The organism is Amycolatopsis sp. NPDC114484 (assembly GCF_055633755.1).
In genome coordinates this window covers 149,050-373,039 of the sequence record NZ_JBVKDQ010000002.1, presented here as the reverse complement: position 1 = coordinate 373,039, position 223,990 = coordinate 149,050, and the positions used below count along the sequence as shown (strand labels likewise).

At 69.6% G+C, this 223,990-nt stretch carries 215 protein-coding genes, 5 tRNA genes and 7 pseudogenes (1 of these 227 cut by a window edge); 108 read left to right on the top strand and 119 right to left on the bottom strand.

Translation table 11 applies throughout. From position 1 onward, the window contains the following. Positions 1 to 355: the 3' portion of a penicillin acylase family protein gene (locus tag ACZ7SW_RS07675; protein ID WP_470229592.1), read on the top strand. 2,081 nt of this gene lie to the left of the window's left edge; 355 of the gene's 2,436 nt are visible here — the last part of the coding sequence; its start codon lies beyond the left edge, outside the window; it ends in the stop codon at positions 353 to 355. Between the two features lie 65 nt (positions 356 to 420). Continuing rightward, a complete protein-coding gene (locus ACZ7SW_RS07670) occupies positions 421 to 1,074 on the top strand; it encodes a cutinase family protein (RefSeq protein WP_470229591.1) in 654 nt (217 codons plus the stop codon). Positions 1,075 to 1,168: 94 nt separating this feature from the next. Here the strand turns inward: ACZ7SW_RS07670 and ACZ7SW_RS07665 are convergent, their stop codons facing one another. Then, a complete protein-coding gene (locus ACZ7SW_RS07665) occupies positions 1,169 to 3,448 on the bottom strand; it encodes an ATP-binding protein (protein WP_470229590.1) in 2,280 nt (759 codons plus the stop codon). Between the two features lie 172 nt (positions 3,449 to 3,620). After that, positions 3,621 to 4,151 carry a TetR/AcrR family transcriptional regulator gene (locus ACZ7SW_RS07660; protein ID WP_470229589.1) on the bottom strand — a complete coding sequence of 177 codons (531 nt, stop codon included), beginning with the start codon at positions 4,149 to 4,151 and terminating at the stop codon, positions 3,621 to 3,623. Positions 4,152 to 4,300: 149 nt separating this feature from the next. Here ACZ7SW_RS07660 and ACZ7SW_RS07655 point away from each other — a divergent pair, with 149 nt between their 5' ends. After that, positions 4,301 to 5,248 carry an NADP-dependent oxidoreductase gene (locus ACZ7SW_RS07655; protein ID WP_470229588.1) on the top strand — a complete coding sequence of 316 codons (948 nt, stop codon included), beginning with the start codon at positions 4,301 to 4,303 and terminating at the stop codon, positions 5,246 to 5,248. A gap of 253 nt (positions 5,249 to 5,501) precedes the next feature. Here the strand turns inward: ACZ7SW_RS07655 and ACZ7SW_RS07650 are convergent, their stop codons facing one another. From ACZ7SW_RS07650 to ACZ7SW_RS07625, 6 genes are all read right to left on the bottom strand, one after another. Then, positions 5,502 to 6,179 carry a CE1759 family FMN reductase gene (locus ACZ7SW_RS07650; protein WP_470229587.1) on the bottom strand — a complete coding sequence of 226 codons (678 nt, stop codon included), beginning with the start codon at positions 6,177 to 6,179 and terminating at the stop codon, positions 5,502 to 5,504. Further along, positions 6,176 to 6,640 carry a MarR family winged helix-turn-helix transcriptional regulator gene (locus ACZ7SW_RS07645; RefSeq protein WP_470229586.1) on the bottom strand — a complete coding sequence of 155 codons (465 nt, stop codon included), beginning with the start codon at positions 6,638 to 6,640 and terminating at the stop codon, positions 6,176 to 6,178. Before ACZ7SW_RS07645 ends, ACZ7SW_RS07650 begins: the two co-directional genes overlap by 4 nt. Next, positions 6,640 to 7,827, bottom strand: coding sequence for a CE1758 family FMN-dependent luciferase-like monooxygenase (locus ACZ7SW_RS07640; protein ID WP_470229585.1), 1,188 nt, complete (start codon positions 7,825 to 7,827; stop codon positions 6,640 to 6,642). Before ACZ7SW_RS07640 ends, ACZ7SW_RS07645 begins: the two co-directional genes overlap by 1 nt. Positions 7,828 to 8,193: 366 nt before the next feature. Further along, complete coding sequence (locus ACZ7SW_RS07635) at positions 8,194 to 8,646, bottom strand: hypothetical protein (RefSeq protein WP_470229584.1); 453 nt, start codon at positions 8,644 to 8,646, stop codon at positions 8,194 to 8,196. Positions 8,647 to 9,132: 486 nt separating this feature from the next. Further along, the gene (locus tag ACZ7SW_RS07630) at positions 9,133 to 9,330 is read right to left on the bottom strand and encodes a hypothetical protein (RefSeq protein WP_470229583.1); all 198 of its coding nucleotides are present in this window, start codon (positions 9,328 to 9,330) and stop codon (positions 9,133 to 9,135) included. An 11-nt stretch (positions 9,331 to 9,341) separates the two neighbouring features. After that, positions 9,342 to 9,527: a hypothetical protein gene (locus ACZ7SW_RS07625; protein ID WP_470229582.1), complete on the bottom strand. Its 186-nt coding sequence runs from the start codon at positions 9,525 to 9,527 to the stop codon at positions 9,342 to 9,344. A 1,511-nt stretch (positions 9,528 to 11,038) separates the two neighbouring features. Here ACZ7SW_RS07625 and ACZ7SW_RS07620 point away from each other — a divergent pair. Continuing rightward, positions 11,039 to 12,106 carry a patatin-like phospholipase family protein gene (locus ACZ7SW_RS07620; RefSeq protein WP_470229581.1) on the top strand — a complete coding sequence of 356 codons (1,068 nt, stop codon included), beginning with the start codon at positions 11,039 to 11,041 and terminating at the stop codon, positions 12,104 to 12,106. After that, positions 12,099 to 14,501, top strand: a complete 2,403-nt coding sequence (locus ACZ7SW_RS07615; protein ID WP_470229580.1) for a protein kinase domain-containing protein — start codon at positions 12,099 to 12,101, stop codon at positions 14,499 to 14,501. Before ACZ7SW_RS07620 ends, ACZ7SW_RS07615 begins: the two co-directional genes overlap by 8 nt. Before the next feature lie 341 nt (positions 14,502 to 14,842). On the opposite strand, the gene ACZ7SW_RS07610 is transcribed toward ACZ7SW_RS07615, so the two are convergent. Continuing rightward, positions 14,843 to 15,211: a hypothetical protein gene (locus ACZ7SW_RS07610; protein WP_470229579.1), complete on the bottom strand. Its 369-nt coding sequence runs from the start codon at positions 15,209 to 15,211 to the stop codon at positions 14,843 to 14,845. 935 nt (positions 15,212 to 16,146) lie between these two features. On the opposite strand from ACZ7SW_RS07610, the gene ACZ7SW_RS07605 reads away from it, so the two are divergent. Together ACZ7SW_RS07605 and ACZ7SW_RS07600 are read left to right on the top strand one after the other, a co-directional pair. Next, positions 16,147 to 16,584 (top strand): GGDEF domain-containing protein, encoded by a 438-nt coding sequence (locus ACZ7SW_RS07605; protein WP_470229578.1) that lies wholly within the window; start codon positions 16,147 to 16,149, stop codon positions 16,582 to 16,584. Positions 16,585 to 17,251: 667 nt separating this feature from the next. Then, on the top strand, positions 17,252 to 19,006 hold the full coding sequence (locus ACZ7SW_RS07600) for a trypsin-like serine peptidase (RefSeq protein ID WP_470229577.1): 1,755 nt from the start codon (positions 17,252 to 17,254) through the stop codon (positions 19,004 to 19,006). 52 nt (positions 19,007 to 19,058) lie between these two features. Here ACZ7SW_RS07600 and ACZ7SW_RS07595 read toward each other — a convergent pair whose 3' ends face one another. The 3 genes from ACZ7SW_RS07595 to ACZ7SW_RS07585 form a co-directional block, all read right to left on the bottom strand. Then, the gene (locus ACZ7SW_RS07595; RefSeq protein ID WP_470229576.1) at positions 19,059 to 19,616 is read right to left on the bottom strand and encodes a DUF3558 family protein; all 558 of its coding nucleotides are present in this window, start codon (positions 19,614 to 19,616) and stop codon (positions 19,059 to 19,061) included. Between the two features lie 632 nt (positions 19,617 to 20,248). Beyond that, on the bottom strand, positions 20,249 to 21,616 hold the full coding sequence (locus ACZ7SW_RS07590; protein ID WP_470229575.1) for a sensor histidine kinase: 1,368 nt from the start codon (positions 21,614 to 21,616) through the stop codon (positions 20,249 to 20,251). Next, complete coding sequence (locus ACZ7SW_RS07585) at positions 21,613 to 22,293, bottom strand: response regulator transcription factor (protein WP_470229574.1); 681 nt, start codon at positions 22,291 to 22,293, stop codon at positions 21,613 to 21,615. The genes ACZ7SW_RS07590 and ACZ7SW_RS07585 overlap by 4 nt, the downstream gene beginning before the upstream one ends. A 231-nt stretch (positions 22,294 to 22,524) precedes the next feature. On the opposite strand from ACZ7SW_RS07585, the gene ACZ7SW_RS07580 reads away from it, so the two are divergent. Further along, the gene (locus ACZ7SW_RS07580; RefSeq protein WP_470229573.1) at positions 22,525 to 23,040 is read left to right on the top strand and encodes a DUF4232 domain-containing protein; all 516 of its coding nucleotides are present in this window, start codon (positions 22,525 to 22,527) and stop codon (positions 23,038 to 23,040) included. Positions 23,041 to 23,082: 42 nt separating this feature from the next. Here ACZ7SW_RS07580 and ACZ7SW_RS07575 read toward each other — a convergent pair whose 3' ends face one another. From ACZ7SW_RS07575 to ACZ7SW_RS07550, 6 genes are read right to left on the bottom strand one after another with little or no spacing between them, the layout of a single operon-like run. Further along, the gene (locus tag ACZ7SW_RS07575) at positions 23,083 to 23,766 is read right to left on the bottom strand and encodes a class II aldolase/adducin family protein (RefSeq protein WP_470229572.1); all 684 of its coding nucleotides are present in this window, start codon (positions 23,764 to 23,766) and stop codon (positions 23,083 to 23,085) included. Then, positions 23,763 to 24,524 carry an SDR family NAD(P)-dependent oxidoreductase gene (locus tag ACZ7SW_RS07570; protein WP_470229571.1) on the bottom strand — a complete coding sequence of 254 codons (762 nt, stop codon included), beginning with the start codon at positions 24,522 to 24,524 and terminating at the stop codon, positions 23,763 to 23,765. Before ACZ7SW_RS07570 ends, ACZ7SW_RS07575 begins: the two co-directional genes overlap by 4 nt. Next, positions 24,521 to 24,805 (bottom strand): acetone carboxylase subunit gamma, encoded by a 285-nt coding sequence (locus tag ACZ7SW_RS07565; RefSeq protein ID WP_470229570.1) that lies wholly within the window; start codon positions 24,803 to 24,805, stop codon positions 24,521 to 24,523. The genes ACZ7SW_RS07570 and ACZ7SW_RS07565 overlap by 4 nt, the downstream gene beginning before the upstream one ends. Then, positions 24,802 to 26,775 carry a hydantoinase B/oxoprolinase family protein gene (locus ACZ7SW_RS07560; protein ID WP_470229569.1) on the bottom strand — a complete coding sequence of 658 codons (1,974 nt, stop codon included), beginning with the start codon at positions 26,773 to 26,775 and terminating at the stop codon, positions 24,802 to 24,804. The genes ACZ7SW_RS07565 and ACZ7SW_RS07560 overlap by 4 nt, the downstream gene beginning before the upstream one ends. After that, positions 26,775 to 28,886, bottom strand: coding sequence for a hydantoinase/oxoprolinase family protein (locus ACZ7SW_RS07555; protein WP_470229568.1), 2,112 nt, complete (start codon positions 28,884 to 28,886; stop codon positions 26,775 to 26,777). Before ACZ7SW_RS07555 ends, ACZ7SW_RS07560 begins: the two co-directional genes overlap by 1 nt. Positions 28,887 to 28,909: 23 nt before the next feature. Beyond that, positions 28,910 to 30,391: an aldehyde dehydrogenase family protein gene (locus tag ACZ7SW_RS07550; RefSeq protein ID WP_470229567.1), complete on the bottom strand. Its 1,482-nt coding sequence runs from the start codon at positions 30,389 to 30,391 to the stop codon at positions 28,910 to 28,912. Between the two features lie 183 nt (positions 30,392 to 30,574). Here ACZ7SW_RS07550 and ACZ7SW_RS07545 point away from each other — a divergent pair, with 183 nt between their 5' ends. Next, on the top strand, positions 30,575 to 31,366 hold the full coding sequence (locus ACZ7SW_RS07545; RefSeq protein ID WP_470229566.1) for an IclR family transcriptional regulator: 792 nt from the start codon (positions 30,575 to 30,577) through the stop codon (positions 31,364 to 31,366). 109 nt (positions 31,367 to 31,475) lie between these two features. Here the strand turns inward: ACZ7SW_RS07545 and ACZ7SW_RS07540 are convergent, their stop codons facing one another. The 4 genes from ACZ7SW_RS07540 to ACZ7SW_RS07525 are packed head-to-tail and all read right to left on the bottom strand — an operon-like array spanning position 31,476 to position 35,289. Continuing rightward, a complete protein-coding gene (locus tag ACZ7SW_RS07540; RefSeq protein ID WP_470229565.1) occupies positions 31,476 to 32,708 on the bottom strand; it encodes an FAD-dependent oxidoreductase in 1,233 nt (410 codons plus the stop codon). Positions 32,709 to 32,717: 9 nt separating this feature from the next. Beyond that, entirely contained in the window at positions 32,718 to 33,320 is a 603-nt protein-coding gene (locus ACZ7SW_RS07535; protein ID WP_470229564.1) for a maleylpyruvate isomerase N-terminal domain-containing protein, read from the bottom strand. Continuing rightward, the gene (locus ACZ7SW_RS07530; protein WP_470229563.1) at positions 33,320 to 34,150 is read right to left on the bottom strand and encodes a fumarylacetoacetate hydrolase family protein; all 831 of its coding nucleotides are present in this window, start codon (positions 34,148 to 34,150) and stop codon (positions 33,320 to 33,322) included. The genes ACZ7SW_RS07535 and ACZ7SW_RS07530 overlap by 1 nt, the downstream gene beginning before the upstream one ends. After that, positions 34,147 to 35,289, bottom strand: a complete 1,143-nt coding sequence (locus tag ACZ7SW_RS07525; protein WP_470229562.1) for a cupin domain-containing protein — start codon at positions 35,287 to 35,289, stop codon at positions 34,147 to 34,149. Before ACZ7SW_RS07525 ends, ACZ7SW_RS07530 begins: the two co-directional genes overlap by 4 nt. 66 nt (positions 35,290 to 35,355) lie before the next feature. On the opposite strand from ACZ7SW_RS07525, the gene ACZ7SW_RS07520 reads away from it, so the two are divergent. Next, entirely contained in the window at positions 35,356 to 36,114 is a 759-nt protein-coding gene (locus ACZ7SW_RS07520) for an IclR family transcriptional regulator (protein ID WP_470229561.1), read from the top strand. Positions 36,115 to 36,117: 3 nt separating this feature from the next. Here ACZ7SW_RS07520 and ACZ7SW_RS07515 read toward each other — a convergent pair whose 3' ends face one another. Genes ACZ7SW_RS07515 through ACZ7SW_RS07505 form a run of 3 tightly spaced genes read right to left on the bottom strand, consistent with a single transcriptional unit; the run spans position 36,118 to position 37,826 of the window. Then, the gene (locus ACZ7SW_RS07515) at positions 36,118 to 36,486 is read right to left on the bottom strand and encodes a hypothetical protein (protein ID WP_470229560.1); all 369 of its coding nucleotides are present in this window, start codon (positions 36,484 to 36,486) and stop codon (positions 36,118 to 36,120) included. Between the two features lie 21 nt (positions 36,487 to 36,507). Beyond that, the gene (locus ACZ7SW_RS07510) at positions 36,508 to 37,731 is read right to left on the bottom strand and encodes an AI-2E family transporter (protein WP_470229559.1); all 1,224 of its coding nucleotides are present in this window, start codon (positions 37,729 to 37,731) and stop codon (positions 36,508 to 36,510) included. Beyond that, positions 37,686 to 37,826, bottom strand: a complete 141-nt coding sequence (locus ACZ7SW_RS07505) for a hypothetical protein (protein ID WP_470229558.1) — start codon at positions 37,824 to 37,826, stop codon at positions 37,686 to 37,688. The genes ACZ7SW_RS07510 and ACZ7SW_RS07505 overlap by 46 nt, the downstream gene beginning before the upstream one ends. A 568-nt stretch (positions 37,827 to 38,394) precedes the next feature. Here ACZ7SW_RS07505 and ACZ7SW_RS07500 point away from each other — a divergent pair. Beyond that, a complete protein-coding gene (locus ACZ7SW_RS07500) occupies positions 38,395 to 38,805 on the top strand; it encodes a hypothetical protein (RefSeq protein ID WP_470229557.1) in 411 nt (136 codons plus the stop codon). A 73-nt stretch (positions 38,806 to 38,878) separates the two neighbouring features. Here ACZ7SW_RS07500 and ACZ7SW_RS07495 read toward each other — a convergent pair whose 3' ends face one another. From ACZ7SW_RS07495 to ACZ7SW_RS07445, 11 genes are all read right to left on the bottom strand, one after another. Beyond that, on the bottom strand, positions 38,879 to 39,898 hold the full coding sequence (locus ACZ7SW_RS07495; protein WP_470229556.1) for an MFS transporter: 1,020 nt from the start codon (positions 39,896 to 39,898) through the stop codon (positions 38,879 to 38,881). A gap of 156 nt (positions 39,899 to 40,054) precedes the next feature. Next, a complete protein-coding gene (locus tag ACZ7SW_RS07490; protein WP_470229555.1) occupies positions 40,055 to 41,203 on the bottom strand; it encodes a CoA transferase in 1,149 nt (382 codons plus the stop codon). Beyond that, a complete protein-coding gene (locus tag ACZ7SW_RS07485; protein ID WP_470229554.1) occupies positions 41,200 to 42,012 on the bottom strand; it encodes an enoyl-CoA hydratase/isomerase family protein in 813 nt (270 codons plus the stop codon). Before ACZ7SW_RS07485 ends, ACZ7SW_RS07490 begins: the two co-directional genes overlap by 4 nt. Next, positions 42,009 to 43,697 (bottom strand): CoA-transferase, encoded by a 1,689-nt coding sequence (locus tag ACZ7SW_RS07480; protein WP_470229553.1) that lies wholly within the window; start codon positions 43,695 to 43,697, stop codon positions 42,009 to 42,011. The genes ACZ7SW_RS07485 and ACZ7SW_RS07480 overlap by 4 nt, the downstream gene beginning before the upstream one ends. Then, positions 43,697 to 44,149 (bottom strand): MaoC family dehydratase, encoded by a 453-nt coding sequence (locus tag ACZ7SW_RS07475; RefSeq protein WP_470229552.1) that lies wholly within the window; start codon positions 44,147 to 44,149, stop codon positions 43,697 to 43,699. The genes ACZ7SW_RS07480 and ACZ7SW_RS07475 overlap by 1 nt, the downstream gene beginning before the upstream one ends. Further along, positions 44,146 to 45,360: an acetyl-CoA C-acetyltransferase gene (locus ACZ7SW_RS07470; RefSeq protein ID WP_470229551.1), complete on the bottom strand. Its 1,215-nt coding sequence runs from the start codon at positions 45,358 to 45,360 to the stop codon at positions 44,146 to 44,148. Before ACZ7SW_RS07470 ends, ACZ7SW_RS07475 begins: the two co-directional genes overlap by 4 nt. Continuing rightward, positions 45,353 to 46,195: an HTD2 family dehydratase gene (locus tag ACZ7SW_RS07465; protein ID WP_470229550.1), complete on the bottom strand. Its 843-nt coding sequence runs from the start codon at positions 46,193 to 46,195 to the stop codon at positions 45,353 to 45,355. Before ACZ7SW_RS07465 ends, ACZ7SW_RS07470 begins: the two co-directional genes overlap by 8 nt. 20 nt (positions 46,196 to 46,215) lie before the next feature. After that, positions 46,216 to 46,950 (bottom strand): 3-oxoacyl-ACP reductase FabG, encoded by a 735-nt coding sequence (fabG, locus tag ACZ7SW_RS07460; protein WP_470229549.1) that lies wholly within the window; start codon positions 46,948 to 46,950, stop codon positions 46,216 to 46,218. 9 nt (positions 46,951 to 46,959) lie between these two features. Beyond that, positions 46,960 to 48,108, bottom strand: coding sequence for an acyl-CoA dehydrogenase family protein (locus tag ACZ7SW_RS07455; protein ID WP_470229548.1), 1,149 nt, complete (start codon positions 48,106 to 48,108; stop codon positions 46,960 to 46,962). Then, the gene (locus ACZ7SW_RS07450; protein ID WP_470229547.1) at positions 48,105 to 48,947 is read right to left on the bottom strand and encodes an HpcH/HpaI aldolase/citrate lyase family protein; all 843 of its coding nucleotides are present in this window, start codon (positions 48,945 to 48,947) and stop codon (positions 48,105 to 48,107) included. Before ACZ7SW_RS07450 ends, ACZ7SW_RS07455 begins: the two co-directional genes overlap by 4 nt. After that, a complete protein-coding gene (locus tag ACZ7SW_RS07445; RefSeq protein ID WP_470229546.1) occupies positions 48,944 to 50,113 on the bottom strand; it encodes an acyl-CoA dehydrogenase family protein in 1,170 nt (389 codons plus the stop codon). Before ACZ7SW_RS07445 ends, ACZ7SW_RS07450 begins: the two co-directional genes overlap by 4 nt. Positions 50,114 to 50,304: 191 nt before the next feature. Between ACZ7SW_RS07445 and ACZ7SW_RS07440 the strand changes: the two genes are divergently transcribed. Then, entirely contained in the window at positions 50,305 to 51,021 is a 717-nt protein-coding gene (locus ACZ7SW_RS07440; protein WP_470229545.1) for a GntR family transcriptional regulator, read from the top strand. Between the two features lie 210 nt (positions 51,022 to 51,231). Next, positions 51,232 to 52,683 carry an amidase gene (locus ACZ7SW_RS07435; RefSeq protein ID WP_470229544.1) on the top strand — a complete coding sequence of 484 codons (1,452 nt, stop codon included), beginning with the start codon at positions 51,232 to 51,234 and terminating at the stop codon, positions 52,681 to 52,683. A gap of 214 nt (positions 52,684 to 52,897) precedes the next feature. On the opposite strand, the gene ACZ7SW_RS07430 is transcribed toward ACZ7SW_RS07435, so the two are convergent. From ACZ7SW_RS07430 to ACZ7SW_RS07415, 4 genes are all read right to left on the bottom strand, one after another. Beyond that, a complete protein-coding gene (locus ACZ7SW_RS07430; protein WP_470229543.1) occupies positions 52,898 to 53,566 on the bottom strand; it encodes a DUF6461 domain-containing protein in 669 nt (222 codons plus the stop codon). A 21-nt stretch (positions 53,567 to 53,587) separates the two neighbouring features. Continuing rightward, on the bottom strand, positions 53,588 to 54,802 hold the full coding sequence (locus tag ACZ7SW_RS07425; RefSeq protein WP_470229542.1) for a cytochrome P450: 1,215 nt from the start codon (positions 54,800 to 54,802) through the stop codon (positions 53,588 to 53,590). A 93-nt stretch (positions 54,803 to 54,895) separates the two neighbouring features. Next, a complete protein-coding gene (locus ACZ7SW_RS07420; protein WP_470229541.1) occupies positions 54,896 to 57,961 on the bottom strand; it encodes an AfsR/SARP family transcriptional regulator in 3,066 nt (1,021 codons plus the stop codon). Between the two features lie 29 nt (positions 57,962 to 57,990). Then, positions 57,991 to 58,815: a DUF4097 family beta strand repeat-containing protein gene (locus tag ACZ7SW_RS07415; protein WP_470229540.1), complete on the bottom strand. Its 825-nt coding sequence runs from the start codon at positions 58,813 to 58,815 to the stop codon at positions 57,991 to 57,993. 307 nt (positions 58,816 to 59,122) lie between these two features. Here ACZ7SW_RS07415 and ACZ7SW_RS07410 point away from each other — a divergent pair, with 307 nt between their 5' ends. From ACZ7SW_RS07410 to ACZ7SW_RS07360, 11 genes and pseudogenes are all read left to right on the top strand, one after another. Further along, positions 59,123 to 60,586, top strand: a complete 1,464-nt coding sequence (locus ACZ7SW_RS07410; protein ID WP_470229539.1) for a hypothetical protein — start codon at positions 59,123 to 59,125, stop codon at positions 60,584 to 60,586. Positions 60,587 to 60,875: 289 nt separating this feature from the next. After that, positions 60,876 to 61,367: an RNA polymerase sigma factor gene (locus ACZ7SW_RS07405; RefSeq protein ID WP_470229538.1), complete on the top strand. Its 492-nt coding sequence runs from the start codon at positions 60,876 to 60,878 to the stop codon at positions 61,365 to 61,367. After that, a complete protein-coding gene (locus ACZ7SW_RS07400) occupies positions 61,364 to 61,978 on the top strand; it encodes a methylated-DNA--[protein]-cysteine S-methyltransferase (RefSeq protein ID WP_470229537.1) in 615 nt (204 codons plus the stop codon). The genes ACZ7SW_RS07405 and ACZ7SW_RS07400 overlap by 4 nt, the downstream gene beginning before the upstream one ends. Next, positions 61,975 to 62,706: a 2OG-Fe(II) oxygenase gene (locus ACZ7SW_RS07395; RefSeq protein ID WP_470229536.1), complete on the top strand. Its 732-nt coding sequence runs from the start codon at positions 61,975 to 61,977 to the stop codon at positions 62,704 to 62,706. The genes ACZ7SW_RS07400 and ACZ7SW_RS07395 overlap by 4 nt, the downstream gene beginning before the upstream one ends. After that, entirely contained in the window at positions 62,703 to 62,984 is a 282-nt protein-coding gene (locus ACZ7SW_RS07390; protein WP_470229535.1) for an Ada metal-binding domain-containing protein, read from the top strand. Before ACZ7SW_RS07395 ends, ACZ7SW_RS07390 begins: the two co-directional genes overlap by 4 nt. Further along, positions 62,972 to 63,496 carry a hypothetical protein gene (locus ACZ7SW_RS07385; protein WP_470229534.1) on the top strand — a complete coding sequence of 175 codons (525 nt, stop codon included), beginning with the start codon at positions 62,972 to 62,974 and terminating at the stop codon, positions 63,494 to 63,496. The genes ACZ7SW_RS07390 and ACZ7SW_RS07385 overlap by 13 nt, the downstream gene beginning before the upstream one ends. Positions 63,497 to 64,398: 902 nt before the next feature. Beyond that, a complete protein-coding gene (locus ACZ7SW_RS07380) occupies positions 64,399 to 65,193 on the top strand; it encodes a hypothetical protein (RefSeq protein WP_470229533.1) in 795 nt (264 codons plus the stop codon). A 78-nt stretch (positions 65,194 to 65,271) separates the two neighbouring features. Continuing rightward, positions 65,272 to 66,255: pseudogene (locus ACZ7SW_RS07375) on the top strand (AMP-binding protein); the annotation flags it as partial. A gap of 76 nt (positions 66,256 to 66,331) precedes the next feature. Beyond that, a pseudogene (locus ACZ7SW_RS07370) lies at positions 66,332 to 66,475 on the top strand (hypothetical protein); the annotation flags it as partial. 238 nt (positions 66,476 to 66,713) lie between these two features. Further along, entirely contained in the window at positions 66,714 to 67,307 is a 594-nt protein-coding gene (locus ACZ7SW_RS07365; protein ID WP_470229532.1) for an acyl carrier protein, read from the top strand. 7 nt (positions 67,308 to 67,314) lie between these two features. Continuing rightward, complete coding sequence (locus tag ACZ7SW_RS07360) at positions 67,315 to 68,133, top strand: hypothetical protein (RefSeq protein ID WP_470229531.1); 819 nt, start codon at positions 67,315 to 67,317, stop codon at positions 68,131 to 68,133. Positions 68,134 to 68,625: 492 nt separating this feature from the next. On the opposite strand, the gene ACZ7SW_RS07355 is transcribed toward ACZ7SW_RS07360, so the two are convergent. Together ACZ7SW_RS07355 and uppS are read right to left on the bottom strand one after the other, a co-directional pair. Then, a complete protein-coding gene (locus ACZ7SW_RS07355; RefSeq protein ID WP_470229530.1) occupies positions 68,626 to 68,922 on the bottom strand; it encodes a DUF1905 domain-containing protein in 297 nt (98 codons plus the stop codon). A gap of 90 nt (positions 68,923 to 69,012) precedes the next feature. Next, the gene (gene uppS / locus ACZ7SW_RS07350) at positions 69,013 to 69,840 is read right to left on the bottom strand and encodes a polyprenyl diphosphate synthase (RefSeq protein ID WP_470229529.1); all 828 of its coding nucleotides are present in this window, start codon (positions 69,838 to 69,840) and stop codon (positions 69,013 to 69,015) included. Between the two features lie 862 nt (positions 69,841 to 70,702). On the opposite strand from uppS, the gene ACZ7SW_RS07345 reads away from it, so the two are divergent. After that, entirely contained in the window at positions 70,703 to 71,593 is an 891-nt protein-coding gene (locus ACZ7SW_RS07345) for a CHAP domain-containing protein (RefSeq protein WP_470229528.1), read from the top strand. Positions 71,594 to 71,887: 294 nt separating this feature from the next. After that, positions 71,888 to 72,064 carry a hypothetical protein gene (locus ACZ7SW_RS07340; RefSeq protein ID WP_470229527.1) on the top strand — a complete coding sequence of 59 codons (177 nt, stop codon included), beginning with the start codon at positions 71,888 to 71,890 and terminating at the stop codon, positions 72,062 to 72,064. Between the two features lie 50 nt (positions 72,065 to 72,114). Here ACZ7SW_RS07340 and ACZ7SW_RS07335 read toward each other — a convergent pair whose 3' ends face one another. Together ACZ7SW_RS07335 and ACZ7SW_RS07330 are read right to left on the bottom strand one after the other, a co-directional pair. After that, positions 72,115 to 72,519 carry a hypothetical protein gene (locus tag ACZ7SW_RS07335; RefSeq protein WP_470229526.1) on the bottom strand — a complete coding sequence of 135 codons (405 nt, stop codon included), beginning with the start codon at positions 72,517 to 72,519 and terminating at the stop codon, positions 72,115 to 72,117. A 790-nt stretch (positions 72,520 to 73,309) separates the two neighbouring features. Then, the gene (locus ACZ7SW_RS07330) at positions 73,310 to 74,710 is read right to left on the bottom strand and encodes a KamA family radical SAM protein (protein ID WP_470229525.1); all 1,401 of its coding nucleotides are present in this window, start codon (positions 74,708 to 74,710) and stop codon (positions 73,310 to 73,312) included. A gap of 121 nt (positions 74,711 to 74,831) precedes the next feature. Here ACZ7SW_RS07330 and ACZ7SW_RS07325 point away from each other — a divergent pair, with 121 nt between their 5' ends. The 3 genes from ACZ7SW_RS07325 to ACZ7SW_RS07315 are packed head-to-tail and all read left to right on the top strand — an operon-like array spanning position 74,832 to position 78,863. Beyond that, positions 74,832 to 76,433, top strand: coding sequence for an amidohydrolase (locus ACZ7SW_RS07325; RefSeq protein WP_470229524.1), 1,602 nt, complete (start codon positions 74,832 to 74,834; stop codon positions 76,431 to 76,433). Between the two features lie 10 nt (positions 76,434 to 76,443). After that, a complete protein-coding gene (gene lnt / locus ACZ7SW_RS07320) occupies positions 76,444 to 78,072 on the top strand; it encodes an apolipoprotein N-acyltransferase (protein WP_470229523.1) in 1,629 nt (542 codons plus the stop codon). Between the two features lie 23 nt (positions 78,073 to 78,095). Beyond that, a complete protein-coding gene (locus ACZ7SW_RS07315) occupies positions 78,096 to 78,863 on the top strand; it encodes a polyprenol monophosphomannose synthase (protein ID WP_470229522.1) in 768 nt (255 codons plus the stop codon). Between the two features lie 7 nt (positions 78,864 to 78,870). Here ACZ7SW_RS07315 and ACZ7SW_RS07310 read toward each other — a convergent pair whose 3' ends face one another. From ACZ7SW_RS07310 to ACZ7SW_RS07300, 3 genes are all read right to left on the bottom strand, one after another. Further along, entirely contained in the window at positions 78,871 to 79,959 is a 1,089-nt protein-coding gene (locus ACZ7SW_RS07310; RefSeq protein WP_470229521.1) for an SRPBCC domain-containing protein, read from the bottom strand. Further along, on the bottom strand, positions 79,956 to 80,300 hold the full coding sequence (locus tag ACZ7SW_RS07305; protein ID WP_470229520.1) for an ArsR/SmtB family transcription factor: 345 nt from the start codon (positions 80,298 to 80,300) through the stop codon (positions 79,956 to 79,958). The genes ACZ7SW_RS07310 and ACZ7SW_RS07305 overlap by 4 nt, the downstream gene beginning before the upstream one ends. Before the next feature lie 79 nt (positions 80,301 to 80,379). Then, a complete protein-coding gene (locus tag ACZ7SW_RS07300; RefSeq protein WP_470229519.1) occupies positions 80,380 to 80,820 on the bottom strand; it encodes a winged helix-turn-helix transcriptional regulator in 441 nt (146 codons plus the stop codon). An 89-nt stretch (positions 80,821 to 80,909) separates the two neighbouring features. Here ACZ7SW_RS07300 and ACZ7SW_RS07295 point away from each other — a divergent pair, with 89 nt between their 5' ends. Continuing rightward, a complete protein-coding gene (locus ACZ7SW_RS07295; RefSeq protein WP_470229518.1) occupies positions 80,910 to 82,082 on the top strand; it encodes an MFS transporter in 1,173 nt (390 codons plus the stop codon). On the opposite strand, the gene ACZ7SW_RS07290 is transcribed toward ACZ7SW_RS07295, so the two are convergent. Further along, positions 82,042 to 82,926: a LysR family transcriptional regulator gene (locus ACZ7SW_RS07290; protein ID WP_470229517.1), complete on the bottom strand. Its 885-nt coding sequence runs from the start codon at positions 82,924 to 82,926 to the stop codon at positions 82,042 to 82,044. The two genes, ACZ7SW_RS07295 and ACZ7SW_RS07290, sit on opposite strands and share 41 nt — an antisense overlap. A gap of 117 nt (positions 82,927 to 83,043) precedes the next feature. On the opposite strand from ACZ7SW_RS07290, the gene ACZ7SW_RS07285 reads away from it, so the two are divergent. Then, positions 83,044 to 83,532 (top strand): cupin domain-containing protein, encoded by a 489-nt coding sequence (locus ACZ7SW_RS07285; protein WP_470229516.1) that lies wholly within the window; start codon positions 83,044 to 83,046, stop codon positions 83,530 to 83,532. A gap of 257 nt (positions 83,533 to 83,789) precedes the next feature. Here ACZ7SW_RS07285 and ACZ7SW_RS07280 read toward each other — a convergent pair whose 3' ends face one another. From ACZ7SW_RS07280 to ACZ7SW_RS07270, 3 genes are all read right to left on the bottom strand, one after another. Continuing rightward, positions 83,790 to 84,137 (bottom strand): RNA polymerase-binding protein RbpA, encoded by a 348-nt coding sequence (locus tag ACZ7SW_RS07280; RefSeq protein ID WP_009078445.1) that lies wholly within the window; start codon positions 84,135 to 84,137, stop codon positions 83,790 to 83,792. 226 nt (positions 84,138 to 84,363) lie between these two features. After that, positions 84,364 to 85,125, bottom strand: a complete 762-nt coding sequence (locus tag ACZ7SW_RS07275) for a thymidine kinase (protein ID WP_470229515.1) — start codon at positions 85,123 to 85,125, stop codon at positions 84,364 to 84,366. Between the two features lie 22 nt (positions 85,126 to 85,147). Next, positions 85,148 to 86,548 (bottom strand): MFS transporter, encoded by a 1,401-nt coding sequence (locus ACZ7SW_RS07270; RefSeq protein ID WP_470229514.1) that lies wholly within the window; start codon positions 86,546 to 86,548, stop codon positions 85,148 to 85,150. Positions 86,549 to 86,798: 250 nt separating this feature from the next. Between ACZ7SW_RS07270 and ACZ7SW_RS07265 the strand changes: the two genes are divergently transcribed. Then, entirely contained in the window at positions 86,799 to 87,503 is a 705-nt protein-coding gene (locus ACZ7SW_RS07265) for a transglycosylase family protein (protein WP_470229513.1), read from the top strand. On the opposite strand, the gene ACZ7SW_RS07260 is transcribed toward ACZ7SW_RS07265, so the two are convergent. Continuing rightward, a complete protein-coding gene (locus ACZ7SW_RS07260; RefSeq protein ID WP_470229512.1) occupies positions 87,436 to 88,434 on the bottom strand; it encodes a helix-turn-helix transcriptional regulator in 999 nt (332 codons plus the stop codon). The two genes, ACZ7SW_RS07265 and ACZ7SW_RS07260, sit on opposite strands and share 68 nt — an antisense overlap. A 40-nt stretch (positions 88,435 to 88,474) precedes the next feature. Continuing rightward, a complete protein-coding gene (locus ACZ7SW_RS07255) occupies positions 88,475 to 89,251 on the bottom strand; it encodes a glycerophosphodiester phosphodiesterase (protein ID WP_470229511.1) in 777 nt (258 codons plus the stop codon). A 66-nt stretch (positions 89,252 to 89,317) separates the two neighbouring features. Here ACZ7SW_RS07255 and ACZ7SW_RS07250 point away from each other — a divergent pair, with 66 nt between their 5' ends. The 3 genes and pseudogenes from ACZ7SW_RS07250 to ACZ7SW_RS07240 all read left to right on the top strand — a co-directional run. After that, a complete protein-coding gene (locus ACZ7SW_RS07250) occupies positions 89,318 to 89,698 on the top strand; it encodes a hypothetical protein (protein ID WP_470229510.1) in 381 nt (126 codons plus the stop codon). 96 nt (positions 89,699 to 89,794) lie between these two features. After that, a complete protein-coding gene (locus tag ACZ7SW_RS07245) occupies positions 89,795 to 90,610 on the top strand; it encodes a DNA ligase-like domain-containing protein (protein ID WP_470229509.1) in 816 nt (271 codons plus the stop codon). A gap of 135 nt (positions 90,611 to 90,745) precedes the next feature. After that, positions 90,746 to 91,033, top strand: a pseudogene (locus ACZ7SW_RS07240) (hypothetical protein); the annotation flags it as partial. 220 nt (positions 91,034 to 91,253) lie between these two features. Here the strand turns inward: ACZ7SW_RS07240 and ACZ7SW_RS07235 are convergent. The 3 genes from ACZ7SW_RS07235 to ACZ7SW_RS07225 all read right to left on the bottom strand — a co-directional run bounded on the left by ACZ7SW_RS07235 (position 91,254) and on the right by ACZ7SW_RS07225 (position 94,132). After that, positions 91,254 to 91,718, bottom strand: a complete 465-nt coding sequence (locus tag ACZ7SW_RS07235) for an SRPBCC family protein (protein WP_470229508.1) — start codon at positions 91,716 to 91,718, stop codon at positions 91,254 to 91,256. 4 nt (positions 91,719 to 91,722) lie between these two features. After that, positions 91,723 to 92,748 (bottom strand): tyrosine-type recombinase/integrase, encoded by a 1,026-nt coding sequence (locus tag ACZ7SW_RS07230; protein ID WP_470229507.1) that lies wholly within the window; start codon positions 92,746 to 92,748, stop codon positions 91,723 to 91,725. A 673-nt stretch (positions 92,749 to 93,421) separates the two neighbouring features. Continuing rightward, positions 93,422 to 94,132 (bottom strand): SDR family oxidoreductase, encoded by a 711-nt coding sequence (locus ACZ7SW_RS07225; protein ID WP_470229922.1) that lies wholly within the window; start codon positions 94,130 to 94,132, stop codon positions 93,422 to 93,424. Positions 94,133 to 94,192: 60 nt separating this feature from the next. Between ACZ7SW_RS07225 and ACZ7SW_RS07220 the strand changes: the two genes are divergently transcribed. Continuing rightward, the gene (locus ACZ7SW_RS07220; RefSeq protein ID WP_470229921.1) at positions 94,193 to 94,786 is read left to right on the top strand and encodes a hypothetical protein; all 594 of its coding nucleotides are present in this window, start codon (positions 94,193 to 94,195) and stop codon (positions 94,784 to 94,786) included. Positions 94,787 to 95,107: 321 nt separating this feature from the next. Here ACZ7SW_RS07220 and ACZ7SW_RS07215 read toward each other — a convergent pair. Then, positions 95,108 to 95,617, bottom strand: a pseudogene (locus ACZ7SW_RS07215) (LLM class flavin-dependent oxidoreductase); the annotation flags it as partial. 129 nt (positions 95,618 to 95,746) lie between these two features. Here ACZ7SW_RS07215 and ACZ7SW_RS07210 point away from each other — a divergent pair. From ACZ7SW_RS07210 to rox, 4 genes are all read left to right on the top strand, one after another. Next, the gene (locus ACZ7SW_RS07210) at positions 95,747 to 96,352 is read left to right on the top strand and encodes a TetR/AcrR family transcriptional regulator (RefSeq protein ID WP_470229506.1); all 606 of its coding nucleotides are present in this window, start codon (positions 95,747 to 95,749) and stop codon (positions 96,350 to 96,352) included. Beyond that, positions 96,336 to 97,952, top strand: coding sequence for an acyl-CoA dehydrogenase family protein (locus tag ACZ7SW_RS07205; protein ID WP_470229505.1), 1,617 nt, complete (start codon positions 96,336 to 96,338; stop codon positions 97,950 to 97,952). Before ACZ7SW_RS07210 ends, ACZ7SW_RS07205 begins: the two co-directional genes overlap by 17 nt. 52 nt (positions 97,953 to 98,004) lie before the next feature. Continuing rightward, positions 98,005 to 98,649, top strand: a complete 645-nt coding sequence (locus tag ACZ7SW_RS07200) for a class I SAM-dependent DNA methyltransferase (RefSeq protein ID WP_470229504.1) — start codon at positions 98,005 to 98,007, stop codon at positions 98,647 to 98,649. 172 nt (positions 98,650 to 98,821) lie between these two features. Further along, positions 98,822 to 100,252 carry a rifampin monooxygenase gene (rox, locus tag ACZ7SW_RS07195; protein WP_470229503.1) on the top strand — a complete coding sequence of 477 codons (1,431 nt, stop codon included), beginning with the start codon at positions 98,822 to 98,824 and terminating at the stop codon, positions 100,250 to 100,252. Positions 100,253 to 100,321: 69 nt separating this feature from the next. Here the strand turns inward: rox and ACZ7SW_RS07190 are convergent, their stop codons facing one another. The 5 genes and pseudogenes from ACZ7SW_RS07190 to ACZ7SW_RS07170 form a co-directional block, all read right to left on the bottom strand. After that, positions 100,322 to 101,125 (bottom strand): PE-PPE domain-containing protein, encoded by an 804-nt coding sequence (locus tag ACZ7SW_RS07190; RefSeq protein WP_470229502.1) that lies wholly within the window; start codon positions 101,123 to 101,125, stop codon positions 100,322 to 100,324. Positions 101,126 to 101,288: 163 nt separating this feature from the next. After that, positions 101,289 to 102,227, bottom strand: coding sequence for a fumarylacetoacetate hydrolase family protein (locus ACZ7SW_RS07185; protein ID WP_470229501.1), 939 nt, complete (start codon positions 102,225 to 102,227; stop codon positions 101,289 to 101,291). Beyond that, entirely contained in the window at positions 102,224 to 103,006 is a 783-nt protein-coding gene (locus tag ACZ7SW_RS07180; protein WP_470229920.1) for a cyclase family protein, read from the bottom strand. The genes ACZ7SW_RS07185 and ACZ7SW_RS07180 overlap by 4 nt, the downstream gene beginning before the upstream one ends. A 20-nt stretch (positions 103,007 to 103,026) precedes the next feature. Further along, positions 103,027 to 103,344 (bottom strand): CocE/NonD family hydrolase C-terminal non-catalytic domain-containing protein, encoded by a 318-nt coding sequence (locus tag ACZ7SW_RS07175; protein WP_470229919.1) that lies wholly within the window; start codon positions 103,342 to 103,344, stop codon positions 103,027 to 103,029. A 64-nt stretch (positions 103,345 to 103,408) separates the two neighbouring features. Beyond that, positions 103,409 to 103,648, bottom strand: a pseudogene (locus ACZ7SW_RS07170) (CocE/NonD family hydrolase); the annotation flags it as partial. A 104-nt stretch (positions 103,649 to 103,752) separates the two neighbouring features. Between ACZ7SW_RS07170 and ACZ7SW_RS07165 the strand changes: the two are divergent. From ACZ7SW_RS07165 to ACZ7SW_RS07150, 4 genes are all read left to right on the top strand, one after another. After that, positions 103,753 to 104,364: a TetR/AcrR family transcriptional regulator gene (locus ACZ7SW_RS07165; RefSeq protein WP_470229500.1), complete on the top strand. Its 612-nt coding sequence runs from the start codon at positions 103,753 to 103,755 to the stop codon at positions 104,362 to 104,364. 66 nt (positions 104,365 to 104,430) lie between these two features. After that, positions 104,431 to 105,027 carry a TetR/AcrR family transcriptional regulator gene (locus tag ACZ7SW_RS07160; RefSeq protein WP_470229499.1) on the top strand — a complete coding sequence of 199 codons (597 nt, stop codon included), beginning with the start codon at positions 104,431 to 104,433 and terminating at the stop codon, positions 105,025 to 105,027. Between the two features lie 217 nt (positions 105,028 to 105,244). Further along, the gene (locus tag ACZ7SW_RS07155; protein ID WP_470229498.1) at positions 105,245 to 105,979 is read left to right on the top strand and encodes an SDR family NAD(P)-dependent oxidoreductase; all 735 of its coding nucleotides are present in this window, start codon (positions 105,245 to 105,247) and stop codon (positions 105,977 to 105,979) included. Then, the gene (locus ACZ7SW_RS07150; protein WP_470229497.1) at positions 105,976 to 106,098 is read left to right on the top strand and encodes a hypothetical protein; all 123 of its coding nucleotides are present in this window, start codon (positions 105,976 to 105,978) and stop codon (positions 106,096 to 106,098) included. Before ACZ7SW_RS07155 ends, ACZ7SW_RS07150 begins: the two co-directional genes overlap by 4 nt. Before the next feature lie 198 nt (positions 106,099 to 106,296). On the opposite strand, the gene ACZ7SW_RS07145 is transcribed toward ACZ7SW_RS07150, so the two are convergent. Next, positions 106,297 to 106,944: an SWIM zinc finger family protein gene (locus tag ACZ7SW_RS07145; protein WP_470229496.1), complete on the bottom strand. Its 648-nt coding sequence runs from the start codon at positions 106,942 to 106,944 to the stop codon at positions 106,297 to 106,299. Continuing rightward, positions 106,941 to 109,418, bottom strand: a complete 2,478-nt coding sequence (locus ACZ7SW_RS07140) for a DEAD/DEAH box helicase (protein ID WP_470229495.1) — start codon at positions 109,416 to 109,418, stop codon at positions 106,941 to 106,943. Before ACZ7SW_RS07140 ends, ACZ7SW_RS07145 begins: the two co-directional genes overlap by 4 nt. A gap of 106 nt (positions 109,419 to 109,524) precedes the next feature. Between ACZ7SW_RS07140 and ACZ7SW_RS07135 the strand changes: the two genes are divergently transcribed. From ACZ7SW_RS07135 to ACZ7SW_RS07115, 5 genes are all read left to right on the top strand, one after another. Then, positions 109,525 to 110,271 carry a TetR/AcrR family transcriptional regulator gene (locus ACZ7SW_RS07135; protein ID WP_470229494.1) on the top strand — a complete coding sequence of 249 codons (747 nt, stop codon included), beginning with the start codon at positions 109,525 to 109,527 and terminating at the stop codon, positions 110,269 to 110,271. An 87-nt stretch (positions 110,272 to 110,358) separates the two neighbouring features. Continuing rightward, a complete protein-coding gene (locus ACZ7SW_RS07130) occupies positions 110,359 to 111,708 on the top strand; it encodes an RNA polymerase sigma factor (protein ID WP_470229493.1) in 1,350 nt (449 codons plus the stop codon). Beyond that, positions 111,705 to 112,523, top strand: coding sequence for an alpha/beta fold hydrolase (locus ACZ7SW_RS07125; protein ID WP_470229492.1), 819 nt, complete (start codon positions 111,705 to 111,707; stop codon positions 112,521 to 112,523). Before ACZ7SW_RS07130 ends, ACZ7SW_RS07125 begins: the two co-directional genes overlap by 4 nt. Further along, positions 112,508 to 112,831 carry a YciI family protein gene (locus ACZ7SW_RS07120; RefSeq protein ID WP_470229491.1) on the top strand — a complete coding sequence of 108 codons (324 nt, stop codon included), beginning with the start codon at positions 112,508 to 112,510 and terminating at the stop codon, positions 112,829 to 112,831. Before ACZ7SW_RS07125 ends, ACZ7SW_RS07120 begins: the two co-directional genes overlap by 16 nt. A gap of 30 nt (positions 112,832 to 112,861) precedes the next feature. Then, a complete protein-coding gene (locus ACZ7SW_RS07115) occupies positions 112,862 to 113,350 on the top strand; it encodes a GyrI-like domain-containing protein (RefSeq protein WP_470229490.1) in 489 nt (162 codons plus the stop codon). An 18-nt stretch (positions 113,351 to 113,368) separates the two neighbouring features. Here the strand turns inward: ACZ7SW_RS07115 and ACZ7SW_RS07110 are convergent, their stop codons facing one another. Next, positions 113,369 to 113,845: an anthrone oxygenase family protein gene (locus ACZ7SW_RS07110; RefSeq protein WP_470229918.1), complete on the bottom strand. Its 477-nt coding sequence runs from the start codon at positions 113,843 to 113,845 to the stop codon at positions 113,369 to 113,371. A gap of 114 nt (positions 113,846 to 113,959) precedes the next feature. Between ACZ7SW_RS07110 and ACZ7SW_RS07105 the strand changes: the two genes are divergently transcribed. Beyond that, a complete protein-coding gene (locus ACZ7SW_RS07105) occupies positions 113,960 to 114,799 on the top strand; it encodes an alpha/beta fold hydrolase (protein ID WP_470229489.1) in 840 nt (279 codons plus the stop codon). 243 nt (positions 114,800 to 115,042) lie between these two features. After that, positions 115,043 to 115,978 (top strand): AraC family transcriptional regulator, encoded by a 936-nt coding sequence (locus ACZ7SW_RS07100; RefSeq protein ID WP_470229488.1) that lies wholly within the window; start codon positions 115,043 to 115,045, stop codon positions 115,976 to 115,978. A gap of 115 nt (positions 115,979 to 116,093) precedes the next feature. Here the strand turns inward: ACZ7SW_RS07100 and ACZ7SW_RS07095 are convergent, their stop codons facing one another. Next, on the bottom strand, positions 116,094 to 117,233 hold the full coding sequence (locus ACZ7SW_RS07095; protein ID WP_470229487.1) for an FAD-dependent oxidoreductase: 1,140 nt from the start codon (positions 117,231 to 117,233) through the stop codon (positions 116,094 to 116,096). Between the two features lie 80 nt (positions 117,234 to 117,313). Between ACZ7SW_RS07095 and ACZ7SW_RS07090 the strand changes: the two genes are divergently transcribed. The 3 genes from ACZ7SW_RS07090 (at position 117,314) to ACZ7SW_RS07080 (ending at position 119,672) form a co-directional block, all read left to right on the top strand. Further along, on the top strand, positions 117,314 to 118,000 hold the full coding sequence (locus tag ACZ7SW_RS07090; protein WP_470229486.1) for a TetR/AcrR family transcriptional regulator: 687 nt from the start codon (positions 117,314 to 117,316) through the stop codon (positions 117,998 to 118,000). A gap of 27 nt (positions 118,001 to 118,027) precedes the next feature. After that, entirely contained in the window at positions 118,028 to 118,771 is a 744-nt protein-coding gene (locus tag ACZ7SW_RS07085; protein WP_470229485.1) for a hypothetical protein, read from the top strand. A gap of 91 nt (positions 118,772 to 118,862) precedes the next feature. Then, a complete protein-coding gene (locus tag ACZ7SW_RS07080) occupies positions 118,863 to 119,672 on the top strand; it encodes an MBL fold metallo-hydrolase (RefSeq protein WP_470229484.1) in 810 nt (269 codons plus the stop codon). Between the two features lie 3 nt (positions 119,673 to 119,675). On the opposite strand, the gene ACZ7SW_RS07075 is transcribed toward ACZ7SW_RS07080, so the two are convergent. Together ACZ7SW_RS07075 and ACZ7SW_RS07070 are read right to left on the bottom strand one after the other, a co-directional pair. Next, the gene (locus ACZ7SW_RS07075; RefSeq protein WP_470229483.1) at positions 119,676 to 120,839 is read right to left on the bottom strand and encodes a tyrosine-type recombinase/integrase; all 1,164 of its coding nucleotides are present in this window, start codon (positions 120,837 to 120,839) and stop codon (positions 119,676 to 119,678) included. Next, positions 120,836 to 121,531, bottom strand: coding sequence for a TetR/AcrR family transcriptional regulator (locus tag ACZ7SW_RS07070; RefSeq protein ID WP_470229482.1), 696 nt, complete (start codon positions 121,529 to 121,531; stop codon positions 120,836 to 120,838). The genes ACZ7SW_RS07075 and ACZ7SW_RS07070 overlap by 4 nt, the downstream gene beginning before the upstream one ends. Positions 121,532 to 121,609: 78 nt before the next feature. Here ACZ7SW_RS07070 and ACZ7SW_RS07065 point away from each other — a divergent pair, with 78 nt between their 5' ends. Then, complete coding sequence (locus ACZ7SW_RS07065; protein ID WP_470229481.1) at positions 121,610 to 122,731, top strand: FAD-dependent oxidoreductase; 1,122 nt, start codon at positions 121,610 to 121,612, stop codon at positions 122,729 to 122,731. A gap of 91 nt (positions 122,732 to 122,822) precedes the next feature. Here the strand turns inward: ACZ7SW_RS07065 and ACZ7SW_RS07060 are convergent, their stop codons facing one another. After that, complete coding sequence (locus ACZ7SW_RS07060; protein WP_470229480.1) at positions 122,823 to 123,524, bottom strand: flavodoxin family protein; 702 nt, start codon at positions 123,522 to 123,524, stop codon at positions 122,823 to 122,825. 132 nt (positions 123,525 to 123,656) lie between these two features. Here ACZ7SW_RS07060 and ACZ7SW_RS07055 point away from each other — a divergent pair, with 132 nt between their 5' ends. Then, complete coding sequence (locus ACZ7SW_RS07055) at positions 123,657 to 124,547, top strand: LysR family transcriptional regulator (RefSeq protein WP_470229479.1); 891 nt, start codon at positions 123,657 to 123,659, stop codon at positions 124,545 to 124,547. On the opposite strand, the gene ACZ7SW_RS07050 is transcribed toward ACZ7SW_RS07055, so the two are convergent. Beyond that, positions 124,544 to 125,287, bottom strand: a complete 744-nt coding sequence (locus ACZ7SW_RS07050) for an AfsR/SARP family transcriptional regulator (RefSeq protein WP_470229478.1) — start codon at positions 125,285 to 125,287, stop codon at positions 124,544 to 124,546. The genes ACZ7SW_RS07055 and ACZ7SW_RS07050 overlap by 4 nt on opposite strands. 192 nt (positions 125,288 to 125,479) lie before the next feature. Between ACZ7SW_RS07050 and ACZ7SW_RS07045 the strand changes: the two genes are divergently transcribed. The 5 genes from ACZ7SW_RS07045 (at position 125,480) to ACZ7SW_RS07025 (ending at position 128,906) form a co-directional block, all read left to right on the top strand. Further along, positions 125,480 to 126,808, top strand: coding sequence for a cytochrome P450 (locus tag ACZ7SW_RS07045; RefSeq protein ID WP_470229477.1), 1,329 nt, complete (start codon positions 125,480 to 125,482; stop codon positions 126,806 to 126,808). 289 nt (positions 126,809 to 127,097) lie between these two features. Further along, complete coding sequence (locus ACZ7SW_RS07040) at positions 127,098 to 127,244, top strand: hypothetical protein (protein WP_470229476.1); 147 nt, start codon at positions 127,098 to 127,100, stop codon at positions 127,242 to 127,244. Between the two features lie 122 nt (positions 127,245 to 127,366). Continuing rightward, a complete protein-coding gene (locus ACZ7SW_RS07035; RefSeq protein WP_470229475.1) occupies positions 127,367 to 127,564 on the top strand; it encodes a hypothetical protein in 198 nt (65 codons plus the stop codon). Between the two features lie 243 nt (positions 127,565 to 127,807). After that, the gene (locus ACZ7SW_RS07030; protein ID WP_470229474.1) at positions 127,808 to 128,452 is read left to right on the top strand and encodes a lytic polysaccharide monooxygenase auxiliary activity family 9 protein; all 645 of its coding nucleotides are present in this window, start codon (positions 127,808 to 127,810) and stop codon (positions 128,450 to 128,452) included. A gap of 244 nt (positions 128,453 to 128,696) precedes the next feature. Further along, a complete protein-coding gene (locus ACZ7SW_RS07025) occupies positions 128,697 to 128,906 on the top strand; it encodes a hypothetical protein (protein WP_470229473.1) in 210 nt (69 codons plus the stop codon). A 222-nt stretch (positions 128,907 to 129,128) separates the two neighbouring features. Here ACZ7SW_RS07025 and ACZ7SW_RS07020 read toward each other — a convergent pair whose 3' ends face one another. Beyond that, entirely contained in the window at positions 129,129 to 130,178 is a 1,050-nt protein-coding gene (locus ACZ7SW_RS07020) for a tyrosine-type recombinase/integrase (protein ID WP_470229472.1), read from the bottom strand. A gap of 247 nt (positions 130,179 to 130,425) precedes the next feature. On the opposite strand from ACZ7SW_RS07020, the gene ACZ7SW_RS07015 reads away from it, so the two are divergent. The 3 genes from ACZ7SW_RS07015 (at position 130,426) to ACZ7SW_RS07005 (ending at position 133,567) form a co-directional block, all read left to right on the top strand. Further along, positions 130,426 to 131,265 (top strand): hypothetical protein, encoded by an 840-nt coding sequence (locus ACZ7SW_RS07015; protein ID WP_470229471.1) that lies wholly within the window; start codon positions 130,426 to 130,428, stop codon positions 131,263 to 131,265. 605 nt (positions 131,266 to 131,870) lie between these two features. Next, positions 131,871 to 132,893: a hypothetical protein gene (locus ACZ7SW_RS07010; protein WP_470229470.1), complete on the top strand. Its 1,023-nt coding sequence runs from the start codon at positions 131,871 to 131,873 to the stop codon at positions 132,891 to 132,893. Between the two features lie 185 nt (positions 132,894 to 133,078). Further along, complete coding sequence (locus tag ACZ7SW_RS07005) at positions 133,079 to 133,567, top strand: DinB family protein (RefSeq protein WP_470229469.1); 489 nt, start codon at positions 133,079 to 133,081, stop codon at positions 133,565 to 133,567. A gap of 22 nt (positions 133,568 to 133,589) precedes the next feature. On the opposite strand, the gene ACZ7SW_RS07000 is transcribed toward ACZ7SW_RS07005, so the two are convergent. Then, positions 133,590 to 134,450 carry an NmrA/HSCARG family protein gene (locus ACZ7SW_RS07000; RefSeq protein ID WP_470229468.1) on the bottom strand — a complete coding sequence of 287 codons (861 nt, stop codon included), beginning with the start codon at positions 134,448 to 134,450 and terminating at the stop codon, positions 133,590 to 133,592. A gap of 102 nt (positions 134,451 to 134,552) precedes the next feature. Here ACZ7SW_RS07000 and ACZ7SW_RS06995 point away from each other — a divergent pair, with 102 nt between their 5' ends. Beyond that, positions 134,553 to 135,092 (top strand): TetR/AcrR family transcriptional regulator, encoded by a 540-nt coding sequence (locus ACZ7SW_RS06995; RefSeq protein ID WP_470229467.1) that lies wholly within the window; start codon positions 134,553 to 134,555, stop codon positions 135,090 to 135,092. Positions 135,093 to 135,095: 3 nt separating this feature from the next. On the opposite strand, the gene ACZ7SW_RS06990 is transcribed toward ACZ7SW_RS06995, so the two are convergent. Then, entirely contained in the window at positions 135,096 to 135,701 is a 606-nt protein-coding gene (locus ACZ7SW_RS06990; RefSeq protein WP_470229466.1) for a response regulator, read from the bottom strand. Next, positions 135,698 to 136,621 (bottom strand): sensor histidine kinase, encoded by a 924-nt coding sequence (locus ACZ7SW_RS06985; protein WP_470229465.1) that lies wholly within the window; start codon positions 136,619 to 136,621, stop codon positions 135,698 to 135,700. Before ACZ7SW_RS06985 ends, ACZ7SW_RS06990 begins: the two co-directional genes overlap by 4 nt. A gap of 327 nt (positions 136,622 to 136,948) precedes the next feature. On the opposite strand from ACZ7SW_RS06985, the gene ACZ7SW_RS06980 reads away from it, so the two are divergent. Together ACZ7SW_RS06980 and ACZ7SW_RS06975 are read left to right on the top strand one after the other, a co-directional pair. Then, entirely contained in the window at positions 136,949 to 137,365 is a 417-nt protein-coding gene (locus ACZ7SW_RS06980; RefSeq protein WP_470229464.1) for a hypothetical protein, read from the top strand. A 46-nt stretch (positions 137,366 to 137,411) separates the two neighbouring features. Further along, positions 137,412 to 138,212 (top strand): pentapeptide repeat-containing protein, encoded by an 801-nt coding sequence (locus tag ACZ7SW_RS06975; protein WP_470229463.1) that lies wholly within the window; start codon positions 137,412 to 137,414, stop codon positions 138,210 to 138,212. Here ACZ7SW_RS06975 and ACZ7SW_RS06970 read toward each other — a convergent pair whose 3' ends face one another. From ACZ7SW_RS06970 to ACZ7SW_RS06955, 4 genes are all read right to left on the bottom strand, one after another. Then, a complete protein-coding gene (locus tag ACZ7SW_RS06970; protein WP_470229462.1) occupies positions 138,213 to 138,380 on the bottom strand; it encodes a hypothetical protein in 168 nt (55 codons plus the stop codon). It lies immediately after the preceding gene. Between the two features lie 257 nt (positions 138,381 to 138,637). After that, complete coding sequence (locus ACZ7SW_RS06965) at positions 138,638 to 139,333, bottom strand: Clp protease N-terminal domain-containing protein (protein WP_470229461.1); 696 nt, start codon at positions 139,331 to 139,333, stop codon at positions 138,638 to 138,640. Next, positions 139,333 to 139,551: a sigma factor-like helix-turn-helix DNA-binding protein gene (locus tag ACZ7SW_RS06960; RefSeq protein ID WP_470229460.1), complete on the bottom strand. Its 219-nt coding sequence runs from the start codon at positions 139,549 to 139,551 to the stop codon at positions 139,333 to 139,335. Before ACZ7SW_RS06960 ends, ACZ7SW_RS06965 begins: the two co-directional genes overlap by 1 nt. 749 nt (positions 139,552 to 140,300) lie before the next feature. Continuing rightward, the gene (locus ACZ7SW_RS06955) at positions 140,301 to 140,723 is read right to left on the bottom strand and encodes a hypothetical protein (RefSeq protein WP_470229459.1); all 423 of its coding nucleotides are present in this window, start codon (positions 140,721 to 140,723) and stop codon (positions 140,301 to 140,303) included. A gap of 712 nt (positions 140,724 to 141,435) precedes the next feature. Between ACZ7SW_RS06955 and ACZ7SW_RS06950 the strand changes: the two genes are divergently transcribed. From ACZ7SW_RS06950 to ACZ7SW_RS06900, 11 genes and pseudogenes are all read left to right on the top strand, one after another. Next, positions 141,436 to 141,939 (top strand): acyl-CoA thioesterase, encoded by a 504-nt coding sequence (locus ACZ7SW_RS06950; RefSeq protein WP_470229458.1) that lies wholly within the window; start codon positions 141,436 to 141,438, stop codon positions 141,937 to 141,939. Between the two features lie 639 nt (positions 141,940 to 142,578). Next, positions 142,579 to 143,226 carry a DUF3592 domain-containing protein gene (locus ACZ7SW_RS06945; RefSeq protein ID WP_470229457.1) on the top strand — a complete coding sequence of 216 codons (648 nt, stop codon included), beginning with the start codon at positions 142,579 to 142,581 and terminating at the stop codon, positions 143,224 to 143,226. Positions 143,227 to 144,600: 1,374 nt separating this feature from the next. After that, the gene (locus ACZ7SW_RS06940) at positions 144,601 to 145,179 is read left to right on the top strand and encodes a hypothetical protein (RefSeq protein ID WP_470229456.1); all 579 of its coding nucleotides are present in this window, start codon (positions 144,601 to 144,603) and stop codon (positions 145,177 to 145,179) included. A 106-nt stretch (positions 145,180 to 145,285) separates the two neighbouring features. Continuing rightward, entirely contained in the window at positions 145,286 to 148,384 is a 3,099-nt protein-coding gene (locus ACZ7SW_RS06935; protein ID WP_470229455.1) for an amino acid adenylation domain-containing protein, read from the top strand. 32 nt (positions 148,385 to 148,416) lie between these two features. Further along, positions 148,417 to 149,682, top strand: a complete 1,266-nt coding sequence (locus ACZ7SW_RS06930; RefSeq protein ID WP_470229454.1) for an FAD-dependent oxidoreductase — start codon at positions 148,417 to 148,419, stop codon at positions 149,680 to 149,682. Between the two features lie 996 nt (positions 149,683 to 150,678). Further along, positions 150,679 to 150,855: pseudogene (locus tag ACZ7SW_RS06925) on the top strand (DUF2637 domain-containing protein); the annotation flags it as partial. A gap of 79 nt (positions 150,856 to 150,934) precedes the next feature. Further along, positions 150,935 to 151,228: a hypothetical protein gene (locus tag ACZ7SW_RS06920; protein ID WP_470229453.1), complete on the top strand. Its 294-nt coding sequence runs from the start codon at positions 150,935 to 150,937 to the stop codon at positions 151,226 to 151,228. A gap of 730 nt (positions 151,229 to 151,958) precedes the next feature. Then, the gene (locus ACZ7SW_RS06915; protein WP_470229452.1) at positions 151,959 to 152,339 is read left to right on the top strand and encodes a histone-like nucleoid-structuring protein Lsr2; all 381 of its coding nucleotides are present in this window, start codon (positions 151,959 to 151,961) and stop codon (positions 152,337 to 152,339) included. 1,857 nt (positions 152,340 to 154,196) lie between these two features. Next, positions 154,197 to 155,288 carry an SDR family NAD(P)-dependent oxidoreductase gene (locus ACZ7SW_RS06910; protein WP_470229451.1) on the top strand — a complete coding sequence of 364 codons (1,092 nt, stop codon included), beginning with the start codon at positions 154,197 to 154,199 and terminating at the stop codon, positions 155,286 to 155,288. A 291-nt stretch (positions 155,289 to 155,579) separates the two neighbouring features. Next, positions 155,580 to 156,524 (top strand): terpene synthase family protein, encoded by a 945-nt coding sequence (locus ACZ7SW_RS06905; protein WP_470229450.1) that lies wholly within the window; start codon positions 155,580 to 155,582, stop codon positions 156,522 to 156,524. Between the two features lie 129 nt (positions 156,525 to 156,653). Further along, positions 156,654 to 157,064, top strand: a complete 411-nt coding sequence (locus ACZ7SW_RS06900) for a hypothetical protein (RefSeq protein WP_470229449.1) — start codon at positions 156,654 to 156,656, stop codon at positions 157,062 to 157,064. Between the two features lie 99 nt (positions 157,065 to 157,163). Here ACZ7SW_RS06900 and ACZ7SW_RS06895 read toward each other — a convergent pair whose 3' ends face one another. Then, entirely contained in the window at positions 157,164 to 157,490 is a 327-nt protein-coding gene (locus ACZ7SW_RS06895) for a hypothetical protein (protein WP_470229448.1), read from the bottom strand. Here ACZ7SW_RS06895 and ACZ7SW_RS06890 point away from each other — a divergent pair. The 6 genes from ACZ7SW_RS06890 (at position 157,489) to ACZ7SW_RS06865 (ending at position 162,908) form a co-directional block, all read left to right on the top strand. Further along, positions 157,489 to 157,860 (top strand): hypothetical protein, encoded by a 372-nt coding sequence (locus tag ACZ7SW_RS06890; RefSeq protein ID WP_470229447.1) that lies wholly within the window; start codon positions 157,489 to 157,491, stop codon positions 157,858 to 157,860. The genes ACZ7SW_RS06895 and ACZ7SW_RS06890 overlap by 2 nt on opposite strands. A gap of 178 nt (positions 157,861 to 158,038) precedes the next feature. After that, complete coding sequence (locus ACZ7SW_RS06885) at positions 158,039 to 158,584, top strand: hypothetical protein (RefSeq protein WP_470229446.1); 546 nt, start codon at positions 158,039 to 158,041, stop codon at positions 158,582 to 158,584. 746 nt (positions 158,585 to 159,330) lie between these two features. Beyond that, positions 159,331 to 159,831 (top strand): hypothetical protein, encoded by a 501-nt coding sequence (locus ACZ7SW_RS06880; protein WP_470229445.1) that lies wholly within the window; start codon positions 159,331 to 159,333, stop codon positions 159,829 to 159,831. A 5-nt stretch (positions 159,832 to 159,836) separates the two neighbouring features. Then, positions 159,837 to 161,210 carry a flavin-dependent oxidoreductase gene (locus ACZ7SW_RS06875; RefSeq protein ID WP_470229444.1) on the top strand — a complete coding sequence of 458 codons (1,374 nt, stop codon included), beginning with the start codon at positions 159,837 to 159,839 and terminating at the stop codon, positions 161,208 to 161,210. After that, positions 161,168 to 162,193 (top strand): methyltransferase, encoded by a 1,026-nt coding sequence (locus ACZ7SW_RS06870; protein ID WP_470229443.1) that lies wholly within the window; start codon positions 161,168 to 161,170, stop codon positions 162,191 to 162,193. Before ACZ7SW_RS06875 ends, ACZ7SW_RS06870 begins: the two co-directional genes overlap by 43 nt. A gap of 148 nt (positions 162,194 to 162,341) precedes the next feature. Beyond that, entirely contained in the window at positions 162,342 to 162,908 is a 567-nt protein-coding gene (locus tag ACZ7SW_RS06865; RefSeq protein ID WP_470229442.1) for a hypothetical protein, read from the top strand. A gap of 92 nt (positions 162,909 to 163,000) precedes the next feature. Here ACZ7SW_RS06865 and ACZ7SW_RS06860 read toward each other — a convergent pair whose 3' ends face one another. The 8 genes from ACZ7SW_RS06860 to ACZ7SW_RS06825 form a co-directional block, all read right to left on the bottom strand. Beyond that, positions 163,001 to 163,414 carry an SDR family NAD(P)-dependent oxidoreductase gene (locus ACZ7SW_RS06860; protein ID WP_470229441.1) on the bottom strand — a complete coding sequence of 138 codons (414 nt, stop codon included), beginning with the start codon at positions 163,412 to 163,414 and terminating at the stop codon, positions 163,001 to 163,003. Next, positions 163,375 to 163,878, bottom strand: a complete 504-nt coding sequence (locus ACZ7SW_RS06855) for an enoyl-CoA hydratase/isomerase family protein (protein WP_470229440.1) — start codon at positions 163,876 to 163,878, stop codon at positions 163,375 to 163,377. Before ACZ7SW_RS06855 ends, ACZ7SW_RS06860 begins: the two co-directional genes overlap by 40 nt. Further along, positions 163,761 to 164,102, bottom strand: a complete 342-nt coding sequence (locus ACZ7SW_RS06850; RefSeq protein ID WP_470229439.1) for an AMP-binding enzyme — start codon at positions 164,100 to 164,102, stop codon at positions 163,761 to 163,763. The genes ACZ7SW_RS06855 and ACZ7SW_RS06850 overlap by 118 nt, the downstream gene beginning before the upstream one ends. Before the next feature lie 5 nt (positions 164,103 to 164,107). Next, positions 164,108 to 164,446, bottom strand: coding sequence for a hypothetical protein (locus tag ACZ7SW_RS06845; protein ID WP_470229438.1), 339 nt, complete (start codon positions 164,444 to 164,446; stop codon positions 164,108 to 164,110). Positions 164,447 to 164,655: 209 nt separating this feature from the next. Next, the gene (locus ACZ7SW_RS06840) at positions 164,656 to 165,504 is read right to left on the bottom strand and encodes an alpha/beta fold hydrolase (RefSeq protein ID WP_470229437.1); all 849 of its coding nucleotides are present in this window, start codon (positions 165,502 to 165,504) and stop codon (positions 164,656 to 164,658) included. An 88-nt stretch (positions 165,505 to 165,592) separates the two neighbouring features. Then, positions 165,593 to 166,612: an NADP-dependent oxidoreductase gene (locus ACZ7SW_RS06835; RefSeq protein WP_470229436.1), complete on the bottom strand. Its 1,020-nt coding sequence runs from the start codon at positions 166,610 to 166,612 to the stop codon at positions 165,593 to 165,595. 119 nt (positions 166,613 to 166,731) lie between these two features. Continuing rightward, the gene (locus ACZ7SW_RS06830) at positions 166,732 to 167,316 is read right to left on the bottom strand and encodes a TetR family transcriptional regulator (protein ID WP_470229435.1); all 585 of its coding nucleotides are present in this window, start codon (positions 167,314 to 167,316) and stop codon (positions 166,732 to 166,734) included. 87 nt (positions 167,317 to 167,403) lie between these two features. Next, positions 167,404 to 167,676 (bottom strand): hypothetical protein, encoded by a 273-nt coding sequence (locus ACZ7SW_RS06825; protein ID WP_470229434.1) that lies wholly within the window; start codon positions 167,674 to 167,676, stop codon positions 167,404 to 167,406. Between the two features lie 23 nt (positions 167,677 to 167,699). Here ACZ7SW_RS06825 and ACZ7SW_RS06820 point away from each other — a divergent pair, with 23 nt between their 5' ends. Beyond that, complete coding sequence (locus ACZ7SW_RS06820) at positions 167,700 to 168,191, top strand: tyrosine-type recombinase/integrase (RefSeq protein ID WP_470229917.1); 492 nt, start codon at positions 167,700 to 167,702, stop codon at positions 168,189 to 168,191. Here ACZ7SW_RS06820 and ACZ7SW_RS06815 read toward each other — a convergent pair. From ACZ7SW_RS06815 to ACZ7SW_RS06790, 6 genes are all read right to left on the bottom strand, one after another. Next, positions 168,153 to 168,226 (bottom strand) — tRNA-Lys (locus tag ACZ7SW_RS06815). The two genes, ACZ7SW_RS06820 and ACZ7SW_RS06815, sit on opposite strands and share 39 nt — an antisense overlap. Positions 168,227 to 168,245: 19 nt before the next feature. Beyond that, positions 168,246 to 168,317, bottom strand: a tRNA-Gln gene (locus ACZ7SW_RS06810). A 4-nt stretch (positions 168,318 to 168,321) separates the two neighbouring features. After that, positions 168,322 to 168,393, bottom strand: a tRNA-Gln gene (locus ACZ7SW_RS06805). A 146-nt stretch (positions 168,394 to 168,539) separates the two neighbouring features. After that, positions 168,540 to 168,613: transfer RNA gene (locus ACZ7SW_RS06800), tRNA-Arg, on the bottom strand. Between the two features lie 27 nt (positions 168,614 to 168,640). Continuing rightward, positions 168,641 to 168,713: transfer RNA gene (locus ACZ7SW_RS06795), tRNA-Gly, on the bottom strand. A 373-nt stretch (positions 168,714 to 169,086) separates the two neighbouring features. After that, positions 169,087 to 169,221 carry a hypothetical protein gene (locus ACZ7SW_RS06790; protein WP_470229433.1) on the bottom strand — a complete coding sequence of 45 codons (135 nt, stop codon included), beginning with the start codon at positions 169,219 to 169,221 and terminating at the stop codon, positions 169,087 to 169,089. A gap of 128 nt (positions 169,222 to 169,349) precedes the next feature. Here ACZ7SW_RS06790 and ACZ7SW_RS06785 point away from each other — a divergent pair, with 128 nt between their 5' ends. Further along, complete coding sequence (locus ACZ7SW_RS06785; protein WP_470229432.1) at positions 169,350 to 169,877, top strand: CGNR zinc finger domain-containing protein; 528 nt, start codon at positions 169,350 to 169,352, stop codon at positions 169,875 to 169,877. An 8-nt stretch (positions 169,878 to 169,885) separates the two neighbouring features. Here the strand turns inward: ACZ7SW_RS06785 and ACZ7SW_RS06780 are convergent, their stop codons facing one another. Both ACZ7SW_RS06780 and ACZ7SW_RS06775 read right to left on the bottom strand, forming a co-directional pair. Further along, positions 169,886 to 170,656 (bottom strand): SGNH/GDSL hydrolase family protein, encoded by a 771-nt coding sequence (locus tag ACZ7SW_RS06780; protein WP_470229431.1) that lies wholly within the window; start codon positions 170,654 to 170,656, stop codon positions 169,886 to 169,888. Then, entirely contained in the window at positions 170,656 to 171,852 is a 1,197-nt protein-coding gene (locus ACZ7SW_RS06775) for an MFS transporter (protein WP_470229430.1), read from the bottom strand. Before ACZ7SW_RS06775 ends, ACZ7SW_RS06780 begins: the two co-directional genes overlap by 1 nt. 101 nt (positions 171,853 to 171,953) lie before the next feature. Here ACZ7SW_RS06775 and ACZ7SW_RS06770 point away from each other — a divergent pair, with 101 nt between their 5' ends. Continuing rightward, the gene (locus tag ACZ7SW_RS06770; RefSeq protein WP_470229429.1) at positions 171,954 to 173,024 is read left to right on the top strand and encodes a DUF5937 family protein; all 1,071 of its coding nucleotides are present in this window, start codon (positions 171,954 to 171,956) and stop codon (positions 173,022 to 173,024) included. Position 173,025: 1 nt separating this feature from the next. Here the strand turns inward: ACZ7SW_RS06770 and ACZ7SW_RS06765 are convergent, their stop codons facing one another. Next, positions 173,026 to 173,595 carry a TetR/AcrR family transcriptional regulator gene (locus ACZ7SW_RS06765; RefSeq protein ID WP_470229428.1) on the bottom strand — a complete coding sequence of 190 codons (570 nt, stop codon included), beginning with the start codon at positions 173,593 to 173,595 and terminating at the stop codon, positions 173,026 to 173,028. Between the two features lie 166 nt (positions 173,596 to 173,761). Here ACZ7SW_RS06765 and ACZ7SW_RS06760 point away from each other — a divergent pair, with 166 nt between their 5' ends. Continuing rightward, the gene (locus tag ACZ7SW_RS06760; RefSeq protein WP_470229427.1) at positions 173,762 to 175,105 is read left to right on the top strand and encodes an MFS transporter; all 1,344 of its coding nucleotides are present in this window, start codon (positions 173,762 to 173,764) and stop codon (positions 175,103 to 175,105) included. 1 nt (position 175,106) lies between these two features. On the opposite strand, the gene ACZ7SW_RS06755 is transcribed toward ACZ7SW_RS06760, so the two are convergent. The 8 genes from ACZ7SW_RS06755 to ACZ7SW_RS06720 all read right to left on the bottom strand — a co-directional run bounded on the left by ACZ7SW_RS06755 (position 175,107) and on the right by ACZ7SW_RS06720 (position 181,373). Next, positions 175,107 to 175,688, bottom strand: coding sequence for a dihydrofolate reductase family protein (locus tag ACZ7SW_RS06755; RefSeq protein WP_470229426.1), 582 nt, complete (start codon positions 175,686 to 175,688; stop codon positions 175,107 to 175,109). Then, positions 175,685 to 176,107: a VOC family protein gene (locus ACZ7SW_RS06750; RefSeq protein WP_470229425.1), complete on the bottom strand. Its 423-nt coding sequence runs from the start codon at positions 176,105 to 176,107 to the stop codon at positions 175,685 to 175,687. Before ACZ7SW_RS06750 ends, ACZ7SW_RS06755 begins: the two co-directional genes overlap by 4 nt. Positions 176,108 to 176,226: 119 nt before the next feature. Next, the gene (locus ACZ7SW_RS06745; RefSeq protein ID WP_470229916.1) at positions 176,227 to 177,570 is read right to left on the bottom strand and encodes an SPFH domain-containing protein; all 1,344 of its coding nucleotides are present in this window, start codon (positions 177,568 to 177,570) and stop codon (positions 176,227 to 176,229) included. A 116-nt stretch (positions 177,571 to 177,686) separates the two neighbouring features. Then, positions 177,687 to 178,121: an NfeD family protein gene (locus ACZ7SW_RS06740; RefSeq protein WP_470229424.1), complete on the bottom strand. Its 435-nt coding sequence runs from the start codon at positions 178,119 to 178,121 to the stop codon at positions 177,687 to 177,689. Between the two features lie 92 nt (positions 178,122 to 178,213). Then, positions 178,214 to 179,020 (bottom strand): DUF3097 domain-containing protein, encoded by an 807-nt coding sequence (locus tag ACZ7SW_RS06735; protein ID WP_470229423.1) that lies wholly within the window; start codon positions 179,018 to 179,020, stop codon positions 178,214 to 178,216. 84 nt (positions 179,021 to 179,104) lie between these two features. Next, positions 179,105 to 179,983, bottom strand: coding sequence for a phosphotransferase (locus tag ACZ7SW_RS06730; RefSeq protein ID WP_470229915.1), 879 nt, complete (start codon positions 179,981 to 179,983; stop codon positions 179,105 to 179,107). Continuing rightward, positions 179,980 to 180,789 (bottom strand): SCO1664 family protein, encoded by an 810-nt coding sequence (locus tag ACZ7SW_RS06725; protein ID WP_470229422.1) that lies wholly within the window; start codon positions 180,787 to 180,789, stop codon positions 179,980 to 179,982. The genes ACZ7SW_RS06730 and ACZ7SW_RS06725 overlap by 4 nt, the downstream gene beginning before the upstream one ends. An 8-nt stretch (positions 180,790 to 180,797) precedes the next feature. Continuing rightward, positions 180,798 to 181,373, bottom strand: coding sequence for a DUF3090 domain-containing protein (locus tag ACZ7SW_RS06720; RefSeq protein WP_116200612.1), 576 nt, complete (start codon positions 181,371 to 181,373; stop codon positions 180,798 to 180,800). 130 nt (positions 181,374 to 181,503) lie between these two features. Between ACZ7SW_RS06720 and ACZ7SW_RS06715 the strand changes: the two genes are divergently transcribed. The 5 genes from ACZ7SW_RS06715 (at position 181,504) to ACZ7SW_RS06695 (ending at position 185,952) form a co-directional block, all read left to right on the top strand. After that, entirely contained in the window at positions 181,504 to 183,435 is a 1,932-nt protein-coding gene (locus ACZ7SW_RS06715; protein ID WP_470229421.1) for a S9 family peptidase, read from the top strand. Further along, the gene (locus ACZ7SW_RS06710) at positions 183,432 to 184,331 is read left to right on the top strand and encodes a S66 peptidase family protein (RefSeq protein WP_470229420.1); all 900 of its coding nucleotides are present in this window, start codon (positions 183,432 to 183,434) and stop codon (positions 184,329 to 184,331) included. Before ACZ7SW_RS06715 ends, ACZ7SW_RS06710 begins: the two co-directional genes overlap by 4 nt. A 2-nt stretch (positions 184,332 to 184,333) precedes the next feature. After that, the gene (locus ACZ7SW_RS06705; protein WP_470229419.1) at positions 184,334 to 184,747 is read left to right on the top strand and encodes a TIGR03668 family PPOX class F420-dependent oxidoreductase; all 414 of its coding nucleotides are present in this window, start codon (positions 184,334 to 184,336) and stop codon (positions 184,745 to 184,747) included. Positions 184,748 to 184,951: 204 nt separating this feature from the next. Beyond that, the gene (locus tag ACZ7SW_RS06700) at positions 184,952 to 185,140 is read left to right on the top strand and encodes a hypothetical protein (protein WP_470229418.1); all 189 of its coding nucleotides are present in this window, start codon (positions 184,952 to 184,954) and stop codon (positions 185,138 to 185,140) included. 86 nt (positions 185,141 to 185,226) lie between these two features. Beyond that, positions 185,227 to 185,952, top strand: coding sequence for a hypothetical protein (locus tag ACZ7SW_RS06695; protein ID WP_470229417.1), 726 nt, complete (start codon positions 185,227 to 185,229; stop codon positions 185,950 to 185,952). A gap of 18 nt (positions 185,953 to 185,970) precedes the next feature. On the opposite strand, the gene ACZ7SW_RS06690 is transcribed toward ACZ7SW_RS06695, so the two are convergent. Further along, the gene (locus ACZ7SW_RS06690; protein WP_470229416.1) at positions 185,971 to 186,450 is read right to left on the bottom strand and encodes a nuclear transport factor 2 family protein; all 480 of its coding nucleotides are present in this window, start codon (positions 186,448 to 186,450) and stop codon (positions 185,971 to 185,973) included. A 176-nt stretch (positions 186,451 to 186,626) separates the two neighbouring features. Between ACZ7SW_RS06690 and ACZ7SW_RS06685 the strand changes: the two genes are divergently transcribed. Next, on the top strand, positions 186,627 to 187,436 hold the full coding sequence (locus ACZ7SW_RS06685; protein WP_470229415.1) for a hypothetical protein: 810 nt from the start codon (positions 186,627 to 186,629) through the stop codon (positions 187,434 to 187,436). Positions 187,437 to 187,479: 43 nt separating this feature from the next. Here the strand turns inward: ACZ7SW_RS06685 and mptB are convergent, their stop codons facing one another. From mptB to ACZ7SW_RS06660, 5 genes are all read right to left on the bottom strand, one after another. Next, entirely contained in the window at positions 187,480 to 189,042 is a 1,563-nt protein-coding gene (gene mptB / locus ACZ7SW_RS06680) for a polyprenol phosphomannose-dependent alpha 1,6 mannosyltransferase MptB (protein ID WP_470229414.1), read from the bottom strand. A 91-nt stretch (positions 189,043 to 189,133) separates the two neighbouring features. Continuing rightward, entirely contained in the window at positions 189,134 to 190,786 is a 1,653-nt protein-coding gene (locus tag ACZ7SW_RS06675) for an ABC transporter ATP-binding protein (protein WP_470229413.1), read from the bottom strand. After that, complete coding sequence (locus ACZ7SW_RS06670; RefSeq protein WP_470229412.1) at positions 190,783 to 191,703, bottom strand: ABC transporter permease; 921 nt, start codon at positions 191,701 to 191,703, stop codon at positions 190,783 to 190,785. The genes ACZ7SW_RS06675 and ACZ7SW_RS06670 overlap by 4 nt, the downstream gene beginning before the upstream one ends. Continuing rightward, positions 191,700 to 192,728, bottom strand: a complete 1,029-nt coding sequence (locus tag ACZ7SW_RS06665; RefSeq protein ID WP_470229411.1) for an ABC transporter permease — start codon at positions 192,726 to 192,728, stop codon at positions 191,700 to 191,702. Before ACZ7SW_RS06665 ends, ACZ7SW_RS06670 begins: the two co-directional genes overlap by 4 nt. A 130-nt stretch (positions 192,729 to 192,858) precedes the next feature. Further along, positions 192,859 to 194,634 (bottom strand): ABC transporter substrate-binding protein, encoded by a 1,776-nt coding sequence (locus tag ACZ7SW_RS06660; RefSeq protein ID WP_470229410.1) that lies wholly within the window; start codon positions 194,632 to 194,634, stop codon positions 192,859 to 192,861. Between the two features lie 188 nt (positions 194,635 to 194,822). Here ACZ7SW_RS06660 and ACZ7SW_RS06655 point away from each other — a divergent pair, with 188 nt between their 5' ends. After that, positions 194,823 to 195,650, top strand: coding sequence for a M55 family metallopeptidase (locus ACZ7SW_RS06655; RefSeq protein ID WP_470229409.1), 828 nt, complete (start codon positions 194,823 to 194,825; stop codon positions 195,648 to 195,650). Then, the gene (locus ACZ7SW_RS06650; protein ID WP_470229408.1) at positions 195,643 to 196,947 is read left to right on the top strand and encodes a M20/M25/M40 family metallo-hydrolase; all 1,305 of its coding nucleotides are present in this window, start codon (positions 195,643 to 195,645) and stop codon (positions 196,945 to 196,947) included. Before ACZ7SW_RS06655 ends, ACZ7SW_RS06650 begins: the two co-directional genes overlap by 8 nt. A gap of 4 nt (positions 196,948 to 196,951) precedes the next feature. On the opposite strand, the gene ACZ7SW_RS06645 is transcribed toward ACZ7SW_RS06650, so the two are convergent. Next, entirely contained in the window at positions 196,952 to 197,587 is a 636-nt protein-coding gene (locus tag ACZ7SW_RS06645; RefSeq protein ID WP_470229407.1) for a class I SAM-dependent methyltransferase, read from the bottom strand. Further along, a complete protein-coding gene (locus tag ACZ7SW_RS06640) occupies positions 197,587 to 198,243 on the bottom strand; it encodes a class I SAM-dependent methyltransferase (RefSeq protein ID WP_470229406.1) in 657 nt (218 codons plus the stop codon). Before ACZ7SW_RS06640 ends, ACZ7SW_RS06645 begins: the two co-directional genes overlap by 1 nt. A 230-nt stretch (positions 198,244 to 198,473) precedes the next feature. On the opposite strand from ACZ7SW_RS06640, the pseudogene ACZ7SW_RS06635 reads away from it, so the two are divergent. Beyond that, positions 198,474 to 202,781: pseudogene (locus ACZ7SW_RS06635) on the top strand (GH92 family glycosyl hydrolase). Between the two features lie 158 nt (positions 202,782 to 202,939). Here ACZ7SW_RS06635 and ACZ7SW_RS06630 read toward each other — a convergent pair. After that, positions 202,940 to 203,305 (bottom strand): hypothetical protein, encoded by a 366-nt coding sequence (locus ACZ7SW_RS06630; protein WP_470229405.1) that lies wholly within the window; start codon positions 203,303 to 203,305, stop codon positions 202,940 to 202,942. 56 nt (positions 203,306 to 203,361) lie between these two features. Here ACZ7SW_RS06630 and ACZ7SW_RS06625 point away from each other — a divergent pair, with 56 nt between their 5' ends. Genes ACZ7SW_RS06625 through ACZ7SW_RS06615 form a run of 3 tightly spaced genes read left to right on the top strand, consistent with a single transcriptional unit; the run spans position 203,362 to position 208,981 of the window. Then, entirely contained in the window at positions 203,362 to 203,760 is a 399-nt protein-coding gene (locus tag ACZ7SW_RS06625; protein ID WP_470229404.1) for a GNAT family N-acetyltransferase, read from the top strand. A gap of 38 nt (positions 203,761 to 203,798) precedes the next feature. Next, positions 203,799 to 206,897: a GH92 family glycosyl hydrolase gene (locus ACZ7SW_RS06620; RefSeq protein ID WP_470229403.1), complete on the top strand. Its 3,099-nt coding sequence runs from the start codon at positions 203,799 to 203,801 to the stop codon at positions 206,895 to 206,897. Continuing rightward, complete coding sequence (locus tag ACZ7SW_RS06615) at positions 206,894 to 208,981, top strand: FUSC family protein (protein ID WP_470229402.1); 2,088 nt, start codon at positions 206,894 to 206,896, stop codon at positions 208,979 to 208,981. The genes ACZ7SW_RS06620 and ACZ7SW_RS06615 overlap by 4 nt, the downstream gene beginning before the upstream one ends. A 1-nt stretch (position 208,982) precedes the next feature. On the opposite strand, the gene ACZ7SW_RS06610 is transcribed toward ACZ7SW_RS06615, so the two are convergent. Next, on the bottom strand, positions 208,983 to 209,930 hold the full coding sequence (locus tag ACZ7SW_RS06610) for an aldo/keto reductase (protein ID WP_470229401.1): 948 nt from the start codon (positions 209,928 to 209,930) through the stop codon (positions 208,983 to 208,985). Between the two features lie 128 nt (positions 209,931 to 210,058). Here ACZ7SW_RS06610 and ACZ7SW_RS06605 point away from each other — a divergent pair, with 128 nt between their 5' ends. After that, entirely contained in the window at positions 210,059 to 211,855 is a 1,797-nt protein-coding gene (locus ACZ7SW_RS06605) for a protein kinase family protein (RefSeq protein WP_470229400.1), read from the top strand. Between the two features lie 125 nt (positions 211,856 to 211,980). Here ACZ7SW_RS06605 and ACZ7SW_RS06600 read toward each other — a convergent pair whose 3' ends face one another. Beyond that, on the bottom strand, positions 211,981 to 212,367 hold the full coding sequence (locus ACZ7SW_RS06600; RefSeq protein WP_470229399.1) for a nuclear transport factor 2 family protein: 387 nt from the start codon (positions 212,365 to 212,367) through the stop codon (positions 211,981 to 211,983). A gap of 102 nt (positions 212,368 to 212,469) precedes the next feature. Between ACZ7SW_RS06600 and ACZ7SW_RS06595 the strand changes: the two genes are divergently transcribed. Further along, entirely contained in the window at positions 212,470 to 212,907 is a 438-nt protein-coding gene (locus ACZ7SW_RS06595; protein ID WP_470229398.1) for a MarR family winged helix-turn-helix transcriptional regulator, read from the top strand. Positions 212,908 to 212,952: 45 nt separating this feature from the next. Here the strand turns inward: ACZ7SW_RS06595 and ACZ7SW_RS06590 are convergent, their stop codons facing one another. Further along, the gene (locus tag ACZ7SW_RS06590) at positions 212,953 to 213,582 is read right to left on the bottom strand and encodes a DUF4360 domain-containing protein (protein WP_470229397.1); all 630 of its coding nucleotides are present in this window, start codon (positions 213,580 to 213,582) and stop codon (positions 212,953 to 212,955) included. Between the two features lie 563 nt (positions 213,583 to 214,145). Between ACZ7SW_RS06590 and ACZ7SW_RS06585 the strand changes: the two genes are divergently transcribed. Then, positions 214,146 to 215,135: a malate dehydrogenase gene (locus tag ACZ7SW_RS06585; RefSeq protein WP_370936952.1), complete on the top strand. Its 990-nt coding sequence runs from the start codon at positions 214,146 to 214,148 to the stop codon at positions 215,133 to 215,135. 140 nt (positions 215,136 to 215,275) lie between these two features. Here ACZ7SW_RS06585 and ACZ7SW_RS06580 read toward each other — a convergent pair whose 3' ends face one another. After that, on the bottom strand, positions 215,276 to 216,343 hold the full coding sequence (locus ACZ7SW_RS06580) for a Gfo/Idh/MocA family protein (RefSeq protein WP_470229396.1): 1,068 nt from the start codon (positions 216,341 to 216,343) through the stop codon (positions 215,276 to 215,278). Positions 216,344 to 216,435: 92 nt separating this feature from the next. On the opposite strand from ACZ7SW_RS06580, the gene ACZ7SW_RS06575 reads away from it, so the two are divergent. After that, entirely contained in the window at positions 216,436 to 217,074 is a 639-nt protein-coding gene (locus tag ACZ7SW_RS06575; protein ID WP_470229395.1) for a TetR/AcrR family transcriptional regulator, read from the top strand. On the opposite strand, the gene ACZ7SW_RS06570 is transcribed toward ACZ7SW_RS06575, so the two are convergent. After that, entirely contained in the window at positions 216,998 to 217,432 is a 435-nt protein-coding gene (locus ACZ7SW_RS06570; RefSeq protein ID WP_470229394.1) for a MarR family winged helix-turn-helix transcriptional regulator, read from the bottom strand. The two genes, ACZ7SW_RS06575 and ACZ7SW_RS06570, sit on opposite strands and share 77 nt — an antisense overlap. A gap of 101 nt (positions 217,433 to 217,533) precedes the next feature. Here ACZ7SW_RS06570 and ACZ7SW_RS06565 point away from each other — a divergent pair, with 101 nt between their 5' ends. The 4 genes from ACZ7SW_RS06565 to ACZ7SW_RS06550 all read left to right on the top strand — a co-directional run bounded on the left by ACZ7SW_RS06565 (position 217,534) and on the right by ACZ7SW_RS06550 (position 221,924). Further along, positions 217,534 to 218,355: an MBL fold metallo-hydrolase gene (locus ACZ7SW_RS06565; RefSeq protein ID WP_470229393.1), complete on the top strand. Its 822-nt coding sequence runs from the start codon at positions 217,534 to 217,536 to the stop codon at positions 218,353 to 218,355. Between the two features lie 10 nt (positions 218,356 to 218,365). Continuing rightward, positions 218,366 to 218,965 (top strand): P-loop nucleotide/nucleoside kinase family protein, encoded by a 600-nt coding sequence (locus ACZ7SW_RS06560; protein ID WP_470229392.1) that lies wholly within the window; start codon positions 218,366 to 218,368, stop codon positions 218,963 to 218,965. A 270-nt stretch (positions 218,966 to 219,235) separates the two neighbouring features. Next, complete coding sequence (locus ACZ7SW_RS06555; RefSeq protein WP_470229391.1) at positions 219,236 to 220,873, top strand: beta-ketoacyl reductase; 1,638 nt, start codon at positions 219,236 to 219,238, stop codon at positions 220,871 to 220,873. 46 nt (positions 220,874 to 220,919) lie between these two features. After that, positions 220,920 to 221,924, top strand: coding sequence for a hypothetical protein (locus ACZ7SW_RS06550; protein WP_470229390.1), 1,005 nt, complete (start codon positions 220,920 to 220,922; stop codon positions 221,922 to 221,924). Between the two features lie 82 nt (positions 221,925 to 222,006). Here ACZ7SW_RS06550 and ACZ7SW_RS06545 read toward each other — a convergent pair whose 3' ends face one another. Beyond that, entirely contained in the window at positions 222,007 to 223,725 is a 1,719-nt protein-coding gene (locus tag ACZ7SW_RS06545) for a glycosyl hydrolase family 18 protein (RefSeq protein ID WP_470229389.1), read from the bottom strand. Between the last annotated feature and the right edge of the window lie 265 nt (positions 223,726 to 223,990).

The following is a 223,990-nucleotide window of genomic DNA, read 5'->3' as shown; positions in this document are numbered from 1 at the left end:
CCCGCTCGGCGCCCCGCTGTCGGACATCCAGAAGGTCACTCGCAACGGCGAGCAGATCCCGGTGCACGGCTCGCTCTCCGAACTGGGCGTGCTGAACGTGATCAGTCCGGGCCAGAACGGCGACGGCAAACCGGATGTCGTCTTCGGGTCCAGCTTCGTCCAGGAGGTGCGGTTCGCCGCTGAGGGACCGCCGCAGGCCTCCTCGGTGCTGACCTACTCCCAGTCGGCCGATCCGACCTCGCCGCACTACGCCGACCAGACAAAACTGTTCTCGGCGGGGCAATGGGTGCCCGAGCGGTTCACCGAAGACCAGATCGCGGCCTCGCCCGCGCTGAAAGTCGTGGTCCTGAACTGAGAACCGATGATCGGTTCCGGAGGATCCGAACAGCCACTGAAAAGCCATCGAACGGAGAGGGTCGAATGAGGAAGAAGAACATCGCGATGCTGCTGACGGGGTTACTCGCGATCACGGGGCTTTCGCTCGTGACCGGACCGTCCGCGCATGCCGACACGGCGCCGTGCGACGGGACGTACTCGATAGCCGTCGGCGGATGGCGGAGCCATTGGTGGGACGACCGTTTCTTCAACGTCACGCAGCACGTCGGGTATCCGACCGACATCCCCAACGGCGCCAGCACCCAGGCCGGGGTCAACGAGTTGAACCGATTGGTCCGCGAACAACGCGCGGCGTGCCCGGGCCAGCACGTCAAAATGATGGGTTACTCCATGGGCGCCGCGGTGGTGCACGTCTGGGTCACCACGAACTGGATGTCGTTCGACAACGTCAACGCCATTCTCGTCGCCGATCCCAAACGGCAGGGACCTCCGGGAGCCGACGGCGGAACGGGCGTGTTCGGCCCCGCGGTCGGAGCGCCGCTCGCCGGGGTCGACCGGTTCTTCGGCAATGTGCCGGTCAAATCGATCTGCACGGTGGACTACGTCTGCGACACCTCCGCCAACCCGCTGGGGTACCCGGCCGATCACATCAACCACTACGACGTCGATTTCGACGGCAACCACCACAACGACGACGCCAATGAGCAGTGGTACAACGGCGTTTGGATGCCCTGGTAAGCAAGCAGAACGGTGCCCCCGGCCCTGCGCCGGGGGCACCGGCGCGGAAATTCTGGCGCGCCTCGCGCGGGGCCGCGTTTGTGTCCGCAGTGGGTCAGCGCGGGTCGGCGTCGTTGTCGAGGGCAGCCAGTTGCCGTTGGACATAGTCGGCGCGATCTGTGCGGTGCTGGGTCCGGTAAAGCGCCAGGGCTTGCCGCCAGACCGCACGGGCCTGCTCGCGGCTCCCGAGGGCGAGATACGGGTGCCCGAGCCCGTCGAGAGCTTCGGCTTCGAAGAAGGCGTGGCCCTCATCGCGGCAGAGGGCGAGTGCTTGCCGGTAGTAGTCGAGGGCCAGTGCGTGGTCGCCGCGCTGGTGGGCGATGTAGCCGAGGCTGTCGAGGGTGTTGGATTCGGAGATCGGGTGGCGATGACGGCGAAGCAGGGCGAGCGCGGCCTCGCAGTGGGCGCGGGCCTCGTCGAGTTCGCCGAGCAGAGCCGCGCTCCAGCCCATCATGTTGAGCACGTCTCCCTGCCAGGCGGGCATGTCCAGCGTGTCGAAGAAAACGAGGGCGGCGCGCTCGTGCCGAAGTGCCCGGCGATGGTCTCCCTGTTGATCGCAGGCCGCCGCGAGGAAGCGGAAAGCGTGGCCCTGGCTGAGTGGATCGCCGGACTCCTCGGCCAGGGCGACGGCGCGGTGCAAGTGGTCCGAAGCGTCGTCGTGCCGGTCGAGCAGGGCGCAGGTCCACCCGAGGAACCGCCGGGAGAGGCTCTCGGCGACCGGGTCGGCGAGCCGGTGGGCGGAGGCCGCCGCGGCCGACCAGACCGCGAGCGAATCGTAGTTGTGCCCTCTGCGGTGGACGGACGGGGTGAGCGCCCAGGCCATCTGCCACACCTCGCGGTGCCAGCCGTGTTCGGCCGCGAGGCGTTGGGCGGCAAGCAGATTGGCGTGTTCGGCGTCGAACCATCGAATGGTCGCCACCCGATCGGCGGGCGGGCGCGGGCAGCAGCCGGGCGCCGGGGGAGCGAGCCGGACTGGCTGGCGGTGCGGGTCGAGCAGGTGGCCGCTTCCGGCCGCGGTGTGCAGGTAATGCTCGACCAGGCGTCGCAGCGCGGCGTCCCTCGTGTGCTCGGGCAGATCGCGGCGGGCGGTGGCCTCGGCGTGGAGCTTGACCAGGTCGTGCATCCGATACCGGCCAGGCAGATGGTGCTGGACGAGGGAGACCTGCTCCAGCGCCCGAAGCACCTCGCCGGTCTCGTCCTCGGGCAGGCCGGCGAGCCCGGCCGCGGCGGGCACGCCGATGTCCGGACCGGGTGCCAGACCCAGCAGTGCGAACACCGTCGCCTGCTCAGCGGTAAGTGCGCCGTGCGTCCAGGAGAGCGAGGCGCGGACGCTGGCCGCGGTGTCGTCGGCGTCGAGCGTGTCCAACCTGTCCGAGGTATCGCGCAGTTCAGCTGCCAGCGCTTCGAGCGGGAAGGAGGGTCGGACGGCAGCACGGGCGGAAACCACGGCCAGCGCCAGCGGCAGTCCGGCGCAGCAGGACAGAAGTTCGGCGGCGGCCTCCGGCTCGGCAGCGAGCCGATCGTGTCCGAGGCGGCTCGCCAGCAGGTGCCGGGCGTCGGCCGGGCTGAGCACGTCCAAGGGCACTGGCGTCGCGCCGTGGGCGGCGACGAGACCGGTCAGCCGGTCGCGGCTGGTGACGAGCACCGCGCAGGACGAGCCGCCGGGCAGCAGCGGCGCGACCTGCTCGGTATCGCGGGCGTTGTCCAGCACGATCACCATCCGTTTGCCGGCGGTCAGGCTGCGGTACAAGGCCGTCTGGGACGCCAGGTCAGGAGGGAGGGAGGCCGGTTCGATGTCGAAAGAACCCAGGAGCACCCGGACGGCCTCCCGCGCCGTCATCGGATTGTCTTGGGGCGTAAAGCCGCGCAGGTCCACGAACAGCTGCCCGTCGGGGAACTGTTCCGCGTTGGCGTAAGCCCAGCGCAGCGCCAGCCAGGTCTTGCCCACTCCGCCCCCGCCGATCGCGGAGACCACTGCCAGCCCGCTCGACCCGAGCGCTCCGAAAGCCTTGTCCACGGCCGCCAATTCGGCGCCCCGGCCGACGAACATTCCGGTTTGGGCGGGCAATTGCCGCGGTGCCGAGCTGACCGCGACCTGGGGGTCTTCCGCGGTCCCGGTCAGGGCCGCGGCCAGCAGTTCGTGCCGTTGAGCGGGGCTCGGGCACAGGGCGCCGGCCAGCAGCCGCGCCGTGGCCATGCGGGGTTCGCCGCCCTGTCCGAGCTCGAACCTCCTGATGGAGCGGACGGACACCCCGGAGCGCTCCGCGAGCCGCTCCTGGGTCAGCCGCGCAGCTTGCCGCAGTTGCCGCAGCAGCACGCCGAACCGGCCTGCCAACTCGTCTCCCCCTCGCTGGCTGGTTGAGGAACAGGACGCCAAGCGCGGCGTCCCGACTCGTATCGAGTTGTGAGCGCCTTCGCGCGGCCCTCCTCGTAATGGTTGCGGAGGGTGTCCGGGCGCGCAACGTCCGTAGTGGTGCTCGAACCCGATGTCATCGGGGAACTCGTCGTCACTCCGCCGCTTTGGGCTGGCCGCCAGCGGAAGGCCGGAGCCCGTCCATCAAGAGGTCGAGCAGACGAGCTGCCATCGCTTGGCGCTCGGGCGAACCGGCCACGGTGAAGATGCCGATAAGGGCGGCGGCGATGTCTTCGGCGGGGACGTCGGCGCGGAGTTCCCCGCTTGCGCGGCCGGCTTCGAGAAGGCCGTCGATGGCCGCGAGCAGCTCGGTTCTGGTGCGGGCGTGGGCGATCTCGCCGGATTCGACCATCGCGAGCAGCGTGTCGAGCATCCCGTTCTTGGTCGCGATCCAGTTCCCGAACAGGTCCATCCAGCGGCGCAGGGCCGCGGCCGGGCCGAGCTGGGCGAGCAGGTCGCGGGCGCCGCTCGTGAGCCGCGAGACCTGATCCTGGTAGACCGCGTCGACCAGCGACTCGCGGGTGGGGAAGTGCCGGTAGAGGGTGGCGATCCCGACACCGGCTTCGTGAGCGATCGCGCGCATCGACGGTTCGGACTCGGCCGACGCGAACAAACGAGTCGCCACGTCCAGCAGCTGCTGGCGGTTGCGGGTCGCGTCCGCCCGCGGTTTGGGGGACGATGCGGCGGGCAAAACGGATCACGCTCCACTTGTGCTAGCTTCGATGACGTAAACGGAGCATAGTCCGTTTGTGTTGCTTCAGGAGGCAGGCGAGCATGAAAGAACCGAGTGCCACCACGAGCCGGGCGGTGCAGTTCACGTCGTTCGGCGGATCGGAGACCCTCAGCGTCCGCGAAGTGCCCGTGCCGCAAGCCGGTCCGGGACAGCTCCGCGTGCGGGTCGCCGCGGCCGGCCTGAACCCGATGGACTGGTTCATGACCTCCGACGCGGAGACCGCCGCGCGATTCGGCTTGAGTCTGCCGTGCGGGTTCGGAACCGATTACGCCGGGATCGTGGACCAGGTCGGCGACGGAGTGCGCGAGTTCGCGGTCGGCGACCGGGTATTCGGCGGTGCCCTGTCCCGCGCGGTCGCCGATTACGTCGTCGTGGACGAGGCGGGGACCATCGCGGTGGGCGGAGAGGCGCACCGCACCCCGGACGGGGTCGACGACCGCACCGCCGCCGCTCTGGCGATCGCGGGCTGCACGGCCGCCGCAGCGCTGGCTGTGGTCAACCCCGGCCCGGGCGACACGGTGCTCGTCGGCGGCGCGGGAGGCGGGGTCGGAGTGTTCGCTGTCCAGCTCGCGCGGCTCGCGGGCGCGCGAGTGATCGGGACGGGGTCGGCAACCTCAGCCGATGCTCTGCGCGCACTGGGGGCAGAGCCAGTCGTCTACGGCGACGGTCTGGCCGACCGCGTCCGTGCGCTGGCTCCCGGCGGGGTCACCGCGGCCATGGATCTGCACGGGACCGACACCGCGCGGGCGGCACGCGAACTCGGCGTGCCCGACGAGCGCATCACCACCATTGCCGCGCAGATCGACGGGATCACGCCAGCGAACGGTGCCAATGCGGCCCCGGGCGCCCTCGAGGAGATCGCTGGCTTGGTCGCGGCGGGGCGGCTGCGGGTGCCGATCGCGGCGACCTTTCCGGTTGAGCAGATCCGCAGCGCGGTTGAGCTTCAGGCGGAGCGGCACGTGCACGGGAAGGTGGTCATCGATCTCTAGGTAGGGAAGCGGATGCCTGCCGTCGCCTGGCTCCCGGGGGAGGTGCGAGCCCTTCGCGGACGACGACGCGGTGGTCGGCTGTCAGGCCAGCGAACCCGCACGACGGCCGAAGACGCGGTTGGCCGCGACGAGGTACTTCGCCAGCTTCAGCGCCGCGGCTGGTAGCTGGGATCGGCTTGGGCGAGCGCCGTGCTGCGCGGCAGCAACAGCCTCGTCGTGGCGGCCAGCGGCCGGGCGTCGGAGAAGCTCCTTCTCAGGAGCGTCCGCCCGCGGCTAGGCGCATGAGGTCGGTGTCGAAGTCCAGATCGGCCGCGTTCTGCTCGGCGCGGCTGGCGTTGCCGCCGAATTGGTGCTGGTACCCGTCCCAGTTGTCGGCGGCGATGTGCCGCGATGTGTCAGCGCGCAGCAGGGCGGTGAGTTCTCCGGCCGCGCGGGCGACGCGCTTGCCGAGGTCCGGGGAGCCCCAGTCCTCGGGGGCGGCGTAGATCGATGTCGGGACGGGCAGCGCGCGGAGGAACGCGAACAGCGGCCGGAGGTGGTCGTCGGGGACCATTGCGTGGCGTGCGGTCCCGCCGGTCGCGGCGAGGATCACCGGTGCCCCGATCAGGAGGTCGTTGTCCAGGACGTCGGCGAAGGTCTTGAACAGGCCGCTGATTCCCGCCTTGTAGACCGGGGTGGCGGCGATGACCGCGTCGGCGGTCGCGAGCCGGGAGACCGCGTCGCGCACCGGTTCGGCTGGGAAGCCGGACACGAGCGAGCGGCCGAGGTCGGCGGCGAGCGGCGCGAGGTCGATGAAGCTCACCGCGGCCGGGATTCCGGCGGCACGCAGCGTGTCGAGGCTTCGCTGGGCGATGCGGGCGGCGAGCCTGCGGGTCGACGATTCCTCGCTGACCCCGGCGTTGACGACTGCCAGCGTGCGTTCCTCAGTCATTTCTTCTTCCTTCGCTGGACGCGGGCGGGGCTGGCGGCGACGAGGGCGTCGGTCAGCTCCCGCAGGGTTTCGAGGGCGGCCGGGCCGAGGGCGCGGGTCATCGCCTCGCGGACCTGGCGGGCGTGGGCTCGGCCTAGGGTGCGGTAGATCTCGCGGCCCTCGGCGGTGAGGGCGATGCGGCAGGCGCGGGCGTCGGTCTGGTCGTCGCGGCGCTCGACGAGGCCGCGCTTCTCCATCCGGGCGACCAGGCGGGAGATGCCGGCTTGGGTGAGCAGCGCGTCGTCCATGAGTTCGGTGATCCGGAGGCCTTCGTCCGAGGCGGACAGCGCGTGCAGGACGGCGTATTCGCGCGGGAGGAGGTCGCCCCAATCGCCGGTGTATTCGAATTCGCGGGCGAGCGTGGCCTGGGCTCGCAGCAGCGATTCCCAGGCCTCGACCGCGATGCGGGCGGTGCTGCGCATCAGAGCACCGCCGGGAAACGGGCTTCGACCGACGGGTCGGAATCCTGATAGGGCGAGGTGCCGGAGAGGTTGTCGCCGCGGTTCGGGTTGGGTCGCGGCTGGCGGGGTTCGGCGTCCCCGTACTTGGCGGTCACCAGTGAGGCGTGCGTCGGCGCGTCCGGCACGCCGGGGGCGCGGCGGGACTCCATTTCCTTGCGCAGCACCGGAACGACCTCGGTGCCGAGCAGTTCGACCTGCTCCAGCGCCGTCTCCACCGGAAGCGCGAGACCGTCCAGGGCGAACAGTTGCCGCTGGTAGTCGCCGAAGCCCTCCTGAAAGGTGAGGACCTTGTCGATCACCTGCTGCGGGCTGCCGACGGTGATCGGGGTGGCCGCCAGGTGGTCTTCGAGGCGAGCGCCGCGGAAGACCGGGTAGTTCTCGAAGTACGGCCGGAAGCGCTCGATGGCGTCCTGCGAGCGCTCGGCGATGAACGACATCCCGCCGAGCCCGACGATCGCCTGCGCGGCGGTGCCGTGCCCGTAGTGCTCGAACCGCTGCCGGTAGAGGTCGACGAGCGGTTTGAAGTGGAAGTTCGGGGCGAGGATGTGGTTAGCGAAGAACCCGTTGCCGTAGAACGCGGCCTGCTCGGCGATTTCCGGGGTGCGGATCGAGCCGTGCCAGACGAACGGCGGCACGTCGTCCAGCGGGCGCGGCGTCGAGGTGAAGCCCTGCAGCGGGGTGCGGAACTCGCCTTCCCAGTCGACCACGTCCTCGCGCCACAACCGGTGCAGCAGGTTGTAGTTCTCCAGCGCGAGCGCGACGCCCTGGCGGATGTCCTTCCCGAACCACGGATACACCGGCACCGTGTTGCCGCGTCCGGCCATCAGGTCCAGCCGTCCTTTCGCGACGTGCTGGAGCATCGCGTAGTCCTCGGCGATCTTGACCGGGTCGTTGGTGGTCATCAGGGTGACCGCGGTGGACAACACGATCTGTTTCGTGACCGCGGCGACGTAGGCCAGCAACGTCGTCGGCGACGACGGGATGAACGGCGGGTTGTGATGCTCGCCCAGCGCGAAGACGTCCAGCCCGGCCTCGTCGGCACGGCGGGCGATCCGGACGAGGTTGTCGATGCGCTCCGCCTCGCTGTAGGTGTAGCCGGTCACCGGGTCCGGAGCGATGTCCCCGACGCTGAAGATCCCGAACTGCATGACGGTCTCCCTTCGTGCGCGTCCGCGAAGTGCATGACTGCGCATGCAGGTTAACAACATGACTGCGCATGTATTCCCGTCTGTCCGGGCGCGCTCGTGTCCTGGTCGCACAGGAACATGACCGTTTCTTCGAACGGTGCTCTCCCGGGGCGACTCTCCGCGACGCTCTCGCACTGTGCTGGCGCGCAACGGCGTCGGGTTCGGGTGGTCTCGGTCAGCGCCATCGACGGGGCCGTCGATCGCGTGATGCGGATGCTCAACCCCGAGAAAATCGCGACGGCGACCGACCCGAGCGCGTCCTCGACGTCGCGAACCGATGTGCGGCCCGGTCTCCGACGAGCGACGTCGAAGAACTGACGATGCCCGTCACCGGGTACCTGGGCGCCCGGCGGACGGGCCCGGACTGTTGGCACGCAGGTAGGCGGTGACGCGGATGCGGAGACCGCGGATGTGCGGCAATTCGATCGTGAACGTGCGCGACGGTCGGTAGGGCGCGGTCGTGGCACCGTATCCGCAAGGGCCGGTGACGAAGACGATCTCGTCGTCGGGGTCCAGCCACGGGTTCGACCACAGGTCCGGGCCGGCGAGACCGGGTTCGCGGGCGTTCCAGTAGGCCGGGAGTTTCATCACTTCGGCCAGCGCCGCGCGAAATGCCTCCAGCGCGCTGGCAGGGATCGCTAGGCCGCGTCTCGGCCACACCCGCGGCAGCAGGCTTGCGGCGGCGGGCCTTTCCTCTGTTGGCGTGTAGCCGAAGGTTACGGACCCGCTTGAGATCTCGGCGCTCCAACGGTCCATCCCGGGCGTGGTGATCGTGAACATGGCAGACGACAACCCGATCTACGAGAGAGGTTCACGACGCGACAGCGCGTCTGCAGAGTGCACGTGACCTCCGGCGTGCTCGCATCCGGAGGGCGCGGACCGTGTCCGGCACCGTCTCAGCCTGCCGGAGGCGGTGCACTGGCACCAAGTACGTCCGGCGCGCAGTTGTTGTGGTTTCGCCGGGTTTCGTGGTGATTCTGCCGCCCCGCAACGGGTTTGTGTCCGCTGTGCCCGTCGACGAGCGGCGGGTGCGAATTCCGATTCCGCCACTCTGGTGCGTGCAGAGCGGAGCATCTCCGCCTAGCGTGATCGAGTTGCTCAGAGGAGTCGCGCTTGGCTTTCTGCCGCCTCTGCCTTGACAGCCTCGAAGAACTCGGTGTCGAGGTGATCGTCATTGTCTCCGGCTTCGTTGTCTCCGGGTTCGTCGTCGGTGAAATCTTCTAGGTCGTCATCGTCGTAGTCGGCGCACTCGCCGTAGAGGAGCCATCAGCCACGAATCCCGTCGAGCAGGTCTTCCAGAAGGTCGTGCGCGGGACGCATCGGGTCCAGCGGCGTGATTCGGGGCATCAGGGCGGCGAGCAGTTCTTCGTCGCCGGGTCCGAACTGTTCGGCGTTCTGCCTTGCCTCCTGGATTTGGCGCACCAGTGCGTCGGGGTCGGCAAGTCCGCCTTCGGCCGCGGTCATAGCCGCTTTGATCAGGCGGCCTGCAGCCAGTGGGCCGCGGCGCTGACCTGAACGGGGGATGCGTCTGCCCGAGTCAGGAGCACTGCCTGCTTTGCCCGGCCGGTCAGTTCGGCGCGCTCAACCGCGGCGAGCTCGTCCTCGACGTCGGCGACGACGCGGTCGGTCAGATCCTGATCGTCAAAGTGCGTGTAGCGCACGGCCTACCCGATGTGCAGCTTCCTCGACGAGGACGTAGGACTGGACGATGTGGTCACCGTCGGGCAAATTGGGGTTCCGCAACGATTTGACAACCTCGGCAAAGGCGTCGCGTTCGCCTTCGCGGCGCCAGCCCTCGGTGTTCGGTTCCAGACCGTCGGCTGCGCTCGCCGGGTGGGCGTAAGTGCGCCACACCTGACGCGACAGGCCGGTCAAGCAAACGCCAAGCCGATCGGGGCGTCACGCTCAGCGGACTTAGGCAGGTCGGCAAGCGCGGAGGCGATGCAGCCGACACCGGTGTCCCAAGTCGTCGCGAGGACACCACGTGCTTCATCGTATGCATAGGCTATGTGCATAGACCGTCATGGTGGAATCTTGGCAGGTTCATCTGCACGCAGGTATCGCTTCGGCCGTATCGCGTCCCGCTTCTCCCGCATCGGCGGGCGCGCTGATCCACACGACAGCGCCGAGCTATACGGCCCACATGTTGCGAATCTCCACCGCGACCTGCCGTGTCCTGTCGGGCCAGGTGTTGTTGCACTGTAACGGCCTTGAGTTCGTGATCGACTTTTCTGGGAAACGGCGAGCGCTGCCGCGGAAGCCGGACTTCTCGACGGCGCCGCCGTGCTCGCGCGGGATCGGGGCGCAGTCTGTCGCCTTGCCGACCACCGGCGCGCCGATCGCCGAACCCTCGCGCGCCCGGGGTCCGCGTGGCAACCTCCCCGCGCGCGGAAACCCACGGACTGAGGATGATCTCGCCTGGGCAGAGACCGCCCTCGGGCGGGAGAGCTGGGCGCGCGACTCCCTGTCGCGAATGCTTGCGAACCCCGGCTTGCGCAGAGAAGATCGCTCGCCAATCGGCCGGGAGCACCGCTCGTCCGGCGTGCTTGCTGGCAGGCGTCGCGTTGCGGTGATTTGAGCGGGTCGCCCGGGGCGATGGCGGGACCAACAAGTGCTGCTCGCAGCCGATCCGGTTTGCGCTCGTCGATTCCCCGGCCGGTTTGAATCGTGCCGCCGGCCGGATCGGGAAATCGTCGTGGGCCAGTCTTTCTCCCACGGCTCCAGCCGGTCCGTGATATTTCCCGGAGTGTCGCCGAATGCGAGGTCATGTCGCTGAACGGCTCAACATGACGAGCGATTTGTTGCCACTCGGCCAAATCCTGCTCAGGCGGTATCCGATCCGAAGGCGTTGTCGCGCACCAGGTGCCGTCGAGGTGCGGGTCGTCTCGGCATCTCCACTCTGCCGGGTGGCGGGAACGCTCGGCGAGCGCCGGGGGTTTCCCGCACGTATTTCCGCGCGTCGCCGACCTCTCGGGTACGTAATCCGCAGGTTTGCGTCGACATCGTCAGCGCTATCCGTCAACGTGTTCCCTCAATCGCGAGTGCGTTCGGAACCAGCGCGACTGGACGTTCGCTGAGTTGGTTGCGGAGCCGGAGCGGGGCATGGGAGTCTCGCGTAGCGATATCGCCATGGCGCGCATAGCGGCATGCCCGCACGAAGGGGATTCACTGAATGAATTGGCGTAGGCGGCAGCGTGCGGGGGGCCCTGATATCGCACCGCTTGAAGCAACGTGGTCCCTGACCCACCCGGTCCGGGAGGTGCTGCTGCGGCGACGAGCGACTGGAAGCAAGCCCGAAGAGCGGCAGGACGATTTCAAAGTCGGGCTTGCCGTCGAGGGCGGGGGGCTGCGCGGGGTCATATCCGCGGGGATGCTCACCGCTTTGGAGGACCTCGGATTCGCCGACGCGTTCGACCACATCTACGCTTGCTCGTCCGGTGCGGTCAACAGTGCGTATTTTGTCATGCGCCGGACCTGGTTCCCGCTCACCATCTACTACGACGACTTGACGACCGGAGAGTTCCTCGACTTCCGGCGCGTGCTGCGCGGGCGGGGGCCGATGGATCTCGATTTCCTGTTCGACGAGGTCCTGGCCCGGCGAAAGCCGCTCGATTACGCCGGGATCATCAAGTCCGACCAGCGGTTGCACGTCATGGTCACCGACGTCGACGAGCTCAAACCGCTGGACGTATGCGACTTCGAGTCGCCGGAGGATCACCAGTCCGCGCTGCGCGCCAGCACATGGCTGCCGCTGGCGATCCGAGGCACGGCGACGTTCCGCGGCAACCGGGCGATCGACGGCGGGGTGCTGCGGTTTCATCCGTTCCGTGCGGCGGTCCTCGACGGCTGCACGCATGTGTTGTCACTGAGCACCCGCCCGATCGCGACGACGCGAAGGATCTCCATGACCAGCCGGTTCGCCGCACGGTATCTGGAGAGGGTTCGTCCCGGGCTCGGATCGGGGTACCTGGACGGTGTGCGGGAGTACCTGGACACGGACAAGCCTTACCTGGCGCGGAGCAGGACGGCGCCGGACGCGGACTGCGCGGTCCTGGACCTGGCCCCGCACCCGGGCACCCGAGAGGTGGTCCGGCACGAGATGGGCCTGAAAAACCTCATGGACGGTGCGCGGTCGGCCTACCAGGTAGTGCATGCCGCGCTGGAGGGAACCAGCGTCGTCGTCGTGCCCCGTCTGACTGTCTACGAGTCCTCGAGCAACCGGGAGCAGCCGGATGAGTGAGCTCGCCCCGGAACGGGCGAACGACGTCGACACGCTTCGCCGAATGTTCAGCCACGTCATGGAATTGGACAGTGCGACCGGCCTTGAAGTGCTGCGCGAGATGCGGGACCTTCTGCCCGACCCGGAGGCCTGGCGGCGGTTCCTCGCCAGCTTGCCGCTCGATCGGGTCTCCTTTCGCCTGGACGTGGGGTTCGACCGGGCCGAGGTGATCGGGCGCCTGTCGCGGTGGTGCCGCGCTTTCAAGGCGACCAGCGGCCGAACTCGGATGCAGGCCGATGTCCACGGCTGCCTGACGGTTCTGCTGATCACTCTGATCACATTGGAACGCGCGCGTCCGAGCGCGACGTGGGAGGGGCACGACTGCGACGAGCTCTGCCGTCCGCTGCTTCGCGACGCCGAGGTGGCCCGGACGCTTCTGACGCTCTACGCACCCGTTGACGACGACCGGCAGAGCCCCCAGGACCTGGAAGAGTGGCACCGGGTCCAGTCCGTCCCATTCGAGTTCCACCGGCACGGCTCGACGTCGTTCATCGTCAGCGGGGTGTCGAGGCCGTCCGCGGGCCGGATGATGAAGTTCGCCCTCAAGTGCGTCCTGATGCCGTACGCCAGCATCCCCGCGATCGGCGAAATGACCCGGACGTACGCCGCGGACCACAACGCGCTGGACGCCGACGGCCGCACGGTCGAGGGCATGGTCCAGGTGTGGGCGAGCACGAGCCGGTGGATCTTGATGGACTTCGCCGAGGGGCACACCCTGGCGGAGGAGATCGAACGCATCCGCGGCGACGAGGCTGTCGCCGTGGTCACCTGGGGCGGGCGAAGGACCGTCTCCCCAGCGGGAAACGTGCGCTTGGACATCCTTCGCAAGCTCGGTCTGCCGCTGATGCGCGCGCTGGCCGAACTCGACTCGCGCGGCAAGATCCACGAGGACCTTTCGCCGACCAACATCATCGTTCGACGTAGCGACAACGCTGCTCCCCGGCACGAGTACGACATGAAGTTCGTCGACTTCGGCCGGAACTACCTGTATCTGGGAGCCACCAGCACCGCCGAGCACTCCCACGAGAGGTACGTCGCACCGGAGGTCCGGGACAACGCCGACGACACGACTCGTGCGGACCTGTTCTCCCTCGGCCGGATTCTCATCGCACTCGGCGACGTCGGGGAGAATGCGGACGGGTCGATCCCGGACCGGTTCTACGGTCAGGCGCCGCTGGTCGCCCGGTTCATCGAGGACCTGGTCGAGCGTCGCCCCGAGCGCAGGCTGCTGGTGTTCAAGATCGCTCCGCGGAACCGGGACGTGTACCGCTCGCTTTACGAAGTGCTGGAGCAGGAGCTCGACGTCACCCAGGCCGAGCTGGTCGCCGACCCGGTGTTGCGCCGGAGCGCCGTCCCCGACAGCAGGCAGTCGTTTCGCACGACCGTCGTGTCGTTGCTGGTTCCGTCCCGCGAGCGGAAGAAGCGGCGTCGCATCTATCGGCTGAGAAAAGAACAGGGGGTCCTGGATAATCCGCGACGGTCCATGCATGCCAAGTGGCTGCTGGTCTTCTCGGTCCTGTCGTCGTTGAACTTCTCCGTCACCGCGCTCGTCTGCGTCTACTGGTCGTTGCGCGACTGCGGGATCGGCTTCCTGAACCCGCAGAGCGAGATCGCGGTCCGGCTGATGGGGGCCACGCCGGAGGCCCTCCCCGTGATCGACGGGCTGCGCAATCCCGGGTACCGCTTGGGCGAGCTCGCGCAGAACCTGCCCGCCCGGATCGTCTGCCTGAGCTTCGCGTTCATGTCGGTGCGGCACTACCAGAACATTCTCAGCGGGTTGACGACCAGGATCGCCAGCTCGCCCGCCCTGGCCGGCAGCGGATTGCGGTTCAGCGCAGAAGTGTCCATCCGGATGATGGCCGTCTGGTCGTCCTGGCTGATCCTGCTGCCGAATCTCGTCGACATCCGCTGGTGGCCGCTGGCGACGGCAGCCGGTTACTCAGGCGCCGTTCTGACCAACTTCGTGAGCGCCCGGTTCGCCACCCGGTATCTGGAACTTGCCAGGCAACGAGGGCTGAGCACTGTTCCGCCGCGCCACCAGAAGATCACCGGGCTCGACGGCTACGTGCAGTGGGGGCCGACGATCACGTTGTTCTCGACGATGGTGTGGGTGATCGCTGTTCCGCTCTACCTGGGCATCTTGAAGGACGATTTCGTCTACGCCGGTTTCGTCGTGGTGGTCAACATCGGTTTGTTCTATGTCGTCAAGACCGGAATCAACGCTCTCGACGTACGCACCGGCCTCAACCGTTGCTTCCTCGCCGCGGAACGCCTGAGGTACGAGGCAGAAGAAGACGGCGGACTCAAGAGCCCCACCCACCAGTCCGCGCCGATCCGGTTGGTCAGCCCGGGCTGAACCCCTGGGCTGGCAGGCCGACGCTAGCGCCGAATGACGCGGCCTGTCGCTTGGATCCAGCGATCGATCTCCCTTCCGCGACAGGGATGTCGGTCACCAGAGCCGTACTGGTTGCGCGAAGGATCGCGTCACGCAGAGCGTGCTGCCGGACTACGCTCTCCTCGAGAACCTGCGACTCGAAGACACGGTGGATCAGACGAAGCGAGATGGTCTGCTGAGCGACCGGGCACATCTTCTCGCCGGGTTTGTTGTCCCGGTGTCCAATGTGGTCGGTGACGTCGTGAGCGGAGGCACCGCAGGAGGCACTGCGGTGCAACGGAGTGCTTTTCGCTCCTTCTGGCTTAGGCGCCTGGTGTCTGGTCGGGTCGAGGTGTTGAAGTTGGGTGCGGCCGTTGTGTGCGTGTCAGCAGTCGTTCGATTTCGGTGGCTTGTGGTGCTTTGAGGCGTCGGTAGATGTCGAGTGCTCGGCGGAGGCCGGTTGTTGCTCGTTTGTGGTGTCCGGGGAGGAGGCATCGGGCGATGCCTTCGAGGGCGCGGGCTTCTTCGAGTTGGGTGCCTGCGTCGCGGGCGGTGGCGAGGGCTTCTTTGTGGAGGCTCAGCGGGTTGCCGGTTTGGGGCCAGCTGAGGGCGAGGTTGTTGAGGGCGAAGGCTTGTTCGGTGCGGTTCTGCAGTGCGAGCGAGAGCTGGCAGGCGCGTCGGAGCATGGTCATGGCTTGTTCGTGGTCGCTGTGCTGGTGGAGGGCGCGGCCGAGGTAGTTCAGCGAGATGCCTTGGCAGGAGCGGCTTCCGACGGTTTCGCAGAGGCGCAGGGCTTCGATTGGTGGTCGACGGCGGCGTCGCTGTGGCGGTGGGAGCAGGCGATGGCGCCGAGGGTGATGGCGTGGCCGCGGGGTCGCCGAGGGTGATGTAGAGCTTCTGCGCCCATCGGGCGGCGTGTGCTGCTTCTGTGTACATGCCGATGGCGTGGCGGAGGGTGGGCGACGACGTTGAGGACGTTGGCTTGGCCGAGGGGGTCTTCGAGGGACCGGTAGAGGGTGTGCGCGGATTCGAGGCTGGCGATGCTGTCGGTGTAGGAGTCGAGCAGGTAGTGGATGGCGCCGAGGTTTGCGCATGACGGCTTCGTTGCGGCGATTGTGGCTGGGCCGTAGCGCCCGGAGCGCGGTGGTGTGGAGTGCGCGTGCCTGGTCCCAGCGCCCGCAGGGGCGCAGGAAGGCGTGCAGGGCGGTGGAGAGGCCGATCGTGTAATGCGGGAGGTCGTGGTCTGCGGCGTAGTCGGCGCAGGCGAGGAGGTTGACGCGTTCGGCGTGCAGCCAGCGCAGGGGGTCGTCGGTGCAGGCGATGGCGTCGTGGTGGTGGCGGGGAGGGCGTGTGCCGTCGCCGGGCATGAACGCGGCCGCGTGCGCTGCGGTGCAGTGGCAGTGGTCGAGGAGCCGGGCCCGGGCGCGGTCCCGTTCGCGCGGTGGCTCTTCGGTCAGCACGACCTCGGCGTAGGCGTGGATGAGGTCGTGCAGGCGGTAGCGGCCGGGCTGAGGTTCGTCGACGAGGCGGTCGAGGTAGAGGGCGGAGGCGGGGTCCGAGCCGTCGAGCGCCGCGGCCGCGTGCGCGTCGATGTCGGGCCTGGGGTGCAGGCCCAAGCGGCTGGCGGGTGGTGCTGTGCTGGAGACGACGGCGGTGGAGGGGGAGCGAACGACTGCGCCGACCCGCTGGCACCCGGAGTTGCCACGGACGGCTGGTGTCCGCCTCTGCGCTGGTGCGGATCGAATACCTGGTCGAAGGCCGCTACCCGGAGCACTGTCTGGTCCCGGACCAGGTGCTTCGACATGTCGGCGACGCGCTTCGCGATGAGGTTCGCGGAGACGATTTGTACGGACGCCTTGGCCGTGCCGAGTTCGCGGCTCTGGTACCCGGCACTCAATCACGCGTACTTTTCGCTGCGGGGGAGAGAATTCGACAGCGAATCGTCGATGGCTGCTCGGAATATGCTGACTCGTCCACTCGAGTCTGTGTTTCCATCGGTGCGGTGTCGTTTCCCGGGGCAGGACGAACGCTGCAGGGGTTGATGACTGTGGCCGACAATCGCTGAACTCGCTATGCGGTATAGCGGGTGCTCGGCCAGGAGCGAACCGAACTGAGCGAAGACTGGGCTGTTCAGCGGTGGTTTCTAGGACATATGGTCCTTCCTGGTTAGCGAGGTTATGTTTGCGGCCAGAGTTTCCGGTTCGTTCGGGCCAGGCGTCCGTGTCGACCGGAAATTCGCTTCTCGTTCGCCGTATCCGCCGAGTGCAGCCCAGATGAACATCCCTGCCGCTGCACCATCGGACCGGGGAAATCCCGTATCCTGGTGCTGTTGCTTCGAGTCGGAAAATGGCGAATCCGGCCGCCGGACGAGCGCATGGCAGCCAACGGGCGGGGTCGTCGGCTGGTATCCCCAGTATCGCCAAACCCAGGAGAGGCTGAATAAAGCTGTCCTGGCGCGGGCACAACGGCGGTTGGGCTTATGCGAGGAGGGACGGAACACGGTGGGAAGACGGGGTTTGCCGAGCGCGGCAGTTACCGGTGGGTTCTCGGTGTTTCTGGCGCTGGCATTTTCTGGGATCAGCGCGGGCGCTGTGCCTCCGCGCGAGGACGCTGCGACGGCACGGCACGCGCAGCAGCGTGGTCCGGGAACCGCCGGTCAGGACAGTGACCTGCGCGCGGAGTTGGGGACGACTTTGGCTTCGGCGAAAGCGGGTGGTGCGGCCACACGGCCGATGCGAGACGCGCTCGCCGCGTCGATCACTGCGGGGAAGAACGAGCGCAAGCCAGCACCGTCGGCGACAGCGCCGGACGAGGAATGGCGGCAATGGTTCGACAAGTACTACCCGATCAACGGATGGCGTGCGGAGGAAGCGGCGCGGTATTGGAACCCGGGTCGTCTGGCCAAGGCCGCGCCAGTCGTCTCCGCGCACGGTGCGGACGGCGCGATCGCTCCCGGGAACCGGATCCCCACCGGAAGCGAGCCGTTCGACGGCTACCCGGTGACGGGACAGATTGTCACGACAGACGACCGCAACAGGTTCTGCACGGCGAGCGTGGTGTCGAGCGCGGGCAGGAATCTGCTGCTGACCGCGGCGCATTGCATGATCGGAGAAACGAAGAAGGCCTTGGCTTTCGTGCCGCAGTCTCGCGGCGGTCAGGAGCCGTTCGGCCTGTTCCCGGTGAAACCCGGGCACATCTGGATAGACCAGCGGTACTTGGATCTCGGCAACGAGAAGGCCGCGCGATGGGATGTCTCGTTTCTGGAACTGGAGCCGCAAGGCGGCCGCAACGTCGAGGACGTCGTTGGCGGTCTGAAGCTGAGCACCGATGCGGGCTTCGACCATCCCGCTGTGCATCTGGTCGGCTACCCCGGCGACCAGCCCCGGCCGTTGCGCTGCACCTCCGCCACGACGAAACACAGCTCGCCGGGACCATGGCCCGGAGACTTCCTGAAGATCTCGTGCAACGGCTACAGCGGCGGCACGAGCGGCGGGCCGTTCGTCAACGACTTCAACGGCGCCACTGGAGATGTCATCGGAGTGATCGGCGGCTTTCACGACGGCGGGCCCAACGACAACGAGTCCTACAGCTCTTACTTCGGCGCGGACGCCCGGAGGCTGTACGACGCCGCCGTGGCCGGTTCCGCTCCCAGTCCGCCTACCGGCGGGCTGCCGCCTGGCGAGGTGTGGCGGCAGCACGAACGCGGCATCGCGTCGGGGAATTTCGTAGCCGGCAGCAAGCTCGACAGCAAATTCAGCGACATGGTCGTGCGATGGGCGGACGGCGAAGTCAGCCTCCACCATGCGGCGGGGGACGCCCGGTTCGACACCGAGTACACGCTCGCCGCGCCCAATGAACTCTGGAAGAACGCCGCCGTCATCGCCTCGGGCAGGTTCGCCGGCCGAGCCACCGACGATCTGCTCGTACGCTGGGTCGACGGTGAGCTGACGCTCTACCCGGGGGTGGACCAATCCGGTTTCCACGGTGAAATCCAGCTGATGCCACCGAATGAGCTGTGGAAAAACGCCGCGGCCATCACCGGCGGCAGGTTCGGTGTGGCCGACGCTCGCCGCGACGATCTGATCGTGCGGTGGTCCGACGGTGAACTCACCCTGTACTCCAACCTCGACCAGACCGGCTTCCACGGCGAGAAACAGCTGGCCGCGGCCAACGATCTCTGGAAGAACACCCGAGCGATCACCAGCGGCGACTTCGCCGGCAATGATGCCTGGGACCTCATGGTTCGCTGGGCAGACGGCGAGGTCACTCTCTATCCGGACATCGACGACGCCGGCCTCCACGGCGAGCACCGCGTTCAACCGCCGAACACGGTGTGGACCAACGCGATCACCCTGGCCGCGGGCAACTACGACGGCAACGACCACCCCGATGATCTGCTGGTCCGCTGGATCGACGGCGAGGTCAACATGTACGTCGACTCCGGCACGCAACTGGGCAGGGAAAAGGTTCTCGTCGTCGCGAAGTAGCTTCGGCGGGAACATCGCCCTCGGCGACAGCAGGTGCCGCCGCCTCGCCGCTTTAACCGGAGATTCTCGAGGCGGCGGCATCCGCGACCCGCCTGGCGAACGCGCAGGTCTCGGCCGGTTCCGGAGCGTCCGCACTTGGAGTCGAGTCCACCCTCAGATGAGCCTGCGCGCGCAGATTCACCAGGACCAGGCAATTCATCGGTGCTTTCCGAAATGCGACTACCTTCGCGTCGCGCCCGCGGATCTGCTCCTGACTCACCTGCGCCTCGGGCGAGAACATGGTGTTCTGCGGGATGTCGGCGTCGTGGAAGGTGAGGTCCAGCTCGGCGCCCTCGCTGGTCCACTGGCATCGGGCGCGGCGCGTGCCGCCCATCTTGTGCGGCCGGTCCCATGCCTGGCTCGGGCCCGCCAGGCCCAGAGTCTCCTTGTCCGCGGCGGTGAGCAATGCGCACAGGTCCGCGCCGGTGAAGTTCTGCGAGGAGGACGACATCGACGTGCTGCCGGGCGGAGGTGCCGCGCTCGCGCCGGTGTGGTTCTCCGGGGAACCGCATGCTGCGAGAGACGCCAGAGCGGCCACAGGGAGGAACCGCAATGGTCGCGTTCTGTTCATTTTTCCGCCTTCGACAGTGAATACCTGAAACTGGCGATCCAGATGTCGTGCTCGGCGACCATTCAACCACGCTCGCCAAGCTGATCTCCACCGAACCGCGGATCCGGTGCAGTCCCGCTTGACGAGCAGTTGCCCTGGGATCGTGCTGGTATAAGGAAAATTCATCATTGGGCGACGGCCGTCAACGCACCGTCAGCGAGACGGCGGCGGAGCACTCGAAGCGCAAGCCACATCGTCGGGTGTGGTGCGAGTTGCCGGGCCGGGTGGACGTCGAGGCGTTTGTTGTCACGGACACATGCGCCACGGAGTGCCGGCGGCGATGTGCGAGCGTGCGCGCTCATTCTGCGGCTGGCGGTGTTGTCAGCACAGGCTCAAGTTCAGCGACCAGCGCGCGGAGCGTCGTGACGATGCGCGCCTGATCAGTGCGTCCGCGCCAAGCGTGACCAAGATAGTCGGCGGCTTTCCTCTCGCACACCACGAAATCCGCGTAAGCGCTCGCGCAGCCGAGATAGAGAAGGTCAGCGAGATCGTGAGCGTTCCATCGATCGCCGGGGTTGCGCAGGCGTGCATGCGTCGCTTCGTAGACCGTGCCGAGGTATGGTCTCTCAGGCGGGTCCCGCCAACGGCGCGTGTCACCCGCGCGCTTCGGGGAGTTCGACGACAAATCGCGCCCCTCCGCCGGGCCTCGCTTCCGCCCACACCCGGCCGTGGTGGCGGTACACGTGGTCCGCGACGATCGCCAGCCCGAGCCCTGTTCCCGAATCGGGATCCCGTCGTCCGGCGTGCAGTCCCCGAGAGAACCGCTCGAAAATGCGTTCCCGGAGTTCAGCGGGCACCCCTTCGCCGGCGTCGTCCACCTCCAGCCGGACGACGCCGCTGCGCGCGTGCGCGGCCACTCGGACGGCACCGCCCCCGTAGCGGGCCGCGTTGTCGAGCAGATTCGCCAGCACGCGGTCGAGACGGCGCCGGTCGGCGGCCACCAACAGGGGATGCGGGGAGAGGTCCAGCGCCGGGCGCGGGGCGGGACTGCTCGCGATCCCGCTGCGGACGAGCGGGCCGAGATCGACCAGTTCGCGTTCCTCGCCGTTGTCGGCCTGGTCGACGGCGGAAATCTCCAGCAGGTCGAGCACCATGCCGCGGAACCGGTGCAGTTCGGACAGCAGGAGCTGCAGCGCTTTCTGCGCGGGCGCGGGCATGGCGTCGCGACGGCGGTCGAGGACTTCCGCGACAGTGGTCATCGTCGTGAGCGGGGAGCGCAGTTCGTGGCTGACGTCGGCGGCGAACCGGGCGTCGCGGCGGACCCGCTGTTCGAGGGCGTCGGCGGTGGAGTTGAACGTCGCGGCGAGGGGCGCGAGGTCTGGCCCCGCCTGTTCGGGCAGCCGGGCGCGCAGGTCGCCGCGGGCGATCCGGGCGGCGGTCTCGGTGAACGCGGCGAGCGGCCGGAGCGCGCGCCGGGCCGCCCACGCGCCGAGAGCGACGCCGAACAGCCCGCACGCGAGCGTGCCCGCGACGAGGATCATGCGCAGGTGGTGGAAGGTCCGTTCGAGCCCGAGCAGCGGATGCAGTTCGACGTAGAAGCCGTTCGACCCGGCGAGCGGTTGTGCGACAGCGAGGACCGGAACCCCGTCGGCGATGAAGCGCTCGTGCGCGGGCGTGCCCGGACGGGCCCGGGAGAGCAGACCGGGCGGGAGGTCGTTCGGCCCGATCGGGCGTCCGGCGATGCGCCAGCCGCTGGGCAGGGACACGAGAATGGTCGAATTCGGCCCGGTGGCAAGGCCCGAAAGCAGTTCGGCGAGACCGTCGGACTGGGAGTGGACCTCGTGGTCGACCAGCCGCGCGTTGACGCGGGAATGGCGGTCGGCGCTCTGTTGGCGCTGGTTCAGCAAATAGCCGGTGGCGAGGTGCCAGGTGGCGGCGGACAGCGCGCTGACCACGACCAGCAGGCCGAGCCCGAACGCCGCGGAAACGCGCCAGCGCAAGGAAAGCCGGGTCCGGTTCACTGCTGGGGATTGGCGCGGTAGCCGATGCCCCGGACAGTCAGCACGAGGCGCGGACAGTCGGGATCCGGCTCGACCTTGCGCCGCAACCGCCTGATGTGCACGTCGAGCAGCCGGGTTCCGCCGAAGTAGTCGCGCCCCCAGATCCGGTGCAGCAGCTGTTCCCGCGTGACCACCTCGCCCTCGGCCGCGGCCAGCTCGGCCAGCAGCCGGAATTCGGTGCGGGTGAGGCGAATCGGTGCGCCGTCGCGGGAAACGGTCTCGTCGTGCGTGCTCAGCAGCAGATCGCCGACTTGGAGGCAGCACCGCCGAACCGGCGCGGCCCGCCTCAGCAACGCGCGAATACGGGCCGCCAGCTCGCCCGCGACGAGGGGCTTGGTCACGTAATCGTCCGCGCCTGCCTCCAAACCCGCGATGACGTCCTGGCTGTCGGCACGGGCGGTAATGATGATGACCGGCAGTTCGCCGCGCTCGCGCAGCTCCTTGCAGACGGCGAGCCCGTCCATGCCGGGCAGCATCAGGTCGAGCAGGACCACGTCCACCCTCGCCGCGTCGAGAGTCTCCAACGCTTCTTCGCCGGACGAAGCCTGCGTCACCGCGCAGCCCTGGTCAGCGAGCGCGAGCGAAAGCGCTTCGCTGATCAGGGCATCGTCCTCGACCAGCAAGACTCGCACCGTCATCGGGCCGCCCCTCCGCCGCAGAATATGCCCTAGAAATTGTTCCCTATCGCGGCAAGAGCGGGCCGGGTGCGGATTCCTTCGTGTACAGCCGCAGAAGGCGGGGTTTTCGGCGGGGCGAGCCCTTGCCGGTAAGAGGCAGTGACTCAACGAGGGTCCTTGGCCTCTCGAACGGCCGGGCAGCCGTTGCCACGATGAGGCATCAGCGGAATCTCGGACGACGGGAGAACGACAGTGATCTCGGCCCGGTACCTCGTAATCGGCGGCGTCGTGGCCGCACTCGCCAGCGCGACCGGTGTGGCCCAGCCAGCTTCCGCGCTCACGGCGTCGTGCCGGACCAGCGGATTGCACGTCGCCCTCGGCCGGGGAGAGGGGGCGGCCGGGCACCACTACGTGCCGATCGTCTTCACCAACTCCGGCCGCAGCGCCTGCGCCTTGGCCGGTCACCCCGGGGTTTCCTACGTCGCGGGCCCGGACCGGCACCAGGTGGGCGATGCCGGGATACGCGAACCTGGGGTGTCGCCGAGGCTGACGTTGGCACCCGGCCAATCCGCCACGGCGTGGGTCGACCAGGTCGACGTTGACGTTTACGATCCCGCGAGCTGCGCGCCCCGTCCGGTCTATGGGTTGCGGGTTTATCCGCCGGGCAACACCGAGTCGGCGATCGTGGCGGAGCCCAACGCGCGGGCGTGCGCGAAGCACCTGCCCGGGCAGCGACCGCTGGCTGTGCGGGCGGTTCAAGAGCGCTGACGACTGGAGGTGCGCTGCCCAGCCGGACAGCGCACCTCCAGATCAAGGCAACTGCCGCACCAAGTAATCCCACACCGCCTGCACCGCGCGCGGGTGGTAAATGTGCTCCCGCTTCGCCCGCGACTCCTCCGGTGGCGACCAACTAGGCCAGCCGCCGAACGACTGTGTCAGCAACTGCTGCTCACACGCCCGCTCCAGCACCACAGCCGCGACCGTCGCGCTTTCGACCGAATCTCCGACCGCCACGATTCCGTGGTTCACCAGGAATACCGCGCGAGCGTTGCCGAGTTCCGCGGCCAGGGACTTGCCCAATTCGGGCGTCAGGATCAGATCTGCGGTCTCGGTATAGCGCGGCACCTCCGGCGGCACGAACAGGTTCGCGGCATGGCTCACCGGCCGCAGGTCCTGTTCGGTCGCGGCCAGGGCGACGGCGTGCGGCGCATGGGTGTGCACCACCGCGTTCACGTCCGGGCGCGCGGCGATGACCTCGGTGTGGATGGGGTATTCGCTGTGCCGCGGGCCGGCCCCGGAGACGACCTCGCCGTCGGCGTTGACGAGGTGCACCCGCTCCGGCGTGACCTCCTCCATGCCCCATTCCGCGGACTTGATCCACACGCCCCGCCCGTCGGCGTCGCGGCACGAGACGTGGCCCCAGATGAGGTCGCCTTGTCCGGCGGCGGCCAGGATCCGGGACGACAGCGCGACGAGTTCCTGTTGCGTGCTCATCGGTGCACCAGCCCGCCGTTGACACTGAGGGTCTGGCCGGTCAGGTAGCTCGCGTCGTCGCTGAGCAGGAACGCGGCCAGGCCGGTCATGTCGTCGGCCCCGGCGGGGCGGTGCAGGGATTGTGCTCGCAGCATGGCCTCGCGTTGTTCCGGGGTCACGGTTTCCCGCGCGACTTCGGTGTAGACCGGGCCCGGCGACAGGGTGTTGACCCGGATGCCGAATTCGCCGAGTTCGCGCGCCATCGAGAACGTCATGCCGTGCACGCCGCCCTTGCCGGCGACGTAGTGCAGGTAGCCGGGGCGGCCGAGTCGCACCGCGTCGGAGCCGATGTTGACGACGCTCGCCGACGGCGAAGCCTGCAGCAGCGGAAGCAGTTCCGACACGAGCAGCCACGGGCCGCGGAGGTTGACCGCCATCAGGCGGTCCCATTCGTCGTCGGTGATCTCCCAGAACGGTTTCATCTTGATGGTGGAGAAGATCGCGGCGTTGTTGATCAGGCCGTCGACCCGGCCGTGCGCCTCGGTCAATAGCGCGGCGAACTCCGCACAGCTGGCACGGCTGGAGACATCGAGGGCGTACGCGCTGGCTTTGCCAGGACCGGCGAAAGAAGCCGCGGTGGTTCGGACGCCCTCGAGGTTGAGGTCGGCGAGGACCACGGTCGCGCCTTCGGAGACCAGGCGGCGGGCATAGGCCGCGCCGATGCCTTGGGCCGCGCCGGTCACGACGACGACCTTTCCGGCGAGTCCGTCGAGGGTCATGCGAGGCTCCAGCTTCGGTAGGAGGGTTCGCCGTCCGGGACGATCTCGGTGGACAGCAGCGTCAGGCAGCCGGGGCAGAACGCTTGGCGCAGCAGGACTTTCCGGTCGACGAACGCGGCGGGGTCGGCGTGCACGCCCGGTCCGGCTTCGGTGGAGGGGCGTTCGTGGCGGCGCGCGTGGGCCATCGGTTCGGCGGTGGTGTCGCCGATTCGTGTCGCGCAGTGGCGGCAGACGACCGCGCCGGTCGCGTCGTCCACGCGGAGGTTGAGGTCGAGGTTCATCGGTGCGCTCCTTCCGGCGGAGTGAGCCCGGCGCGCTCGTACCGCAGCCGGTCGCGTTGTGCCGCAGTGGCCGCGAAGTCGGGTCCGCCGTCCACGAGCATGACGCCGTAGACCTCCGTCGCCGCGAGAGCGGACACCTTGCCGTTGCGGACATCCGCGGCGACACGTTCGGGTTCGCGGTGCAGCGGGTCGCCGATCCCGCCGCCGCCTTGCCAATGGGTGAAGTAGACGTCCGCTTCGGCGAGATCGGTTTCGAGATGCGGCGGGAGGGTGTCCGCCTGGCCGCTCAGGTCGTCGATCGTCTGCGGGATCCGGCCGTTGGCGAGCTGGTCGCGCACGGTGGTGTCGCGGACGAGGACGTCCCATTGCGTGGCAGCGGGGTAACCGCCGGAGATGCCGGGAGCTTGCGGCACTGCCTTTCCGTTGGCCGAGACGACGAGGTGCACGCTGCGCGTGGGGGAGTCGTAGGGGATGAAGCAACTCGACGCTCCGACGCCGCCGCGCCACCGGCCCGGTCCGCCGGAATCGACCTCCTCGCGCCGCCAGAGGTAGAGCATCGGGAAGCTGAACTCGTTGATCTCGATGTCGGCGATGCGGCCCATCGGGATGCAGTTCTCGCCGCCGGTGTCGACGCCGTCCCCGTCGACCTTCGCGCCGAGCCCGCCGGACATCGCGTCGCACAGCATCGTGGCGAAGCCGCCGCCGCGCTGGTCGACTCCGGCCAGCAGGGTCAGATCCCAGGTGCCGCAGCAGACGCTCATCGCCGACCGGCTCAGTTCGGCGTGCGTGCTCAGCATCTGCGCGACGGTTTCGGAGACCGCGTTCTGCGTGGACCAGGCCGAGTTGACCGACGCTTTCCCGATGCCGGCCGGGAAGGCGCAGTTGTTGATCGTCCCGGGTTCGCTGACGATCTCGACGCACCGGTAGATCCCGCCGGGCGACCAGGAGATGTCCGGGCACAGCATGGTCAGCAGGATCGGCAGGATCCCGCCGCGCAGCCCGGCGAGAGTGCAGTTGATGATCCCGTCGACCTGCGGGTCGGTGCCGGTGAAATCGAACGTCAAGGTGTCGTCCTGTTTGGACATCGCGACGACGATCTTGTGGATGTCCCGGTCGCCCGCCCGCGCACCGTCCTGGTGCGCCACGGCCGACCACGTTCCGTCCGGCAGCGAGCGCAGTTTCGCTCGCAGCTGGGATTCCGCGTTGCCCATCATCTTCTTCATCACGGCCTTGACAGTGTCCGGGCCGTACTTGTCGATGAGCGCGGTCAGCCGATCCTGGGCGACGTTGTTCGCGCCGATCTTGGCGCGCAGGTCCAGCCCGACCAGTCGCGGGACGCGGGACCGCCGCAGGTACATGTCCTCCATGTCCGAGCGCAGCGTGCCGCCTTCGACGATCTTCACCGGCGGGATCGGCAGAGCCTCCCAGAACACGTCGTGCCCCTCGACGGACCAGCTTCCCGGTGAGACCCCGCCGAGGTCGACCTGGTGCGCGACCGCGCCGGTCCAGCAGAACAGCTGACCGTCGTAGAACAGCGGCGCGAGGACGGTGACGTCGTTCTGGTGCAGGCCGCCGCCGATCCACGGGTCATTCAGGAGAAACTGGTCGCCCGGCGCGATTCCCGGGTTCTCGGCGCGATGTTCCAGCGTCCAGCGCACCGCCATGTCCAAAGCGGACCCGAGCTGCATGTTGTACAACCCGACCTGGACGGTTTCGCCGGTCTCGTCCATGATGCCCGCGCCGAAGTCGTTGCAGTCGGTCACCACGACCGAGCCGGACATCCGCTTGATCGCGTCGCCCATGTCGTCGGTGATCGCGACCAGCCGGTGCCGGACCACCTCGTAGGTCAGCGCGTCGACGTCGTGGGAGCTGACGCGGTGCAGGTTCAGATCGCCGAAGCGGGCTTCGGGGTCGAGGGGAGCGCCGGACTGGACGAATCGCTCGGAACCGGCGACGGGGATGACGGCCATCAGGAGTGTTCCTTCCGTTCGGGGAAACGGATCACGAGGTTGCCCAGCCGGTCCACCGTGGCCTGAGTGCCCGGAGGCAGGGCGACCGTGGTGGTGGGCGCTTCGACGACCGCCGGTCCGCGGATCTCGTGTCCGGTGCCCAGAGCGCGGTAGTCGTAGATCGCGGCGGGCTGCCGCCCGGTGCGCACGTCGAGCAGGACGTCCCGCTCGCCGCTCGTGGCGGGCTCGCCGGGCAGGGTGGCGTGTTCGGGCAGTTCCGGCTGGATCTGCAGGATCCCGGTCGCGCGGACGCGGTAGGTGATCAGCTGCAGCCCGGCGTCGGGGAAGCCGGATCCCTTGCCGTACAACGCTTCGTAGCTCGCTTCGAAGTCTCGGCCGAGCTGCTCCACCGACTCGCCGGTCAGCTCGCCGCCGGGCACCGGAGTCGCGACTTCCGCGAGCTGCATGGTGTAGCGGATGTCGGCTTCGCGTTCGTAGCTGATCGCGGAGAAGGTCAAGCCTTGTTCGGCCAACCGGCGTTCGAGTTCGCGTTCCAGGCCGGTGAAAACCTCGTTCCCGGTCTCTGCGGGTACCGGCATCGCGCCCGGCTGCGACTGCTCGGCGGTCAGCACGATGTCCGAGGCGGCAAGGCCGTAGGCGGAGAACACCGCGGCGGTGGAACCGAGCGGAACCACGACCTCCTTGACGCCGAGGTCGGCCGAATAGCTCGCGCAATGCATCGGGCCCGCGCCGCCGAACGCGTAGAGGGTGAAGTCGCGAGGGTCCTGGCCGGAGTTGACCACGACCTTGCGCACGAGGTCGGCGGTCTGGGCGTTCTGGATCGCGTAGATCGCCGCCGCCGCGTCCTCGACGGACATGCCGAGCGGCGTCGCCACCACCTTGTCGATCGCGTCGCGGGACAGCTGGACGTCCAGTTTCTTGCGCCCGCCCAGGAAATTGTCCGGGTTGATGATGCCGAGGACGAGGTCGGCGTCGGTGACCGTCGGCTCCCAGCCGCCCTCGCCGTAACAGGCGGGGCCGGGACGGGCGCCCGCGCTGCGCGGCCCGACGCGGAGGTTGCCGCCCGGGTCGACCCAGGCGATCGCGCCCCCGCCGGCGCCGATGGTGTGCACGTCGACCATCGGCGTGCTGATCGTGTACTGGTTGAGGATCGTGCTCGTCGTGGTCACCGGTTTGCCGTCCACGACCAGCCCGACCAGGAACGTCGTGCCGCCCATGTCGGTCGAGATCACCTTGTCGTGGCCCAGCGACGCGGCCATCCGCGTGCAGCCGACGACGCCGCCGGTGAGCACCGAACCGATCGTGGTGATCGCGTGCGCCGGAGCGTCGGCGGCCGTGACGCAGCCGCCGGAGCCCTGCATCACCAGCAGCGCGCCGGTGAGCCCGCGGGCCCGTAGTTCGGCTTCGAGCGGACGCAGGTAACTGCCGAGCCTCGGCCCGACCTGCGTGTTCATGATCGTCGTGACATTGCGCGGGTACTCCCGGATGCGCGGGCTGACCTCGCTGGACAGCGCCACGTACACCTCCGGCGCTTCCTCCCGCACGATCTCGCGCACCCGCTGCTCGTGCGCGGGATTGCGGAAAGACCACAGGAACGAGACCGCGATCGCTTCCGCGCCGTCGGCGAGCAGGTCACGGACTGCGGTCCGGACGCCGTCCTCGTCGAGCGGGACGACGACGCGGCCCTGGTAGTCCACGCGCTCGTCGATCTCGCGGATCCGTTGCCGGGGCACCAAGGACGCGGGTTTCGCGGTCCGGGCCATGTGCTGGATGTCGTCGCTGCCCAGACCGGCGTAGCGGCCTTCGAGGTTCATGATGCTGATCGAGTCCGCGTGCCCGCGGGTGGTGAGGAAGCCGACCTGCGCGACGTCCCCGGTCACCAGCGCGTTCAGCGTCGAGCTGGTGCCGTGCACGAGATAGTCGGTGTTTGCGAGCAGTTCGCGCACCGGGACGCCGAGTTCCGCGGCGAGTTCGTCGATCGCGGTGAGGAAGCCGGTCGCGAAATCCGGGGGAGTGGACGGGGTTTTGGCCGCGGCGAGCCGGTTGTGCTGGTCGGCGACGAAGGCGTCGGTGAACGTTCCGCCGGTGTCGATGCCGATGACGTACGCCATGAGGGCCCCTTTGCCTTCGATGGTCAGAACATGACGTTGATGGACTTGGTTTCGGTGTAGCTGAGCAGTTCTTCGAGGCTCTCTTCGCGGCCGACGCCGGATCCCTTGACACCGCCGAAGGGCACGTTCGGGAAATGCCGGGACGAGCCGTTGATCCAGACGAACCCGGCTTCGAACGCGCGGGCGACGCGGTGCGCGCGCGTCACGTCGGCGGTCCAGACGCTCGCGGTCAGCCCGTAGTCGACGCTGTTGGCGATGCGGACCGCTTCCGTCTCGTCGGCGAACGGGATGACCGACAGCAGCGGGCCGAAGACCTCCTCGCGGGCGATCCGCATGTTCGGGCGCACACCGGTGAACACCGTGGGGGCCACGAACAAGCCTTGATCCACGCCAGCCGGACGGCCGCCGCCGGTCGCGACCCGCGCACCCTCCGCCACCGCGATGTCGATGTAGGACAACGACTTCTCGTACTGGGCCCGGTTGATCATCGTGCCCTGTTCGGTGCGTTCGTCGAACGGGTCGCCGATCCGCCGCGCCTCGATCAGCTCGACCACGCGGGCGACGAGCGCGTCGTGGACGTCCTGGTGCACGAGCAGCCGCGAGTTCGACCCGCAGGACTGTCCGGACCAGGTGAAGTTCATGCCGAACACCGCACCGGCGGCCGCGGCTTCGAGGTCCGCGTCGGGGAACACCACCATGGCGTTCTTGCCGCCGAGTTCGAGGCTGACGTCCTTGACGCCGCTTTCGGCCGCCGCGCGCTGGATGGCGCGCCCGGTGGGTTCGGAGCCGATGAACCCGATCCGCCGGACGTGCCGGTGCCGCACCAGCGCGTCCGGCACCGCGGGACCGTCGCCGACCACCACCGACAGAACGCCGGGCGGGAAGATGTCCTTCGCCAGCTCGGCCAGCCGCAGCGCGGACAGCGGCGCGGCCTCCGGCGGCTTGAGGATGGTGGGATTGCCCGCGACCAGCGGGGCGGCGATCTTGCCCGCGAACATCAGCGGATGGTTGTAAGGCACGATCCGCGCCACCACGCCGACCGGCTCGCGCGTGGTCACGTGCAGCGCCGTGCTGGCTGGAATTGTCGTGCCTTTGAGTTCCAGCGCCTGCCCGGCGAACATGCGAAGCTGGGCCACCGTCACGCCGACGTCGACGCGCGAGTTCGAGATCGGCGAACCGGCGTCCACCGTGTCGAGCAGGGCCAGTTCCTCGCCGTGGCGCTCGATCGCGTCGGCCAGCTCGACCACCAGCTTCGCGCGCTCGACGGGCAAGGTGTCCCGCCAGACCGCCTGGGCGTCGGCTGCGGCGCGTACTGCCTCTTCGACGTCGTCGGGTCCCGCGTCGGGGACCTCGGCGATCACGGTGCCGGTGTAGGGGGACACCCGGGAGAAGGTGGCGCCGGACCGCGCCGGGACGAGCTTGCCGTCGATGAGCAGGCGCCACTCGCGGTCGAGAAGTTCGGCGGCCCGGGTCGGGATTTCCGGGCCGGAATGTGCTTCGAGCATCGTCGCTCCTGCGGTTCCTGAGTCCCGCGGGGATCTGGAGCCCCGCGTGCCGTTGGCTCATGCTAACCCCGGGGTCCGACAGAAAGTCTAGTCTGCGGACTCGAATTCTGTTCTACAGAAACTATGCGAACTCTTTCCCCGGAGAGCACCCGCAAACGCCCTGGTCCAGATACTCTGTCTGCTATGCAGACATCCGCTGCCGAGGCCGGTCCCGCGCGGCCCGCTCCCCAGTACCCGATCGAATCCGTGGACCGCGCGCTGCGGCTGCTCCGGATGTTCAGCGCCACCAGGGAACTGCGGCTGTCCGACGCGAGGGACGCCCTCGGCGTGGGGCAGTCGACCGCGCACCGGCTGATGGCGATGCTGGTCCACCACGGATTCGTCGACCAGGATCCGGCCAGCCGCGTCTACCGCGCCGGTCCCGCGCTGGTCGAGATCGGGCTGTCGGTGGTGAACCAGATGGACCTGCGCGCGGTCGCGCGGCCGGTGCTGCAGTGGCTGTCGGAGACCACCGGCGAGACCGTGCATCTCGGCTCGCTGGAAGGCAACCAGGTCCGCTTCCTCGACGTGATCGAGAGCGACCGGGCGCTGCGGGTCTCCGGCCGGGTCGGGCGCACTCTGCCGGCGCACGCGACGAGCCTGGGCAAGGCGATGCTCGCGCATCTTCCCGACGACCAGATCGCCCAGCGCTACCCGGACGACGTGCTCGGCCAGGTCACCACGAAGACGATGACGAGCCGCAGCGCGCTGCTGGCCGAGATCGAACGGATCCGGCGGCGCGGTTACGCGCTCAACGCGGGCGAAAGCGAGGACGGCGTCAGCTCGATCGGCTGCGCGGTCGCCCGTCCGGACGGTCCGCTGCTCGGCGGGCTGAGCGTCGCGGCGCCGACCGGGCGGATGACCAAAGCCCAGCGGGACGAACACGCGGTCGCGCTGGTGGAGGGCTGCCGGAAGCTGGCGGAGAAGCTGGCCTGAAACGGCTCGCTGACCGTCCAAGGTCCGTGAGGGGAACCCTGAGGGAATCAGATTCCCTCAGGGTTCCCCTCACGGACTGCTGGCTTCACCGCTGGCCGCCGGTTTCGACTTATCGGGTGGCGGTCAGATCGTCTGCGGCAGACAGCGGGACAGGGTCGAACATCGCCGGTTCGTCTTCGGGAAACAGGGCGGTCGGGCCGTAGAGCCAGTCGGTGAACGCGTAGTCGTCCGTCTCGCGGGTACGCAGCAGAGTGTTGCGTTGTTCGCGCTCGGCACCGTCCAGATGCCACAGGTTTCCCCAGGCGCGGGCGGTCAGCACGACTCGGCGGCAATGTTCCGTCCGGACCGCCTCGTACGCGGCCAGCGCACCGTCCCAATCCCCAGCGCCCAACCGCTTCACGTGTTCGGCGAGGACCCAGCCGTCCTCGATGGCCATGATCGCGCCCTGCGCCAGATATTGCAGGGGCGGGTGCGCGGCATCGCCAAGCAGGGCCAGTCGGCCGTCGACCCAAGTCGAGATCGGGTCGCGGTCGTACATGCGCCACCACTTGTCCCGCCACATGCGCGGGACCCCGGCCCGCACCTCGTCGCAGGTGGCGGCGAAGGCGGTGTCCAGTTCGTCCGGCGTACCCCAGTCTTCGAGTCCTGCCACCGCCTTCGGCGATTCGAAAACGGCGACCTGATTGAGCAAATCGCCACCGCGGAGTCCATAGTGGACGAAGTGGCAGCGCGGCCCGACGTAAACCACGACTTCGGACAGATCGACCGGACGCCCGACCTCGGCGCTCGGCACCGTGCCGCGATAGGCGACGTACGCCGACGAGACCGGCTGGTCGTCCGCGAAATGCTTCCGAGCCACCGAGTGCAGGCCGTCGGCGGCGATCACGACCGGTGCGGTGTGGACGGTGCCGTCGTCGGTCACCGCGGTCGCGGGGTCGTGCGTGTACGACACGATCCGTTGCTCGGTAAGGAGTTCCACGTCGGCCTCCCGGCAGGCGTCGAGGAACAGCCGGTGCAGGTCGCTGCGGTGGATGACCAGGTACGGGAAGCCGTAGCGCCGTTCGAGGTCGCGCAGGTCGAGCGCGGTCAGGTCGCGGCCGTCGACGGCGTCGCGCATGACCATCCGGTCCGGGACGACGCCGCGCGCCTTCGCGGTGTCCAGCAGGCCGTAGGCGTCGAGGATCCGGGTGCAGTTGGGGGCGAGCTGGATGCCCGCGCCGACCTCGCCGAATTCCTTCGCCTGCTCCAGGACCCGGACCCGCAGGCCGAGCCGGGACAGCGCGAACGCGGTGCTCAGCCCGCCGATCCCGCCGCCGACGACGAGCACGTCAGGGGTGTCCATGGGCTCTCCTCACAACCAGGGACCGAGGTCGGGGACCCCGGCCAGCGAATGCGGCCGCCCGGCCAGATACGCCGCGACGTCGGGCAGCGGTCCGTCCGGCACCGCGTCGAGGCCGCGCTTGGCCTGGATTTCGGCGACGAGCGCGGACAGGAAGGCATCGGGCAAGTCGGCGAACGTCAATCTGGTGCCGAGATCGACCGCGTGCACGCACACCTCGCGGGCCCGCAGCCACGGGACCTCGGCGGCGGGAACGGTCCGGCCCTGTGCGGTGACCACCTCGGCTTGCCAGTGCGACGGGGTCAACGCGCCCATCGCGGACTCCAGCGAGCGCGCCGAATCCTGCAGCCACGACGTGAGCCGGGCTTCCGGCAACCGGGAACCTGCTTCGATATCGGCGTTGCGCTGGTCCATCGAGGCATACATCGGGGTGCGCTCGCCGGTCCGCGCCCAGTGCACGAGGTTGCCGAGGGCGTCCGCGTTGGCCGCGACGTGCGCGGCGAGGTGTTTGCGAGTCCAGCCAGGCAACGCGCTCGGCGCGGACAGTTCCTTCGCGTGGGCCAGGAAAAGCTCGGTCCCGAACGAGACCCACTTCCGCGCATCCCCGGGTGTCATCAGGATTCCTTCACGATCTGGTTGACGCACGCCCCGATCCCGGCCACCTCGGTGACGACGGTTTCGCCGCCGGTCAGGCAGACCTTCGGGTCGCGGGCGTGGCCGACCCCGGCGGGGGTGCCGGTGGCGATCAGGTCGCCCGGGTTGAGCTGGACGATCGTGGAGATGTACTGCACCAGGTACACCGGGTCGAACAGCAGCGTGCCGGTGGTGTCGTGCTGCATGACGCGACCGTCCACAGTGGTCTTCACTTCGAGCGCGGGCCGGACGCCGCCGACCTCGTCCGGCGTGACGACATACGGGCCGACCGGCGTCGAGGACTGCCAGATCTTGCCCTGCGTCCACTCGATAGTGCGGAACTGCCAGTCCCGGACCGAGACGTCGTTCATGACGGTGAACCCGGCGATCGCCGCCGCGGCCTCGTCCTCACTGGCCCGCCGGACCGTTTTGCCGACCACCACGACGAGTTCGACCTCCCAGTCGAGCGCGTCGGTCTCGGGCGGTTTGCCGATGGGGTCGGCCGGGCCGGTCAAGGTGTCGGCGAACTTGGGGAACAGCGTCGGGTACGTGGGCAGTTCGCGGCCCATTTCCTTGATGTGATTGGTGTAGTTGTGCCCGATGCAGACCACTTTGGACGGATTTGGCACAACCGGGGCGAGGTCCGCGCCGTCGGCGGGCCAGGTCTCGCCGGTCGCCTGGGCGGCGTGCGCTTCCCAGCCGTCTCGGGCGAACAGCGCGCCGAGATCAGGGGAGCCGAGGTCGACGAGCACGTCGCCGTCGAGGCGGACGGCGCGCGTGCCGCCGTCGACACGGAGGGTGGCGAGCTTCATCGGAGAGTCTCCTGACGGTCGAGGTGGAGCGCCTCGAAGACGGGCGCGTCCGAGAAACGGAACAGGTCGAGGGCACCGGAGTCGGAATCCGTGGCACCGGCTTCGGACTTCACGGAGAACGGCTGCCACGACGGGACGACGAACAGATCCCCACGCGCGACGGTCCACGAGGTGTCGCCGACGGTCACCGTGCCGGAGCCGTCGAAGACCTGGCAGACCGAGGAGCCGGTCTCGCGCACCGGCGCGGTCTCGGTGCCCCGGGCCACGCGGTGGAACTCGGCGCGGATGGTCGGCAGGACATCGGAACCGTTGTGGGGATTGGCAAACCGGACAGCTGCGTGGCCGGGTTCGACTGTTCCGCCGTAGCCTTCTTTCTCCAGTTGCAGCTGATCGCGCAAGGCGGCGTCGGTGTGCTCCCACTTGTACGCGAGCAACGGCGTACCGGGCGCGACCGTGCCGACGGACAGCGGCCGCAGGCCCGGATGCGCCCACAGCCGTTCGGAACGGGACCGCTCAGGGGCGGTCCGTTCGGCGGCGCTGATCGTTTCGCGGCCGAACTCGAAGAACTGGGCGTCGATGCCGTACTGGAACGGGATGTCGAGGCCGTCGAGCCAGGCCATCGGCTCGCGGGTGGCGTTGTGGTGCGCGTGCCAGTTCCAGCCAGCCTGCGGCAGGAAGTCGCCGCGGCGCATCGGGACCGCGTCGCCGCCGACGACCGTCCACACGCCCGAACCTTCGACGACGAACCGGAACGCGTTCTGCGTGTGCCGGTGCTCCGGCGCGTCCTCGCCGGGCATGAGGTACTGGATCGCGGCCCACAGCGTCGGCGTCGCGAACGGACGGCCGCCGAGCCCCGGGTTGGCGAGCGCGATCGCGCGGCGTTCCCCGCCGCGCCCGACCGGCACGATCTCGCCGGCCTGCTCGGCGAGCCGGAGCAGGTTCTCCCATTGCCATCGGTGCGGTACCGCCCGCGAGCGCGGATGGGCGGGCATCAGGTCGCCGATCTCCGTCCACAACGGAACGAGCAGTTCCTGCTCGAAACCGCGGTAGAGGTCCTCGAGGGCGGGCGTGACCGCGGGCTGGTCCGGTGCGTCGACCGCGGCGAGCTGAACGGGAGTTCGCGCTGGAGTGCTGGTCATGGGGTTATGGTGGGCGCGTCCCGGTCTGCGGAAAACGGGATTCTGGTGTGCGGAAAGGCGGCCCGGATGGACAAACGGTTCAAGGCCCCGCCGCCGTATGCGGTGGCGAGCGTCGACAACGCCCTGCGGATCGCGGCGATGCTGCAGCTCGAAGGCCCGTTGACGGTCTCCGAGGTGGCCGAGCGGATCGGTGTCGCGCCCTCGACCGCGCACCGGCTGCTCGCGATGCTGGTGTACCGCGATTTCGCTGTCCAGGACGCCAACCGCGCCTATCGGGTGGGCCCGGTGCTGGAGCTGGCCGCGCACTCACAATCCGCCGCCTCGAAACTGCGCGCGGCGGCGCTTCCGCACCTGCGGCGGCTGGTGGACCTGCTTGACGAGTCGGTGAACCTGACCGTCCGGACGGGGGCCACGGCCCGGTTCATCGCGAGTGTGGAGTGCTCGCAGGCGTTGCGCGTCGGATCCCGCGAAGGGATGGTTTTCCCGGTTCACCAGACGACAGCCGGCCTGCTGCTGCTCGCCGAACTGCCGCCGGACCAGGTCGAGGAGCTCTACGCGGTGGACAAGCCCGGCGAACGACCGGACCCGGCCGAGCTGCGGGCGGACCTGGCGCGCGTGCGGCGCAGCGGCTTCGCGCTGAACCAGGGGCGTTCGGAGCGAGGCGTAGCCGCGGTCGGAGTCCCGGTGCACGGCGCGGACGGGACGGTCGTCGCCGGGTTGTCGGTGTCGATGCCGAGCGTGCGGTACCAGAAGGATCGGCTGCCGACGTTGGTGTCCGCGCTGCGCGCGACGGCGGCGGCGCTGGAAGCGGATCTGCGCGGCTAAGTCCTACTCAAGTGCCGCCGCGAAAGCCGCGTGCACGTTGAGGAATTGCTGCACCGGCAGCTCCGCCGCGACCCCGGGACGCTGCGGGGCCAATCTCTTGGCCGCCCAAGCACTCCAGCGCACGTGCGCCTCGGCGACGCTCAGGTGGGCCGCTTCGGCGGCATGACGCGCGTTCACGCCGTCCAGGATCGCTTGGTGCATCAGCGCGGGAGTCGAACGTTGTTCCCACGCGCGCAAGGACGCCATCGAAGAAAGCCGGTGCAGCGTCGAGGACACAGGCCGCGGCGCCGAGCGGGGCAGCGGGAAACCGCGTTCGAGCGGTCCTCTCCTCTGCGTCGCGCCATCGGCGTTGTCAGTGATCAAGCTCGTCATCAGAGTCCCTCCGACGTGCGGTTACCCGCCACGGGACGGGCGAAACCTTGATCGTCGCGCGGTGTGGGCGCTGGCGGGCAGGAGCGGGTCGATCTCGACCGGGTCCAGATGCGGGTCGCGCAGCAGGGAACCGATCGCGGCCTTCGCGAAGGCCAGGATCGGCACCACGAGCAGTGCCCCGACGATCCCGGCGATCTCCAGGCCGAGCGCGATGCCCAGTACTACGGCCAGCGGGTGCAGCCGGACCGCGCGCCCGAGCAGGAACGGCTGCAGCACATGGCTTTCCAGCTGCATCACCGCGACGACGATCGCGAGCACGATGCCCGCGGCGACGAATCCGTCGGCGACCAGGGCGATCAGCACGGCGACGGCCCCGGTCACCACCGCGCCGAGGATCGGCACGAACGCGCCGATGAAGATCAGCGCCGCCAGCGGAACCGCGAGCGGAACGCCGACCAGCCAGATGCCGACGCCGATGCAGACCGCGTCCGCGCAGGCCACGGCCACGGTCGCGCGCACGTAGCTGACCAGCGAGGCGAACCCGCGGCGACCGGCGACGTCGATCTCGTCGCGCAGCGAGGCGGGCACGATCCGCAGGAGGAAGCGCCAGACCTGATTGCCGCTGTAGAGAAAGAAAATGAGCACGAACAGGGTCAGCAGCATCTCGGTCAGCACGCCGCCGACGGTCGCGGCGGTGGAGAGCACGCGCGCGGAAAGTTCGGCGGTGTTGCCCTGGATCGCGTTGACGGCCTTGTCGAGCAGCTGCTGCAACTCGGCGTGGTGCAGGTGCAGGGGCCCGTTCTGCAGCCAGTTGTTGATGCTCGCAAGACTGGCCCCGACCTGGCTGCCGAGCTGCGGCAGGCTCGCGGTGACCGTGGTGACCACGAGCGTGAGAACCCCGCCGAGAACGGCGAGCCCGACGACTATCGCGAGAAGCGTGGCCAGCGCGCGGGGCACGTGCCAGCGCACCAGCCGCTCCACCAGCGGCGCGAACAACGCCGAAAGGAGCAGGGCGATCCCGATCGGCACGGTGACGGTCGCGAGATAGCCGAGCGTCCACGCGACGACGCCGAGCATGGTCAGGACGACCAGGAACCGCCAGCTGGCCGCCGCCGCGACCCGCAGCGACCACGGCACCACGTCAGTGGCTTCGCGACGCCGATGGCGGTTTCCGCCCGCGATCCGGCGGGCCGGGACGCTCATCTCGCCGCTGCCTTGGCCGACCACGGTTCGGCCACGCCGCACGCGATCATCATGCTCGCGCCCAGGCCGTGCCCGAAGGCGACATTGCCGGCCAGTCCGTCCTCGTCGGCTACCTCGGTTCGCACCCTGTCGATCACGTCGATCACCTCGCGCCGCGAATTCCCGGCGGAGATCGCTCGCAAACGGCGCGGCCGGAACCAAGTCGACGGCCCGGACCAAGGGCACAAGGATCGCCGCTGCACCGAGCCAGGGGGCGGGCAACGGGCACGACGCCCCGCCCGAGGTTTGTTCGGCGTCGGGCGCGGACGGCGGTAAACCCGGCGGGATTGTTCCTGGCCGCGAATATTCCGATTCCCAGCCGTTTTTGCTCGACCGGTGCGGACATCGGGCGCAATCGGAGCAGGCGGAGGAGTGCAACCGGCGGTGGCGGATTTCGTTCTGCACCAATGCTTTCGCGGGTCCGTCTCGGTGAACGAGACGGCCCTGTCGCTGCCGCCGCGTTGTCGGCAATCTTTATTCAGGTCATCGGAAATCCCTGGAAGAGGGGAACATCATGACAAGACCGAGAACAAGACAACTGGCCGCGGCCCTCGTACTGGCGGGCTGCGGTTTGGTGGCGGCTCCGGCAGCGTCCGCGGACAGCGCGGCCGTGCCGTCCAGCGGGGGCCACCCGCAGCGAGCCCAGGCGAATTCGCTGGGCATGGCATGGCGTGGCGGGGATCGGGCACTGACAGCTTGATCTGGTGGTCGAGCTTCGACGGCAGTGTGTGGTCGCCGCAGCAGCCCCTGACCGACCGCCGGACGGAAACGGCCCCCGCGCTGGGACGTGCCGGGAACGGGCAGTTGGTGATGCCGTGGCGCGGAGCCGGCGGCGACAACCTGATCTGGTGGTCGACCTATGACGGGAGCACCTGGTCGTCCCAGCAGGCGCTGACCGACCGCCGGACAGAGGCGTCTCCGGCGCTGGGCCGGGCAGCGAACGGGCAGTTGTTCATGACCTGGCGCGGAGCGGGGAACGACAACCACATCTGGTGGTCGACGTACGACGGCTTCACCTGGTCGCCGCAACAGGCGTTGGTCGACCGGCGGACAGATCTGGCCCCGGCGATCGGCTGACGCGGGCCTGTGCTGCTCGAAACAAGGTTCGCCACGCGCGCAGCGAGGTCGCCACGCGCGGGGCGACCCCCCCTCAGACCGCCCGTACCGCAGAACCAGCCTGCGTGGCCGTCCCCGCCGCTTTCGACCGGGGAAGTTCCCGCAACAACAACCCAGCCACTACGGAAATCAGTGCCGCCCCGCCGTTGTAGATCGCCACCGTCGTCCAACTGCCGCTCGACTTGAACAAGGCCGCCGAGATCAACGGTGCGAACGAACCGCCCAGCACCGCGCCCAAGCCGTAGGACACCGCCAGCGCGCTGTACCGGATCGAGGGCGGGAAGGCGAGCGCGAAGAACGTCGGTTCCGCCGCGGAGTTCGCGGCGACCGCCATGAACAGCAACACAAAACCCGCCACCATCGGGAGGTAGCTGCCACTGCCCAGCAACGGGTAGAACGCGAACGGCGTCAGCACCAGGCCGATCCCCGACACGACGAACACCTGCTTGCGGCCGAACCGATCGGCGAGCAGGCCGAACAGGGGCGTGGTCACCATGTACATCGCGGTCACGATGAGCAGCATCGACAGCAGCATGGTCTTCGGATGGTGCAGCACCGAGGTGCCGTAGGTCAGCGAATACACCGTCACCACATAGAAATTCACGTGCGTGCCGAGGCAGCACAACATCACGAGGATCATCGGGCGCCAGCCGCGCTTGAACGCGTCCGCGAGCGGGACCCGCTTCACCGCCTGCGCGTTTTCGACGCGGACGAACTCGGGGCTTTCGTCGAGCTTCACCCGGATGTACAGGCCGACCAGCACGAGCACCGCGCTGGGCCGCCGGCGAGGAAACCGAGGAAGACCACCGGCAGGACCGCCCGCCAGACGCCGTGCAGCAGGATCCCGGCGAACGCGGCCACGACCTCGGCCGCCCCCGGTGACGGCCGCCGCGGCGAACCGCGAACGGTTGTGCGGCATCAACGCGGCGATCCCGGCGAGGAAAGCGCCGACGCGGACCAGCACCTGCGCGGGGAAATCACGGAGGGAATACCCCACGGCCGCGGCGACGAGCATCCCGGCCGCCACTCGCGCCAGCCGGGCCGGGTCCCGCAAGGCCGTCCCGGCGCCAGGCCGCGGACAGCGGCGCGGGCGAGCGGTGCGAAATCCATTCCAGGCCTCCGGACAGAACCCCTCTGCCGCCCATTTTCCGCGTGGCGGCAGGGGGAATCAATTGACGAGATCCGAAGCCAGGGTTCGGGAACGGGCAACTCAGCCCGCCGAGGCGCGCAATACCTCGTCGTTGTGCTGTCCCACTTCCGGAGCAGGCCGCGGATCGAGGCGCGCACCGTCCACTTGGACAGGTGACCTCGGTGCCCAATGCTGCCCCGCACCGGGTTGGTCGATTTCCCCGAACAGCGCCAGTTCCCGGAGCGCCGCTCCGCCGTCGCGGCCGAGTTCGGCGAAACTGCGGTAGCGCTCCCACAGAATCCGGTGCCGCGTAAGCACTTCCGCCACCTCGGCGTACGGCGTCTGCCCGAACCACCGTGCCAGCAACGGCGTGATCACGTCCCGGTGCCGGTACCGGTCGGACTCGGAGGCGAACGAGATCCCCAACGCCTTGCCCAGTCCGGCGAAGGCGTCCGCGAGCCCGGTGGCGGCAAGCATCTTGTCCCAGTGCCGTTCGGTGAGCAGCACGATCATCACCCGGACACCGTCGGCAGTCTCGAAATCATCGCCGTAGGTGCCGTAGATTTCGTTGCCGGACTTGGTGCGCGAGTGGTCGGTCAGCTGCGCTTCGGCGAGGTAGCCGAGATTCCCGGCAGTGGCGAGCGCGACGTCCTCCAGCGCGACCCGGATCGACCGTCCTTCCCCGGTGAGCTGCCGGTGCCGTTCGGCGGCCAGCAGCCCGATCGCCAGATACAGTCCCGCGCAGACGTCCCAAGCGGGCAGCACGTGGTTGACCGGCGCTGTCCCGGTGCCGGTGAGCAGGGGGAAGCCGGTCGCGGCCTGCACGGTGTAGTCGACTGCGGCGCCGCCGTCTGCTCGGCCGTCCAGCAGCACGTGGATGAGGTCCGGACGTTGCGCGCTCAGAGCCTCGTATCCGAGGTCCGCGTGCCGCGAAGTGTTCGTCACGACCACGCACGGGCCGCCATCGACGATCAGTTCGGCGACCCGGCGACGGTCCACTTCGGACTCCAGGTCGACGGCGACGGCACGCTTGCCCTTGTTCAGCCCGGACCAGTAGAGGCTCGTTCCGGTGTCGGACAACGGCCAGCGCGTGCGGTCGGCGGCTCCGCCGAGCGGTTCGACCCGCACGACGTCCGCGCCGAGCTGGGCGAGCGTGAGCCCGCACAGCGGCGTGGCGACGTAGGCGGACAGCTCGACGACCCGCAGCCCGGCCAGCAGTGCGGGGTTCATGCGTCGTGCACCCGGGAGAAGTCGGGCTTGCGGCGTTCGCGGTGCGAGGCGAGTCCTTCGTGCACCTCGGGGCCGCCGAAGCCGTAGAACTCCAGTGCCAGCGAGGAATCGAAGATCCCGCTGGCGAGCTGTCGGTACCAGAGGTTGAGGCTCTGCTTGGTCCAGCGGATTGCGGTGGGGGCGCCGCACGCCAGTTCGTGCGCGATCTCGCGCGCGGTGGGCAGCAGTTCGGTTTCGTCGTCGACGCACAGCGACACCAAGCCGATCCGCTCGGCTTCGGCGCCGTTGAGCGGGCGGCAGGTCATCAGGTAGTACTTGGCTTTCGCCATCCCGCACAGCAGCGGCCAGCAGACCGCGGCGTGGTCGCCTGCCGCGACGCCGAGCCGGGTGTGGCCGTCGATGATCTTCGCGTTGGCGGTGACCACGGAGACGTCCGCGAGCACTCCGGCGACCAGCCCGGCGCCGACGGCGGGGCCGTGGATCGCGGAGACGATCGGCTTGGAGCAGTCGATCACGTTGTAGACCAGATCGCGGGCCTCGCGCATGGTGCGGGAGCGCGCTTCGAAGTCGGTGGCCAGCTTCTCGACCAGGTCGAACGATCCGCCCGCGGAGAAGCCCTTGCCTTCGCCGCGCAGCAGGACGGCTTTCACCGCCGGGTCGCGGTCGAACTCGCGCCAGACGTCGGCGAGGTCGGCGTGTGCGGCTTCGCTGACCGCGTTGAGATTCGGGGCGTCGAGGACGAGTTCGATGACGCCGTCCTCGTCCGGGCCGTCGACCCGCAGGTTCTCGAACTGTGCGTAGCGGCTCATGCCGGTCCTTTCCTGCCGTCGCCGAGGAACAAGCCCTCGCGGTCGTATTTGCGCAGCTGCTCGACGTCGTCCGCGGTCACCTCGGGCAGTTCGGTCAGGTCGTCCGCCACCGCGAGGTCCCAGCCGCAGCGCGAACGGACCTGCGCGACGCGGTCGGCGAGCGGTTCCGGCCCGGGTGCGATCGCGGTGAGCACCAGCTCGCCGTCGCGCGGGGTCAGGATGCCGAGGTCGGTGACCACTGCGCGGACCCGCGCGCCGGGACTGGTGACGTAGCTGCAGTTTTCGATGAAGCGCCGCGGGCTCATCGTGCCGACGACGTACGTCTCGTCGGCACCGGTCACGACGTCGTTGCCGCCGCCCGAACCGACGAGGTACGGGCCGCCTTCGATGCGGGTGGTGTTGATGTTGCCGTGCCGGTCGATTTCCGCCGCTCCGACGCAGGCGATCGACTTCGTCGCCGGGCCGTTCATGAGCGTCCCGAGCGCTTGCTCGGTGTCGAGCAGCATCGAGGACGATGGGAAGTTGGCGAAGCTGAAGATGAACGGGTCGCCGGGCGTCGGGGAGTAGTCCCAGAGGCCGAGTTCGGCCGCCAGCGCGACCTCGTGCCCGTCCGCTTTCGCTTGTTCGACGGCCACCCAGGCGGCCAGGTTCGCCAGTCCGGCTCCGGCGAGCACGCCGTCGGCTCGAGTTTCGGCGATCCGTGCCCGGACCAGTGCGGCGAGCCAGGTCGCCGCCCGTTCCGGCCGCGTCACGGGTCCGGTGTGTTCGCCGCGGCCGGTGGGCGGCGTCGGTTGCCCGAGCGTGCGGGTCAGTGTGTTGAGCCGCGCTTCGCCGAGTTTCGCCAGGTAGGTGTCGTGGTCGAGGAGAATCCATTCGCGGATCCAGTCGTCGAAGTCGGCCGAACGGCTGGCTTCCCGGGCGGCGATCCAGAACTCGACGTCCTCGGCGTAACCCTCGACCGGCAGCCGCGCGCCCTCGGTGCCGGGGAAGACCCCGCCGGGATGGGCCCCGAACGGAGCCTCGACCACGGCCAGCACGCGGTGTGCCGGAATGCGGACGAACGGAGCCCACGGACGCAGGTCGTCGACGACCTTCTCGACCGTCGCGAGCACTCCGCGCCGGGCGGCGAACGCGCCGATCGAGCCCTCGAACATCGGCGGCGCGATGGCCAGATTGCCTTGCCGGTCGGCGACCGCGGCGTGCACGATCGCGACGTCCGGGGTGATCGGCGCGACCAGGCCGACGCGGCCGAACGGCGTGTCGACCTCCGCGTAACCGGGGTTCCCGGCCATGGACGAATCGCGCACCGAGCCGGTGACCACGGCGGGCACGCCGGTCGCGGCGGCGCGCAAACCCTGGATGTAGCTCAGGAACGACCAGTTCTCGACCTCGACCGAACCGTCCGCATAGGACTGCTGGAACACCGGATTCGGCGTGAACACGGGAAACGAGTCTCCCGAGTAGACAGTCACGACCTTCTCCAGGCAGCCGGAGCGGAACAGCACCGCGCCGAGCGACGACAGGCTCGCCATGATCAGCGTGAACCGCGACGGCCGGTGCCAGTGCTGCCGCGCGATCTCGCGCACGAGCGCGCTCCATCGGCTGTGCCCCAGGATGACGTGCAGTGCGTCGCCCTCGCGGACATGGCGCGAGACCGCTTCGTCGAGCTGGCAGAAGTCGGTCATCAGGCCACGACCACCAAGGTTTCGGCGACACACGCCGGTTTCGCCGCGCCTTCCAGCTCCACTGTGTACCGCGTGGTGACGGTGACCCCGGCAGCACCGTCTTTCACCTCGGCGAACGACGCCCGAGCGCGCAGCCGTGAGCCGACCGGCACCGGCGAGGGGAACCGGACCTTGCCCAGCCCGTAGTTGATCCGCGCGGACCCGAACTCGAGCCGGACCAGCTGCGCGCTGAAGAACGGAATTAGTGACAGGGTCAGGAAACCGTGCGCGATCGTCGACCCGAACGGTCCGTTCGCGGCCCGCTCGGGATCGGTGTGGATCCACTGGCGGTCGCCGGTGGCCTCGGCGAACGCGTCGATCCGCGCCTGGTCGACGGCGAACCATTCGGTCGGCCCGATCTCTTCGCCCAGCGCGGCCCGGACCTCGTCCGCCGAGCCGAAGACGCGGGTCACGCGGTCACCCGCTCGAACACCGCGGCCAGGCCCTGCCCGCCGCCGATGCACATGGTCTCCAGCCCGTAGCGGGCTTCGCGGCGCTGCATTTCCCGCGCCAGGGTGGCGAGGATCCGGGTGCCGGTCGCGCCGACCGGGTGGCCCAGCGAGATCCCGGAGCCGTGCACGTTGAGCCGGTCGAAGTCTTTCTCGCCGAAGCCCCATTCGCGGGTGCAGGCCAGTGCCTGCGCGGCGAACGCCTCGTTGAGTTCGATGAGGTCGATGTCGGAGATCTTCAGCCCGGCGCGGTCCAGCGCGAGCGCGGAGGCGGGCACGGGACCGATGCCCATCACCTTCGGTTCGACCCCGGCCACGCCGTGGGAGACCAGCCGCACCAGCGGGCGCAGGCCCAGTTCGGCGGCGCGTTCCCGGGTGGTCACGATGCACACCGCGGCGGCGTCGTTCTGGCCGCTCGCGTTGCCCGCGGTGACGGTGGCGTCCGGGTCCTGTTTGCCCAGCACTGGCCGTAGCTTGGCGAGCGTTTCGACGGTGGTGTCCGGACGCGGGTGTTCGTCGGTGTCCACGATGACGGTGCCCTTCCGCGTTTCCACCGGCACCGGGATGATCTCTTCGGCGAACACGCCGGACTGCTGCGCGGCGACGGCCCGCTGGTGCGACCGGGCGGCGAGCCGGTCTTGTTCTTCACGGGTGATGCCGTACTGCCGCCGCAGGTTCTCGGCCGTCTCCAGCATCCCGCCGGGCACCGGATAGTGCTTGCCGCCCGGAGTCTGACGGCCTCGGGTGAGGGAATCGTGCAGGTGGACGCCCGCGCCGGTGGCTCCCCAGCGAAGGTCGTTGGCGTAGAAGACGGTGTTGGACATGCTTTCCGCGCCGCCCGCGACGATCAGGTCGCTCGCGCCGGCCTGCACCTGCAGCGCGGCCAGCAGCACCGACTGCAGGCCGGAACCGCAGCGGCGGTCGACCTGCATGCCGGGAACGGTGACCGGCAGTCCCGCGTCGAGCGCGACGACGCGGCCGATCGCCGGGGCTTCGGCGCTGGGGTAGCAGTGGCCGAGGATCACGTCGTCGATCGCGTCGGCGGGCAGGCCGGTGCGCTCCAGCAGGCCCTTGAGCGCGACGGTGCCGAGGTCGGCGGCGGGCACGCTTTTGAGCGAACCGCCGAAGCGGCCGATCGGGGTGCGGACAGGTTCGCAGATGACGGCGTCACGCATGGGGAGTGCCTTCCTCGTGATAGTCGGCTTCGAGGCTGGTGCGCGGTCCGGCAGCCCCGGTGAGGGTCAGGTTCGCGCCGCCGGGACGGGGCTCGGCGCGCAGTCGCGCGGGCTGGCCGCAGAACAGCGGGGCCAGGTTGCGGTGCGCCAGCCGGGTCACGCGTGCGCTGGGGGAGTCCAGGCGCAGCACCTCGGCGAGGGCGAGGGACATCAACGGCCCGTGCACGACCAGGCCGGGATAGCCCTCGACCCGGGTCGCGTACGGCCAGTCGTAGTGGATGCGGTGCGGGTTCGCGGTGGCTGCGGAGAAGCGCATCAGCAGCGTCGGGTCGGTAGCGAAGTCCCAGCCGTCTTCGCTGCGGCGGAACGGTGCGCCCACCAGATCCGCAGGCTCCACCTGCGCTGCTTCGGAAGTGACAGCGCCCGCTTCGCGGTAGATGAGGTCCTGCCGCTCCTCGACGAGCGGCGAACCGTCCACACCGGACAGCACGGTCCGTACCACGACGATCACCAGCTGCCCGGAGCGACCGGATTTCTCCGTCACGGAGTCCACAATGGACCGCCGGGTGACCGTCTCGCCGATCTTCGGGGCCAGGCGCACAGTCACCTCGCCACCGGCGAACATCCGCCGGGGCAGGTCGATCGGCGGCAGGAACGTGCCGCGCGCCGGGTGTCCGTCGGGGCCGAGTCCGGAGGAGACCGGCCAGCGGGGGAGTGCGACCCAGTGCCACAGCGGCGGCAGGTCGTCGCCCGGCCGGGGTGCGGGGAGCCCGTTGTCGAAGAGCGCGGCCAGCGCCGCGACCGGGGCCGGGTCGACCAGTTCCGCGGTCGTCACCGCATGGGGTTCCCAGCCGGTCACATGAACCGTCCGCCGGTCACCTCGAGCACCGTGCCGGTCATGTACGACGACAGGTCGGACGCGAGGAACAGGGCCACCGAGGCGATCTCGCCGACCTCGCCCGCGCGGCGCATCGGGATCTCGGCCATCTTCTGGTCCCACGCCTTCTGCGGCATGGCCTCGGTCATCGCGGTGCGGATCAGGCCCGGCTGGATCGCGTTCACCCGGACGCCGTGGTGCGCCATCTCCTTCGCCGCGGCCTTGGTCAGCCCGACGATCCCGGCCTTGGCGGCCGAGTAGTTCGTCTGCCCGACCATGCCGACCTTGCCCGACAGCGACGACAGGTTCACGATCGCGCCGCTCTTGCGCTCGCGCATGATCGCGGCGGCCTTGCGGGTGCCGTTCCAGGTTCCCTTGAGGTGCACGGAAATGACCTGGTCGAACTCGTCCTCGGTCATGGTCCGCATGGTCGCGTCGCGGGTGATGCCCGCGTTGTTGACGAACACGTCGACCGGGGAGAACGACTCGGCCGCGGCGGCCAGCAGAGCGTCCACATCGGACCCTTTGGTGACGTCGCAGGCGACGCCGACGGCTTCTCCGGCCAAGCTGTCCGCGGCTTTCGCGGCCGCGTCGCCGTCGATGTCGCCGAGCACCACCCGGGCGCCCTGGGCGACGAACAGCTGGGCGATGGCGAGTCCGATGCCTTGTGCGCCGCCGGTGACGACAGCGGTCCGGCCGGTGAGCAGAGTCATGGGGTGTCCTCAGATCTTGTTGCGGGCGACGAGCTGCGCGGCGATGACGTTGCGCTGGATTTCGTTGGTTCCTTCGCCGACGATCATCAGGGGTGCGTCGCGGAAGTAGCGTTCGACGTCGTATTCCTTGGAGTAGCCGTAGCCGCCGTGGACGCGGATGGCGTCGAGGGCGACCTGCATCGCGGTCTCCGAGGCGAAGAGCTTCGCCATCCCGGCTTCCATGTCCGCGCGTTCGCCCGCGTCGAGTTTTTCGGCGGCGTCGAGGGTGAGCAGCCGGGCGGCGCGCATTTTGGTGGCCATGTCGGCGAGGAGGTTGCCGACGGATTGGTGTTTCCAGATGGGTTTGCCGAACGATTCGCGTTCTTGGGCGTAGCGGACGGCGTCGTTCAACGCGGCCTGCCCGACGCCGAGCGCGCGGGAGGCGACCTGGATCCGGCCGACTTCGAGCCCGCGCATCATGTGCGACCAGCCCTGGTTCGGCGTGCCGCCGAGGACCGCGTCCGCGGGCACCTTCTGGCCGTCGAAGACGAGTTCGCAGGCTTCGACGCCGCGGTAGCCGAGCTTGGGGAGTTTCTTCGAGATGGTGAGGCCGTCGCCGGGTTCGACGAGGAGGACGCTCATGCCGCGGTGCGCGGGTTTCGCGTCGCGGTCGGTGATGCAGAGCAGGCCGATCAGGCCGGAGTGGGCGGCGTTGGAGATCCAGGTCTTCGAGCCGGTGATGGTGTAGCCGTCGTCGCCCGGCAGTGCCTGGGTGCGCATGGCTTGCAGATCGCTGCCGCCGCCGGGCTCGGTCAGCGCCATCGTCGCGCGGATCCGGCCTTCTGCCATGGCGGGCAGGTACTTCTCGCGTTGTTCCGGGGTGCCGAAGGTCTTGATGAGATAGGTGATGACGGAGTGGCCGCCGATCGCGCCCGCCAGGCTCATCCAGCCGCGCGCGAGTTCTTCGGTGACGCGGGCGAAACAGGCGGTGCTGACGTCGACGCCGCCGTATTCGGCCGGGACGAGCAGGCCGAAGAAGCCGAGTTTCTTCATCTCGTCGATGAACTCGGCGGGGTAGATGTCGTCGGCTTCGAACTCGCGGACCCGGGGCCGGACCCGTTCGTCCGCGAACTCCGCGACCAGGGCGACCATCTGCTGTTCGTCGTCGGTGAGCGTCATGAGGATTTTGACACCTGCCCGTTCCCTTCTCGTGCCTGCCGGAGGACGCGCTGGGCGCGCTCCAGCACCGGCTTGTCGACCATCTGCCCGTTCACCGCGACCGCGCCGTCCGCGCCGGCGTCGAGGATCGATTGCGCCCAGCGGATTTCCTCGCGCGTCGGACGCAGCGCCGCGGCGGCGACGGGTACCTGTTTCGGGTGCACGCACAGCTTTCCGGCGAACCCGAGCCGCCGTGCGTAGCGGACTTCGTCGGTGAGGTGTGCCTCGTTGTCCAGATCCGCGGTGACGCCGTCGATCGGCCCGGGCAGTCCCGCTGCGGCGGAAGCCAGCACGAGCGCGCCCCGCGCCGCGACGAACGCGTCCCGGTCCGCCGGATCGGCGCCCAGCTCCGCGGCGAGGTCGAAGCTGCCGAACGCGAGGCGCTGGACGTTCGGGACGGTCGCGGTCTCCCGCGCGTCCAGGATCCCGCGCGCGGTTTCGACCAGCGCGATCACCACCGGCAGGACGCCGAGCTGCTCGGCCGCGGCACGGGTCGTCGCCGGTTCGGCCTTGGGCAGCATCACGGTGCACCGGCGCTGCCTGAGCACGGCGAGGTCTTCGTCGTGCCAGACGGTGCCGGCGGCGTTCACCCGCACCGCGCACTCGGGGTTCTCCTCGAGCCACGCGACGATTTGTTCCCGCGCGTACTCCTTGCGCTCCGGCGCGACGGCGTCCTCCAGATCGAGCACGACCAGGCTCGGCCCGGCCGCCATCGCCTTGCCGAACCGCTCCGGCCGGTCGCCGGGGACGAACAGGAGGGTGGTCGCTTCCCGTGCCCGCGTCGCCGCGCGGCTGGTCATTTCCGCGCCTTTTTCGCCTGCCGGACGAGGCCGCCGCCGATGATGAGACGCTGGATTTCGCTGGTGCCTTCGTAGAGCCGCAGCAGCCGGATGTCGCGGTAGATCCGTTCGACCGGCACGTCGCGCATGTAGCCGGTGCCGCCGTGGATCTGCACCGCGAGATCGGCGACCTTGCCCGCCATCTCCGTGCAGTAGAGCTTCGCGGCGGACGGGCCGATCCGGCGGTCCTCGCCGGACACGTAGCGCGCGGCGGTCTCGCGCACCAGCGCCCGCCCCGCCATCACTCCGGTCTGCTGATCGGCCAGCATTGCTTGCACCAGCTGGAAATCACCGATCGGCTGACCGTCCTGGGTCGCCGAGGCGGCGTACGCGACGGACTCGTCCAGCGCCCGCTGTGCGGAACCGACGGCCAGCGCGGCAATGTGGACGCGGCCGCGAGCCAGCGACGTCATCGCGGCGCGGTACCCGGCGTCCTCGTCCCCGCCGACGAGCGCGGAGGCAGGCACCCGGACATCGCTGAAGGTGACGTCCGCGGTCCAGGCGCCTTCCTGGCCCATCTTCTTGTCCTTGGGCCCGACCTCCAGCCCCGGCGTGTCCGCGGGCACGAGGAAGACCGCGATGCCGGGCCCGGAGTCGTCCGCCGGGCGCGTGCGGGCGAACACGACGAACAGGTCCGCGATGGGTGCGTTGGTGATGAAGCGTTTCTGCCCGTCGATGACCCAGTCGTCACCGTCGCGCACGGCCTTGGTGCGCAGCCCGGCGGGATTGGACCCGGCGCCGGGCTCGGTCAGCGCGAACGACGCGACCACCTCGCCCGAGGCGATGCGTTCCAGCCACTGCGTCTTCTGCTCGTCGGTGCCGAAGCCGACGAGGACCTGCCCGGCGATGCCGTTGTTGGTGCCGAACATCGACCGCAGCGCCAGCGACGTGTAGCCGAACTCCATCGCCAGTTCGACGTCCTGGGTCAGGTCGAGCCCGAGCCCGCCCCATTCCTGGGGGATCGCGTAGCCGAACAGGCCCATCTCCGCCGCCTGCGCGCGCAGATCGCCGGGGATGGCGTTGCCGTCCATGATCTCCTGCTCGCGCGGAACGACCTTCGCCCGGACGAAGTCGCGCACCAGCTCCAGAATCGGCCGGAAGTCCTCGGGAGTCACCGCTGCTGCCATGCCCCCACTATGACTCAGCCGGGCCGCTCAGAAAATACTTTATCAGAAATCATCGAATGCCTCACACTGTCGGGCGACCGCCTGGTGACGGAGAACCTGCAGGTGGAACCTGGATTTTGCCGGTATCTGGACCGCGCGACAAGGCGGAAGGGACCGCCGGATCGTGCCACGGTCGTGTAATACTTCATCCGATGCAACCGTCGGCGCAAGGATGGGAGAAGGCCGTGGCGATGCCCGGAACCGCGAGTGCCGGACCGCGCCGCACCGGCCCGGCGAACCTCAAGGCGATGGCCGCGCAGGAGATCCGGCGACGGGTCTTCTCCGGCCAGCTGCGCGCGGGCGCGAAGATCGACCAGGAAGCGCTCGCCGACGAGCTCGGCATCAGCAAACTGCCCGTCCGCGAAGCGTTGATCACCCTCGATCACGAGGGCGTCGTCGAGCACATCGCCCGCCGCGGCGCGTTCGTCGCCCGGATGACGCGCGACGACATCCGGGACCACTTCCGGGTGTTCGGCGTCGTGTCCGGATTGGCCGCGGAGCGCGCGGCGAAGAACCTGTCCCCGGAAAGCCTTCAGGCGTTGCACGATCTGGCGGACCGGATGGAGTCCGCAGTGGACCGTGCCGACCAGGAACGGCTGAACTTCGAATTCCACCGCCGGATCAACTACGCCGCCGACTCGCGCCGGCTCCTCTCGCTCCTCGGCATCCTGGGCAAGACGGTGTCGCACGGGTTCTACGAGGCGCACGAGGACTGGCCGGACAAGGCACGGGCCGACCACCGGCTGATCCTCGACGCGCTGTCCGCGCGCTCGGCCGCCCGGGCGCGCTCGCTCGTGGAGAAACACCTCGCCGACGCGGGCGAACGCGCGGTCGCTTTGCTTGAGCAGCAAGGATTCTGGGACCACTGACCGGCTGGGGCTTCAGGCCGGTTTCTGATCCATGTCTCTGGCGAGGAGGGCGTCGGTGACCGCGATGCGGACGTACCGGCCGTCGCGCCAGGCAGCACCCGCGACCCGGCCCCGCCCGTCCAGTGTGGACGATCACTCGCGACGAGCGTTGGCCCCGTTGTGCAAATTCGCGTTTTATGGCTTCTCCAGGTACCCGTTACGGTCAAATTCATGGAGCGGAACTTTCACTCGGCCGAAGAACTCACGGCCGCCTTGCGTGCTGGAGAAGTGACGTCGGCGGAACTGACCGACGAGGCGATCGCCCGCATCGAGCGGGAAGACAAGGCGCTCAACGCGATCTGCGTGCCGGACTTCGACCGTGCGCGCGCCTCCGCCCGCGACGCCGACCAGGCGCGCGCCCGCGGCGAAGACCGGCCGTTGCTCGGCATCCCGGTGACCGTGAAGGAGTGCTACAACATCACCGGGCTGCCCACGACCTGGGGCATGCCGCAGCACCGGGACTTCATGCCGGCCGAGGACGCCGTACAGGTCTCGCGGCTCAAGTCCGCCGGCGCGGTCATCCTGGGCAAGACCAACGTGCCCTTGGGCTTGCAAGGTTTGCAGAGTTCCAACCCGGTCTACGGCACCACCAACAACCCGTGGAACCACGACCGCACCCCCGGCGGATCCTCCGGCGGATCGTCGGCAGCACTGGCGGCCGGTTTCGGCGCACTGTCCATCGGCTCCGACATCGGCGGCTCGCTGCGCACCCCCGCGCATTTCTGCGGGGTCTACGGGCACAAGCCGACCCTCGGACTGGTGGCGAACCGCGGCATGGTCGCACCGCCCGCGCCCGCGTTGCCGGTCGACCTGGACCTCGCCGTCGTCGGCCCGATGGCGCGCACCGCCCGGGACCTCGCGCTCCTGCTCGACGTCATGGCCGGACCCGACCCGCTGACCTACGGCGTGGCACACGAGTTAGCCCTGCCGCCCGCCCGCCACGAGCGGTTGAGCGACTTCCGGGTCCTGATCCTCGAAGACCACCCGCTCATCCCGACCGGGTCCGCGGTGCGCGCAGGCGTAAACCGGGTAGCCGACGCACTAGCCGACGGCGGCGCCCGCGTCGAACGGCACAGCCCGCTGCTTCCCGACCTGACCGAAGCCGCGACGCTCTACACCCAACTGCTGTTCTCCGGCTCCGTCGCGCGTTTCCCAGTCGACGCGTACGAGCAACTGCAGACCCGCGCGGCCGGACTGAGCGCCGACGACCAGTCCCTCGACGCGTCCCGCCTGCGCGGAATGGTGCTCACCCACCGCGATTGGATGGAGGTCAACAACCGCCGCGAACTCCACCGCCACGGCTGGCGGCAGCTGTTCACCGAGTTCGACGCGGTGGTGTGCCCGGTGACGCCGACGCCCGCGTTCCCGCACGACCACAATCCCGACCTGCTGGCGTGCCGGCTCGGCATCGACGGCGTCGAGTACCCGTTCTTCGACCAGCTCGTCTGGGCAGGCCTGGCCACCATGCCCGGCTTGCCCGCCACGGCGATGCCCGCGGGCCTGTCACCGGAGGGCTTGCCGGTGGGAGTGCAGGTGATCGGGCCGATGTTCGAGGACCGGACACCGTTGAAGCTCGCCGAGTTGCTGGAGGAGCGGATCGGCGGGTTCCAGGCGCCGAAGTAGGGGATCGGTGTTCGCCTCGAAGGCTCCGCGGTCGAGGCGAACACCGAGGTCGCCGCGGGAACCCTTCCATCCCGTTTTTCGGCCTGCTATCCCGTGCTGGCCCCAGAACGGCGAGAACACCTCGGTGCAGAGGAGCCGCGTCGCCCCGGTCGCCAGGAGAATGGCCGCGAGTCCCGGTCTCGGGAAGAACCCGATTGCGCGGCCGCCCGAGCGGTCAACGGGGGTCGCGGCCCGGCGGCGGGGGTAGGTAGCGGTACGTGCGGCAGGCAGTGGGAAGCGGGCCGGTGATCGTTTCCGGAGCGATGGCGAATCCGAGTCGCCGTCCCAGGATCGCCATCATCGCGATCGAACTGTCGGCGATCGCCGCGTCCGACGCGAAGTCGATGAGGCCGGAATCGACCATCTCGTCGTCGAACAGGCGCGGGTGCGTGCCGCCGCGGGAGTCGTACCCGCCCCCGCAGGTGAAGGTGAAGACGAGATCGCCGTGCGAGAGGTAGCTGACCACCGCCGGGTCGTCTTCGTTCGCCGCGATGAAGACGACGTCGGTGTTCCTGGCCAGCTCCCCGGCGATGTAGTCGATGTGGGTTTTCTGCTGGATGTGCTCCACGGCGACGGTCCACCCGCCCGACTCGGCGACGCGGATCCATTGCGGTCCGTCGAGGAACCCGGCCGTGCTCAGCACCGGGTCGGCGAGTGCTTGCTCCGCGGTCATGACGCGTGCCGAGCCGGAGTCGAGGTCGAAGGTGCGGAACACCTCGGCCGGGGCCATGCCGCGCACGAAGGTCAGGGCTCCGCCGTCGAGGACGACACCGGCCGGGGTGGCCAGCCACGCCCAGTCCGGATCGAGGCGGTATCGCGCGTCGACCGGTGACGTCTCGTTCATCGTGCGCTCCTAAACGGACAGTCAGGACCAGGTGACCGGGAGTTCGTGCACCCCGTAGATGTTCATATTCGTCCGCAACGGCACCTCCTCCGCCGGAACCGCGAGCCGCAGGTCCGGGAAGCGGCGCAGCAACCCCTCGAACCCGGCCCGCATCTCGATGCGGGCCAACTGCTGCCCCAGACACTGGTGAATGCCGTGCCCGAACGCCACCTGCCCCCGGACCTTCCGGTGCACGTCAAGCGTGTCGGGGTTCTCGAAGCGCTCCGGGTCGCGATTGGCGGCGAGCAGCGACACGACCACAGTCGAACCGGCCGGAATCGTTTCGCCGCCGAGTTCGACGTCCTCCGTCGCATAGCGGTAGAAGATGTCGGCCACCGACAGGTAGCGCATCAGCTCTTCCACCGCGTTGGAGAACAGTGCCGGGTCGGCGCGCAGTTCGGCCAGCGGGCCGGGGTTCTCGAGCAGCGCGAAGGTGCCCAGCGACAGCATGTTCGCGGTGGTCTCGTGGCCGGCCAGCAACAGCAGGAACGCCATGCCGGTCAGCTCTTCGACGCTGAGCTCCTCGTCGCGGGCCAGGTCGGAGAGGATGTCCTCGCCGGGTTCGGCGCGCTTGTCGGTGCACAGCTGGCCGAGGTAGCCCATCATCGCGCCGAACGCGGCCATCTTGTCCTCGAGGTTCACGTCCCGTTCCATGAACTTCGAGGAGTTCGCCTGGAAGGTCTCGCGGTCGGCGTAGGGAACGCCGAGCAGCTCGCAGATCACCAGCGACGGCACCGGAAGCGCGAACTCCCGCACGAGATCGACCGGCGGCGCCAGCCGCGCGACCGCGTCCAGTTGCTGTTCGGTGATCGCGATGATGCCGTCTTCGAGCTGCTTCATCCGCTTGACGGTGAACGCGCCGGTGAGCTTGCGCCGCAACCGGGTGTGGTCGGGGGCGTCCATGCTGATGAACAGGCCGGGGATCTGCGGCGACGGCTCGGTGGCGACCGGCATGCCCGGCGTCTCGTACGGAATGTGGAGCACGCCGAGGTCCTGGCGGCTGCTGAACCGGGCGTCGGACATCACCTGGCGGACCGCGTCGTACCCGGTGATCAGCCAGCCCTCGTGGCCGTCGGGGAAGAGCATCGGGCTGACCGGGCGGGTCTCGCGCAGCGCGGTGATCGCGGCGGGCGGGTCGAACGGGCCGGCGTCGCGGTCCATCGGCAGGCCGTGGACCGGGGAAACCTGCTGGCTCATCGGAAAATCCTCTCGTGGTGGCTTGATGTCACCACGATCTCCGAGAGCCCAGACACCGGGCCGTCACGGCGCTGACACGGGCCGGGCGCCGCGTCAGCGCGCGAGCGGCGCCGCGACCAGTTCGGTCCACTCGCCCGCTGCGCCCTCCCGTGTGGCCTGGTCGAACGCTTCGTCGCCGAGGTGGGTGCGCGCCTCCTGCTCGATCCGCGTCGCGTCCGGGTTCGACCGGTCTTTCCGGCCGAGCACCTGCGCGCTCGCCGCCACCAGCCGCGCGGCGTGGTCGTACTGCGCGCGCCGCGCGGCCAGGTCAGCGACCCCGACGATCATCTGCGCGATCACGGGCGCGCGTCCGGTTTCCGCGGCCGCGTCGCAGGCCGCGGCACGGTGTTCGCGCGCCTCGTCGAGATCGGCGGCGAACCACGCGTGCAGGTCGTGGCTCGCGGCCCGCAGATGCGGTTGCCGGGCTTCCTCTCCCAACAGGCTCATCGCCTGGCCGAACTGGTCGAACGCTTCCCTCTCGTTGCCGTTCCACCGGGCCAGTTCAGTCCGGACAAGCGCGAGCGAGGCCAGCGTTCCCGGCCACGTGACGCCTTCCGCGAGATTTTCCGCCTCGGCCACCGCGGCGGCGCTGGCTTCCTTGTCGTCGGCGAGCCAGTACAGCCGGGCCTGCCGCATCCGCATCTGGACGACGTCGTCCAGCGCGTCCAGTTCGGTGACGACGGCGATCGCCTGGTCGAAGTGTTCGCCGGCCTCGGCGAACTCGCCGCGCATGGCGACGCAGTCGGCGAGTTCGGTCTGCGCGAACGAGATGCCGAACCGTTCGCCGAGCACCCGGAACTCGACCAGGGATTCGTCGAACCAGGATTCGCAGTCCTGGCCGAGCATCATCCGCAGCTTGCCGATGTGCAGCCGGGACAACGCGCGCACCCACGGATCCTCGTCGTCCAGCAGCGACTCCCAGGCCGGCAGGAGCGCGTCCAGGTCGCCCAGCATCATTTCCAGCGGAACCACCAGCCGCAGCGCCGCGTGGTAGTGCCGGCCGTGCTTGCCGAACTCGTACGCCTTGTGGATCCACTCCGCGGCTTCCGGCACGTCGCCGGGCCCGGACGTGATGAACATCGAGGTCAGGGCGTACACCACGGCCTTGATCTCGTCGGGGGCCTCGCCGGGAGTCGCGATCGCGGCGGTGATCAGCTCCATGCCCTCGGCCTTGCGGCCCACGAGCCACCAGTACCAGCCGCAGGCGGCGGCGAGCCGCATCGCCGCGTGGGCGTCGCCGGCCGCGAGCGCGCCGCGCATCGCCGAGACGAGATTGTCGTGCTCTGCCCTGAGGACGGTGAGCCATTCCAGTTGCTCACCGCGTCGGAGGCGGGGTTCCGCGGTCTCGGCCAGTTCGGTGAAGTACGCGAGATGCGCCTGCCGGGCGAGGTCGGTCTCCCCGGCCTCGGCGAGCCGTGCGGCGCTGTACTCCTTGATCGTGCCGAGCATCCGGTACCGCGGCGCGTCTTCGCCGAACGCGACGAGCAGCGACTTGTCGCTCAGCGCGGTGAGCAGGTCCAGCACCTCGTACTCGTCGACCGAGTCGCTCGCGCAGACCCGTTCCGCCGCTTCCAGGCTCGCGCCGCCGGCGAACACCGACAGCCTGCTCAGCACGAGCCGTTCGCCGTCGCTGAGCAGTTCCCAGCTCCAGTCGACCATCGCGCGGAGCGTCCGGTGCCGGGGGAGAGCGGTGCGGCTGCCGCCGGTCAGCAGCCGGAACCGGTCGTCGAGGCGGTCCGCGAGCTGCTCGGCGGAGAGCGTGCGGAGCCGGACCGCGGCGAGTTCGATCGCGAGCGGCATCCCGTCCAGTGCGGTGCAGATGCGGGCCAGCGTCGCGTCGTCGGCGAGGTCCTGGCGGCGTGTCGTCGCCCGGTCCCGCAGCAGCTGGACGGCCTCGGCCCGCGCGAGCGGTTCGACCGGCCACAACGCCTCTCCGGTGATCGCCAGCGGTTCCCGGCTCGTCGCGAGAATCCGCAGCCCGCGGCACTCGCCGAGCAGCCGGTGCGCGAGGGCGGCCGCGGACTCGACGACGTGCTCGCAGTTGTCGAGCACCAGCACCATTTCGCGGTCGCGGATCGCGGAGACCAGCCGGTCGACCGGATCCGCGGCGGACGCTTCGCCGAGCAGCGCGTCGCGCAGGCCGAGCCCGGACAGCGTGGTCTGTGCGACGTCGTCGCCGGTTCCGATGGCGGCCAGCTCCACCAGCCAGGCGCCGTGGTGCAGATCGGCGACCAGGGTGCGGGCGGTTTCCGTTGCCAGCCGGGTCTTTCCCGATCCGCCGGGGCCGATCAGGGTGGTGAGCCGATGTCGCGACACCAGGTCGCGGACCGCGGTGACATCGGCCTCTTTGCCGACGTAGCTGGTGAACTCGGCGCGCAGGTTGGTCTTGCGGCTTTCCTCGCGCCGTCCCACCTCGCCCCGCAGCAGCGCGACGTGCAACGCGGACAGCTCGGGCGACGGGTCGGCGCCCAGCTCGTCGGCCAGCGTTTCCCGGAGGCGCTGGAACGCTTGCAACGCCTCGGTGTTGCGGCCGGCGGCGGCGAGCGCGCGCATCAGCGCGGCGACGAGCCTCTCCCGCACCGGATGCGCGGCCACCAGGTCGGTCAATTCCGACACGAGGTCCGTGCCGTGCCCGAGATCGAGCTCTGCCTCGAACCGGTCTTCCATCGCCGCCAGGCGGAGGGCTTCCAGCCGCGTGGCCGCCGCGTCGAACGCCTCGCTGTCCTGCAAGCCGACGTCCTGCATCGCCGGACCGCGCCACAACTCCAACGCCTCGCGCAGCCGCCCGGGCCCGTGGTCCTCCCGGGCCTGGGCGACGAGCCGCTCGAAGCGCACCGCGTCGACCTCGTCCGCGTCGAGCGCCAGCCGGTAGCCGTCGGTCAGCCCTTCGACGACGGCCCCCGGCAACGCCTTGCGAAGCCGGGAAACCAGGCGTTGCAAGGCGTTCGCCGCGTCGGCGGGCGGGTGCTCGCCCCAGATCCAGTCGATCAGCGTCGCCTTCGGGACGACCTGGCCCGGCCGGAGCGCGAGGGCGACGAGCAGCCCGCGCAGCCGCGCGCCCGGAACGTCGGCCGGGTCGCCGTCGAGGACCTCGAAGGGACCCAGGATCTTGATCTGCACCTGCTCGATCCTGCCATCCGATCGGGTGGTCAGGCAGCGGGATAGAGAACGATGTCGTCGAGCCGCGTGCGAGCGTGGACCTTGAGCGTGCCGCGAGCGCCGTCCGGCGTGCCGAGCGTGCTGCGGACCAGGCCCTTCGTGCTCTTCGCGTCCACGTCGGCGGCGATGCCCGCACTGATGCCGACCTCGATGCCGCCCGCCGCGTTCGACAGCTCCACCTGCCCGTGCGCGACCCGGCCGATCCGGATCGGGCAGTTGGCGGCCTTGGCGATCACGCTGCCGTCCGCGGTGCCGATGTCGAAGCTGCCGTTCGACCCGCCGAGGTCGACGTCGGACCGGGCGTGGCCGATCCAGACCTTGCCGCTCGTGCCCTGGTAGCGGATCTCGCCGTCGGCCTCGCCGATCCGCAGGCCAGCAGTGCTGCCCTCGATGACCGCCTCGCCGGCGACGTGGCCGACGGCGAGCCCGCCCGCGCCGAGGTTGCCGCGCAGCGCCGCGACCCGGTCGAGCTGAACCTGGCCCGAGCCGATGTTGACCTCGCAGTCGCCGAGCGAGCCGTCCGCCCGCACTTCGGTCCAGGCCGTGTTCAGGACGAGCTTGGACCCGGCGGGCAGTTCGATCGCGATGTCGACGGAGCCGGTCTGGCTGCCGGACTTGGTGGTCTTGACCGACAGCACGCCGTCGGCGAACTCGACCTTGGTCCTCTCGGCGACCTTCACGTCGGTGGGGTTCGCCGCGTTGACGGGCTGCACCCGCACGACGGTGTCGGTGCGCTCGCTGGCCGCGATCCGGACTCGGGCACCGGCGGTGGTCAGGGCGGCGGTGATGGGGGCGGGGGTGGTGAACGTGGACATTTTCGGTCTCCCTGGCTTGCTTGGCGGTTCGTTGTGACCACATTCGCCCGCTGGGCGGACACGCGGCTGTCACGGCTCAGACGCCGGGGACGAGCCCGTGTCAGCACCGGTGTCAGGGCGGGCTGAAGCCCCCTGCGATACCCGCCGACGATAAGAAATAGTGATCGAGAACAATGCGAACGCCAGCGAAAGGGAACGGATTTCCTGCGCCACTCGGCCCAATTCGCCGCGGAATCGCTTTCGGCGATCCCCGGTTGTGGTGAACTGCGGTCCGCCAGAAAGTATTCGCGAGCAAAGGGGATAAGTCGTGGTGATTCGTTCCTTGCTGGGTTCGAGCGTGCTGGCGGCCGGCGTGCTGTCGACGTCCGGGACGGCCGTCGCGCCGGTCCCTTGCGACGCGGCCAGCCTCAGTTCCGCCATCACGGCCGCCAACGCGCATCCGGGCAGTTCGCTCGACCTGACGGAGAATTGCACGTACCAGCTCACCGCGGCGCTTCCCCCGCTCACCGCGCCGACGACCGTAAACGGCCATCACGCCACTATCTCCCGCACGCAGACCGCCGCGCCGTTCCGCATTCTGCGCACCGACGCGGCAGGGGTGTCGATTTCCGATCTTTCGGTCACCGGCGGCCGCACCGCGCCGGGCGAAGACGGCGGCGGCATTCTCAACACCGGTGCGCTGGCTCTGGTCCGGGTGACGATCCGCGGCAATTCCACCGGTGACGGCCCGCCCGCCGCTGACGGCGGGGCCGGGGGCGGCGTGTTCAGCTCGGGCGGCACGCTGTCGGTCACCGACAGCACGGTCGCCGGCAACGCCACGGGCAACGGCGGGCCCTGGGCCAGGGTTGGCACGGGCGGTTTCGCCGGTTCGGGCGGCAACGGCGGCGGAATCGCGGTCCGCCAGGGCGCCTTGACGGTCGAACACAGTTCGGTCGGCGGAAACCGGACCGGGAGCGGCGGAGACAGTTCGACAGCTCCCGGCACTGAGGGAGACAGCTGGGCGCACGGCGGCAACGGCGGCGGGATCTGGAGCACCCAGCGCACGACTGTCGCCGACAGCGCCGTGTGCGACAACAAGGCCGGCCGCGGCGGGATCGGCGGGCCGGTCGGGGGTTCGCCCAGCGGATCCGCCGGTCACGGCGGCCCCGGCGGAAACGGCGGCGGGGCTTACGTCGCGGGCGAGACCACGTTCGCCCGCAGCACGGTGTGCCGCAACACCTCCGGCGACGCGGGCGCCGGAGGCACCGGCACGACCCGCGGCTATGACGGAAACGCGGGCGACGGGGGCGGAATCTGGACCGGCGCGGGCGCGGCGACCCTCGACGGCACGACGGTCGCCGACAACCGCACCGGCTCGCCCGGCACCGTCCGGCCGGGAACCCCCGGCTTCGGCGGCGGGGTCTACGACCACATCGGCGAGCTGACCGTCACCGGCGGCCTGATCGCCCGCAACCGCGCCGGGCAAGACGGCGGAGGCGTCGGCCTGCACAGCACTCGGAAGCGCCCGGCCGCGCAGTTCCGGATAACCGGAGCCAGGATCGCCGACAACGTCGCGGACGGCAGCGGCGGAGGCATCGCGGTCTCCAGCGTCCACGGCGCCACGGCACACGTGCTGGCCGACACCGTCGTCACCGGGAACACCGCGTCCAGGGGCGGCGGGATGCACGTCGGTTCCGGCAACACGGTGAAGCTGGACCACGCCACCATCACCGGCAACCGTCCCGACGATTGCGATCCGGCTGGCTGCCAGGGGGCCGCGCGGGTGGGATGAGGACGGCTGTGGTGGAGGCGCGCTGAGCTGGCCGGGCGCGGCAACCCGGCCGAGATCCGGAGAACGAGCAAAGTCGCCGCTGGGCTTCGAGCGGCGACTTTGCTCGTTTTCGCGTCTCACGTTTCGCGGGCCGCGCGCGTCTACAAGGCGGAAGAGGGGAAACGCGAATGAGCACACCGCCGTCGAGGCCAGGCCGATCGCTCCGGTCGCCGCGGGCGATCTCTGGGACGCTCGTGGCGACCGGCGATCTCACCGCGGCCGCCCCGAACACGTCTTCAGCGGGATGGACATGCAACTGCCTTTCGAGCACATAGTCGCGCGGCACGGCGCGACCGTGCTGCGCGTCTGCCGGGTCGTCCTCGGCCCGCACGACGCGGACGACGCGTGGTCGGAGACCTTTCTCTCCGCCCTGCGCGCCTATCCCGACCTGCCGGAGACGGCGAACGTCGAGGCGTGGCTCGTGACGATCGCGCACCGCAAGACTGTCGACGTGCTGCGTGCCGCCAAGCGGAATCCGCTGCCGGTCGGCGAGATCCCGGAGGAGCCGGGGCCGCCGGACTTCTCCGGCTTGGAAGACCGCGAACTGTGGGCCGCGGTGCGCGGTCTTCCGGACAAGCAGCGGCAAGCCGTCGCCTACCGCTACGTCGCCGGGCTGCCGTACGCCGAGATCGCGGAGATCCTCGGCGGGACCGTCGAGGCCGCGCGCAGAGCCGTCGCCGACGGCATCAAGAACCTCAGAAAGAACCGTACCGGCGCGATCGCGAGAGGAGCATCGTCATGAACGGCATCCGGAACGACCACGACCTGGTCGCGCTGCTGTCGACGCGCGTGTCCGCCGATCTCCTCGATCGGCTGCACCGCCGCTTGGAACGGGAGGCCGAGCGATCCGGGCTCGTCGACGTCGCCTACTCCACTGTGGACTCGCCGGTCGGCGAACTGCTGCTCGCCGCGACGCCGGCGGGCCTGGTCCGCGTGGCTTTCGCCAGCGAGGACCACGACCGGGTGCTGGAGACTCTCGGACAGAAGCTGAGCCCGCGCGTCCTGCGCGCGCCGAAGCGGCTGGACGAGGTCGCGCGGGAGATCGACGAGTACTTCGCCCGGGGCCGCCGGACGTTCGACGTGCCCTTGGACCTGTCCCTGTCGCGCGGCTTCCGGCGGCTCGTGCAGACGCGGCTGCCCGAAATCGGTTACGGCGAGACCCGCAGCTACCGGGACGTGGCCGAACTCGTCGGCAGCCCGAAGGCGGTCCGCGCGGTCGGCACCGCCTGCGCGACCAACCCGCTGCCGATCGTCGTCCCGTGCCATCGCGTGCTGCGCTCCGACGGCACGCTCGGCGGGTACATCGGCGGGATCGAAGCCAAGACCGCGCTGTTGACCTTGGAGGCGGCATGAGCACCGCGCGGCGAAAGACCGACCGCTGGCGCGACCGCGTCGAGTCGGGCGACTGGGACGCGATCACCGCGGAGGTCAACGAGTACGGCGGCGCGCTGCTGCCGCAGTTGCTGGCCCCGGAGGAGACCGAGGAGATCAGGGAGCTGTACGAGCGGGACGAGCTGTTCCGCAGCACGGTCGACATGGGACGGCATCGGTTCGGCCGGGGCGAGTACCGGTACTTCCACGCGCCGTATCCGGAGCCGGTCGAACGGCTCAAACAGGCGCTGTATCCGCGTCTTCTGCCGATCGCCCGCGACTGGTGGGCGAAACTCGGCCGTCCCGCTCCGTGGCCGGACACGCTCGACGAGTGGCTCCGCCTGTGCCACGACGCGGGTCAGCGGAAGTCGACCGCGATCCTGCTCCGCTACGCCGAGAAGGACTGGAACGCGCTCCACCGCGACCTGTACGGCGACCTGGTGTTCCCGCTGCAGGTCGTGATCAACCTGAACGAACCGGGCGTGGACCACACCGGCGGGGAGTTCCTGTTGCTGGAACAGCGTCCCCGCGCCCAGTCCCGGGGCACGGCGACCCTGCTGCCGCACGGGCACGGCTATCTGTTCACCACCCGCGACCGGCCGGTCGAGTCCGCCAGGGGCTGGTCGGCCGCGCCGGTCCGGCACGGGGTGTCGGCGATCAGATCGGGCGAACGGCACACCCTGGCGCTCGTTTTCCACGACGCGGCATGACGAAGACCTACACGCTGCTCGGGCCGGACGGCCGCCGCTACCAGTCCCGCACCAAGGGAGGGTGGGGCGGTCACCGCGCTTCGAAGATCTACGGGCGGCTCGACTGCCCGTCCGCGCTGCGCGCGATCGCCTCCGGCGGCTACGTCCGGCAGCGGGTCTTCTTCGCCGACGAGGCCACCGCGGCCGCGGCCGGTTTCCGCCCGTGCGGGTGCTGCTGCGAACACCAGTACCGGAAATGGAAAACCGCGCGGGAGAACGGCGAACCATGGAGATGCTGAACAGCCCCTTGCTGAGCGGGTCCGCGGCGCACGACTCGGATCTGGCCGCCACCGAAGCCGAGGTCGAGGCCCTCGTCCGGCTCGCCAGGGCCCGCGGCGCCAGGGACATCGCGATCGGCTCCGGCCGCACCGCCCGCGCCGTCGAGGCCGCGCGCTCGGTCGAATCCGCCTGGGACCGGGCAGGCGGCCGGACCCTCGGCACGTTCGCCTGGCCCGAGACCGCGGCGTCCTGGCTGCGCCCCGCGTCGCGCTTCGCCGCGGCGGACCCCGATCTGTGGATCATGGCCGGACCGGCGACCGGCTGGGCGCAGATGACCCGGCGGCTCCTGTGGTCCACCCGCTGGAGCCCGGACCGCACCCTGGCGACAGCGGCGATCGGCGATCCCCGCACCCTCGCCCTCGTCGGCCTCGCCAATCTGGACGGCCTCGCCGGCGCCACCGCGGGAGGCGCTTCGTGGCGGGTGACGCACGGCTCCGTCGCCGGTGCCTCGCGCGCTATTCCCTGGGCCTAATACCCAGGTTGGCGACCTGCGGTGGTCGGCGTTGTCGTAGCAGAACGGCGGTGCCCCGGAGCGCTGCCGGATGGGTGCTCGGACTCCGTTCGGTCAGGGGCTCGCGGTGCCACGTGCCGACGACTGTCTGGCGTCGCTAGGTCTCCGGCGGAGTTCGCCGGGCCCGGTTCCGGCCGCGACGGGGCGTGCGCCGCATGGGTAATCCGTCCGGCCGTCGAAACTTGCTCGGTCGCTGTCCTGCCAGCCCCCCCGGCGATAAGCGGTCATCTCCGCTTCCCCGGTGCGTTGCTACTCGGTTGGAGCAGGCCCTGCTCCAATTCGGGGAGCCTGCCGGAATATGCATGGTGAACCCGAATAAATTACGCGTGTGCGTCCGGGTTCTCCATTGTGCACGATCGGGGAGTTCTTCGCGGAGCGATATCCCGCGATGTCGCCGGGGAGCGGCCCGCGACGGGCTCGATCTGGTGAATCCCGGCCAGGAAAGAGAAGCCGGGCAACGCGATGCCCGGTAGCCGACAGGCACTCGGACGGATGCATTCAATGGCGTTCGTGGCAATGGTCTTTCCCTGACCTCTCCCGGGCGGGGACCATAGTCAAACGCGGCGCTGAAACCTGGGCGGATCGAAAATCGCTGAGAGGTGTTGACATGGAATAGACCATCGCGGCCGCGTTTGCCGTGGCGGACCCGACTCGGCGAGCGCGGCCGTGCTGTTGGCATTATGTTTATTGCGCTTGGTTCTCGCCAGTTCGCCGATTCGCGCACGCCGACCGGTGGAAATATTCTTCCCTGAGTTTTCCGCGATTCCGCGCCGCGAACAGCTACGCCCTGTCGCCCGGCGACAGCTCTGCCCGGAACAGCCGAACCCCTTTCAACCGTCGTCACCCGTGGGCAAGGAGCAGTCATGACCGAGATCGGCCAGTCCCATTTGAGCCGGGAGTCCCTGGAGATCGCGCTGTGGCAGACGTCGTTCCCCGAACTGGAGGCCGCCGCGCGGTCCGCGCTCCAGGAGTTCGACCCGGACGGCAGCGCCCAAGGGGTGGGCAACAAGGCGGCGGGGGACAACAGCTTGCTGCCCGACCTGGGGCCGCTGTCGAAGTTCGGCTCGTGGGAGTCTGTCGGCAGCACCATCGTGCACCGGGCCGTGACCCTCAGCGGCTTCAACCCGGGAAGCGAGAAATTCGACCCGGTCGCTTGGAGTATTTTCCTCCAGAAATTCTCCACGATTCCGTTCTTCCTCACCTACACCTTCGACAACCGGGACGCGTCCATCAGCAAGACCTCGTTGAAAAAGGCCGTCGAAGCGGTGTCGGACCTGGTCGAGAACATCATGACGCCGGAGAACTTCCAGGGCATCGTGACGACCATCCAGAAGATCGGCCAGCTGGCGCTCGAGAACGAGGGGAGAAAACAGAAGAACTCCAACCAGCGGGTCGGGGTCCTGTCGCGCCATCAAATCTCGCTTTACCTCGGAGCCGTCCGGACCGCGGTGGAGATGGAGTACAAATCGGGCAAGGGGTACGAGCAGCTGAATCAGACTATCTACGTCTACCGCGGCTACGGCGTGCTCGACTTCGAGAAGTGCAAGCGCCACGCCGACACGCTGCTCAAATGGGACGGCCAGGACGTGGACGACTGGGAGAAAGACACGGCCAGCGCCCCGAAACCGCCCAACGAGAGCCCCGCCTGGAAGCACTGAGCCGGTTCGAGGTCTTCCCGTGTTCCGCGGGCTCCCGGGGCCGCTGCCCCCGGGAGCCCTTGACCCCAGGCAGGTCCCATGGTGTTTCCGCAATCGCCGCCTCGCGAAGGAGCGACGGCTTCGACCTTCGCGCAAGTCCTCGCCGAGAACCTCGGCCGTCCGGACGGCGGCTGCACCTTCGTCCAAGAGGACGGGCGCGAGCATTTCGTGAGCTGGTCGGAGCTGTCGCGGGAGGCTCTGCGCCGGGGGCGGCAGCTGCTCCGGAGCGGCCTGCGCAAGGGAGAGCGAGTCGCGCTCGTCGTCCCCGGGCAGCAGGAATTCGTTCTCGCCTTCCTGGGCGCGGTCTCGGTCGGCGTCATCCCGGTCCCGATGAGCCCGCCGATGGGCCTCGGCAAGTTCGAGGCGTACTGCGAGGACGCCGCCCACATCCTCCGCGCGGCGGGAGCGCGCGCCCTCCTGATTCCCCAGAGCCTGGCGGACCTGCTGAACCCGCTCCTGAGCGCGGTGGACGGCATGCAGATCATCGATCCGGAGGAGTTCTTCGCCGAGCCCTTGCCGGGCGACCCGCCCCAGCCCGAGGCGATCCTCCCCGAGGACGTGATGTTCTTGCAGTTCACCTCGGGGAGCACGGCGGCTCCCAAAGGAGTACGGGTCACGCACGCCAGCGCGCTCGCCAACTGCGAGGCCATCATCGGCGCCCTTCGCCTCGAACGCGGGCGAGACCGGGGCGTGAGCTGGTTGCCGATGTACCACGACATAGGGCTGGTCGGTTTCGTGCTGGCGCCGCTGCTGGCGCGCTGCCCGGTGACCTTCCTCCCGACGCTGCGCTTCGCGCTCTCGCCGAGGCTCTGGCTGGAAACGGTGAGCCGCCACCGCGCGACAGTGACCTTCGCGCCCAACTTCGGCCTGGCGCTGGCCGTCAAGCACACCCCGGCCGACGAGGTGCGGCGGCTGGATCTGTCCTGCCTGAGAGTCGTGGGCTGCGGCGCCGAGCCCACCCACCCCGACACGCTGCGGTCCTTCGCGACGCACTTCGCGGCGGCGGGACTGCGGCCGGGGGCGGTGGTGCCGTGTTACGGCATGGCGGAGGCGACGCTCGCGATCTCGTTCGGCGAGATCGGAGTTCCGCTCGCCCCGGATGTCATCCAGAAGGAGCCCTACCACGCGCGGCCTCGCGAGGGCCGCCTCGGCGGCCTCCGAGAAGCAGGTGGCGTTCGTGCCCTGCGGACGTCCCGTCGCGGGCCACCGCGTCCTCGTCGTGGACGACGACGGGAATCCGCTTCCGGAGAGGCACATCGGCGAGGTGGTCTTCCAGGGGCCGAGCGTGGCGGCGGGGTATCACGGCGACGCGGAGGCGACCCGGCGGAGCTTCACTCCTCGCGGCCTGCGCACGGGGGATTGCGGCTACCTGGCGGACGGCATCCTCTACGTGACGAGCCGCAAGAAGGACCTGCTCATCGTCAACGGGCGCAATCACGACCCCCCAGACAGTGGAGTGGACCGCGGCCGAGGTGCCCGGCTTGCGCAAGGGCAACGTCGTGGCCTTCACCCGGCCCGGCCGCACCACCGAGGAGGTCGTGATCGTCGCCGAACTCCGCGGGGGCGACGCCGCCGCGGTGGCGCTGCGGGTCCGCAGCCGCGTCCAGACGAAGCTGTCCCTGCCGGTGGCCGAGATCCTCCTGGTGTCGCCCGGGGAACTGCCCAAGACCTCCAGCGGCAAGGTCCGCCGGAACAAGACACGGCAGGACTATCTCCAGGGAGTTCTCCACCGCAAAGCGCCTTCCGCCGCGAACCGGACGCCGTCCACACCCCCTCGAGAGGAGCCAACCATGGACCCCCGTCTGACCCCCCAAGAGCGAGAGCAGCTGTACTCCCTGATCCGCGAGAAGCTGGAACTCGGCGGCGCGGAGCGTGCCGAGGAGATCGACGACACCACGATGGTCAGAGAGCTGCCCGGGGTCGACTCCGTGAAGGTCCTCAGCCTGGTGGGTGCGGTCGAGCTGGGCTTCCGGGTCAACCTGGGCTTCGAGGCGATCCCCCAGGTGCAGACGGTGCACGACATCGAGCGGTTGATCTGCGATTCGCGCGAGCAGTACGCCGCGCGAGCGTCGTGAGCCGGCCGTGTGCACTCCAAGCGAAGAGCAGTCGCGACGGGAAGCGTTCGAAATAGCCGTGTGGGCGGAGGACTGGCCGGAGCCCTCGCCGGGGGCGCTGGCGAAGTTCGGGCTGCCAGGCTCGGACAGTCGCGACCTCAATCAGGAGGCAGGGGTCGGCAACGCCTGCGGCGGGGACGGCAGTGGCTTGCCCGACCTGGGACCGCTGGCTTCCTTCGGCTCGTGGCAGTCCGTGGCCGCCACCATCATGCGCAAGACCGCGGACTCCGCTCGCTTCGACCAGTCGTCCACGATATTCGATCTCTTTCGGTGGATCGTCTTCGGAAACCAGTTCACCACCATGCCGTTCCTCACCTGCATCACGGGCGACAGCCGCAGCGTGTCCATCTCGTCGCTCTCCCTGTCGCCGGCTATTTCGGCGGTGACCCAGCTGGTGGGAGAGCTGGTCATCCCGGACACGCTCACCGGCATCGTCAACTCCATCAAGAAGATCGGCCAGCTGGCGGTCGAGAACAAGGGGCTGCCGGAGAAGAACAGCAACGTGCACCAGGGAGTCCTGACCGTGGTGCACGGAAATCTCCGCCTGGGGCGGCTCCAGACGACAGTGCGGATGGAGTACAAGACAGGCAAGGGATACCAGCAGCTCAACCAGCAGCTCAACCAGCACCTCACCGTCAGCCGCCTCTTCGGCACTCTCGACTACGGCCTCTGCATCCGCAACGCCGAGATCCTGCTCGCTTGGGACAGGCAGGACGTGGACGACTGGGTGAAGGGCGCCTCGAGTTCTCCCTATCCTCCCAATGACAGTCCCGCATGGGGCAACTGAACCGACGCACCCCCCATTCGTTCGTCAGCGCGGGGGAGCGGTCATCGGGGCGAGGACGACGCCGGGAGCGACAGCGTTCAGCGCGATGCCCTCGTCTGCCCATCCGCGGGTGCGCCGGAGTCATTGGGCCAGTGCGGCTTTCGATGCCGGATGCCACTCGTACCCGCGCCCTTCGGCCAACGCCGTGCGCAACCCACCCAGAAGCCTTTCGGGCGGCGTCCTGTTACCAGTTCACAGCTACCGGGCGGGCGATGTCGCCGTCACTGAAGGTATTGGTGCCACCGTTTCCGGGGCATGTCCGCGTTCGTCAGGCACAGGGTGCGAACCGAGGGTGCTGGAGTACGGCTTTGCTCGATAGCGAGTGCGTGTGGCGAGGCACGGGGCCTGGCGGAGGACACCCTCTGCGGTTCGTGCCACGTCCACGCAAAACTCCCGCCCGGCCGACGATCCAAGGCTTTCGACGGTGATCAGGTCAGACCGGCTTCGCCGAGATCAGAGATCGAGGACCGTCACGGTCACCTGGGCGACGTCGCCGGGATCGAGCTTCTCCGCTTCGCGTACCGCGCGTTTGACCGGCAGCACGTAGCCGCGCGTGCTGTCCGGGAAGATGGACGTCCGCCAGGTGGTGGCGCCGACCCGGACCTGCACTCGCATCGACCCGAAGCTGCGGCGCGGTCCGCCCAGTTCGCGGAGTTCGTCCGAGACGTCGCCGGGCAGGCTCACGAAGGTCCAGGTGTCGGTCCGGCGCGCTTCCCAGATCCACAGTTCAGCGTCGAAGTGCACTTTCACGAGATCAGCTTCGCACGAGCCGCCGACAGTTTCCGGGACGATCTCGCACACGGCTCGCAGACCGCGCGCGACGGACCGGCCCTCCGACGGTCAGCGGCCGTAGCGGCGGTTCCGTCGCGCGTAGCTGCGAAGGGCCCGGAGGAAGTCGACTTCGCGGAAGGCGGGCCAGAAGGTGTCGCAGAAGTACAGTTCGGAGTAGGCGCTCTGCCAGACCAGGAAGTTGGAGAGGCGTTGTTCCCCGCTGGTGCGGATGACCAGGTCGGGGTCGGGTTGCCCGGCGGTGTAGAGGTGCCGGGACACGTCTTCCATGGTGATGGTGTCGGCGAGTTCGTCCAGCGTCCCGGCGGCGGCGTGTTCGGTCAGCAGGGCGCGCAGCGCGTCGACCACCTCCTGGCGGCCGCCGTAGCCGATGGCCAGCGTGATGTGGTGGCCGGTGTCGCAGTCGCGGGTGACTTCGACAGCGTTCTTCAGAGCGTGCGCGGTGGTGTCCGGCAGGGCGACGAGGAGGCCGGCGACGTGCACCTGCCAGCCTGCGTCGGGCCGCGCGAGCTTGTCGGTGATGACCTGCTCGATCAGGTGCATCAGGTAGGACACTTCGGCGTCGTCGCGGCGCGCGAGGTTCTCGGTCGAACACAGGTAGATCGTCACGTGCCGCACGCCCGCGCGTTCGCACCAGGACAGCACGGTTTCGACGTGTTCGGCACCGTGCTTGTGCCCGATGCTGAGATCGGCCATGCCCATCTGGCGGGCCCAGCGGCGGTTGCCGTCCATGATGATCCCGATGTGTCCCGGCAATTCGGCGCCCACGAGCTGCTTTCGCAACCGCTGCGTATAAATTCCGTAGACGATTCGCTGGACCAGGCCAGGCAGCACGATGCGCACTCCGTTCGCCGTTGTGTCGCGCGGGTTGCAGCCCATCGTATCCAACCTCGTTTCCCTTCCGCGGACCCGGTTCCCCGTGGTGGTAGCGTCGCTGGAATCGTCGGTTAAGGTCGGTTTTCGACCGTCTGGCCCGCCCGCGTGCCGCCACCGCCGGATTCTCAGGAAATGTTCGAAAGGCGGCCTTCCTTCCGTCAGGACCGACGGCAATAACGAAAACGACGGCTAAGCCGCCGGGAGAGCCGTCCCAGAACCCGTGGCCAAGGCAGAAGCGGCTGCGGGCGGGGAGCGCGTCGAGGCTCACCGGGTCTCGCGTTCGGCGTGTTCTCTACCGGCGAGCACGAACGGATCCGCGTCTACGACCTCTTCTGTCTTGGCAGGCGGCGAAGATGCCCCGTGCTAGGCGACGTGGACGTTGCCCGCGGAGATGCCCAGCATCCAGTTGCGGCCGGCTCGCGATCCTTATACCGCGCGCTAACGGCAGAATAAAAAGCTCAGCCGGTTTTCCTGCCGAGTGTTTCATTGCAATCACTCGAGAATCGATATCCATTCTTTATCGTCACTGCTCTTGAGTGCTCTCCCCACGCCTCCCGTCGATGCTGCGAGAATGGCGAAAGCGCCCGTGGCGACAACACTGGCAAGGAACCGCCCCGCAGCCGAGCCTGCACACCGCCCCCTGGTCCCGGCGCGCTCACAACGCACTGAAGCCGAGGTCCCGACCAAGTCGCAGCGACCTCGCCCAAACGCTTGACCTGAAGGAAACATGCCTCGTGCCGACCGGACCAGAGGACGCCGAACGTCGCTCCCGGAGACGGGAGAACGACCGGCCTGCCGTTGCGGTCGGGCAGCGGAACCCGCCCCGGCTCCCAACGCCTTCCTGCTCGCCGAGGTAGCGTGAGCCGTGCCCGAGGATCTGGACTTTTCGCCGTTTTCCGCCCCAGTTGATCCGGCGGCGGTGTTGGCCCACGCGGAGCGGAACGGCGACCGCCCAGGTCATGACGTGGCCTGCTGTGCGCTCTGGCTGGTTTTCCTCGCCGTTGTCTTCTTCGGGCTCTTCAGCGTGCCGCTGAGCATGTACCTCACGGACGCCTATCCGGGCGGCGGGTTCGGCGTCCGGATCCTCGGGCTGTCGCCGTTGCTCGTCGGGCTGGTGCTGGTCGTTCCGGTGGTCCGGCTGATGCGCAAGGGCGGCACTCAGGAGCGGATCAGCCGCTACCGCATCATGCAGTTCGCGACGCGCAACGGGCTGGGCTACCAGTGGGCCGTCGAGAATCCGGAGCAGGCGGCCGGGATCTTCACCGTCGGCACCCGCCGGGCGGCGGGCGACGTCGTCGTGTTCGACCGGCCGCGTCCCATGGAGTTCGGGTGGTACCAGCATGTCACCGGGATCCGCGAGATGGCGGCCGAACGCTGGTACTACGCGACCACTCCGCTCGACGCCGAGCTTCCCCACCTCCTCCTGAACTCGCGGGCGAAGCGCACCGGCGTCCTGACCGGCGGCGCGAACGACGCACTCGGCCATCCCGACCTCGCCGGCCCCGGCACGGCCGTCTTCTCCGTCTCCGGTCCGTTCGGCCGCGCCGGCCAGATCCAGGCCGTCTTGGACCGCACCCTCTTCTCCCCGGATCTCCTGGACCGGTACACCGCCCGCCCGGTCCACATCGAAGTAGTCCGGAACCGGCTTTACCTCTTCGCCCGGAAACCGTTTGTCACCACCGATCCGGACGACTGGCGCTGGATCGTCCGCCTGCTCATCGACACCGCTGAACGCCTGGAATCCCCAGCCGCCTGACCGGACGGGTGTTCATGCGTTCTGCTCGGAACATGAAAAGGGCCGTCGGTACCGGCCACGCGGGGAAGGTCATGGCGGCGTCGACTACGGCCGGTTCGTGGTCGAGGTGCAGGGGCTGGAATGGTCCCGCACGCTCGTGGACGGCAGGGGATTGCGCGTCATAGGGAGGGCGGAGGGTTCCGCTAGGACCTTGTCGGGGCGGCGGTGTTCTGCGGCCCTTTCGCTGTCGTAGCTGGGGAACTCGACGGGAACACCGCACCTGTTCGCGCGACCGCCAGCGGGACATCGGGCGCATTGCTTGCGGCGGCGGTTCCGCACGACGTCCTGCGCGCACTCAACGCCGCCACCGACGGGCATCGGCTCACCGATCCTGAGGTCGCGGCGCCCGCTGCCCCGCCCGGCCCCAGTCGTCGCCGGATCAACGCCGACGAAGCCGGCGAGAATCCTGTCCAGCCGCCGAACGGTCTCTGACCGGGCGTCAGACCTGGCAGCGGCCGGCCGGCGGCGGCGAGGCTAGCGCGTCAGTGGCAGGGCGGCACGATGTGGTTGTGGAAGTGCCACGCGTTGTTGACATACGGGGCGAAGGTCCACCACGGATCGGTGCCGTTGTTGGGGACTGTGGAGCCATTCGGGTTGGGGTAGGAGACCTTCCAGGTGCGGTACCACACATCTCCGGCGGTGCCGACCTGTCCGGCGGAGACCCAGCAATCGATGTCCACCGAGCCTCCGTAGCTGTCGTCGGCGAGCCCGACTTTGTTGCCGGGCGAGTCATACGGCTGCCAGTAGATGCCCACATGAGCGCCGGTGTCGATCACCGCCCAGAAGGACGGGAGCGGGTCGGCATCGGCGCTCGCGGCGCTCCCGAGGAGCCCGGCCGCGACAACGGCGGTCGCGACGGACGTGGTGAGGAATTGACGCAGTCTCATGATCAATTGCTTTCTTTTTCGGATAGACGAGTGAATTGCGAAATAGGCACGAACGACCCGGTTCTTCTCGCGGGAAGGCGGTCGTGCGCAGGTGAACCCCGCGACGTCCTTGCCCGCTGTCGGGCACTGGGTGAGCCCGGCTGTACGACGCTATGGGCCCGGGTCCGCTGGTCGTCCTAGATTTGTCCTACTGCGAGGTCAGCCGTAGGCCACGCTGATCGCCCAGTCCCGGAGGGGACGCGAGGTCAGGCGTGCTGGAGTCGCTGCGCACTCTGGGATCACCGGGCGCGAGGGGCAGCTCGGCCGACCGCGACAGGCCCAGATGCCGCCCGGCTCGTCGCGGTGACGCGGACCACTGGAGCTGCGCAGCGCGGCCCGTGCACAGCTGAGGCATCCGACACGATCGCGAATGCGGGCAATGCCCGCGGGTATTGCCCGCATGTGGTGGCGCGAGGGCCCGTCCCGCCGGGCTCGGCGGCGGGTTGCCGCAGCGTGACGCGCACTCGGCGTCCGACTGGTCCGTGCCGAAACTACCCTGCGTAGTCGCCGGGCGCGATTCTTTGCGAGCACTCCGAATGGCGTCACATACAGCCTGCACGCTTTCCTGGTTCGCGTTCGGAAGCAATTCTTCTCATCTGTCCACTGCGAACGGTCTGGGACGTGCGGGGTTCAGTTTCGGCCCGGGCCAACCAGAGGCAATCGAGGCCTGGCCTGCGGGAATGTTCAGAAAAGTGCGAAATGCTCCGGCGCGGGCCTGTACGGCCCGGCACCGGAGCGTCGGCGGAGGAGATCAGCGGGGCTGTTCGGCCCACCACCGCTGCCCGGCTTCGGGCAAGGTCTGGATCGGGTCGTAGTACGGGTAACGCTGCTGCAGAGCCTCGGCGCGGTCGTCAGTCGCGGCGACATCGACGCTGGTCAGGTAGTTCTTCGTCCAGTACGAAATCCCCCGCTCCCGGTCGTACTCCGCCAGCTGGTGCACCCACCGCTTCCCGACATAAGGAACGTCGCACACGATCCGCGGCGTGGCGTACCCCGGCAAATACCCCATGATCGAGTGCTGCAATTCCTGCGCCTCATGCACGGAAACCCGCCAATGCTCAGCATTCGGAATCATGTCGCACATATAAAAATAGTACGGCAAAATATTTGCCTCGCCCTGCAAGGCAAAGCAAAGATCCAACAATGCGGCAGGCGTAGCATTGACCCCGCGCATCAGCACGCCCTGATTCCGCACATCCCGCACACCCACCTGCAACGCCGTCCGCGCCGCCTCCGCGACCAACGGCGTCACCGACTGCGCATGGTTCACGTGCGTGTGAATGGCCAGGTTCACCCCGCGCGCCTGGGCGGTCAGGGCGACCCGCTGCAACCCCTCGGTCACCTTCGGCTGCAGCCAGTGCTGCGGCAGCGCCGCGAGCGCCTTCGTGGCCAGACGGATGTCGCGCACCGTCTCGATGTCCATCAGTCGCATCAGGAAGGACTCCAGCTGCGGCCACGGCACGTTCGCCACGTCGCCGCCGGAGACGACCACGTCGCGGACTCCGGGGGTGCGCTTGAGGTAGTCGATCATCGCGTCCTGCCGGTCGACCGGCTTGAGCGTGAGCTTGTGCTTCTCGACCTGTTCGGTCGAATTGCCGACGAGGTCCATCCGGGTGCAGTGCCCGCAGTACTGCGGGCAGGTCGAGATCATCTCGGCCAGCACCTTCGTCGGGTAGCGGTGGGTGAGCCCCTCGACCACCCACATCTCGGCCTCGTGCAGCGAGTCGCGCTCGGCGTGCGGATGGCTGGGCCACGCCGGGTGCCGATCGCTGCGCACCGGGAGCATGTAGCGGCGGATCGGGTCCGCGTAGAACGCCTCGGTCACCTTCGCCGGGTCGGTGCCCGCGTGCGGGGCCATCGTGTTGATCATCTGCGGCGGCAGCAGCATCGACATCGTGGCCATCTCGCGCTGGTCGGCGAGCAGGTCCTCGTAGAACCGCTCCTCCAGCAGATCGCCCATCAGTGCGCGCAGCTGCTTGGCGTTGCGCACGCAGTGCACGCGCTGCCACTGGGCGTCCCGCCACTCTGCTTCGGTCACGTCGTGCCAGCCGGGGAAGCGGCGCCAGTCGGGTTCCACCAACTCGGCGCGGGCGTACTCGTACGGCTGGTCGAAGGCGGCGGCAGTCGGCACAGGTTCCTGGATCGCAGTCATCTGTACTCCTAGTCGTCGGGAACGCGTGAAAATATCCTGCCATAACGTTAGTCGACCATAAATATTTCTGCATGACGACCCGGTCTGTCCTGCCCGGAAGGCCAGGCGGGAGACTCGGCGAGTGAACGACAGCACCACGCTCCTGCTCGGCGGCCGCGTCTACACCCCGTCCTCCCCGGACGCCACCGCGATGGCGGTCTCCGGCGGCACCGTGGTCTGGGTCGGCCAGGACGCTCCGGCCCGCGCGCTGCACCCGGACGCCGAGGTGGTCGACCTGGAGGGGGCGTTCGTCGCGCCGGCGTTCGTGGACGCGCACGTGCACGCCACCTCCACCGGCCTGCACCTGACCGGACTTGACCTGACCGCCGTCCGCAGCTCGGCCGACCTGCTCGCCGCGGTGCGCGGGGCCGTCGTTCCCGGGCAGGTCCTGCTCGCGCACGGCTGGGACGAGTCGTCCTGGACCGATCAGCGGCTCCCGAGCCGCGCGGAACTCGACGCCGCCGCCGGGGACACGCCCGTCTACTTGAGCCGCGTCGACGTCCACTCCGCGCTGGTGTCGAGCGCGCTCACGAAACTCGCGCCCCGCGTCGAGTCCGCCGCCGGGTGGTCCGCGGACGGCCCGCTCACCCGCGCTGCCCACCACCTCGTCCGAGGAGCCGTCCGCGCCGCGGTCACCCGGCCGCAGCGCCAGGAAGCCCAGCGCGCGTTCCTCGCGACCGCCGCCGCGCGCGGGATCGTGTCGGTGCACGAATGCGCGGGCCCGGACATCTCCGGCGAGGACGACTTCGCCGACCTCCTGGCACTGGCGGGTCCGGGACTGCCCGAGGTCGTCGGCTACTGGGGCGAACTGAACGGCCTCGACACCGCCCGCCGCCTCGGCGCGCACGGCGTCGCCGGAGACCTTTTCGTGGACGGAGCCCTCGGCTCCCGCACCGCGGCCCTCACCGCGCCGTACTCCGACGAGCCCGGCACCTCCGGCTCCCTCTACGCCGACGCCGCGGTCATCGCCGACCATCTCGTCGCCTGCACCGAAGCCGGGCTGCAGGCGGGCTTCCACGTCATCGGCGACGCCGCCGTCGGCGAGGTGATCGACGGTTTCCGGCTCGCCGAGAAGCAGATCGGCCAGCGTCCCCTCGCCGCCCGCCACCACCGGCTGGAGCACCTGGAGATGGTCACTGCGGACCAGGCGCGGCAACTCGCCGGATGGGGCGTCGTCGCGTCCGTGCAGCCGCTGTTCGACGAGGCATGGGGCGGCGGTTCCGGGATGTACTCGGAACGCCTCGGCGCCCGCGCGGCAGCGCTGAACCCCTTCGCGCAGCTCGCTGCCGAGGGAGTCGTGCTCGCCTTCGGCAGCGACGCCCCGGTGACCGCCGTCGACCCGTGGGCCGCCGTACGTGCGGCCGTGCACCACCACACTCCCGAAGCGCGCCTCTCCGCCCGCGCCGCGTTCACCGCGCACACGCGCGCCGGACACCGCGCGGCGGGCGTCAATGACGGCGTCACCGGCAGCCTCGTCCCCGGCGCGCCCGCGCACTACGCGATCTGGGACGCGGCCGACCTCGTCGTCGCCACGGCCGACAGCCGCGTGCAGCGCTGGTCCACCGACCCGCGTTCGGGCGTGCCGCCGCTGCCGAGGCTGGAGCCGGGCACGCCGCTGCCGCGCTGCCTGCGCACGGTCCGCGGCGGGACGGTCATCTACGACGAGTTCACACCGGCCGCTTAGAGTTCCGGGTGTGGCAGTGAGCGTGGCGGACGCCGATTCGGGCGTTCCGCACAAGACCAAGCGAAAGCGGGCGTGGAAGCCCCGGCTCGCGCGCGTCGCGGTGACGGCGGCGACGGGCTACGGCTACTACCTCAGCTTCGCGCCGCGCCCGCTGTGGTGGCTGGCCCCGATCGCGTTCGCCGCGTTCGCGCTGGTCCTTCGTGGACGGTCGTTCCGCGGCGCGTTCGGGTACGGCTTCGTGTTCGGCATGGCGTTCTTCGTGCCGCTGTTGGTGTGGCTGCAGGATTTCCTGGGCCGCGACTTCGGGCCCCTGCCGTGGCTGGCGCTGTCGTTCGCGCTGTCGCTCTACTTCGGACTCGCCGGGTGGCTGATCCGGGTCGTGGCGCGGCTGCCGCTGGCGCCGCTCTGGGGCGCGCTGGTGTTCATCGCGCTCGAAACGCCGCGCACGTGGTTCCCGTTAGGCGGGTTCCCGTGGGGCCGGGCCGCGTTCAGCCAGCCCGAGGGCGCGTTCCTGTCGCTGGCGTCGGTCGGCGGCGCGCCGCTGGTCGGTTTCGCCGTCGTGCTCACCGGATTCGGCCTAGCGGCGCTCATCGCCCGGCTCTGGCGCACGCGCAAAGCCTGGGACCGCGCGCTGGTGTGGCCTGCCGTGTTCACCGTGCTTCCCGCCGCCGCCGGGCTCGCGGTGTGGCCGACGGTCGGCACCGAGGCGCAGAACGGTTCGCTCACCGTCGCGTCCGTGCAGGGGAACGCGCCGGACATCGGCCTGGCTCTGCAGGGACAGCGCGGGGTGCTGCGCGCGAACGCCCTCGCCGAGAGCGCCCGCCTGCTGCAGAAGGTCCAATCTGGACAGGCGCCGAAGCCGGATCTGCTGCTGTGGCCGGAAACCTCGACCCCGCTCGACGGCGACGACCCGGGCGTCGACCAGATGCTGTCGGCCTTCGGGGCGCCCGGGATCATCGGCGCGCTCGTGCGCACGCCGGACGGGGCGGCGGAGAACTCCGCGGTCGTCTGGGATCCGAACACCGGCCCGGGGCAGCGTTACGTCAAGCAGGATCTGGTGCCGTTCGGCGAATACGTGCCCGCCCGCGCCGTCGCGCGGCTGGTGACGCCGTTCATCGACGACACCCGCGACATGCGTCCCGGCGACGGCTCCAACGCCGCGCTGTCGGTCGCGGGAGCCAGGATCGGCGTGTTCATCTGCTACGAGTCGGCCTTCGACGATCCTGCGCGCGACGCGACGAACGCGGGCGGCGAACTGCTTGTCGTGCCGACGAACAACGCGTGGTACGGGCCGGGGGAGATGAGCTACCAGCAGCTGGCGATGGCGCGGCTGCGCGCGGTCGAGCACGGCCGCGCGGTGGTGGTGTCGGCGGTGTCCGGGGTGAGCGCGTTCGTCGCCCCGGACGGGACGATCACCAGCTCCACCGGGCTTTTCACGGCGGATGCCCTGGTCGGGCGCGTCCCGCTGCGCACGCAGACTACGCTGTCGGATCGAATCGGTGCGTGGACGGAGTACGGACTGCTGGCGTTGGCGATCGCGGGTGTCGCCGGCGGGTTCGTGCTCCGTTTTCGCACCCGGCGCGGCAAAGCGGTACCGGCCGCGAAGACGGGGACCACAGCAGGGGAAGCGGCGGGCTGATCCGCCGGATGCGGAGGAGACGGATGGCGCAGGCGCCGCGGGGGGCCGAAACGATCGAACCGGTGCTGGTGGTGATCCCGACCTACAACGAGCGGGACAACCTCGGCCCGGTGCTGGACCGGCTCCACAAGGCACTCCCGGACGTCGACGTGCTCGTCGTCGACGACGGCAGCCCGGACGGCACCGGCGAGCTGGCCGACGAGCGCGCGGCCGCGGACAAGCGGGTGCACGTGCTGCACCGCACCGCGAAGGAGGGCCTCGGCAAGGCCTACATCGCCGGGTTCCATTGGGGGATGGAGCGCGGCTACGCGACGTTCGTGGAGATGGACGCCGACGGTTCGCACGCGCCGGAGGACCTTCCCCGGCTGCTGGACGCGGTCGGCGACGCGGACCTGTCGATCGGGTCGCGGTACGTGCCCGGCGGCAGCACGGTGAACTGGCCGCTGCGCCGGACGCTGCTCTCGCGCGGGGCGAACCTGTACTCGCGGATCGCGCTCGGGATCAAGGTGGCGGACATGACCGCCGGGTTCCGCGCGTACCGCCGTCCGGTGCTGGAGAAGCTGGCGCTGAGCGACGTCGCCTCGCACGGCTACTGCTTCCAGATCGACCTCACGCGCCGCACCGCGGACGCCGGGTTCGACATCGTCGAGGTGCCGATCACCTTCACCGACCGGGAGATCGGCGTGTCGAAGATGAGCGGCGGCATCATGTCCGAGGCGTTCTTCCGGGTCGCGGAATGGGGAGTGCAACGCCGCCTGGCCCAGCTGAAGAAGCTGCTGGGCCGAGGCTGAGGGTGCGTTACTTCAGGACGCGGTAGGTGAGGTGTTCGGCGCCCGGCGTCGACACCGCACCGAGCGCTTCCAAGCGCAGCGGTCCGGGATTTCCCTTGGGGAACAACGGGGTTCCGTCGCCGAGGACGATCGGCGCGAGGTGGATCCGCAGCACGTCCGCCAATCCGGCGTGCAGGACCTGCGACGCGATCGACCCGCCGCCGATCACCATGACGTCCTTGCCGCCCGCGGCCGCGCGGGCCTGTTCGACGGCGTGCTCGAGGCCGTCGGTGGCGAACCGGAACCGCTCGCCCAGCCGCACTTTTTCCGGGCGGGCGTGGGTGACGACGAACACCGGCGGCGCGGCGACGCGGTCTTCGCCCTCGCCGTAACCGTCCTCGTCGGCCCAGCCGTGCGGGCCGTCCACGACGTCGAACATGGTGCGGCCCATGACCACCGCTCCGGTCTCGGTGAACGACCGGTGCAGGATCTCCGCGTCGCGCGGCGTCGGCTCGGACACCCACGCGTGCAGCGGTTCTCCGCCGGCGCCGAGTCCGTGTTCGGGGCTGGCGCCCGGGCCGGTGACGTAGCCGTCCAGCGACATCGAGATGTCCACGACCACCCGGCTCGCCTCCGGCCGGTCCGCGTCGCGCGCGAGTTCGTCGAGCCGGTCCATCGAATCGCGGATCCCGCGTTCCATCCCGCTGGCGACCATGGCGTCGCGCGCCTCGACGCTCGGGAAGACCGACCGGGTACGCAGCCGCGTGCGGCCGTCGAGGTCCTCGAAGGTGAGCGTCTCCAGGCTGACGTTGCCCGGCGCGCCCTCGTACTCAAAGGTCTGGATGATCCGCTCGGCTCTCTCCACCGCGTGGAAGACGCCGCGGAACGCGTACTCGCCGCCGTCGGTGTCGAGATGCACGTAGCGGTAGGCCCCGCCAGAGTGCGCGTCGAACTCCAGGAGGCGCATCTCGACGTCGCGCGGCCCGAGCCAGCGGGTGAGCAGGTCCGGGTCGGTGTAGGCGCGGAAGAGCTGGGCGGGCGTCGCGTCGAAGTCGCGGACGACCTCGATGAACGGGCTGCCGGGCTGGGCGGTGATGGTGGTCGGGTTCGCGGTCATCGGTCCTGCTCCTTGGTTTCTTCGAGAATGCTGTCGAGGCGGCGGAACTCGCGTTCGCGGGTCAGCCGGTAGGTGTCGAGCCAGCTGGTGAGCTCTTCGAGAGCGGCGGCGTTGAGGTGGCACGGGCGGCGCTGTCCGTCTCGGCTGCGCGTGATGAGCCCGGCCGCCTCCAGCACCTGGACGTGCCGGGACACGGCTTGCTTGGTGACCGGGAACGGCTCGGCCAGCTCGTTCACGGTCGCTTCGCCGCGCGAAAGCCGGGCGATCAGCGCCCGCCGGATCGGGTCGCCCAGCGCGGTGAACGCCCGGTCCAGCCGGTCCTCGACTTCATCAACGGACATCTTTATCAACCGATCTCTTTATCAAGCAGTCAGTTGACAATAAGCCGGTCGCGCGCCGAGGGCAAGGGTCAATCGGAATTCAGCGGACCTTGCGCACCGAGGTCGTCCTGACGTCGACTGCCGCGCCGTTCACCGCGACCGGCTCTAGCAGCGGGATCGGCCGACCGGCCTCGTCGACCAGCACGGAGTGGTTTTCGCCGGGGGAGAAGGCGTGCCGCTCGCCCCATTGCCGGAGGGCGACCACGACGGTGAACAGGTCGCGTCCGGCCGGTGTGAGCGAGTAGACCTGCCGTTTGCCGGACTCCGCGGTCTGCCGGTCGAGGACCCCGCGCTCGACGAGGCGGCGCAGCCGGTCGGTGAGGATGTTGCGGGCGATGCCGGTGCGCTGCCGGAAGTCGGTGAACGCCCGCGCGCCGTCCATCGCGTCGCGGACGATCAGCAGGCTCCACCGGTCGCCGACGAGGTCCAGGGTGCGGGCCACCGGACACGACGGGTCGGTCCAGGCGGGGGTGTCGACCACGATCGCGTGCCTCCTTGATGAGTTGCTCTTTGAAACTATTCTGCCGTACGGTGCGATCAGTTGCAATTCGCTACCGATTGAGGGGAACCATGGGTCTCACCACGGGCCGCCGGACGGTGTTCGCCGCCGTGTGCGCGGTCGCCGTCGCGAGCATTTACGCCGCTCAGCCAGTTCTGGCCCAGATCGGCGGCGACCTGGGCGTGCCGGACGCCGGCCTGGGCTGGATCGTCGCCGCCGGACAGCTCGGCTACCTGGCCGGACTCGCCGTGCTGGTCCCGCTCGGCGATCTCGTCGACCGGCGCAAGCTCATCGCCGGACACCTGCTGCTGACCGCCGTGGGCGCCGCGGTGGCCGCGGCCGCGACGCAAACCTGGTTGCTGCTGGCGGGGCTGGTGCTCGCGGGGCTGTTCGCAGTCGTCGTGCAGACGACAGTCGCCTACGCCGCCGCATTGTCCACTTCGGACGAACGCGGCCGGACCCTGGGCGTCGTGACCTCCGGAGTCGTCATCGGGATCCTCGGCGCACGCGTCGCGGCTGGTGCGCTGGCCGAACTGTGGGGTTGGCGCAGCGTCTACGTCGCCCTCGCGGTGCTGCTGGTGACGCTCGCCGGTCTCGTGCTGAAGACGATGCCGCCCGACCCGCGCCGCGACGGCACCACCTACCGGCAGGTGCTGACCTCGCTCGGCGGCTTGTTCCGCGAGCCGCTGTTCCTCTCGCGGGGGCTGATCGCGTTCTTCCTGTTCGCCTCGTTCGGCGCGCTGTGGAGCGGCCTGTCATTGCCGCTCGCCGCGGCCCCGTGGAACCTGAGCACGGCGCAGATCGGCCTATTCGGGTTAGTCGGCCTTGCCGGAGCACTGGGTGCCGCCCGAGCCGGGCGTTGGGCCGACGGGGGACACGCAGGCCTCGTCACCGGCAGCGCGCTGGTCCTGCTGGCGGTGTCGTGGCTGGCGGTCGGGCAACCGTCGCTGTGGCTGCTGGGGTTAGGGGTGCTGGTGCTGGATTTCGCGGTGCAGGCGGTGCACGTCAGCAATCAGCACCTGCTCACCGCGGCGCATCCGGACCGCACGAGCAGTGTCATCGGCGGCTACATGATCTTCTACTCGCTCGGCTCGGCCCTGGGAGCGGCCACGACGACTACCGCGTTCGCGACGGCGGGTTGGACCGGCTCCAGCGTCCTGGGCGCGGCTTTCGCCGGGTGCGCGTTCGCGGTGTGGGCGCTGGCTAGGGCCGGTGCTCGGCGGCTGTCGTTGCGAACGCCTTGACCAGAGCGGTCTCCCCGGCGCTGCGCCACATCAATCCCCACTGCGCCGGCGGTGTGTCGCGGAAGGGCACGAAAGCGATGCCCGGTCGTGCGAAGTACTCCGCGGCGTGCGCGGCGAGCGGGCAGATTCCTTCGCGCGCGCCGATGACCAGCAGCAGTTCCTGAAAGGTGCGATAGGCGCGCCCGCGGGTGACGGGGACACCCGCGGGCGTCGTCCACGGCTCGGGCGGCTCCCGCCAATAGGCAGGCGGCGGGTGCGCGGCGCGCAGGACCGTGTCGCGGCCGAGATCCTCCAACGTGACGAACTCCCGGCGCGCGAACGGATGCCCGGACGCGACCGCGAGCACCATCGGCTCGGTGTGCACCACCGGTCCCGTCGTGATCGAGGGGTCGGCGACCGGCAGCAGGACCACGGCCAGGTCGGCCTCGCCGGAACGGAGCGTGGCGAGCGGGTCCTCGAACGGCGCCTCGCTGATGTCGACCTCGCAGCCCGGATACCGGGCCCGGAAAGCGGCCGTGACATCGGAGATCAGGTTCGCCACCGCCGGAGCCTCGAAGGCGAGCCGCAGGGTTCCTTCGACGCCGCGTCCCGCCGCGACGGCGCGCTCGATCCCGGCCAGCAGCTGCCGGTAAGCGGGCCGGATGTCGGCCTCCAGCCTGCGGCCGATCGGAGTCAGCGAGACCCGTCGGCTGGTGCGGTCGAACAACCGCGCCCCGATCCGGCGCTCCATCGTCTTGACCGACTGGCTGACCCTCGCCTGCGACACCCGCAGCCGTTCCGCGGTCCGGCCGAAGTGCAACTCCTCGGCAAGCGCGAGGAAAACCTCGATGTCCCGGTGTTCCACCCACGCCCTCCGATCAATAACCCAGAGCTTATCAACCGATCCGCGGTTCGCCGTTGTTCGCCCAGCTCAGCACCGGAAAAGTAGCCCTTGTCAGACCCGCACCCCACGGAGGAACCGATGTCCGAAACCACCCTGATCCGCTCCTCCGCCGCCGAAGTCCTCTCCGACGCTCCCGGCAGCCTGATCGCCCTGCTGGCCGACTCCGGCACCACCGGCGACCGGTTCACCGCCAACCGCGCCACCCTGGACCAGGGCGTCTTCGGCACGCCGGCGCACTTCCACACCCGCGCGACCGAGTTCTTCTACGTCTTCGGCGGCGCGCTCCAAGTCCTGGCCGGTGACGACCTGCACACCCTGGAAACCGGCGACTTCCTCGCCGTGCCGCCGACCGTCCCGCACGCCTTCGGCCCGGCCGCGGGCTCCGCCGCCGACGTGCTGGTGGTCTTCACGCCCGGCATGGACCGCTTCGACTACTACCGGCTGCTCGACCGCGTCGCCCGCGGCGAGGCGGACCCGAAGGAGATCGCCGCTTCCTCCGAGCAGTACGACAACCACTACGTCGACAGCCCCCGGTGGCGGCAAGCCCGCTCCGACGCGGCGGCCTGAGCCGCGGACAGCGCGACCCCGCGCACCGAGCGGGTGGTGCGCGGTCTGGTGTCCGAGCAACTGTGGGTGCCGCGCCTGCTCGGCGGCGCGACGCTGGCGGAGGTCCTCGCCCCGCAGCCTCACGCCGGACCGGCTGGACGCGCTGTGCGGCCGCGAACCGCACTGAAGCCGCGGGGGACGAGGACGCGAAACGGCCCCCGCGGGGGGAGGTCGCGGGGGCCGTTCCTGTTCGGTGGGAGCCAGCTACTGGCCGAGGCTCAAGCGGACCGGCTGGTCCGGCGTCCCTTGAGCTCGGCGAGACGTTCGTTCAGCAGGTCCTCGAGCTCGGGGATGGAGCGGCGCTCCAGCAGCATGTCCCAGTGGGTCCTGGGGGGCTTGACCTTTTTTTGCTCGGGCTGCCCGCCGTCGACGATCTCGGATTCGCTGCCGTGCAGGCGGCACTCCCACACCGTCGGGATCTCGGCGTCGTCGGAGAACGGCACCTCGAACTCGTGGTTCTTGGGGCAGGAGTAGCGCACGGTACGGCGCGGAGCGAGGTCGTGATTGCGGTCGGTCTCGTAGCTGACCGCTCCCAGCCGGCTTCCACGGAGAACACGGTCGGCCATAGTGGGATTCCTTTCAGTCAGCTCCGGGTGGAGCCAGGGTGATGCTCACCCTATGCAACGAACGAGGCATCCGAGGGATTCCCGGCGCCCCATGTCGCTGCTCACGATGAGCTGCGTCACCCGTGGTCTTCAGCTTCCTCCAGAGGGAGTCCGTTCGCCCTCTGACGTGACGCGGATACCGCCTTCTTAGTGCGGATATCCCCCAGTCGGGCTAGTTAGGTTAGCTCTAGGACAACCGTAACTGACCGTACTGGGCGGCAGCGGGTCCCAGATCCCCCGAGCGGAAGTGGCGACGGCACAGTACCTGATAACGGACCGTGACCGTTTCGGCATCAGACCGTGGTGAAGCTGAAGATTCAACTACGGAGTGTTCGGTATCTGCTACCACAACGGTGTCTCCGTCACGGAGAATCACATCGTCGCGGACCCGCGCGTTGAACCGGCCGGGCAGCCCGCACCAGCAGAGCACCTCGACCTGGACCGGCTGCAGCTCGTCGGCGAGTTCGAACAGCCGGGCGGCGCCGGGGAACAGCCGGCTGCGGAAGTCGGTCGCGATGCCGAAGCAGTACACGTCGATGCCCGCCTCGTCGGCGAGTTCGGCCAGCTGGTCGACCTGGACGGGGGAGAGGAACTGCGCCTCGTCCACGATCACGTAGTCCACGTGCTGCCCGCGCGCCCACTGCTCGCGCACCAGGTCCCGGATGTCCGTGCCGGTCGCGACCTCGGTCGCCCGCCGCGCGAGGCCGATCCGGCTGGTGATCTGCGGCGCGCCGGACCGGTCGTGGCGGACCAGCACGAGCCCGCGGCGGCCCTGGCGCGCGTGGTTGTGGTCGATCTGCAGCGCGAGCGTCGACTTCCCGCAGTCCATCGGGCCGTAGCAGAACTTCAGCCGTCCCCGCGCGGGACCGTTGCGCCGGGCCCCGGCGGGCGGGGCCGCGGATAGCGCGTCGGTGGGGTCCTCGAGCACAACGTCGTCTGCAGCGGTCACGACGCCCGACCCTATCTGGGCCTCACAGCACCTCCGGCGGACGGTTGCCGGCGGCCGCGATCGCGCGCCGCACCGGCACCAGCGCGACGAACACGAACCCGAGCACGAAGAACACCACGAGCGCGATGATCGCCAGCCGGAACGACCCGGTCGCCTGCCCGACGCCGGCGAAAACCAGCGGCCCCAGCCACGACGTGCCCTTCTCGCCCACGACGTAAAGCGAGTAGTACTGCGCGTCCTTCCCGGCCGGGATCATCTGGCTGAACAGCGACCTGGCCAGCGCGTTCGTCCCGCCCAGCACCAGCCCGATGCCGATCGCCACGGCGAAGAACTGCAGCGGCTGCCGCGGCTGCACGAAGTACGCCCCGCCCAGCACCACGACCCAGAGCACGAGGCTGACCAGGATCGTCCGCTTGGCGCCGAGGCGCCGCGCGAGCAGGCCGTGCAGGACGCCGCCGGCGTAGGCGAGGAACTGGATCACCAGCACCGTGATGATCAACACTTCGTCGGAGAACCGCAGCTCGTCCTTCCCGTACTGCGCCGAGACCGTGACGACGGTGTTGATGCCGTCCGCGAAGAGCAGGTAGCTGCCGAGAAAGGCGAGCGTGAGCGGGTACGCCTTCGCCTCGCCGAGCGTCTGGCGCAGTTCGCGGAAGCCGGACCGCAGCACGGAGACGCCGCGTTCGGCCGCGGCCGGCACATGGATGCGGGGTAGCCGCCGCAGGGTCGGGACGGTGAAGACGGCCCACCAGATGCCCGAAGTCAGGAAGCAGATCCGCACCGCGAGGCCGGTGTCGATGCCGAGGGACTCGCGGCTGAGGTAGAACGCGAGCTGCAGCGCGAGCGCGAGCCCGCCGCCGAGATAGCCGAACGCCCAGCCCTTGGCCGAAACGTCGTCGCGCTCGTCCGGTGTCGCGATGTCCACCAGGAACGAGTAGTAGACGACCAGCGAACCGCCGTACCCGATGTTCGCGACGATGAACAGCGCCGCGCCCAGCTGCCAGTCCGAACCGGCCATGAAGAACATCAGCGCCGACGCCACCGCGCCCAGCGCGGCGAACCCGCCCAGGATCTTGCGCTTGTTGCGGCTGCGGTCGGCCACCGCGCCCGCGATCGGCAGCACGAGAACCTGCACCACGGTCGCCACCGACAGCAGGTAGCCCCACAGCGAACCGGCGGGGAAGTGGAGACCGAACAGCGACACGTCGCAGTGGTTCAGCTTGTCGTCCACTCCGGACGCGTCGAGGCAAGCCCTGTCCCCGTTAAGGGTGATGTTCTGCTTCGCGTCCGCCGCCGCGACAGTGCTCATATACAGCGCGCCGAACACCGTCGTGACCGATGAGTAGAACGGCGAGTTGGCCCAGTCGTAGAAGTACCAGCCCCACCGTTCCCGCTTGGTGTCCCGGGTCTCGGCCAGCGTCATCCACGGCTCCTCGTTCGGTGATGAATCTCCAGGTCGCGCCGGACATTACTGCCGCGAGGGCAACCGGTACCGCCGAAGGGGGCAAACCGTGTCCGGTTCGTCGCTTCCGGTTTCCGCCACGCCGCGCGCAGGAACCCGCGACACGCCGGGCCGGGCGTGTCGCTGCCGGGAAATCCGGGCGTGTCATGTGAGACTGCTGGGCGTGGTGTGACTCTTGTGGTCGGTGGGTCACGTGCTTAGTGTGCGTGGCATGACCAACCGCGTTCGCACTGCCAGACGGGCCGCCGCTCGAGCCTTGCTGCTCGTGGTCGCCGTCCTCGGCATGGAACTCGTCGTCACCGGAGCCGCCTCCGCCGACCCCGGCTCGGGCACCTGGGCCAAGCTCCGCATGTGCGAGTCGAGCGGCCGCTACACGATCAACACCGGCAACGGCTACTTCGGCGCCTACCAGTTCGACCTCCCCACCTGGCGCAGCGTCGGCGGCCGGGGCCGCCCCGACCAGGCCAGCCCCCGCGAGCAGGACTACCGCGCGCTGTACCTGTACCGGATGCGCGGCTGGCAGCCCTGGGAATGCGGCGGCATGCTCGGCCTGTCCAACGACGGCGACGCCCGCAGCAAGCGCGTCCCCTCCTGGGAAGAGGCCGCCTACATCGGCGGCGGCGGACTGCCGGCCCCGCCCGCGCCCAAACCGCAGCCCACCCCGCCTCCCGGACCGCCCGGCGCGACGCCCGCCTGGCCCGGCCTCGTCTACGCCTACGGAGACTGCGCGCCCGCGCTGCGCACTTTCCAGCTGCGGATGAACGCCTTCGGCTACGGCTTCAGCGGCACCGGCTGCTACTACGAAAAGACCCGCACCGCGGTCCTGGACCTGCAGCGCGCCAACGGGATCAACGATTCGGGCCGGCTGGGCCCGAAGACGTGGAAGGCCGCGTGGGAGGGCAAGGCTCCGCGCTGATCCGCGCCGCTTCGGCGTAGCGGGAGGCGAGCTGCTGGAAAGCTGTCTTCAGTTCGGCCGGGCCGACGACTTCGAGGTCAGCGTCGACCCGGCCGAAGGAAGCGGCCAGCCCGCGCCACGACCAAGCCCCGAGACTCACCCGGCACCGGTCCGGCCCGAGCGCCTCGATGACCCCGTCGGCCAGGTAGCTCGCCGCTTCGGCCGCCGGGAGACGCAGGATCACCTCGCCGCGGCAGGGCCATTCGCCGGACAGATCCGTCCCGCGGAACTTCGCGGCCACGAACGCGGCGACGTCGGCCAGCCCGCGCTCGGCGAACCGCGGCCCGGTGGGCGTACGCGGCGTGATCCGGTCCGCGCGGAAGATCCGCCAGTCCTCGCGATCGAGATCCCACGCGACCAGATACCACCGCTGACCCCACGTCACGAGATGATGCGGCTCCACCCGCCGAGGCGGCGTATCCGTTGGGGCGTAATCGAACCGCAGCACCTCCCGGGCACGCACAGCAGCGCTCAACGCCACAAGCGTCCGCGGGTCCACGCTGGGCGCCGGACGCTCGACAGCGGTAAAGCTCAAGGCGTCCACCCGATGCCGCAACCGCGCGGGCATCACCTGCCGCACCGTCTGCAACGCCCGCTTGGCCGACTCCTTGATGCCGGCCCCGGTCGCCGCCTGCAACGCGATGGCCAGCGCGACAGCCTGGTCGTCGTCGAACAGCAACGGCGGAAGCCGCGCCCCGGCGTCGAGCCGGTAACCGCCGTCCGGCCCCTTCGTCGTGACGATCGGATAGCCGAGCTCCCGCAACCGGTCCACGTCGCGCCGCACCGTGCGCGGACTGACCTCCAGCCGCTCGGCCAGCAGCGCACCCGGCCAATCCCGCCGGGCCTGAAGCAACGAGAGCAGCGACAACAGCCGCGCGGAGGTCTTCGGCACGCCGCCGATCCTGCCTGAGGTAGCGGTCAGGTTCGGTCCGCTACTTCCACGCGCCCCGCTCCCGCAGCACCTCGCGCAGCAGATCCGGCCGATCCGTGACGATCCCGTGCACCCCGAGGTCCAGCAGCGTCCGCATCTGGTCCGCGTCGTCGATCGTCCACGTGTGCACCTCGAACCCGCGCCGCACCGCCGACTTCACGAACGACCGGTCGACCACCGTCAACGGCCCCTGCCGCACCGGGACCTGCGCCAGCCACCCGGACGCGAACCGGCTCACCGGCAGCAGCGGAGCCCAGCCGTTCGCCCACACCAGGAACGCCGAGCGCGGCCCCATCGCGGTCAGCAGCTTCGGCCCCGCCAACCGGCGCAGCCGGGCGAGCCGGGAGTCCGAAAAGGACGCCGCGGCGACCCGCTCGATCGCCCCGGTCCGCCGCAGCGCCCGCACGAACGGGACCACCGCGTCGTCGGCCTTCACATCGATGTTGAAAAACGCGTCCGGCAGCTCCTCGAGCAGATCCTCCAGCCGCGACAACGGCACCCGGCCGTCGATCTTGACGTCCTTGAGCTGCGCCCAGGTCTGAGTAGCGATCGCCCCGCGCCCGTCGGTCGTGCGATCGAGCGTCGCGTCGTGGTGGACGACGACCACCCCGTCCGACGTGGCGTGCACGTCGGTCTCGAGATAGCGGTACCCCTCGGCGACCGCGCGCTGGAACGCCGGCAGCGAGTTCTCCAGCCCCTCCAGGTCGCCGAGATGCCAGCCGCGATGGGCGAAGGCACGGGGGAGCGAGTCGGCGAGGTACGGAAACGGTGGACGCATGCTTCCAGTCTGCGCCATCGGTGTGGCCCCGTCGTGAGAACGTGATGGACAGCTAGAGTCCGGCGCGTGAGGGAACTGGCCGAAGGCGCTCTGACCGGCGACGAACGCGTCGTGCCGCGCCGCACGAACGCCCCGAAACACTGCGGCTGGTGCGGCCGCCGCCTGCCCGAAGCGGGCAACGTCGGACGCCGCCGGCGCTACTGCGGGCAATCCTGCCGCCAACGCGCGTACGAACGCCGGACCGCCCTGCAGCGCAGCGGCCTGCCCGAGGACGCGGTCGTGCTGTCGGATACGGAGATCGCCGCCCTGCAGGACCGGCTGTTTCAGCTGCGGTGCGCTGCGGAGGACATCGTGACCGCGGCCCAGGACGGTGCTTCGGCGGACGAGCTGCGGCAGCTCGCGGAGGAGATCGCGGCTGCGGCGAAGGACCTCGAACAGCTTCGCTGAGGACACTTTATCGCCCCGAAAATCTGGCCTGACCTGCTGACTATTTTCTGTTATGCCAATTGACACAAATGCTCTCCGGGCTCTAGTGTTCCCGCCATGGCCGAACCCCGAGGGCGACCCCGCAAAAATCCTGCGGCCCCAGCACGCTGGACGCCCCCGGAAGGCTGGTCACGGCTGGTCGCCTGGATCTCCCCGGAAGAGAAGAAGGCGCTGAAGCACGTCGCGGTCGAAGCAGACGTGTCGGTGGCGGACCTCGTCCGGTCACTGGCGAGCGGGCTGGCCGAGGGCGTCATCGGCCATGAGGAATTACTGGGGCACGTCAGGAGGGGGAAACAAGTCATGGAGAAGATCCCGACGCTCTTCGAACGCGACGAGCGCTTCCAGGTGGTCGACCGGCCCCGCGCCGAATGCGCGTGGGTCTTCGACGGCGCCGGAGTGGGGACCGAGAAACTCGACGGCACCAACGTCCGCCTGACTGTCCGCTCCGGTCGCCTGGTCCGCGTCGAAAAGCGCCGAAACCCGAACAAAGCCCAGAAACAGCAAGGAATCGTGGACGGCTGGTACGTCGACACCGACGAATCGTCCGCCGACGACAAGTGGATCCTCGCGGCCGCCGGGAACACCGACGTGTCGGAATGGGCGGACGGGGAACACCCGTGCGAAGCGCTCGGGCCGCGCATCCAGGGCAACCCGCTGGCTTTGCCGGATCACCTGTGCGTGCCGTTCGACTTCCAAGCACCCGCGGTGCCGGACGTCCCGCGCAGCTACCAGGGCCTGCGCGAGTTCCTGACCACTTTGGACAGCAAGTTCTCGCCGGGCCAGCTCGCGGAAGGGATCGTGTTCCACCACCCGGACGGACGGCGGGCGAAGATCAAGCGCAAGGACTTTCCCCGGAGCACGACGGTCGCCTGAATTCGGTGGACCTTCCAGCGAGCGGAAGGCGCGGATTGAGGGCATAGACGAGGCGACCGACCGCTACCCGATCGGAGAGCTCGCTCGCCGCACCGGACTGTCAGTGCGGAAGATCCGGCGTCGGAACGGTCCGCGGGCGGCTACCGGCTCTACAGCGCCGACGCGGTCGGTGGCCTGCACCTGGTCAAGACACTGCGCGAACTCGGCCTGGGTCTGGACGAGGTATTCGACAGCGAATCCACGCTGGCCGAAGTCGCCGCGAGCCACGTCGAGGCTCTGGACGCCCAGATCCGGACGGATCGGGCCTGCCGATCTCGGCGACGGGGAGTCACAGGCACTGCTCGAATGGCTGGACGTCGTCGCCGAACCCCGTGTCGAACGCTACTGGGAGCTGCCGAGGACCTGTCGTCAACCGATGTCTGAGCGAGGCGATCTGTGTGCGGCTGAACAGGACAGCCGCGAAAATCCTGTTCAGCCGCGCCGGTCGTAGGGGAGAGGCTGGTCTCCGCACGGGCAACGGTTCCTTGACACGGCCGAGCACCAGCGTCGGCGCGACTCATTGCCAACGGGGGTCGCTGGCATCCGAGCCAGGACCGCCTGTCGAGCACAGTGCGCACTCGTCGTAAGCCGCGCAAATCCCGGCTTACGACTGCGGAAGTTCCGCCGCCTTCGCCAAGTTCTCCAGCGACGCCGCCAAATTGTCCGCCGTCATGGACCGGGCGCGGGTGTTGCGCATCGTGTCGTGGGGGTCCAGCTCGGACCAGTCGTAGGTGTGCGTCACCTCCGTGCGCGTCGCGCTGAGCGGGTTCAGTTCCCAGCGCCACAAATGCCCCGGCGGTTGCTTGCCCGGTTCCGACGGACGCCACGCCACCCGGCGGGCCTCCTCGAACTCCACGACGCGGTTCTCCCGAACCCAGCCGTTCGTGAGGGTCATCGTGAACACGTCGCCGACCGCGTGGACGCGCTGGCCCGGCTTCGCCTCGGCCAGGTTGTCGTTGCCGTCCCAGCCGGGCTGTCGCGACGGGTCGGCGATCAGCTCGAAAATCCGCTCCGCGGGGGCCTCGATCTCACGGCTGGCGCGCACGACGCGCGAAGGTTCGTCAGTCACGCGCTCATGCAATCACATCGGCCTCCCGCGCAGTGCCCTCTCGAGAAGAGTCCTCCCGAGCCAACCCGTTGAGCGCCCGATAAGTGCGGTTGCTCGCCGCGGCGGCCCGCTGCTCCCGGCCGGTCGCTTCGATGTAGTTCTGACTCGTCGCGAGGCTCGCGTGGCCCAGCAAGGACATGATCTCCGACGCGGTCGCACCGTCCTCGGCCAGCCGCGTGGCGAAGGTGTGCCGCAGTGCGTGGAGATTCGCGCCTGTCGGCACGCGGTCGTGCAAACCCGCCCACCGGTAACACGACTTCACCAGATACTCCAGCGCACCGCGGCCGATCGGATCGCCCGCCCGGTCCCGCAGCAGCGGCTCGTTTGCCGAGAACCGTTGCCGGGGAAAGCGTCGACGGCACGACGCTTGATAGTCCTCGATCAGTTTCGCCATCGCCGGCTGCACCGGGATCGACCGGTCCCGGCTGCCCTTGCCGTGGACGTGCAGCCGCAGTTCGCCGTCTCGTCCGACCACCGATCGTGGGGTGAGCGCGCGCATTTCCGCCGCCCGCAGCCCCGCGACCAGCCCGAGCGCCAGAACCAGCACGTCCCGCTCCGGCCAGGGATCCCGCGCGCGCCGGGCACCGTCGGCCGCCGCGGTCAGCAGTTGCTCGGGAGTTTCCTCGCCTCGCAACGGTTTCGGCGTGAGCGGGGGAGTCTTCGGCCGCGCGACGGCTCCCATCGGATTGCCCGGAAGCAGTCCGTCGGAGACGCAGAAGGTCAGGAACTGGTTCCACGTCGACCACGCGCGCAGCACCGAGCTTTTCGCGTGGTTGTCGGCAAACGCGCCGAAAGCAGCCCGCAGCACCGGCGCTGTCAGCTCTTCGACGTCCGCTTCCTCGCGACCCAGCTCCACCAGCAGGAGAGCGGTGATCCCGGCGAGGTCGCGCCGATAGGCGGCAGTGGTGTGCGGCGAGTCCTTGCGCGGCCGCCGTGCCGCGAAGAACGCTTGCTGTGCCTCGGAAACGAGCATAGTGATCTTGTACCGCACAGCACCGACAATTTCGACGCTACCCACTGTCTGATATATGATGCATAATAGCGATTATGCATGAAACATGGCCATGGAAGGGGTCGGGCCGAGCTTGAGAAGGGGCTGAATCCCCTTGGGGGACAGCGCTTTTCGATCAATCCGCTAGCGCCTGGATACTCCCTGTGCAATGTTCAAAGTCAGTGCTCAGGCGTTGCTTCAACGCCGCGAACGAGCCTGACGCTGAGCCGGATCTGCGACGCGTTCATCTGGTCGAGTGGATCTTCAGCCCGGCTGAGCCAGCCTCGGCACGCAGAGAAAGTTGTTGTGCTCCAACCTCAACGTCCAGCCAGTCGCGCTTAATTCGTCACGGTGACGAATTAAGCGCGACCACACTGACAGATCCCGTCGGGGATCCCAGGTTCTTCTCCGAGGCGGCACCTGGGACCCATGGGATCTTGGCTCAGGCGTCGACGTACGACGCGAGGCGAGTCAGCCGATGTTCAGCGTGCGCCAGGAGCGCTCCAGACAGGCAAATTCCAGACAGGCAAGTGCCGACACAAGTCGCGCGACCGCATCAGAGCCCCCGGAGAAACCCCTCCTCAGCATGCTGATCAGCAGGTCACCAAAACGCCGATAATGTACATTATGTCAAGTAAGCGGTCTGACGTGCTGCCCCGTCCGCTGAGGCCGGTCACCACGCCAGCGGGCCGTCGATGTCCGTGTAGGTGCCAGTCGGCCCGTCTGTCCCCACCTGGGCCATCCGGACGATGATCTCCGCGCCTTGCTCAACCGGCTGTCCGCCCCGGCGTCCGTTGATGTCCGTCCGCGTGTAGCCAGGTGCGACGGCGTTGATCCGGATCTTCGGGAACGCCTTCGCGTACTGCACAGTCACCATGTTGACCGCGGCCTTCGACGCCGGGTACGCGACACCGCCGTACGCGTGCTGATGCGTCGCCTGATCGGTCATCCTGCCCAGCGACCCCAGCGCACTGCTGACGTTCACCACCACCGGCGCGGATGAACGTTGCAGGAGCGGCAGAAACGCATGGAGCACTCGTACGACACCGAAGACGTTGGTCTCGAACGTTTCGCGCATCAGGTCGGCTGTCACATCCGATGCGCCGACCGGTTCCCCATCGCTCCGCAGTTCGACGGCGATGCCCGCGTTGTTGACGAGGACGTCCAGTCCCCCGTCCGCCTCGACGGTTTTCGCTGCGGCGAGCACCGACTCGTCGTCGGTGACGTCGAGCTGAACGGTTCGTGCGCCCAGTTCCTCTGCGGCCTGCTGACCTCGAGCGGCGTCGCGCGCGCCGAGGTAAACGGTGTGTCCGGCAGCGACCAGGCGGCGGGCGGTTTCGTAGCCGAGTCCTTTGGTGGCACCGGTAATGAGCGTTGTCGTCATGTTCGCGAAAGTAGGTGCTGGAGCGCGGACCAGGTCAAATTTCGGTGGCAGGATGGTCTGATGCCGCTGCCTGAGCCGACGACGCACGACTGGTCCCGTGATCACGATCCTGAGCACCTGCGGTTGATCCGCGAGAACCCGGATCGGTACGCGCCGACCGGAATGTGTCACTTGATCCTCGAGGTGCTCGCCTGCGCCGCGGACGAGGCCGAGGATCGGGGTGCGGGCCGGGCGGTCGTCGAATTTCACCCGGACGGTTCGGTTTCCGTCTCGGACGACGGTCGCGGGACGCAGATGGCGGCAGGCGAGGACGGGCGGCCGGTGCGGAAGCCGGTGATGGCGACGAAAGACTTCCGGTACTTCGACTCCCCGCCTGCCACTCCCCTCCCGGACGGGCATCCGCGGTACGGGATGTCGGTGGTCGCGGCGTTGAGCGAGTGGTTGGTGCACACGAATCGCCGTTCGGAGGGCGCGTGGACGCAGCGGTATCGCCACGGCGTCCCGGTTGACGAGCTGGTTGCGGTGCCGACGGACGGCGCTACCGGGACGACCGTTCGTTTCCTCCCGTCGGCCGGTCTCGACCACGGCGTCTCCGCCGAGTCGGTGCGGCCGTTGGCGGAGCGGTTGAGCGGGGTTCTGGCGGTCGAGGTCTAGCCCACTCCCCTTGGCGGGCCTTGGCTGATGCGGCGCAGGGTGGGTTCGAGGCGGTCGAGGTCGCTGGTGGTGATCAGTTGCCGTTCGTCCCACCAGGTCGCGGGCGCGGGCCGGGTCGCCGGGGGTGCGGCCGCCGACGACGAATTCGAACTTCTCCCCCGCGCTGTGTTTTCGGGCGCAGGAAACGACATCGCGGACGTCCTGCGCCGCTGGGATGACGCCGTGGGTGGCGTTTTTGAACAGCGGGGCGATGCCGTCCCAGCGTGCGGCGCGGCGGACCGGCCGGCGGTTGGGCCACACGGCGGCGAGCCAGACGGGCGGGCGCGGCTGCTGGACGGTGGCGGGAAGGAGGGTGACGTCGCGGACTTGGTAGTGCTTGCCGTCGTGGCTGACGGGGTTTCCGGACCAGTATTGGTCGAGCAGGCCGAGGCTTTCGTCGAGATGCTCGGCCAGGACGACCGGGTCGGTGGGTTCGCCGAAGCTGCCGAATTCGTCCTGGATCGGTCCGCCGAGGCCGGCGCCGAAGATGACGCGTCCGCCGCTGAGGGCGTCGAGGGCGGCGACCTGGCGGGCGAGGTGCTCGGGACGGCGGCGGGGCACGGCGGTGACCAGCGTGCCGATCTTGAGCGTGGAGGTCGCGAGCGCGGCCGCGGTCAGCAGCATCCAGGGATCGCCGAACGGCTGGCCGTGGCGGGTTTCCTTGTCGTGGACGACGTGGTCCCAGAGGAACAGCGCGTCCCAGCCTTCTTGTTCGGCGGCCGCCGCCACTCTCGCCACGGTCCGGGCATCGGCGAAATCGCCGAAGTTCGGGATGTTGATCGAGAAGCGCATACCGGGCATGGTCCCGGCGGAAGAGGCGGTGCGGCAAGCGATTAAGCCAGTCGGCCAGAGTGCGGCGAGAACCGGGCGGTCGGATCCAGTCGTTGACGCAAGTTGTGAATCGATGGTTCACTTCTTGCCGTGGCCTACCGCAGAACGCCCAAAGTCCAGGAGCGCCTCGACGCGCTCCGGGAGACGATCCTGGACGCCACCGTGCAGCAGTTGGCCGAGCACGGCTACTCCGGCTGTTCGGTAGCCGCCGTCGCCGAGCGGGCGGGTGTTGCTGTCGGCACGGTGTACCGGCACTTCCCCACCAAGGCCGATCTGGTCGTGCGGGTCTTCCGGCAGGTCGTGTCGCGCGAGGTCGAGGCCGTGCGGTCCGCGGCGACGGGACCGCACGATCCGGTCGCGCGGGTGGTGGCGGTGTTCGAGACGTTCGCGCTGCGGGCGTTGAAGGCGCCGCGGCTCGCGTATGCGTTGCTGGCTGAGCCGGTGGACGCCGTCATCGACGCGGAGCGGCTTGAGTTTCGGCGGGTGTTCCGGGACGTCGTGGCCGAGCACGTGGCCGAAGGGGTGCGGACCGGGGTGTTGCCCGCGCAGGACGCGGCGGTCAGTGCGGCGGCGTTGGTCGGCGCTGCGGCGGAGGTGTTGATCGGCCCGCTGACCAGCGGCGGGTCGGCGGAGGTCAGCGAGTTGAGCACGTTCGTCGTGCGGTCACTGGGAGGTTCGGATGCCCGCAACGCATGAGGTCGTCAATCAGGTTCCGCCGCTGGAGCACGACGTCGCCGCCGATCCGGCGCTGGCGGAGGCGGTCGGGCGGACGGAGGCGTCGTGGGTCGTCGGCGAGCTGCACGAGCTCGGGCGGCTGGCGGGCAGCGGGCAGGTGCAGGAGTGGAGCCGGCTGGTCAACGAGAACGAGCCGGTGCTGCGCACGCACGACCGGTTCGGCCACCGGATCGACGAGGTCGAGTTCCATCCGCATTGGCACGACCTGATGAACGTCGCGGTGTCGCACGGGCTGCAGGCCGCGCCGTGGCGGGACGGGCGGCCCGGGGCGCACGCGGCGCGGGCGGCGAAGTTCTACGTCTGGAGCCAGTCCGAGGCCGGGCACACCTGTCCGATTTCCATGACGTACGCGGCGGTTCCGGCGTTGCGCGCGAACCCGGAGCTGACCGAGAGGTACGAGCCGCTGCTGGCGTCGACCGAGTACGACTTCGGGTTGCGCGAGCCGAGCACGAAACGCGGTCTGATCGCGGGCATGTCGATGACCGAGAAGCAGGGCGGTTCGGACGTCCGCGCGAACACGACTGCCGCGCGGCCGGCGAGCGACGGCAGCTACCGGCTGGTCGGGCACAAGTGGTTCACGAGCGCGCCGATGTCGGACATGTTCCTCACGCTCGCGCAGGCCCCCGGCGGGCTGTCGTGCTTCCTGCTCCCCCGCGTGCTCCCGGACGGCAGCCGGAACCCGATCCGGTTGCAGCGCTTGAAGGACAAGCTCGGCAACCGGTCGAACGCGTCGTCGGAGATCGAGTACGACGACGCGGTGGGCTGGCTCGTCGGCGAGGAGGGCCGCGGTGTCCGCACGATCATCGAGATGGTCAACAACACCCGGCTCGACTGTGCGCTCGGCAGTTCGTCGGGCATGCGCCTGGGCGCGGTGCGGGCGGTGCATCACGCGACGCACCGGTACGCGTTCGGCAAGGCGCTCGTGGACCAGCCGCTGATGGCGAACGTGCTGGCAGACCTGGTGATCGAGGCGGAAGCGGCGGTGGCGGCGTCGATGCGGCTCGCGGCCGCCGGAGATCGGCGCGACGACGAGCAGGAGCAGGCGTTCCGGCGCCTCGGGCTCGCGGTGACCAAGTACTGGGTGTGCAAACGCGCGCCGATGCACGCGGCCGAGGCGCTGGAATGCTTTGGCGGCAACGGGTATGTCGAGGAATCGGGCATGCCGCGGCTGTACCGGGAAGCTCCGCTGATGTCGATCTGGGAGGGTTCCGGCAACGTCGCCGCGCTCGACGCGTTGCGCGCCATGGGAAGGCAGCCGGAGTCGGTGGCGGCGTTCTTCGCCGAGGCGGAGCTCGCGGCGGGCGGGGACGCGCGGCTCGACGACGCGGTCGACCGGCTCAAGAAGGATCTGTCCGATGTGGACGATCTGGAGTTCCGGGCGCGGCGGGTGGTCGAGTCGATGGCGTTGGTGCTGCAGGGTTCGCTGCTCGTGCGGCACGCGCCGCGCGCGGTGGCGGACGCGTTCTGCGGCACGCGGTTCGGCGGCGACTGGGGCCTGGCTTTCGGCACTTTGCCCGCTGGAACCGACACTTCCGCGATCATCGCCCGCGCCCGCGTCTAGTCCGCGTGTTTCGCCGGACAGGGCGCGGCGGGCAGCGCTACTGTCCCTGCCCGTGACCGAACCTGTTTACGTAACCGAGACGCGGACCGCGTACGACACCGTCGCCGAGTCGTACGCCGAAATGCTGAAGGATTTCCTCGAGTCGAGCACGTGGGACCGGACGATGCTCGGCGCGTTCGCGGAGCTGGCCGGAGAGGGACCGGTGGGTGATCTGGGCTGCGGCCCCGGCCGTCTCACCGGGTACGTCGCCTCGCTGGGAGTGGACGTCTTCGGCGTCGACCTGTCCCCCGCGATGGTCGAGGTCGCCCGCCGGACGCATCCGCACCTGCGTTTCGAGGTGGGCTCGCTGGCCGCGCTCGACCTCGCCGACGGTTCGCTCGCCGGGGCGCTCGCGTGGTACTCGCTGATCCACACGCCGCCGGAGGAGCTTCCGGTGCTGGCCAAGGAACTCGCCCGGGTGCTGCGGCCTGGTGGCTGGCTGCTGACCGCGTTCCAGGTGGGCGACAACCAGCGCCGCCGCATCGAGAACGCCTACGGCCACGACATCGCGGCCGACGCGTACCGGCTCGACCCGGACTTCGTCGCGCAGCTGCTCGCCGACGCCGGATTCGTGGTCGACGCGCGCCTGGTGCGCGAGCCGGGGCCGAGCTACGAAGCGACGCAGCAGGCGTACTTGATGGCCCGCAAGGAGGGCTGAGGAGCTCCGCTGGGGAGAGAAGGGGGCGGGAGTTTTCCCTGCCCCCTTCAACATATAGCGGACCCCGGGGCTTGCGGCAAGGCCCGGGTGGTGCTCCACAATCGTCCGCCGGAGCCGCTGCCTGCGGAAAGACCGCGGGCGGGAGCGCGGCTCCGGTACAGGGGACGAGAAGTTGACGGTGGACGTGATCGTGGTGGGGGCCGGGCCGGCGGGCGTGCTGCTGGCCGCGGAGCTGCGGCTGCACGGGGTGCGCGTGGTCGTGCTGGAAAAGGAGCCGGAGCCGCCGAGGTTCGTGCGCGCGCTGGGGATGCATTCGCGCAGCATGGAGGTGCTGGACCAGCGGGGGATGCTGGAGCCGTTCCTCGCCGAGGGCTCGACGCATCCGGTCGGGGGTTTCTTCGCCGGGATCCCGCGTCCCGCGCCGGAGCGGCTCGACACCTCGCATCCGTATGTGCTGGGGCTTCCGCAGCCCATCACCGACCGGCTGCTGGCCGAGCACGCGGTCAAGGCGGGCGCGGAGATCCGGCGCGGGTGCGAGGTCGTGGGGCTGAGCCAGGACGGCGACGGGGTGAGCGTCTCGCTGGCTGACGGCAGCGAACTGCGGGCGCGCTACCTCGTCGGCTGCGACGGCGGGCGGAGCACGGTGCGCAAGGCGCTCGGCGTCGCGTTCCCGGGCGAACCCGCGCGGCGAGAGGTGCTGCTGGGCGAGATGGAGGTGACGGCGGATCCCGCCGAAATCGCCGCTCTGGTGATGGAAATCCGCAAGACGCAGCTGTGGTTCGGGGTCGGACCGGTGCGTGACGGGATGTTCCGCGTGGTCGTGCCGGCGGCCGGCGTGGTCGAGGACCGGGAGGCGCGGACGCCGACGCTGGACGAGGTGAAACACCAGCTGCGCGAGTACGCCGGGACGGACTTCGGCGTGCACTCCCCTCGCTGGCTCTCGCGGTTCGGGGACGCGACCCGGCAGGCCGAGCACTACCGCGTCGGCCGGGTGCTGCTGGCGGGCGACGCGGCGCACGTCCACCCGCCGCTGGGCGGGCAGGGGCTCAACCTCGGCCTCCAGGACGCGTTCAACCTCGGCTGGAAACTCGCCGCCGAGGTCAACGGCTGGGCCCCGGAGGGACTGCTGGACACCTACGAGGCCGAACGGCATCCGGTCGCGGACGCCGTGCTGGACAACGTCCGCGCGCAGGCCGTGGTGATGTCGCCCGACCCGGACGGGCGCGCGATGCGGCGGCTGATGACGGAGCTGATGGCCTTCGAGGAGGTCAACCGGTTGCTGCTGGAGAAGGTGCTCGCGCTCGACATCCGCTACGACTTCGGCGACGGGCATCCGCTGCTCGGGCGGCGGATGCCGGACGTGGCGCTCAAGCGAGGACGGCTGTACGAGCTGATGCACCAGGGCCGCGGGCTGCTGCTGGACCAGAGCGGGCGGCTGTCGGCGGAGGGCTGGGCGGACCGGGTCGACCACGTCGTGGACGTGAGCGAGGACCTCGACGTCCCGGCCGCGCTGCTCCGTCCGGACGGGCACGTGGTCTGGGCGGGCGAAGATCAGCAGGAACTGGACATGCGGATGTTGCAATGGTTCGGCGCCGTGCGATGAGGACGTAGCGGGGCCCGAGCGGGTTTCCCGGCTGCCCTGGGGGTGCCGGGAAACCCGCTCGGGCGGCGGTCAGAGGTGCGGGCCGCCCCAGCAGTCCTGTTTGCCCAGCCGCACGGACGTGTCGGTGTACACGCCGTCGGCGATGGTGTCCTCCATGATCGACCGGTGGTCGGTCGGGCGCGGCCACTGGTAGCACCAGTGCTGGGCCAGATAGCCGCCCGCCGCCTGGATCGGGTCGAAATCGCAGATGCCGTCGGTCTGGATGCAATAGCGGATGGACCGGACGCCGTCGAAGCCCGGGCGGCCCGCGCCGAACGACACGTATCCGCCGAACGGCGACGGCAGGCCGGCGCCCGGCGGGAGCGTCGCGCTGATCCCGGTTCCGGCCGGGCCGGGCGGCTGCATCGGGTCGGCGAAGAGTTTCGCGCTGAACTTCGCCTTGTCTACGCCGAGCTGGCCGTCGGCGAGGTCGTTGAGGATCATGTTCGCCACGATCGCGCCCTGGGAGTAGCCGACCACGGTGAACTCGGCGTCCGGGTTCTCGTGGAAGGCGTCCTGGACAACGTGGCGGCCGCGGTCGTGGCCGATCGCGACGCTCTGGTCCATCGGGGTCTGGTCGCAGTTCGGCGCGCCGGCGGCTCCGGCGGGATAGTCCACGACCCGCGCGATGCCGCCCCGCAGCCACTCCGGACGGTAGACCGACGCCTTCCCGTCGCAGGTGCCGCCGATCAGGATGTAGTAGTGCGCGCCGTCGGCGGACGCTGGCGCCGCGCTGGCGAATCCCGCGCCGAGCGTGGCGACGACAGCGCCGATCAGCGCGATCCTCCTGGCCTTCTTCACCATCGGGTCCCCTCCGTTTCGAATGGTCAACACGTTACTGAACGTGTTCGGAAAGCTACGGAGAAGCTATGAAATCCTGCTGAACGCAGGATCGCCCGGCGAGCGGCCCGACGAGCCGATGCCGCTGGTCAGACGGCACCGGCGGCGGATCCGAGTCCACCGGATCGGGTGAGCCGCCGCGAACGCCCACTGCCGGTCAAGCCGGGCTTCTCCCCTGACGCGCGCGGCGGGCAGGAGGAACGTCGTGCAGGGGCGGGCCGGCGACCACGGTGTTCTGGACAGTGCCGATCCCTTGCACGGTCATGCGGACGGTGTCGCCGATGCGCAGCGGCGCCGGTTGCCGGTCGCCGCGCCAATCCCACAGTTCGGCGAGGCAGCCGCTGCCGCAGGTCCCGGAGCCGAGCACGTCGCCAGGCCGGACCCAGGCGCCCCGGCTGGCGTAGGCGAGCAGCTCGGCGAACGTCCAGGCCATGTTCGCGAGCGTGTCGCCGCCGACGCGGGTGTCGTTGACGAAGACCTCCATGGCGAGGTCGTAGCGGCCCCCACTCTCGCGGCCGGCCAGTTCGTCCGGGGTGACCAGCACGGGGCCGAGGGTGGTGGCGGTGTCCTTGCCCTTGGCCGGGCCGAGTCCGACGCGCATTTCGCGGCTCTGCAGGTCGCGCGCCGACCAGTCGTTGAGGATGGTGAACCCGGCGATGTGGTCCGCGGCCTCGGCGACGGACAGGTTGAAACCCGCCGTGCCGATCACGGCCGCGACTTCGAGTTCGAAGTCCAGCACGGCGCATCCGGGCGGCATCGGGACCGGGGCGCCGGAGCCGATCGCCGCGTGCGGGTTGGTGAAGTAGAAAGCGGGCGCTTCGTACCAGGCGTCCGGGACTTCGCTGTATCCGGTGATCGCGCGGAGCGAGCCGGCCGTGTGCTGTTCGAAGGTGATGAAGTCGCGGATGCTGGCGACCGGCACCGGGACGGCGATCGACGCGGTTTCGTCCCAGGCCGACCGCTCGCTCGCCGCTGCGGCGTCCCCGGCGGCGAGCACCTCGAAGACATCCGCGGTCACGGGGAGCAGATCGATGCGGTCGCCGTCGACGACGCCGTAGCGCCGTACGCCGTCGACGAGCAAGGACCCGATTCTCATTCCGTCTCCTCGTCGAAGATCGCCACCGCGCGGGTCCAGCCCGCCGACGCCGCGTGGATCTTGACCGGGAAGCAGGCGATCTGGAATCCGGTGGCCGGGAGATTCTCCAGGTTGTGCAGCTTCTCGAGGTGGCAGTAGCCGATGTCGCGACCGGCCCGGTGGCCCTCCCAGATAACGGAGGCGTCGTGGTCGCGGGCGTAGCGCTCGGCGGTGAACCGGAACGGGGCGTCCCAGCTCCAGGCGTCGGTTCCGGTCACCCGCACCCCTTGTTCGAGCAGGTGCAGGGTGGCGGCGCGGCCGACTCCGCAGCCGGAATCGACGTAATCGTCCTGGCCGTAGCGGGCGCCGGCCCGGGTGTTGACCACCACGATGTCCAGCGGGCGCAGCCGGTGGCCGATCCGGTCGAGTTCGGCGTCGATGTCGGCGGGCGTGACGACGTGGCCGTCGGGCAGGCGCCGGAAGTCCAGCTTGACTCCCTCCTGGAAGCACCAGTGCAGCGGCACCTCGTCGATCGTCATCGCCCGCCAGCCTCCGTCCATAGTGGACGCATAGTGGTACGGGGCGTCGAGATGGGTGCCGGTGTGAGTGGTGGCCTCGATCCGCTCGATCGCCCAGCCCTCGCCGTCGGGCAGGTCCGCGGCCGTCGCCCCCGGGAAGAAGCGGAGCAGCTCCGGGACCGACTGCCGGTGGTCGACGTAGGTGATCGAGGGACGGTGGCCGGGCGGGTCGGAGGCGATCCCGCCCCGCAGCGGGACCGAAATGTCCACGAGCTGTCGCATGGCGACTCCTTCCAGGCCTCTTAGCGCGGGATGACGGGGACGAGCAGATGGGAGGCGTGGTCGCCGCCGAGGTGGATCGCGGCGGCGGTCGCCGGGCGGGCGAGACCGGGATGGTCGTGGGTCATGAAGCCGAGGTCGCTGTCCCCGGCGACCAATTCGAGGCGCAGCCGCTCGCCCGGCGCGAGGGTGATGCTGGTGGGCCAGATCTCGACCTCGAGCAGAGCAGGCTCGCCGGGCACGAGGGGAATCTCGCGGGCGTGGGTGTGCCACGGCCGGTGCGGCAGCGACCGCCCGGGATCGGTCTCGCGGTGGGAGGCCTTGAGCCAGCCCATGGCCATCGGAATCGCCCGGGCTCATCAGGTCCATCCGGCCGGCCGACTTGCCGGTGCCCCGGGTGTCGGCGCGCAGCACCGCGTAGCCGCGGGCCGTCCACCACTCGGGATCCGGGGTCTCCCAGACCATGTGCTCGTTGTGCGGCACGAGGTCGTAGAGCGGATAGCGGTCCGGCCAGTGCACGTCCTTGCCGTACGGGCTGATCGACGCCAGCACGGGAAAGGCGCCGTCGTCGTCGGGAAGGAACACGTCGGCCAGGATCGGCGGGCCGCTGCGGGCGGGGACCTCGATGTCCCGTTCGATGCGCATCTCAGTACTCCAGGGGGTGACCGTTAAAGCAAGTCGGATTGCGTCAAGGAGTATGGCGACTGGCTCGCGCTAAAGCAAGCGGACTTGTATTAGAGTGGTGCCCCGTGAGCGATTCGGAAGTCCGGCGACGGCCCGGCGGACGGGCGGCCCGGGTGCGCGCCGCTGTCCTCGAGGCGACCAACGAGCTCCTGCGGGACCAGGGCCTGGCTGGCCTGAAGGTGTCCGAGGTGGCACGGCGCGCGCAGGTGAACGAGACGTCGATCTTCCGGCGGTGGGGCACCCGCGAGAACCTCGTCATCGACGCCCTGCTCGCCGACGCCGCCGAACAGCTTCCGGTGCCCGACAGCGGGACTTTGCGGGACGACCTGATCGCCTACGCCACCTCGCTCGCGAAATACCTGACCTCGCCCGCAGGCAACGCCCTCGACCGGACACTGGCCTCGGCCGGCGACGACCCGATCACCCAGGAGTTGCGCGACCAGTACTGGGACGCCCGCTACGCCCAGTCCGGCCAGATCGCCGCGCGGGCGATCGAGCGCGGAGAGCTGCCCGAGGACACCGAAACCCGCTTCGTACTGGAAATGCTTGTCGCGCCGCTGCACTTCAGAATCGTGCTCACCCGCGAGCCGCTCGAACCGGACTTGCCCGCACGCATCGTCGACACCCTCCTCCGCGGGCTCGTCCCGGCCGCCGACAGCCCTCGATCGAGGGCGTAAATTCCCTGAGGCACGCGGCCCGAGCGCATTGTGGCCCGTACGGTCCAGAACCAGTATGGTCGGCACATGGCCCGGCCCCGCGAATTCGACGAAGATCGCGTGCTGCTCGCTGTCCGCGACGAGTTCTGGGACAAGGGCTACGCGGCGACGTCGCTGGGGGACCTGCTGCGCGTGAGCGGGCTCGGCAAGGGCAGCCTGTACGGGGCGTTCGGGGACAAGCGAAGCCTGTTCCTGCGAGTGCTGCGCGACTACGACGACGCGAACCTGCTGACGCTGCGCGAGGGTCTGGCGTCCGCGGCGCGCGGGATCGACGTGGTGCGCGCGTTTCTGCTCGGCCCGACCGCCGACCCGACCGGAGCGGTTGCGCGTCGAGGCTGCTTGCTGGCCAACAGCAACGCCGAACTGGCCACCAGCACTCCGGACGTGGCCGCTGAGGCATGTCGCAGCTACGACGCGATCGCGGACATTCTCGCCGAGGCACTGGAGCGCGCCCAGCGAGAAGGCGACCTCTCCCCTGACGCCGACCCCGCCGAGACCGCCCGCGCGGTCGTCGTCGCCCAACTCGGCCTGATCGCGCTCGGGCGCACTGGCATGGGCATCGACGTGCTTGCCGAGGCGGCCCAGTCCGTCCTGGTGCGGCTGCTGCCTGCTGCGGCGCAGTAGTCGCAACTCGCCGGGCGGCGCGGCAGCCGGGAAAGGCTGCGCTCCGTCGCTCTTGCCAAGGAGCACGGTCGCGGAACGGGTGCCTGCCTGACGAATCCAGGTCCATGCATGCTCGCACCCTGCGACGCGGCTTCTCGCCGTTTCAGGTTATTGACCACTCGGTCCAGATCTGCGACAGTTATGGACCTTACGGTCAATAACCTTGAAGGAGGGCGGCATGGCCGTCTTGGCAGACAAAGTCGCCGTGGTCACCGGCGGCAGCAGCGGCATCGGATTCGCGACCGCACGGGCGTTCCGCGACGAGGGGGCCAAGGTCTTCGTCACCGGCCGCCGCAAGGACGCGCTCGACGCGGCGGTCGGTGAACTCGGGCCTGCCGTGACCGGCGTGGTCTGTGACGTTTCGGCGCCCGCGGAGCTCGACGCGTTCTACCGAACCGTGCGCGAGCAGGCCGGCCGCATCGACGTGCTGGTCGCCAACGCGGGCATCGGTGCCGCGGCTGCTCTCGGCGAGGTGACCGAGGAGCTGATCGACTCGGTGTTCGCCACCAACGTCAAGGGAACGATCTTCACCCTGCAGCAAGCGCTGCCGCTGCTCAGCGCGAACGCCTCGGTGATCCTCACCGGTTCGACCGCCACGACCCGGCCCAGCCAAGGACTCGAGGTCTACGCGGCGTCGAAGGCCGCGATCCGCAACCTCGCCCGAGGCTGGGCTCTCAGCTCGCGCAAACACGGCTTTCGGGTCAACGTCGTGTCCCCCGGCGGCACGCGCACCCCCGGCCTCCTCGAGCTGGTCCCGCCAGAGGCGCTCAGGCAGGCCGAAGGCGAAGTCCCGCTCGGCCGGCTCGCGGAGCCCGAGGAGATCGCCGCCGTGACGACGTTCCTCGCCTCGGACGCGTCGAGCTACGTCAACGGAGCCGAGTTCTTCGCCGACGGCGGTTTCGCGCAGGTGTGAGCACTCTCGTCAACGCGCGCGAACCGCTGCCCAGCTCAATCCGCGAGAACATCGCCGAAGCCGAAGCCGAAGCCGAAGCCGAAGCCGAAGCCGAAGCCGAAGCCGAAGCCGGAACCTGATCCTGCCGCCTCGCCCGCAGCCGCCGGGCGAGAACGAAAACTCACTGCCCGGCAAGGAAAACAGCGGGCAGACCGGATCCGCCGACGTCAAAACCACCGGACGTCGACCGCTGCCGGAACCTGGCGAGGCTGGCTGGCAAAGCCACACGGCCCGATCTTTCCGGGTGCTGCGGGGATCCTGGCTCCGCAGCACCCGCCTTAGCGGACGCGCGGCGTGAACTCCGCGAGATCCGGCAACGGCGGCACCTCCCGCGCATACGCGTCCGCGGCCAGCACGCCGGTGGTGACCCGGGTGGCCGTGCGGCGGCCGAGTTCGTCGAGGATCTCCTGCTCGGTCCGGCCCCGCGCGAGCAGCAGCAGGAACGGGTCGGCGTCGAGCAGCCACGCGACCTGGAACGACAGCGCGGCGGCGTGCCGGCACGGGAGTTCCCAGCCGGGGCAGTCGCAGTCCGGGTCGAGGTCGCCGATGCCGGGCAGCAGCGGGACGACCTCGGCCAGCTCCGGCGGCAGATGCCGGTCGAGCAGCGCGGCGAGGTGCCCGGAATGGTCGGCGGCGCGGTCCAGCAGCAGCTCCCAGTCCATTGCGGACAGTTCGGCCAGGTGCACGCCGGTGCGGTACGGGCCGTCGTCGGCGTCCTCGGTGGTCGCGGTGATCCGGCCCGGGCTGACCGTGATCGGGCCGACCAGGCCCGCCGCGGCGTAGCTCCGGCCCTTCTTCAGCTGCCGCAGGTCGAGCGCGGTGTCCTCCATCGCCTGCAGCCAGGCGCGGCCCCACCAGGTGCGGGCGAACGGGCCGCGGCCGGTGCGGGCGGGGAACGCGGGGAATCCGCGGACCCGGTCGGTCATCGCTGCCTCCGGAGGGTCACGAGCTCGGCCAGTTCGGCGTCGGTGAGTTCGGTGAGCGCGGCCTCGCCCGAGGCGAGCACCGCGTCGGCGAGCGCGCGTTTTTCCCGCAGCATCACCGCGATCCGGTCCTCGACCGTGCCTTCCGCGACCAGCCGGTGGACCTGCACCGGCCGGGTCTGCCCGATCCGGTACGCGCGGTCGGTCGCCTGGTCCTCGACCGCCGGGTTCCACCACCGGTCGTAGTGCACGACGTGATCGGCGCGCGTGAGGGTGAGCCCGGTGCCCGCGGCCTTGAGCGACAGCAGGAACACCGGCACGTCGCCGTTCTGGAAGCCGCGGACCAGCTCCTCGCGCCGGGCGACCGGGGTGCCGCCGTGCAGCAGCCGCGACGGGATCCCGCGCGCGGCGAGGTGCCGCTCCAGCAGCCGCGCCATCACGACGTACTGGGTGAACACCAGCACCGCGCCGTCCTCGGCGAGGATCGTGTCGAGCAGTTCGTCGAGCAGTTCGAGCTTCCCGGACCGGCCGGCGAGCGTGCCGTTCTCGGGCTCTCCGAGGTACTGCGCGGGGTGGTTGCAGATCTGCTTGAGCGCGGTGAGCAGCTTGACCACCCGGCCGCGGCGGGCCATGCCGTCGCTCGCGGAGATGTCCGCCATCAGCTCGCGCACAGTGGCCTCGTACAGCGCCGCCTGCTCGGCCGTGAGCGACACCGGCCGGTCGGTCTCGGTCTTGGCGGGCAGCTCGGGCGCGATGCCCGGGTCGGATTTGCGGCGGCGCAACAGGAACGGCCGCAGCAGCCGGGACAACTGCTCGGCGACCGCCGGGTCGCCGCCGGATTCGACCGGCTTCCCCCAGCGGCGGCGGAACTCGGCGAGCGGGCCGAGCAGGCCCGGCGTGGTCCAGTCGAGGATCGCCCACAGTTCGGTGAGCGTGTTCTCCACCGGCGTGCCGGTGAGCGCGACCTTCGCCGCGGAAGGCAGCAGCCGCAACGCTTTCGCCGTGTCGGAGCGGTGGTTCTTCACGTGCTGCGCCTCGTCGGCGACCAGCAGATCCCAGCTCACCCCGGCCAGCGGCGCGGGATCGGTGCGCAGCGTGCCGTAGGTGGTGAGGACGAAACCGCCGTCGAGTTCGTCCAGCGACCGCGACGCGCCGTGGAACCGGCGCACCGCGACCCCCGGCGCGAACCGGCGGATCTCGGTTTCCCACGTGCCCAGCAGCGAAGCCGGGCACACCACCAGCGTCGGACCGGCGCCCCGGTGCAGGTGCAGCGCGATGAGCGTGACGGTTTTGCCGAGCCCCATGTCGTCGGCGAGACAGCCGCCGAGCCCCAGCCCGGTGACGGTGTCGAGCCAGTGCAGGCCGCGCAGCTGGTAATCGCGCAGGGTCGCGGCCAGCCCGGCCGGCTGCGGCACCGGCTCGGGATCGGCCGACAGCCGCGCACGCAGGTCTTCGAGCCAGCCGTCGGTGCGGACGTCGACCAGTTCGCCGTCGACCTCGGTGCGGCCGGTGAGCGCGACGCCGAGCGCCTCGATCGCGGTCACCGGCTTGAGCGTGCGATCCCGGGCGCGGTCGGCGGTCTTGCGGTCCAGCAGCACCCACCGGTCCCGCAGCCGGACGACCGGACGCTGGGCCTCGGCGAGCGCGTCGAGTTCCGCGACGCTCAGCTCGCTGTCGCCCAGCGCGAGCTGCCAGTCGAACTGCAGCACCCGGTCGCCGCCGAAGAACGTCCGCGCGTCGGACGGCGCGTCTCCCGGCCGGACGACCGCTCGCGCGGCCAGCCCGGTCAGCTCCGCGGGCCAGTGCACCGCCAGCTCCGCGGCGTCGAGCGCTCCGGCGAGCAGTTCGGCGATCTCGCGGTCTCCCAGCGTGACCGACGACGGAACCGCCGCCGACAGCAGCGGAGCCAGCGCGGGCCACACCTCCGCTCCGTGCCGCAACGCCAGCAGGACCTCGTGCCGCGCCTCCTGGCTCCCGGTGCGCCACAGCTCTTCCGCGTCGAGCAGCGGCTCGGTCCCGCCGTGCACCTGGACGACCGCGCGGAACCGGCCGTCCGCCAGATCGTCGGATTCGATCCGCAGCGACACGCGCAGCGCGGGTTCCACCTCGGCGACGTCGCCGAGGAACCGCATCAGCAGCGGATACGGCTCCGGCAACCGCGCCAGGTCGCCGGGGATCGGCGTCGCGTGGGCATGCGGCGGCATCGCGTCGGCGAGGCGGCGCAGCCACGCCTCCTCGGCCGGGTCGAGCGGTCCGGTCCAGCCGGCCGAGGCGAGCCGTTCCGCGGCTTCGGCGGCCAGCGCCCAGAACCGCGCCGACGGATCCGGCTGATCCGCCGGCGACCGCAGCACCGGTGCCGCTTCCGCGGCGGGCAAGCGCAGCGCGGGCACCGTGCGCACCCCGTCGGCCAGCACGACCTCGACTGTGCCGGGAGTCCCGGGACCGTCCGGCTCCGCGCCGTCCGGTCTCCAGAACACGACCCGTCCCGGCTCCACTACGACTGAATTCAGTGCTCCGCCCTCCCCTGGCTGGCCTCTCCGGGATACTCTACCGGAAAACTCTGTACTGCGTACAAGGAGCGAAATGGACACCGAGCCGGGCGATCCGCGGCGGACCATCGAACTGCTGTGGGGCGTGCCCGGTCCCCCGCGCCGCGGCCCGAAACCGAAGCTGTCGGTCGAGCACGTGGTGCTGGCCGGGATCCGGGTCGCGGACGCGGACGGGCTGGACGCGGTCACCATGCGCCGGATCGCCGACGAGCTCGGCGTCGCGACGATGTCGCTCTACACCTACGTGCCCGGCCGCGAGGAACTGCTGGAGCTGATGCTCGACCACGCGCACGGCGAACTCCCCGGCGAGCTGCCGGAAGGCTGGCGGGCCGGGCTGGCGGCGGTCGCCGAGGACCTGTGGCGGCTCTACCACCGGCATCCGTGGCTGCTGGAGATCCGCGTCGGCCGCCCGACGCTGGGCCCGCACACCTTCGCCAAATACGAACGCGAACTGGCCGCGATGGACGAACTCGGCCTCGACGACGTCCAGCTCGACGCGATCGTCGGCCTGCTCAACGGATTGGTCGCGGGCGCGGCGCGCGGTTCGGTGGACGCGACCCGCGCCGCGCGGCGCAGCGGGATGACCGACCTCGACTGGTGGAACCGTTCCGCGCCGGTGCTCGCCGAGATCCCGGCGGCGGATCCGGTGCACTTCCCGCGCGCGAGCCGGGTCGGCACGACCGCCGGGCAGACCTACGGCGGATCTTCCGATCCCGAGCACCACTTCCGGTTCGGGCTCGGCCGCATCCTCGACGGGATCGGGCAGCTCGCCGGAGCCTGACCGCGCGAAATTGTCGGTGGCCCGGTTTACCGTTCGGAGAGTGTCGGCGGAACGCGTCCGCCGGCGGAGACGAGAAGGGAGCGTGCGGTGACCGGGCAGCACGACGGGGTCGAAGCCGCTGTCGCGCAGGCGTTCCGCGACGAATGGGGCTCCGTCGTGGCCACGCTCATCCGCGTCACCGGCGACTGGGACCTGGCCGAGGAGTGCGCGCAGGACGCGTTCGCGCTCGCCGTGCGGACCTGGCCGCGCGACGGCGTTCCCGACCGCCCCGGAGCGTGGCTCACCACCGCCGCGCGCAACCGTGCCGTCGACCGGCTGCGTCGGGCGGCGGTAGGCGCGGACAAACTCCAGGAGGCCGCGCGCCTGGCGGTCCCGGACGAACCGGTCACTGTCCACAATGGAGTCGGCGGTGCCGGTGACGTCAGCGGGGCCAGCGGGGCCAGCGACCTCGACGACGACCGGCTCCGGCTCATCTTCACCTGCTGCCACCCCGCGCTCGCCTTCGAGGCGCAGGTCGCGCTCGCGCTGCGCACGCTCGTCGGGCTCAGCACCGCGGAGATCGCCCGCGCGTTCCTGGTGTCCGAATCGACGATGTCGCAGCGTCTCGTCCGGGTGAAACGCAAGATCCGCGCCGCCGGGATCCCGTACCGGGTGCCGCCCGCCCATCTGCTGCCCGAGCGCACCGCCGCGGTGCTCGGCGTGCTGTACCTGTTGTTCAACGAGGGCTACTCGGCCAGCGAAGGCGACGACCTCCAGCGGCCCGACCTGGCCGGCGAAGCCATCCGGCTGGCCCGGCTGCTGTGCACCCTGATGCCGGACGAACCCGAGGCCACCGGCCTGCTCGCGCTTCTCCTGCTGCAACACGCCCGCCGCGGCACGCGAAACCGGCCCGACGGCGAGCTGATCCCGCTCGACGAACAAGACCGGAGCCAGTGGGACACCTCGGCGATCACCGAAGGAACCGCGCTGCTGGAAGCGGCGTTGCGCCGACGCAGTCCCGGGCCGTACCAGGTGCAGGCCGCGATCGCCGCGTGTCACGCCACCGCCGCGCGCGCCGAGGACACCGACTGGGCGCAGATCGCCGGGCTGTACCACGAGCTGCGGCGGTTCCGTCCGGGTCCGGTGGTCGAGCTGAACCGCGCGGTCGCGGTCGGGATGGCCGTCGGACCGGAGGCCGGGCTCGCCCTCGCCGACCGGCTGAGCGAAGAGCTGGCGGGCTACCACCTGCTGCCCGCCACCCGCGCGGACTTCCTCCGCCGCCTCGGCCGGATCGAAGAAGCCCAGGTCGCGTATGCCGAAGCGCTCGCGTTGGCCCGCACCGGAGCCGAACGCAGCTACCTTCGGAGACGACTTTCGGAAATTTCTTCGCCGGAGGTGTCTGTCTCGGTCTCTTCCGTTCGTCGGGAAGGCGAACCGACTCCGGAAGGACAGCCATGATCACCAAAACCCTTCGCGTGCCCGGCGCGGAGCTCCACTACGACGTCGCAGGCTCCGGACCGCTGCTGCTCCTCGTGCCCGGCGGACCCGCGGACGCGACCGCGTTCACCGCGCTGCGCCCCTTCCTCACCGACAGCTACACCGTCGTCACGTTCGACCCGCGCGGGATTTCGCGCAGCCGGACCACTGAACTCGACGACGACCTCGTCGGCCAGCACGCCGAGGACGTGCAGCGGCTGCTCACCGAACTCGACGGCGGACCGGTCTCGGTGCTGGCCAACAGCGGCGGCGCGATCACCATGCTCGAACACGCCACTCGCTACCCCGGCGCGGTACGGACGCTCGTCGCGCACGAGCCGCCGGTCAGCCGGTATCTCGGCGACCTGCTGGCCGATTTCCCGGACATCCCGGCGATCTACCGGGAGCAGGGCGTCGACGCCGCTCTGGGCGCGTTCATGGCGGCCAGCGGATTCGAGATCCCGCCGCCGCCCGAGCACCCCTCCGCCGAGGAAATCGAGCAGGGCAAGCAGATGCGCGGCAACTTCGAGGTCTTCTTCGGCAAGCTGATGGCCGCCGTCGGAGCCTGGGAACCCGATCTCGAAGCACTCGCCGCCGCGGGCACCCGGATCGTCGTCGCGGTGGGCGACGCGATCGGGACCCCGGCCTACGAGGCAGGCGTCGGGCTGGCCCGCGCGCTCGGCGGCGAGCCCGTCCGGTTCCCGGGAGACCACGCGGGCTTCGCCGCCGAACCCGAGGCGTTCGCCGCCCGCCTCGCCGAAACTCTCAACGAGGAGAACCCATGCGTTACCTCCTGATGATCGCCGGGTCCGAAGAACCCACCGAGGAACAGCTCGCGATCGGCTGCGGCGGCTGGTCCGAGGACCTGGCGGAACGCGGCGTCCTCATCGGCGGCGGAGGCCTGCACCCGCCCGCGACGGCCACCACGGTGCGCGTGCGCGACGGCGACGTCCTGCTCAGCGACGGGCCGTTCGCCGAGACCAAGGACCAGATCGGCGGCTACGCCGTGCTCGAATGCGCCGACCTCGACGAGGCCGTCGAGCACGCGTCCCGGCATCCGGCCGCCGCATACGGAACGATCGAAGTACGCCCGCTCCTCGGCTGAGGCGAGCGCCCCCGACCCGAAAGGAACCCCATGCCCTCCATTGTGGACAGAAATGAACAGCGCTACGTCGGCTACCGAGCGACGGTCGGATTCGACGGCATGCCCGCGGTCGCGCACCGGATCGCCGCGATCGTCGGCGCGCTCGCCGAACGCGGTCTCGAACCCGCCTGTGCGCCGTTCTTCCGTTACCTGGTGCTCGGCACGGACATGGAGACCGTCACCGTCGAGGCCGGAGTCCCGGTCACGGACGCCGTCGACCTCGGCGACGAGTACTTCAACGACGTCCTGCCCGCCGGGAAATACGCCCAGGCCACCCACCACGGCGCGCCGGACGGCCTCTTCGCGGCCACCGCGGACCTGCTCGCCTGGGGCGAGAAGGAGGACGTGCGCTGGGACCGCACCGTCGAGGCCGACGGCGAGCACTGGACCGCCCGGCTCGAGATCTACCGCACCAACCCGCAGGTGGAGCCGGACCCGAACAACTGGGACACCGACCTCTGCTTCCGGATCGCGGACTGACCGGCCGGTGGCCCGGAGTCACGCGCTCCGGGTCACCAAAGCGCCCACGAGACACCCGAACCCGGCCGCCGACACCACCGTCCGCACCGTGTTCCACCGCACCCACGGCTCCTCGAACCGGGCCCGCAGAGCGGCGAAGTCGACCGTGTCCACGGCGAGGGCGTTGTTCATCGGCACGTTGACCGCACCGGTCACCAGCACCATCGCCACCAGAAGCGCCGCGCCCGCGATGAGCCACGGCAACCCGCCTTGCGCGCCGCTCGTGAAGTGCAGGACCACGGCCGCGACCGCGAGCAGCGGCGCGCCCAGGAACGACAGCATGAACCAGCCGTTCACGATGGCGTCGTTGATCCGGCGCATCGCGGTCACGAACGTGTGGTCGTCGGCATGGGCGAGGCCGGGCATCACCGACACCGTGTACGCGTAGAACAACCCCGCGATCAGCCCCGCCGCGACCACTGCCGCCACGAGAACCGCCTTGGAAACGATCACCATCGTCGTGCCTTCCGTTTTGTCCCCCAGTACGCCCCCAGTCAACCCGCAGATCGCGAGACGATCCATCGGTTATCCGCTCGGAACCATGCGCGATCGTCTCACCAGGAGACTTCCATGCAGCACAGCGTTTCCCGCGGCGTCACGATCGGCGCCGAGCACTTCGGCGACCCGGCCGCGCCGCTGGTCCTGCTCGCCGGCGGCCCCACGATGCTGTCGTGGCCGGACGCCCTGTGCGAGGCACTCGCCCGCGGCGGACGGCACGTCGTGCGCTACGACCTTCGCGACGCAGGCACCTCGACCACGGTGAACCCGGATGCCCCGGCCTACACGCTGCGCGACCTCGCCGCCGACGCCGCCGCTCTCGCCCGGGAACTCGACGACCGGCCCGCGCACCTGGCCGGGATCGGGGTCAGCGGGATGGTCGCCCAGGTCGCCGCGCTCGACCACCTGTCCGCTTTCTCCGCCCTCACGCTGTACGGGACCCGTCCCGTCGCGCCCGGCCCCGTCGACCCTGATCTGCCCGATCACGACGCGAAGACCATGCACCAAGTGTTCGCACTGCCGATGCCCGACTGGTCGGACCGTGCCGCCGTCGCCGAACGCGCCGCCGTCAGCGCCGCGATTCTCGGCAACGACCCCGGCGCGGCCCGAACCGTCGCTGAACGGATCTTCGACCGCGCGGCCAGCACGGAGCCGCCGGTGCAGCTGGCGAATCAGCTGGGCATGGTGTTCTCCAAGCTCGACTGCACGCCGCGGTGGCGCGAACGCCTGCCGGAACTCGCGATCCCGACGGTCGTGCTGCACGGCGGCCGGGACGCGTTTTTCCCGGTCGGCAACGGGGAAGCCCTCGCCCGCGAGATACCCGGCGCGCGGCTGGTCGTCCTGGACGATGCCGCCAGCGCGATCCCGGACGACGCCGCCGAGAAGATCGCCGAAGCGATGCTCGCTGCCTGAACGGTTTCCGGTATCAAGCAGCCCGCGCGCTCTGCCGACCTCCCGAGCGTGCGGCGGCGCGGAAACGCCGGGCTTTCCTCGAACGCCGGGCTATTGCTGGAAATCACGGCGCGCGGTGGATCCCGGCGACGCGAGCCGCGACCCGGCAGCGGGAATCTCGTTTCCCCGGCACCCCCGCCCCGCAGCGGCACGGCCTCCCCGAACCGCCGAGCTTTCCCTTGCCGCAGCGCTACTCTCAGCACCGTGGACCCGCTCACCGCGTTGCTCGAAGGACCCCGTGCGCACGGCGCGTTCCTGCTCCGGTCCGTCCTGCGCCCGCCATGGTCTCTGCGGATCGAGGACGAAGCGCCGCTGACCGTGCTCGCCGTGGTGCGCGGCGACGCCTGGCTGGTGCCCGACAACGCCGAAGCCGCCCGTCTGGAAACGGGCGACGTCGCCGTCATCCGGGGACCCGAGCCGTACCTCGTCGCCGACGATCCCGGGACGCCGCCGCAAGCGGTGATCCGTCCGGGGCAGGAATGCGTCACGCCGGACGGCGGGCATCTCACCGACCTGACCGAATTCGGCGTCCGCACCTGGGGTACCGGCACCGACGGCCCGACGGTGCTGCTCACCGGGACCTATCCGACCGTCGGCGAGGTCTCGCGCCGATTGCTCGCCGCGGTGCCGAGCGTCGTCACCGCCCGCGCCGGAGCCAGCCCAGATCCGCTTGTCACGATGCTCGCCGCCGAGATCGAGCGCGACGTCCCCGGACAGGAAGCGGTCCTCGACCGGCTGCTGGACCTCCTGCTCGTCCGCGTCCTGCGGGAATGGCTCGACCGCCCGGCCGCGCCCGCCTGGTACCGCGCGCACGGCGACCCGGTGGCCGGGCACGCCCTGCGCCTCCTGCAGGACCAGCCCGAGCACCCGTGGACCGTCGCGGGCCTGGCCAGCGCGACCGGGGTTTCGCGCGCCGCGCTCGCCAGGCGGTTCACCGACGCCGTCGGCGAGCCGCCGATGACCTACCTCGCCACCTGGCGGCTCGCCCTCGCCGCCGATCTCCTGCGGCAGCAACCCGACGCGACGCTCAGCGCGATCGCCCGGCAGGTCGGCTACCGCAGCCCCTTCACGCTGAGCACCGCGTTCAAACGGGAGTACGGGCGCAGTCCGCAGCACTACCGCCTGCGCGAACCTGCCTGAACATCCGGCTCGAAGACCGGTGCCGACGGGAGCCCCAACGAGCACTCGCGAAAGCGACAGGTCAGCCCCGGAACCGCGGGGTGCCGACTCCCGGTGCCACTCAGCTAGAGCGGGGTCAGTCCTCCTCCCCGAACATCCGCACGAACAGACGGCGCACCTTCTCCGCCGCGCCGTCGGACAGGAACAGCTTCAGGTTGTCCGCCGACATCTGCGCCGCCGGCTCGGCCCGGTCGAACATCGCCTCCTCGAACTTCCGCACGTCACCGCCCTCGGCGAGGATCAGGGCAAGTTCGGCGCCGTCGCGCATCGCGAGGTTCGCGCCCTGCCCGGCGAACGGCGACATGAGATGCGCCGCGTCCCCGATCAGCGTCACGCCCGGCGTGCGGTCCCAGCGCAGCCCGACCGGCAACGCGGTCAGCGGATCCACCAGGATCGGCCCGGACGTCGCGTCCAGCAGCGCCAGGAACTCCGCGGGCCACCCCGCGTACAGCCCCTTCAGCGCGCCGCGGGCGCGATCCGGGTCGTCGAACGGGATCCCCGAGGTCTGCGGCCAGTCCTCGGGGCACCGCCGGGTCAGGTGGACGCGGATCGTGCCGTCTCCGTTGCGCTGCGCGGAAAGCGTCTGCTGATCCCCGATCGAGGAGAAGCTGCCGCGTCCGACGAGCGCCGAAGCCGCCGGGTGCGCTCGGTCCGCGTCGTGGATGACCAGCTCCATCCCGTGCGCTCCGCAGTAAGCCGGTTCCGCGTCGGCGAGCAGGGGGCGGATCCGCGACCGGGCGCCGTCCGCTCCGATGAGGAAATCGCACTCCAGGGTTTCGCCGCCGGACAGCTGGACGCGGTGGCGTCCGTCGCCGAGCGGCTCCGCGCCGGTCACTGCGTGTCCCCAGTGGACAGTGCCCTCCGGAAGCGCGTCGAGCAGCAGTTTCCGCAGCGCCGGCCGGTCCGCCTCCGGACGGCCCCAGCGCTCTTCGCCGTCGTCCGGCGTGGTTTCCTGCCGCAGCAGGGTTCCCGCGGAGTCGTAAAGAACCATGTCTTGGCCCTCGGGACGCGCGATCGCGCGGTAACCGGCCTCCAGACCGGCCTCGCGCAGCGCCCATTGGCCCTCGTCGACCGTCAGGTCGAGCGTGCCGCCCTGCACTCTGGCTTCCGGGCTCGCGTCGCGTTCGCAGACCACGGCGTCGACGCCGTGCGCCCTCAGCACCCGCGCACAGGTGAGCCCGCCGAGCCCGCCCCCGGCGATGACGATTCGCATCATGACATCCCCTCGATACACTGTATTTACGTAATACACCGTATCGGAACCTCCCGGGTACTGTCACCCGAAAAGGAGCGAGCATGGACGAACTGGTGTGGGAACGGCCCGAACCGCCGGCGCGCGCGGCGCCGACGCCGCTGAGCCGCGCCCGCATCGTCGAGACCGCCTGCGCACTCGCCGACGAAGGCGGGCTCGAAGCGGTGTCGCTGCGCAAAGTCGCGGCCGCGCTCGGCGCCGGGCCGATGCGGCTGTACGGCTACCTCGACACCAAAGAAGAACTGCTCGACCTGATGACCGACGCGGTCTACGGCGAAATCCCGCTGCCGGACCCGGAAACCGAAGGGCTCGCCGCCCTCCGCGCGCTCGCCCACGGCTGCCGCGCGGCGGTCCAGCGGCACGAGTGGTTCGCGGACCTGATCGGCGGCCGGCCCGGGCTCGGCCCCAACGCGCTCGCCTACCTGGAGGCGTCGCTCGCCGCCGCGGCAGGTCCGGGCCCGATCGAGGACGCTGTGATCACGGTGTTCACCGTGCACTCCTACGTCACCGGCGCCGTGCGCAGCGAGATCCGCGAGCGGCGGCTCATCAGCGACACCGGTCTCGACGAGGAAAGCTGGCAGCGCTCCGCCGCGCCGTACCTGCAGCGGATGTTCGATTCCGGCCGCTACCCCACCCTCCTGCGCACCGCGCGCGACGCTGTCCACCCCGACGGCGACGCGGTCTTCTCCGCCGGCCTCGACCGGGTGCTCTCCGGACTCTCCCTGAGCTAGTTACCGCTTAAGCGGCAAGATGGCCGCATGAACACCGCCGCGCTGGGGCCGACGACCCGCGTCATGCACGCGATGGAACAGCTGTGGGCCGAGATCCGGCGGCGGCACGCGGACGTTCCCGAAGCGATCCTCGTGCTGGCGTCGGGAACGATGGGCACCGCCACCGAGATCCACGGCCACTTCGCCCGGTCCCGCTGGCACGTCGGCGACGGCGTCGAACCGCGCGCCGAGTTCTTCCTGGGCGCGGAAGGCCTTCGGCGCGGCGCGGCCGAAATCCTCTCCACCACGCTGCACGAGGCCGCGCACGGGCTCGCCGCCACCCGGGACATCGTCGACGTCAGCGACGGCCGCTACCACAACAAACGCTTCGCCGCGCTCGCCGCCGAGTTGGGCCTGCGGGCCGAACAGGCGGACCGGATCGGCTGGTCCGCGACCATCGCGCTGCCCGCGACTCTCGAGGCCTACCAAGGAGAACTCTCCCGGCTCGAAGAAGCGCTGACCGTGTGGCGGCACACCGAACAGGAGGTCGCGCGGCGCGCCGTCCCGTCCCCGCCAGGTGATCCGGAAGGGCCGGACGAGGTCGCCGAACCGCTCGCACCGCCAGTGGTGATCGCCCCGGTCGACGGCCGCGGCGCGCACCGCGGCGGGCCGAACTACGTCGCGGCGATCTGCCGCTGCGAACCGCCCCGCCGGATCCGCGCGGCCCGGTCGATCCTGGAGCTGGGGCCGATCGCCTGCACGTTGTGCTCCGAGCCGTTCGTCGAGGCTTGACCGCTGCTGCGGCAAAGCAAGTGCTTGCACTTTGCTATCACTCCGGGATACGGTCTCGACCGGTCGCACACTACGGAGCGGAAGGGTCGCCATGCTGAGACAGGCAGCGGAGGGCGTGCTGGTCCACCAGAGCGAGGTGCTCGAGAACAACGCGGTCGTCGTGCGGGGCCGGGCGGGCGTGCTGCTCGTCGACCCCGGGCTCACGAACGGCGAACTGACCTGCCTCGCCGGCGATCTGCGCGAACTCGGTCAGCCTGTCGCGGCAGGCTTCGCGACGCATCCGGACTGGGACCACGCGCTCTGGCACGCCGAATTCGGCGACGCGCCCCGCTACGGCACCGCCCGGTGCGCGGCCTACCTGCGCGATCTGCTGGCGAAAGCGGACTGGAAAACCCTTCTCGCCGAGGGATTGCCGCCGGAGATCGCCGACGACGTGCCGCTGGACCTGTTCGGCCGCGTCACCGGTCTGCCCGCCGGAACCGGGTGCGTCCCCTGGGACGGCCCGCGCGTCCGGATCATCGAACATCCGGCTCACGCCCCGGGGCACGCGGCGCTGCTGATCGAGGAACGCCGGGTTCTTGTCGCCGGCGACATGCTTTCCGACGTCCTGGTCCCGATGTTCGACGACACCGCCGACCCGATCGAGGACTACCTCGCCGGCTTGCGGGCGCTCGAAGCCGTGGCGGACGACGTCGATGTCCTCATCCCCGGTCACGGCTCCGTCGGCGGAGCCGGTCAGGTGCGCGCGCGAATCGAACTGGACCGCGCGTACGTGCAGGCCTTGCGCGACGGCCGCGAACCCGACGACCCGCGGATCGGCCCGTCGGCCAAGCCAGGCTGGGAGTGGGTCGCCGATCTGCACCGAGGCCAAGCCCGGAAGATCGCCCGGATCAACGGCTGAGGATCAGCCGAGCCAACCGCGATGCAGCGCCGGAGCCAGTTCGTGCGCGGCGGAGTCCCGGATGGCGTTCTCGTCGTGGAGATACCCCTCGGTGGTCGACAACGCGGCGTGCCCGAGGTCGCGCTGCACCTGCCGCGGCGGGACCCCTCGCTCGATCGCGTGCGTCGCGTACGAGTGGCGCGCCGAATGGGGATGGATGGTGTCGCACAACGGCTGCAGGTGGGTCGCGACGAACCGGGCCTCGGCGGTGTCGAGGAGTTCCTGCAGCCGCGCGGTTTTGGGCGTCTGACAGAACGTCGCGCACAGCCGCCGCAGCAACGCGGTCACGTGCGAAACGTGCACGCGCGCGCCGGTGCTGGTGACGAACAACGGCTCCGCCCGATTCGCGCCGACCTGCCCGCGCAGCGCCGGCACCTGCGGGGTGACCCGGTCCGCGAGATAGGCGTCGAGCGCGTCCGCCACCGGTGCGGCCAGCGCTACCTCGCGGTCCTTGGATCCCTTGCCGTGCACGCGAAGCACGCCGATTCCACCTGCGGTCGGCCGCCGGTAGTCGCCCAGATCGACGCCGACGAGTTCCTCCGCGCGCACCCCGGTGCCGATCAGGATCTCGACCATCGCCCGGTCGCGCGGGCCGTTCCGGCTGTGGCCGACCAGCAGCCAGGCGGCGAGCAGCAGCGCCCGGCACGCGTCGAAAGACCAGCGCGCGGTCTGGGACGGGACGCCGGAGGGCCGGTTGAGATGCTGCGCGCGCCGGTCCACCAGCGCTGCGGGATTGTGCCCGGCCAAGCCTTCCCGCAGCAGGTACTTGCGGTAGAACGCGGACACCGCCGACAGCATCCGGCCGCGCGTCGCGTCGCGGTACCCAGCGCGCGCCAGCTCGTCCAGCCACTGCTCGACGTGCTCCACCCGGACGTCGGCGAACGACGTGAACCCGTTGCGCAGGCACCAGGGCAGCCACGCGAGCGCGTCCGGATCGGTCCGCCGAGCCCGGCCGCGGCGGCGTCCCGGGTCCGGCGGCTGGTAGCCGGGGACCCAGTCGAGCGGGATGCCGAGATCGGTCGCGTACGCGACGCGGGTGTTGAGCGACGCGTACACGCGCAGGAACTCGGCGAACCGCTCCCGCGCGTCCTTGCCCGCTCCCCCGGCATCGGTGAGCGCGAGGGTCATGCGCGCCCGCCCGGATACAGCGCGGCGACCCCGGCGAGCACGAGATCGATCCCGGCGAGGAACTGCTCGCGGTCGTCGTGTTCGCTCATCTGGCTCGCCATCGCCCGGGCGATCTCGTACTCCTCCGGATCCAGCCCCTCCCACGCTTCCGCCGTGGCGGCAAGGAATTCGGCCCGGTCCGCGTCCGGCTCGGAGACCTGGCTGTTCGCCGCGTTCTGCCCGGCCGCGCCAAGAACGTAGTGCATCAGGACCGACGTCGCGGTGAACCAGTGCTCCTCGGGCACGCCGAGCGCGCGGACCCCGCGGCCGAGGCTTTCGAGGATCCGCGGCGTCACCGGCCCGCCGGGACTGCGGGACAACTGGAGCAGAAGCTGCGCGGCGAGCCACGGATGCGCGTCGATCGCGGAGAACAACCCGAGCGCGACCGCGTGCACTTCCTCGCGCGGCGAGCCGGCCGGCTCCGCCGCCAGTGCGTCCGCCACCACCGCGTCGGTCGCGGCGACCAGCAGTTCGCCCTTGTTCGCGACGTGCCAGTAGATCGCCCCGGGCCCGGTCGCGAGCCGCTCGGTGAGTACCCGGAAGGTCAGGCCGCTCTCGCCGGCCGCGTCCAGCAGTTCCACCGCCGCCTCGACGATGCGCTCCCGAGAAAGTGCCTCCGTGCGCCGCTGTGCCCGGCGCGTCCCCGTAGCCATGCGCCCATCTTGACACATCTGGAGCGCCGTTCCAATATGGAACGGCGTACCAGAACCCTCATTCGAAGGAGCCGTGTCATGAACACAGCCGTCACGATCGTCGGCGCCGGGCTCGGCGGTCTCACTCTCGCCCGCGTCCTGCACGTCCGCGGAATCCCCGCCGTGGTCTACGAGGCCGAGCCGTCCCCGGCCTCGCGCGCCCAGGGCGGCCTGCTCGACATCCACGACTACAACGGTCAGCTCGCCGTCGAAGCCGCCGGGCTGACCGCCGAATTCCGCGGCCTGATCCTGGAAGGGAGACAAGAACTGCGGCTGCTGGCCTGGGACGGGACAGTGCTGTTCAAACAGCCCGACGACGGCACCGGCGGCCGTCCCGAAGTCCACCGCGGCGAGCTGCGGCAGCTGCTGATCGACTCGCTGCCGGAGGGCACTGTCCACTGGGGACACAAGGTCAGCGGCGTGCGCGCCTTGGCCGAGGGTTACGAGGTCGCGTTCGCCGACGGGAGCGCGGTCACCACGAACCTGCTGGTCGGTGCGGACGGAGCCTGGTCGAAGGTCCGGCCGCTGCTGTCCCCGGCGAAGCCCGAGTACACCGGCACGGCGTCCGTCGAGACCTTCGTCCACGACTCCGACCGCCGGTTCCCCGCCACGGCCGAAGCGGTCGGCGGCGGGATGCTGCTGGTGCTCGCGCCGGGCCACGGCATCACCGCGCACCGCGAGCGGGACGGGATCCTGCACACCTACGTCGGGCTGGTCCGGTCGCTGGACTGGTTTGACGGCATCGATTTCGCCGACGCGGCAGCCGCGACCGCCCGGATCGCGGCGGAGTTCGAGGGCTGGTCGACGGCGTTGACCACGCTGATCACCGAAAGCGACACCGCGCCGGTCTTGCGGCCGCACTACGGCTTGCCGATCGGCCACCAGTGGGAGCGGGTGCCCGGCGTGACCCTGATCGGCGACGCCGCGCACCTCGCCCCGCCGAACGGGGAAGGCGCGAACCTGGCCATGCTCGACGGAGCCGAACTCGGGATCGCGCTCGCCGCCCATCCCCGCGACGTGGAGGCCGCGCTCGCCGAGTACGAACAGGCGATGTTCCCGCGCGGCGCGGAAACCGCCGCCGAAGGCGCGCACCTGCAACGGCAGATGTTCGGTCCCGACGCACCGCACGGCCTGCTCGCCGAGTTCGTCGCCGGGACGTAAGGCCTTCCGGGCAGGTCCGTGAGGGGAACCCTGAGGGAATCAGAGTCCGTCAAGGTGGCCCTCACGGACCGTCTCCAGGGTCGGCAAACCGTCAGGCCACCGCCTCCCTCAGCGACGCCGACAGCGCGCGGGCCTCGTGCTCGGTCATCCGGCTCGTTTCGTACGGCGCGCCGTTGACCCACCGCTGCGTCAGCCGGGCGATCCGCTCGCCGTACCGCTGGGCGGTGATCCGGTCGCCGCGCGAACCGGCGTCGTCCGGGCCGAGGTCGGCGTGGCTCTGGCTCATCAGCCCCAGCCACGAGCCGAGCCGGTTGACGTCGTCGCGGGTCCCGCCGCTCCAGTTGTTGCCCGGCATGTCGCCCACGCCGATCCACTGCATGCCCAGCTGCGCCGCGAAAACCGACAGCTGCTGCAGCACCGCCAGCTTGTCGCCGCTCTGCGACGCGGACATGGTGAACCCGCCCGCCAGCTTGTCCTTCCACGCCTGCGTCGTGAACGGCGTGAACGCGGCCTCCATGAACGCCTTGAACACCGCCGACACGCCGCCCATCAGCGTCGGGCAGCCGAGGACGATCGCGTCGGAACGGTCCAGCAGCGCCATGACCTCGCTGTCGTGCCAGCGGCCCGCGGTGACGTCTTCGGCCCGGATGTCGACGAGGTGCACCCGCACGCCCGGCACCTGCCGCGCTCCTCCGGCGAGGTGCTCGGCCAAGAGGCGGGTGTGCCCGTGCACCGAATGGCAGACGACGGTCACAGTGGCGTCGGGGGTGCCGTCAACGGCATTGGCTGTCATGCGAAAACTTCTTCCGGTCGTGGGGAAATCCCCTGCTTGCTCCCCATCTCATCCCGATCGCCGGGCGCCATCAACGCCGTTCTCCGTCACCCAGCGATCGGCGGGACCGATCGATCGGGCTAGCCTGATCCGGTGGACAGGATCGAGCTCGAAGCGTTCGTCACCGTCGCGGAGGAGCTTCACTTCGGCCGTGCCGCCGAACGCCTGCACCGCGGGCAGCCGACAGTCAGCGACGCCGTCCGCCGCCTGGAGAAAACCTTGGGCGGCAAGCTGTTCCACCGCACCAGCCGCCGCGTCTCGCTGACCGATCTCGGCGAAGCCCTCCTGCCCGACGCCCACGCCACCCTCGCCCAGCTGCGCCGCTTCCAGCAACGAGGCCGTTCCCTGGCCGGCGGCGGCCGGGCGCGCACCACGCTCGTCGTCGCCCACGCGGAGTACACCGCGCACGAGGTGCTGATGCGGTGCCTGCCGCAGCTGCGCGAGCGGTTCCCCGACGTCACGATCGTCCCGGAGCCGATGCCGACCACCGCTCAGCTCGCCGCCCTGCGCGCGGAGACCGTCGGGCTCGGCATCGGCTGGGCGACCGGCGGGATCGACGGCGTGCGGGCGAGAGTGCTGTCCGCCGAACGGTTCGTCGCGCTCGTGCCCGCGGCGCATTCCCTTGCCGCACATGCCGAACTGAGCGCGGCCGAGCTGTCCTCGACCGCGCTGCTGACCTGGCCGCACCAGATCAACAGCGGGCTGTGCGACCGGCTGCTGTCGGCGTTCCGGATCAGCGGGGCGGACCTGCGGATCATCCGGACCGCCGACAGCGTGCAGGCGATCGCCGCCCACGTCGCGGCCGGAACGGGCATCGGGATCACCGTCGAATCGGCACTGGACCACCAGCCGCCGGGACTGCGGATCATCCCGCTGACCGGTCCTTCGACCACCGCCGACCAGGTCGTCCTCCTGCCCGAAAATCCGTCCGAAGTCGCGCTCTCACTGCGGGATCTGCTGCTGCGGGCTTCTTCGCCGGGTTAGGGACACGCGCCGGACAGGATCCGGCCGTGCAGTTCCACCAGCCGCGCGCCGGGATCCACGCCCAGCTCGTTGCGAAGGCGGCGGCTCAGCCCGGCGTACCGGCGAAGCGCGTCCGCCTGCCGGCCGTGCCGGCACAGCACCGTCATCAGCTGCGCGGCGATCCGTTCGTCGAGCGGATGTTCGGCGGCGTGTTGGTTCAGCGGGCCAAGCAGTTCCGACGACTTGCCTTCCCGCAGGCAGATGTCGAACAGATCCAGCTCCGCCCCGAGCCGTTCGCCGGCGAACCGGGCGCGCAGATCGACCAGCCACGCGGCGTCGACGTCGACGAACGGAACGCCGCGGCACAACGACAACGCCGCTTCGTAGGACTGTTTCGCCCGCCGCCGATCACTTCCGGACTTCCGAGCCCGCGACACCAGGCCGCGGAACCGGCACAGATCGATGTCGTCCTCGTCGACGATCAGCACGTATCCGCGGTGCCCGCGCGTCAAAACCAGCCGATCACTGTGCTGGACCACCCCGCGGAGCCGGGAAACGTAGCTGTAGAGCGCGTTGTGCACGCGCGCAGGCGGAGAGCCGTTCCAGACCCGGCTGATCAGCTCGCCGACCGAGATCTGGACGTTCGGCTGGATGAGAAGCGCCGCGAGGAGCCGGCGCTGCCGCGGCGGGCCCAACGCGAGAATCCGTTCGCCGACCCGTATTTCGACCTCTCCGAGAACCTTGACCTCGGTGCCGCACACGCAACCTCCCTGGGTTGTTTCCGGGATACCAGTCCCGCCGCCGCGGTTTCAAGGTCGCGGCAAGGTTTCGACAAGGCGTCCCGGCCACGATGGGCCACAGCCCGGGCAACGTCGCTCCGCACCGAGCACGCGCCCGTCGGCTTTCGCCCGCTGCCAGCGCGGTTTCCCCTTGCCGCTAACAGGAATCGGGAGGTGAAAGCCCATGCTGTACTCCCACTGACCCCGGCAAGCGCACTGCGGGCGCGTCGTGGCCGCGCCAGCCGCGACGCGCCCGCTCCGACCCGACTCGACCGCGGCGTGCTCGCCGGGGAACCGGAGGACGTCTTGGCACCGCACGACGACCCGTACTACGAGCCCCTCGACCCGCGCGTGCTCGCCGATCCGCACCCGTATTACCGCAGGCTGCGCGAGGCGCATCCGGTGTACTGGCACGGATTGCTGAACTCCTGGGTCGTCACCGAGCACGCCGCCGGACGCCAGGTGCTCGCCGACACCGCCCGCTACGCCTCGGATTTCCGCCGGGCCGGGATCGAGGTTCCCGCCGCGGCGGTGAGCCTGCAGCGGGTCGACCCCCCGGAGCACACCGGAATCCGCCGCCTGCTGGTCTGCGCGCTGCACCAAGTGCCGCAGCGCACGATGGCCGACCACCTCCGCGCGAGGATCACCTCCCGGCTGCTCGCGCTCGCCGACGACTCCCCGGCCGACCTGGTGTGGGGCCTCGCCCGCCCGGTCGCGCTCGACACGATCAGCCGGTATCTCGGCGTGCAACCGCCCGACGGCGAGGAGTTCGAGCGTTACTCCAACGCCATCGTGCGCAGCATGGACGCCGGTCTCGACCCGTCCCGCGCGGAGGCCGGGGACCACGCCCGGGCGCGGCTGAGCGAACTCGTCGCCGGCTGGCTGGCCGACGAGAACCAGACCGGTTTCATCGCCGCCGCCCGCCGCGCGCGGCACGTCCGCCCCGGCATCTCCGCGGACCTGCTGGCGAACTCGCTCCGGGCGGTCCTGCACGCTGGTTACGAGTCGTCCAGCCGCCTGCTCGGCGCCGCGTTGCTGCGCCTGGCCCGCCGACCGGGCCTGCTGGATCTGCCGTCCGCATTGGACGGCGCGGACGATCTCGCCGACGAACTGGTCCGCCTCGACGGTTCCGTGCAAGCCGACGGCCGGATCTGCGTCGCCGACGGCGAACTCGGCGGCCAGCGCATCCGGCGCGGCGACATCGTGATCGTGCTGCTGGCCGCCGCGAACCGCGATCCCGCCGTTTTCCCTTGCCCGGACGAGGTGAATCCGCGGCCCCGGCGCGGCCTGCACCTCGGATTCGGCCGCGGCGCGCACTCCTGCCTCGGCGCCGCGCTGGTCGACCTGCAGCTGCGCACGCTCTTCGACTGCTTGCGGGACAACGGGATCACGCTGACCCTGGCCGGTAGCCCGGTCTGGGAGGACACCGCGACCCTGCGCGGGCTGACGTCACTGCCGGTCCAGGTGTCGATCCGGCGGAAAACCTCGCTGCACTGGCGGTAGATCGCCGGAACAGGGCTGGTTTCGGTCGGGGCCTTCGCTGGACGTGCGGCCGTTCGACGTGGACCGGGCGAGCGACGCGGACTGGGACGAGCTGCAATCAGCCGCCTATCGGCTGGAATTCCCCGAACGTCCGGCCCTGACCCGCCACGAGACGATCTCCGCACTGCGCGTCGCAGGTCCAGGCGGGCGAGCAGCTGGCGTGGACCGCCCACCGGGACGACCGCCTTCGTCGCCAGGGCGATCGTGAACCTGCCCGGCGACGGGAGCGAGCATCTCGCCATACCGCCTGGTGCGGTGGATCGGTGCCGCGCTGGCGGACCTTGTCGAGGCGTACGCGAAGGCTCGTACCGCGATTGGTGACGCGTCGCTCGGCGAGTCCGGGTTAAGCGCGCCGGAGTGGTCGGCGGACCGGGTCCTTCGGGTCGAAGCGTCGTAGTGCGAACGGGACATCGAGCATCGGACCGTGGTGGCGGTCGGTCCCGGGGGGCGAGGTCGTGGGCCTCACGGAGATGGAGGTGCGTCCGCTGATGCCGGAGGCTGCGGCAGGGCGAAACCGCAGTGCTCGCCGCGCACCGCGGGCACCGGCTGGGGCTGGCGATGACAGCCGCGATGCTGCGGTGGTTCACGAGCGACCGGGCTGACGCGGAACAGGTCTGGACCGCTACCGGGGCGGGGAATACGCACATGATCGAGGCGAACCACCGGCTGGGATTCGCGAGGTTGTGGAAGTTCAGCGTGGTGAGCCGGGAGCTTTAGGGCGGGTCATCGCCGGAGCCCGACGACGCGCCGACCGGGCTCGTCCCGGCTCGGCTGCTTGGAGACCGCTGCCGCGCACGGCAAGCCCGCGCACCGCGGACGACCTGACCTCGCCGTTCCGCCCCCCCACCGGTGAGCGGAGCACCCGCGAAATCGCCCGTGCCCGACTTTCGGGCCTACAAGCCCGCGGGCCAGGGCACCTACCGTGGTGTGGTCTAGACCTCTCATGAGAGGAACCCCGCGATGAAGTTCTCCCGCTCCGCCGTCAAAGTCGGGATACTGACCGCCGTGCTCGGCACGGTCTCGGTGTTCACCGCCGTCCCCGCCCTCGCGCACGGCTCGATGGGCAATCCGACCAGCCGGATCATGCAATGCTTCCAGGAAGGTCCGGAGAACCCGCAGTCCGCCGCGTGCAAGGCCGCCATCGCGGTGGGCGACAGCTGGCCGATCTACGACTGGGACGAGGTCAACATCGGCGACGCCAGCGGCCGCAGCCGCGAGATCATCCCGGACGGCAAGCTCTGCAGCGCCGGCCGGGACAAGTACAAGGGCCTCGACCTGGCCCGCGACGACTGGCCGGCGACCACGATGCCGGGCAGCGGCCCGTACACCTTCCAGTACCAGCTGACCGCCGCGCACGAGGGCACCTTCGAGCTGTACGTCACCAAGCCGGGCTACGACCCGACGAAACCGCTCAAGTGGTCCGACCTGGAAGACACCCCGTTCTACAAGCAGGACAACCCGCCGATCGCCGGCAACGCCTACCAGCTCCAGGCGAACCTGCCCGGCGGGCGCACCGGCAGGCACCTGATCTACTCGATCTGGCAACGCCACTGGCCCGACTCCGGCGAAGCCTTCTACTCCTGCTCGGACGTGATCTTCACCTGATCCCCACGGCCCGGCAGAGGTAGCGAAGACCTCTGCCGGGCCCGGGTCGCGCGCGCGTCCTGTCTCGTTCTGTCTGATCCCAACTCCCCTCTTCTGAGCTGGGGGGATTCAGTTTGGATGAGATGGCCCTGAACGAGTGGTCTCATCCGAACTGAGTCCGGCGGAACTGAGTCCCGTGTTGCTGGGGTCTCCGTTCGAGCCCGGATCATCCAGCAGTGCCCTACTGACCACGTCGAAGAAAGACGTGCAGAATCTCCTGCTCTCCGAACCCGATCCGCTGAAGGCCGCCGACATCTCCCTCTATGTGTCGGAGACGGGAAAGCCGTACTGGCCCAACGAGAGACAGTCCCCGATCGACAACGCGATCACGGGACCGCTGGTCAACGACGCCAACCAGATCCTGACTGTGGTTTCGAGCTACCGCAGCCTGTGGCGGGATTCCGTGGATGCGTGAGGTGGTCGCGCCAAACACGATGCTGCGGCCGTACGCCGAGGACGAGTTGCGGTAAGCGACCCGGGTCCCGCCCCGTACGGCACCTGCTGACAACTGACGCGACGCGAAAGTCCCGACGGGATCCCAGAGATGCGGGGTTCGGCTGCGTATAGCCGCCCTTCCAGTTCGCTCCTCGGATAGGCCCATTGTGCAGAGCCCGCTCCTTGCCACCTGCACATTCCCCTAGCCCGGCCGCCATTCGTGCGTGGCCATGCGGGCGGCGAGTTCCTTCGCGCTGGGTGTCCAGGTGCCGCGTTGGGCGTCGATCTCGTCCAGCCGCCGGTGGGTGCCTTCCTTGGACGGCTTGAGGTACCGCTGGAGCGTGCGGCGGTCCTCGTGGCCGGAGAGGTTCATCAGCTCGGCCTCGGTGGCGCCGTCCTCTCCGGCATGGGTGAGCCGGGAATGTCGCAGGTCGTGCGGGTCCCAGGCGTTGGTGGCGGCGCCGAGGTGTCGTTCGGCGGTGCGGTAGGTCATCCGGTACCGACGGCTGCCCCGGTCGAATTCTCCGGAGCGCGCGGTGCCGTCCTCGGGTGCGCGGCGGGTGGACAGGAACACCGGCCCGGTGCGGCGGCGACCGAGGAGCTGGCCGAGCATCCGGGCGGTGCGGATGTCGTAGAGCAGGTCGTCTTCCTTGCCGCCCTTGCGGATCGTGCGGGCACGGCGGTTGGCTCGGTCGAGGTCTTCGACGTCGAGGCGCAGCACCTCCTCGGCGCGGGCCGCGGTGGAGTACAGCATCGACCACAGCGTCCTGTCCTCCAGCGACCGGCGCTTGTCGGTGATCAGCCGGTCGATCTGCTCGCGGGTGCGGACGCGGTTGTCGGTCGGCTTGGGCTGGTGTTCCCGGTCGAGCCCGGCAAGCACCGCGGCGGGGTCGCCGATCCAGTCCTGTTCGTGGAAGTAGGCGAGGGCGGAGCCAACAGCGGCGCGCTTGGCGTTGAATGTCGAGGGTGCCTTGCCGCCCCAGGCGGCGCGGATGTTGGCGTGCAACCGGTCACGGCCGGCGTCGGCCAGTTCGCCAAGGTCGGTGATCCCGGCGAACGCGACCGGCACGGCCGAGGTGTAGGCGCGGACGGTCTCCGGTGAGGTGATCCGGCCCGACCGGCCGCGCCGGTTGGCCAGGTGCCGCAGGAACGAGACAAGCGCTTCAGCGGCCGGCACGCCGCTCGGCGACGTCGGTTCGGCGCTGTCGGTCGCCGGTCGCGCGACGGCGGCCAGGTGCCGTTCGGTGGCCATCGCGACCCCACTTCCTCGGTTGTCAGACAACACGCACGAAAGGGGTGCCGCCGCCGAGGACGTCGCCCCAGGAGCGACCCGCCAACTTGTCAGATAATACGTCATTATCTGACAGTCATCGAAATTTCATCCACCCCCGCTACGCTGGGTCGTCGACCGGATTCTTCTGGTCATGTACACGAAAATTCGTGGTCGAACCGGAGTTCCCCCGCCAGCCGCCTGTCGAGCGAGAGGGAGGGCAATCCTGATGTCTGACCCACATGACTGGGCGCGGCGGAACGCGCAAGCGTCCGCGGGCCGGCGGCGAACGCGTTCGGTGATGCCATGGCAAGTCGCACGGCGACTTTATGGCCCGTACACGTTGTCCAAGCATTTCCGGCTGGCCGCCTCGGATGACCTCGAAGTGATCGGCGGGGTGACACTAAAGGACATTCGGCCGGTGTTGCAGTGGGCACTGTCGACGCGGACTCTTCTCACGCTAGGTGTGCTGATCGCCGTCGCCCGCTGGATCGGCGGACAAAAGGGCGGGTTCGGACTGAACGAGGCGGCGAAGAGCATGGCGTATGGGCCATTCGGTCTGTGGTTGGGGGCCGCCGCGCTAACATTGCTCGCCCGCCCGAACCACCGCCGGGCGACCCGGCGTGCTGTACGACGGCCATGCGTGCTCGCGCTCTTGGCGTTGGCGATGGGGACGGGCCTGGCGTTGACGTCGCTGCTGACGACGCCCGGTCCGGACGGCTACAGCAACCCTCTCCTCGGCCTCACGGCATGGGCAATGGACATATCGCCAGCGTTGCTTCTTCTGATCGTACCTTTGGCGATAGTCCTGCCAGTGCTGGCAATGTGGTTCGCCATCTTCTTTTTGTGCTCCTTGTACCTCATGCATCACAACGGTTTCAGCGAGGGTGGCCACCCGCTGTTGCGGCCTATAACCAGTACCTGGCTCGCTTGGGTGGGTGCCGCATTGGCTATCGCCTTTCCCGCGCCGGACTCGACACGGACGCCGATCGTGATCATTGCGGCATTGATTGGGCCAACCCTGGCCACCTTGATCAGCATCTGGGAGTGGCGAGAGTGTCAGAGTTGACAGAACGCGGGCTACGGGCCGACTTGGTCGCCAGCCGCTCGCGCGGCGGCCGGTAGGCCAGGCCGATGCCGTGTCACACCCTTTGTCAGGCGCAGAGCCTGACAAAGGGTGGACCGGATCCGACTTCAGTTACCCTGCGCCGAGCCTGCGAACAGCTACAACGCTCTACTTTGCACTTGGCCGTCTTCGGGGGTCCTGGGCCGGCGTCCTGGTCCCGCGCTCCGACCGCGCCTCCAGCCAGCATCCGAAGATCCCGAGCGAAGAACTGCTGCCAGGCGCCCCGCGGACATGTCCGCTAGCCCGCCGTCGATGCCGAACAGCACGACGCCCTCTCCAACCACGCCCAGACAGGTACTGAGTCAGTACAACGCGAACCAGTCGCCTTCCGGGCCACCTGCGACTGGACTATATGAATAATCTCAGTTATCCATATAGAGCCAGCTACCCGATCCTCATCGAAGATTTAACTTTCCGACCTGATACCTAGTGTTTGAGTATCAAAACCGAAACTGTACAGTCAGCCCCACCTGCGGAAAGGGGCATCGATGGAGACGGGTGGGCCGCCGATTCGGCGTGGCAGCCGGGAGGATCGGCGGGAGGCGACTGTGCGCGCGCTGACCGCCGGGGACGAGGCGGGATGTGCCTACTGCGGCCAGCCGCTGCCGCCCATCCCCCGGAAGGGCGGGCGGCCGACGCCGTACTGCCCGGCCGACCCCGAGCGGTACGGGAGGTGGGGCGCGAAGGTCGTCACGTGCGCGATGCTCGACGAGCAGCGCGAGATCTGGGTGACCGTCTACGGCCCAGACCAGCCGATGACCCTGCTCGACACCCAGGCGCTCGACGAGCAGCTCGGCTCGGCATTGTCGGCGTTGGACCCGTTGCACGCGGAGCTGTCCGCGCTGCGCACGCACGTCACCGACCAGACCGCGGCGGCGCTCAAGGCGCGGGAAGAGGCCGAAGCTGCTCGCGACGAGGCGGTGGAGCAGGCCCGCGCGGCGAACGCGGAGCGCGCACACGCGGTAGCGACGGCGGCGGAGGCGCGCGAGGCTGAAGCGGCGGCCAAAAAGCAGTACGAAGTGGACCGAGCTGAGCGCGACAGTGCGCTCTCAACTGCCTCTGCGGCAAGGAAAGCGCAGGAGACGGCGCTGGCCGTTCGGGACGAGGCCGAGAACAACCGTCAGCGGGCGCTTGAGCAGGCGGCCGCAGCGCATGACCGGGTCACGGCGTTGCAGCGCGAGATTTCCGCGTTGCGCGCGACGGCGGTCGAGGATCTCGAACAGGCCCGCCGCGACGCAGCGGAAGCGCAGCGGGAACTGCGGACGTCGTTGACCGCCGAGCACGAAAGCCGGTTGCGCGACATAGAACGGCGGTTGCGTGAGCAGGCGGCAGAGGCGGACGAGCGGGTGCGAGGTGTCCAGCTCGCGGCCGATCAGCGGGTTGCCGAGTCCGCGGCGCAGTTGAGCCAGGCGACCAAGGGGTATGCCGAAACGCTGGCGCCGCTGCACGCTGAGCTGGGAGAACTGCGCGTTCGCGTCAGTGCGCAGCAGGCCGAACTGGACGAGGTGCGACGGCTCCGCGAAGCCGAAGAAGCCGCGAAAGCAGAGCAGCCGGAGCAGCCGGAGGAATAGGTGGCTGGGCACTGACGCGGCCGTCTCTGTGGTTCAATGCTCTCAGTCGCTGGATCTTCCCGGCGGACTGCCTATGCCTGCGGTGCTTTTCCTGGCCCGCATCGGCACGCTCCCTGTAGCGAGCGCTTCACCGATCCCGGCCTCGTCAGGTCGTCCCCAGCCATGCCCGAGAACGGAGCAGAACCATGCCCACCGAACGCATCACCAACGGAACCGAACGAGCGCTCCTTGAGAACACGCTCGACCGCAACCGCGAAGCCCTCGTCGAGACCCTTCGCGGTCTGTCCGAAGCCGACGCCCGACGGCGGCTCGTCGCGTCGTTGTCGACGCCGATTTCCGTGGTCAAGCACGCGGCCGCGGCGGAACGGATTTGGTTCCAGCGGTTCTGGGCCGGGCTCGAGGAGTCCGAATGCGACGGTTACTCGAAGCGCGACGTCGGCACGTTCACCGTCACCGACGACGAGACCGTGGCCGACGTGATCGCCGAGTACGAGCGCGCCAGCCAGCGGTCCCGGGAGATCGCCGCGCGCTTCGAACTCGACGACACCAAGGAGTTCCCCGGCGAGGGAACCGTCAGCATGCGCTGGACGCTGCTCGCGATGATCCAGGAGTTCGCCCGGCACGCGGGGCACGGCGACATCCTGCGCGAGCAGATCGATCAGCCCCTGCCCTGACTCCCCCGTCTGGATCGGACGCTCAAGAAAGATCCTGCCGGCTGAGCCAGGTGGCGAAGTCCAGCAAGCCGGGGTGTTCCTCGCGCAGTGCTGGGATGTCCGCGTGCCAACCGCCGTTGTTGGCGAAGTCGTAGCCCGCCACGGCGTCCGGATCGCGGCCGGTCAGCGCCTCGCGCGGGATGGGCCGGTAGGCGACCGGCTCCCCCGTCGCCCGCGCCATGGCCTGGGCGATCTGCGGCATGGTCAGCTCGTCGCCGGCCAGTTCGATCACCCGCCCGGCGTATTCGGCCGGGCGGGTGAAGGCCAGGACGGCGAAGGCGCCGATGTCAGCGGCCGCGATGAGCTGGACCGGTGATTCGGGCAGGAAAACGTCGGTCAGCACGCTGTCGCGGACGCCCATTCGCGGGTGGAGCTGGTTTTCCATGAACCGGACCGGACGCAGTGCGGTCACGGGAAGGCCCAGGTCGCGGGCGTAACGCTCCAAAATGGACTTGGTCCGCCAGCGTGCGATGCCGTGCGCGGCATCAGCCGAGCCGACAGATGCGTACACGAACGTCCGGACCCCGGCCGCCGCGGCAGCGTCCGCGACGTTGCGGCCGTAGCGGAGTTCGTCGTCGATGGTGAACTCGGGCGGTGTGCCCGGATAGCCGAGTGTCGGCTGGACGCTGAAAACGCCGTCGGCCCCTTTGACAGCCACGTCGAGCGAAGCGCGGTCGCCTAGGTCGCCGCGGACGAGTTCCGCGCCAGCGGCTTCGAGTGCTCGTGCGGCGGGAGCGTCCGGGTCGCGGACCAGCGCGCGGACTCGTTGTCCGGCGGCCAGCAACCCGCGAGCCGTCGCGCCGCCTTGGGTGCCGGTGGCTCCGGTGACGAGAACGGTGGTCATTTTTCCTCCTGCTGCCGGGATTCCCCACAAGTGGGGAGAGTCCCCACTTTTCTTCGGCTACGATACGGGGACAGTCCCCGATTAGGCAACCAGGAGGCGGCGATGCGGGCCGACGCCCAGCGCAACTACGACCGGCTCGTAGCGGCCGCGCGGAACGTCTTCGCCGAGCAGGGGGCCGACGCGCCGCTGGACGACATCGCGCAGCACGCGGGCCTCGGGAACGCCACCCTCTACCGCCACTTCCCCACCCGGCAGGCACTGCTGGAGGCCGTCTTCCGCGACCACGTCGACGCCCTGTGCCGGCAGGCCGACGAGCTGAGGTCCGCGTCGTCGCCGGGTGCCGCGTTGAAGGAATGGCTGGGTGAGGTCATCGCGTACGGGAGCGCGAAACGCGGTCTCGCGGCGTCGCTGCTGGCCGCGTTGGGCGAGGAAAACTCAGCGTGTCGTGCGGCGATTTTCGAGGCAGCGCAAGGGCTTCTGACTCGGGCGCAAGACGCTGGCGAAGTCCGGGCGGGCGTCTCGGTCGGACAGGTGTTCAAACTGGTCAACGCCGTCGCGCTGGTGACCGAGACGGAGCCGGACGCGGTCGAGCAGGCGGTCAGTCTGCTCGACCTGGTCTTCCATGGCCTCGCCACGCGTTAGCCGCTACAGCCATCCGCTCGTCTCGGCGAGCCGGACCGCTTCCGCGCGAGTGCGGGCTTGGGTCTTCCCGATCGCCGACGACAGGTGGTTGCGCACTGTCCCCGCCGACAGGCCCAGCGCGGTCGCCAGGTCCGCGACAGTCCCGCCTTCCGCCGCGGCGCGCAGGACGTCCGCCTCGCGGTCGGTGAGCGGGCTCGCCCCGCTGGCCAGCGATTCCGCGGCGAGCGCCGGGTCCACGAACCGCAGTCCGGCGTGCACCCGCCGGATCGCGTTGACCAGCTGCTCCGGGCGCGAATCCTTCACCACGAAACCGGCCGCGCCCGCGGACATCGCGCGCGACAGGTACCCGGGGCGGCTGAAGGTGGTGCAGATCAGCACGCGGCAGTCCGGCAGCGCGTGCCGCAGTTCGGCGGTCACCGCGAGCCCGTCGCGGCCGGGCATCTGGACGTCGACGAGCGCGATGTCCGGCGTGGTCCGTTGCGCGGCGGGCAGGACTTCGGGGCCGGAGCCGACCTCGGCGACCACTTCGATGTCGGACTCCATCCGCAGCAAGGAAGCCAGTGCGCCGCGGACGAGCGCCTGGTCGTCGGCCAGCAGGACCCGGATCACGACGCACCCGCCGGTCCGCGTGCCAGCACCCGGAATCCGCCGTGCGGGCCGCGGCCGTGCTCGAGCGAGCCGGACACAGCGGCCATCCGCTCGGCGAGGCCGGTGAGGCCGTGCCCGGGGACGACGTCGGCCGGCCCGGTGCCGTCGTCGGCGATCTCCAGCCAGTCGCGGCCGACGCGGATCGTGCAGCGCTGGGCGTCGGAATGGCGGAGCACGTTGGTCACGGCTTCCCTTACTACGTAACCGAAAACGCCCTCCAGTCCGGGAGCCGCGGCATCAGCCGTGGCGGGCAGGTCGGCGTGGACTCCGGCGGCGCGCGGTGCCATCCGGGCACCGGCGACTTCGGTCGCGAGCGACACGGTGCGGTGGTCGGACACAGTGGCTCGGACGTCGGAGAGAGCTTCCCGGCACAGATCGTCCAGGTCCCGGATCTCGGAGAGGGCCGCGGCGGTGTTGTCCGACGTTTCCAGGATCCGCCGGGTCAGGCCGAGTTTCAGCGTCATCGTGGAGAGGCTGTGACCGAGGACGTCGTGCAGGTCGCGGGCGACGCGCTGCCGTTCCTGGTCGACGGCCATCCGCCGGATCTGCACGCGGGCCAGCCTGAGGTGACCGATGGTGAACATCAGCGCGTAGACGACACCGAGGATCGCGGTGACGGCGACGAGCGTCAGGACCTGGCCCCAGGCGACGCGGCCGTCCCTCACGAGCATCCACGCGATCTGGGCGACGGCCGTCCCGAAGCCGATCAGCAGGGAAAGCCGCAGCGGCAACAGCATGAGCCCGGTCGCGATGGCGTAGGTGAGGCCGGTCAAGTACGCCGGGGAGCCCAGGATCAGCGCGGGTGTGGTGCCGAGGACGAACAACGCGGCCACCATCGCGATCCGCCGCCGCCGCAGCGCGAGCGGGCCGAACCACAGCACGAGGAGGTACCCGGCGGCGTAGCAGCCGAGAAGCCGAAGACGAGCCCGGTGCGCACCGGGCCGTACTGTCGGCCCGCCAGGTCGATGATCCAGGCGGCCAGGAAGCCCATCATGAGGCCGTTGACGACCACGGACCGGACGCGGCCGACGCGCGGGCTGGACGCTCCGCTCAGCGTGTCCGTCCAGAAGCTCCAGTCCGGCCACTGACGGCCGAGAACCGGTCCGGATCGGGTTCGCGCACGTCGATCATGGTACGGCCGACTCGCTGATGATCACCCATGACAAACGGCACGGGCCGTCCTTAGAGGGCGATGCTGGAGTGGCTACATGTTGCACATAGAGAAATCCGGACTCACGAATTACGAGATCACCAGCGGCGGCCGTCCGCTCGCAGTGGTCGAAGGCCGGTCCGGAGGACAGTTCCGGCTGGACGGCATTAGCTATCGGATCCGCCGTCGGCTCGGCACCTACCGGTTGCTGGCGGCCGGCGGATCGGTGCTCGCGAGGGCGCACCGGCCGGGCACGCGCAGCTGGAATGTCGAGTGCGGCGACGGGGTGCTTCGCTTCCGGCGAATCGGCCGCCGCGACCACGCGCAGGTCGACGAGGCCGGAAACACCATCGGCACGGTCACCGCCAATGCCGCCGACTTGCCCGGCCTCCATTCGGAACTCCAGGTGTTCCTGCTCGCGGCACTGGCAATGCGCTCGCGCCGCCACCGCGTCGTGGTCGTGGCTGGCAGTTGAGCGGCGACTACGCTGAACAGGTTCGCCCGCCTTCGCTGGAGAGACCTTGCCCGACCGCCGTACCCTGACCGCCGACTGCACGAGCTGTTTCGCGCTCTGCTGCGTCGCGCTCACTTTCACTAAATCCGCTGACTTCGCCATCGACAAGCGCGCCGGCGACCCGTGCCCGAACCTGCAGCACGACTTCCGCTGCGGCATCCACGATCAGTTGCGCCCCAAGGGTTTCGCGGGCTGCACCGGGTACGACTGCTTCGGTGCCGGACAGCAGGTTTCGCAGGTGACCTTCGGCGGCCGCAGCTGGCGCGAGGCGCCCGAAACCCGCAAGCAGATGTTCGCCGCGCTGCCGGTGATGCGGCATCTGCACGAGCTGCTCTGGTATCTCACCGAGGCGCGCTCGCTGGCCGCGACCCGCGAGATCCACGCCGAACTGGACGCGGCGATCGACGAGATCGAGCAGGCGACCGCCGGGGACGCGGACGCAGTGCTGGCGATCGACGTCGACGCGCGCCGGGCCCAGGTGAACCCGCTGCTGGTCCGTACCAGCGAACTGGTCCGCTCCGGAGCCGGACGCAAGAAGGACCGTCGCGGGGCCGACCTGATCGGTGCGAAACTCGCCGGAGCGAACCTTCGCAGCACGAACCTCCGCGGCGCGTACCTGATCGCGGCCAACCTCCGGGGCGCGGACCTGCGCCGCGCCGACCTGATCGGCGCGGATCTGCGCGACGCCGACGTCCGCGGCACCGACTTCACCGACAGCCTTTTCCTGACCCAGTCCCAGGTGAACGCCGCCCGCGGCGACGCGGCGACCAAGCTTCCGTTACGGCTGACCCGCCCCGAACACTGGTAGTCAGCGCGGCCGGGTAGATCCCACGACCACCCCGCCGAGCCGGGCGATCCAGCTGCCGCACACACAACGCACATAGTCCGCCCGGCTGCCCGCCGACGCGGGAACGGCAGCGGAGGCGGGCAGCTCGGCCAGGGGCCAGCCGCAACGGGGGCAACGGTTCTCTTCCATGTCCGCCATCGTGCGGTAATGGTTCAGTGCAGTTCAACCCTTACAGGTCGCCGCACGGCGGAGCAGGACGCCGGAGACCCGCCCGGGAGTCGAACCCGGAAGTCCACGGCTTTGCAGACCGTGCCACGACCGTCGTGAAGCGGGTCGGTCGCGCGCCGTGGTGCCGATCCACGTATGAGGCTCCGCTGGTTGCCGAACCGCGCGCGGTGCCGCTGCGGCGTTTCCGCAGAGGGAGAGGACAGAGCTGCCCTCGGAAGTCAGTTTGCGATGAGTGCGGCGACGGCGTGCCCCGCGGTGACAGTCCGCCCCGTCGTCCGCTGGTAGCGCCGCACAAGGTCACGATGGCGGACCCGCTGCCCGAGCCGTCGTTCGGCTCGCAGCACCGGATTGCGCCGCGGGACCGGGAAGGCTACAGCGAGATCGGCGAGTAGAGCCCTCTCGTTGACGCCCACGACGGCGAAGACCCACGACGTGCCGGGATCGAGCGCGACCAGCACGAAGGCGAGATGTTCGAGCCGGTGTTCCCGTTCCCGGCGCGCGAGGGCGAGCCGCAGGGACGCCTCGTACGCCGCCTGCGCGTCCAGCCCGAGCGGGGGTTCCTGCCGGGCGCATCGCCGCCGCGCTTCCGCCATTCCGAGCGGCAGCAACGGCTCTCGCGCGGGCGGGCGGTCGAGCGCTGTCCCGGCCAGCCGCTGGAGATCGATCCCCAGCGGTGCCAGCGCGGCTCGGTCCGCAGCCGCGCCGGCGCCTGCCGGAGCAGCCGACCGAACGGCCTCGCGAATCGCCTCCTCGGTCGCTCCGTGCTCCGCCAGCACCGCGGCGACGGAACCGCCGCCTGCGGCGAGAGCCAGCAGGAGGTGCTCGCTGCCCGTGCGCGGATGTTCGAGGCCGCGCGCGAGCGTGATCGCCTGGCCCACGACCTGGCTCAGCTCAGGGTGATCTCCTCGGAACATCAGGCCCCCTCGGCACGGTGGTACTTGCGGTGCACGGTTTGTTTGGTGACGCCCAGCCGGACGGCGATGTCCCGCCAGGACCATCCGCTCCGCCTCGCCGCCGCCACCTGCTCGGCCTCTAGCTGTTCGACCAGCGTGCGAAGCCGGGCCACCGCCCGCAGCCCCGCGTCGGGGTCGGTGCCGTGAACGGCCCGGTCGAGATCGGCAATCATCGACATGGTCGTCAGCATATGCTGACGAACCCCCGAGTGGCAATCGTGCCCCCGGCAGGAGTCGTGTCCGCCGGACCACGGGGGTGGAGTGGGCCGCCGGGGACTCGAACCCTGAACCCGGGTAAACGTCGTTTTGACCGAGTTCCGGACGGTGCCTAATGATGCCGGTCGGTGTCGTTTACCTCGACGTGTGCGTGTGCCGGATCTCGGGTGATGCCGCGGTGTTTCTGCACGTTCGGGCTCCCCTGCAGAGCCCATTGCAGGTGGTGGTGGCCGAGTGCCCGCCGATCGCGTTGTTGTTCGCGGTGGAGTTGCTGAACCGGGCGTTGAAGCAGCGGGCTGCCGCTACCGCGCCCGGGCAGGACGAGACCGCGCTTCCGGTCCGCGGTTGCGAGACCGAACCCGTCCCGGCGGAGAGCGGAGCAGTCTCGCCCGGTCTCGGCGGCGAACCTGCGTTGACAGCGGAGCAACGGATGTGGACCTATTACGCGGAGCAAGTCGCTGCGGGGCGCTCCCAGCGCGTGCCAGTGGCTGGGCACCGCTGTCTTCGGCGAATAGCCGACCGGCGGATGTGGACGCCTACGAACTCGGCGAATTTGCCCGTCTCGCGATCTTCCCGCCCATTGCTCACTCCGGACGTGAACACCTCTGGCCGTTCAGTGCCCTCAACCCACTCCAGGACCAGCCACTGTGCTCAGAATATGCTCCGGAGCCGACACAGAAGCCGGAGGCACAGCACGCCCCCGGTCGCCGTCCTAGTAGTCCGACTCCTTCCGGGGCGGGAGGTACTCGAACGCGTTGACCGCCAGCGGCACGTCGGCGGCGTTGACCACGAACGCGAAATTCGACGTGCTAGTGGCCGCGCTCTTGGTGGACGCGAAATACAGCCGCCGCACTTTGTCGTCGCCGTTGGAGGCCTTGAACGTCCACACGCTGTCCAGCATCTCCAGGGTCTGGCCGGCGTGGTTCGGGTCCGCCATCGAGGACTTCGTGCAGTTGCGGTCGGCGTCGATGAACGTCTTGAACGTGCTCCCGCCCCGGCTTCCGGCAGCGCGACCACGTGGTAGTCCACGGTCAACGTGACCATCCCCGCTGCGGTGGGTGTTCCAGGTGGCGAACGTCGGCGACGTGAGCACGGCCGCACCGGCAGGCAGGGCCGCCGCCCACTCGCGCAGCACGCGACCAGCACGACCGGGACCCGCGGTCTCCGCCGGGATACGACAAGGCTCCTTCTCATCCGGGACAACCAAACGCCCGCAAGAGTCCCGTCGCCCGCACCCGCCCGGCGCGTTCCGCCCCCTCCAGCGACCGTCCGCAGGACGGTTCGGGCGCACCCGCCACGCAGCGCACCGCCCCGGAGCGCGGCGCAAGAACAGCAAACGACGCATCGTCGGCAACGAGACCGGCTGTCGGTCGCAGCGACGACCGCGAACCTTCCTGACACCCGATCGACACGACGACCGAATGCGATTCACATCCGGACCGCACCGCTGCCGCTCGTCCGGCGGAGTCCGGAAATCCGCGGTCGCGCGTCACCCGAAATCGCACAATGCGTTTCGCTTTCACGTTTTTGTCATCGTTCGCGTGAAGCCGACGCAATCGCGTGGAGCAATCTGTCGACCGTGCTAGGATCGATTCAGAAAGAGCGTCCACTGACCGTCGAGGCGCTCAATCGACGCATTCGCACACGAGCCTGATCGGGAAGCATGACCCGGTCGGGCCGCTTCGGCATGGCTGCGGGAGATCCCCGGGCATGCGGGTGCGTCTCACTGGGATGCCCGGAATTCCGCGAACAGGTTCCGCGGGATTCCTTGAAGTTCCCCGCTTTTCTGCCGCACTGACGTGCGGCTTTTTCGCGCAGCCCAACCGATGACCGAAAGGAATATCGACATGAGCACCAGTTCGTCCGCGCCTTGTGCGCGAACGCTGATTCAGCGCACTCTGACCCACCTGGCCCAGCCTGCCGACCTCAACCATCAGGGCGACGTCGCCGGCGCGGTCATCTTCCGGCTGATCGACCACGCCGCCTGGCTCGCGACCCTCGAGTACAGCAACGGCCCGACGGCCACCCGCGCCGTGAAGCAGATGGAGTTCCTGAACCCGGTGCGAGAGGGCGGTTTGCTGCATGCCTGCGCGCAGATCGAGCGAGTCAACAACACCTCGATCGAAGTCCGCACCACGGTGACCGCCACCTACTGGACGGGCTGGGCCGACGACCCCGAGGACTTCGCGGCGCCGCCGACGCCAGTGGCCTCCGCGGACCTGGTGTTCGTGGCGATCGACGTCACCGGAACGCCGCGATCCGCGACCGCGGTGCCAGGGACCCGGCCGTCGTCGGAGAACCTGTACCTGCACCAGGCCGCAGCTTCCGGCTATCGCCGCGCCAGCCCGTAAAGCAGACCCGGAGTTCTTCAGTATTCCACGAGAAGACAGAAAGGGGGACGTAGAAAACAGAAAGAAACGTAGAAAACGTGAGCGAAAATGTCACTGGACGCTCCCGGAATCGTCTGGCTGGAGAGCAGCGTCTCGTCAACCGCGTTCATCGCGGAACAAGGTAGCCAGCGCTGGCCCTGTCGGAGGAGGCGGACTTGCTCTGCGCGGAGGCGCGGGACAGTTCGGTGCGCCGGGCCTCCGCCATGGTCGGCCAGGACTCGACTGGGGTGCGCGCGCCGAGCAGCAGTGGGAGCAATTCGGCGTCGGTGCGAGGCGGCTGGCACCCACTCGCGGCGACGGCCGGACGGTGCGCCAGGCCGTGGAGAAGTTCTTGGACGCGCCGAAGGTGTGCGGCAACGTGAACACGTTGCCGCACACCAGCGTGCTCGACCGCGCGGCCGCCAGATGCCATTGATCCCGGTTTGAGGCATTCGGCAGCGCGGTCGAGGCGGCCCGTTCCCGTCATGGCCTGGTGGCTCGCGACCAGCGATCTTCCACCAGAGCGCGGAGCAGCTCTAAGCTTGGCTGAAGGCGCGAAGCCGACGTCGGCGCGGGCCGCGGAGGGCGCGTGGCGGGGCGACGTCACGGGGGCGGTTCGGCATGAAAAGCGTTGGCCAGGAAGAGCTGGGGACCGTTCGCCGGCGGTGGGTGGGCGTGCTCGCGATTATCGTCGGCGTCGCGCTGCTGATCGCGTTCGGCTCCGGTGTGATGATGCAGCGAAAACGTGCCGACGACCTTGCTGCCCACGGAGTTCGGGTGCAGGGCACGGTTGTCCTGGTGCATGGCGACCGCCCCACCCGAAAAGGCTTCGTCCATGTGAGTTTCGTGGCAGACGGGGCCGAGCGGGTACGGGTGCTCAGCCGGGAACCAGACGAACCCGTACCGCGCGTCGGGGACACGGTCACCGTGTTCTATGACCCAGCCGACCCCGACGATCTGCGCACCAGCGACCTGGCCAACAATCCGTGGGGGATCGATTTGGCTATAGGGCTCGCCTTCCTGCTGTCGTTGGGCTTCCTCGTGGGCGGGGTCCATACCTACTTCTTCGGCCGGCGGCAGCGGCTTCGGGTCCGGGTTCGTCCTGCCGTTCGGAGCTCGCCACCGCGCCCGCGCCCCCGTCGTGGACGGGAGACTCTGACGCTGTGGCAGGACTTGGGTCAGGCTGACCCGCGACGGCCAGCGGGCAAGCGCGGGCACCGCCTCGGCCGCGACGACGAATCGCCCCCACCAGCGGCTTCGCGGACCTGATGACAGACACTGCGCGAAGGTGTTCGTGCAGATCAGACCGATGCCGAAGAGTCCGGCTCACTGAGCCGGTCACGCCTGGTCGTTGTGGACGTCTTGGAACCGTGCCAGCGGGAACCCTGGGAAGGGGGAAGAGAGCCGCCCGCCGCGCACACGCGACCGGGAGTGCGCGTCTGAGCGCGCGGGCGCCGATGGTGCAGTAGCTGGCAAAGCGTTGCAGCGCAAGGCTCGCGCGGTCGTCTTCATTCCGTACGCGGTGCGGTCTGCATCATCGACGACCTGCTGCGTGACGACTCCGCCGTCCACTCAGCGGCTGCGCCAGGGCGGCTGTCGCCGCATCCGGTTCCGGCCTTCCCCGCACACCGGAACCCGCGAGATCATTCGCACGCGGAACACGACCCAGGACGGCCTGTAGAAAACTGTCCTTCGCGGATCGCCGCGATCCGGCCCGGCTCGCCTTCCGGTCCCGGACGTGCTGGTGACCGCTGAGCAGAGCGACACCGGCAAGCCCGGCTCTGCGGGGGCTAGCTGCTCGCGGCACGGCGTCTCGGACTCGCTCCCCTGTGGTGCGCGGCCGTCGAGGACGCGTCGGCAGATGCGCGTGCGTCTATCGCGGCCGGTATGCCCGTGATCGGAGTCGGCGGACCGGCGCAACCCGCGCCGACGGCGTCGGTGCCACTCACATCGCGGCGTGGCTCAACCCCGCGGCACCGCCCGCTCATGCCGCGTACTGCTCGATCCGGGGAAGCAGCGGTCACCGATGGCCTAGCCGATAGCCTGTTCGGGTGCCGGGGATTCTTGCTGGACCGCCTCTGTCGATTCGGTCATCAGCACACTCAGGCGTCGCAACACAAATCGGCATGAATCACGCGACGTCAACTCCGCGCAAGCGTTGATGTCGGCATCCAATACAGAATTTCCGCACTTAGCGTCACCGACTCTGCTGTTTAACGCAGTCCGCCCGGGCGCACCGCTTCCCCTGACTGGACGCTGGCGGCCACAAGAAGTCGCCGACCTTCCGCCGGCATGTCACGCCGCTAAATCCTTTATCCCGCAAGCATCTTCACCTCGCGAAAGATAGATCTTCATCTTATCGGACCAATTTTGGTAAAGTCCGGTGAACTTTCTTTTCCGGCGGGTAGCAATCGCTTCCATGGGGTATCAGAAAGGCATGAATAAACGTCGCATTTCTGGTCGATGCGCATAATTGAATCTACTCGGTTGTCGCGAACCGGCAACCGGATGAGCCGATTGCGAAAGCCAAGTTGGAGGCAATCTATGTCGATGGAAACGTCGGCACGTCGAGAAGGCCTGGACCGGCTCCTCAGCGGTCTGCGCACGGATGCTGAGACGGCGCGGACGAATCGGTTTGTTCGCTTGGCCGAGTCCGGGCAGCTCGGCCGGGCGCAGGTCGCCCGGTTCCTGGTCGCCGAGCATGCCGCGCAGTCCTGCGAATACACCGCGTTCTCTTCGCTGGCGGCACGATTTCCCGCCGACCCGGCCGCCGGGTTCTTCCTCGATCTGGCCTGCGCGGTGCGCGGAGCCCGGCCGCGGCTGCGCGAGGCCGCGAAGGCTGCGGAGGTATCCCTGGAAGGGCCTCAGCTGTCTCGCGTGAGCGCGGAGGAGCATGCGTTCGGCGGCTATCTGTGCTGGCTAGCGGCGCGGGCAAGCCAGGCAGGCGCAGCGCTCGCCGTGTATGCCGACTTCATCGCCTGGTGCGGCGCGTGCTCGCGGATCGCCACTGCCGCGCAGAAAGCCGCGCACCTGCCCGATGCGGTCGCGGCCTACTTCGCCGGATACGCGCAAGAGCCCGAAGCTCTGCTTGCCACGGCCCTCGATGTCGTGCGCGACGGCCTTGCCAACGGTGACGATCCAGCCCAAGCCGAAACCGAGGCGCGGCTCGTTTTGGGCCATCTGGGGCTGTTCTGGAACGCCGCGGCGGCCCGTCCCGACTGACCGCCGCGCAACACACCGCGCCAGGCGGGGCCACGCCTGTCGTTGACGACATACCGAATACCAATCGCCGCAGCGTCTCGCGCGAGCGGAAAGGAGCAGCGATCCCATGGTGCTTGCTGGCCACCGCAATGAATGCCCTGACCACGTTCGGTTCTGGAACGAGACAGCCGTCGCCTACCCCGCGCGGCCGATACCAGCGTTGTTCCGGGAACAGGCCGAACGGCGTCCGGACGAGGTCGCGATCCGCGCGGGAGAATTGACCTGGACCTATCGGCAACTGCACGCGCGCGCGAACGGCGTCGCGGAGACGTTGCTGGAGCACGGCGTGGGACGAGGCGATGTCGTCGCTGTGCTCGTCCCGCGTTCGCCCGAGGCGATCGCGGCAATTCTCGGGGTACTCATGACCGGCGCGGCTTATCTGCCGTTGGACCCGGACCATCCTGACGCGCGGACAGCGCTGATTGCCCAGCAGGCCGCTCCGCGGCTGGCGATCACCCGGCGCCGCTGGGCGGATCGCGCGATCGGGTGTGACCTGATCGCCGTCGAAGACCTGCCGGCCGCGGCCAGGGCGCCGATCCCGGATCCGGCGGTGACCGTCGAGGACAGGGCATACGTCATCTACACGTCCGGATCCACCGGCGCCCCCAAAGGGGTCGCGGTGCCGCACCGTGCTGTGGTCCGGTTGGTCCGCGGCGGGAACTGGCTGCGACTGCGGCCGAACGACGTGCTGCTCGCTACTACCAATCTCACCTTCGACGTCTCCTGTTTCGAGATCTTCGGCGCACTGCTCAACGGCTCCCGGATCGTGCTGCCCGACAAGGAAACCTTGCTGTCCGCGGTCGACCTGCACCGGCTCGTGCTCGCCGAGGGCGCGACGGTGATGTGGCTCAGCGCCGGGCTGTTCCACCAGCATGCCACCACCCACCCGCGGATGTTCGAGACGCTGCGGTGCCTGCTGGCCGGCGGTGACGCCCTCAACCCCGGGTGCGTGCGTGCGGTGCTCGGACACGGCAGGCCGAAGCGGTTCCTCAACGGCTACGGCCCGACAGAGAACGGAGTGCTGTCCACCAGCCACGAACTCGAACTCGCCGACGTGGCCGAGGGCACGCTGTCGGTCCCGATTGGACGGCCGGTCGACAACTCCACTGCCTACGTTCTGCGCGGCGATCTGAGCGTGGCTGAGATCGGCGAGGAAGGCGAGCTGTACGTCGGTGGTGACGGCGTCGCCCACGGCTACCACAACGCGCCGGAGTCGACCCGGGAGCGGTTTCTTCCCGACCCGTTCGACAATCGGCACGGGGCGACCCTGTACCGGACCGGTGACATGGCGCGATGGCGCAGCGACGGCGTCATCGAGTTCCTAGGGCGCCGGGACCGGCAGGTCAAGATCCGCGGATACCGGGTCGAGCTGAGAGAGATCGAGATCGCCGTCGCGGCGAACCCGCGAGTGCGCGAGGCCGCTGTGGTCCTGCACGAACCCCAGCCAGGGCAGCAGCAACTGGCGTGCTGGGTCGCCCCCGAAGACGGCGAAGACCGCGACCGGGGCGAGCTGGCCGGACAGATCCGGCGTTACCTGCGCGACCATTTGCCTTTCTACATGATCCCCGCTCGGCTGACGATCGCCCCCAAGCTGCCGCTGAACGCCAGCGGCAAGATCGACCGCGGCGCGTTGCCGACCGCCGGCGATCCCGCCCATGGCCCGGTGGAAGCGGGGCGCCTGCCCCGCAGCCGGATCGAGAGGGCCGTGGCCGCAGTCTGGCAGGACATCCTCGGAATCGACGCGATCGCACGCGACGAGGACTTCTTCGCACTGGGCGGGCAGTCCCTGCAGACCACCCAGGTCGCTGCCGCCCTGCAGCACCGGCTCGGCATCGCGGCCGAGCACGGGCGCACCCTCATCGCCCGGCTGCTGGCCACCCCCGTTCTCGCCGAGTTCGCCGCAGAAGTCGCTACGCTGGAGGCTGGGACAACCACGTCTGCGGCGCAGGAACACGCGGACTTCGCAGCCGATTCCCGTCTCGGCTTCCTGGAGGTCGCACCGCATCGCGCCGGCTGGCCACCGCGCACGGTGTTTCTGACCGGTGGCACCGGCTTTCTCGGCGTGTTCCTCATCGACCGGCTCGTCCGCGCCGGGGTGAAGCGGGTCTACTGCCTTGTCCGTGCCGCCGACGACACCGCGGCCGCCGCGAGGATCGCGGCCCGGATGCGCCGATACGGACTGGACTGGACGCACGTGCGCGACCACGTCACCGCCCTCGCGGGTGACCTCGCTCTGCCACGCCTGGGACTGGGAGAGCGTTTCGACCGGCTGGCCGCTGTGGCCGACGCCATCGTCCACAATGGCTCCCACGTCAACTTCGCCTACCCCTACCACGCCCTGCGCGCCCCGAATGTCGAGGGGACCCGGGAGGTCATCCGGCTTGCCTGCGCCACGCGGGTCAAGCCCCTGCACTACATTTCCTCGATCGCGGTCATCGCCGGGTTCGGCACCGCCGGGGCACGCTACGTCGCCGAGGACACGCCACTGGAGCACGTGGAGCGAATCTCCCTGGGATACCCGGAATCCAAGTGGGTCGCCGAACAACTCGTCCATGCCGCGGGCCGCCGCGGGGTGCCGATCGCGGTCCACCGGCCCTACGAGATCACCGGTGCCCGTGACACCGGGATCTGGAACACCGACACCATGATGTGCGCCCTGTTCCGCAGCATCGCCGAGACCGGGATCGCGCCAGACATCCCCCTGCCCTTGGATTTCGTCCCGGTGGACTTCACCGCCGACGCCATCGCCCACATCGTGCTCACCTGCCCGCCGACCGGACGGGTCTACCACGTCACCAACCCCCGTGACGCCCGCCTCGGCCTGCTGATCGACCGGCTGCGCGCCCGCGGATACCAGATCCGCGACCTTCCCTACCGCGAATGGGTGGAACGGATGAGCGCACGAACAGCCGCGGACCCGGACGAACCCATGGCGCCCTACATGCCGATGTTCGCCGAACCCGCCACCGGCACCGGCATCTCAGTGAAGGAGATGTACTTCGCGGGCACCTTCCCCGAATTCAGCCGACACAATTTCGACACCGCCCTCGCGGGAACCTGCCTGCACTGCCCGCCCGTCGACGCGAACCTGATCGACCTGTACCTGGACCACTTCTCCCGCTCCGGCTTCCTGAGTTCACCACGACAGGCACGATCCGCCGCCTGAAACCCCAGCACCGCCTCACGAAAGGTATGCCGATGCGCATCGCCGTCGCCGGAGCGGGCCTTGCCGGGCTCGGCACCGCCTGGCTGCTGGACCCTCTCCACCAGACGATCCTGTTCGAGCCAGAGCCACGTCTCGGCGGACACAACCACACCGTGACCGCCCGCGTCGGAGATCGCGACATTCCCGTCGACCTCGGCGCGCAGCACATCTCCACCACCGCTTTCCCCGCCCTCGCCCGCCTGGTGGACGCTGTCGGCCTCGCCGACGATCTCATCCCCGTGCCGTTGTCCACCACCGTGCAGGTCCAGGACTCCGGCCGGCCTGAAGTGCTGCTGGCCGGACCTCACACAGCGGCCCCGAGCTGGCCTCGCACACCGGTCCTCGGGGCCGCCGCCGAGTCGCTCGCGAAACTAGTCGCCCGCGCCGTCGAATGGGAAACCCGCAATGCCTCCTGGGAAAGGTCCCTCGACGAACTCGTCGAACCACTGGAAGTACCTCGCAGCCACAAGGACCAATTGCTGTATCCAGTGGCGGCCTCGTTCGTCGGCTGCGACATCGCCGCCGCCAAAGAGATGTCGGCCCGCGCCGCGATGGCCTTCGTCCTCCGCGTCCCGCCCGCCGGCCCCGACGACGCACCGATTTGGCACAACCTCAAACACGGCTTGGGCAGCCTGACGGACGCGCTCGCCGCCGACCTGAATCACGCCGAAATACACACCGGGCGAGGCGTCCACCAGATCCGCCGACTCGGTGACCAGCTGGACATCACCGACACCCTCGGACACCATCACCACGCCGACCGGCTCGTCCTGGCCGTACCCCCCGGCCAGGCTGCCCGGCTACTCGAACCACTCGCCGGCACAACGGCGGTACGCACAGCCCTCGACGCCTTCGACTACGTGGACGTGACCGTCACCGCCCACACCGACGCCGCCTACCTGCCCGCAGACCGGCGCCACTGGTCCACCAACACCATCACCGTCCACAACGGATGGGCGGAAACCACCACCTGGTACGGACCGATCAACGGTGCCCACGTCTTCAAAAGCTGGACCACCCACCGGCCCCAGCCACCACGAGAGCCAGTCGGCCACGCAGACTTCCGGCAACTCCGGCTCACCCCAGCGGCAATCCGCGCCCGCGCCCACCTTCAGCGCACCCAAGGCGACGGGAATATCCACTTCGCCGGTCACTACCTACAGGACATCGACAGCCAGGAATCCGCCATCATCAGCGCCCTCGCAACCGCGCAACGCCTCGCCCCCGCCAGCCCCCGCCTCGAAGAAATCACACCCTGACACCGCTCCGGCCACGAAGCTGTTGCGACAGCCTGTCGCGACTTCGGCGAAACGCGGCTTTCCGCGCCAATCTCGTAATGGTCGCCGCCCCGCACCCGTTTGCCGCCCTGCTCGGCTTCACCGTCGCGCCGGTCTCGATTGCCTTCTCGACCTGCACGCGACCGGCCGGGGAGGAGAACGTCACCGCCAGCACGGCCTGGTGCTGCGACGTGAAGTTGCCGTCGACCTCGACGACGCTCGGTTGCGGGTGCCGCCGGCGCAAGTGCGCCAAAGACGACTACGGCACCGGCCGCCCGGATCAGCACCTCGCGCATTGTCCGGCCACTACGACGAATCTCGGTCCTCACGTTCAGAGTTCCTTCCGGCTCCGCGGGGCGACACCACGGAACTCTCCGCCAGACCAAGCGAGGCGCCGCGAATTGCTCACCACGCTGAGCAGCCGCGAGTTCACCGATACGGAGCGGCGACGCTCATGCTGGCCGCCGGAGTGGACATGAAGGTGATCCAGCACATCCTCCGCCACTCGTCGATCAAGGTCACCATGGACGTCTGCACCAACGTCGCCCAGGAAGTCGCCGCGCTCTCGGGCTCCCCTCGGGCTCGCAGGAGACCACAATGGACAGTCCAGCACCGGAAGACCTCCGCCCGGACAGCACAAAACCCCAGTTCAGCGACCCCGGCGACCTGGGGTCCGAAGGTGGCCGCCAGGGACTCGAACCCTGAACCCGCCGGGTAAAAGTCGTTTTGACCGAGTTTCGGACGGTGCCGAATGATCTCGGTCGGTATCGTTTACCTCGATGTGCGCGTGTACCGGATGTCGGGCGATGCTGCGGTCTGCGGTCGTGTTCGCGCACGCTCGGACTCCCCTCGGGTTCGCACCTGCCGGTTCGTAGTGCCGGGTCCGTGTCGCTCTGGACGACCGTGCTCACCGCGATTCGATCACGCTCTGGGAGCGGCGTCGTGACGAGAGAGTCATGCGGGTAGGTTGCTCCGAAGCTGGCTCTGTGGGTGCAGTGCGGTTGCACGGGCCTGGTCGCGGTGGGGGCGGCGTATGCGTCGTACCGCCACGGCCGCGAGTTCGCTGTCCGGTTCGGTGCGGATCCTTCGACTGCGTCGATCTGGCCGTTGCTGGTGGATGGGTTGCTGACGATCGCGACGGTCGAGTTGTGGAAGCGACGCCGGCCGGACGGGATCACCCAACGACTCCACGAGCAGCCGTCCGACGGCGAGTCGGTGGCCTCGTCGGACCTGCGTGCTGTTCAGCCTTCGACCCGGAATCGCCGACGTGCGGCTCGCCAGCGAAGTCTGGCCCGCGCCCCCGCCCTCTCCCCCGGCCACGGCCCAGCGGTTCACCGGCACGCTCCAGGCAGAAAGCGACCTTCTCCAGATCGTCTCGATGACACCGTCGCCGGACGACACCGCGCTTGTTCTTCCCCGTGTCCGGGACTGCTCCGTCGCCGCGTACCTGACCGAGGTGTCACACGAACACGACGACGTCTTCGACATCGACGTGAGAACGGAACACTGGCTGATTCACCTCTGGTGATCGCCGACGGCGCTCTGCCGCTACTGAAGTCAGACTGTTGCGCGTCCGTCGTCAAGCCGGTACGACTCGATCACGGGGAAGCCGGCAAGCGGGTGCGGGATCACCGCCGTCGGCAAGGCGTTCAGCGGCGGATCGGACGAACCCGTCGACGTCGTCGAGAACGACATCGCCTGCCGCGCAGCGCACGACGTCCCCGCTCGACACGGGACCGGATGACCGCGCTCCGCAACCGCCAGACGGGCACCGCCGACCCGCTCGCACTGAACAAGCACGGACTGGGAGCTACTCCTCGAGTTCGTATTTCATATACTCTGCAAGCAAGATCCGCCGCTGGTCAATAGGATGCCCTGGCTGCGTCGGGTCGAAAACGACGCAGTCGCCAGCGACGACGTTGCGTCCGCGTCGACGCCGCCCCACGTCACGTCGCCACCCGGCGCGGCCACCCACACCAGGACGTCCGGCAGGTCTTTCCAGGTCGGCTCCCGGCACAACTACGTCGCGTTCGCGGGCGGTCCAGCTCGGCACTCGACATGCATCGCCCCTGCCCTGCCGGCTCCGCGCGGAAACCGTGTTGCCTCGCGGTGCGCATCGCTCCTTCTGCAGCCACATTCCCCGGGCAATGCAGGAAAGGCCTACTGGTAAACGTGGTTCGCGCGACCGACCGGGCACAGTGGACTGCTGTTATTGTCAGCGGACGATCAATTCCCGCCTTTTCTGAAGGAATTGCGCCATGGCACAGAAAGTTCTCGTCGAAATGATCGACGACCTCGACAGCACCGAAGCCAGCCAGACCGTACCCTTCGGCCTCGACGGCGCCCACTACGAAATCGACCTGTCCGACGGCAACGCCACTGCCCTGCGCGAGGAGTTCGCCAGGTTCATCGCGTCCGGCCGCCGCACCGGCGTCCGCAAAGCCTCCGTCCGGGCTGCCCCCGCCGCCGCAGACCGCGAACGCTCCCAAGTCATCCGGACCTGGGCAGCCGCCAACAATTGGCCAGTCTCCGACCGCGGCGGCATACCCCGAGAGGTAGCCGCTGCCTTCGATGAAGCGCAGATTCAGGCGGCTCAACCCAGCCGGAAACGCACCGCTAAGAAGACCGCAGCTAAATAGGAGAACACAAGGCCAGAGGGACCAAACCCGGCACCGCACAGCGGCCAGCCGGGTTTGGTCCGTCCGCGCTGCGTCCGCTGAACAACCACGAGCCGGCTGACACCGGCGAGCCTGGTGCGGTGCCGTGGACAAAGGCAAGGCCGTCGTCTCCGGCTTCTCGGGCTCACGGCTCGGACCGGAGTTCTCGGCCGCCACCGTCGACGGCTTTCCTGATTCCGGCACCCGCGTCTTTCGTCGGATCGTGAGGGAAACGGTCTCGTGGCACGCTGCGGGCACAATACCCTGCTCCCCCTCGACCGTTCGGCGAGAAGCCGCAATCTCGTTAGATAAGATCAGCACCCTGGGACGCACTCGATCTCCTGCTCGGAAACGGTCGAAATTCCCATATAAGAACAAACTCGGAAACCGAGCGAAGACCCATCTTCCGCTGGAGCCGAATCTTGCGATAATGGAATAGCTGTCGACAGTGGAGACGGTCGCCGTCTCGCGCTTCGCGAATCACGCACGCCGACGAATCGCGGTGTGACCGCAGGCGATGGCTTCCCGCTCAACGCGGCATCCGACCGTCGTCCTCCCGGTCGCGATCGAAGGCGTCGACACCGGCGATCGGTCAGCACCCGCAGGAGACCGCGATCCGGACACGACCAGGCAGCCTGCTGTCGCGCCGGCGATCCGCGATGAGGGATCGCTTCCTCGAATATTCCCGCACCGACAGGACATGTCACCACTTCTTACGTTTCCGGAAAAAATCGCATATGTGGCACAGGAGAACCGGTTAGGGCTGTTCAAGCGCACTTCCGCACCGCTGACCAGATGATTAGACCGAAAGCGCGAGTTCCGACGCAAAGAGGCACTACTAGCGTGTCATGCGGGACAGAATCGCTTATTCGCTCATCAAAGGTTGCTGAAATCGATCTCTGTCCGACCCAGGATGATTGGCGTAAAAATTGCGATCGAAGGACTGATCTTCGTGACAAATGCGATTCTTCCCGGGCGCTACCAGGCACCCGGTGCCTCCCCTGTCGGCCGCTTCACGACCGACACCCGACGGTTCTGCCGCAGCAAGCGCGACCACCGTCCCCACGGCCGCAAGCGTTGCCGCTGAACCCTCGGTCCTCGCGGGCAGCGCCGGGCTATTGCCTGTTGACCCGACGTGGCCGGAGGCCGAGCCAACGGTCTTCAGCCACGTTCGTCGTCCCGTCGTTCGAATCGATCCCGGTCGGGGTGCCGATGAACGCAAAGCCGAGCAGCCTCGTCGTCAGCAATGGGCCGGCCGGCGTCGGCGGCCGGCCCGACTAGCACCTCGCGCCTCAGATTCGGTCGGTTGCCGCGCCAATCGGGGCGGCAGTTCCAGCGCCGGACTCACCTCGCGTCGTGGTCTGGAGGGTCCGACGGCGCCCGCGCCCGGGCGACGGCCTGTTCCGCGGCACGGGAGGGTGCTCTGCGCGCCCGGCCGTCCGAAGGCACGCCGCGTCGAGCCCGGGTTCGGGCCCTGCCCCGCCGAGTAGTCCCGCCCGACGGAACGTCTGTTGTCAATTGCGGAGTGTTGGTGGAACGGTCGGTCGGCAGGGAACCCCGGAACGCAAACAGCACAGGGAAAACTCGGTCGCCCCGAGATCCGGAGCGTCGTGGAGCCCCGCGCGAATCCGGTCTCGACGCGAACAGGAGCGGCCATGGCGATCTCGTGACCCGCCGCGACAGCAGGCCCGCGATCACGGCGCCCGGAGCGCACCCGCTTCCCGCGCGAATGCCCGCGACCGCGGCGGAGTCCGCTGTTCCAGGACGTTTCCGCCATCAACAACAGAAATCCGCAGTGCACCACGCGGCGGCGCTCGCACCACATCGATTCGGAGCGTTATGAGCAAGATCCGACGCATCGCGGCGCTGAACACAGACTCCCCCTTGCTTGTCGACGACTTGCCGTTGGCGGCGGGACCAGTCGACGTCGTGTTGTCCGACGCGTCCCTCGCCGCGCTCGTGCGCGGACGCGAGTTCGTCGAGAAGTGCCTGAGCGACGGAAGGCCGGTATACGGGGCCGGAACAGGTTTCGGTCCGCTGGTCACGTTCAAGGGCCGAGACACCGCGGAGGACCAGTGCGACAACGTCCTGGAGCATCTGTCGGTGGGACAGGGCCCGGATCTGCCGCCGGCGGCGGTCCGAGCCGCCGTGCTGGTCCGGCTGTGGTCGGCAGCGCAGGGCCGCTCGGGAGTCTCCCCTGCCGTCGCCGAAGCGCTGCGGGCGATGCTGCGCACCTCCTTCGCCCCGGCGGTGCCGGTGTACGGCTCGGTCGGAGCGAGCGGCGACCTCGTGCCGCTCACCCATGTCGTGCAGACTCTGCGCGGCGTCGGACACGCTTACGTGGACGGCATGCGGATGCCCGCGGACGAAGCTCTCGCCGTGTCCGGCCTGCACCCGCTTCCGCTGACCGGCCGCGACGCGCTGGCTTTGGTCAACGGCACGTCGCTGACGACCGCGCTCGCGGGTCTGGCGGCCGATTCGATGCGGCGGTCGAGGCAGATCGCTCTCGGCTTGACCGCGGTGCTCGCCCACGAGTGGCGGCGCGCCGTGGAAATCACTCTCCTCGGTGCCCTGTCGGCCACGCGCGACGTCGTGCCCGCGATGGTCGCGCGGGGCTTCGGAAGGGCGATCACTGTGGTCAGCCGGGCAGGCCGGTTGCAGTCGCCGTTCGCCAGCTCCTATTCCATGTCGAAGGCGGCGCTGATCTCGCTCACCGCCAATCTCGGCGGCGAACTGCGCGGCACCGGCGTCAGCACCATTGGCTTCGATCCCGGAACGATCGACATCGGAATGACGCGGACGCACCTCGAGCAGGGGTACACCGGCAACCCGTGGGAGAACGAAATCCACGACTGGCTCGCGAAGGCGCGCGCCTACGGCAAGTTCACTCCGGGGGTTTCGCGCTGTCACGCCCCTGAGGAGATCGGATGAACGGTCGGTTCTTCCCGGACCCGCACGAGCCGGGCCAGAACACCCGCGGCCCGTGTGACGCCAAGGCAAACCCGGCCGAACGCGATCGGCCGGCTAGCCGAAGGCCGCCGTGAGGGCACCGGCGTCCCGGATGCGCTCGTCCGGCTCACGAAGCCGGTTTACAACCTTGCTGGATCGTCCCGCCCGGCCGCCGGGCACGGATGGCCCAAGAGACTGCCCGGAACGGCCAGCGGTCGCACCGGATTCGAGTTCCCTTCGCCGACAGGGCATCCGCCCAGAGAGGCTTCCCCCTTGCTCGCACACCATCCGATACGCGTCCCTCTTCCCGCCCACCCCGCGCCATCGGCGGACATCGCGATCGACCGCGCCGCGACGTGGATTCGCGAGGTCGGCATGATCCCCGAAGGCGAGTACGACCGCGCGTTCGACAGCTTCGCGCTGGGAAGCCTCGCCGCGCACGCGTTCGTCTGCGCCGACGACGATGCCCTCCGGCTGATGACGGACTGGCAGACCTGGTTCTTCGCGTGGGACGATCCGCTCGACAACGCGGCGCGCGACCCCGATCCGCCGAAGGTGACGGAGATCGTGGAACTGGCGGTGTCGTCGGTGCTCCGTCCGGCAGAACTCACCGGGGCCGAACCGCCCGCCGTCCGGGCGCTGGCACAGCTGTGGACCAGAACCTGCGACGCGTTGCCGGACGCCTCGTGGCGGCGGCGCTGCGCCAGCCTGCTGATCCGGTTCCTGCGCTCTTACCGCCGCCAGGCCGCGGCTCAGGCAGCCGGGCTGGCGATGCACCCCCTTCTGTACGCTGAGTTCCATCGCCTCGATTCGGCCGGGGCGATGCTGTCGGCCCACCTGGTCGAGCCCGCGCTGCGCACCGCGCTGCCCGAACAGGCCTTCACCGACCACCCGCAGATCCCGCTGATGCTGCGGACGGCCGGCCACATCATCGGCTGGCTCAACGATCTGTACTCCTGGCCCAAGGAAACCGCGGCCGGCGACCTGTTCAACTACGTGACCGTCCTGCACCGGCACACCGGCCGCCCGCCGGACGACTGCGCACAGCTGGTCGCTTCGCGCGTCCAGGACCAGGTGGACCTGTTCGTGCTGCTGCGGGAAGACCTGCGCGACGAGATCGACGCCAGCGGTGACCTCCACCGGTGGGCCGAAGCGCTCGCGGTCTGGGTCCGGGGACACGCGGACTGGCACGAGCACAGCGAGCGCTACGCTCCGTGACGCCTCTCGGCCCCGCGTGCTCTCGTGATCCGGAGCGGCATCCGCGGGCCAGCCCGAGATTGCCGTGCATCCAGCCCTGCGAGTCGGTGACCGGCTCGCCCGTCGCGCCTGGCGACGGGCCTGCTCCCGATGCGCCTGTATCTGCTGACGCTGTTCCTCGCTCAGTACCTGTTTCACAACCTGGAGCATCGGGAGTCGGAGCAAATGCGAACTCGCGACGACCGAGGCTGCTCGGTGCCGACAGCAGCGCTACCTGTCCCCTCGACCGCCTCGTCGCACGTGCACCGCCCGCGGACCGGCGAGCAACCCGACCCGCGCGACGCCCAGATCACCCGTCTCAAGAACGAGATCACCGCTCTGAAGGGCCGCCTTGCCAAGGCAACCAACGCCGTCGCCGGGCTCAGCGACTGCCAGACCCAAGCTCTTGCACGACTCGCCGCTCAACACGACGAGATCAGCCGTCTGCGAAACGCCGCCACCTCCGCAAGCCGAGTCAGCCGACTGCCGCAGCGAGCGGCCGTTATCGGATCATGCAGCTGACCTCGCCGAGGGCTTCATGCCAGCGTTGTCACCGAACCCAGGGGTACCGAGCACGAGTGGACTTGCTCTTCAGTCTGCCCAATACCAATCGAGGGAAGATCAAGTGAACGACAGCGACAACACCGTCATCGCCGACGACGAGGCAACAGGCCAACGGGCGCACGAAGCGATCACGATGCTTACCGATGAGCTCGAGAGAATCACCGAAGCTGGTGAGATCACCGTCAACACGATACAAGCAGGCTCTTCAAGGCGCTCTTCGGTTGGTGGGCGAGGATCAACCGCAGCAGCCAACTGGTTGCCCTTGCCCACAACAACCGATTGGGACGCGAATCCGGGCCGATTGTCCGCTCGATCATCCAGCACACGCTGATGCTCCAATGGGTTCTCGACGAAGCCGCAGATTCGCCATCGGCTCTTCGGCATGATCGAAAACTTCGCCGACCTCTGTATTGCCTACGACGCCAGGAAGCTCTACGTCGCCTACCGCCTGCTCTCAGCTCAGATTCATCCCAGCCCGCAGGGCGGGATGGCCTACGTTGACGGCACTGGCACGCTCAGCAACTACGCCGCCAAACAGACCTGGGGGCTGTTGATCCAGACAGCCATGTTCCTGATCCAGGCCGCCCGCACCTTCAACCCCCTCATCGACGGTCAACCCCTCAACGAGGTAATCGCTCGTGCTGAGACACGTCTCGGCACCGAGATCGGCCTCTGGACTCGGCGGCAAAAACCGTCCAAGTCGACATCACATCACACATCGAGCAAACCCGATCAGCCGTCCCGAGACGTATGACCATCACCTGACGCTCCGAGCCTGGTCCAGCAAGTCAGGCAGTAACACCCGCCACAGCGAAGAAGGGCTATTGCAACACCAACCACGGCCTGCGTCGCGAACTCCGCAATTACCAACCTCGCGCAATTCAATCGCCACACGAACCCAACCGCACACGGCGAATGCGGACACAAGCCGCATGTTTGCCGCGGAGGCGGTCACCGGCAGCCCGCCGGTCCACATCGCGGCTCGAGTGCTCGGACACGCAAGTCCGCAGACCACCCAAGGCTATCTTGCGGTCTTCAATGACGACATCATCCGCTCCTGCCGGTCCTATTTGGACAAACGACGCGCCGCGCGGCCAGAAGCAGAGTACCGCGAACCGACAGAACAAGAGTGGGCCGAATTCCAACAGCACTTCCATCTGCGCAAGCTCGAACTCGGCGACTGCGGACGTCCTTACGGCACGCCCCGCAAGCACGAGCATGCCTGTGTCCGTTGCCCGATGCTTCACGTCGATCCGCGCCAACGAGCCCGACTGATGGAGATCGTCGCCAATCTCCGAGACCGGATCCGCGAGGCCAGCCTCAACGGCTGGCTCCGCGAAGTCGAAGGTCTGAACGACAGCATCACGGCCGCCACCGCAAAGCCCGCTGATCTCGACCGTACGCTTGAGCGGGCCGACAACCGCGGGCCTGTCACTATCGAAATGCCTGCCTTAGGGATCTCGCGCTCGTCTACGTGACGGCGATCTAACGCGTCGAGTTCGCGCGAGTCTGTCGCTGCCAACACTTGTGCTATTCCGCCGACCCGATGTCTAGCCGCCGATCACCTGCAACAGACGCGCCGTACGTGGTCTCCAACCGGTCGACACGGCTGGCTTTGGGCCTGGCGCGCGGTCAGTGCCGGGCGAGTTTGGCTGTGGAGATCAGCAGCACCTGCTGCCAGCATCAGAATCCGGGCACCCGGCATATCGGGCCGGAAACACCGATCCTGGGGAGACGATCCGATCCGGGTGGATCATGACCACGAGGAAGTCATCCCCATCCTTGATCCCGGCTGCACGATACCCGGGCAGAAGAGTGCAGCCATGGCGCGGTCTCGGCATTGCTGCCGGTCCGTTTCCATGGTCTGCTCGCCGAACCCGCCGTGTATGTCTCCACGCAACGGGATCTCCGCCGTTTCCTGTGGGCTCACACGGCTTGGGCGGCCCCTGTTCTGGAATATTCACTTCCCGGCAGCGATACTCTACGCAAATGCGCAGAAATCGGCGACCGAGTCGATCTAGGCGACGATCTGGCCATCGGCCGCCCGGCAACAGGAAGTAATGTCCTCAATCCCAAAATTTACGCCCGTGGGGTTACGTGCTTCATGCGAACGTCCGATCGACGGTAGGCATCGAAGAAGGGACACTTGGCATTCGAGGCAGCAACGTTCCGGGAGAAGCGGAGTTCCCGCGATCATCTCGACGGGACGCGGAGGTGATTTCGCGTGAGCCTCTCGACGGCACATGACGCGACCGAGCATGAGATCCTTGGTTTGTTGCACAGGTGCCTGAGAAACAGTGACGGGCATGCGACGCTTTTATTGCAGGCTGTTTATGAAGAGTCGTTCGCGGCCGAATTGGTGCCATCGGATGACGTTGGGTTGGTTGCTGAATTGCAGGGGCTGTTCCCCGGGGTCTGCGCTGGTGCGATCAACCGCTCGGTCCGGTTGCGGGGCCGGCTGACCGGGTTCGTGTACGTCGACGCCACGTGCGTCCTCGCGCCCCAACACCTTCCGAGCGAGGTCCGCCACGGCCTCACGACCAGCGACACGCCGCTCGGGGCGCTCCTCCATCGCCATGAGGTTCCGGTATTCCGTCGGGTCGTCGCTTCCTGTTTCGACGAATCGCAAGAACAACGACCATGGCGGCGTTCGATCATTTCCACGGCGACCGGGCCCGCTGCCGTAGTCCACGAGACATTCACCCTTCCTGTGCCTTCGAGGTGAGGAAAGTGCGCGTGCTGGTTGCGGGGGCCGGTATCGGCGGGCTCGCGACGATGCTCAGCCTGGAGGCGGCCGGCATCGAGGCCGCCTGCGTCGATGCCGCCCGCGAACTCCGGCCTCTCGGTGTCGGTATCAATGTGCTGCCGCACGCTGTCCGGGAACTGACGGAACTCGGCCTCGCGGACGCTCTCGCGGCGTCTGGCGTCCCCACTGCCGAGCTCGTCTACCACGATCGCTTCGGCAGCCGGATCTGGGCCGAGCCGCGCGGGGCGGCCGCCGGTTACCGCTGGCCCCAGTACTCGATCCACCGGGGGCGACTCCAGCGGCTCCTGCTCGACGCCGTGCGCCAGTGCACGGGTGCGGAGGCGGTCCGCAGCGGCGTGGCGGTCGAGCGCTTCGACCAGGACCCGGGCGGGGTCAGGGTGACTCTCCGGCACCGCCGCGGAACCCGCGAGATCGCCTTCGCCGACGTCCTGGTCGGCGCCGACGGCATCAACTCGGCGGTCCGCCGCCAGCTGCACCCCGGCGAGGGGCCGCCGCTGTGGAACGGCATCCGGATGTGGCGAGGGGTCGCGGAGCGCGGATCCTTCCTGAATGGCCGCACGATGATCATGGCGGGCAGCAATCTCAGTGCGAAGTTCGTCGCCTACCCGATCTCGCCTGAGGCGCAAGCCCGTGGGCGCGCTCTGGTGAACTGGGTCGCCGAGATCAAGGACGCCGCACCGGGACGCGCCCCGGCGGACTGGCGCCGCCGCGGCAGCCGCGACGACGTCCTGCCTGCCTTCGCCGAGTGGCGGTTCGACTGGCTCGACGTCCCCGCGCTGATCGAGGCCACCGCCGAAATCTTCGAGTACCCCATGGTCGACCGCGACCCACTGCCCCGCTGGGGCGAGGGAGCGGTGACCCTCCTCGGCGACGCCGCCCATCCCACGTATCCCGTCGGATCGAACGGTGCCTCGCAGGCCATCCTCGACGCCCGGGTCCTGGCGTGGTGCCTGGCGTCCGACAAAGACCCGCGAGCGGGGCTGCGCTCCTACGAGGCCGCGCGGCGACCACCGACCACTGATCTGATTCTCGCCAACCGCGACTTGGGCCCCGAACGAGTCATGGCTCTGGTCGAGCAGCGAGCACCCACCGGCTTCGCCCGCATCGAGGACGTGCTGACCGCCGAAGAGCTCAGCCAGGCGACTGGTCGCTACCGGCAGGTAGCGGGCTTCGCCGTCACCGAACTGAACCAGCGCCCGTCCTGGACAGTGCCCCGGCCGCTTCCGCCGCCCGGCTCCACCGCGGCGTTTCTGAGTCCGCTCGACACGACGCCTGAACAGGCAGGAGGACAGCAATGGCCATCGCCGAGTCAGCCCCCACGCCCGCCAGCGAGATAGCCGCGACCGCCGTCATTTCCGAGTCGATGAGCTACACGTACGCAGCAGCTTTGCGCTCGGCGGCGCTTCTCGGCGTCGCCGATCACTTCGACGGCCAGCCGCGCTCCGCGACCGACCTCGCCGCCGCCACCGGAGCCGATGCCGGCATGCTCTACCGGGTGCTGCGCCTTCTCGCGACCCGGGGCATATTCCGCGAGGACGACCAGCAACGATTCGAGATGACCGAACTCTCCGACGCGTTGCGGTCCGACGCGCCGTCCTCGGCGCGGGGTGGTGTCATCATGAGCACGATGCGGACCCACTGGTTCGCGGCATTCGAACTAGTGACCTCCGTCAAGGACGGCCAGCCGGCTTTCGACCGCGTCTTCGCGATGCCTTTCTTCGACTACCTCGCCCAAGACCCCGATGCAGGCGCCGAGTTCCACGGCAATATGGGCAGTTTCTCCGACGCGACACGCAAACTCGCCCTCGCCGGCTACGCTTTCCCGGACTCCGGCGTGGTCGTCGACATCGGGGGCGGCAAGGGCGGGTTCCTCAAGGACATCCTCCTTCGCAACCCGGGGCTCACCGGCGTGCTGTTCGACCGCGAGCATGTCCTCGCCGATCACTGCCTCGGCGATCTCGACCCCAGCTGCTGGCAGCTGGCCACGGGCGACTTCTTCGAATCCGTGCCTTCCGGCGACCTCCACGTGCTCACCTACATCCTCCACGACTGGAGCGACGAACACTGCGTGCGCATCCTCAGGAACTCTCGCGAGGCCTTGAACCAAGGCGGACGCGTCCTGGTGTTCGACACCGTGGTCCCCGTCGGCAACGAGCCCAGCTACAGCAAGGTTCTCGACATCGTCATGGCCTTCCTGCTGACAGGACGCGAACGCACCGAAGCCCAGTTCCACGCCCTGCTCGACCAGGCAGGTCTCCGGGTCACCCGGGTCGTCCCGACCCGAGGCCCGCTCTCGATCATCGAGGCCGAGCGCGGCTGAATCGCGCCGTGACGACAAGCTCCCGTGACCGCACTTCCGATTCGGCGGCTGGGCCCGAACCGAATGACCGGGCCGGGAATGTCCATAGTGGACGCTGGATTGTCCGACAGGGCCAAGGCGCGTTCGAGTTCGCTTGGAGTGATATGTCGTGCTGAACACGCTGGAAACGGCTCCTGCGCAAGCGTTCGAGGCCCAACGGGCCCGGTTCGCGCGGTTGCTCGGCGCGGTCGACCGGGTCGTGCCGATGATCTCGGCGTGGCAGGGTGCTCCGGTGCGGGCGGTCCTCGTTTCCCGCACGTCCACGGTCATCTCCGAGGAGGACCGGGCGATCCTGGCCGCACGGCCGTGTGCCCGGGTCCGGCAGCGGGTCGCTCGCCTGGTCACCGAACGGGGCCGAGTACTGGCGGTGACCCACGCCATTGTCCTAGGTGCACGCTTGCCCTACTGCGTCGATCATCTGTTGCGGACTACAGACCTGACGCTCGGGGACGCGTGCGCGACACTCGCCGTCCGCCGTCACGTCCTCGGGATTGACTGCCCTGAGCATGCGGACGCCGCGCCGGCCAGGCCCGTCATCCACGTCGTCGCCCGGGCGGACGTCGCCGGACACAGGGTGGCGTGTCTTCGGGAGACCTACCTCGCATCGATCTTCGACGATGCCGGCCATGCCTCGGGACGCCACGGCGGACCCCTCTGTGCGGTGCCGTCATCATGACGATCACCAATCTTGCGATGACGTATCGGGAATTGCGCGTACCCGCCGGCGACGACGCGTCCCCTGCCCGGCCGCGCTGGGAACCGAGTCAGTCAGCAGGGCAGCATCGGGGTTTCGATGAGACCGGGAGCGATGGCGTTCGCGGTGATGCCGTGGCGGGCGCCTTCCAGCGCGGTGGTCCGGGTCAGTCCGGCAATGCCTGCTTTGGCGGCGACGTAGTCGGCCTGTCCGAAGTTGCCGCGCCAGCTCATCGAGGAGAAGGACAGGACGCGGCCGTAGCGGCGTTCGCGCATGAACGGCAGCACGGCCTGGATGCAGTAGAACGCGGCGGACAGGCTGGTGTCGACGACAGCGTGCCAGTCGGCGTCGGCTGAGCGCGTCACGTCCAGGGCGCGAGCGGGCACGCCGTAGCCGTTGGTCAGTTCGGCGGCGAGTTCCGCGCCGGCGGTCTCGTTGATCTCGCCGATCACGACCGCGGCGTCCTCGGCGGCGAAGCGGTGGGCCATCGCGCGGGACATCGTGTTCGGCCCAGTACCGGCCGAAGATCTCCAGCTCCCGTTGCAGTGCGTCCTCTGTGGACGGTGTCTCGTCCAGCTCCGCGCATCGTCTTCAGCGCGACTTTGGCGGGATTTGCCGCTCTGGCAAGGGTTTCCGCGACGCGTTGCCCCTCGTCGGCACTGTGACCGGCTTCGGTGATCGTGTGCAGCCAGCCCGTTGCGAAGAGGCGTTCCGCGGGAAGGAGTTCGCCGGTGAGGGTCAGGCAACGGCCGAGCGCGTCGCCCAGTTTGCGCCGGATCCGCACCGCCGACCCGGTGCCGGGGACGAGCTGGTTGCGGATGTGGCCGTCGCCGATCAGGGTGCCGGTTTCGGCGACCACCGCATCGCACGCGACCGCGTGGCCGTGCAGTGCCGCCACCACGGGCAGCGGGCTGCGCTCGATCTGGCGGAGCAGCGCGGAGACCGTGCGCAACTCGGCCCGGCGGATCTTCCCGCTCGGGGTCTTCGGCAGGCGTATCCACGACGTGCACCCGCCGCGGATAGGCGTGTGCGCCGTGAATCCGTGAGACCGGAGCGCAGGACGACGAACGCGCCGCGCACCGGATCGGGTCCGGCGACGACCGCGCTCTCCTCGATCGCCTCGTGCTGCGCGAGCACCGACTCGATGTCGAACGGCCCGATGCGGTACCCGGCCATGATGATCACGTCGTCGTCGCGGGAGGAGAACCGCAGCGTGCCGTGGCGTTGCGGACCGGGAGGTCCCCGGTGAGGTAGTAGGCACCGTCCGCGGTGAACCGGTCGGCCGACGAACGGCCCGCGGCGTAACCGGTGAAGGTCATCAAGGGGCTGTCGGCGATGCCAACGGCGAGCAGCCCGGTTTCCCCGACTTCCGCGGGGATGCTAGCGCCTTCCTTCAGGACGGTGACCGACCAGCCGGGCAGCGCGACGCCCATGGTCTGCGGCGCCACCGGAACCGTCAGGTCCGGGTGGTGCGGAAACCCGAGCGCCATGCCGAGTTCGGTTTGCCCGTAGTCGTGCACCTGCAGGCCGAGCGCCTGTTCGGTCCACTCGTTGACCTCCGCGGTCAGTGGCTCCCCGCACTGGAGAGCCGCTGGAGCCGAAGCCCCTCGGGCACCCCCGACGCTGCTGGTGCTTGCGCGTGACCGGAATGAGGTCGCCGACTCACCCGCACCCCTGACCGAGCACCTCAGAGCCGATCAATGCCCAGACGGTCGAACTGCCGGTCATCTCAGCCTTCGAGGAATTTGAGCACTTCAGGGACGAACTCCTGGTGGTGCTGGAAGATGCCGCCGTGCCCGGCGTTCGAGTAGATCTTCAGCCGGGCGTTCGGGATCCGGCGGGCCAGGTCGGCCGAGAGACTGCTCGAGACCATCAGGTCGTGATCGCCGTTGACGACGAAGACCGGCCGCGTGATCACCGAGAGGTCGTCCGGTTCGCTCAGCCCCGCTGCCCGGATAGCCTTCAACTGCGCGCGGCGGGCCTGCGGCGAGATCCGCTTGTCCCGGCTGCGGGTGCGCTCCTTGAGCCGGGCCAGGTAGTCCTTCGCGGCCCGCTTGCCCTCGGCGTCGCGCGGGAAGAACAGGAACGTCCTCGCGTCTTTCACCGTGAGCGCGGCCTTGACATACGCCCCGACCGCGACCTTGGTGATCTCCTCGATGCCGCCGCCTCCGCGCGGACCGGTTCCCGCCAGGACCATCCGGCGCACCAGTTCCGGAGCCTGCAAGGCCACCATTTGCGCCACCCCGCCGCCAAGCGAGAACCCGAGGAGGTCGACCTTCTCCAGCCCCAGCGCCCGAATGAAGGCGACAGCGTCGCGGCCCATCTCCTCGACGCTGTGCGGCGCCGACCCGCCGGACCCGCCGACCCCGCGGTTGTCGAACGCGATCACCCGGCGCCGGGCGGCGATGCCGTCCATGACCAGCGGGTCCCAGTCGTCCAAGACGGCCATCAGGTGGTGCAGGAACACCACCGGAACCCCGTCGGCCGGACCGAACTCCCGGTACGCGAACGGGACCACGCCGACTTCGACCGTGCGGGTGGGCACGTCGATCCACTTCATGCTCTGTGTCGCTTTCATCCGACCTCACCTGATGGCATTGCGCTCGCTTACCTTATGGCCGTAATTTAATACGGCCGGCTTGAACCATGACGAAACCTCCCGGCCGTCACTCCGCAGCGGGCTCGTCTTTCATCGTGACGACGACCTTCCCGGCTCTCGAGCGCCCCTGCTCGACATAGGCCATCGCCTCGGAGGTCTTTTCGAACAGGAACGTGCTGTCGAGCACCGGCCGCAGCACGCCCGCGTCGTACAGGGCACCGAGTTCGCGCAACTGCGCACCGCTGGCCCGCATGAAGAAGAACTCGTACCGCACCCCGCGCGCCCTCGCCCGCTTCCGCACCTTGCGACTGAGCAAGCTCATCACCAGCCCCAACGGCGCCGGCGCACCGACCTGCCGGGCGAACCCCGCGTCCGGCGGCCCGGACACCCCGATCGCGAGCCCGCCGGGCTTCAGCACCGTGAGGGACTTCCCCAGATTCCGTCCCCCGAGAGAGTCGACGACGAGGTCGTACCCGGACAGCACCTCGGAGAAATCCTGCTTGGCGTAGTCGATGACGACATCCGCCCCGAGACTCCTCACCAGCTCGCCGGACGCCGCTCCCGCAGTGGTCGCCACGAGAGCGCCGAGATGCTTGCCCAGCTGGATCACCGTCGAACCAAGACCACCTGCCCCGGCATGCACCAGCACCTTGTCGCCCGGCCGCACCTGTGCGCGCTCCACCAGAATCTGCCACGCCGCCAAGGCGACCAGCGGCACCGCCGCCGCCTCCTCGAACGTCAGCGACTCCGGCTTGAGCGCGACGTCGTCCTCGTCGACCGCGATGAACTCGGCGAACGTCCCGATCCGGAGATCCCGCGGGCGCGCGTACACCTCGTCGCCGACCGCGAAGTCCCGCACGCCGGCGCCGACCGCGGCGACCACGCCCGCGAGGTCATGGCCGAGCACGAACGGCGGCTTGTACTTGACCAGCCGCTTGAACTCGCCGTCGCGGACCATCCTGTCCAGCGGATTGACGCTCGCCGCACGCACCCGGACCAGGACATCGGCCCGCCCTGGGACAGGCTCGGGCACCTCGGCGGCACGCGGACCGTCCTTGCCGTACCGGTCGACCACGAAAGCCTTCATGTCATCCTCCTGAGCCGCCGCCCCGGTCACGCCGGACCGTCCCGGCAACTACATCATAGTACGATCGTAATACCAATGCGGCGTGACAATGCTCGCCCCGATCAGCGCGTCAGGATCGGTCAGGCGGCCGCGATCAACGCGAGCGCGTTCTCGGCGCCTTCCTCCAGAACCGCCTTCGACAGTCTCGGATCCGACACCGCCCGAGCCAGCTGCATCGTCCCGACCAACATCGCGTACAGAGTGAACGCCTTCCCCCGCGCCGACCCCGGATCCTCCGGAGCGAGACGAATGCAGATCTCGTCCAGGATCGCCTTGGCGCCCTTCGTATACGCCTTCCGCGCAGGCGCGGCACAACGACCGATCTCGTCCAGCAGCGCGGCCGAGGGGCACCCGGCATCGCGGTGATCCCGATGCTCGCGCGAAAGATACCCGCGCACGAACTCCTCCAGCCCCGCCCGCCCCGCCGGCAACTCGGCGAAATTCGCCGCCTGACGACTCAACTGCTCCCCGACCACGGTGGCGACCAGATCGTCCTTCGACTCGAAATGCGCATAGAACGCGCCGTTCGTCAGACCGGCGTCCCCCATCAACGTCGCGATCCCCGCACCGTCGATCCCGTCCCGCTTGAACCGACGAGCCGCGGTCTCGACGATCCGCTGCCTCGTCGCCTCCTTGTGCTCCTTGCCGTACCGGGCCACCCGCACGCTCCTGCCTCGCATCGACAGCCCGACAACCCGGGCATCGGCACCATTGTATGCCGATCGACATCCGAACCCGTCGTGACAGTAGGATCATAATTCAAAAACGACCCGGGAACTGCCGATGAGGAGTTCGTCTTCCAGCTCGACAAGGCTCTCCGCCGCAAACTGGCGCACGGTGCCGAGAAGGGCCGTGCCTACTGGCAATTGCCACACGTCGAAGGCGTTCCCTTCGTGATCGCGGTCGGTGCCTTCCACAGCGAACACGCCCAAATCCACCCCGACCTCCTTCTGGCCCGCTACCTCTACGGCCTGGACCAGACCTTCAGTCACGACGAAGTCGACAATCTCGCCATCAGCCAGCATGAGCTGACTGAGCGCAGCAGCACCTGGCGCGTCAGGACGAGGCCAAGGCATGCCTCGGCAGCCGCTGGCAGGATCACGACCTCGTCTTCACCTGCCCCGACGGCAGTCCGCTGCATCCCGCGGACGTCTCGGACGAGTTCACCGATCTGATCCAGGCAGCCGACTTGCCCCCGTTCACCCTCCACGGAGCGGCGACGCTCATGCTTGCCGCCGGAGTGGACATGAAGGTGATCCAGCACATCCTCCGCCACTCGTCGATCAAGGTCACCATGGACCTCTACGCCAACGTCCCCCAGGAAGTCGCCGCCGACGCCGCACGGAAACTCGCGTCGGCGATCCCCCGGCGAACCGCCGTGCGCCGCGCCCGCGCTCTCGGACTCGCATCAGACCACAATGGACAGTCCAAGCCTGGGAGAAACTCGCCCGGACAGCACAAAACCCCAGGTCGCCGACCCCGGCGACCTGGGGTTCGAGAGTGGGCCGCCAGGGACTCGAACCCTGAACCCGCCGGGTAAAAGCCGGCTGCTCTGCGCGATTGAGCTAACGGCCCGCGGCGATGCGGGGTTGTGCTGCCCGTCGAGGGTTCGAACCTCGGTTTCCGCGTCCAGAGCGCGGCGTCCTGCCAGTTGGACGAACGGGCATCGGCTCCCGGTCCAGGATTCGAACCTGGGCCCGCGGATCCAAAATCCGCGATGCTGCCGGTTACACCAACCGGGAACTGGCCTAGCGAGTCGGATGCCCGCGGGTCGAACGCGGTGTCTACTGGTCCCGAACCAGGCGGGGTCGCCGATGCCCCTCGCATCCGGGATGCGGGCCGGGCCCGCGTGGTGGAAGGCCCCGGCGCCCCCTCGGCGCCGGGCCCGTACCCCTGCCAGGAATCGAACCTGGGACCTCCGCATTCGTAGTGCGGCGCTCTCTCCCGCTGAGCTACAAGGGTGTGCGTCCGGCACGGCGCCGGACCGCGAACGGCCGGAGGGCATCGAACCCTCTTCTTCGGTTTGGAAGACCGACGTGTCCGCCGAGTTCACCACGACCGCAGGACACGCCCTGGTCAGGGCGCGGTGGTGAAGGAGGGAGTCGAACCCTCACTGCCTTAACAGGCGCCCGGGTTACAGCCGGGTGGGGCCGCCACCGCCCCGTCTTCACCGTGCCGGCCCGGCGAGCGCGTGGCTGCCGGGCCCGGCGCTCGTCCTGGCCGCGGGCGAGGCGACGGGGACGAGTCTCGGAAATGTCTTGCTCAGTTGTGCAGTTGTCAACGAACCACGCCCATCGCGAAATGGGCAGCAGGAAAATACCGTCGCGACAATAAATTGCGGCGATCGAAATCAATGGCGTTCGGAGGCCCTGACGAAAAGAGCCGCCCGGATCGGTTTCCCGACGGGCGGCTCCCTGCGTGCGGCGACTGCCGCGTCAGGTCAGGGAGCGAATACCGCCGTGGAACCCGCCTTTTCGGCAGGATTGGCGCTGATAGGCCAGCGAACACTGGGCAGCGCGGACCGCGGCCGGATAGTGGCCTCGCATCTCCCGCTTCCGCATGTTCGTCATGACCGCTCCTTCATTCGCTGTTGTGCATTCATCTTCGCTCACCCGCGAGCGGTGCGTCAATCTTATTTTCCGGAGAGGTATTTCCGGCCGGGCTTTCCCCGGAAGACAGATCGTGCTGTAATGACCGAGTGCACTTCAACCCTTACGGTGGCGCGGGCGCGCAAGTAGCCGCCGACCTGGCCACCCTTGCGCAGCGCGACGACGTCACGGCCGCCGAGGTGCGGGCCGCGGGGCAGGCGCGCGACATGGTGCTGCCGCGCATCACCGCGGAAGAGGCGGCACGGATTCTCGAGTGGGGGCGGCGGCTGCACCGGGTGTTCGTCGCGGAGACGACCGCCGAACGGATCGATCTCCTGAACGAGCTGCTCGCCGTCGCCGCGTGCCGGCCGAACATCGCCAGCCACGACGGAAAAGCGCCGCACCTGCATTACTCCAGCGAAGGCGCGGGCGTGGTCGAGAGGTTCTACGCCTACACCGCGGGCGGGCTCGCGCATCTCGTGTGCGAGGAGCCGCACCGCCTCGGCGTCTGTGCGCGCGAAGGGTGCGGCATCGCGTTCGTGGACACGTCGCGCAACGGGCGCCGGCGCTTTTGTTCCACTCGCTGCGGCACGCGGGTCAACGTCGCCGACCATCGCGCGCGGCAGCTCGCGGGTTAGGCCGCGGGTCAGCCAGCGGTCTTCTCGAACGGCTGCAGCTCCGGGTATTTCGGCGCGACCGTGTCGCCGGAGGACTCGCCGCGCAGGCGGCGGCCGATCCACGGCAGCGCGTGTTCCCGGCCCCAGCGGAGGTTCGCCCCGCGCTGTTCCCGCGTCGACAGGCGGGGCCGCGGACCCAGCGCGGCGTGCGCGAGGCTGTGCGGCACTCCGAGCGCGTCGAGGACGGCGATGGCGATTTCGGTGTGCCCGGCCGCGTTGAGGTGCAGGCGGTCCGGGGACCACATGCGACGGTCGCGCAGCTGGCGCATCGACCACATGTCCACCAGCAGCGTCTCGTGCCGGGCCGCGATGCCGCGCACGTGCTCGTTGTAGATCGCGACCCGCCCGCGGATCTGCCGGAACAGCGCGTCTTCCACGCCGTCGACGCCGGTGAAAAGCAGCACCTGAGCGCCGGCCGCGCGGAACCGGGCCACCGCGCGCTCATACGAGCCGGCGAGGCTGTCGACGTCGACCCGCGGCCGCATCAGGTCGTTGCCGCCCGCGTAGACGGTGACGACGTCCGGCTTCATCGCCAGGGCCGGTTCGATCTGCTCGTTCAGCACCTGCGGCAGGAGCTTCCCGCGCACCGCCAGATTGGCGTACTGGAACCCGGGATCCCCGGCGGCCAGCACCTCGGCGACCCGGTCGGCCCAGCCGCGCACCCCGTTGCGCGCGGACGGATCATCGTCCCCGACACCTTCGGTGAACGAATCGCCAATACAGACTAAGCGGTTGGTCATCAGCTCAGTTTAGGCCCGGCTCCCCCGCCGCTCGCGACGGCGCCCGCGGACAACAGCGTAGCTCCGGCGAGGCCTCCCCAGAGCGCGCAGGGGCCGAGCGGCGCGAGCGCGGTGAGCACCGCCGGGGAAACCGCCAGCCCGACGCCGGTCGACAGTTCGAAGCGGGCCACCGCCCGTCCGAGCAGGCGCGCGGGCGCCAGGGCCATGACGAACGCCGTGGCGCTGCCCGCGTAGATGATCTCGCCGATGGTGCAGACCACCGAGACCGCGGCGATCGCGGGCGCCGCCCAGCCGGGTCCGAGCAAGGTCGCCGCGAGAAAGCCGAGATACGACAACGCCAGCACGACTCCGCCGCCTGCCAGTGCGGTCCGCCGGGAAACCCGCGACAGCAACACGGTGACCGGCACTTGCAGGGCGACCACAAGCACGGTGTTGGCCACGAAGATCGCCGCCGACCACACCGGGGACGCGTGCAGGTACGCGGTCAGCACCAACGGCAACGCGATCTCCGGGACGTTGAGGCAGAACGCGTAGACGACATTCGCCGCCAGCAGCGCACCCATCCGCGGTGCACGCTCCGCGGCCTGTTCCGCCATGGCGACCGGCGCTCGCAAGTGGACTGACCACGCCAGGACAGCGGCGATCAGATACGCGATCCCGGTGCCGATCGCCGTGGCCCGCAACGCATTCGAGCCGCCAGTGAGGCACGCGGTCGCGAGCAGCGCGCCGATGCCGAGCGCGGCATTGCGGAGGGAGCGACCGGCAGCGAGGACGGCGTCGCGTTCCCTGCCTTCGGCGAGCGTCGCGACGAGTGCCGCGTGCGCTGCCGGCCAAGCCTGGTTCCCCGCGGAGAGAAGAATCGCGGCACCGACGAACGGCCACATCTCCCCCGGCGGCGCGGCCAGCAGAAGCACGACACCGACCGCGCGCACCAGCATCGAAGCGGCCACCACAGTGGTGCGCGCGCCTCGTTCGAGCCATCGCCCCACGAACGGCATGCAGCCGAGCCCGACCACGACGCCCGCTGTCATGGCGGCACCGGTCGCGGGTGCGGACAGGCCGAGCACGGTTACGCCGTAGATCAGGAGAAACGGGCGCAACAGGCCGGTGCCGAGAGCATCGATGGCCGTGGCGGCCGCGTAGCGCGGGCCGCCGGGGACACGGATCAGCGAGCTCGGCCGGATCTTGATGGTCATGGTGCCCGACACTGCTGCGCGGACCTCGGGCGGAGCACGCCGATTCGCAGTTTCCGTCAACCGGCGAAGGTCCGGGCCGGTCGATCGGCGATGCTGGTGCGGTGCCGTTGAGGATCGACATCGCCGGAGTGCCGGCCGAGCAGGTGCGGTTCGCCGCGTCGCCGCTCGCGGAGCTGACCGCGATGCTGCACGTGCTGGCCGAGCCGGGACACCATCCGCGGTTCGCCGCGTGGGCGGGCGAAGTCTGGGCCGGGATGCGGCCCGAACTGGCCGAACGGGTGCGGGAGGCCGACTCCCTCTGGCGGTCCTCGCAAGCGGACTTCCTGCTGCCCGGGCGTCCGCGCCCGACTCTCGCCGAGGAGCTGGGCGAGGTCGACGCGATCGACCACGAAACGTACGCCACCGCCGCGCTCGTCTCGACCTGCGGCAGCACCCGGATCGCGACCCGCTCTCCGCTCGCCGACCCGGACTCGCGCGAGCGCGCCCTCGACCTAGCGCAGGCACGCGGCCCTCGGCAGGAAGCATTCGCCGAATCCCTGCTGACGGACCCCGCCGCCACACGAGCCCGCGTCCGCGACACCCTCGAACAACGCGCCGAAGCGTTCTTCGACAACGCGTGGGCCGGACTCGAACCTCAGCTCGCCGCGGATCTGCGGCACAAACAAGAACTGGTGCGGCACAAGGGAATCCGCGCGGCACTCGACGGGGTTTCCCGCGCGGTCGCATTGTCTGAGGACGGCTCCCGGATCGTCGTGGACAAGCTGCAGGACAAGGCGACCTCCGGCCAAAAAGGCGTCACGTTCATCCCGAGCGTCTTCGGCAGCCCGCACCTGATCGTCGTGCACGCGGCAGGCTGGCTGCCGGTGGTGCAGTACCCCGTCGCCGACGCGGCCGCGCCGGTGCCGCTGGAAACGGTGGAACTGCGGCTCGACGCGCTCGCCCATCCGGTGCGACTGCGCCTCGTCCGCACGCTGGCGCGCAGCCCGCACACCACCAGCGAACTCGCGCACAACTGGGATTTGTCCGCCCCGGAGGTGTCCCGGCACCTCGCGGTCCTGCGCCGGGCGGGCCTGCTCACCGCCACCCGGCAAGGCCGGTACGTCCGCTATTCGCTCGCTTTGCCGCAGCTGCCCTCGCTGGGCACCGACCTGCTGGCCGCCGTGCTTCGCTGACTCAGGTGCGGAGGCCGTCGAACAGGATCGCGATGGTGCGGTCGCGCAGTTCGCGATCGGCCCCGACGTGCTCGGCCGCCTTCGCCGTGCCGATGATCACCGGGATCAGCTCGGCGGTGGTGACGTCGCGTCGCACCGCACCACTGTCCTGGGCGCGCCGCAGCAGCACACCGAGCGATTCGCGCAGCCGCTCCCCGATCACCGAGCCCGTGCTGGGGACGCACACTCCGGCGGAGGTGAGCGCCTCGAAGTAGGCGTTTTTCGCGCTGGACATCTCGATCCAGCTGGTGAGGAAGGTGAAGAACGCGGCCCCGGCGTCATCGGCGTTCTGCGCGACCACGGCGTCCGCCTCGTCGACGAACCGGTGCAGCCGCGCGTAGAGCACGGCTTCCAGCAGCGCCTCTTTCGTCGGGAAGTGCCGGAACACCGTGCCGATGCCGACGCCGGCCTCGCGGGCGACCTCCTCGGTCGGCGCGCCGGTGCCCTTCGCCGCGAACACGGTCTCGGCGGCTTCGAGCACCTTGGCGCGGTTTCGCCGCGCGTCGGCGCGCAGCGGCTTGTCCTCGGTCACGGCTGTGATGGTAGTCGCGCGTCCCGGCCGCGCGGCGCCCGATCCGGGTCCATCCGGCGTGCCGGGCGGGCGGAAACAACCCGTCCGGAGCAGGCGTCAGGAATCGTCAAACCTCTGCCGGTCGTTCACACTGTAGTGTGACGACCGTCACGAGAGGTGCACGACCATGACTCTAGGCGACAACGAGGTCACCCAGTCAGTCCAAGCTTCCTCCGGCGACCGCCGGGTGCAGGTACGCCGGGCGGCCCTGGCCGGTTCGATCGGCACCACCATCGAGTGGTACGACTTCTTCCTCTACAACACCGCCGCCGCGTTGGTCTTTCCCCATCTGTTCTTCCCCGCGTCGTCCTCCTACGCCGGGGTCATGCAGTCGTTCGCCACCTACGCGGTCGGTTTCGCGGCCCGTCCGGTCGGCGCGGCGATCTTCGGCCATTGGGGCGACCGGCTCGGCCGCAAGGCGACGCTGATCGTGACGCTCCTGCTGATGGGCTTGTCGTCGGCAGTGGTCGGCGTGCTGCCCGGTGCCGCGACGATCGGCGTCGCGGCACCGCTTATCCTCGTCCTGCTGCGCCTCGTGCAAGGCATCGCGATCGGCGGCGAGTGGAGCGGATCGGTGCTGCTGGCGATGGAATGGGGCGACCAGCGCCGGCGCGGGCTGCTGGCGAGTTTCGCGCAGGTCGGCGTCCCGGTCGGTCTCGTGCTGGGCACCGGCGGGATGACCCTGCTGTCCGCGACGCTGTCTCCCGAGGCGTTCTCCTCGTGGGGCTGGCGGATCCCGTTCCTGCTCAGCCTGGTGCTGGTGGCGATCGGCCTGGTCATCCGGCTGCGCATCCTGGAAACGCCGATGTTCGCCGCCGCGGTCGCGGCCAAACGCACCTCGAAAGCCCCGGTCAAGGACGTCGTCCGCCACCACTGGCGGGAAATCCTGCTGTCGGCCGGATTGCGGTTCAGCGAGCAGATGCCGTTCTACCTGTTCACCAGCTATGTCCTGCTCTACGTCGTGCAACGACCGGAATTCAGCAAAACCTTCGTGCTCAACGCGGTCCTCGTCGGTGCGGCGGCGGAACTGCTGCTGATCCCGCTGTTCTCCCAGCTCTCCGACCGGATCGGCCGCAAACAGGTCTACCTGACCGGCGCGGTGCTGACCGGAGTGATCGCGTTCCCCTACTTCACCGTGCTGACCCACAGCGGCCACGCGATGATCTTCCTGGCGATCATCGTGTCCCTGGTGGCGCACTCGATGCAGTACGGCCCGCAGGCCGCGCTGATCGGCGAGAGTTTTCCGACGCATCTGCGCTACGGCGGCGCAGGCCTGGGCTACCAACTGGCGTCGGTATTCGCAGGCGGCCCCGCACCCCTGCTGGCGGTCTGGCTCCTGCACACCACCGGCACGCCCTACTCCATCTCGATCTACATCGTCGCTTCGGTCGTGGTGACGGTGTTGTGCGTAATAGCCCTGCCGGACCGCTCCAAAGCCGACATCGACGATCTCACCGTCTACACCCGCTAACTCACCGGGCGTGATGGACCACGCGGTAACGGAGGTGGGTGACGCCGCGGCCTTCGAGCCGACGCACGGGCTCCAGTTCGACCTGGCCGAGTCCGGTCGGTTCGAACAGCCGCCGTCCCTCGCCCAGCAGCACCGGGATGAGGTGGAGTTCCAGTTCGTCGAGCTGGCCCGCTGCCAGCAGGGCCTGTGCCGCTCCCGCGCCGTGGACCAGCACGGCTCGGTCCCCCGCATTTTCCCGGGCTTCGTCGGCACACGCGTCGACGTCGGTGTAGAACTTCGCGCTGCCCGGCGGCTCGTCGCCCGGGTCGACGTGGTGGGTGAGCACGTGGATCGGGACGCCGTCGTGGTGGTCGCCGTGCCACCGCTTGGCCAGCTCGAACGTCCGGCGTCCGGAGATCACCGCGCCGGTCGCCTCGGCCTCGGCGTACACCTGCTTGCTGACGCCTCCTTCCTTCCGATGGTCGAGCCAATTGAACAGCCGAAATCCGTCGCGACCGAGTTCCTGGCCAGGCCGGTCGTCCGGTCCGGCGATGTACCCGTCGACCGACACGGACATGTACAGCCGCAGTGGTGTCCTGCTCATTTCTCAATCCTTTTCCCGGGAAAGTCGGCGGCGGTCATGCCGTCGGCGTGGCCTGCGGGCCACTGAACGAGTTCGATCCGGCGACCGTCCGGGTCGGCGATGAACGCCGTCTTCATGCCGTCGTCGTGGTCGTGCGCCGGGGTGACCGGTTCGATCCGGCGGGCGGCCAGCACGTCGAGAGTGTCGGCCATCGACTCGACCTGCACGACAAGGTGGCTCACGTCGGTGCCGCGCTCGACCGGGTTGCCGTCGTGCACCAGTTCGACGGTGGCGAACTCGTCGGCGGGCAGCTTGAGCATGGTCAGCTGCCCGATCGGCGTCTCGGGCACGGTGCCGACGGTCTCGTAGCCGATCGCCGTGTAGAACGCCAATGACCGAGGGAGATCGGTCACCCGCAGTCCGATGTGCAGGGTCCTCATTCCAGTGCCTCCTTCGCGCTTTCACTGGTGCGTCGATCGGGGGCCGCCGGATTCGACAGCCGACACAAAAACGGGCTGCCACCCCGAAACCGGAGTGGCAGCCCCGTGGTAAGACGCGGTCAGCGCTGCGGCGGAGGTCCGCCCTGGGGTCCGCCGAACGGGCCCTGCTGCGGGAACGGGCCGCTTCCCGGCCCGGGTCCCTGCGGTCCGCCGAACTGCTGCGGCGGCGGCGCCTGGTACGGCCCGCCCTGCGGCCCCGCCGGAGGATGCGGCTGGGGAAGCGACTGCTGGTGCTGAGCGGGCGGCGGAGTGGCGGGCTGCTGCGGCCGCTCCGGCGGCGCGGGCGGCTCTTCTTCCTGGACCGGCGCGGGCGCTTCGGGCTTGGCGGCCGAAGCCCCGCCGATCGCCCGGCGCTCCGCCGACGCGCCCAGCGGCCCGTCGACCTCCTTGCGCGCCACCGCTTCCGCGGCCGCGACGGCTTCGGCGACCTTCGGGTCACTGCTGGTGTCGAACCAGCCGGCGACCTCGTCGTCGTCGAGGTCCGGCTTGGCCGGGGCGTCGTCCTTCGGCGGTTCGTAGCGGAACACGCCGTCGTCGCCGGGAGCGCCGAGCGCGCGGGCGAAGCCTTCGAGGGCCTTGCCGTAGTCGCTGGGGATCATCCAGACCTTGTTCGCGTCGCCCTGGGCCATCTGCGGCAGCGTCTGCAGGTACTGGTAGGCGAGGACTTCCGGCGTCGGGCGGCCGGCCTTGATCGCGGCGAAGACTTTTTCGATGGCTTTCGCCTGGCCCTGTGCCTGCAGGTAGCGGGCGGCTCGTTCGCCCTGGGCGCGCAGGATGCGGGACTGGCGTTCCGCTTCGGCGGCGAGGATCGCGGCCTGTTTCTGGCCCTCGGCGGCGAGGATCTGGCTTTGTTTCTGGCCCTCGGCGGTCTTGATCGAGGATTCCCGCTGGCCTTCGGCGGTGAGGATCATGGCGCGCTTCTCCCGGTCGGCGCGCATCTGTTTTTCCATCGAGTCCTGGATGGAGGCGGGCGGCTCGATGGCTTTGAGCTCGACGCGGGCGACGCGGATGCCCCAGCGGCCGGTGGCCTCGTCGAGCACGCCGCGCAGCTGGGTGTTGATCGAGTCGCGGGAGGTCAGGGTCTCTTCCAGGCTCATGCCGCCGACGACGTTGCGCAGCGTGGTGGTGGTGAGCTGTTCGACGCCGATGATGTAGTTGGAGATCTCGTAGACCGCGGCGCGGGAGTCGGTGACCTGGAAGTAGACGACGGTGTCGATGTTCACCGTCAGGTTGTCCTCGGTGATCACCGGCTGCGGGGGGAACGAGACGACCTGTTCGCGCAGGTCGATCCGCGCGCGGACCTTGTCCAGGAAGGGGACGAGGAAGGTCAGGCCGGGCGAGGCGACCGTGCGGAACCGGCCGAGCCGCTCGATCACCGCCGACTGGGCCTGGGGCACCACCATGATCGCCTTGACCACGGTGATGACGACGAACAGGGCCAGCAGCGCGACCACGACGACCGCTATTGTCGACAAGAGCGTTTCCCCTTACCTAGTACCGTTGTTCCCCGGACGGCGCTTCACGAGACGATGTCCACCACGGCCGTGGCGCCGGAGATCTCGACGACCGTGACGCTGGTGCCCGGCGCGATCGGCGGCTGCGACTCGTGCACCGCCCGCGCCGACCACACCTCGCCGCCGATCTTCACCTGCCCGGCATCATAGTCCACAGTGGACACCACCACGGCCCGCACACCGACCAGCGCGTCGATGCCGGTGGGGATGCCCGATCCGGCGAGGAAGCGGCGTTTGAGCGCCGGGCGGGCCAGTGCGAGCAGCCCGACCGAACTGACCGCGAAGACGGCGACGTCGATGTAGATGTTGCCGGTGAGCGCTTCCGAGCCGGCTCCGAGCAACGCGCCGACGCCGAGCATGATCAGCACGAAGTCCCCGGAGATCACCTCCGCGATCATCAGGACGATGCCGATGATCAGCCAGATCAGAGCCGCTGCCATGCCCTCATGCTCTCAGATCGCGTCGTGTCGCACCGGGCAAACTACTCGACGTGACCGACGCGTGACCTTGGATTTTTCCGGCAAACCGGACACTACGGAGCGTCGTCGCCCGGTTCGGTCACGAAGTCGATGAGCCGTTCCACCGCGCCGATCAGCGGCGTTTCGAGATCGCGGAAGCTGCGGACCCCGGCGAGCACGCGCTGCCATCCTTCGTACGGCTCGCCCCAGCCGAGCGCGTCGCAGATGCCGGCCTTCCATTCGGTGCCGCGCGGGATCTCCGGCCAGGCGCGGATGCCGACCGACGCCGGTTTCACCGCCTGCCAGACGTCGATGTACGGGTGCCCGGTGACCAGCACCTGCTCGTCGCGGATCTGCCCGACCAGCCGGGATTCCTTGCTGCCCGGCACGAGGTGGTCGACGAGCACGCCGAGCCTGCGGCCGGGCCCGGTGCCGAACTCGGCGATCCGGTCGGCGAGGACGTCGACGCCGTCGAGCGGTTCCACGACGACGCCCTCGACGCGCAGGTCGTGCCCCCAGACGCGTTCGACCAGTTCGGCGTCGTGCTTGCCCTCGACCCAGATCCGGGAGTCGCGCGCGACCCGCGCCTGTAGTCCCTGCACGCGGACCGAGCCGGACGCCGACACCTGCCGGGCGGGGGCGGCGGCCTTCTTCACCGGCACGAGCGTGACCGGTTTGCCCTCCAGCAGGAACGCGGCGGGAGCGAGCGGGAACACCCGGTGGCGGCCCTTGGCGTCCTCGAGGACGACGTTCCCGTACTCGATCTTCACCACCGCGCCGCAGTAGCCGCTGGCCGGGTCTTCGACCACGAGACCGGGCTCGGCGGGGACCTCCGGGATCTTCCGCTTGCGGGGGCCGGACAGCACGTCGTGATAGCGCACGGTCGGGCACGTTATCGCCGTGGCGGCGAGGCGTCCCGCCGCCACGCCGGGGACGGCTGTTCTCCGCGCGGCGACGGAACGGGCTCAGCTCGCCATCCGCAGCACGGCGTCCGTGAACGGCGTCGGCCCGCCGCGGCGGAGCGGGCCCATCGCCACCAGCGGTGCGAGCGCGACGCACCATGCGCGCACCCGGTCGCCGTCCAGGTGCGGGAGTTTCGCGATCCCGTCCTCCACGGCCGCGCCGTCGGCCATCGGCAGCACTGCCCAGTCGACCGCGTCGAACGCCGGGTCGCCGACGCACGGGCGCGGGTCGATCGCGACCGCGCCCCGCGCCGGCCCGGCGTCCAGGACGTTGCCCGGATGCAGGTCGCCGTGCACAAGCGCGATCGGACCGCTGGCGGCCAGTTTCTCGGACCGGGCGAGCCCGGTGCGCAGCGTTTCCAGCGGCAGGTGGGCTTCGGCCGGAGACCCGGCCAGGCGTTGCTCGGCGAGGCCGAACATGAACCGGACGCGTTCGAGCTGCGTCGGGAACGGCCCGGCGGCCGGGACGCCGTGCACGTCGGAGAGCAGTTCGCCGATCTGGTCCCACGGAACGTCCGCGCCGCGTTCGGTGAACGTGTCTCCTGGTTCGAGTCCTTCGAGCAGCACGGCGCCGTGGTCGAGGTCGGCGTCGAGGATCTGCACGACCCGCGACAGTCCGGCCCACGAGCCGAGCGCGGTGGCCTCCGCGGTCGCGATCGCGCGGTCCGGGCAGAGCTTGAGCACCTTCAGCACGCCCTCACCGTCGCGGCAGAGCAGGGTGCGGCCGGTGTTGCCGGGACGGGCCTCGGACACGGTGAGGCCCCATTGGCGGCAGAGCCGGTCGACCAGTGCGGGCAGCGCGTCGCACCACGCTTGCGCGGCCGGGCCGAAGCGGTGGACGAGGCGGGCGCGGGCAGCGTCGTCTATCAGGGCCGCCATCAGAACAGCGGCCAGGGGATCGCGCGCCAGTCGTCGCCGGGCTCGGGGAACACCGCCTCGGCGAGCAGGTAGTCGGTGCGCTGCGAAAGCGCCCGGATCTCGAAGGCGGTCAGGTGTTCGCCGAGTTCCGCGCCGAGACGGCCGTCGAGGTCCGCCCGGAGTTTCCGCAGCTTTTCGACGGCTTCGGAGGGCAGTTCCTCGCCGATCCAGCCCCACAGCACGGTGCGCAGCTTCGGGTCGGTGTGCAGGCAGATGCCGTGGTCCACGCCGTAGACGTGCCCGTCGGAAGCGGCGAGCAGGTGGCCGCCCTTGCGGTCGGTGTTGTTGACGACGATGTCGAGGACCGCCAGTTCGCGCAGGTCCGGGTGGTCGGCGTGGACGAGCACCGCCGGTTCGCCGAGCCGGTCGTGCGCGTGCAGCACGGTGCGCCAGCCTTCGGGGACCTCGTCCGGCGGGCAGACGTCGACGACTTCGGCGTCCTCGTCGGTCTCGACCCACAGCTGCACCATGCCGGGCCCGAACGGGCCGTCGCGCAGCACGGTGGGCGGGATCGCGCCGAGGCCGCAGGCGTCGGAGATCATCGCGGTCGCGACCTCGCGGCCGGCGAGGGTGCCGTCCGGGAAGTCCCATAGCGGGCGCTCCCCCGACACCGGCTTGTACACGACGCGGCCGGTGACGCCGTCGAGTTCGATCGCGCAGAACAGCGTGACGTTGGAGGCGTCGACCAGCCTGCCCTCGACGTCGATGCGGCCGCGGGAGACGAAATCGCGGGCGGCCTCCTCGGCTGGCCCCGGCGGAGTGCTCGCCACGGGCGCCCTCAGTCCTCGGTCACGTCGACGTCGCGCCGGTACCCGTTCTGCCGCGGGCAGATGTGCCCGGCCGGGTCGAGCGGTTCGCCGCACAGCGGGCACGGCTTGCGGCCGGCGTTGACGACGCGGTCGGCTCGTTCGGCGAAGGCGCGGGCGGCGACCGGGGTGAGGAACACGCGGACCGCGTCCGGGCCCTCCTCGGTGTCGTCGAGCACGACGGTCTCGTCGATTTCGCCCTCGGTGATCGCGAGCAGTTCCACGACGACCGCGCCGGAGTCGGCGTCCCAGCCGAGCCCCATCGTGCCGACCCGGAACTCCTCCTCGACGGGCACCGCGAGCGGCTCGACGTCGACCTCGTCGTCGGGGGCCTGTGCGGGCACGTCGGCCCCGAACCGGCTGGCGACCTCCTCCAGGAGCGACCCGAGCCGCTCCGCGAGGACGACGACCTGTTGTTTTTCGATCGTGACGCTGATCGTCCGCACGTCCTCCGTCGCCTGGAGGTAGAAGGTGCGGTCGCCGGGCTCGCCGACCGTGCCGGCCACGAACCGGTCGGGCTTGCGGAAGACGTGGATTACGCGTGACATAGCGTCTTCGACCCTAGGCCACGCACGCATGATCGGCATCCGCCGCCCCGGGTTGAGGGGAGTTCGCGCGCGATTCCTGCGCGGTGCGTGCGGATCCGGACACGCAGCGGATCCTCGTTAGGCTTTCCGGGTGCCTCGCATCTCTCCTCATGGAACCTGGACCTCTCCCGTCACGGCCGCCGACGCGGCGGCCGCCGGCGGCGGCGCGCAGTGGCTCGCCGCGGTCGACGGCGCGCTCTGGTGGGCGGAGGCGCGGCCTGCCGAAGGCGGTCGCGTCGCGCTCGTGCGCGCGCTTCCCGGCGGCGGCGTCGAGGACGTGCTGCCCGCGCCGTGGAACGTCCGCAACCGGGTGCACGAGTACGGCGGACGGCCGTGGCTCGCCGTCGATGGTGTCGTCGTCTTCACGCATTGGGCCGATCAGCGGGTGTATGCCCTCAAGGGCGGCGAAGTCGCCGCGCTGACGCCGGAACCGGCCACGCCGCAAGGCGTCCGGTACGGCGACCTCCGGCCGGGCCGCGAGGGCGAGGTGTGGGCGGTCCGCGAGCGCAGCACCGGTCCGCGGCGCACCGACATCTCCCGCGAACTGGTCGCGATCCCGCTGAACGGCTCCGCCGAACGGGTTCTCGTCGAAGGACACCGGTTCTTCACCGCGCCGCAGCTGTCGCCGGACGGCGCGCACGCCGCGTGGCTCGCGTGGGACCACCCGGCGATGCCGTGGGACGGCACCGAACTGTTCGTCGCGCCGGTGGCCGCCGACGGTTCCTTCGGGGACGCGCGGGTGCTGGCGGGCGGTCCGGACGTCGCGGTGTGCCAGGTCGCGTGGGAGACCGCGGATCAGCTGCTCGTGCTCGCCGACCCGGACGGCTGGTGGAACCTGCACCGGGTCGGGCTCGACGGTTCGACGGTCAACCTCGCGCCGGGGGAACGCGAGCTGGGCGGGCCGATGTGGAAGCTCGGCACCAGCTGGTTCGCTCCGCTGGGCGGCGGGAAGCACGCGGTCCTCGACTCCGGCAAGCTCGCGATCCTGGACGAGAGCGACGGTTCGGTGACCCGCGTCGGCACCGAGCTGACCGTGTGGTCTTCGCTCGGGCTGGTCGCGACGGCGGACGGGATCGCCGGGATCGCGGGCGGGCCGCGGCACGAGAGCGCGGTCGTGGTGCTGGACCCGGACACCGGGAAGTGGCGCGCGCTGACCCCGCAGCCGGCCTCGCTGCCGCCCGCCGAGTACCTGCCGGTGCCGCAGGAGCGGGTGTTCACCGGGCCGGACGGCGCGGACATCCCGGCGTACGTGTTCCCGCCGACGAACCCGGACTTCGTCGCGCCGGAAGGCGAACTGCCGCCGTACGTGGTCCACGTGCACGGCGGGCCGACCGGGCACAGCGACGAATCGCTCGACCTGGACTTCGCCTACTTCACCAGCCGCGGCATCGGCGTCGTCGCGGTGAACTACGGCGGCTCCACCGGCTACGGGCGGGCGTTCCGCGAGCGGCTGCGGGAGCAGTGGGGCGTGGTGGACGTGCGCGACTGCGCTGCGGTCGCCGAAGCTCTTGTCGCGGAAGGGATCGCCGACCGGGCCCGCCTCGGCATCCGCGGCGGCAGCGCGGGCGGGTTCACCTCGGCCGCGTCGATCACGATGACCCGCACCTACGCGGCTGCGACGGTCAAGTTCCCGATCCTCGACTTCGCCGGCTGGACCGGCGAGGGCGGCGAAACGCACGACTTCGAGTCGCAGTACCTGGTCAGCATGGTCGGCCCGTATCCGGAAGCGGCCGACCGGTACCGGGAGCGTTCGCCGATGACGCACGTGGGCTCGCTGGCCGGGCCGGTGCTGTTCCTGCAGGGCCTGGAGGACGAGATCTGCCCGCCGGACCAGGCGGACCGGTTCGTCGCCGGCATCGACGGGAGCGGGATCCCGCACGCGTACCTGCGGTTCGAGGGCGAGCAGCACGGTTTCCGGAAGGCGGAGACGATCGTCGCCGCGCTGGAGGCCGAACTTTCCTTCTACGGCCAGGTGTTCGGCTTCGAGACGCCGGACGTGCCGCGGCTGGAGCTGTCCCGATGAGGCCCGCGAGACTCTCCTCCGGGGACACCGTCGCGCTCGTCGCGCCGTCCGGGCCGGTGCCGCAGGACCTGCTGGACGCCGCGCTGCCGGTGCTGCGCGAGTGGGGCGTCAAGGTGCGGATCGGCGCCGGGGTGCGCGCTTCCGGCCAGTCCTACCTATCGGCGCCGGACCGGGCGCGGGCGGCGGAGTTCACCGAGGCGTGGCTGGACCCGGAAGTCCGGTGCGTCCTCGCGGCGCGCGGCGGCTACGGGACGCAGCGGATGATCGACCTGGTGGATTGGGCGGCGTTGCGGGCCGCCGGGCCGAAGGTGCTGGCCGGGTCGAGCGATGTGACCGCGCTGCACCGGGCCGTGCACACGCACCTGGACCTCGCGACGCTGCTTTCGCCGATGCCGGCGAGCGTGCTGTTCGACGAAGCCGCGTCGGAGCATTTGCGGCGGACGTTGTTCGAGCCGGACCACACGCGGGTGCTGCGGGCGCGGGAGCCGGACGTGGTCGTGCCCGGCCGCGCGCTGGGCGTGCTGGTGGGCGGGAATCTGTCGCTGCTGGCGTCCGGGGTCGGGACGGCTGAGCAGGGGTCCGCGCGCGGCGGGATCGTGCTGCTGGAGGACGTGACCGAGAGCCCGTACCGGATCGACCGGATGGTGACGCAGCTGCTGCGTTCCGGCTGGTTCGACGGGGCGCACGGGATCGTGCTGGGCTCGTGGGCCGCGTGCGGCGATCCGGCGGAGGTCCGCGAACTGCTGTCGGAACGGTTGTCGCCGCTGGGGGTTCCGGTGCTGAGCGGGTTCGGCTTCGGGCACGTGGCGGGGTCGCCGACGCTGCCGCTGGGGGTTTCGGCCTCGCTCGACACCGAACTGGGCACCCTCACCCTCGACTCCCCCGCGCTGGACTGAGCATGCGACTGTCCACTGTGGAAGCCCGGACCCGGTTCGCGGCGGCGAGGGTGGCCCGGCTCGCCACAGCGGACAGTCGCGGGGTACCGCATCTGGTGCCGGTGACGTTCGCGGTGCGCGCCGACACGGTCGTGTTCGCGGTCGACCACAAGCCGAAGACCACGACGTCGTTGCGGCGGCTGGCGAACATCGCGGAGAACCCGGCGGTGTCGTTCCTGGTCGACGAGTACGACGAGGATTGGTCGCGGCTGTGGTGGGCTCGTGCGGACGGGGTCGCGAGGGTGGTGTCGGATGCTTCGCGGGACTCGTATGTCGGGTGGTTGACGGAGAAGTATCCGCAGTACGCGGAGCGGCCGCCGGAGCATGCGGTGGTGGTGACCGAGGTTCGGACGTGGCGGGGGTGGGCGGGGTCGTAACGCGGGGTCCGGCCCTGGCGATCTTTCCGGCGTGCGGAGGGGATCCCAAGGATCTCGCCAGGTATTTGCCGGACGAGGAGCAGTTGAGGGACGTGCGCACCGAGCAGAAACGGGCTCCTGCTTCCTTTGCCGCCGAGCGGATCAACCCGTGCTGAAGCGGCTGGCTCCCATCGTCGCCGCGGCCTTCGACCAGGACTGAGGCGCATGGCGAAACGGCGCTACGTGGCCCGGGGCGTGCCCGGCGGGTACCAGATCTGGGACAACCGTTCCCGGCGCTGGTGGGGCGATCGGTTCCAGCTCTGCCCGGACGATCTGGTCGCCGCGCTCAACAGCCGGGCGGACCACGCGACCGTCACCGCGCTGATCAACCGGTACCGGGCGCTCAAGCGCTGATCGGTCCGCGCGCCGAAGCACGTGGCGGGCGGGGTCGTAACGCGGAGCCGGGTGCTGGCGATCTTTCTCCCGAAATGGGGAGGATCATGCGTTTCGCGCTTGCGGTGACCGGTCTTGTCCTGCTGCTCGCGGGTTGTGCCGCCGAGGCTCCGGCGGCTGCTCCGGCACCGAGTTCCGCGCCGCCGTCGAGTTCCGCGGTCTCCGCGGCGCCGCCGGCCGCGAAAGACCTCACGAAGCATCTGCCGAGCGGAGACGAGCTGGCCAAGACCGGTCTCACCGTCGGACGGGATCGTCTGCCGTACGTCGTCGGGCCGAACACGCCGCTGCACATCGTGCGGGCGTGCGGCGCCGACCAGCCTTGGGATGCCGCCGTGCGGAACGGCGCACAGGCGTACTCCACAAAGGACACGCTGTGGATCCGGCAACGGCTCGCCGAGTACGAGGGCTATACCGGCGAGCAGGTCGTCTCTGGCCTGGACAAGGCTCTGAGCTGCGGAAAAACGGTGTCCGGAGACCACGACCTCGCGTTCGTGACCCGCTTCTCCTCGCACGGCAAGGGGCTGCCCGAGGACTCCGAGCTCACGGTGAAGGCCCGGTTCTCGGTCCCCGGCACCGCTGATCCGCAACTCGGGTTCTGCGGGCAGTTCGCGGAGGCCCGCGTGGCCGGCTGCGTCCTGGTCCTGGCCCATGGCAACCGCGTTCTCGCGGTCACGACCAGCGACTACCAACTGGGCCAGGTGAGCATGGCGGCGCAGCAGGCCGAGCTGAAGCGGCTGGTGCCGACGTTCGCCGCGGCGTTCGACCAGGGCTGACGACGCCGAAACGGTGAGTCAGCGGGTCTGCGCCAGGTCCCCGAAATAGCCGGTCCGCCACAGGATCCTCGTGCGGACTTCGGTGATGCGCCAGCCTTTCCCGGTTTCTCGCAGGCCCGCGGTGACGACGCCGCCCGCGGTGAACGCGCGGTCCTCCATGCGCACGGTGACCGGGCGGTCTTTCCACAGGTGGATCGCGACGAGGTTCGCCCGGACAGCCGCGGTGGCGCCGTCGAGTTCGACGTCGTGGCCGGTGAGCAGGTGCTGGCTCGCCTCGAAGCGGGCGAAGCTGCGGGCATGGCTGTCCGCGATGTCGGCTGGTCCGGAGGTTTCGGCGCCGCCCGGGCGCACGATCTTGGCTTCCGGCGCGAAAATGCGCTGGAAACGCGGGGCGTCGAACTGCCGCTCGTCGACCGCGCGGTAGTAGCTGTTGAAGGTGCGGATGATGCGGGACGTGGCGAGCAAGGCGTCGAGTTCGTGCTGATCCGTTTCCTGCACCGGCTTCTCCCTCGGGGTTCCGCTGTCTCGGTTCATCGTTTCGCACCGGGCTGGCGTGACATCGCGCGCTTGACCGCGTTCGGAAAGACTCTTACCTTTGATCTGCCAGACATCGGATGTACGACGCCGCCGGCCGATGTGCCCCTTTCGTTCCTGTTCGGAAAGGACACTCCGCGATGCCGGATTCCCCTGGTTTCCCCCGCCGGACGGCGCTGCGCGCCTTCGCCGGGACAGTGCTCGCCGTACCGGCTTTGGCCGGGCCGTTGAGCCAGTTCGCCACCGCCGCGAGCCCGTTGTGGCATCCGGATCCGGTGAAGGACGGCCTGAAGGCGTTCGAAGGCGTCGAGGCCGATCGCGGCGGTCTGCATCCGGACCGGAAGTACGTGGTGGTCGAGGGGAATCACTACCGGTTCAACATCTGGCGCGACGACCGGGACACCACCGGCGGCGGTGATCGGCAGCGGACCGAGACGAAGGGCATGGTGCAGAACGGTTCCGCGCTGAAGATGCGCGACGGCGAGACCTGGACGCTGTCCTACGAGATGTTCGTCCCGGCGAGCCTGCACGGCACGAGCCGGTTCACGCACATCTTCCAGACCAAGACCCCGGCGACGAACGCCGGTCCGTGGGTGACGCTCGATCTGGTCCGGGACGGCGGCGTGGAGATGATTTCCGCGCGGGCGTACGCGAATCCGGGTTCGCCGTCGATCGCGGCGGCGAAGCTGGCTCCGTTGCGGGACAAGTGGATCACGGTCGAGTGGACGCTCACTCCGGGCGACGCGGGCGCGGCGGCGTGCGTGATCCGCAGCGGGGCCGGCGCGGGTGCGCCGATCGCCGCGCAGGGCAGCAAGACCGGGGTGAAGCTGCCGGATCAGGGCGACTACGTGCGGCCGAAGTGGGGCATCTACCGCTCCGTCGAGAGCGCGCAGTCGGACATTCTCGACACGTACCTGCTGTTCCGGAACTACCGCGCGAACCGCAAGTAGCCCGGGCGGACGGTGGTCCCGGCGAGACGCCGGGACCACCGTCTCACAGCTGTTTGGCCGGAGTTTCCGGGAGGAATTCCTCGTCCTTCGGCTTCTTCCGCCACGCGGCGACGAGCCCGAGCGGGTCGGGGCGCAGCAGCGACGCGGCGGCGTAGAGGCTGACCACGACGACGATCGCGATGAACCACCAGTCGTAGAGCGCCTGCTCCCCCGTCGGGTAGTAGACGAGGGTCACGAACACCGAGATGGCCACGATCGCCGACAGGTTCCGCCGTTCCCACGGGAACGCCGAGATCAGCACGAAGCCCCAGGTGAGGTACCAGGGCAGGGTCGGCGGCATGAGGATCGCGACGGCCAGCAGCGTGATCGCGGCGCGGTAGACGGCCTCCTTGCCGCCGCCGCGGGCGAGCCACCACTGGCGGACGCCGAACACGACGAGGCCGACCATCGCGATGGCGCGCGCGACGGTGACGAACGGCGAGGGCTGGACGTTGGCGATGATGTGGGCGAGGTTGTAGACCGCCTCGCCGATGCCGCTGGGGAAGTTCAGCCAGTTGGTGATGAGCTGCGGGGCCTTGAGGCCGGACCACCAGCCGAGGTTGAGCGAGCCGAGCGACACCCACGTCCCGACGACGAACACCGGCAGGAACAGCCCGACCGCGGCGGCTCCGGCCTTGAAGAAGTTCCTCGTCTTCGACGGGCCCGCCATGTCGGCGGCCCACATCCAGACCATGAACGGCAGCGCGACGGCGGCGGTCGGCTTGATCAGCATGCCGATGGTGACCAGCACGACCGCGATGACGTGTTTGCGCTCGAGCGCGGCGAGCATCCCGATCGTGAGGAAGCCGAGCATCATCAGGTCGTTGTGCGGGCCGCCGAAGAGGTGGATGACCATCATCGGGCTGGCGACCGCGACCCACAGCGCGACCGGGAGCTTCCCGCCGAGGTGCTTGACGAGCCGGGGCAGCGCCCACAGCGTCATGCCGAGCCCGACGAGCAGGACGAGCCGGGTGAGGACGACGCCGGCGATCATGTGGTCCTGGGTGATCGCGACGATGCCCTTGGAGATGAGCAGGAACAACGGCCCGTACGGGGCGGGCGTGGTCTGCCACAGCGGGTGCACGTTCTGCACGACGTTCGGCAGCACGGGCAGCTCGGCGGGGCCGTTGGCGTACGGGTCGAGCCCGTAGAGCAGCTGCGCGCCCTGGCCGAGGTAGGAGAAGACGTCGCGGGTGAACAGCGGCGGCGACACGATCAGCGGCGCCATCCAGCACAGCGCGGCGATCAGGATCGGCTTGCTGCCGATGCGCCCGGCGAGCGCGTAGCGGCCGAGCCGGACCCACGCCCACACGACGAGGCCGAAGCCGCTGTAGAGCAGCGCGTTGGCGAGCGCCCGGCCGTGGCCGTAGCGGATCCAGGACAGCGGGCCGTGGCCGATGACGGGGTCGCGGATGAGGATGCCGCCCGCGCCGAGCGCGGCGAGCATGAGAAGGGCGCTTCCGACCGTGCCCATCGCGATGGTCCGGTACGGGAAGCGCGCGGGCGTCAGGAACTGCCGGTCGAGACTGCCGGCGTTCGGCTGCGCGTTGTCGGTAGTGGTGGCCATTTCGATCCAGGAGATTACCGGGTGCAGTCGGCCCGCCCCGCACGGGCTCCGGGCGCGCGGGGCTTCGGCGCGCGCCCGGAGCGAGCCGCGGTCAGCGGTCGGCCGCGGTTCGCTGCGCGGTGCCCCCGGGGAGCGCCGCGAGCAGCGACTTCGTGTACTCGTGCTGCGGGTCGAGCAGGACCTGTTCGACCGTACCGGTCTCCACGAGTTCGCCGCGGTACATGACCGCGGCCCGGTCGGCGATGTTCCAGGCCAGTCCGAGGTCGTGGGTGATGACGAGCGCGGAAAGCCCGAGCTGGCGGCGCAGCCGGAGCAGCAGCGCGAGGATCTCGCCGCGCACCGACGCGTCGAGCGAGGCCACCGGTTCGTCGGCGAGCAGCAGCGACGGTTCGAGCGCGAGGGCCCCGGCGATGACGACGCGCTGGCGCTGGCCGCCGGACAGCTCGTGCGGCAGCCGGTCGAGGTATTTCTCCGGCGGGCGCAGTTCGGCGGATTCGAGCGCTTCGAGCACGACGTCGCGTTCGTTCGCCAAGCCGTGGATGCGCGGTCCTTCGGCGACCGCCTCGTACACCGTGTGGGCCGGGTTCAGCGCACTCGTCGGGTCCTGGAGCACGAGCTGGACTTCCCGCCGGTACGCGCGCAGCCCGGCCCCGGCCGAGGGCACCGGCTTCCCGGCGTAGCGGACCGCGCCGGAATCGGGTTTCTGCAGCCCGAGCAGGGTGCGGGCGAGGGTGGTCTTGCCGGAGCCGGACTGGCCGACCAGCGCGACGATCTCGTCCCGGTGGACCTGGAGGTTCACCCCGTTGACCGCGTGGATCCGCTTGCCTTTGCGGTCACGGAACGTGACGTGCAGGTCCTCGGCGGCGAGCAGCGGCTCGTCGCCGGAGCCGGCGCGTTCCTCCGGTTCCGGGGGCAGCGGTGTCGCGGTGGCCGGGGCGTAGCGCGAGACCGGGTCGCCGACGGTCGGGAACGCCGCGGCGAGGGCTCGGCTGTGTTCGTGCCGCGGCGAGGACATCAGCTCGGCGCTGGGGCGTTCCTCGACGACTTCGCCGTCGTACATCACCGCGATGCGTTCGCAGGTGGCGGCGAGCACGGACAGGTCGTGGCTGATCATGATCAGCCCGATGCCGCGTTCGGCGACCAGTTTCGACAGCACCGACAGCACCTGGGCCTGGACGATGACGTCGAGCGCGGTGGTCGGTTCGTCGGCGATCACCAGCCGCGGTTCGCACGCCAGCGCCATCGCGATCATCACGCGCTGTTTCTGGCCGCCGGACAGTTCGTGCGGGTACGCGCCCGCCCGTGAGCGCGGCAGGTCGACCTGTTCGAGCAGTTCCGTGACGCGTGCCTGTACCTGCGCTTCGGAAGGCGTCTTGCCTTCGGGCGCGTGCAGCCGGATCGGTTCGGCGATCTGCTCGCCGACGCGGCGGACCGGGTTGAGCGCGTGCATCGCGCCCTGGAACACGACCGACGCCTCGGCCCAGCGGACCGCGCGCAGCCGTCCCCAGCGCATCTCGCTGACGTCCTCGCCGTCGAGCAGGATCTCGCCGGTGATCTTCGCGCTGCGCGGCAGGAGCCGGAGCACGCTCATCGCGACGGTGGATTTGCCGGAGCCGGACTCCCCCGCGACGCCGAGCGTGCCGCCCGCGTCGAGGCGAAGGCCGACGCCGCGGACCGCGGGGACGTCGCCGCCGCCGGTGCGGTAGGTGACGCCGAGGTTTTTCAGTTCGAGCAGCGCGGTCACGAGTGCCGTCCTTTGAGCCGCGGGTTCAGCACGGTTTCGAGGCCGCGGCCGACGAGGGTGAACATCAGCACGACGAGCACGATCGCGATGCCCGGCGGGAGCAGGTTCCACCAGGCGCCGCGGGTGACCGCGCCGTTGTTGAGCGCGGTTTCCAGCATGGCGCCCCAGGAGATCGAGGTGGGGTCGCCGACTCCGAGGAACGACAGGGTGGCGTCGGCGATCACCGCGTTGCCGACCACGAGGGTGGTGTTGGCGAGCACGAGCGGGGCGACGCCGGGCAGCACGTGTTTGGTGATGACGTGCAGGTGGCCGCCGCCGAGCGCGCGGGCGCGTTCGATGTAGGGGCGGCTTTCGATGGTGAGCGTCTGCGCGCGGACGAGCCGGGCGGTGCTCGGCCACGCGGTGACGCCGATGGCGAGCACGACGGTCCAGATCCCTTGCGGCAGCACGGCCGCCAGCGCGATCGCCAGCACGAGCGAGGGCAGCACGAGGAAGAAATCGGTGAACCGCAACAGGATCGCCGACACCCAGCCGCCGAAGTGCGCGGCGGTGATGCCGATCAGGGTGCCGATGAACACGCTCAGCGCGGTCGCGCAGAACCCGACGAGCAGCGAGATCCTGGTGCCCCACACCGTCATCAGCAGCACCGAGCGGCCGTCGATGTCGGTGCCGAGCCAGAACTGGCCGTCCGGCGGGCTGAGCGGTTTCCCGGTGACGCGGGTGACGTCGAGGCCGCTCTGGTCGCTGATCAGCGGCAGCAGCAGGGCGAGCAGGACGGTGAGCACGAGCAGGAAAAGCCCGGCGAGCGCGGCTTTCTGGGTCGCGAACTCGTGCCAGGTGCGGGCGATCCCGGCGCGGCGGCGGCGCCAGGCGATCGCGCGGGCGCTTTCGGCGGTGGTTCCCCCAGGAGTTGTCATGCGGTACGCACCCTCGGGTCGAGCACGCGGTAGAGCAGCTCCGCGAACAGGTTCATCAGGACGACGGCGCTGGCGAGGACGATGAAAACCCCTTGCAGCACCGGCAGGTCCGGGCCGTGCAGCGCGTCGTAGGTGAGCTGGCCGAGCCCCGGCCAGCTGAACACCGCTTCGACCGTGACCGCGCCGGCGACCACGGTGCCGAACTGCATGAACACCAGCGTCACGGTGGGCAGCAGCGCGTTCGGGACCGCGTGCCGTCGCCGGACGAGGTCGTCGCGCAGGCCTTTCGCACGGGCGGTGGTGAGGTAGTCGGCGTTCATCTCGCCCAGCAGCGACGAGCGCATCACCAGCATGTACTGCGCGTAGAACACCGCGAGCAGCGTCAGGCACGGCAGGGCCAGGTGGTGCAGCACGTCGACGCTCTGCGCGAAGAACCCGGGCCCGGCGTCGGGCGAGTGCATGCCGCGGCTGGGGAACAGCCCGTTGGTGGCCACCAGCAGCAGCAGGCCGAGCCAGAACTGCGGGACCGACCAGAGGGTCAGCGCGATGCCGGTCTGCGCGCGGTCGAAGAAGCTGTCGCGCTTCCACGCCGCGCGGATGCCGAGCCACAGTCCGAGCGCGACGGCCAGGACCGTCGCGCTGCCGACGAGCAGCACGGTCGGCCAGAGCCGTTCGCCGATCATGTCCAGCACCGGGCGGCGTTCGATGTAGGACTCGCCGAAGTCGCCTTGGAACAGGCCGACGAGGTAGTTGCCGAACTGCGCCAGGACGGGCTTGTCGATGCCGAGCCGTTCGCGCAGTTCGGCGATCTGGCCGGGGTCGGTGGGGCGGTCGCGGGCCATGAACGCGACCGGGTCGCCGGGCAGCAGCCGGAAGAGGAAGAACCCGAGGACGATCACCAGGAAGACGCTGGCGACCGCCTCGGCGATCTTCGTGAGGACGAACCGGGGGGTCCCGGTCCCGCCTCGGCGCTCGTCGGGGTCGGCGAGCACCGAGGCCTGGTCGGGCGCGAGGGCTTGGCTCACCGGCCGCTCCCCCTCCGCTGGACAGGCCGGCTGTCCGTGAGGGGAACCCTGAGGGAACCTGATTCCCTCAGGGTTCCCCTCACGGACCTGAAGATGCGGGCCGGGGTCGGCGGCTGGCAGGGCATCCGGTTCACTCCCGGTCGTCGGCGGATTTGCCGCGGCGGGACAGCGCGACGCCGCCGCCCACGAGCACGACGAGCACCACCGCGCCGACGATGATCCACACGGTCGTGCCGGAGCCGCTGTCCGGCGAAGCGGCCGAAGCGTCGGCCGGGACCGCGCCGTAGACGCCCCAGTAGCCGGTCTGCTCGAGGATCGACCCCTCGGGCTGCGGCTGCTTGCCGAACGAGGAGAACTTGTCGGAGCGGTACGCCTCGAGCACGTTGTCGTAGTCGTAGACGACGTTCACGGCCTGGCTGTAGAGGCGGGCCTGAGCCTGCTTCGCGTAGCCCGCGCGGACGCCCGGGTCGGTTTCGGCGAGCTGCTTGGCGTAGAGCGCGTCGTACTGCGGGTCGCAGAAGAACGTGTCGGTGGTGCCGCCCTTGCCCTGGGCGTTCGGCCGCGCCGCGCAGGTGTGCAGGGCCAGCGAGTAGTCCGGGTCCGGGTTGTTCGCGTAGCCGGAGATCGCGAGGTCGTAGTTGCCCGCGTTGGTGCGGTCGTTCAGCTCGTCGTCGGAAACGAGTTCCTGCTTCACCGAGATGCCGATGTCGTGCAGCCAGCCGGTGACGTACTGGGCGAGGCGCTGGTCGGGCGCGCGGTTCGCGTGCCCGGTGAGGCGCAGTTCGAGGCGGGCGCCGCCGGGCGCGGTGCGGACGCCGTCGCGGCCCTTCGGGTAGCCGGCCGCGTCGAGCGCGGCGTTCGCGGCGGCGAGGTCGAACTTGCGCGCCTCCCCCGGCGCCGGATCCCAGTGGTAGGTGGAATAGATCGGCGGGATCACGCCGCCGCCGGGCTGGGCGTAGCCGCCGGCGACCTTGTCCACGATCGTCTTGATGTCGATCGACTGCGCGATCGCCTGGCGCACCCGGATGTCCTTGAGCACCGGGTTGCCGTTGCCGATCGGCTTGTTCTCCGAGTTCTGGACGCCGAAGTTGAGGTTGATCTCGTTGTAGCGGCGGCCGGGGGCCTTGTTCAGCTCGATGTTCGGCTGGTCCTTGAGCGCGTCGAACTGGGTCGGGGTGAGCCGGTTGATCACGTCGACCTCGCCCTGTTTGAGGGCGTTCACCGCGGCTTCGACGTCCTTGAACACCAGCAGTTGCAGCTCGTCGACCTTGGGCGCGCCGCGCCAATAGTCCTTGTTGGCCTTGAACTTGACGTACTCGTTCTGCTTGTACTCGGTGATCTGGTACGGCCCGTCGTCGACGCCGACGACCGGGATGGTGTCGGTCTTCGGGTCGTTGAGGTCCTTGATCTGCGACCAGACGTGCTCGGGCACGATCGGGACGTCGAGCAGGTCCATCGACGACTGGACGGTCTTGGTCTTGATGACCAGCGTGGCGTCGTCCGGCGCGGCGACCGACTGGAAGCTCGCGACGTAGTTGCCGTTCGCGGTGCGCGCGGTCGCGTCGGTGAGCATCCGGTTGAAGGTGAACGCGGCGTCCTTCGCGGTGACCGGCTGCCCGTCGGACCACTTCGCGCCCTTGCGGATCTTGAACGTCCAGGTCAGCTTGTCCGGCGAGGTCGTCCACGATTCGGCGAGCGCCGGGGCGGCCTCGGCCTTGTCCTGCGACGGGATCGTCAGGAACTCGTAGACGAACCGGCCGACCTGGGTCGACGCGGCGAGCCCGGCGGTGAACGGGTTCAAGTGGTCGATACCAGTGGTCAACGCGACCCGCAGCACCTTCGGCTGTGCCTGCTGCTGCGCCGTCGCAGTGCCCGCCAGTGGCAGAATCGCCAGCGTTCCCGCCATTGCGACACCGAAAACGCGGCGCAACCCGTGCTGCCTGTGCTTATTTCGCACTTGAGAACCACCCCATCGTCAATCCCCGACCCCAGAGACGAAAAGTAACCACATACGGCGGGAAGCGCGCAATATGTGACGGTGCCGCTGCGTGTCCGATCGTTATGGTCGCGGCGCGGATCACTAGAGTGCCCGGCATGCGGATCCTGATCTCGGCCGACATGGAAGGCGCCACGGGGGTCACCTGGACCGACGACGTCGTGCCCGGGAGCCCGCAGTGGCAGCGGTTCCGGGGCATGTTCACCGGCGACGTCAACGCGGTGCTGGCCGGCCTGTACGCGGCGGGCGCGACCGACGTGCTCGTCAACGAGGCGCACTCGTCGCAGCGCAACCTGCTGCTGGAAGACCTCGACGAACGCGCGCGGATGCTGACCGGGCGGCACAAGCCGCTGTCGATGATGCAGGGCATCGATTCCGGTGTGGACGGTGTGGTGTTCCTCGGCTACCACGCCGGTGCCGGGTTCGACGGCGTCCTGTCGCACACGTATCTGGAGAACCAGATCACCGGCGTGTGGCTGGACGACGTGCCGGCGAGCGAAGGCAGGCTGAACGCGGCGATGGCGGCCGAGTACGGCGTGCCGGTGCTGCTGGTCAGCGGCGACGACCAGACCTGCGAGGACGCGCGCGACTACGCGCCGGACGCGGAACTGGTGCAGGTCAAGGAATGCGTGAGCCGGTACGCGGCGATCTGCCTGCCGCCGGCGCGCACGGCGAGGCTGCTGGAAACCGGCGCGCGGGAGTCGATGGCGCTGGCCGGGCGGGCCGAGCGGACGCCCGGGCGGCACCGGATCGAGGTCGAGTTCGACGCGAGCCATCTGGCGCAGGCGACCGCGGTGATCCCGACCGTGGAGCAGACCGGGACGCGCCGGGTCGCGTTCGAGGCGCCGAGCATGACCGAGGCGATGAAGGCGTTCAAGGTGGTCACGGCCATCGCGGCAGGGGCGGTGCAGGGCATCTATGGCTGAGGTCGACGTGGTTTCGCTGTGCGCGGACCTGATCCGGTTCGACACCACCAACTGGGGCGACGGGGAGGCCGCGGGCGAACGCCTCGCCGCCGAGTACGTCGCCGAATTCCTGGGCCAGCACGGGGTTTCGGCACGGATTCTGGAGCCCGAACCGCAGCGGTCGAATGTCGTCGCGCGGATCCCGGGCACCGATCCGACGCTGCCCGCGCTGCTCGTGCAGGGGCATCTGGACGTGGTGCCCGCGGCCGCGGCCGATTGGTCTGTACCGCCGTTCTCCGGCGAGGTGCGCGACGGGTTCCTGTGGGGCCGGGGCGCGGTGGACATGAAGGATTTCTGCGCCATGGTGCTGGCCGCCGTCGCGTCCGGGCTGCGGCCGCGGCGCGATCTCGTGCTGGCGTTCGTCGCCGACGAGGAGGACCGCGGCGACTACGGCGCGCACTGGCTGGTCAAGGAGCACGCGGACCTGTTCGAGGGCTGCGCGGCGGCGATCAGCGAGTCCGGCGGGTACAGCTATCACGTGCCCGCCGCGGACGGCCGGAAAGTGCGGCTGTATCCGGTCGGCACCGCGGAGCGCGGGACCGCGCACGTGCGGCTGACCGCGCAGGGGCGGGCCGGGCACGGGTCGCGGCCGAACGCCGAGAACGCGGTCGTGCGGCTGGTCGGGGCGGTGCGGCGGATCGCGGAGCATCGCTGGCCGGTGCAGCTGACGCCGACCGTGCGCGCGTTCCTGGAGCGGACCGGCGCCGCTTTGGGCGTGCCGGTGGATCTTTCGTCCGGCGAGGCGGTCGACGAAACCTTGGCGCGGCTGGGGACGGCCGGGTCGCTGGTGGTGCCGACGGTGCGCAACAGCACCACGCCGACGATGCTCGACGCCGGGTACAAGGTGAACGTGATCCCGTCGAAGGCGAGCGCGCAGATCGACGTCAGGGTGCTGCCGGGGACCGAGGACGAACTGTTCGCCGTGCTGGATTCGTTGCTGGGCGAGGGTGTCACGCGGGAATTCGTGGCGCATCAGCCGCCGGTGCAGGCTCCGGTCGATTCGCCGTGGTTCGACGCGATGGCCGGCGCGCTGCGGGCGGAGGACCCCGAGGCGGTCGTGGTGCCGTATTGCATGGGCGGCGGGACGGACGCGAAGGCGTTCACCCAGCTGGGGATGGCGTGTTACGGCTTCGCTCCCCTGGCGCTGCCGGAGGGCTTCCCGTACCGGGCGATGGCGCACGGCGTGGACGAGCGGGTGCCGGTGGACGGGCTGCGGTTCGGGACCCGGGTGCTGACGCGGTTCCTGGAGTCTTGCTGAGGATTTACGACGGGTCGACGCGCCGGACGGTCGCCAGCCAGGCTGGAAGACCGTCCGGCGCGAACCTCGCCGCGATCCGGCTGTCCCGCAGGGTTTCGATGCGCCAACCGGTTTCGCTCCGGAAAGGTGCTTCGAGTTCGGCGCGGGTGACCGGGTGCGGGCCGGAGTCGGTGTCTGCGTCCCGGAAGCACAGAACGTGCAGCCTCGCGCCCGGTTCGGTGACGGACGCGAGGCTGGCGACGTAGACCTGGCGTTCCCCGGCGTCGAGGGTGTGGAACAGGCCGCAGTCGAGGACAGTGTCGAAGGTCCGGTCCAAATCGGACAGACGAAACGCGTCGCCGACCGCGAACTCGGCCGCGATCCCCCGAGCGCGGGCTTTCTCTTCCGCTTGTGCCACCGCGGTTTCCGCGACGTCGATGCCCACAATGGACAGTCCGGTCGCGGCGAGGTGCAGCGCGTTCTCGCCGGTTCCGCACCCGGCGTCGAGGACCGTGCCGCGGAACGCGCCCTCGGCGGCGAGCTCGACGATGGCCGGTTGCGGGCGTCCGAGGTCCCACGGCGCCGGACCGTCCTGATAGGACTCGTCCCACGGACGGCCGGCGTGGCGTTCGTGGCTCGTCGCGGGACGGTCCTCGGGCATCAGCGGGCGAACTCCGCCCACCAGCGGCTGTCGTCGCGGACGCGCCGCAGCGAGGTCAGGGTGACGCCGTCGCGGCCGAAGGACTCGACCTCGGCTTTGCTCAGCGGCCACGGCGGTCCGGCCCAGGTGGCGAGGTCGATGCTTTCCTCGGCGACCGCGCCGACCACGAGCGTGCCGCCCGGGGCGACGAAGCCGGCGACCGAGGCGATGGCCGGGTCGTGGACGTCCTTCGGCATGGACTGGACGGTCATGATCTCCACGACCAGGTCGAAGGCGTAGTGGAATTCCGCGGGCGGGGTGAGCAGGTCCGCGGTGCGGTAGGAGACGACGGTGTCCGGGAAGCGGTTGAGCACGGCTTTGATCGCGCTGGGCGAGACGTCGAAGGCGGAGGTCTCGTATCCGGCGGCGGCGAGGAGTTCGGCGTCGTCGGCCATTCCGCAGCCGACGACCAGTGCGCGGCGCCCGTCGCCGGGGCGCTGCTCGATCCACGCGGCGAGTTCCGGCGAGGGCTCGCCGCGGTACCACGGCAGGACGGCCTCCCCGGCTTCCGCGGCCGCGTACAGGGGCTCGAACCACCCGGTGGGGTCACCGTTGGCGAGTGCGAGTCCGGCCCGGCGGCGGGCTTCCTCGTCGGGATCGATGGCGTCGTCTGGCATGCACTCTGTTATACCCGCCGGGCCTTGGCGCCGGTGCGTTCGACTGGCCGGGCGGGCCCACCCGGTCGCCGCGGCCGCGGCGCTGCGCGGTTGTCCGTTTCCGGCCAGGTTTGCGGGGCGGCCTTGACATCGATGTCACCCGCGAGTTGAGCTTCCGGGGCCCCGAGTCCCGACACCCGGGTCCCGACCCGGTCCACGATCCCCGATCCCCTGACGAACTGGGAGCAATGATGCCCCGAAGCGCCAGACCGTTCCACGCCGTGCTCGCCGCGGCCGTGGCGGCGGCGGGCCTGGTCGTCCTTCCCGCCGCGGCCGGTGCCGCGCCGGGCGAGGCCGCCCCGCCGGACTTCGTTTCTTCGTTCGAGCCGAACGACCCGCAGCCGATCCAGGACGCTGTCGACACCGATGCCGCCGGGAAGCCGCGGGCTTCGGGCGTCGACGGCGCGAACGGGACCTCGATCCCCGGCGACATCCGGGGCAAGGTCACCGACCTCAGCGCGACCAGCGAGAACACCGGCGGCGGCGAGGTGGCCGCGAACCTGATCGACGGCAGCACCGGCACGAAGTGGCTGTCGTGGGATCCGGCCGCGTCGGTGACGTTCACGCTGTCGGAGCCGACGAAGATCACGCACTACGCGGTGTCCTCGGCCAACGACGCGCCCGGCCGCGACCCGCAGGACTGGACGCTGCGCGGTTCGAACGACGGGCAGAAGTGGACCGATCTGGACAAGCAGTCCGGCCAGTCGTTCGACAAGCGGTTCCAGCAGAACGACTACAAGCTGTCCGCGCCGAGCGACGCGTACCGGTACTACCAGATGGACGTCACGCGCAATCACGGCGACGACATCATGCAGTTCTCCGAGCTGCTGCTGGCCAACGACGATCCGGCCCCGCCGCCGCTGCCGAACATGCGCAGCGTCGTGGATTCGGGCCCGAATCAGGGCTACACCAACAAGAACCGGGTCGGGTTCACCGGCAAGAAGGCGTTCCGCTACTCCGGCGGCCAGCCCAAGGCCGGGCACGGGTACTCCTACAACAAGGTCTACGACGTCGATCTCCCGGTGACCGGGACGAGCGAGCTGTCCTACAAGGTGCAGCCGCAGTTCGTCGAGGGCGATCTGAAGTACCCGAGCACGAACGTCGCGGTCGACCTGGACTTCACCGACGGCACGCATCTGCGCGACCTCGGCGCCACCGACCAGTACGGGTTCCCGCTGACGCCGGAGGGCCAGGGCGCGAGCAAGGTCCTCTACGCGAACCAGTGGAACCTGGTGCGTTCGGCGATCGGGCGGGTCGCCGCGGGCAAGACGATCGACCGGATCGCGATCGGCTACGACAACCCGAACGGCCCGGCGCAGTTCGCGGGCTGGCTGGACGATCTGAAGATCTCCGCGACGCCGACGCCGCCGGCCAGCACGCGGCCGAGCGACAACGTGCTCACCACCCGCGGCACGATGGCGAACGGCACGTTCTCCCGGGGCAACAACTTCCCGGCGACCGCGGTGCCGCACGGCTTCAACTTCTGGACGCCGGTGACGGACGCGGGTTCGGCGAGCTGGCTGTACAACTACCACTCGCAGAACAACGCGGACAATCTCCCGCAGTTGCAGGCGTTCAGCGTGAGCCACGAGCCGAGCCCGTGGATGGGCGACCGGCAGAGCTTCCAGGTGATGCCCTCGGCCGCGAGCGGGGTGCCGGACGCGAACCGCGACAAGCGGGCGCTGCCGTTCACGCACGACAACGAGGTGGCGCGGGCGCATTACTACGGCGTCACCTTCCAGAACGGGATCAAGACCGAGATCGCGCCGGCGGATCACGCCGCGATGATGCGGTTCTCCTTCCCGGGCACCGATTCCAGCCTGATCTTCGACAACGTCAACAACTCCGGCGGGCTCACGCTCGACCCGGCGCACGGCACGCTCAGCGGGTACTCCGACGCCAAGAGCGGCCTGTCCGCGGGCGCCGGGCGGATGTTCGTGTACGCGACGTTCGACAAGCCGGTCACGACCGGCGGCAAGCTGACCGGGCAGAACCGGGACAACGTGACCGGCTATCTGCGGTTCGCGGCGGGCGCGGACAAGACCGTGACGATGCGGATCGCGACGTCGCTGATCAGCGTGGACCAGGCGAAGAAGAACCTGGAGCAGGAGATCGCCCCGAACGCCGGGTTCGACGCGGTGCGGGACGCGGCGCAGCAGGCGTGGGACAAGCAGCTCGGCGTGATCGAGGTCGAGGGCGCGTCGAAGGACCAGATGGAGACGCTGTACTCCAACCTGTACCGGCTGTTCCTGTACCCGAACGAGGGTTTCGAGAACGCCGGCACGAAGGAAGCGCCGAAGTACCAGTACGCGAGCCCGGTTTCGCCGAAGACCGGCACGGACACCGCGACGCGGACCGGGTCGAAGGTGGTCGACGGCCAGACGTATGTGAACAACGGGTTCTGGGACACCTACCGGACCACCTGGCCGGCGTATTCTCTGTTCACGCCGGACATGGCGGGCAAGTTGGTGGACGGGTTCGTGCAGCAGTACCGCGACGGCGGCTGGATCGCGCGCTGGTCCTCCCCCGGTTACGCGGACCTGATGACCGGCACGAGCTCGGACGTCGCGTTCGCCGACGCCTACCAGAAGGGCGTGACGAACTTCGACGTCAAGTCGGCCTATGACGCGGCGCTGAAGAACGCCACGGTGACGCCGCCGAACTCGGCGGTCGGCCGCAAGGGTCTGGACCAGTCGATTTTCCTCGGCTACACGCCGAATTCGACCGGCGAGGGCTTCTCGTGAGCGATCGAGGGCTACGTCAACGACTTCGGCATCGCGAACCTGTCGAAGAAGATGTACGACCAGGCGGCGGCGAACGACCCGCGCAAGGGCGAGTACCTGGAGAACTACCAGTACTTCACCAGCCGGGCCCAGCAGTACGCGAACCTGTTCGACCCGAGCACCGGGTTCTTCCAGGGCAAGGACGCGAGCGGGAAGTTCACGAAGGCCAAGGCCGACTACGACCCGCGCCAGTGGGGCGGGGACTACACCGAGACCGACGGCTGGAACATGGCCTTCACCGTGCCGCAGGACGGGCAGGGACTGGCGAATCTCTACGGCGGCAAGGACAAGCTGGGCGCGAAGCTCGACCAGTTCTTCGCCGACCAGGAGACCGCGGACTTCCCGGGCAGCTACGGCGGCGTGATCCACGAGATGCGGGAGGCGCGGGACGTGCGGATGGGCCAGTACGGCCACTCCAACCAGCCCTCGCACCACCTTCTCTACATGTACGACTACGCGGGCCAGCCGGCGAAGACGCAGGCGAAGGTGCGCGAGGCGGTGTCGCGGCTCTACACCGGCAGCGAACTGGGCCAGGGCTACGCGGGCGACGAGGACAACGGCGAGATGTCCGCGTGGTACGTGTTCAGCTCGCTGGGCTTCTACCCGCTGCAGATGGGCAGCCCGGACTACGCGCTCGGGTCGCCGCTGTTCACCAAGGCGACCGTGCACCTGCCCGGCGGGGATCTGGTGATCAACGCGCCGAAGAACTCGGCGAAGAACGTCTACGTCCAGGGCCTGAAGGTCAACGGGAAGAACTGGACGTCGACGTCGCTGCCGCACGACGTGCTCGCCCACGGGGCCACGCTTGACTTCGACATGGGCCCGAACCCGTCGGCGTGGGGCACCGGCGCGGGCGACGCGCCGAAGTCGATCACCACCGGCGACGCGGTGCCGACGCCGCTGCACGACGAGACCGGGGCGGGGCTGGGCACGCTGTCCACTTCGGACGGTTCGGACGCGTCGGCGTTGCTGGACAACACCTCGCGCACGCAGGCGAAGGCGACGGGCGCGGTGCAGTACCAGCTGAAGTCGACGGACGAGGCGGTCACGCACTACACGCTCACCTCCGGCACCGGTGCGGGCGACGCGAAGAGCTGGACGCTGAAGGGTTCGTACGACGGGAAGAACTGGACGGTCGCCGACCAGCAGACCGACCAGGCATTCCAGTGGCGGCAGCAGACCCGGGCGTTCGCGGTGAAGAACCCGGCGCATTACGCCTACTACCGGCTGGAGGTCACCGCGACCGCCGGCGGTCCGGCGACGCTGGCGGAGTTCGAGCTGCTGGGCCGTCCGGACGCGTCGTGCACGAAGACGCTGACCGGCGTGCAGAACGGCCCGCTGACCGTGTCGAGCGGCGTGGTGTGCCTGAACGGCGCGACGGTGTCGGGTCCGGTGAACGTGGCGCGCGGAGCTTCGCTGATCGTGCGCGGCGGGCAGATCACCGGCCCGCTCGCGGCGGCAGGCGCGGCGCAGGTGGTGCTGAACCGGACGAAGGTGTCCGGTCCGGTGTCGATCACCGGCAGCACCGGTCCGGTGTCGATCGAGCTGACCGACATCTCCGGCCCGGTCAATCTGACCGGAAACCAGGGGCCGCTGATCGCGAGCAGCACGGTGGGCGGGCCGCTGGCCTGCACGGGCAACTCCCCCGCCCCGACGGATCACGACCTCGCCAACACGGTCCGCGGTCCGTCCGCGGGGCAGTGCGCGAAGTTCTGACCGGCTGACAGCCGCAGGCCAGGGGCTCGGATCCGTTCCGGGTGCCTGGCCTGCGGCGTGTCCGGCTACCTGTCCGGGCAGTCGGCTTCGGTCCAGGTCGCGGTCAAGTCCCGGCTGACGACAGTGAGCGATCCGGCGAGGAAGCCGATCTCGTGGCTTCATCCGTGGTCGTGGGGCAGGATCTCGTCCAGCGTGACCGCGCGGAAGCCGGTCCAGCCGGCCGGGACGGGCGTGACAGTGCGGACGCCTGCGTAGCGGATGCCCAGGTCTTCTTCGTGTTTCCAGCAGTTGTGGCGGAAGCCGAGCTGCAGCCAGTCCTCGCCGTCCGTTGTCCCGCGCAGCAGCGTGTCGAGCACGAGGTCTTTGACGCACCGTTTGCCGGGGAAGAAGTAGTGCTCCGGGTCGGCGGCGAACGCGCGGGCACCGGGCGGGAGCTCGGCCGAGAGCGCGGGCAGCAGACGGAGATACGCTTCAGGATCTAGGTAGTTGCCCGTCCCGGTCGCTTCCACTTTGACGTGTTTCATCGCTATACCAGCTTATTCGGTGGCTCGCACCTCCGACGCCATGGGAGCGTCGCGCGATGGAGATCAACTACGCCTGGCGAGCCGACCTCACCGACGCGCAGCTCGTCACCCTCACCGAAGCGCACGGCGGAACCGCGGACCCCGGCTGGTGGGACCGCGCGCGGGAGCACAGTCTCGGCTGGGTCAGCGCGCACGACGGCGACACCTTGGTCGGCTTCGCGAACCTGGCCTGGGACGGCGCGGACCACGCGTTCCTGCTCGACCCGAAGGTCCATGCGGACTGGCAGCACCGCGGCATCGGCACCGAACTCGTCCGCCGGGCCCGCGAGGCCGCCCGGGACGCGGGCTGCGAGTGGCTGCACGTGGACTTCGAACCGCATCTGCGCCCGTTCTACTTCTACGCCTGCGGGTTCGTCTCCACCGACGCGGGCTTGATCCGGCTCACCGCGAGCTGATCCGGCACCGCCGGTGCGGGAGCGATTACCGTGGGGGCGTGACCACGGCTGCGTTCTTCTCCTCGTTCGAAGCGGGCGATCCGCAGCCGGTCGCTCCCGGGGCGCGGGTGGACGACGGGCCGCGCCGGTCGCCGACCGCGAAGACCGGCGTCGGGTTCACCGGGCGGAAAGCCTTGCGCTACCAGGCCGGGCCGCCCGTGACGCTGTTCGAGGTGGACATTCCGGTCACTGACCACAGTGCACTGTCGTATGTGGTCTTCCCCGCCTCCGACGGTCCGGTGCCCAGCTACCGCAGCACGTATGTGGCGCTCGACGTCGAGTTCGACGACGGCAGCCGGGCCGGGTTCTCCCCGGAGGCGAAGAAACTCTACGTGGACCAGTGGAACCTGGTGCGCCGTCCGCTGGGCGCGTTCGCGGGACGGCGGGTGCGGCGGATCCTGCTGGCGACCGGGTTCGACGGCGACGCGACGGGCTGGCTGGACGACGTCCGGATCGCCGAGCACCCGCCGCGGCGAAAGGACCCGGTCGACCGGGTCCGCACGACTCGCGGCACGCATTCCAGCAACGAGTTCTCGCGCGGCAACACCTTCCCGGCCACCGCGGTCCCGCACGGGTTCAACTTCTGGACCCCGGTCACCGACGCACGGGCGCTGAACTGGTTCTACTCCTACCACCGGCACAACGACGACCGGAACGAGCCGCGGCTGCAGGCGTTCGGGCTCAGCCACCAGCCGAGCCCGTGGATGGGCGACCGGCACACCTTCCACCTGATGCCCGGCACCGGCCCGGTCGAGCCGGATCGCGGGCGGCGTTCGCTGGCGTTCAGCCACGACGACGAGACCGACCGGCCGCATCACTACGGCGTCCAGTTCCGCGGCGGCATCTCCGCCGAGGTCGCGCCGTCCGAGCACGCGGCGATGTTCCGGTTCATCTTCCCCGACGGCCGCGGCTGGGTGCTGTTCGACAACGCCCGCAACCGCGGCGGCCTCCGGATCGACGCCGAACGCGGGATCGTCACCGGCCACACCTGGGTGAGGAGCGGGCTGTCGACCGGCGCGCGGCGGATGTTCGTCTACGCGGAGGCCGATCAACCGCCGTCCGGCGGCGGGCGCATCCGGCGGCCGTTCTGGCGGACGGTGACCGGGAGCCTGGAGTTCGCCGCGCCGGAGGTGACGCTGCGGATCGCGACGTCGTTGATCAGCCTCGCGCAGGCGAAACGCAACCTGGCGCTGGAAATCCCGGCGGGCACGACGTTCGGCCAGGTCCGGGACCAGGCCCGGGAACGGTGGCAGGAGGTGCTCGGCCGGGTCGAACTGGAAGGCGCGTCCGAGGACGAGCTGACCACCTTCTACTCGTGTCTCTACCGGCTGTTCCTCTATCCGAACGTCGCGCACGAGAACACCCCGCGCGGCATCCGGCACGCGAGCCCGGTCGTGCGGAGTTTCCGGCCGAGCACGCGGCGGCGCACCGGCGCGAAGGTCGTGGACGGCGAGTTGTACGTCAACAACGGCTTCTGGGATACCTACCGCACCGTCTGGCCCGCGTACGCGCTGCTCGCGCCGCGCCAGTGCGGCCGGATGATCGACGGTTTCGTGCAGCAGTACCGCGAAGGCGGCTGGATCGCCCGGTGGTCCTCCCCCGGCTACGCCGATCTGATGACCGGCACGAGCTCCGACGTGGCGTTCGCCGACGCGTACCTGAAGGGCGTCACGAACTTCGACGTCGAGGCCGCTTACGACGCCGCGCTCAAGAACGCCACCGTCGCCCCGCCGCGCGCGGGCGTCGGCCGCAAAGGGCTCGACCGCTCCGCGTTCCTCGGCTACACCCCGGCCTCGACGCGCGGCGGCCTGTCCTGGGCGCTCGAAGGCTGTCTCAACGACTTCGGCCTCGCCAACCTGTCCGACGCGCTCGCCCGCGAGAGCAGTGGCGCTCGGGCCCGCCGGTTCGCCGACAACGCCGTCTACTTCCGCCAGCGCGCCCAGCAGTACGGCAACCACTTCGACGCGCGGATCGGCTTCTTCCAGGGCCGCACCCTCGACGGCGGCTGGCGGCACCCGGCCGCCGGGTTCGACCCCGAAGCGTGGGGACCGGATTTCGTGGAGACCAACGCGTGGAACACCGCGTTCTCCGTGCCGCACGACGGTGCCGGTCTCGCCGCGCTCCACGGCGGACCGTCGGCGTTGGAAGCGAAGCTCGACGAGTTCTTCCGGCTCCCGGAGACCGGTCAGGGCGGCCGGATCCACGAGATGACCGAGGCCCGGGACGTGCGGATGGGCCAGTACGGGCATTCCAACCAGCCCTCGCACCACATCCCGTTCGTCTACGCCTTCGCCGGAGCGCAGGCGAAACTGCAGCGCACCGTCCGCGAGGTGCTGCGCCGGCTGTACCTCGGCAGCGAACTCGGCCAGGGCTATCCCGGGGACGAGGACAACGGCGAAATGTCGGCCTGGTATGTCTTCACGGCCCTCGGTCTGTACCCGCTGACCGTCGGCAGCCCGAGGTACGCGGTGTGCGCGCCGCTGTTCCGCTCCGCCACCGTGCACCTCGAGAACGGAAAGGACCTGGTGATCCGAGCACCACGCGCCGCGAGCGCCGACAGCGCGGCCGACACGCCGTACGTGCACGGCCTGACGGTCGACGGCGAACCGCACCCTTCGGCCACCCTCGCGCACGCGGTCCTCGCCCGCGGCGCAGAGCTGGAATTCGACGTCCGTGCTGAGCCCGGCGACTGGGGCGCCGAACCGGTCACCCCGGTCTCCCCGGCGCCGCTGCGAGACCTCGCCGGCACCGGGATCGCCGCTTTGACGGACAACACCAGCCGCACCCAGGCCGTCTTCCGCACGCCCAGGCCGACCATCACCTTCACCGCCGAAGGCGAGCCGCGCGAAGTCGTCCTCTACACGCTCACCTCCGGCGCCAGCGCGGGCGATCCGCGGGACTGGGTGCTCGAAGGCTCCGACGACGGACACCAGTGGCGGACCCTGGACGAACGCTCCGGCGAGGTGTTCCGCTGGCGGCGCCAGACCCGGCCGTTCGCGCTCGCCGACCCCGCCGCGTGCCGGCACTACCGGCTGCGGGTCCGCGCCTCGACCCGGCGGCGCGTCGCCCTCGCCGAGTGGCAGCTGCTGGCCCGATGATCACCGACGTACGCAACGCTTTCCTCGACCGGCTGGCGGCCGCCGACCCCGGTCTCGTCCGGCTGCGGCTCGCCGCCTCGGCGGTGCTCGGCATCGTCCTCGCGGTGCTCGCGATGGCACCGCTGCATTTCCCGCTCACCACGACGCTCGTCGCGGCCATCGCGGCGATGATGAGCGCGTTCACCGTCAACGACGCCACCAGCGGCGGCCAGGCCGTCACGCTGCTGCTGGCGCTCGTGGTCGGGGCCGCGTCGATCACCGCCGCCTGTTTCGGCTCCGCCTACGCTCAGCTCGACAGCATCGTGTTCGTGCTGCTGATCTTCGTCGCGGTGTACGTGCAGCGGTTCGGCGCGCGCGGCATCGCGCTCGGGTCGATGGCGTTCTTCCTGTTCTTCTTCCCGATGTTCCTGCAGGCGCACCTCGCGCAGGTGCCGCACCTGCTGATCGCGCTGGCGATCGGCGTCGCCGCGAACGCGGTCGTGCGGTTCCTTCTGTTGCGCCGCAACGCCGAAAGCGAGCTGATCCGCTACCGGCAGGCGTTCCGGGCGCGGCTCGGCGCGGCGGTGCGCGCGACCGAGGCGTACATCTCCTCCGGCGGTTCGGACCGCAGCAACCGGCAGATCCGCACCTCGATGGAACGGCTGCACGAAGTGGTCCTCCTGATCGAGGACCACGCTCCCGACGTGGTCGACGACCGCCGCGCCGACCAGCTGCGCCGCCGGGTGATCGAGGTCGAACTGGCCGTGCAGTGGCTGGTGATCACCGTACGGCGGACGTGCTCGCAGCCGCTGCCCGACGGCGTAGCCGACGATCTCGTGGCCCGGCTGTCCCGGTTCCGGTCGCTGATGGAACGCGATCCGCGCGACCTGCCGCTGATCAGCGAGACCGGCGAATACAGCCGGATGCTCGTGGAAGGCAGCCGGATCGACGAACGCGCGCATCCCGGCGACGGGGTCCGCCGCGCGATCGCCGAGCTGGCCGTCGCGGACGACCGGGCGCAACGGATCGCGAGCCTCCAGGCGGAAGTGGATTTCCCCGCCGGAGAGGACGACGAAGACGAACCGGCCAAGGCGTTCGCCTACGACAACCAGACCCGCGGCGCGATCCAGGCCGTGCTCGGCGGCGGGCTCGCCGTGCTGGCCGGGCAGCTGATCTCGCCGCAGCGCTGGTACTGGGCGGTGCTGACGGTGTTCGTCGTGTTCATCGGCACGTCCAGCGCGGGCGCGCGGTTCGTGAAAGGCATGCGCCGCACCGGCGGGACGCTGCTGGGCATCGTCGGCGGCGTCGCGCTGGCGCTGCTGGTCAGCGGCAACACCCCGGCGATCCTCACCCTGTTGCTGGTCTGCGTCTTCGGCATGGTCTACACGGCGCGGGTGTCGCAGTTCCTGATGGCGTTCTTCGTGACCAGCATGCTGGGCTTGCTCTACAGCCTGCTCGGCACGTTCAGCATCGAAGTGCTGTGGATCCGGGTCGCCGAAACCGCGGTCGGCGCGGCGTGCGGGCTGCTCGCCGCGGTGGTGGTGCTGCCGGTCCGCACGCGCGCGGTGATGCTGGACGACATCGCGATCGCGCTCGACGAACTGCACGAGTTCGTCGAGTCGGCCGCGACGCTGCTGTCCGGCAGGGAGAACGTGAACATCATCGAGATGTCCCGCGATCTCGACCGGGCGGTCGAGCAGGTGCGGCTGACGATCGAACCGCTCACCCACCCGATCAACCTGCGCAGCGCCCGCCGCGACTACGGCTGGCACGTGCTGACCACGCTGGAGGGCATCGCCTTCCGCGCCCGGCACGTGGCCGCCCGCGCGCAGCCCGGCCAGCTCGCCGGTCCGGTTTCGGAACGGCTGGACCAGTTCGCCGGCCGGATCATCGCGAACGTCGACCTCGTGCACGAGGCGGTCGGCAACCCGGGCGGCACCCGGTCGCGCAAGCTGGTCCGCGACGACGGGACCCCGGTCGCCGACCGGATCGACGAGGCCGAGACCCGCGCCGTGCTGTCCAGCCTGAGCCACCTCGACGAGGGGCTCATCGCGCTCGGCCGCGTGCTGGGCGTCGGCGCGCAGGACCCGCCGCGGCACAGCTGACCTACGCGGAGGCGGTGTCGAGAATCCGCAACTCGTCCTCGCTCAGCCGCACGTCGTGGACCGCGACCAGCGCGGGCACCTGCTCGACTGTCCGCGCGGAAGCGATCGGCGCGGTCACCGTCGGCTGCTGCGCGAGCCAGGCCAGCGCGACCGTCGGCATCTCCGCGCCGCGCGCGTTCGCGACCTCTTCCAGTGCCGCGAGCACCTTCACGCCGTGCTCGGTGTCCGCGTAACCGCCCGCGAGACCGGGCACGTTGCGGATGTTGTCCACCTGCTGTCCCGGCCGGTACTTGCCGGTCAGGAACCCGGACGCCAGACCGAAATACGGGACGCAGGACAGCCCGTGCCGCTCCACGATCCCCCGCCGCTCGCTCTCGTACTCCCGCGCGACGAGGTTGTACTTCGGCTGCAGCGCCACGTACTTCGCCAGCCCCTCGCGGTCGGAGAACTCCAGCGACGCGGCCAGCCGTTCCGCGCTGATGTTCGACGTCCCGATCGCGCGGACCTTGCCTTCCTTCACCAGCTCGTCGAGCGCGGTGACGATGTCCCCGACCGGGACGGACTCGTCGTCGAAATGCGTGTAGTACAGGTCGATCCGGTCGGTCCCCAGCCGCCGCAGCGATTCCTCGGCCGCGGCCTTGATGTTCGCCGGCGCGAGCCCCTTGAACCGCGGGCTGTCCCCGACCTTCGTCGCCACGACCAGGTCGTCCCGGTTCCCGCGGGAGGCGAGCCACTTGCCGATGATCGTCTCGGACTGCCCGGCTTCGTTGCCCGGGAAGTGGTACATGTACGAATCCGACGTGTCGAGGAAGTTCCCGCCCGCCTCGGCGTAGGCGTCCAGCACGGCGAACGACGCCGTTTCGTCGGCGGTCCAGCCGAACACGTTCCCGCCGAGGCACAGCGGGGAGACGGCGAGGCCGGATGAGCCGAGCGTGCGAAGTGCGACCATGATCGCATTCAAGCACTCCCGGGCCGGGGAATGCCCGCGGCGACGGGAGATTCTGCCCGGCCGTACCTCGCCCGGCCGCGGAGCTGGCAAGATCGTCCTTCTCGGACAGCTTTCTGGGGAGGCGGCTGATGAGAAGACCGGCGGTCGGCGATCCGCTCTGGCTCGGGCGGTACCAGGTGCTCGCGGAACTGGCCCGCGGCGAGACGACCCGGGTGCTGCTCGGCAGCGGACCGGACGACCGCCTGGTCGCGCTCACGCTCCCGAAATCCGCCGAGGACAACGGATTCCGCGCCGAGGCCGCGGCGTTGAGCGCGGTTCTCGAAGCCGATCCGGACGCTTCGACGCCGTGGCTGGCGCAGGAGTTCCTCCCCGGCCCCTCTCTGCGGGACGTGCTCGACGCGCTGCCCGAACCGGCGGTCCTCCGGCTGGCCGCCGGAATCGCGGCCGACCTGACCCGACTCCACAGCGCCGGGCTGGCACACGGACACCTGACGCCGGCCAACATCCGGCTCACCAGCGGCGGAGCAAGGCTCATCGCCCGCGCTACCGGCGACGACCCAGCAGAGGACCTGTTCGCGCTCGGCACGCTTCTCGCCGCGAAGACCGCACTGCCCGAGTTCCTCCGCCCGTGCCTCGCGGAAGACCCGGCCGACCGGCCCACCGCCGCCGAACTGCTCGAAACGATCAGCCCGGCGGCCGACCCGTGGCCGCCCGCCGCCGAGAAGCTCATCGCCGAGCGCACCGCCGAACTCGCCCAGTTCCTCGACGACCGGCAACCGGTACCGCAGGACGACCCGGTGATCTACCAGCTCTCGGACTCCCCGCCGCCTCCTCGACGCCCGGCACCGCGCTGGCGAATCCTCATCGGCGCGCTCGCCGTGGTGGTCGCCGGACTCGCCGCCTGGCTCGCCTGGCCGGGCCCGCCCGCACCGGACGCGCTTCCTCCCGCGCCCCAACCGCCGCTCGTCGAATCCGGGTTCCTCGTCGCGCGCGGGCATCCGCAATTCGCCACGTTCAACCACGACGGCCGGCTCCTCGCGACGGCGAACGCCGACTTCACCATCGACGTCCTGGACGTCGTGACCCGCAAACCGGTCGGACCGCGCATCGGCCCCTTCCCCGAAACCGGCCTGCCCGGCATGACCTTCCGCCCCGACGGCCTCACCCTGGCCACCGCGCAGGTCAAAGACAACCAGTTCACCGCGCGAACCTGGGACCCGCGAACCGGCCGGGAAATCGGCGAACCCCTCGTGCTCGAAGACATCGACCGCGACGGAGCCTGGCCCGCGCTCAGCGCCGACGGCAACTTCGCGGCGGTGCCGATGGTCTCCCCGCGCAGAACCGAACTGTGGCGCGTCGCCGACCGCACCCGCGTCGGCAGCATCGAAACGCCAGCCGCCTTCCGGAACGTGGAATTCAGCCCCGACGGACGCACCCTCGCCGTCTACCAGCGGGATGGCCACTCCGCCCACACCAGTCAGCTCGGCCTGTGGGACACGGCTTCGCTCAAGCCGGTGGGAAACCCGATCGTCTTCGCCGAAACCGAGCCGGTCTGCTGCATCGCCTTCCGGCCGGACGGCCGGACGTTGATCACCACCAGCGCCGGAGGTGGCTCGCAGCCGAAGGTGCGGCAGTGGGACACCTCCACGCACGAGCAGCTACGTCCGGCCTTTTCCCTGGCCCCGGCACCCGTGAACGGGGAAATGAGAGACGCCTACGTCTTCATGGCTTCAGCCGGGCTGGACGACCAGCACCTCCTCGCGCTCGCGGCGGGCACCGTCACGGTCCGGGACCTCGACGGCAAACAGGACGGAGCCGGTCTCCCCGGAATCCTCGGCTTCGCGGTCAGCCCGGACCGGAAAACCCTCGCCACCACTACCGGCTCGACGGCGGACACCACCGTCCACCTGTGGCGCAAACCCTGACCCCGCACCGAATGCCGCGACCGAGCGCTCGATCCATCCCCCGCCGCCTCTGAACCAGGCGGTACCCGCGAAGGCCCCGCATCGCGGCACTCCGGGCCACGCCGCGATCCGTTGCCTCCGCCGGATCAGCGGGCGAAAGCGGGCGGTGCGCCCATCGGGCTGAGGTGCATGCCCGCGATCCGCCATCCGTCCTCGCCGCGGACGAGCACGTGCGTCGCCCGGAACGTCCCGTCGACGCGGTTGCCCTGATGGGTCGCCTCCTGGTCGTGCACGCCGATCGCGATCGCGGTGTCGCCGTGCACGCGCAGCTCGACATCGCGCCAATCCAGCCGCCGCGTCGCCAGCGCACCGGACCGGTAGCGGCCCAGCCACTGCTCCCGGTCGAGCACGAAGCCGAGCGGCCCGACGAGCCGGAAGCCGTCGGCGACCAGGGCGCCCAGCGTGTCCGTGTCGCCCGCGACCTCAGCGACGGCCCAGCGTTTGCCCAGTTCAGCGATCTCCGCAGTGTCCATGATGCCCTCCAGCGCCGATCAATGAGACACCACAAACGTTAGACATCTAATCGTTCGTCGTCAAACAGTTAGAGTTCGACGAACCTGCGGTACCGTCTCCCCGTGCCCCGACCCGCCACCCCTCCGCTCGGCGTCCTCCTCGCCCGCACCGCCAAGACCGCGGGCCAGGCGTTCGACCGCGCACTGGCCGAGGTCGGCGGATCGCAACCGGTGTGGCAGATCCTCATCGCGCTCAAAACCCGCCGGCACGCGAGCCAGCGCGAACTCGCCGACGCCGTCGGCATCCAGGGCGCGACGCTCACCCACCACCTCAACGGCATGGAGACCGCGGGCCTGCTCACCCGCACCCGCGACCCGGAAAACCGGCGCGTGCACCAGGTCGAACTCACCGAACACGGCGAACGGACCTTCCACCGCCTCGCCGACGCCGCGATCGCCCACGACAAACGGATGCGCCGAGGATTCACCGAGGACGAGATCGCGACCCTGGCCGCATTGCTCGGCAGGCTCGCGGAAAACGTGACACAGACGGACCCGTGAGCGCCCGAGGAAGCGCTCACGGGTCCGAGCCGCACTGTTACCGGTTTACGGGCAGACCTTCCAGGAGAAGTGGTAAACCGTCTGGACGCTGCCGTCCGTCGAGTCCATCGTCAGGAAGCTCGTCGTCTTCGCCGGGTCGGAAGAGCCGGCATACGCCCGCAATTCCGTGTTGATGTTCAGGTTGCGCTCCTGGCCGCACGGTTCGTAGATAATCGCGTCGATGTCCGTCGAATCCGAGAACTGCCAGTCATTGTCGTAGAAGCCGTCGAGCCGATGCGTCTCGAACGCGGTCGGCGAGTTTCCCTGGAAATAGTAGTTCGCGCGCTCCACGCCATACGCGCCCTTTTCGAGGTGCCCGAATCCGCGGTAGTCCGCCGAGGCGATCCCGTACGTGAAGCCCTGCGGCACGTGCACGCGGAGGCCGATCTGGCAGTTCTTGCGGAAGTCCGTCGGCTGCGCCCCGACGCCCACCTGAGCGGTGTATTGGCTGTAGGTGACGGTGAAAGCCGTGTTGTCCGCCGAAACCGAGACCGCGGCCGAGTCCGGCGGGCAGCCGGTCCCGTTCACGGTCGCGACGTCGATGATAATTTTGTCCGGCGGGGGATTCTGCGGCCACGAATGCGGGGTAATAGTCGAAGAAAGGGCCAAAAGCGCAGCGGCCATCGTGGTAAGCATGGGTTCCTTCCCATTACTTCCGAGGGGTGGGGGTTTCGACAGGGTAGCGCGAGAACTACTCTCCGAGTCCCACTGAATGGAGCAACGCACTTGCTTAGCTGCGCACAGCAACGTGTTAACAAACCGTTGACAAAAGCTATTATGGAAAATTGACGAATCAACAAAAATGATTCAAAAATACACGACTCAGAACCACCCGCCCGGCTGGTCCGGACAATTGCGGCGCAAACCGGCCCGAAAACCGGGGCAATTGGGACAGTTCGAGCGCCGCACCGGCCAACGCGCCACACCGGGCGCCTCGCCCGATTCGGCGAATTCCCCCGGCGCCGCCGCCCGCCGCGGCCGCACTCCCCCGCCCCGGCGCCCCCGGACCCGGCGCGCCCGCACCGGCCCGCAACGAGATCGTGATCTCGAGTTACGCCCTTCGGCGCGCGACTTAAGGCGGATCGCCCCGGCCGCGAACGTGATCCTGGCTACCGTGACTGGACGCACCCGGACGACGCCCGCCGGTAGGGCTAGCATCCTCGGTACTAGCCAAAGTCGTCTCAAGCTGGAGAAGCGCAATGACCCAAGCCCCTGTCAACGTCACCGTCACCGGTGCGGCCGGCCAGATCGGCTACGCGCTGCTGTTCCGCATCGCGTCCGGTCAGCTGCTCGGCGCCGACACCCCGGTGAAGCTGCGGCTCCTGGAGATCCCCCAGGCGGTCAAGGCGGCTGAGGGCACCGCGATGGAACTGGACGACGGCGCGTTCCCGCTGCTGGCCGGCATCGACATCTTCGACGACCCGAAGCAGGCCTTCTCCGGCACGAACATCGGCCTCCTGGTCGGGGCCCGCCCGCGCAGCAAGGGCATGGAGCGCGGCGACCTGCTCGAGGCCAACGGCGGCATCTTCAAGCCCCAGGGCGAGGCGATCAACGCCGGCGCGGCCGACGACATCCGCGTGCTGGTGGTCGGCAACCCGGCCAACACCAACGCGCTGATCGCCCAGTCGCACGCCCCCGACGTGCCCGCCGAGCGCTTCACCGCGATGACCCGCCTCGACCACAACCGCGCGCTGGCCCAGCTGGCCAAGAAGCTGAACGTGGCCGTGACCGACCTCAAGAAGGTCGCGATCTGGGGCAACCACTCGGCCACGCAGTACCCGTCGGTGCAGCACGCCGAGGTCAACGGCAAGAACGTCGCCGAGACCATCAACGATCAGGCGTGGCTCGCCGACACCTTCATCCCGACCGTCGCCAAGCGCGGCGCCGCGATCATCGAGGCCCGCGGCCTCTCCTCGGCCGCGTCCGCCGCGTCGGCCGCGATCGACCACGTCTACACCTGGGTCAACGGCACCGCCGAGGGCGACTGGACCTCGGCCGGCGTCGTCTCCGACGGCTCCTACGGCGTCCCGGAGGGCCTCATCTCCTCCTTCCCGGTCACCGCGAAGGACGGCAAGTACGAGATCGTGCAGGGCCTGGAGATCGACGAGTTCTCCCGCCCGCGCATCGACGCCTCCGTGGCCGAACTGGCCGAGGAGCGCGACGCGGTCCGCAAGCTGGGCCTGATCTGAGGTTCGTTTTCCGCAATGGCCGCCCCGGAACCGGGGCGGCCATTGTTCGTTCTCGACGTCTTTGCAGGTATTAGAAGCTGCGGGGTGTGTAGAGCCTGGGGCAGCAAGTTGCCTTTCCATATCGCCCGCCGTATAGGTCGTTATACAGTTGAGAGTAGTTCGTGCAGGCGGCGGGCGACGCCGAAGTCGGGCACCGTCCGCGTTCCGTCCCGAAGATCCGCCGCCAGCTGTTCGTAGACCCGCCCCACATTCGCCGCCTGGACCGGCAGTTCGCTGGCCTCGTCCGCCGGAACCACCGTCCACTCCGGACTCCCCGGCGTCGACGAGCGAAGATCCAGCCGACCGATCTGCAGCTGCGCCGCCCACGGATCGGTCTCCGGCGCGGAGGTCAGCGCGAGATTCCCTTCCGTGCCCACGATCTCGATCCGCGTCCGGGGCATCGCCGTCTCCCCGTCGCGCAGATGAACGGACACCACTGCCCCACTATCGAGTTCGGCGTGCGCGAGGAAATGATCCGGTGCCGTAACCGCGATCGGCTCCCCCGTCTCGGCGACCCGATGCGAACTGTTCCGGATCGCGGTCCGGGCAGTCAGCTCACGGATCGGCCCGAGCAGGTGCTGCACTAGATCCAGCGCGTGTCCACCGAGGACCTCGACCAGCCCCGCCCCGGCACGACGGTCGTACGTGTAGGCCGTCCATCCGGGGACCTCCCGGGTGTTTCCCTTGCTGCGCGAGCTGTACACGGTCGCCGACTGCACCTCGCCGATCTCGCCCTCGGCGATCAGCGCGCGGGCCCGGCGGACGGTCGGCGAGAACCGTGCCTGCAGCCCGACAGCCGTGTGCACTCCGGCCCGCTCCCCTGCCTCAGCCAGCGCGACAGCTTCCGCGGCGGTCGTCGTCAGCGGCCATTCGCAGTAGACATGCTTGCCCGCCGCCAACGCGGCCGTCACCAGCTCCACGTGCGCGGGCACGTTCACCGTGACGACAACCAGGTCAACGTCAGGATGCTCGGCAAGACTCCGGGCGTCGGTGAACGCGTGTCGGGCACCGAAGCGGGTGCGCGCCTCTTCCGCACTGCTGGTGCGAGTCGTCGCGACCGCGGCGAGCGAGAAGCCGGGCGACGCGGCGATCGCGGGAATGTGCGCCCGCCCCGCCCAGCCGCGGTCCGGGTTCGCGCCGAGGATTCCGACGCCGATCGGCTTGGTCAAGTCCCCACCTCCGCTAAGCGGGTCAATGTGTTCCGTTTTCGCCAAGCTACCAGAAGCGGAACAGCGTGACCCGCTTGGTTTAGACTGCGGGAATGCCGGACTCCGCTGTCGCAGCGCTGCTCGCCCAAGGCCAACCGCGCGCCGACGCACAGCGCAACGTCGAGCGGCTGGTCGCGGCCACCCGCGAAGCGCTCGACGAACTGGGACTCGCGGTCACCACTCGCGACATCGCGCAGCGCGCCGGCGTCGGCCTCGGCACGCTGTACCGGCGCGTGCCCTCACTGGACGCACTTCTCGCCGCGATCCTCACCGACACCATCGACGAGATGACCGACCGCGCCGCACACGCGCTCGACTCCCCCGGCCCCTGGCAGGGATTCGCGGAGTTCGCCGAAACCTACGTCCAGCTGCGCGCGTCCAGCTGCGGACTGCACGACGCGCTCTCCGGCCGCGGCGAGCGACTTGACCTGGAACCGCGCATCAACCGATTGCAGCGAGCGATGCGGCAACTCGTCCAGCGGGCGCAAAAGGCTGGCGTGCTCCGCGCCGACCTCGATTGGCGCGACATCCCGTTCGTCCTCGCCACCGCGATCCCGCCTAGCCACACGATCGGCCTCGTCCCCAGCGATGACCAGTGGCGGCGGAATCTGCGCATCATCCTCGACGGCCTGCGCCCGGCACGATCGCTTGCTCCAGAAGACCCCGCAGAGCCCGCTGCTCCTTCTGATTGAGCCCGGCCAGCGGCGAATCCCGGACGAGCAACTCGAGCAGCCGCTCCCGCAGGGCCGTGCCGTCCCCGGTCAGGACGAGATGCTTCGCGCGGCGGTCGCTCGGATGCGCGCGACGCTCGATCAGGCCCTGTTTCTCCAGCTTGTCGACGACGAACGTGGCGTTCGACGGCTCGCAGCTCATCCGCTCGGCCAGCTCGCGCATGGTCATCGGGCCGGTCAGCTCGCGCAGCGCGGTCGCCTGCGCGGCGGTCAGCCCCAGCGTCACCGCGCGCTCGCGAACGTGGTCGGCGATCTGCTGCGCCAGCCCGTTCACCAGACCGCACAGCTCCCGTTCGGCGATCGCCCGAGGTTCCGTCATGGCCCCATCCTAGCAACTCCATCAAGTCAGCATATTTAAAGCTTGAATGTTTCTAGCTTGATGCTTATGGTCGAGACGGACCGAGGGAAGGGAACGAAACCGTGCTCGACGACCGACTGCGCCGGCCCGCACTGCTCCAGACTGTGCACCTGGGCGAGACGAAGGTGTCCTTCGTGCCGGACGGGGCGGTGCAGGGGAATCCTCGCAAGTGGCTGCCCGGCAGCACTGCCGAGACCTGGGCCGCGCGCCCGGAATACCTGGACGACGACGGTTACCTCGTCGCGAGCATCGGCGGGCTCCTGGTGGAACGCGACGGCCGGGCACTGCTGGTCGACGCCGGATTCGGGCCGCAGTCGGTGCCCGCTGAGCCGGGAGCGCCGAACGGCCTGCTGTACGGCGGCGAACTGCTCGACAACCTGGCCGCGCTCGGGCGGAAGCCGGAAGACATCGAGGCAGTGGCATTCACGCACTTGCACTCGGACCACATCGGCTGGGCGTGGCAGTCAGCGGCGTTCGACCATGCCGAATTCCTGGTGCCGGAGCCGGAATGGACGCGTCGCGAGGCGTCCAGCGAGATCGACGCGATGGCACCGCGGGTGCGTACGGCCGAGGACGGGCAGGAGGTGTTTCCCGGCGTCCGGATCCGCTTCGCGGCCGGGCACACGCCAGGACACGCCGAGTACGTCATCACCGCCGGCGGCCGGCGGCTGATCGCGTTCGGCGACGCGGTCCATTCACCGGTGCAGATCGAAAATCCCGACTGGTCCTGCGTGTACGACCACGATCCGGTCGAGGCGGCCGGCCACCGCAGGAAGCTCGTCGCCGAACTGGCCGAACCCGGCACGATCGGCTTCGGCAACCACTTCGCCGACGTCGTCTTCGGGCACGTCCGCGACGGCCGCTGGCATCCGCTCGACCGCTAGGGTCGGGCGGATGGCCCGGCTGATCCATCTCAACGGCCCGTCCGGCATCGGGAAATCCACCGTCGCGCGGCGGTACGCCGATCTGCACCCCGGCGTGCTCGCGCTGGAAGCCGACCAAGTGGTCACCATGATCGGCGGTTGGCGGACCGCGTTCTGGGACACACTGCCCGCCGCGCGGCGGCTCGCGGTCGCCATGGCGGAAACCCATCTGCGAGCCGGGTTCGACGTGGTCATGCCGCAGCTGGTGACCCGCGTCGAGCAGGCCGAGCGGTTCGAGGAGGCAGCTCGCGCGGCAGGCGGCGAGTACGTCGAGATCATGCTCACCGCGCCCCGGCCGCAGGCGAAGGCCCGGTTCGCCGCGCGCGGCGACCACGCGGCCGCCGACGCGATGGCCGAACTGGGCGGACCGGTCGTGCTCGACCGGATCCGCGACCACGTCGCGGAGTACCTCCCGCTCCGTCCACAGTGCACAGTGCTCGACACCGAACACCTCGACCCGGACGAAACGTGCGCGAGCGTCACGGCCGTCGTTGCCCGCCGAGCAGCGGCGGAGGCACCGAGTGCACGGAACGGGGACCAAACGGGAAACCCGCCGCCCAGCCCGGCCTGAGCGCGGTATATGTCGAGGAGTGCCAGGACACAGAGCCGACGCGGTCCGGCCGCCGCTTCCCGGACGGACCGCGCGCACCCGCGCCGGGGGGCGGGTGCGCCCGCGGACCGGATTCGAGGGCACGGCGGCCGCTCCGGAAATCGCGGCCGACCCCAGCACTGTTCCGCTTCGCCGCGGCCGAGAGTTCGCCGGAATCGCAACGCCGTTCCCGCTTGCCGGCCCGGCATTCCTCGATCCGATCCCGCGCAGGTCCTTCCGGAAGAGACTCCCATGCCCGAACCCACGGACTTCCTCACGCCGCCCTGGCTGCTCAGCGCGACCGACAGCGTCGCCCTGCGCGCCCTCGCCGCGGGCATCCTCGACAGCACGGCCTCCGACCTCGACCTCGCTTATTCCCTAGCGACCCGCGCCCCACTAGCTCTCCGCGTCCTGGTCCCGGCTGGCGACCGGGCCGCCCTCGAAGCGGTCGCGAGCGGCGAAACGATCGGGCGAACCGCGTCCGAGCATCCCCGGCTGACCTTCGTCTCCCGCGGCACCGACCTTCCGCACGGACGGGAAACTGAATTCGCGCAACGGTTTCCGCTGTTCGCCGACACCTTCGACGCGATGTTCGACGATTATCACGACCACCTCTTCGCTTTCCAGGCCGCGCTGTGCCGTCTGCTGGAATCTTGGGGCCTCTGCCCGGAGACAGTCGCGCGGGTGAGCAAGCAGCCCTGGGACGACACCAGCCTCGTCCTGGACCTCACCCCGGCCTCCGTCCAAGACCTGCTCGCCGAGGTCGCCCGGTTGCACACCGCAGGAACCCCGGTGGGCTGGAACGCAGTCTTCGCGGGCAGCGGCGCCCGGCAGGTCGACCTGCCCGCCGAAGCCATGCTCCACCGCCCGCGGTGGGTCCCCGTCCCGGCCAAGCCCGGCGCAGCCGAAATCGTCGAAATCCCCGCCAGCAACGACCTCCACTCCCTCACCGCCCACACCCTCGACGCGCTTCAGCACCGCGAAGACCGGCTCGTCGTCACCACCAACGCCACCGGACCCGACCCCGACCTCGCGAGCGCCGCCGTCTGGGGTTTGGTCATTTCGGCCAAGATCGCCGCCGTAGACCTCGACGCGCCGATACCCGCCGCCGAGATCCTCGACCTCGTCGGCGGCAGCACCGAACCTCAGCTCGCCATCCGCGACGGAGTCCCGCACGCCTTCCGGATCGGCCCGGCCACCGTCCGGACTGCCCGGCCCATCCATCCGTCCGGCACCGTCCTGATCACCGGCGGCACCGGCGGAATCGGCACCCAGCTGGCCGATCACCTCGTCGCCGAGCACGGCGTCGCGCACCTCGTGCTGGCGAGCCGAAGCGGCCCCGCCGCACCCAACGCCGAGCATCTCCAGGACCTCGACGCGGACGTCCGCGTCGCCGCCATCGACGTCGCCGACCCGGGCCAGGTCGAAAGCCTGATCGCCTCCTGCGATCCGCCGCTGACCGCGGTGATCCACTGCGCCGCCGTCTTCGATGACGACGTCCTCGCGGAGCAAACCCCCGAACGGCTCGACCCGGTCCTGCACGCCAAAGCGGACTCCGCCTGGATCCTCCACGAAGCCACCAAACACCTGCCGTTGTCGGCATTCGTGCTCTTCTCCTCCATCGCAGGCACCCTCGGCGAAGCCGGACAAGCGAACTACGCCGCCGCCAACCGGTTCCTCGACGCCCTCGCCGCGCACCGGCACGCAATCGGCCTGCCCGCCGTCTCGATCGCCTGGGGCCGCTGGGATCCCGCCGTCTTCGACGCCGCCCTCGGCAGCGAAGAACCGGTGCTGATCGGCCCCGGCACCGCCCCGGCCGCGGCCGAACGGTCTTGCCCGCCCGAAGGAATCTTCCCCGCACTGCTGACGAATACCCCGGCCGGAAGATGACATCCGTCATCGGGTCTGTCCACTGTGGGCCTGAATACTCACTGGCATGAACAAGATCCGGACGGCCGCCGCGGCCGCCGCCCTCGTCACAGGATTCTCCGTGCTCGCCCCGGCCGCCGCCGACGCCACGACCTCGCCGCTGACCTTCGGCATCTACCCGGGCGGGTACGCGGGAGGCGGTTCCACCACCGGCAAACCCGACAATCCGGCCAAGGTGCGGAAAGCGTTGGCGCAGCTGCAATCCGGGCACAAGCCGTTCCTGCTCCGCGACTACCGCGGCTGCGGCAGCACCTCCGCCGACGACGAAATGCAGTACCTGGCCCCGGGCCGCCGGCTCGACGTGGTGCTCAGCTACTCCGGCGAAAGCATGCCGGAATGGCAGACCTGCGTGGAGAACACCGTGCACCGCTACGGCCCGGTCGCCGACACGATCTCGGTGACCCTCGAACAGAACGTGCTGCCCAAACCGGACGGCGACACCGCGCTGGTGGAAGGCGTGATCGCCGGCAAGAAGACCGCCGACCGCGACGCGTTCGACCGGCTGCAGATCGGCTTCGACGAGGTCGCCTTCACCAAGCCGTTCACCCAGTTCTGGCAGCACCTCGCGCAGCTCGGCGGCACGGAGTTCAGCCGCTCGGTCGGCTTCGTCGGCATCGACCTCTACCCGGACGCCGGACTGCCCGGCATCCCGCCGCAGTCCGACCTCGCCGGGTTCGTCCACCAGACCCTGCACAACGTCCGCACCCAGGAGATGCCGATCGCCGGCCTCGGCCGCGACGTGCCGATCCGCGTGTCGGAGAACGGCTGGGCGACGCACACCGCCGAGCGCACGCCCGCCGCCCAGGCCCGTGCGCTCACCACCGAAATCCTGGCGGTCAACCAGGACCGCGTCACGGAAAATGTGGCCAGCTACGAGATGTTCGACCTGCGCGACGACGCCACCGGCTCCCCCAGCCCGTTCGACAACTTCGGCCTCATGACCGACGACTACGCCCCGAAGCCGATGTACTGGCTGTACCGCGGCCTGGTCTCGGCCCTCGGCCGCTCCTGAGCGCTTTTTGCTTTGAACGTGAGCCGGGCACTGAGCGAGTTTTCTTGCTCAGTGCCCGGCTGTATAGGTCGTTATACAGCCGTCAGCCGACGGAGATGTCGTCCGCGTAGATCGGGCTCTGGCCGTACCAGCCGTGGACGTAGATCGTCACCGCGCCGGACGCTCCGGTCTTGAACGGCACCGACAGCTTGGTCCAGCCGGCGTTGGACGTCCACGAGCTGGCCGTCGCTCCCCCGCGGACTCCCGCGTAGGCGTATCCGCCCTGCACCCACGCCGTCATCGTGTACGAGTGGTTCGGCGCGAGCGTCAGGTTCTGCGTCGCCTCCCCGGTCGTCGAGGCCGTCGGCGACACCTGCAGTGCGTGGCTGCCGGAGTGCACCGGCGAGGACACGATCGTCCCCCCGGTCCACGGGCTGAGCGCACCGGTCTCGAAGTTGCCGTTGATGACGCTGCCGGTCGGGCTGGTTCCGTTGACCGTCAACGTGTACGTGGCGGTGTGGCTGCCGCCGCCTGTCACCGAACCGGTGATGGTAAGCGGGTAGACACCCGGCTGAGTCGCGGCGGTCGTGGTGATCGACAGGTTCGCGCTCTCCCCCGCCTTGACCGTGGCCGGGCTGACCGAGGCGGTCACCCCGCCCGGCGCGCCGCTCACCGAAAGCGAAACCTGCTGCGCCGTACCGGAAGTCACCGCTGTGGTCACCTTCCCGGTCGCCGAACCGCCCGGGTCGACCGAAGCCGAGGCCGGGCTCGCCGACACCGAGAAGTCGTTGCCCGGCACCGGGGTTCCGCCGGTGAACGGCGCGAAGGTGTGGCTGAAGTACCACTTGTCCTGCGGGATGCCGGAGCAGGTGTCCTGCGCGCCGGTGCCCGGGCAGCTGCCGTTGTCCCGCTGCAGCGCCCAGAACGACAGCATGTTGATGCCCTTGGACACGGCCCAGTTGTAGACCGTGACCGCGTCGGCCGTGGTGAAGGTTTCGGCCGCGCCGAAGTCGTCGATGCCCGGCATCTCGGTGATGCCGACCATGCCCCACAGCTGGTCCTGCGACTTGTCCGGGTACAGCGGCGCCAGCTGCGACACCAGCCCGGCGGCGGCGGTCTGGGTGTCCTGGGCCATGTTGTGGGTCGCGTTGTCGTAGTAGTCGAAGGTCATCAGGTTGACCACGTCGACCTTGGCCCCGTTGGAAACCGCGTTCTGCAGGACGCCCAGCGCGCTGGTGAGACCGCTCGTGGTGGTCGGCAGCGTGTAGGAGATCTGCAGCTGGCGCCCGTTGGCCGCGGCCCAGTCCTGGACCTTCTTGATCGCCTTGTTCCGGCGGTCGACGCCGGCCGAGTTGGTCAGCGAGTTGTCCTCGATGTCCATGTCGAGGCGCGGCACGTCGTAGGTGGTGATCAGCGATTCGTACGCCGCCGCGATCTGGTCGACGTTCGTGCAGCTGTCGGCGATCTCGGTGGCGTTGTGGTCCGCGGTGTAGCCGCCGAACGACGGGATCACGTCCCCGCCGCGCGAGCGGATGGTGCGGAAGTCCGCGCCGAACGACGAATCCGCCACCGGCAGGCTCGCGTCGCCGTTCCAGAGGACGGTGCACGACCCCGAGGAGGCGGTCTGCAGGAAGGCCATCGTCAGGTGCTTGACGCCGGCTTCCTGGGCCATCGCGGCCGGGCTCTGGCCGTTCCAGGATTCGAAGTAGGGCGCGAACACGTGGCTGGGCAGCGGCGTCGCGGCGTGCGCCGGGGCCGCGGTGGCGACCAGCACGCCGAGCGGAGCCGCCGCGGCGGCCAGGACAGCGGACAATCGTGACAAGTGACTTCTTCGTCGCATGCGGGCTCCAGTGCCGAAAAAGGGGCCGTGCGGCGGGGCACGGCCGGAACCTTCCCAGAATTGGACTGGACCAGTCACCCGTCAAGGTCTAGACCACTAATGCGGCCGAACGGCCGGGTCGGATCGTCGGGCGCCACCGGGGCGGGGGGGGGGGGTGATTGTCAGAGCCCCACGCGCACGGAAGGGGTACGACTTTCTCTCTCCCAGCGGGGGTCCCCAAGCAATCATCGGAGGCGGCCGAACTGCC

Coding starts and splice junctions, on each gene's coding strand:
- ACZ7SW_RS07670 (WP_470229591.1), top strand. CDS start 421: ATGAGGAAGAAGAACATCGCGATGCTGCTGACGGGGTTACTCGCGATC.
- ACZ7SW_RS07655 (WP_470229588.1), top strand. CDS start 4,301: ATGAAAGAACCGAGTGCCACCACGAGCCGGGCGGTGCAGTTCACGTCG.
- ACZ7SW_RS07650 (WP_470229587.1), bottom strand. CDS start 6,179: ATGACTGAGGAACGCACGCTGGCAGTCGTCAACGCCGGGGTCAGCGAG.
- ACZ7SW_RS07645 (WP_470229586.1), bottom strand. CDS start 6,640: ATGCGCAGCACCGCCCGCATCGCGGTCGAGGCCTGGGAATCGCTGCTG.
- ACZ7SW_RS07640 (WP_470229585.1), bottom strand. CDS start 7,827: ATGCAGTTCGGGATCTTCAGCGTCGGGGACATCGCTCCGGACCCGGTG.
- ACZ7SW_RS07635 (WP_470229584.1), bottom strand. CDS start 8,646: ATGTTCACGATCACCACGCCCGGGATGGACCGTTGGAGCGCCGAGATC.
- ACZ7SW_RS07630 (WP_470229583.1), bottom strand. CDS start 9,330: ATGACCGCGGCCGAAGGCGGACTTGCCGACCCCGACGCACTGGTGCGC.
- ACZ7SW_RS07620 (WP_470229581.1), top strand. CDS start 11,039: ATGAATTGGCGTAGGCGGCAGCGTGCGGGGGGCCCTGATATCGCACCG.
- ACZ7SW_RS07615 (WP_470229580.1), top strand. CDS start 12,099: ATGAGTGAGCTCGCCCCGGAACGGGCGAACGACGTCGACACGCTTCGC.
- ACZ7SW_RS07610 (WP_470229579.1), bottom strand. CDS start 15,211: ATGACCATGCTCCGACGCGCCTGCCAGCTCTCGCTCGCACTGCAGAAC.
- ACZ7SW_RS07600 (WP_470229577.1), top strand. CDS start 17,252: ATGCGAGACGCGCTCGCCGCGTCGATCACTGCGGGGAAGAACGAGCGC.
- ACZ7SW_RS07595 (WP_470229576.1), bottom strand. CDS start 19,616: ATGAACAGAACGCGACCATTGCGGTTCCTCCCTGTGGCCGCTCTGGCG.
- ACZ7SW_RS07585 (WP_470229574.1), bottom strand. CDS start 22,293: ATGACGGTGCGAGTCTTGCTGGTCGAGGACGATGCCCTGATCAGCGAA.
- ACZ7SW_RS07575 (WP_470229572.1), bottom strand. CDS start 23,766: ATGAGCACGCAACAGGAACTCGTCGCGCTGTCGTCCCGGATCCTGGCC.
- ACZ7SW_RS07570 (WP_470229571.1), bottom strand. CDS start 24,524: ATGACCCTCGACGGACTCGCCGGAAAGGTCGTCGTCGTGACCGGCGCG.
- ACZ7SW_RS07565 (WP_470229570.1), bottom strand. CDS start 24,805: ATGAACCTCGACCTCAACCTCCGCGTGGACGACGCGACCGGCGCGGTC.
- ACZ7SW_RS07560 (WP_470229569.1), bottom strand. CDS start 26,775: ATGGCCGTCATCCCCGTCGCCGGTTCCGAGCGATTCGTCCAGTCCGGC.
- ACZ7SW_RS07555 (WP_470229568.1), bottom strand. CDS start 28,886: ATGGCGTACGTCATCGGCATCGACACCGGCGGAACGTTCACCGACGCC.
- ACZ7SW_RS07550 (WP_470229567.1), bottom strand. CDS start 30,391: ATGCTCGAAGCACATTCCGGCCCGGAAATCCCGACCCGGGCCGCCGAA.
- ACZ7SW_RS07545 (WP_470229566.1), top strand. CDS start 30,575: ATGCAGACATCCGCTGCCGAGGCCGGTCCCGCGCGGCCCGCTCCCCAG.
- ACZ7SW_RS07540 (WP_470229565.1), bottom strand. CDS start 32,708: ATGGACACCCCTGACGTGCTCGTCGTCGGCGGCGGGATCGGCGGGCTG.
- ACZ7SW_RS07535 (WP_470229564.1), bottom strand. CDS start 33,320: ATGACACCCGGGGATGCGCGGAAGTGGGTCTCGTTCGGGACCGAGCTT.
- ACZ7SW_RS07530 (WP_470229563.1), bottom strand. CDS start 34,150: ATGAAGCTCGCCACCCTCCGTGTCGACGGCGGCACGCGCGCCGTCCGC.
- ACZ7SW_RS07525 (WP_470229562.1), bottom strand. CDS start 35,289: ATGACCAGCACTCCAGCGCGAACTCCCGTTCAGCTCGCCGCGGTCGAC.
- ACZ7SW_RS07520 (WP_470229561.1), top strand. CDS start 35,356: ATGGACAAACGGTTCAAGGCCCCGCCGCCGTATGCGGTGGCGAGCGTC.
- ACZ7SW_RS07515 (WP_470229560.1), bottom strand. CDS start 36,486: ATGACGAGCTTGATCACTGACAACGCCGATGGCGCGACGCAGAGGAGA.
- ACZ7SW_RS07500 (WP_470229557.1), top strand. CDS start 38,395: ATGGCGTGGCGGGGATCGGGCACTGACAGCTTGATCTGGTGGTCGAGC.
- ACZ7SW_RS07490 (WP_470229555.1), bottom strand. CDS start 41,203: ATGAACCCCGCACTGCTGGCCGGGCTGCGGGTCGTCGAGCTGTCCGCC.
- ACZ7SW_RS07485 (WP_470229554.1), bottom strand. CDS start 42,012: ATGAGCCGCTACGCACAGTTCGAGAACCTGCGGGTCGACGGCCCGGAC.
- ACZ7SW_RS07480 (WP_470229553.1), bottom strand. CDS start 43,697: ATGACCGACTTCTGCCAGCTCGACGAAGCGGTCTCGCGCCATGTCCGC.
- ACZ7SW_RS07470 (WP_470229551.1), bottom strand. CDS start 45,360: ATGCGTGACGCCGTCATCTGCGAACCTGTCCGCACCCCGATCGGCCGC.
- fabG (WP_470229549.1), bottom strand. CDS start 46,950: ATGACTCTGCTCACCGGCCGGACCGCTGTCGTCACCGGCGGCGCACAA.
- ACZ7SW_RS07455 (WP_470229548.1), bottom strand. CDS start 48,108: ATGACGCTCACCGACGACGAACAGCAGATGGTCGCCCTGGTCGCGGAG.
- ACZ7SW_RS07450 (WP_470229547.1), bottom strand. CDS start 48,947: ATGACCAGCCGCGCGGCGACGCGGGCACGGGAAGCGACCACCCTCCTG.
- ACZ7SW_RS07445 (WP_470229546.1), bottom strand. CDS start 50,113: ATGGCAGCAGCGGTGACTCCCGAGGACTTCCGGCCGATTCTGGAGCTG.
- ACZ7SW_RS07440 (WP_470229545.1), top strand. CDS start 50,305: ATGCAACCGTCGGCGCAAGGATGGGAGAAGGCCGTGGCGATGCCCGGA.
- ACZ7SW_RS07435 (WP_470229544.1), top strand. CDS start 51,232: ATGGAGCGGAACTTTCACTCGGCCGAAGAACTCACGGCCGCCTTGCGT.
- ACZ7SW_RS07430 (WP_470229543.1), bottom strand. CDS start 53,566: ATGAACGAGACGTCACCGGTCGACGCGCGATACCGCCTCGATCCGGAC.
- ACZ7SW_RS07425 (WP_470229542.1), bottom strand. CDS start 54,802: ATGAGCCAGCAGGTTTCCCCGGTCCACGGCCTGCCGATGGACCGCGAC.
- ACZ7SW_RS07415 (WP_470229540.1), bottom strand. CDS start 58,815: ATGTCCACGTTCACCACCCCCGCCCCCATCACCGCCGCCCTGACCACC.
- ACZ7SW_RS07405 (WP_470229538.1), top strand. CDS start 60,876: ATGCAACTGCCTTTCGAGCACATAGTCGCGCGGCACGGCGCGACCGTG.
- ACZ7SW_RS07400 (WP_470229537.1), top strand. CDS start 61,364: ATGAACGGCATCCGGAACGACCACGACCTGGTCGCGCTGCTGTCGACG.
- ACZ7SW_RS07395 (WP_470229536.1), top strand. CDS start 61,975: ATGAGCACCGCGCGGCGAAAGACCGACCGCTGGCGCGACCGCGTCGAG.
- ACZ7SW_RS07390 (WP_470229535.1), top strand. CDS start 62,703: ATGACGAAGACCTACACGCTGCTCGGGCCGGACGGCCGCCGCTACCAG.
- ACZ7SW_RS07385 (WP_470229534.1), top strand. CDS start 62,972: ATGGAGATGCTGAACAGCCCCTTGCTGAGCGGGTCCGCGGCGCACGAC.
- ACZ7SW_RS07380 (WP_470229533.1), top strand. CDS start 64,399: ATGACCGAGATCGGCCAGTCCCATTTGAGCCGGGAGTCCCTGGAGATC.
- uppS (WP_470229529.1), bottom strand. CDS start 69,840: ATGGGCTGCAACCCGCGCGACACAACGGCGAACGGAGTGCGCATCGTG.
- ACZ7SW_RS07335 (WP_470229526.1), bottom strand. CDS start 72,519: ATGAGACTGCGTCAATTCCTCACCACGTCCGTCGCGACCGCCGTTGTC.
- ACZ7SW_RS07330 (WP_470229525.1), bottom strand. CDS start 74,710: ATGACTGCGATCCAGGAACCTGTGCCGACTGCCGCCGCCTTCGACCAG.
- ACZ7SW_RS07315 (WP_470229522.1), top strand. CDS start 78,096: ATGGCGCAGGCGCCGCGGGGGGCCGAAACGATCGAACCGGTGCTGGTG.
- ACZ7SW_RS07310 (WP_470229521.1), bottom strand. CDS start 79,959: ATGACCGCGAACCCGACCACCATCACCGCCCAGCCCGGCAGCCCGTTC.
- ACZ7SW_RS07305 (WP_470229520.1), bottom strand. CDS start 80,300: ATGTCCGTTGATGAAGTCGAGGACCGGCTGGACCGGGCGTTCACCGCG.
- ACZ7SW_RS07295 (WP_470229518.1), top strand. CDS start 80,910: ATGGGTCTCACCACGGGCCGCCGGACGGTGTTCGCCGCCGTGTGCGCG.
- ACZ7SW_RS07285 (WP_470229516.1), top strand. CDS start 83,044: ATGTCCGAAACCACCCTGATCCGCTCCTCCGCCGCCGAAGTCCTCTCC.
- ACZ7SW_RS07280 (WP_009078445.1), bottom strand. CDS start 84,137: ATGGCCGACCGTGTTCTCCGTGGAAGCCGGCTGGGAGCGGTCAGCTAC.
- ACZ7SW_RS07270 (WP_470229514.1), bottom strand. CDS start 86,548: ATGACGCTGGCCGAGACCCGGGACACCAAGCGGGAACGGTGGGGCTGG.
- ACZ7SW_RS07265 (WP_470229513.1), top strand. CDS start 86,799: ATGACCAACCGCGTTCGCACTGCCAGACGGGCCGCCGCTCGAGCCTTG.
- ACZ7SW_RS07255 (WP_470229511.1), bottom strand. CDS start 89,251: ATGCGTCCACCGTTTCCGTACCTCGCCGACTCGCTCCCCCGTGCCTTC.
- ACZ7SW_RS07245 (WP_470229509.1), top strand. CDS start 89,795: ATGGCCGAACCCCGAGGGCGACCCCGCAAAAATCCTGCGGCCCCAGCA.
- ACZ7SW_RS07225 (WP_470229922.1), bottom strand. CDS start 94,132: ATGACGACAACGCTCATTACCGGTGCCACCAAAGGACTCGGCTACGAA.
- ACZ7SW_RS07220 (WP_470229921.1), top strand. CDS start 94,193: ATGCCGCTGCCTGAGCCGACGACGCACGACTGGTCCCGTGATCACGAT.
- ACZ7SW_RS07205 (WP_470229505.1), top strand. CDS start 96,336: ATGCCCGCAACGCATGAGGTCGTCAATCAGGTTCCGCCGCTGGAGCAC.
- ACZ7SW_RS07185 (WP_470229501.1), bottom strand. CDS start 102,227: ATGAGAATCGGGTCCTTGCTCGTCGACGGCGTACGGCGCTACGGCGTC.
- ACZ7SW_RS07180 (WP_470229920.1), bottom strand. CDS start 103,006: ATGCGACAGCTCGTGGACATTTCGGTCCCGCTGCGGGGCGGGATCGCC.
- ACZ7SW_RS07175 (WP_470229919.1), bottom strand. CDS start 103,344: ATGGCCATGGGCTGGCTCAAGGCCTCCCACCGCGAGACCGATCCCGGG.
- ACZ7SW_RS07160 (WP_470229499.1), top strand. CDS start 104,431: ATGGCCCGGCCCCGCGAATTCGACGAAGATCGCGTGCTGCTCGCTGTC.
- ACZ7SW_RS07155 (WP_470229498.1), top strand. CDS start 105,245: ATGGCCGTCTTGGCAGACAAAGTCGCCGTGGTCACCGGCGGCAGCAGC.
- ACZ7SW_RS07145 (WP_470229496.1), bottom strand. CDS start 106,944: ATGACCGACCGGGTCCGCGGATTCCCCGCGTTCCCCGCCCGCACCGGC.
- ACZ7SW_RS07135 (WP_470229494.1), top strand. CDS start 109,525: ATGGACACCGAGCCGGGCGATCCGCGGCGGACCATCGAACTGCTGTGG.
- ACZ7SW_RS07125 (WP_470229492.1), top strand. CDS start 111,705: ATGATCACCAAAACCCTTCGCGTGCCCGGCGCGGAGCTCCACTACGAC.
- ACZ7SW_RS07120 (WP_470229491.1), top strand. CDS start 112,508: ATGCGTTACCTCCTGATGATCGCCGGGTCCGAAGAACCCACCGAGGAA.
- ACZ7SW_RS07115 (WP_470229490.1), top strand. CDS start 112,862: ATGCCCTCCATTGTGGACAGAAATGAACAGCGCTACGTCGGCTACCGA.
- ACZ7SW_RS07110 (WP_470229918.1), bottom strand. CDS start 113,845: ATGGTGATCGTTTCCAAGGCGGTTCTCGTGGCGGCAGTGGTCGCGGCG.
- ACZ7SW_RS07105 (WP_470229489.1), top strand. CDS start 113,960: ATGCAGCACAGCGTTTCCCGCGGCGTCACGATCGGCGCCGAGCACTTC.
- ACZ7SW_RS07095 (WP_470229487.1), bottom strand. CDS start 117,233: ATGATGCGAATCGTCATCGCCGGGGGCGGGCTCGGCGGGCTCACCTGT.
- ACZ7SW_RS07090 (WP_470229486.1), top strand. CDS start 117,314: ATGGACGAACTGGTGTGGGAACGGCCCGAACCGCCGGCGCGCGCGGCG.
- ACZ7SW_RS07085 (WP_470229485.1), top strand. CDS start 118,028: ATGAACACCGCCGCGCTGGGGCCGACGACCCGCGTCATGCACGCGATG.
- ACZ7SW_RS07080 (WP_470229484.1), top strand. CDS start 118,863: ATGCTGAGACAGGCAGCGGAGGGCGTGCTGGTCCACCAGAGCGAGGTG.
- ACZ7SW_RS07075 (WP_470229483.1), bottom strand. CDS start 120,839: ATGACCCTCGCGCTCACCGATGCCGGGGGAGCGGGCAAGGACGCGCGG.
- ACZ7SW_RS07070 (WP_470229482.1), bottom strand. CDS start 121,531: ATGGCTACGGGGACGCGCCGGGCACAGCGGCGCACGGAGGCACTTTCT.
- ACZ7SW_RS07065 (WP_470229481.1), top strand. CDS start 121,610: ATGAACACAGCCGTCACGATCGTCGGCGCCGGGCTCGGCGGTCTCACT.
- ACZ7SW_RS07060 (WP_470229480.1), bottom strand. CDS start 123,524: ATGACAGCCAATGCCGTTGACGGCACCCCCGACGCCACTGTGACCGTC.
- ACZ7SW_RS07030 (WP_470229474.1), top strand. CDS start 127,808: ATGAAGTTCTCCCGCTCCGCCGTCAAAGTCGGGATACTGACCGCCGTG.
- ACZ7SW_RS07020 (WP_470229472.1), bottom strand. CDS start 130,178: ATGGCCACCGAACGGCACCTGGCCGCCGTCGCGCGACCGGCGACCGAC.
- ACZ7SW_RS07015 (WP_470229471.1), top strand. CDS start 130,426: ATGTCTGACCCACATGACTGGGCGCGGCGGAACGCGCAAGCGTCCGCG.
- ACZ7SW_RS07005 (WP_470229469.1), top strand. CDS start 133,079: ATGCCCACCGAACGCATCACCAACGGAACCGAACGAGCGCTCCTTGAG.
- ACZ7SW_RS07000 (WP_470229468.1), bottom strand. CDS start 134,450: ATGACCACCGTTCTCGTCACCGGAGCCACCGGCACCCAAGGCGGCGCG.
- ACZ7SW_RS06995 (WP_470229467.1), top strand. CDS start 134,553: ATGCGGGCCGACGCCCAGCGCAACTACGACCGGCTCGTAGCGGCCGCG.
- ACZ7SW_RS06980 (WP_470229464.1), top strand. CDS start 136,949: ATGTTGCACATAGAGAAATCCGGACTCACGAATTACGAGATCACCAGC.
- ACZ7SW_RS06970 (WP_470229462.1), bottom strand. CDS start 138,380: ATGGAAGAGAACCGTTGCCCCCGTTGCGGCTGGCCCCTGGCCGAGCTG.
- ACZ7SW_RS06965 (WP_470229461.1), bottom strand. CDS start 139,333: ATGTTCCGAGGAGATCACCCTGAGCTGAGCCAGGTCGTGGGCCAGGCG.
- ACZ7SW_RS06960 (WP_470229460.1), bottom strand. CDS start 139,551: ATGTCGATGATTGCCGATCTCGACCGGGCCGTTCACGGCACCGACCCC.
- ACZ7SW_RS06950 (WP_470229458.1), top strand. CDS start 141,436: ATGAGCACCAGTTCGTCCGCGCCTTGTGCGCGAACGCTGATTCAGCGC.
- ACZ7SW_RS06945 (WP_470229457.1), top strand. CDS start 142,579: ATGAAAAGCGTTGGCCAGGAAGAGCTGGGGACCGTTCGCCGGCGGTGG.
- ACZ7SW_RS06935 (WP_470229455.1), top strand. CDS start 145,286: ATGGTGCTTGCTGGCCACCGCAATGAATGCCCTGACCACGTTCGGTTC.
- ACZ7SW_RS06930 (WP_470229454.1), top strand. CDS start 148,417: ATGCGCATCGCCGTCGCCGGAGCGGGCCTTGCCGGGCTCGGCACCGCC.
- ACZ7SW_RS06915 (WP_470229452.1), top strand. CDS start 151,959: ATGGCACAGAAAGTTCTCGTCGAAATGATCGACGACCTCGACAGCACC.
- ACZ7SW_RS06910 (WP_470229451.1), top strand. CDS start 154,197: ATGAGCAAGATCCGACGCATCGCGGCGCTGAACACAGACTCCCCCTTG.
- ACZ7SW_RS06900 (WP_470229449.1), top strand. CDS start 156,654: ATGCGCCTGTATCTGCTGACGCTGTTCCTCGCTCAGTACCTGTTTCAC.
- ACZ7SW_RS06890 (WP_470229447.1), top strand. CDS start 157,489: ATGATCGAAAACTTCGCCGACCTCTGTATTGCCTACGACGCCAGGAAG.
- ACZ7SW_RS06895 (WP_470229448.1), bottom strand. CDS start 157,490: ATGCCGAAGAGCCGATGGCGAATCTGCGGCTTCGTCGAGAACCCATTG.
- ACZ7SW_RS06885 (WP_470229446.1), top strand. CDS start 158,039: ATGTTTGCCGCGGAGGCGGTCACCGGCAGCCCGCCGGTCCACATCGCG.
- ACZ7SW_RS06870 (WP_470229443.1), top strand. CDS start 161,168: ATGGCCATCGCCGAGTCAGCCCCCACGCCCGCCAGCGAGATAGCCGCG.
- ACZ7SW_RS06860 (WP_470229441.1), bottom strand. CDS start 163,414: ATGGCCCACCGCTTCGCCGCCGAGGACGCCGCGGTCGTGATCGGCGAG.
- ACZ7SW_RS06850 (WP_470229439.1), bottom strand. CDS start 164,102: ATGGCCGGGTACCGCATCGGGCCGTTCGACATCGAGTCGGTGCTCGCG.
- ACZ7SW_RS06840 (WP_470229437.1), bottom strand. CDS start 165,504: ATGAAAGCGACACAGAGCATGAAGTGGATCGACGTGCCCACCCGCACG.
- ACZ7SW_RS06835 (WP_470229436.1), bottom strand. CDS start 166,612: ATGAAGGCTTTCGTGGTCGACCGGTACGGCAAGGACGGTCCGCGTGCC.
- ACZ7SW_RS06825 (WP_470229434.1), bottom strand. CDS start 167,676: ATGCTGGCTGATGGCGAGATTGTCGACTTCGTCGTGACTGAAGGTCTG.
- ACZ7SW_RS06790 (WP_470229433.1), bottom strand. CDS start 169,221: ATGACGAACATGCGGAAGCGGGAGATGCGAGGCCACTATCCGGCCGCG.
- ACZ7SW_RS06780 (WP_470229431.1), bottom strand. CDS start 170,656: ATGACCAACCGCTTAGTCTGTATTGGCGATTCGTTCACCGAAGGTGTC.
- ACZ7SW_RS06775 (WP_470229430.1), bottom strand. CDS start 171,852: ATGACCATCAAGATCCGGCCGAGCTCGCTGATCCGTGTCCCCGGCGGC.
- ACZ7SW_RS06760 (WP_470229427.1), top strand. CDS start 173,762: ATGACTCTAGGCGACAACGAGGTCACCCAGTCAGTCCAAGCTTCCTCC.
- ACZ7SW_RS06755 (WP_470229426.1), bottom strand. CDS start 175,688: ATGAGCAGGACACCACTGCGGCTGTACATGTCCGTGTCGGTCGACGGG.
- ACZ7SW_RS06750 (WP_470229425.1), bottom strand. CDS start 176,107: ATGAGGACCCTGCACATCGGACTGCGGGTGACCGATCTCCCTCGGTCA.
- ACZ7SW_RS06745 (WP_470229916.1), bottom strand. CDS start 177,570: ATGGTGGTGCCCCAGGCCCAGTCGGCGGTGATCGAGCGGCTCGGCCGG.
- ACZ7SW_RS06740 (WP_470229424.1), bottom strand. CDS start 178,121: ATGGCAGCGGCTCTGATCTGGCTGATCATCGGCATCGTCCTGATGATC.
- ACZ7SW_RS06720 (WP_116200612.1), bottom strand. CDS start 181,373: ATGTCACGCGTAATCCACGTCTTCCGCAAGCCCGACCGGTTCGTGGCC.
- ACZ7SW_RS06710 (WP_470229420.1), top strand. CDS start 183,432: ATGAGGCCCGCGAGACTCTCCTCCGGGGACACCGTCGCGCTCGTCGCG.
- ACZ7SW_RS06705 (WP_470229419.1), top strand. CDS start 184,334: ATGCGACTGTCCACTGTGGAAGCCCGGACCCGGTTCGCGGCGGCGAGG.
- ACZ7SW_RS06700 (WP_470229418.1), top strand. CDS start 184,952: ATGGCGAAACGGCGCTACGTGGCCCGGGGCGTGCCCGGCGGGTACCAG.
- ACZ7SW_RS06695 (WP_470229417.1), top strand. CDS start 185,227: ATGCGTTTCGCGCTTGCGGTGACCGGTCTTGTCCTGCTGCTCGCGGGT.
- ACZ7SW_RS06685 (WP_470229415.1), top strand. CDS start 186,627: ATGCCGGATTCCCCTGGTTTCCCCCGCCGGACGGCGCTGCGCGCCTTC.
- mptB (WP_470229414.1), bottom strand. CDS start 189,042: ATGGCCACCACTACCGACAACGCGCAGCCGAACGCCGGCAGTCTCGAC.
- ACZ7SW_RS06670 (WP_470229412.1), bottom strand. CDS start 191,703: ATGACAACTCCTGGGGGAACCACCGCCGAAAGCGCCCGCGCGATCGCC.
- ACZ7SW_RS06660 (WP_470229410.1), bottom strand. CDS start 194,634: ATGGCGGGAACGCTGGCGATTCTGCCACTGGCGGGCACTGCGACGGCG.
- ACZ7SW_RS06655 (WP_470229409.1), top strand. CDS start 194,823: ATGCGGATCCTGATCTCGGCCGACATGGAAGGCGCCACGGGGGTCACC.
- ACZ7SW_RS06650 (WP_470229408.1), top strand. CDS start 195,643: ATGGCTGAGGTCGACGTGGTTTCGCTGTGCGCGGACCTGATCCGGTTC.
- ACZ7SW_RS06645 (WP_470229407.1), bottom strand. CDS start 197,587: ATGCCCGAGGACCGTCCCGCGACGAGCCACGAACGCCACGCCGGCCGT.
- ACZ7SW_RS06640 (WP_470229406.1), bottom strand. CDS start 198,243: ATGCCAGACGACGCCATCGATCCCGACGAGGAAGCCCGCCGCCGGGCC.
- ACZ7SW_RS06630 (WP_470229405.1), bottom strand. CDS start 203,305: ATGAAACACGTCAAAGTGGAAGCGACCGGGACGGGCAACTACCTAGAT.
- ACZ7SW_RS06625 (WP_470229404.1), top strand. CDS start 203,362: ATGGAGATCAACTACGCCTGGCGAGCCGACCTCACCGACGCGCAGCTC.
- ACZ7SW_RS06615 (WP_470229402.1), top strand. CDS start 206,894: ATGATCACCGACGTACGCAACGCTTTCCTCGACCGGCTGGCGGCCGCC.
- ACZ7SW_RS06610 (WP_470229401.1), bottom strand. CDS start 209,930: ATGGTCGCACTTCGCACGCTCGGCTCATCCGGCCTCGCCGTCTCCCCG.
- ACZ7SW_RS06605 (WP_470229400.1), top strand. CDS start 210,059: ATGAGAAGACCGGCGGTCGGCGATCCGCTCTGGCTCGGGCGGTACCAG.
- ACZ7SW_RS06600 (WP_470229399.1), bottom strand. CDS start 212,367: ATGGACACTGCGGAGATCGCTGAACTGGGCAAACGCTGGGCCGTCGCT.
- ACZ7SW_RS06590 (WP_470229397.1), bottom strand. CDS start 213,582: ATGCTTACCACGATGGCCGCTGCGCTTTTGGCCCTTTCTTCGACTATT.
- ACZ7SW_RS06585 (WP_370936952.1), top strand. CDS start 214,146: ATGACCCAAGCCCCTGTCAACGTCACCGTCACCGGTGCGGCCGGCCAG.
- ACZ7SW_RS06575 (WP_470229395.1), top strand. CDS start 216,436: ATGCCGGACTCCGCTGTCGCAGCGCTGCTCGCCCAAGGCCAACCGCGC.
- ACZ7SW_RS06570 (WP_470229394.1), bottom strand. CDS start 217,432: ATGACGGAACCTCGGGCGATCGCCGAACGGGAGCTGTGCGGTCTGGTG.
- ACZ7SW_RS06560 (WP_470229392.1), top strand. CDS start 218,366: ATGGCCCGGCTGATCCATCTCAACGGCCCGTCCGGCATCGGGAAATCC.
- ACZ7SW_RS06555 (WP_470229391.1), top strand. CDS start 219,236: ATGCCCGAACCCACGGACTTCCTCACGCCGCCCTGGCTGCTCAGCGCG.
- ACZ7SW_RS06550 (WP_470229390.1), top strand. CDS start 220,920: ATGAACAAGATCCGGACGGCCGCCGCGGCCGCCGCCCTCGTCACAGGA.